At 69.7% G+C, this 178,867-nt stretch carries 154 protein-coding genes, 4 tRNA genes and 3 pseudogenes; 80 read left to right on the top strand and 81 right to left on the bottom strand.

The features are described from left to right. Positions 1-616: 616 nt before the first annotated feature. The gene (locus ACWFR4_RS13870) at positions 617-1,057 is read left to right on the top strand and encodes a hypothetical protein (protein WP_453466232.1); all 441 of its coding nucleotides are present in this window, start codon (positions 617-619) and stop codon (positions 1,055-1,057) included. A 119-nt stretch (positions 1,058-1,176) separates the two neighbouring features. Here ACWFR4_RS13870 and ACWFR4_RS13865 read toward each other — a convergent pair. The 3 genes and pseudogenes from ACWFR4_RS13865 to dcd form a co-directional block, all read right to left on the bottom strand. Then, positions 1,177-1,296: pseudogene (locus ACWFR4_RS13865) on the bottom strand (SAM-dependent methyltransferase); the annotation flags it as partial. 57 nt (positions 1,297-1,353) lie between these two features. Then, complete coding sequence (locus ACWFR4_RS13860) at positions 1,354-1,863, bottom strand: phosphoribosyltransferase (protein ID WP_453652485.1); 510 nt, start codon at positions 1,861-1,863, stop codon at positions 1,354-1,356. Positions 1,864-1,871: 8 nt separating this feature from the next. Then, positions 1,872-2,447: a dCTP deaminase gene (dcd, locus tag ACWFR4_RS13855; protein ID WP_127827666.1), complete on the bottom strand. Its 576-nt coding sequence runs from the start codon at positions 2,445-2,447 to the stop codon at positions 1,872-1,874. A gap of 525 nt (positions 2,448-2,972) precedes the next feature. Between dcd and ACWFR4_RS13850 the strand changes: the two genes are divergently transcribed. Further along, positions 2,973-3,046, top strand: a tRNA-Gly gene (locus ACWFR4_RS13850). A gap of 115 nt (positions 3,047-3,161) precedes the next feature. Here ACWFR4_RS13850 and ACWFR4_RS13845 read toward each other — a convergent pair. Next, positions 3,162-3,536 (bottom strand): hypothetical protein, encoded by a 375-nt coding sequence (locus ACWFR4_RS13845; protein ID WP_453652483.1) that lies wholly within the window; start codon positions 3,534-3,536, stop codon positions 3,162-3,164. A 407-nt stretch (positions 3,537-3,943) separates the two neighbouring features. Here ACWFR4_RS13845 and ACWFR4_RS13840 point away from each other — a divergent pair. From ACWFR4_RS13840 to ACWFR4_RS13815, 6 genes and pseudogenes are all read left to right on the top strand, one after another. Beyond that, positions 3,944-4,090, top strand: a pseudogene (locus ACWFR4_RS13840) (hypothetical protein); the annotation flags it as partial. A gap of 343 nt (positions 4,091-4,433) precedes the next feature. Then, entirely contained in the window at positions 4,434-7,163 is a 2,730-nt protein-coding gene (locus ACWFR4_RS13835) for a cation-translocating P-type ATPase (RefSeq protein ID WP_453652505.1), read from the top strand. 111 nt (positions 7,164-7,274) lie between these two features. After that, the gene (locus ACWFR4_RS13830; protein WP_453466238.1) at positions 7,275-7,718 is read left to right on the top strand and encodes a DUF6325 family protein; all 444 of its coding nucleotides are present in this window, start codon (positions 7,275-7,277) and stop codon (positions 7,716-7,718) included. A gap of 41 nt (positions 7,719-7,759) precedes the next feature. Further along, entirely contained in the window at positions 7,760-8,047 is a 288-nt protein-coding gene (locus ACWFR4_RS13825; protein ID WP_453652481.1) for an SHOCT domain-containing protein, read from the top strand. Positions 8,048-8,201: 154 nt separating this feature from the next. After that, a complete protein-coding gene (locus ACWFR4_RS13820) occupies positions 8,202-9,176 on the top strand; it encodes a phage baseplate protein (protein ID WP_453652479.1) in 975 nt (324 codons plus the stop codon). A 219-nt stretch (positions 9,177-9,395) separates the two neighbouring features. Next, positions 9,396-10,364 (top strand): SCO2400 family protein, encoded by a 969-nt coding sequence (locus ACWFR4_RS13815; protein ID WP_453652477.1) that lies wholly within the window; start codon positions 9,396-9,398, stop codon positions 10,362-10,364. 92 nt (positions 10,365-10,456) lie between these two features. On the opposite strand, the gene ACWFR4_RS13810 is transcribed toward ACWFR4_RS13815, so the two are convergent. Then, positions 10,457-10,810, bottom strand: a complete 354-nt coding sequence (locus ACWFR4_RS13810) for an ACP S-malonyltransferase (RefSeq protein ID WP_453652475.1) — start codon at positions 10,808-10,810, stop codon at positions 10,457-10,459. 97 nt (positions 10,811-10,907) lie between these two features. Continuing rightward, positions 10,908-11,849, bottom strand: coding sequence for a LysR family transcriptional regulator (locus ACWFR4_RS13805; RefSeq protein ID WP_453468688.1), 942 nt, complete (start codon positions 11,847-11,849; stop codon positions 10,908-10,910). Between the two features lie 152 nt (positions 11,850-12,001). On the opposite strand from ACWFR4_RS13805, the gene ACWFR4_RS13800 reads away from it, so the two are divergent. From ACWFR4_RS13800 to ACWFR4_RS13790, 3 genes are all read left to right on the top strand, one after another. Continuing rightward, positions 12,002-13,474 carry an MFS transporter gene (locus ACWFR4_RS13800; RefSeq protein ID WP_453652473.1) on the top strand — a complete coding sequence of 491 codons (1,473 nt, stop codon included), beginning with the start codon at positions 12,002-12,004 and terminating at the stop codon, positions 13,472-13,474. A 148-nt stretch (positions 13,475-13,622) separates the two neighbouring features. Next, on the top strand, positions 13,623-14,459 hold the full coding sequence (locus tag ACWFR4_RS13795) for an MBL fold metallo-hydrolase (RefSeq protein ID WP_453652471.1): 837 nt from the start codon (positions 13,623-13,625) through the stop codon (positions 14,457-14,459). Positions 14,460-14,591: 132 nt separating this feature from the next. Beyond that, a complete protein-coding gene (locus ACWFR4_RS13790; protein ID WP_453652469.1) occupies positions 14,592-17,174 on the top strand; it encodes a polysaccharide lyase family 8 super-sandwich domain-containing protein in 2,583 nt (860 codons plus the stop codon). 9 nt (positions 17,175-17,183) lie between these two features. On the opposite strand, the gene ACWFR4_RS13785 is transcribed toward ACWFR4_RS13790, so the two are convergent. Then, entirely contained in the window at positions 17,184-17,561 is a 378-nt protein-coding gene (locus tag ACWFR4_RS13785) for a nuclear transport factor 2 family protein (RefSeq protein WP_453652467.1), read from the bottom strand. A gap of 202 nt (positions 17,562-17,763) precedes the next feature. On the opposite strand from ACWFR4_RS13785, the gene ACWFR4_RS13780 reads away from it, so the two are divergent. The 3 genes from ACWFR4_RS13780 (at position 17,764) to ACWFR4_RS13770 (ending at position 20,756) form a co-directional block, all read left to right on the top strand. Next, positions 17,764-19,299, top strand: coding sequence for an AMP-binding protein (locus tag ACWFR4_RS13780; protein WP_453652465.1), 1,536 nt, complete (start codon positions 17,764-17,766; stop codon positions 19,297-19,299). Positions 19,300-19,520: 221 nt separating this feature from the next. Then, a complete protein-coding gene (locus ACWFR4_RS13775) occupies positions 19,521-20,318 on the top strand; it encodes a DUF4389 domain-containing protein (protein ID WP_453652463.1) in 798 nt (265 codons plus the stop codon). Between the two features lie 141 nt (positions 20,319-20,459). Next, a complete protein-coding gene (locus ACWFR4_RS13770; protein ID WP_453469039.1) occupies positions 20,460-20,756 on the top strand; it encodes a DUF6401 family natural product biosynthesis protein in 297 nt (98 codons plus the stop codon). A gap of 6 nt (positions 20,757-20,762) precedes the next feature. Here ACWFR4_RS13770 and ACWFR4_RS13765 read toward each other — a convergent pair whose 3' ends face one another. Both ACWFR4_RS13765 and ACWFR4_RS13760 read right to left on the bottom strand, forming a co-directional pair. Continuing rightward, complete coding sequence (locus ACWFR4_RS13765) at positions 20,763-21,545, bottom strand: membrane protein (RefSeq protein ID WP_453469038.1); 783 nt, start codon at positions 21,543-21,545, stop codon at positions 20,763-20,765. Positions 21,546-21,693: 148 nt separating this feature from the next. Beyond that, complete coding sequence (locus ACWFR4_RS13760) at positions 21,694-21,843, bottom strand: hypothetical protein (protein WP_453652461.1); 150 nt, start codon at positions 21,841-21,843, stop codon at positions 21,694-21,696. Positions 21,844-21,963: 120 nt separating this feature from the next. Between ACWFR4_RS13760 and ACWFR4_RS13755 the strand changes: the two genes are divergently transcribed. The 8 genes from ACWFR4_RS13755 to ACWFR4_RS13720 all read left to right on the top strand — a co-directional run bounded on the left by ACWFR4_RS13755 (position 21,964) and on the right by ACWFR4_RS13720 (position 30,554). After that, a complete protein-coding gene (locus tag ACWFR4_RS13755; RefSeq protein ID WP_453465739.1) occupies positions 21,964-22,818 on the top strand; it encodes a nucleotide-binding protein in 855 nt (284 codons plus the stop codon). Continuing rightward, positions 22,818-23,672 (top strand): ParB/RepB/Spo0J family partition protein, encoded by an 855-nt coding sequence (locus ACWFR4_RS13750; protein ID WP_453652459.1) that lies wholly within the window; start codon positions 22,818-22,820, stop codon positions 23,670-23,672. Before ACWFR4_RS13755 ends, ACWFR4_RS13750 begins: the two co-directional genes overlap by 1 nt. An 87-nt stretch (positions 23,673-23,759) precedes the next feature. Further along, a complete protein-coding gene (locus ACWFR4_RS13745) occupies positions 23,760-25,442 on the top strand; it encodes an IclR family transcriptional regulator domain-containing protein (protein WP_453465735.1) in 1,683 nt (560 codons plus the stop codon). Between the two features lie 77 nt (positions 25,443-25,519). Further along, the gene (locus tag ACWFR4_RS13740) at positions 25,520-25,915 is read left to right on the top strand and encodes a hypothetical protein (RefSeq protein ID WP_453652457.1); all 396 of its coding nucleotides are present in this window, start codon (positions 25,520-25,522) and stop codon (positions 25,913-25,915) included. A 135-nt stretch (positions 25,916-26,050) separates the two neighbouring features. Beyond that, positions 26,051-26,959, top strand: a complete 909-nt coding sequence (locus ACWFR4_RS13735) for a hypothetical protein (RefSeq protein ID WP_453652455.1) — start codon at positions 26,051-26,053, stop codon at positions 26,957-26,959. Continuing rightward, the gene (locus tag ACWFR4_RS13730) at positions 26,956-27,444 is read left to right on the top strand and encodes a DUF7144 family membrane protein (protein WP_453652453.1); all 489 of its coding nucleotides are present in this window, start codon (positions 26,956-26,958) and stop codon (positions 27,442-27,444) included. Before ACWFR4_RS13735 ends, ACWFR4_RS13730 begins: the two co-directional genes overlap by 4 nt. Positions 27,445-27,542: 98 nt before the next feature. Continuing rightward, positions 27,543-28,562 (top strand): endonuclease/exonuclease/phosphatase family protein, encoded by a 1,020-nt coding sequence (locus ACWFR4_RS13725; protein WP_453652451.1) that lies wholly within the window; start codon positions 27,543-27,545, stop codon positions 28,560-28,562. 33 nt (positions 28,563-28,595) lie between these two features. Further along, a complete protein-coding gene (locus tag ACWFR4_RS13720; protein ID WP_453465727.1) occupies positions 28,596-30,554 on the top strand; it encodes an FUSC family protein in 1,959 nt (652 codons plus the stop codon). Between the two features lie 108 nt (positions 30,555-30,662). Here ACWFR4_RS13720 and snpA read toward each other — a convergent pair whose 3' ends face one another. Next, positions 30,663-31,328: a snapalysin gene (gene snpA / locus ACWFR4_RS13715; RefSeq protein ID WP_453465725.1), complete on the bottom strand. Its 666-nt coding sequence runs from the start codon at positions 31,326-31,328 to the stop codon at positions 30,663-30,665. A 198-nt stretch (positions 31,329-31,526) separates the two neighbouring features. Between snpA and ACWFR4_RS13710 the strand changes: the two genes are divergently transcribed. Beyond that, positions 31,527-32,468 (top strand): LysR family transcriptional regulator, encoded by a 942-nt coding sequence (locus tag ACWFR4_RS13710; RefSeq protein ID WP_453465723.1) that lies wholly within the window; start codon positions 31,527-31,529, stop codon positions 32,466-32,468. A 16-nt stretch (positions 32,469-32,484) separates the two neighbouring features. Here the strand turns inward: ACWFR4_RS13710 and ACWFR4_RS13705 are convergent, their stop codons facing one another. Further along, positions 32,485-34,575, bottom strand: a complete 2,091-nt coding sequence (locus ACWFR4_RS13705) for a PhoX family protein (RefSeq protein ID WP_453652449.1) — start codon at positions 34,573-34,575, stop codon at positions 32,485-32,487. Positions 34,576-34,802: 227 nt separating this feature from the next. Here ACWFR4_RS13705 and ACWFR4_RS13700 point away from each other — a divergent pair, with 227 nt between their 5' ends. The 4 genes from ACWFR4_RS13700 (at position 34,803) to ACWFR4_RS13685 (ending at position 40,113) form a co-directional block, all read left to right on the top strand. After that, positions 34,803-36,554, top strand: coding sequence for a VWA domain-containing protein (locus ACWFR4_RS13700; RefSeq protein WP_453652447.1), 1,752 nt, complete (start codon positions 34,803-34,805; stop codon positions 36,552-36,554). 130 nt (positions 36,555-36,684) lie between these two features. After that, complete coding sequence (adhP, locus tag ACWFR4_RS13695) at positions 36,685-37,698, top strand: alcohol dehydrogenase AdhP (RefSeq protein WP_453465717.1); 1,014 nt, start codon at positions 36,685-36,687, stop codon at positions 37,696-37,698. Positions 37,699-37,852: 154 nt separating this feature from the next. Further along, positions 37,853-39,565 (top strand): methionine--tRNA ligase, encoded by a 1,713-nt coding sequence (gene metG, locus ACWFR4_RS13690; protein WP_453652445.1) that lies wholly within the window; start codon positions 37,853-37,855, stop codon positions 39,563-39,565. Positions 39,566-39,660: 95 nt separating this feature from the next. Then, the gene (locus ACWFR4_RS13685; protein ID WP_453652443.1) at positions 39,661-40,113 is read left to right on the top strand and encodes a hypothetical protein; all 453 of its coding nucleotides are present in this window, start codon (positions 39,661-39,663) and stop codon (positions 40,111-40,113) included. Between the two features lie 22 nt (positions 40,114-40,135). On the opposite strand, the gene ACWFR4_RS13680 is transcribed toward ACWFR4_RS13685, so the two are convergent. Both ACWFR4_RS13680 and aspS read right to left on the bottom strand, forming a co-directional pair. Further along, positions 40,136-41,038 (bottom strand): intradiol ring-cleavage dioxygenase, encoded by a 903-nt coding sequence (locus ACWFR4_RS13680; RefSeq protein WP_453652441.1) that lies wholly within the window; start codon positions 41,036-41,038, stop codon positions 40,136-40,138. A gap of 152 nt (positions 41,039-41,190) precedes the next feature. Next, positions 41,191-42,960, bottom strand: coding sequence for an aspartate--tRNA ligase (aspS, locus tag ACWFR4_RS13675; RefSeq protein ID WP_453468376.1), 1,770 nt, complete (start codon positions 42,958-42,960; stop codon positions 41,191-41,193). A gap of 132 nt (positions 42,961-43,092) precedes the next feature. On the opposite strand from aspS, the gene ACWFR4_RS13670 reads away from it, so the two are divergent. Continuing rightward, positions 43,093-45,303 carry a SpoIIE family protein phosphatase gene (locus tag ACWFR4_RS13670; protein ID WP_453652439.1) on the top strand — a complete coding sequence of 737 codons (2,211 nt, stop codon included), beginning with the start codon at positions 43,093-43,095 and terminating at the stop codon, positions 45,301-45,303. Here ACWFR4_RS13670 and ACWFR4_RS13665 read toward each other — a convergent pair. From ACWFR4_RS13665 to ACWFR4_RS13655, 3 genes are all read right to left on the bottom strand, one after another. Further along, on the bottom strand, positions 45,234-46,340 hold the full coding sequence (locus ACWFR4_RS13665; protein ID WP_453652437.1) for an AI-2E family transporter: 1,107 nt from the start codon (positions 46,338-46,340) through the stop codon (positions 45,234-45,236). The two genes, ACWFR4_RS13670 and ACWFR4_RS13665, sit on opposite strands and share 70 nt — an antisense overlap. Positions 46,341-46,416: 76 nt before the next feature. Beyond that, a complete protein-coding gene (locus ACWFR4_RS13660) occupies positions 46,417-47,379 on the bottom strand; it encodes a pirin family protein (RefSeq protein WP_453468373.1) in 963 nt (320 codons plus the stop codon). 144 nt (positions 47,380-47,523) lie between these two features. After that, positions 47,524-47,991 carry an SseB family protein gene (locus ACWFR4_RS13655; protein ID WP_100596474.1) on the bottom strand — a complete coding sequence of 156 codons (468 nt, stop codon included), beginning with the start codon at positions 47,989-47,991 and terminating at the stop codon, positions 47,524-47,526. Between the two features lie 174 nt (positions 47,992-48,165). Here ACWFR4_RS13655 and ACWFR4_RS13650 point away from each other — a divergent pair, with 174 nt between their 5' ends. From ACWFR4_RS13650 to ACWFR4_RS13635, 4 genes are all read left to right on the top strand, one after another. Further along, on the top strand, positions 48,166-49,992 hold the full coding sequence (locus ACWFR4_RS13650; protein ID WP_453468372.1) for an acyl-CoA dehydrogenase: 1,827 nt from the start codon (positions 48,166-48,168) through the stop codon (positions 49,990-49,992). Between the two features lie 153 nt (positions 49,993-50,145). Beyond that, positions 50,146-51,441 carry a M18 family aminopeptidase gene (locus ACWFR4_RS13645; RefSeq protein ID WP_453464535.1) on the top strand — a complete coding sequence of 432 codons (1,296 nt, stop codon included), beginning with the start codon at positions 50,146-50,148 and terminating at the stop codon, positions 51,439-51,441. 92 nt (positions 51,442-51,533) lie between these two features. Beyond that, a complete protein-coding gene (locus ACWFR4_RS13640; protein WP_453652435.1) occupies positions 51,534-54,503 on the top strand; it encodes a BTAD domain-containing putative transcriptional regulator in 2,970 nt (989 codons plus the stop codon). Positions 54,504-54,645: 142 nt separating this feature from the next. After that, on the top strand, positions 54,646-55,359 hold the full coding sequence (locus ACWFR4_RS13635; RefSeq protein WP_453464529.1) for a DUF4232 domain-containing protein: 714 nt from the start codon (positions 54,646-54,648) through the stop codon (positions 55,357-55,359). Between the two features lie 41 nt (positions 55,360-55,400). On the opposite strand, the gene ACWFR4_RS13630 is transcribed toward ACWFR4_RS13635, so the two are convergent. Continuing rightward, positions 55,401-57,188 carry a thioredoxin-like domain-containing protein gene (locus ACWFR4_RS13630; protein WP_453652433.1) on the bottom strand — a complete coding sequence of 596 codons (1,788 nt, stop codon included), beginning with the start codon at positions 57,186-57,188 and terminating at the stop codon, positions 55,401-55,403. A gap of 112 nt (positions 57,189-57,300) precedes the next feature. Here ACWFR4_RS13630 and ACWFR4_RS13625 point away from each other — a divergent pair, with 112 nt between their 5' ends. Together ACWFR4_RS13625 and ACWFR4_RS13620 are read left to right on the top strand one after the other, a co-directional pair. Next, complete coding sequence (locus ACWFR4_RS13625) at positions 57,301-58,176, top strand: YhjD/YihY/BrkB family envelope integrity protein (protein ID WP_453652432.1); 876 nt, start codon at positions 57,301-57,303, stop codon at positions 58,174-58,176. A gap of 42 nt (positions 58,177-58,218) precedes the next feature. Then, a complete protein-coding gene (locus ACWFR4_RS13620) occupies positions 58,219-58,713 on the top strand; it encodes an LURP-one-related/scramblase family protein (RefSeq protein WP_453464521.1) in 495 nt (164 codons plus the stop codon). Positions 58,714-58,727: 14 nt separating this feature from the next. Here the strand turns inward: ACWFR4_RS13620 and ACWFR4_RS13615 are convergent, their stop codons facing one another. Continuing rightward, positions 58,728-59,525 (bottom strand): carbon-nitrogen family hydrolase, encoded by a 798-nt coding sequence (locus ACWFR4_RS13615; RefSeq protein WP_453652430.1) that lies wholly within the window; start codon positions 59,523-59,525, stop codon positions 58,728-58,730. A gap of 144 nt (positions 59,526-59,669) precedes the next feature. Between ACWFR4_RS13615 and ACWFR4_RS13610 the strand changes: the two genes are divergently transcribed. Beyond that, positions 59,670-60,494, top strand: a complete 825-nt coding sequence (locus tag ACWFR4_RS13610; protein WP_389524789.1) for a maleylpyruvate isomerase family mycothiol-dependent enzyme — start codon at positions 59,670-59,672, stop codon at positions 60,492-60,494. Positions 60,495-60,674: 180 nt separating this feature from the next. Here ACWFR4_RS13610 and ACWFR4_RS13605 read toward each other — a convergent pair whose 3' ends face one another. Both ACWFR4_RS13605 and ACWFR4_RS13600 read right to left on the bottom strand, forming a co-directional pair. Then, positions 60,675-61,982, bottom strand: coding sequence for an MFS transporter (locus tag ACWFR4_RS13605; RefSeq protein WP_453652428.1), 1,308 nt, complete (start codon positions 61,980-61,982; stop codon positions 60,675-60,677). Continuing rightward, positions 61,979-62,647 (bottom strand): GntR family transcriptional regulator, encoded by a 669-nt coding sequence (locus tag ACWFR4_RS13600; RefSeq protein WP_453464512.1) that lies wholly within the window; start codon positions 62,645-62,647, stop codon positions 61,979-61,981. The genes ACWFR4_RS13605 and ACWFR4_RS13600 overlap by 4 nt, the downstream gene beginning before the upstream one ends. A gap of 197 nt (positions 62,648-62,844) precedes the next feature. Between ACWFR4_RS13600 and ACWFR4_RS13595 the strand changes: the two genes are divergently transcribed. Further along, positions 62,845-63,738 carry a D-alanyl-D-alanine carboxypeptidase family protein gene (locus ACWFR4_RS13595; protein ID WP_453652426.1) on the top strand — a complete coding sequence of 298 codons (894 nt, stop codon included), beginning with the start codon at positions 62,845-62,847 and terminating at the stop codon, positions 63,736-63,738. Positions 63,739-63,807: 69 nt separating this feature from the next. Here ACWFR4_RS13595 and ACWFR4_RS13590 read toward each other — a convergent pair whose 3' ends face one another. The 4 genes from ACWFR4_RS13590 to pdhA (ACWFR4_RS13575) all read right to left on the bottom strand — a co-directional run bounded on the left by ACWFR4_RS13590 (position 63,808) and on the right by pdhA (ACWFR4_RS13575) (position 68,065). Beyond that, on the bottom strand, positions 63,808-64,251 hold the full coding sequence (locus ACWFR4_RS13590) for a hypothetical protein (RefSeq protein WP_453652424.1): 444 nt from the start codon (positions 64,249-64,251) through the stop codon (positions 63,808-63,810). Positions 64,252-64,507: 256 nt separating this feature from the next. Then, positions 64,508-65,893, bottom strand: coding sequence for a dihydrolipoamide acetyltransferase family protein (locus tag ACWFR4_RS13585; RefSeq protein WP_453652422.1), 1,386 nt, complete (start codon positions 65,891-65,893; stop codon positions 64,508-64,510). 10 nt (positions 65,894-65,903) lie between these two features. Then, entirely contained in the window at positions 65,904-66,884 is a 981-nt protein-coding gene (locus tag ACWFR4_RS13580) for an alpha-ketoacid dehydrogenase subunit beta (protein WP_116512006.1), read from the bottom strand. A 2-nt stretch (positions 66,885-66,886) separates the two neighbouring features. Next, positions 66,887-68,065: a pyruvate dehydrogenase (acetyl-transferring) E1 component subunit alpha gene (gene pdhA, locus ACWFR4_RS13575; RefSeq protein ID WP_453464501.1), complete on the bottom strand. Its 1,179-nt coding sequence runs from the start codon at positions 68,063-68,065 to the stop codon at positions 66,887-66,889. Positions 68,066-68,454: 389 nt separating this feature from the next. Between pdhA (ACWFR4_RS13575) and ACWFR4_RS13570 the strand changes: the two genes are divergently transcribed. From ACWFR4_RS13570 to ACWFR4_RS13560, 3 genes are all read left to right on the top strand, one after another. Next, positions 68,455-69,117, top strand: a complete 663-nt coding sequence (locus tag ACWFR4_RS13570; protein WP_453464498.1) for a response regulator — start codon at positions 68,455-68,457, stop codon at positions 69,115-69,117. Positions 69,118-69,193: 76 nt separating this feature from the next. Further along, positions 69,194-69,646 (top strand): pyridoxamine 5'-phosphate oxidase family protein, encoded by a 453-nt coding sequence (locus ACWFR4_RS13565; protein WP_453652420.1) that lies wholly within the window; start codon positions 69,194-69,196, stop codon positions 69,644-69,646. 35 nt (positions 69,647-69,681) lie between these two features. After that, positions 69,682-70,692: a phosphotransferase gene (locus ACWFR4_RS13560; protein ID WP_453652418.1), complete on the top strand. Its 1,011-nt coding sequence runs from the start codon at positions 69,682-69,684 to the stop codon at positions 70,690-70,692. Between the two features lie 56 nt (positions 70,693-70,748). Here ACWFR4_RS13560 and ACWFR4_RS13555 read toward each other — a convergent pair whose 3' ends face one another. Continuing rightward, on the bottom strand, positions 70,749-72,404 hold the full coding sequence (locus ACWFR4_RS13555; protein ID WP_453464492.1) for a protein kinase domain-containing protein: 1,656 nt from the start codon (positions 72,402-72,404) through the stop codon (positions 70,749-70,751). Between the two features lie 312 nt (positions 72,405-72,716). Between ACWFR4_RS13555 and ACWFR4_RS13550 the strand changes: the two genes are divergently transcribed. Continuing rightward, the gene (locus ACWFR4_RS13550; protein ID WP_453652416.1) at positions 72,717-74,288 is read left to right on the top strand and encodes a protein kinase domain-containing protein; all 1,572 of its coding nucleotides are present in this window, start codon (positions 72,717-72,719) and stop codon (positions 74,286-74,288) included. Between the two features lie 134 nt (positions 74,289-74,422). On the opposite strand, the gene ACWFR4_RS13545 is transcribed toward ACWFR4_RS13550, so the two are convergent. The 9 genes from ACWFR4_RS13545 to pdhA (ACWFR4_RS13505) all read right to left on the bottom strand — a co-directional run bounded on the left by ACWFR4_RS13545 (position 74,423) and on the right by pdhA (ACWFR4_RS13505) (position 84,517). Beyond that, entirely contained in the window at positions 74,423-74,962 is a 540-nt protein-coding gene (locus tag ACWFR4_RS13545) for a bacterial proteasome activator family protein (RefSeq protein ID WP_116512020.1), read from the bottom strand. A gap of 356 nt (positions 74,963-75,318) precedes the next feature. Then, on the bottom strand, positions 75,319-76,074 hold the full coding sequence (locus tag ACWFR4_RS13540; RefSeq protein WP_453459354.1) for a hypothetical protein: 756 nt from the start codon (positions 76,072-76,074) through the stop codon (positions 75,319-75,321). Positions 76,075-76,205: 131 nt separating this feature from the next. After that, complete coding sequence (locus ACWFR4_RS13535; protein ID WP_453652414.1) at positions 76,206-77,186, bottom strand: NAD(P)H-quinone oxidoreductase; 981 nt, start codon at positions 77,184-77,186, stop codon at positions 76,206-76,208. A gap of 130 nt (positions 77,187-77,316) precedes the next feature. Then, positions 77,317-78,423, bottom strand: coding sequence for a potassium channel family protein (locus tag ACWFR4_RS13530; RefSeq protein WP_453459360.1), 1,107 nt, complete (start codon positions 78,421-78,423; stop codon positions 77,317-77,319). Then, positions 78,411-79,973: a molybdopterin molybdotransferase MoeA gene (locus ACWFR4_RS13525; protein WP_453652412.1), complete on the bottom strand. Its 1,563-nt coding sequence runs from the start codon at positions 79,971-79,973 to the stop codon at positions 78,411-78,413. Before ACWFR4_RS13525 ends, ACWFR4_RS13530 begins: the two co-directional genes overlap by 13 nt. After that, positions 79,970-80,914 (bottom strand): NTP transferase domain-containing protein, encoded by a 945-nt coding sequence (locus ACWFR4_RS13520; RefSeq protein ID WP_453459366.1) that lies wholly within the window; start codon positions 80,912-80,914, stop codon positions 79,970-79,972. Before ACWFR4_RS13520 ends, ACWFR4_RS13525 begins: the two co-directional genes overlap by 4 nt. A gap of 104 nt (positions 80,915-81,018) precedes the next feature. Continuing rightward, complete coding sequence (locus tag ACWFR4_RS13515) at positions 81,019-82,380, bottom strand: dihydrolipoamide acetyltransferase family protein (RefSeq protein ID WP_453652410.1); 1,362 nt, start codon at positions 82,378-82,380, stop codon at positions 81,019-81,021. Next, positions 82,380-83,384: an alpha-ketoacid dehydrogenase subunit beta gene (locus ACWFR4_RS13510; RefSeq protein WP_453459371.1), complete on the bottom strand. Its 1,005-nt coding sequence runs from the start codon at positions 83,382-83,384 to the stop codon at positions 82,380-82,382. Before ACWFR4_RS13510 ends, ACWFR4_RS13515 begins: the two co-directional genes overlap by 1 nt. Continuing rightward, complete coding sequence (gene pdhA, locus ACWFR4_RS13505) at positions 83,381-84,517, bottom strand: pyruvate dehydrogenase (acetyl-transferring) E1 component subunit alpha (protein ID WP_266562202.1); 1,137 nt, start codon at positions 84,515-84,517, stop codon at positions 83,381-83,383. Before pdhA (ACWFR4_RS13505) ends, ACWFR4_RS13510 begins: the two co-directional genes overlap by 4 nt. Positions 84,518-84,690: 173 nt before the next feature. Between pdhA (ACWFR4_RS13505) and ACWFR4_RS13500 the strand changes: the two genes are divergently transcribed. Then, on the top strand, positions 84,691-85,269 hold the full coding sequence (locus tag ACWFR4_RS13500; protein WP_453459373.1) for an Lrp/AsnC family transcriptional regulator: 579 nt from the start codon (positions 84,691-84,693) through the stop codon (positions 85,267-85,269). A gap of 21 nt (positions 85,270-85,290) precedes the next feature. Here ACWFR4_RS13500 and ACWFR4_RS13495 read toward each other — a convergent pair whose 3' ends face one another. Both ACWFR4_RS13495 and ACWFR4_RS13490 read right to left on the bottom strand, forming a co-directional pair. Further along, positions 85,291-85,881: a TetR/AcrR family transcriptional regulator gene (locus tag ACWFR4_RS13495; RefSeq protein WP_453459376.1), complete on the bottom strand. Its 591-nt coding sequence runs from the start codon at positions 85,879-85,881 to the stop codon at positions 85,291-85,293. Then, positions 85,878-87,401, bottom strand: a complete 1,524-nt coding sequence (locus ACWFR4_RS13490; protein WP_453459379.1) for a 3-hydroxyacyl-CoA dehydrogenase — start codon at positions 87,399-87,401, stop codon at positions 85,878-85,880. Before ACWFR4_RS13490 ends, ACWFR4_RS13495 begins: the two co-directional genes overlap by 4 nt. Positions 87,402-87,609: 208 nt before the next feature. Between ACWFR4_RS13490 and paaN the strand changes: the two genes are divergently transcribed. Next, on the top strand, positions 87,610-89,316 hold the full coding sequence (gene paaN / locus ACWFR4_RS13485) for a phenylacetic acid degradation protein PaaN (RefSeq protein WP_453652408.1): 1,707 nt from the start codon (positions 87,610-87,612) through the stop codon (positions 89,314-89,316). Positions 89,317-89,336: 20 nt separating this feature from the next. On the opposite strand, the gene ACWFR4_RS13480 is transcribed toward paaN, so the two are convergent. From ACWFR4_RS13480 to ACWFR4_RS13470, 3 genes are all read right to left on the bottom strand, one after another. Beyond that, entirely contained in the window at positions 89,337-90,119 is a 783-nt protein-coding gene (locus ACWFR4_RS13480) for a TrmH family RNA methyltransferase (protein ID WP_453652406.1), read from the bottom strand. Positions 90,120-90,219: 100 nt separating this feature from the next. Further along, complete coding sequence (locus ACWFR4_RS13475; protein WP_453652405.1) at positions 90,220-91,410, bottom strand: HTTM domain-containing protein; 1,191 nt, start codon at positions 91,408-91,410, stop codon at positions 90,220-90,222. Next, a complete protein-coding gene (locus ACWFR4_RS13470; protein WP_453652403.1) occupies positions 91,407-92,378 on the bottom strand; it encodes a DUF5819 family protein in 972 nt (323 codons plus the stop codon). The genes ACWFR4_RS13475 and ACWFR4_RS13470 overlap by 4 nt, the downstream gene beginning before the upstream one ends. Before the next feature lie 251 nt (positions 92,379-92,629). Here ACWFR4_RS13470 and paaA point away from each other — a divergent pair, with 251 nt between their 5' ends. The 6 genes from paaA (at position 92,630) to ACWFR4_RS13440 (ending at position 97,685) form a co-directional block, all read left to right on the top strand. Further along, on the top strand, positions 92,630-93,694 hold the full coding sequence (gene paaA / locus ACWFR4_RS13465) for a 1,2-phenylacetyl-CoA epoxidase subunit PaaA (protein WP_453652401.1): 1,065 nt from the start codon (positions 92,630-92,632) through the stop codon (positions 93,692-93,694). After that, a complete protein-coding gene (gene paaB / locus ACWFR4_RS13460) occupies positions 93,691-93,981 on the top strand; it encodes a 1,2-phenylacetyl-CoA epoxidase subunit PaaB (RefSeq protein ID WP_116512039.1) in 291 nt (96 codons plus the stop codon). Before paaA ends, paaB begins: the two co-directional genes overlap by 4 nt. Continuing rightward, positions 93,978-94,724, top strand: a complete 747-nt coding sequence (gene paaC, locus ACWFR4_RS13455) for a 1,2-phenylacetyl-CoA epoxidase subunit PaaC (protein WP_453459395.1) — start codon at positions 93,978-93,980, stop codon at positions 94,722-94,724. Before paaB ends, paaC begins: the two co-directional genes overlap by 4 nt. Beyond that, positions 94,718-95,344 (top strand): 1,2-phenylacetyl-CoA epoxidase subunit PaaD, encoded by a 627-nt coding sequence (paaD, locus tag ACWFR4_RS13450; RefSeq protein ID WP_453652399.1) that lies wholly within the window; start codon positions 94,718-94,720, stop codon positions 95,342-95,344. Before paaC ends, paaD begins: the two co-directional genes overlap by 7 nt. Continuing rightward, positions 95,344-96,402: a 2Fe-2S iron-sulfur cluster-binding protein gene (locus ACWFR4_RS13445; protein ID WP_453459401.1), complete on the top strand. Its 1,059-nt coding sequence runs from the start codon at positions 95,344-95,346 to the stop codon at positions 96,400-96,402. The genes paaD and ACWFR4_RS13445 overlap by 1 nt, the downstream gene beginning before the upstream one ends. A gap of 143 nt (positions 96,403-96,545) precedes the next feature. Further along, the gene (locus tag ACWFR4_RS13440) at positions 96,546-97,685 is read left to right on the top strand and encodes an acyl-CoA dehydrogenase family protein (RefSeq protein ID WP_453459404.1); all 1,140 of its coding nucleotides are present in this window, start codon (positions 96,546-96,548) and stop codon (positions 97,683-97,685) included. 8 nt (positions 97,686-97,693) lie between these two features. On the opposite strand, the gene ACWFR4_RS13435 is transcribed toward ACWFR4_RS13440, so the two are convergent. The 4 genes from ACWFR4_RS13435 to ACWFR4_RS13420 form a co-directional block, all read right to left on the bottom strand. Further along, positions 97,694-98,023: a rhodanese-like domain-containing protein gene (locus ACWFR4_RS13435; protein WP_116512043.1), complete on the bottom strand. Its 330-nt coding sequence runs from the start codon at positions 98,021-98,023 to the stop codon at positions 97,694-97,696. Positions 98,024-98,269: 246 nt separating this feature from the next. After that, positions 98,270-99,136: a hypothetical protein gene (locus tag ACWFR4_RS13430; RefSeq protein ID WP_453459407.1), complete on the bottom strand. Its 867-nt coding sequence runs from the start codon at positions 99,134-99,136 to the stop codon at positions 98,270-98,272. Positions 99,137-99,360: 224 nt separating this feature from the next. Next, positions 99,361-100,797: a DUF2252 domain-containing protein gene (locus ACWFR4_RS13425; RefSeq protein ID WP_453652397.1), complete on the bottom strand. Its 1,437-nt coding sequence runs from the start codon at positions 100,795-100,797 to the stop codon at positions 99,361-99,363. Between the two features lie 260 nt (positions 100,798-101,057). Next, complete coding sequence (locus ACWFR4_RS13420; RefSeq protein WP_453652395.1) at positions 101,058-101,435, bottom strand: winged helix-turn-helix transcriptional regulator; 378 nt, start codon at positions 101,433-101,435, stop codon at positions 101,058-101,060. 122 nt (positions 101,436-101,557) lie between these two features. On the opposite strand from ACWFR4_RS13420, the gene ACWFR4_RS13415 reads away from it, so the two are divergent. Continuing rightward, positions 101,558-102,217: an FMN-dependent NADH-azoreductase gene (locus ACWFR4_RS13415; protein ID WP_405479768.1), complete on the top strand. Its 660-nt coding sequence runs from the start codon at positions 101,558-101,560 to the stop codon at positions 102,215-102,217. A 683-nt stretch (positions 102,218-102,900) separates the two neighbouring features. On the opposite strand, the gene ACWFR4_RS13410 is transcribed toward ACWFR4_RS13415, so the two are convergent. Further along, a complete protein-coding gene (locus ACWFR4_RS13410) occupies positions 102,901-103,449 on the bottom strand; it encodes a hypothetical protein (protein WP_453652393.1) in 549 nt (182 codons plus the stop codon). Positions 103,450-103,934: 485 nt separating this feature from the next. Here ACWFR4_RS13410 and ACWFR4_RS13405 point away from each other — a divergent pair, with 485 nt between their 5' ends. Next, positions 103,935-104,438, top strand: a complete 504-nt coding sequence (locus ACWFR4_RS13405; protein WP_453652392.1) for a hypothetical protein — start codon at positions 103,935-103,937, stop codon at positions 104,436-104,438. Between the two features lie 209 nt (positions 104,439-104,647). Here the strand turns inward: ACWFR4_RS13405 and ACWFR4_RS13400 are convergent. Continuing rightward, a tRNA-Leu gene (locus tag ACWFR4_RS13400) sits at positions 104,648-104,731 on the bottom strand. Between the two features lie 481 nt (positions 104,732-105,212). On the opposite strand from ACWFR4_RS13400, the gene ACWFR4_RS13395 reads away from it, so the two are divergent. The 6 genes from ACWFR4_RS13395 to pknB all read left to right on the top strand — a co-directional run bounded on the left by ACWFR4_RS13395 (position 105,213) and on the right by pknB (position 113,428). Continuing rightward, positions 105,213-106,109, top strand: coding sequence for an FhaA domain-containing protein (locus ACWFR4_RS13395; RefSeq protein ID WP_116512050.1), 897 nt, complete (start codon positions 105,213-105,215; stop codon positions 106,107-106,109). A 10-nt stretch (positions 106,110-106,119) separates the two neighbouring features. Then, a complete protein-coding gene (locus ACWFR4_RS13390) occupies positions 106,120-106,650 on the top strand; it encodes an FHA domain-containing protein FhaB/FipA (RefSeq protein ID WP_100597256.1) in 531 nt (176 codons plus the stop codon). 87 nt (positions 106,651-106,737) lie between these two features. Next, entirely contained in the window at positions 106,738-108,330 is a 1,593-nt protein-coding gene (locus ACWFR4_RS13385; RefSeq protein WP_453652503.1) for a Stp1/IreP family PP2C-type Ser/Thr phosphatase, read from the top strand. Between the two features lie 26 nt (positions 108,331-108,356). Further along, entirely contained in the window at positions 108,357-109,796 is a 1,440-nt protein-coding gene (locus ACWFR4_RS13380; RefSeq protein ID WP_453459419.1) for an FtsW/RodA/SpoVE family cell cycle protein, read from the top strand. Continuing rightward, positions 109,793-111,256 (top strand): peptidoglycan D,D-transpeptidase FtsI family protein, encoded by a 1,464-nt coding sequence (locus ACWFR4_RS13375; protein WP_453459422.1) that lies wholly within the window; start codon positions 109,793-109,795, stop codon positions 111,254-111,256. Before ACWFR4_RS13380 ends, ACWFR4_RS13375 begins: the two co-directional genes overlap by 4 nt. A 171-nt stretch (positions 111,257-111,427) precedes the next feature. Continuing rightward, complete coding sequence (gene pknB / locus ACWFR4_RS13370; protein WP_453652390.1) at positions 111,428-113,428, top strand: Stk1 family PASTA domain-containing Ser/Thr kinase; 2,001 nt, start codon at positions 111,428-111,430, stop codon at positions 113,426-113,428. Between the two features lie 129 nt (positions 113,429-113,557). On the opposite strand, the gene ACWFR4_RS13365 is transcribed toward pknB, so the two are convergent. From ACWFR4_RS13365 to ACWFR4_RS13340, 6 genes are all read right to left on the bottom strand, one after another. Further along, on the bottom strand, positions 113,558-114,286 hold the full coding sequence (locus ACWFR4_RS13365) for a class E sortase (protein WP_453459427.1): 729 nt from the start codon (positions 114,284-114,286) through the stop codon (positions 113,558-113,560). Between the two features lie 63 nt (positions 114,287-114,349). After that, positions 114,350-115,711, bottom strand: a complete 1,362-nt coding sequence (locus tag ACWFR4_RS13360) for a class E sortase (protein ID WP_453652388.1) — start codon at positions 115,709-115,711, stop codon at positions 114,350-114,352. Further along, positions 115,708-116,358: an aminodeoxychorismate/anthranilate synthase component II gene (locus ACWFR4_RS13355; protein WP_453459433.1), complete on the bottom strand. Its 651-nt coding sequence runs from the start codon at positions 116,356-116,358 to the stop codon at positions 115,708-115,710. Before ACWFR4_RS13355 ends, ACWFR4_RS13360 begins: the two co-directional genes overlap by 4 nt. Next, positions 116,358-116,516 carry a hypothetical protein gene (locus tag ACWFR4_RS13350; protein ID WP_389487602.1) on the bottom strand — a complete coding sequence of 53 codons (159 nt, stop codon included), beginning with the start codon at positions 116,514-116,516 and terminating at the stop codon, positions 116,358-116,360. The genes ACWFR4_RS13355 and ACWFR4_RS13350 overlap by 1 nt, the downstream gene beginning before the upstream one ends. A 31-nt stretch (positions 116,517-116,547) precedes the next feature. After that, on the bottom strand, positions 116,548-117,294 hold the full coding sequence (locus ACWFR4_RS13345) for a class E sortase (protein WP_453652386.1): 747 nt from the start codon (positions 117,292-117,294) through the stop codon (positions 116,548-116,550). Positions 117,295-117,310: 16 nt separating this feature from the next. Then, positions 117,311-118,093: a DUF881 domain-containing protein gene (locus tag ACWFR4_RS13340; protein ID WP_453652384.1), complete on the bottom strand. Its 783-nt coding sequence runs from the start codon at positions 118,091-118,093 to the stop codon at positions 117,311-117,313. Between the two features lie 141 nt (positions 118,094-118,234). On the opposite strand from ACWFR4_RS13340, the gene crgA reads away from it, so the two are divergent. Next, positions 118,235-118,492, top strand: a complete 258-nt coding sequence (gene crgA, locus ACWFR4_RS13335) for a cell division protein CrgA (protein WP_116512061.1) — start codon at positions 118,235-118,237, stop codon at positions 118,490-118,492. A 243-nt stretch (positions 118,493-118,735) separates the two neighbouring features. Here crgA and ACWFR4_RS13330 read toward each other — a convergent pair whose 3' ends face one another. Both ACWFR4_RS13330 and ACWFR4_RS13325 read right to left on the bottom strand, forming a co-directional pair. After that, positions 118,736-119,620, bottom strand: a complete 885-nt coding sequence (locus ACWFR4_RS13330; protein WP_453459441.1) for a rhomboid family intramembrane serine protease — start codon at positions 119,618-119,620, stop codon at positions 118,736-118,738. A 116-nt stretch (positions 119,621-119,736) separates the two neighbouring features. Further along, positions 119,737-120,264, bottom strand: coding sequence for a peptidylprolyl isomerase (locus ACWFR4_RS13325; protein WP_266562263.1), 528 nt, complete (start codon positions 120,262-120,264; stop codon positions 119,737-119,739). A gap of 317 nt (positions 120,265-120,581) precedes the next feature. Between ACWFR4_RS13325 and ACWFR4_RS13320 the strand changes: the two genes are divergently transcribed. Next, positions 120,582-121,289, top strand: coding sequence for a DUF5324 family protein (locus ACWFR4_RS13320; RefSeq protein WP_453459444.1), 708 nt, complete (start codon positions 120,582-120,584; stop codon positions 121,287-121,289). Positions 121,290-121,372: 83 nt separating this feature from the next. Here the strand turns inward: ACWFR4_RS13320 and ACWFR4_RS13315 are convergent. Next, positions 121,373-121,445, bottom strand: a tRNA-Ala gene (locus ACWFR4_RS13315). A gap of 182 nt (positions 121,446-121,627) precedes the next feature. On the opposite strand from ACWFR4_RS13315, the gene ACWFR4_RS13310 reads away from it, so the two are divergent. Continuing rightward, positions 121,628-122,176 (top strand): DNA-binding protein, encoded by a 549-nt coding sequence (locus tag ACWFR4_RS13310; RefSeq protein ID WP_453461169.1) that lies wholly within the window; start codon positions 121,628-121,630, stop codon positions 122,174-122,176. 121 nt (positions 122,177-122,297) lie between these two features. Beyond that, on the top strand, positions 122,298-124,037 hold the full coding sequence (locus tag ACWFR4_RS13305) for a serine/threonine-protein kinase (protein WP_453652382.1): 1,740 nt from the start codon (positions 122,298-122,300) through the stop codon (positions 124,035-124,037). An 18-nt stretch (positions 124,038-124,055) separates the two neighbouring features. Here the strand turns inward: ACWFR4_RS13305 and ACWFR4_RS13300 are convergent, their stop codons facing one another. After that, positions 124,056-125,504 (bottom strand): hypothetical protein, encoded by a 1,449-nt coding sequence (locus tag ACWFR4_RS13300; RefSeq protein ID WP_453652380.1) that lies wholly within the window; start codon positions 125,502-125,504, stop codon positions 124,056-124,058. Positions 125,505-125,720: 216 nt separating this feature from the next. Beyond that, positions 125,721-125,849, bottom strand: coding sequence for a DLW-39 family protein (locus ACWFR4_RS13295; RefSeq protein WP_003999697.1), 129 nt, complete (start codon positions 125,847-125,849; stop codon positions 125,721-125,723). Positions 125,850-126,164: 315 nt separating this feature from the next. Here ACWFR4_RS13295 and ACWFR4_RS13290 point away from each other — a divergent pair, with 315 nt between their 5' ends. After that, entirely contained in the window at positions 126,165-126,503 is a 339-nt protein-coding gene (locus tag ACWFR4_RS13290) for a DUF6344 domain-containing protein (protein ID WP_453461176.1), read from the top strand. A gap of 793 nt (positions 126,504-127,296) precedes the next feature. Here ACWFR4_RS13290 and ACWFR4_RS13285 read toward each other — a convergent pair. Continuing rightward, the gene (locus tag ACWFR4_RS13285) at positions 127,297-128,094 is read right to left on the bottom strand and encodes a maleylpyruvate isomerase family mycothiol-dependent enzyme (RefSeq protein ID WP_453461179.1); all 798 of its coding nucleotides are present in this window, start codon (positions 128,092-128,094) and stop codon (positions 127,297-127,299) included. A 62-nt stretch (positions 128,095-128,156) separates the two neighbouring features. Between ACWFR4_RS13285 and ACWFR4_RS13280 the strand changes: the two are divergent. After that, positions 128,157-128,334 (top strand): annotated as a pseudogene (locus ACWFR4_RS13280) (site-specific integrase); the annotation flags it as partial. 321 nt (positions 128,335-128,655) lie between these two features. On the opposite strand, the gene ACWFR4_RS13275 reads toward ACWFR4_RS13280, so the two are convergent. The 9 genes from ACWFR4_RS13275 to dnaA form a co-directional block, all read right to left on the bottom strand. Then, positions 128,656-128,729 (bottom strand) — tRNA-Ile (locus ACWFR4_RS13275). A 191-nt stretch (positions 128,730-128,920) separates the two neighbouring features. After that, positions 128,921-129,583, bottom strand: a complete 663-nt coding sequence (locus ACWFR4_RS13270; RefSeq protein WP_453461182.1) for a DUF3566 domain-containing protein — start codon at positions 129,581-129,583, stop codon at positions 128,921-128,923. A gap of 18 nt (positions 129,584-129,601) precedes the next feature. Continuing rightward, positions 129,602-132,223, bottom strand: coding sequence for a DNA gyrase subunit A (gene gyrA / locus ACWFR4_RS13265; protein ID WP_453652378.1), 2,622 nt, complete (start codon positions 132,221-132,223; stop codon positions 129,602-129,604). A 42-nt stretch (positions 132,224-132,265) separates the two neighbouring features. After that, complete coding sequence (gyrB, locus tag ACWFR4_RS13260) at positions 132,266-134,365, bottom strand: DNA topoisomerase (ATP-hydrolyzing) subunit B (RefSeq protein WP_453652376.1); 2,100 nt, start codon at positions 134,363-134,365, stop codon at positions 132,266-132,268. A 273-nt stretch (positions 134,366-134,638) separates the two neighbouring features. Next, positions 134,639-135,181: a DUF721 domain-containing protein gene (locus ACWFR4_RS13255; RefSeq protein ID WP_326712088.1), complete on the bottom strand. Its 543-nt coding sequence runs from the start codon at positions 135,179-135,181 to the stop codon at positions 134,639-134,641. After that, positions 135,178-136,302, bottom strand: a complete 1,125-nt coding sequence (recF, locus tag ACWFR4_RS13250) for a DNA replication/repair protein RecF (RefSeq protein WP_453461191.1) — start codon at positions 136,300-136,302, stop codon at positions 135,178-135,180. Before recF ends, ACWFR4_RS13255 begins: the two co-directional genes overlap by 4 nt. A 91-nt stretch (positions 136,303-136,393) precedes the next feature. Continuing rightward, positions 136,394-137,269, bottom strand: a complete 876-nt coding sequence (gnd, locus tag ACWFR4_RS13245; RefSeq protein ID WP_453461193.1) for a phosphogluconate dehydrogenase (NAD(+)-dependent, decarboxylating) — start codon at positions 137,267-137,269, stop codon at positions 136,394-136,396. Between the two features lie 146 nt (positions 137,270-137,415). Further along, a complete protein-coding gene (dnaN, locus tag ACWFR4_RS13240) occupies positions 137,416-138,546 on the bottom strand; it encodes a DNA polymerase III subunit beta (RefSeq protein WP_453652374.1) in 1,131 nt (376 codons plus the stop codon). Between the two features lie 891 nt (positions 138,547-139,437). Next, complete coding sequence (gene dnaA / locus ACWFR4_RS13235) at positions 139,438-141,450, bottom strand: chromosomal replication initiator protein DnaA (protein WP_453652372.1); 2,013 nt, start codon at positions 141,448-141,450, stop codon at positions 139,438-139,440. Between the two features lie 375 nt (positions 141,451-141,825). Here dnaA and rpmH point away from each other — a divergent pair, with 375 nt between their 5' ends. From rpmH to ACWFR4_RS13190, 9 genes are all read left to right on the top strand, one after another. Beyond that, positions 141,826-141,963, top strand: coding sequence for a 50S ribosomal protein L34 (gene rpmH, locus ACWFR4_RS13230; protein WP_100597229.1), 138 nt, complete (start codon positions 141,826-141,828; stop codon positions 141,961-141,963). A gap of 18 nt (positions 141,964-141,981) precedes the next feature. Then, the gene (rnpA, locus tag ACWFR4_RS13225) at positions 141,982-142,353 is read left to right on the top strand and encodes a ribonuclease P protein component (RefSeq protein ID WP_116512076.1); all 372 of its coding nucleotides are present in this window, start codon (positions 141,982-141,984) and stop codon (positions 142,351-142,353) included. After that, positions 142,350-142,709, top strand: coding sequence for a membrane protein insertion efficiency factor YidD (gene yidD, locus ACWFR4_RS13220; RefSeq protein WP_100597227.1), 360 nt, complete (start codon positions 142,350-142,352; stop codon positions 142,707-142,709). Before rnpA ends, yidD begins: the two co-directional genes overlap by 4 nt. A 3-nt stretch (positions 142,710-142,712) precedes the next feature. Then, positions 142,713-144,002 carry a membrane protein insertase YidC gene (gene yidC / locus ACWFR4_RS13215; protein ID WP_453461199.1) on the top strand — a complete coding sequence of 430 codons (1,290 nt, stop codon included), beginning with the start codon at positions 142,713-142,715 and terminating at the stop codon, positions 144,000-144,002. Between the two features lie 15 nt (positions 144,003-144,017). Next, positions 144,018-144,530: a Jag family protein gene (locus ACWFR4_RS13210; RefSeq protein WP_453461202.1), complete on the top strand. Its 513-nt coding sequence runs from the start codon at positions 144,018-144,020 to the stop codon at positions 144,528-144,530. Between the two features lie 106 nt (positions 144,531-144,636). Next, on the top strand, positions 144,637-145,353 hold the full coding sequence (gene rsmG, locus ACWFR4_RS13205; RefSeq protein WP_116512079.1) for a 16S rRNA (guanine(527)-N(7))-methyltransferase RsmG: 717 nt from the start codon (positions 144,637-144,639) through the stop codon (positions 145,351-145,353). Between the two features lie 479 nt (positions 145,354-145,832). Next, the gene (locus tag ACWFR4_RS13200) at positions 145,833-146,909 is read left to right on the top strand and encodes an AAA family ATPase (protein WP_453461228.1); all 1,077 of its coding nucleotides are present in this window, start codon (positions 145,833-145,835) and stop codon (positions 146,907-146,909) included. Continuing rightward, complete coding sequence (locus tag ACWFR4_RS13195; protein WP_453461205.1) at positions 146,906-148,009, top strand: ParB/RepB/Spo0J family partition protein; 1,104 nt, start codon at positions 146,906-146,908, stop codon at positions 148,007-148,009. The genes ACWFR4_RS13200 and ACWFR4_RS13195 overlap by 4 nt, the downstream gene beginning before the upstream one ends. Before the next feature lie 319 nt (positions 148,010-148,328). Then, a complete protein-coding gene (locus ACWFR4_RS13190; protein WP_453652370.1) occupies positions 148,329-148,946 on the top strand; it encodes a GNAT family N-acetyltransferase in 618 nt (205 codons plus the stop codon). A 111-nt stretch (positions 148,947-149,057) separates the two neighbouring features. Here the strand turns inward: ACWFR4_RS13190 and trxA are convergent, their stop codons facing one another. The 7 genes from trxA to ACWFR4_RS13155 form a co-directional block, all read right to left on the bottom strand. Next, a complete protein-coding gene (gene trxA / locus ACWFR4_RS13185) occupies positions 149,058-149,390 on the bottom strand; it encodes a thioredoxin (protein ID WP_100597220.1) in 333 nt (110 codons plus the stop codon). A gap of 49 nt (positions 149,391-149,439) precedes the next feature. Beyond that, positions 149,440-150,402 carry a thioredoxin-disulfide reductase gene (gene trxB / locus ACWFR4_RS13180; protein WP_376255353.1) on the bottom strand — a complete coding sequence of 321 codons (963 nt, stop codon included), beginning with the start codon at positions 150,400-150,402 and terminating at the stop codon, positions 149,440-149,442. Positions 150,403-150,544: 142 nt separating this feature from the next. After that, entirely contained in the window at positions 150,545-151,489 is a 945-nt protein-coding gene (locus tag ACWFR4_RS13175) for an anti-sigma factor family protein (protein ID WP_453461211.1), read from the bottom strand. Beyond that, positions 151,486-152,211: an RNA polymerase sigma factor SigM gene (gene sigM / locus ACWFR4_RS13170; protein ID WP_453461214.1), complete on the bottom strand. Its 726-nt coding sequence runs from the start codon at positions 152,209-152,211 to the stop codon at positions 151,486-151,488. The genes ACWFR4_RS13175 and sigM overlap by 4 nt, the downstream gene beginning before the upstream one ends. Positions 152,212-152,239: 28 nt before the next feature. Further along, positions 152,240-153,958, bottom strand: coding sequence for a protein kinase family protein (locus ACWFR4_RS13165; RefSeq protein WP_453461216.1), 1,719 nt, complete (start codon positions 153,956-153,958; stop codon positions 152,240-152,242). A 119-nt stretch (positions 153,959-154,077) separates the two neighbouring features. Then, positions 154,078-156,321 (bottom strand): murein biosynthesis integral membrane protein MurJ, encoded by a 2,244-nt coding sequence (gene murJ / locus ACWFR4_RS13160; RefSeq protein WP_453652369.1) that lies wholly within the window; start codon positions 156,319-156,321, stop codon positions 154,078-154,080. A 45-nt stretch (positions 156,322-156,366) separates the two neighbouring features. Beyond that, entirely contained in the window at positions 156,367-158,703 is a 2,337-nt protein-coding gene (locus tag ACWFR4_RS13155) for a DUF6049 family protein (RefSeq protein WP_453461222.1), read from the bottom strand. 193 nt (positions 158,704-158,896) lie between these two features. On the opposite strand from ACWFR4_RS13155, the gene ACWFR4_RS13150 reads away from it, so the two are divergent. Next, the gene (locus ACWFR4_RS13150) at positions 158,897-160,348 is read left to right on the top strand and encodes a CCA tRNA nucleotidyltransferase (RefSeq protein ID WP_453461225.1); all 1,452 of its coding nucleotides are present in this window, start codon (positions 158,897-158,899) and stop codon (positions 160,346-160,348) included. Positions 160,349-160,452: 104 nt separating this feature from the next. Here ACWFR4_RS13150 and ACWFR4_RS13145 read toward each other — a convergent pair whose 3' ends face one another. The 4 genes from ACWFR4_RS13145 to ACWFR4_RS13130 all read right to left on the bottom strand — a co-directional run bounded on the left by ACWFR4_RS13145 (position 160,453) and on the right by ACWFR4_RS13130 (position 164,235). Then, positions 160,453-160,941, bottom strand: coding sequence for an LppU/SCO3897 family protein (locus ACWFR4_RS13145; protein ID WP_453466072.1), 489 nt, complete (start codon positions 160,939-160,941; stop codon positions 160,453-160,455). Positions 160,942-161,055: 114 nt separating this feature from the next. Beyond that, positions 161,056-162,312: an MFS transporter gene (locus ACWFR4_RS13140; RefSeq protein ID WP_453466074.1), complete on the bottom strand. Its 1,257-nt coding sequence runs from the start codon at positions 162,310-162,312 to the stop codon at positions 161,056-161,058. 116 nt (positions 162,313-162,428) lie between these two features. Continuing rightward, positions 162,429-163,511: an inositol-3-phosphate synthase gene (locus tag ACWFR4_RS13135; protein WP_453466076.1), complete on the bottom strand. Its 1,083-nt coding sequence runs from the start codon at positions 163,509-163,511 to the stop codon at positions 162,429-162,431. Positions 163,512-163,554: 43 nt separating this feature from the next. Continuing rightward, positions 163,555-164,235 (bottom strand): helix-turn-helix transcriptional regulator, encoded by a 681-nt coding sequence (locus ACWFR4_RS13130; protein ID WP_453466078.1) that lies wholly within the window; start codon positions 164,233-164,235, stop codon positions 163,555-163,557. A gap of 385 nt (positions 164,236-164,620) precedes the next feature. Here ACWFR4_RS13130 and ACWFR4_RS13125 point away from each other — a divergent pair, with 385 nt between their 5' ends. Both ACWFR4_RS13125 and ACWFR4_RS13120 read left to right on the top strand, forming a co-directional pair. Continuing rightward, positions 164,621-167,374, top strand: coding sequence for a transglycosylase domain-containing protein (locus ACWFR4_RS13125; RefSeq protein ID WP_453652367.1), 2,754 nt, complete (start codon positions 164,621-164,623; stop codon positions 167,372-167,374). A gap of 150 nt (positions 167,375-167,524) precedes the next feature. Then, positions 167,525-169,027, top strand: coding sequence for a glycosyltransferase family 87 protein (locus ACWFR4_RS13120; RefSeq protein WP_453466082.1), 1,503 nt, complete (start codon positions 167,525-167,527; stop codon positions 169,025-169,027). A gap of 84 nt (positions 169,028-169,111) precedes the next feature. Here ACWFR4_RS13120 and ACWFR4_RS13115 read toward each other — a convergent pair whose 3' ends face one another. The 3 genes from ACWFR4_RS13115 to ACWFR4_RS13105 all read right to left on the bottom strand — a co-directional run bounded on the left by ACWFR4_RS13115 (position 169,112) and on the right by ACWFR4_RS13105 (position 171,815). Beyond that, entirely contained in the window at positions 169,112-170,143 is a 1,032-nt protein-coding gene (locus ACWFR4_RS13115; RefSeq protein ID WP_266672322.1) for an alanine racemase, read from the bottom strand. A gap of 119 nt (positions 170,144-170,262) precedes the next feature. After that, a complete protein-coding gene (gene femX, locus ACWFR4_RS13110) occupies positions 170,263-171,384 on the bottom strand; it encodes a peptidoglycan bridge formation glycyltransferase FemX (protein ID WP_227296028.1) in 1,122 nt (373 codons plus the stop codon). Positions 171,385-171,500: 116 nt separating this feature from the next. Beyond that, a complete protein-coding gene (locus tag ACWFR4_RS13105) occupies positions 171,501-171,815 on the bottom strand; it encodes a hypothetical protein (protein WP_453466084.1) in 315 nt (104 codons plus the stop codon). Between the two features lie 266 nt (positions 171,816-172,081). Here ACWFR4_RS13105 and rpsF point away from each other — a divergent pair, with 266 nt between their 5' ends. The 4 genes from rpsF to rplI all read left to right on the top strand — a co-directional run bounded on the left by rpsF (position 172,082) and on the right by rplI (position 173,807). After that, positions 172,082-172,372, top strand: coding sequence for a 30S ribosomal protein S6 (rpsF, locus tag ACWFR4_RS13100; protein ID WP_052578287.1), 291 nt, complete (start codon positions 172,082-172,084; stop codon positions 172,370-172,372). Between the two features lie 75 nt (positions 172,373-172,447). After that, positions 172,448-173,047 carry a single-stranded DNA-binding protein gene (locus ACWFR4_RS13095; protein WP_453466086.1) on the top strand — a complete coding sequence of 200 codons (600 nt, stop codon included), beginning with the start codon at positions 172,448-172,450 and terminating at the stop codon, positions 173,045-173,047. Positions 173,048-173,105: 58 nt separating this feature from the next. Further along, a complete protein-coding gene (gene rpsR / locus ACWFR4_RS13090; protein ID WP_003949403.1) occupies positions 173,106-173,342 on the top strand; it encodes a 30S ribosomal protein S18 in 237 nt (78 codons plus the stop codon). A gap of 18 nt (positions 173,343-173,360) precedes the next feature. Beyond that, positions 173,361-173,807 (top strand): 50S ribosomal protein L9, encoded by a 447-nt coding sequence (rplI, locus tag ACWFR4_RS13085; protein WP_453466087.1) that lies wholly within the window; start codon positions 173,361-173,363, stop codon positions 173,805-173,807. Between the two features lie 95 nt (positions 173,808-173,902). Here rplI and ACWFR4_RS13080 read toward each other — a convergent pair whose 3' ends face one another. Beyond that, positions 173,903-175,240, bottom strand: a complete 1,338-nt coding sequence (locus tag ACWFR4_RS13080) for an MATE family efflux transporter (protein ID WP_453652365.1) — start codon at positions 175,238-175,240, stop codon at positions 173,903-173,905. Positions 175,241-175,698: 458 nt separating this feature from the next. Here ACWFR4_RS13080 and dnaB point away from each other — a divergent pair, with 458 nt between their 5' ends. Then, a complete protein-coding gene (gene dnaB, locus ACWFR4_RS13075; RefSeq protein ID WP_453466091.1) occupies positions 175,699-177,174 on the top strand; it encodes a replicative DNA helicase in 1,476 nt (491 codons plus the stop codon). 130 nt (positions 177,175-177,304) lie between these two features. Further along, positions 177,305-178,690: a serine hydrolase domain-containing protein gene (locus tag ACWFR4_RS13070; protein ID WP_453652363.1), complete on the top strand. Its 1,386-nt coding sequence runs from the start codon at positions 177,305-177,307 to the stop codon at positions 178,688-178,690. Positions 178,691-178,867: the final 177 nt, after the last annotated feature.

The raw sequence follows: 178,867 nt of genomic DNA, 5'->3' as shown, positions 1-178,867 counted from the left end.
CGCCGCTACATGGGACTCGACCTGCTGGCCAAGGCCCGCCTCCACCCGATCGAGTCAGAAACCAGCGAGACCGACCTGCCCACCGAACTCACCGCGTAGCCTCAAAACGAGATCACCGAGTGGCCGTCAATACACCACTCCCGCGGACGTCACCCGCTTCTCGCCACCTGGACGCAGGTGCCCCAGCGACACGAGTGCCGATCTGTCCTGCCGGAACTGTTCCGCTGACATCCAACGCTGACATCAACGCCCACGCACAGCCGCAGCTTTGGGCGCATGCAGATGGGTCCTGTGCGGGCAATTGGGCCCAGCCAAGGTCGAGTTGGAGCGAACTTACAAGGCAGATGTCGGCGGTTCGAAACCGTCCGCGCCCACCGGGATTAGTTCCCAGGTCAGTTGACCTTTGTCGGCCCCCTGAAGATCTCTTCGAGGGGCCGATGTCGTCTCCGGAATCCATACGGAGTCCACATCCCCAGACGATCAAGGTGGGCAGGGTCACTCTTCAGAGGTCGGGATAAACGACCTCTGAGCTTCCTTTGAGCCTCCCGCGCCTGTGACAGAGATACGTTCCCTACAGGTCGGCGGCGCGGCCGGCTCTCGGTCCACGGGGGGGCTTATGGAAATGCTGGTGTACGGCGTGCCGTCGCTCGTCATCGCGCTGGCGCTCTTCGGCATGGCCAAGGTGATCAACAAGGCCCGTCGGACCTACGAGTCGTGGCACGGCCTCACCGCCGAGGCCCACTGCCTGCGAACATACGCGACGATCAGCGGTGGCGGCGACACGTCGCTGACCACGACCCGGCACCACGTCTTCGAGTTCACCACGCACAAGGGCCGAACCGTGCGCTTCGCGGAGGAGGACGCTCCGCTGACGATCCTCGAAGGCGAGATCGCCACCGTGTACTACGCGCCGAGGCGGCCCGAGGATGCCACGGCAAAACCGCCGGCTGTCGGAAAGCTCGCCCAGCGCACAGGCTTCGCGCTGCTGGCTCTCAGCCCGTTCGTCATCGGCTGCATCGTCATCATGGTGCAGCTCGGTCCGCGCGTCGGTGACTAGAAGACTGCTGGAGGAGTCCTCGCTTCGCTCCGCCCGTACTCGGCGAAGGCCTGCCTGTACGTGGCCCGAGCGTGTACTCGGTCAGCCCTTCTTGGGCGGCACGACGAACCCGCTACCGGCGCCTCCGCCTGCACGATCAGGGTGCCGATGTACCCCCGCGTTGGGGCCTCCGCCACGGTGGCCTTGGCCGTGGCGAAACCGGCCCGGGTCAGGTGCCGCTCCCACACTGCGGGCTTGTGATCACCCGAGGGGCCTTGGCGTATCCGTCACGCTCTAGAGGTGCGAAGCATCACAGGTCAGAGCGCTTCTTTGTTCTCCTTGGGCGCCTCGCCAGACTTATGTACTGGAGGCAAGACACTCCACGGGAAGTTGATCCAGTCGTCCGTGCGCTTCCACACGTACTCGCACTTCACGAGCGAGTGCGACTTCTCGTAGATCACGGCGGAGCGCACTTCGGCCACGGTGTCGAGGCAGAAGTCGTGGACCAGCTTCAGGGTCTTCCCGGTGTCGGCGACGTCATCGGTGATGAGCACCTTCTTGTCCGAGAAGTCGATCGCGTTGGGCACGGGCGCCAGCATGACCGGCATATCGAGCGTCGTCCCCACGCCCGTGTAGAACTCGACGTTCACGAGGTGGATGTTCTTGCAGTCGAGGGCGTACGCGAGCCCGCCGGCCACGAAGACGCCGCCCCGCGCGATGGACAGCACTATGTCCGGCTCGTACCCGTCGTCGGCGATCGTCTGCGCCAGCTCGCGCACGGCAGTGCCGAACTTCTCGTACGTAAGGTTCTCGCGTACGTCACTCATGCTGCTGCTCACACCTGCGTTCGATGGAAATTGAGGAAGGAGCGGGAGGCCGTGGGCCCACGCTGGCCCTGGTAGCGGGACCCGTAGCGCTCGCTGCCGTACGGGTGCTCGGCGGGCGAGCTCAGACGGAACATGCACAGCTGCCCGATCTTCATGCCCGGCCACAGCTTGATCGGAAGCGTCGCGAGGTTCGACAGCTCCAGCGTGACGTGCCCGGAGAACCCGGGGTCGATGAAGCCGGCGGTGGAGTGCGTGACGAGCCCGAGCCGGCCGAGGGAGCTCTTGCCCTCGAGGCGCGAGGCGAGATCGTCCGGCAGCGAGATGACCTCGTACGTGGAGGCGAGCACGAACTCGCCGGGGTGGAGGATGAAGGGCTCGTCGCCCTCCGGCTCCACGAGGCGCGTCAGGTCGGCCTGCTCCACCGCGGGGTCGATGTGCGGGTAGCGGTGGTTCTCGAACACCCGGAAGTAGCGGTCGAGCCGCACGTCGATGCTCGAGGGCTGCACCATGGATTCGTCATACGGATCGATGCGGACCCGCCCGGCGTCGATCTCGGCCCGGATGTCCTTGTCTGAGAGAAGCACGTAGCGAGGATACGCAGAGCGCGCGGGCCCGCCACAATCCGGCCATTGCACCGCGACTGTGGCGCACCCGCGCGCCTGTCCTTCAGCTACGCGCCGGCTACCGCTTCTCGAACTCCACAGGAACCGCGTTCCTCAGCCGCGCACACCGCGGACATCGGATCAGCCGGCCGGGTCCGAGCCGGTCGGCCTGCTGCATCGGGAACGAAGCGGTGCTGAACACGTGCCCCTCGGCACAACGGACGAATGTGCGCTCCATCGAGTCCCAGAGTCCCTTCCCCACGAGCCACTCAGCCATTTCTGGCCGACAACGATGGGTCACATTACGGGATGAAAGGGACGCCGCTCCAGGCGGCACTCCGGACACGGAAGGACCCTCGAAGCCGGCCCCACCGTACGCCTCAACTCCCTTCACCCGCAGTCACATCCAGCACGCACAACGCAGCCGGGCCCCACGGTGAAAGCACCGGGGGCCTGGCATGGGGTACAGTGTGCAACGCTACGACTCCGGTTCAACCGGCGTCTTACGCGGGTGTAGTTTAGTGGTAGAACATCAGCTTCCCAAGCTGAGAGTGCGAGTTCGATTCTCGTCACCCGCTCCACCGTAAAGGGCCCAGGTCAGTGACCGGGGCCTTTTTGCTGTGCGCTTCCGATGCGACGGTGGATGTGGGCCTGACCTACCAGCTGACGCCTCGGGTTCGAGGAACTACGACACGTTCAGTGGTGGCACGACCTCTGCGCCTGGCGGAGCCCGGATTTGAAGCCGTCCTTGAAACCGCGCCGGTAGTCCTGCTGTGCGTTCTTGTGCACGACGGTGGCGGCTTGCCGGCCCTTCCCGTCCCCGCGGTCGTTCCCGTGACCGTGCCGGTGGCAGTTGTGCGACCCCTGACGGAACCCGGATCTGAAGCCGTCCTTGAAGCCGCGCCGGTAGTCCTGGTGCGACTCGGGAACCTTGGCAGTTGTACTTGTGCTGACGTGGGTCTCGCTCGGTGTGGCCGCGGAAGCCTGCGTCCAGCCGAGGGGCGCAAGGCCAATGGTTGCGGCGACGAAGACCGAGCTAAGGACGACCCGCTTTCTTTGCATTGCGAGCATAACTATCCCCTTGGACCAGTTTCCCACATAGGGCCAAATTCACTCTAGTCGTCCATAGGGGCGCCGCAACTGCGCTGGAGATCCAGCGGCATGCGAGAGGGCCGGGCCCACCGGGAATTTCCGCGAATCCCGGCCATATAAAGCACCATGACGGTTCGTCATGTCCGGCGAGTTCGGACCGATTGGCTAATTCGTCGTGGAATTACGCTGGTTCGGACACGCTCGAATGCGTTCAGCCGTGTACCAGCCGTGCACCGACAGCCGACCGCACACCGGCCTGGAACGTAACGAGCTACGCCCTCGGGCTTTCACTTCGGCCCTGAGGCCGTGCTCCGAGGCGGTACCTGAGGCGGCGGCGCGACGGGGGTGATTCGGGGAGCTTCCCGCGCCGGGTTCGGGAGGCGATCTTGTCCGTCCGAACCGAGAATGACTGTGAGCACCCACTCGCGGGGCGCGCGGGCTGGAGGACATCGGCATGGAACGTCCTGAAGCGGCTCGACCTGCCCGAGAAGAACTGGAAGTTCTCCGCGGTCGACGTCCGGGAGCGACGCCACTGGGACGACTACCAGCGCGCGTTCTCCGAAATGCTGTCGGCGACGAGTACGAGATGGGCGCTGGTACGTGGTGCCGGCGGACCGGAAGTGGTTCGCGCGGATCTGCACGGCGGCGGTCCTCGCGCGCACCCTGACGGACATCGATCCCCGGTACCCGGAGGTGGACGACGCGGCGCTCGAGGACCTGCGCGCCGCCGCGCGGAAGCTGGAGCGGGAGGCTCCCCCGGGGATTCCGGCCGATCCGTACGCGGCCCGGCATCCGTCGGCTGCCAGGAAGAAGCGCCGCTGGGCCGACAAGACAGCGGGCGGGAGGCGACGACCGGCCAGGATCGGAGGCAGGGCGATGACGGTGCAGCCGGATTCCGCGGGCGTACAGTCGCGGGCTTCGCAGGACGACGTTTGGTACGCGCGTTCCCCGGAGGAGGTCGCGACGGCCCTCGGGGTCGATCCGGCGGTCGGGCTCGCCGCGCCACGCGCCGCCGAACTCCGTGCCGCGCACGGCCCCAACGCACTGCCCGAGGAGGCACGGGCTCCGGGCTGGCACCGGTTCCTCGCCCAGTACCGCAGCTATATGCAGATCGTCCTGGTGGCCGCGGCGACGGTCTCCCTGCTCATCCGGGAGTGGACCACCGCGGTCCTGCTCCTCGCGCTGACCCTGCTGAACGCGGTCGTGGGCCTGCGTCAGGAGGGCAAGGCCGAGAGCGCGATGAACGCGCTGAAATCGATGATGAAGGCCACCGCGCGGGTGCGCAGGGACGGCACGGAGGCCGAGATCCCCGCGGAGGAGCTCGTCGTCGGCGATGTCGTGCTCCTCTCCGCCGGGGACCAGGTACCGGCGGACGGACGGATCATCGAGGCCAGCGCCCTGCAGATCGACGAGTCGGCTCTCACCGGTGAGAGCGTGCCCGCCGCGAAGGACTCCGGCACGCTGCCGGGCGGGCGGCCGTTGCCGCCCGGCGACCAGACCGACATGGCGTTCATGAACACCCCGGTCACCCATGGCAGCGGTGTGCTCGTGGTGACCGCCATCGGCGCGGGCACCGAGCTGGGCAAGATCTCCGGAATGCTGGCGGCCACCGAGAAGGAGGTCCCGCCGCTGACGAAGGAGCTCGACAGACTGACACTGTGGATCACGGGGGCGGCGGGACTCACGATGATCGTGATGTTCGCCCTGGGGCGCAGCCGGGACCAGGCGTGGGACGTGCTGTTCGTCAGCGCGGTCTCCCTGGCCATCGCGGCCATCCCCGAGGCCCTGCCGACCGTGACCCAGGCGATCCTCTCCGTCGGGAGCCTCAACCTGGCGAAACGGAACGCCATCGTCAAGGAACTCCCGTCGGTCGAGACCCTCGCGTTCACCTCGGCGATCAACTCGGACAAGACCGGCACCCTGACGATGAACCAGATGACCGCCGTCGAGGTGCTCACTCCCACCGACCGATACACCGTCTCCGGCACGGGCTACGGCCTGGAGGGGCGGATCCACCATGCCGCGGGGTCCGCCGCGGGCATCGAGGACGCGATCCTGCCGTACCTCGTGGCCAGCGACGCGAAGCTGGTGGACGGCGAGGTGGTCGGCGACCCCACGGAGGGCGCGCTGCTGGTGCTCGCCCACAAGGCGGGGCTGGACACGGACGCCACCAGGGAACGTCTCCCCCGCCTCGCGACCCTGCCGTTCGACCCGGACTACAAACTGATGGCCACCTTCCATTCGGCCCTCGACGCCGCCGGCCGGCCGGTCGTGCGGTGCTTCGTCAAGGGCGCGGCGCCGGCGGTGATGGCGCGGGCCGACACCGCGCTCGCGGCGGGCGAGACCGTCCCGTGGGACGCCGGTCTGCAGGGCCGCGCCGAGGCGGCGACCGAGCGGATGGGCGGCGAGGGGCGCCGGGTGATGGCCGCGGCCACCCGGGATTTCGACCCGGCCGCCTTCCACGCGGAGGGCGATCTGCTCGCGTACGTCACCGAGTTGCGGATGGCCAGTCTCGTCGCCATGGTCGATCCGCCCCGCGAGGAGTCGGCGGGCGCCGTGGCGGACGCCCGGGCGGCGCACATCCGGGTCCGCCTCGTGACCGGCGACGACGTCACCACCGGGGCGGCGATCGCCCGGCAGATCGGTATCCCCGGAGAGGCCGTCCTCGGCGCCGACTTCGCCGCGATGAGCGAGAGGGAGCGGCTGGCCCGCATCGACGACATCGGCGTGGTGGGACGGGTCGCGCCGGAGCACAAGGTGCTGCTCGCCGACACGCTCAAGAAGAAGGGCGACGTCGTGGCGATGACCGGGGACGGCGTCAACGACGCGCCCGCCATCAAGGCCGCAGACATCGGCATCGCGATGGGCAGCGGCACGGAGGTGGCGAAGAGCGCCGGCCGCATGATCCTCTCCGACGACAACTTCGCCACCATCGTCTATGCCGTGGAACAGGGCCGGACGATCTACGACAACCTCACCAAGTACATCCGGTTCGTCCTGCTGCTGCTGGTCGTCTTCGTCTTGACGTTCCTCGGGGCCACCGTCCTCAACATCGCGGCGGGTGAGCCCTTCACTCCGCCGCAGGTGCTGTGGATCCACTTCGTGGTCAACGCCTCGTTCGGCTTCGCGCTCGGCTTCGACCAGGAGAACCCGGGGCTGATGCGCCGCAGGCCGCGTCCGCGTGGGGAGTCCGTGCTCACCCGGCCCGTACTGGTCACGGTCGGGCTCGGCGGTCTCGCGATCACCTGCGGCCTGCTCGGGCTGATCAAGCTCGGCCAGGCCCGCTTCGACAGCGTCGAGACCGGTCAGTCGATCGCGTTCACCGCTTTCGCACTCTGTCTGATCGTGGCCGCGTTCGAATGCCGCAGTGAGACGGAGTCCGTACTGACCCCGTCCACGTTCGACAGCCGGCAGATGAACTGGGTGGCCCTGGCCCAGTTGGTGCTCTCGGTGCTGGTGACCCAGCTGGACGGCTTCCGCCGCCTCCTGGGGACGAGCTCGATCACCGCCGGACAGTACGGCTGGGCACTGCTGACCGCTGTCGCGCTGCTGCTCCTGTGGGAACTGGGGAAGCTCCTGACCCGCCGGTCGAGAACGGCCGGGTGAACGCGTACCGACGTGCGGGGGCACTGGTCCGGTGATGCAATGGGTCTACGGGGAGAGCCACGAACACCGGGGGCTACGAACACCAGGGCTTACGGACACAGGGGTTACGCCGTGAACGACGAAGTCGAAGAACTGGGGCCGATCGACTATGTGGTCGTGGAGTTCCCCGGCAGCCGCATGACGGGAGAGGGCTTGCCCCTCCTCGTCGATCTCGTGGACCGCGGCCTCATTCGCATCCTCGACCTGACGTTCGTCAGGAAGGAGGAGGACGGCTCCGTGAGCGGTCTGGAGCTCGCCGACCTCATCGGCGACGGCGAGCTCGACCTGGCCGTCTTCGAAGGCGTGTCGTCCGGCCTCCTGGGCCAGGACGACATCGAGGAGGCCGCAAATGCCCTGGAGCCCGGCAGTTCCGCCGGCGTCCTGGTCTACGAGAACCGCTGGGCCGCGCCCTTCGCCGCAGCTCTCCGCCGAGGCGGCGCCAGGATGATCGCCTCCGGGCGGATCCCGGCGCCTGCCATCCTGGCCGCGCTCGACAGCACGGAAGCCGCTGACTGAGCGGCTGCCGACAGCCGCCGAGGAGCAGAAGGGAAACCGCCATGCCAGGTCTACTCCGTGGGGTCGCGCGCACGGCAGTGGTCGCCGGAACGGCGACCGCCGTGTCGAACCGTGTGAGCCGCCGCCAGCAGGGACGCTGGGCTGCCCAGCAGGAGTACGAAGCTCCGGCACCTCCCGCCGCGCCCCCGGCCCCTCCCCCGGCCGCGCCCGCGGCCACCGATATGACGAGCAAGATCGATCAGCTCAAGCAGCTCGGCGATCTCAGGGACCAGGGCGTACTCACCGACAGCGAGTTCGAGGAGCAGAAGCGCAGGCTTCTCCAGTCCTGACCGGATCTGCTGAGCCGCTGAGCCGCTGAGCCGCTGAGCCGCGTGACGGTAAGTCAGCGCAACCGGCAGCCGGTAGACGTACGGCCGAAGAGCACGGGATCCCCCTTGCGTAAAGTCTGGGGACTCGATTCCACTCTTCCTCAGGAGTTCCCTCATGGAGCACAACTCCCGTACGTCACTGACTCGTCGAGGGTTGCTGCGCACCGCTACCGGAGTGGGTCTTGCCGCGTTCGGGGTCGGGTACGGTGCCGCGAGTGCAGCCGCCTCGGTGGGCGCGACCTCACGGTTCGATCTGTCGCAGCCGTCGTACGACCTGTTCCGCGACAAGAACCTGCACAGCAACCGCGTCCAGCAGAGCTTCGCGTTCGACTCGGTCAACAAGCGCCTGTTCGTCGCCGCCAAGCGGCTGGACAGCCCGGAGTCGGCCGGTGACCTGTGCATCAGCGAGCTCGACTTCGCCGGCAACTACGTGTCGTACATGCACCTCAACGGCTTCGGGCACGGCGTCGCCTTCGGCGTGCGGCCCGTCGGCAGCACCAGCAACCTGTGGATCGAGACCGACGCGAACGGCAACGGTTACGGCACCAAGCTCGCCTTCATCGGGTACAACCCCGGGACCACCGTCGACGCCGCGTCGCAGGGGTTCGGGAAGTTCCAGCCGGTCTCCGGCGCCACCGAGTACACCTGCTCCATCGACCCGGTCTACAACCGCATGATCGTCCGCCACCACAAGGACGGCGCCAAGCACATCGCCGTCTACGACATCGCGGACACCGACAAGGGCGACTTCAGCTCGCCCGTCGCCATGTTCACCCCGCCTGCCATCTCCGGCACGCCGCAGGGATACACGCTCTACGGCTCGTACATGTACTTCATCACCGGTGACGGCTACTCGGCGTCCAACCCCGACCCGGGCAACACGTACATCACCAGCATCAACATCAACACCGGTGCCATCGCCCAGGGCCCCATCCTGACCAAGGCCGGCTCCACGCTGGTCTACCGGGAGCCCGAGGGGCTCGCGATCTACCGCACCGACGCGGGTGAGTCACGTCTCTTCCTCGGCTTCGCCTCCGGCGACGAGGGCGACCGGCGTTCCAGCATCTTTTACAAGAACGCACTGGTCTGAGGGGCAAGAGGTAACGAGCTTGTGAGGTGACGGGCCCGGATCGCTGCTGCGGTCCGGGCCCCTTCCGTCACAGCGGTCACACATCTTCGCAGGAGCATCACACCGCGCACGCATCGCCTTCGGAAAGCGTCGATAGCGTTGCTGGCCGCTCGATCTCGCGTGCGAACGTGACCAAATGCCCGGCGTCCCGGCGGCGCAGTCAGCCACAGAAAGATCGAAATGGACTACTGCTCCTCCTGCCGTCGGACCCTCAACGGGGCGCTGGTGTGCCCGGGTTGCGGCGCATACGCCCCGGACATAGCCCCGCCGGCGACGACGTCGCTCTCGTCGTTCCCCTCGTCCTCGGCCCCCTCGGCGCATTCGTCGGCCTCGGCCTCCTCGTCGTTCTTCGGGGCTTCCCCCGCCGCCGACCGTGGCCACCGCGCCGGCTCCGCGGGTGCCTCCGGGGCGTACGCCGCTTCCGGCTCCGCCGACCCGTTCGACGACTTCGACCCCTTCTCCGCAGCCAAGGCCTTCGACGCGGAGGGCGCGGGCGGCGAGGCCGCCACCGTTTCCGTGGGCGTCTCGGCGCCCGTGGCCGCTTCGCAGGGCGGCCGCGCCGCACGGCGGCGGAAGCTGGCGCAGTGGAAGAAGAACAAGCGCAGGGCCGTCGCCGCGACCGCCGTCGCGATCGTCGGTGGCGGGCTCACCATCGCCGCGCTGCCGAACGACGCCTCCCCCGACCGCACCCACGCCTCCGCGGCCCCGGACCCGGTGACCACCTCTCCGGCCCTGGCCAACACGGACGTCGCGACGGACACGCCGGACGACCGGGCCTCGCGGAGCGGCAGCGACCGTTCACACAAGTCCACCGGCCCGCGCCACGCCCGCCCGGCCAACACGCCCACCCCGGCGGCGTCCACCGCGCCGACCGGCGCCCCGCGCCACGCTGCCCCGGCCCGGAGTGCCGCGCCGCACACCGCCGCAGCGCCGGCCGCCGCCGCGCACACCGCGGCGCCCGCCGCCCCTGCCCCGCAGACCTCTTCGCCCGCATCGGCCGGCCAGTCCGGCGGAAGCACGAATACGGGTTCCGGCTCGGGTACGGGTACGGGTACGGGGTCGTCCGGCGGGGACCAGGCGACGACGCCCGCTCCCAGCACGGCGTCACCCGAGCCCATCTGCGTGCTCGGCCTTCTCTGCATCAGCTGAGTTCCGCCGCAACGACCGAGGCCCGGCCCGGGGTTCTGACCCCCGGGCCGGGCCTCTGCGCGTACCGACGCGCGTGCCGACGTAAGTGACTGCTACGCCGCCACCACCAGTGGCGCCGGCGCCGTGAACTTGTGGGCCGGTACACCCGGCAGCGCCCTGCGGGTCAGGCCCGCGAGCGTGCCGCCGGGGCCGATGTCCAGGAACGCGGTGCAGTCGAGTTCCTCGTGGAGCGTGTTCAGGGACTCGACCCAGCGGACCCTGCTGACGAGTTGGCGGGTGCTGAGCTCCCGCCACTGGCTGCCGCCGTAGTGCGCGCGGGCGTCCACGTTCGCGACGACCGGCAGCACGCCCGCCGCGAAGTGGGTCAGCTCGAGGGCCCGGCGCAGGGCCGCGCTCGCGGGCTCCATGTAGGGGCTGTGGCAGGCGGCCGTCACCGGCAGGACCACGCGATGCTCCAGGACCGCCCCGACCAGCGCTATCTGTCCGCCGCGGGAGCCGTCCGCTGACCCTGCCCCGCACCACCGTCCGCGGCCCTGACGTCCCTCAGGCGCCGCCCTCGGACTCCCACAGGGTCTCCAGCGCCCTGGTGGGCCCGCCCAGCGAGCGCACATGCTCCAGAGCGGCACCCACGAACGCCCGCAGCCGGCCCGTCTCGTGGTCGGTGGGCCAGATGAACGCGTACTCGATGCGGGGGGCATCACTGAACGGCCGGAACACCAGGCCGGGGCGCGCGTAGTACCGCACACCCGCGGCCGCGACCGGCGTCACCCCCTTGCCCGCGAGGACCAGCGACAGCGCGTCCTCCCAGTGCGTGATCGCCTGGCCGTGCGGAATGGGCCGCCCCGACGGCGTCTGCCGCGGGAAGTGATGGTCCAGCCAGTGGGCCGGCACCGGCCTCGTCACCGTCAGCAGCGTCGCCTCCGCCAGATCCTCCACGCTCAGCGTCTCGCGCCGCGCGAACGGGTGCGTGGACGGCATCAGGAGCACCCGCGGCTGCGACAGCAGCACCGGACCCGTCGTCAAGTCGGCCTCCGCCACCGGGAGTTCGGTGACCTGAAGGTCGATGTCCCCGGCGCGCAGCGGCCCGTACGGGTCGGATATCTGCACCTGGCGGATCTGCACGTCCACGCCCGGGTGACGGCGCGCGAACACCGCGGCGACGCCGTGCAGCAGATGGCCGGTGAACGCCCCCGAGAAGCCGATCCGCAGCGTGCCGGTGATCCCCCGGCCGGCCGCCGCGGCTTTGGCGATCTCCTCCTCGATACGGCGCTGAGCAGGGCCGATCCCGTCCCTCAGCTGCTCCCCGATGGCCGTCATCGTCACGTGGCGGCTGCTGCGCTCGAACAGCTTCGCGCCGATGCGGCGCTCGACGCGCGCGATGGTCTGGCTGACACGGCTCTGCGAGACACCCACACGTTCGGCGGTCCGGCCGAAGTGCAGTTCCTCCGCCAGCGTCAGAAAGATCTCGATCTCCTGGCGTTCCATGTCCTCCCCGTCCTCGGCCTCGTACCCCTCACCAACCCGCTCACCTCGAACGATGAGCCCGGCGAATCGATCGTTGCACAGATCGTTCTTGTTGCGCAGGTGCCCCGATTCGATGCTGGTCAGGCCCGATCACATACGAAAGGACACCCCTGATGGCTGTCACCGAGTCCTCTCCCCCCACCGAGACCGACGTCCTCGCCCCGCCACCGCCGGTCGCCGACGTCGGCCCCTCCGACAGCTCGTTCAGCACACGGGGCTGGCTGGTCCTGATCACCCTGTGCTGCGCGACGTTCATGTGCGGCCTGGACTTCTCCATCGTCACCGTCGCCCTGCCCGACATCGGCAGCAGCCTCGGCTTCTCCTCGCCCGGCACGCTCCAGTGGGTCGCCACCGCGAGCCTGCTGCCCTCCGCTAGCCTGCTGCCGCTGTTCGCCCGCGTCGCCGACCTCGTGGGCCGCAAGAAGCTCTTCACGTTCGGCGTGGCCCTGTTCACCCTGTTCTCGCTGGGCGCCGCCCTCGCCAACGGCCCCGGCGTCCTGATCGCCACCCGGGTCGGCCAGGGCACGGCCGCCGCGATGATCGCCCCCGCCGCCATCGCCCTGATGACCGGCTACTTCCCCGAGGGCCCGCAGCGCGCCCGCGCCCTGGGCCTCAACGGCGCCGTCATGTCGCTCGGCTTCGTGCTCGGCGCGCTCGGCGGCGGCGTCATCACCAGCGGCTTCAGCTGGCGCTGGACGATGGTCGTGCTGTGCGTCATGGGCGCCGTCGCCCTGGCCGGCGCGCTCGCGCTGCCCGTGATGCGGGAGTCCGCGGCCGCCAAGCGCATGGACATCCCCGGCGCGGTCCTCGCCACGCTCGGCCTGTTCGGTCTCGTCTTCGGCATCTCCACCGGTGGCGACAAGGGCTGGGTCCGCGCGGACTCGCTCGGCTCCGTCGTCGGCGGCCTCGTCCTGCTCGGCGCGTTCCTCCTGGTCGAGCGGCGCCACCCCGAGCCGCTGATCCCGCTCAGCGTCCGGGGCCGCCCCACCGTAAAGTGGTCCGGCCTGTTCGGTGTCGTCACCTTCGGCATGTGCGCCGGCACGACCGTGCTGCTCAGCCTCTACATGCAGGACGTCCTCGGCTTCACCCCGCTCCAGGCCGGTCTGAGCTACCTCGGTGAGGGCGCGGCCGCGATGCTCGGCGGCCTGTACGTCTCCAAGCTGCTCGGCCGGTTCGGCGGCGAGCGGGTCCTCGCGGCCGGTCTGCTGATCCAGGGCGCCGGCACCGTCGCCATGTTCACCCTGCCGCAGAGCGGCACCATCGCGCCGCTCATCATCACGTCCTCGGTCATGGGCCTCGGCCACGTCTTCAGCGTCGTCTCCTTCATCACCGTGATGACGACGGGCGTCAGCGAGGAGGACCAGGGCGTCGTCGGCGGCCTGTCGCAGCTCCCGCAGTACGTCGCCGCGATCGGCGTCGCCGGTCTCAGCGCGATCGCGGCTGCCCGCACGAACGCCCTCTCGGGCGGGTCGGATCCTGATGCGGCCGCCACGCTCGGGGGGTTGCACACCGGCATGGTCACCGCGGGTGTTGTCGCCCTGGTGGGCGCGGCCCTCGCCACGACTGTGCTGCGCAGGCGCGCCTGACCGCGGCGCGGGGCGCGGGAATTGTGGACGCGGGGAACGTGCGTGCCGTTCGCGCAGTTCCCCGCGCCCCTGTCCGGGGCGCCGGCGTTGTCGTTGTTCTGCGGGCCGGACCCGCGCCCCTTCGGAACATCACCAAGGAGACCGACCCGTGAACGACAGGCGACTGCGCAGGCCATCTGCGGTGTGTTCCGTGCAGGTGGGTGATCTGAAGGTCAGTTACGTACCTGACGGCGCCATGCTGTTCAAGCCGCCGGAGCCGCCGCGGGCGGACGTCGGTGCCGCCTATCTCAACGACACCGCCCATCTGGTCGCCAACACCGGCGGCCTGCTCGTCCAGTCCGACGGGCGGGCGCTGCTGATCGACGCGGGGTTCGGCCCGCACTCCGTACCGGAGGACCCCGACCACCCGTACATCGGTGCGGTGCACGGCGGTTCGCTGCTCGACAATCTGGCGCGGCTCGGGGCGCGGCCCGACGAGATAGAGGTCGTGGCCTTCACTCACCTGCACCGGGACCACATCGGCTGGGCGTGCACGGATCCGCCGGTGTTCACGGCGGCCACGTTCGCCGTGCCGAAGAGCGAGTGGGAGAACCGCCATCAGGTGCCGGGGCCGACCGCCGGGGCGCTCACCGCGCTGGAGCGCCGGCTGCGGCTCGTCGTCCCCGGCGAGGAGATCTTCCCGGGCGTGCAGACGCTGGCGCTGCCCGGCCACACCGCGGGCCACACCGGCTTCACGATCACCTCGCGGGGCCGTCGCCTGCTCGCGTTCGGGGACGCGCTGCACTCGCCGCTCCAGGTGCGCCACCCCGAGTGGTTCACGGTGTCGGAAGGCGACCCGGCCCGGTCGGAGCGCTACCGGCGCAGGCTGATCAGCGAACTCCAGCAGCCGGGCACCCTCGGCTTCGGCATCCACTTCGCGGACGTCGTCTTCGGACAGGTCGTCCCGGACGGCGCGGGGGAGGGCGCCGACTGGCTTCCCGTCTGACCCCCGCGCCGGTCCCCGTACAAGACAGGCCAGTACGCGCTTTCCCCTCCGGGCCCGTGGTCCTCTTGTCGCCCTCGGGCTCATCTGCTTGACTCCGCGCGCCAGCACGCCAACTCACCGGCGGAGGAAGCCATGGAGATCACCCGCAGACGCCTGCTGTCCGCCCTGTCAGCCGCCGGTCTCCTGACGGTGATCCCCACCGGACGGGCGAACGCCGCCGACGCGGCCGCGGACAGCGCTCGGCTCCTCGCCAACACCGTGGGCGTCTTCGCGGGGACCGAGGCCTCGAACTCCCGTACGGAGACAGCCGCCAAGCGCGCCGCGATCGACAAGGCCGCCCGCGCGAACCTGAAGTCGATGGACGCTGCGGGCCCCGGAGAACTCTTCGCCGGGCTCGTCCTCGGCACCGACGAGGGCAGACTCAACACGGCGTACAAGCAGTTGTACGAGATCGCCCTCGCGACGCGCGCGCCGGGCGCGGCCCCCGACCTGTACGGCAACGAGGCGGTGCAGCGCCGCGTCATCGACGGCCTCACGTGGCTGCACGAGCGCTACTACGGCGACCAGTCCAAGGGCTACTACGGCAACTGGTTCTACTGGGAGATCGGCCTCTCCCAGTTCATCAGCAAGACCCTCGTCCTCCTCGCCGCCGAGGTGAACGCCTACCGCCCGGACCTCCTGCGCACCTACGTCGCCTCGATGGACGCGTACCTGCGCAACGGCACCGACGGCGACGTGAACCTCGACTCCCGCTTCCACACGGGCGCCAACCTCGCCGACATCACCACGAACCGCATCCTCCAGGGGGCGCTCCTCATCGGGGACGGCGGCGGCGCCCCCGACGGCGAGGCCCGCATCCGCAAGGCCCTCACCGACCAGCTCACCGTCTTCGCGACGATCGACCCGTACGCGCTCGAGCACGGGGTCACGGACGGCTATTACGCCGACGGCTCCTTCATCCAGCACGCGTCCGTCGCCTACACCGGCTCGTACGGGAAGGGCCTGCTCACGCGGGTCGTGCAGACCCTCAAGATCCTCGACGGCACGGGCTTCGCGCACGGCGGCGAGCTGGTGCCGACCGTGGTGGGCTGGGTACGGAACGGCTTCGCGCCGCTCATCTTCGAGGGCTGGATGATGGAGATCGTCAAGGGCCGGGCGGTGTCCCGCCCGGACACCGGCTACACCGACGTCGCGATCGTCGTCGAGGCGGTCGTGGATCTGGCGTCACTCGCCGAAGACGCCGCCGGCACCGACGCCGCCGCCCTCAAGAGCTACGTGAAACACATCCGGGCCACCTCGCGCGCCGCCCTCGACCCGTCCTCGTTCGTCTCCCCCGTGAGCATCACGCGCTACGCCGACATCACCGGCGACGCGTCCGTCCCCGCCGAGGACCTCAACCCCGCGTCGCGCACGGTCGCGTTCAACGCCATGGACCGGACCGTGCACCGCAGGCCGGGTTACGCCTTCGCGCTCGCCCGGAGTTCGAGCCGCATCAGCAAGTACGAGTACATGAGCGGCGAGAACCTCATGCCGTGGTTCCAGGGCGACGGCGCGTACTACCTGTACCTGTCCGGCCAGGACCAGACGCAGGCGTACGGCGTCGACCACTTCACGACGGTCTCGCCGTACGCGCTGGCCGGGGTCACCGCGCCGGTCGAGGAGCGCCGCACCGTCCCCGAGCTCTACGGGAAGCCGTACTACGACAACCCGGGCCACCCGCTGAACTTCACGTCGTCGTCCGAGTCGCAGAACACGTACGTCTACTTCCCGTGCGGCACCGGCCCGCACTCGGGCGGCGCCGTGCTCGGCGCGTACGGCGCGGCCGCCATGGTGCAGTCGGACGACGTGCCGTACCGGGACAAGCAGAAGGGCGTCCTGCCCGACGACTTCGTGGTCTACCGCAACGCGACGTCGACGAAGTCGTGGTTCCTGTTCGACGACGAGATCGTGGTCCTCGCGGCGGATGTCGGCGACGCGGCCGGGCGGGCCGTGACGACGACCGTCGACTCCCGCACGGCGGCGCCCGACGACCTGACCACGGTCACCGGAGCGCTCCGCGACGGCCGCCCGTGGAACGGCCCCGGCACCGGGGACCTGCACTGGCTGCGCTACGCCAACTCGACCCGCGGCACGTCGCTCGGCTACGTCTTCCTCGACACCCCGCGCGTGCGGGTCGCCCTCGACGAGGTGACGCGCAGCCGCCGCGTGGTCCGCACCGCGAACCCGGACACCGCGGTGACCCGCACGGTCCTCGGTGTGACGGTCGACCATGCGGCGGGAGCCGAACCGGCCTGTCTGGCCTATGCGTTGGTGCCGAACGCGGCGGAGGCCGCCCTGCGCTCGTACACCCGCCACGACGGCCCGCTGACGGTCCACGCGAACACACCGCGCCTCCAGGCCGTCACCCACAAGGGTCTCGGCCTGACCGCCGCCAACACCTTCACGCCCGGCCGCCACGAGACCGCGGGGCTGCGCGTCGAAGGCCCCGCGTCGGTGCTCGTGCGGCGCGGGCGGCGCCACGGCGACCCGGTCACCGTCGCGGTCGCGGACCCGACGACGCAGCGCGACACCGTGTCCGTGCTGCTCCACGGGCGCCCCCTGAGCAAGGTCACCGCGGACCCGCAGGTGCGGGTGACCCGCGTCCACGGCGGCACCCGCCTGGACGTGGACACCCGCCACACGTACGGGCGGAGCCTCACGGTGACGCTGCGCTAGCGGGAGTCGTCACGCCGCCGGTATCCGGTCCAAGAACCCCTGCACCGTATGGATCCGGCCGTCCTTGGCCAGCGAGATCACGTCGGACCCCGAGACGGGCGCGGAGCCGTCCGCGGTGGACACCAGCTCCCAGGTGAACCGGGCGATGTCGTGGTGCCCGTCGACCGTGCCGGTCTGCCGGAACGCGAATCCGGGGAACTGCTCACGGGCCGCGGCGATCACGGCGGCGATGCCCTCGTGCCCCGCCACGTCGGCCAGGGGGTCGGTGTAGCTGCCGTCCTCGCTCCACGCGGCGGCGACGGCCTCGGCGCGGGCGTCCGCGCCCTCGGCGTTCCAGGCCTCGAAGTAGCGGGCGACGGCGGTTTCGTGAACGGGGATGACGGACATACGGATCGGCCTCCAGCCAGGTCGGACGAGGGTCCGGAGCCCGGGAGGAGTGCGCCGCCCGGGTTCCGGATGCCTCAAGCCTGCCGGGCGGGCGGACAGGGGTCGATTACGCCGGAGGTAATGCCGCGCGGGCCCGGTTCACCCATGCTGTGGTCGGACAGAACCTGATCTGTTGTTGTTCGTCTGTGCTCGGGAGGCCAGAATGTTCGTCCCGTTCGGGGCCCTTGATTTTCTGGAACGTGCCGCCACCGTCTACGGGGACCGGATCGGCGTCGTCGACGAGCCGGTCCAGCCGGCCGAACCCTGGGAGGACCTCACCTACCGCCGGGTGGCCGAGCTGGCGCGCGCCCAGGCCGCCGGGCTCGACGCGCTCGGGGTGCCGCTCGGCGCGCGCGTCGCGGTCGTGTCGCCGAACAGCGCGCGGCTGCTGACCTCGTTCTTCGGGGTGAGCGGCTACGGCCGCGTCCTCGTACCGGTCAACTTCCGCCTCACCGCGGAGGAGGTGAGCTACGTCGTCTCCCACTCGGGCGCCGACGTCCTCCTCGTGGACCCCGAACTGACGGACCGCCTCGCCGGCGTCCCCGCCAAGCATCGCTTCACCATCGGGGCGGCCGTCGACTCCGAGCTCTACCGCTTCGGCACGGACCCCAGCCCCTGGACGCCCGACGAGAACGCCACCGCCACGATCAACTACACGAGCGGCACGACCGCCCGGCCCAAGGGTGTCCAGATCACCCACCGCAACATCTGGGTCAACGCCGTCACCTTCGCCCTGCACGCGGGCGTCACCGACCGGGACGTCTACCTGCACACGCTGCCGATGTTCCACGCCAACGGCTGGGGCATGCCGTTCGCCATGTCCGCGCTCGGGGTGCGCCAGATCGCGCTGCGCAAGGTCGACGGCGCCGAGATCCTGCGCCGCGTCGACGAGCACGGCGTGACCGTGATGTGCGCCGCGCCCGCCGTCGTCAACGCCGTTCTGGACGCCTCCCGTTCCTGGAACGGCGCGATCCCGGGGCGCGACCGGGTCCGCATCATCGTCGCCGGGGCGCCGCCGCCCACCCGCACGGTGGCCCGCGTCGAGTCGGAACTCGGCTGGGAGTTCATCCAGATCTACGGCCTCACGGAGACGTCGCCGCTGCTCACGGTGAACCGCGGCCGCGCCGAGTGGGACGAGCTGGACACGTCGGCACGCGCGGAGAAGCTCGTACGGGCCGGGGCGCCCGCGCTCGGCGTGACGTTGCGCACCGACGAGGAGGGCGAGGTGCTCGCCCGGTCGAACGTGATCCTGGAGGGCTACTGGGAGCAGCCCGAGGAGAGCGCGAAGGCCCTCGCCGGCGGCTGGTTCCACACGGGCGACGGCGGCACGGTCGACGAGGACGGCTATCTGACGATCAGCGACCGCAAGAAGGACGTGATCATCACCGGCGGTGAGAACGTGTCGTCCATCGAGGTGGAGGACGCCCTCTTCAGCCACGCCGACGTCGCCGAGGTCGCCGTCATCGGTGTCCCGGACGACAAGTGGGGCGAGACGATCAAGGCGCTCGTGGTCCGGTCCCCCGACGCGACGGTCACGGAGGACGAACTGATCCGCCACTGCAAGGAACGCCTGGCCGGCTTCAAGGCGCCCACGTCGGTCGAGTTCCGCGAGGAACTGGCCCGCACGGCAACGGGCAAACTCCAGAAGTACAAGCTGCGGGCGCCGTATTGGGAGGGCCGGGACCGAGGGGTGAGCTGAGCCTCCCGCCGGAGTCGGGGCCCGTCGTCGATGCCTGCCGTCCGTACGAAAGCGGCCCCGGCGGGGGCCGGTGCGTGCGATCGCAAGGCGCCGAAGAGCCCTCGTAGCGGAGCTACCAGGGCTCTTCGGCAACGCCACGAGCGTGCGTGCCGGCCCCCGCCGACCACTCGGGCGGACGACCCGGGGTGCCTGTGCCCCCTCCCGTCGGCAGAGTTACCGGCATGGAACCCCACTACGGCACGGTCTCGCTGATTCCGGGCGCCGAGGCCCTGCCCGAGTTGGACATCCCGCAGCCGGGGCGGCAGAACCGGCTCTCCGTGCTGGTGCGGCTCCTGCTGCTCCTGCCGCACTTCGTCATGCTGGCCGTGCTGTCGGTGGTGACGTTCTTCGCGGTGGTCGCCGGCTGGTTCGCGGCGCTGCTGCTCGGGCGGCTGCCCGATCCGGTCGAGCGGTATCTGGCGGGGTTCCTCGGCTACGACACCCGCGTGAACGCCTCCGCGATGCTCCTGACCGGCCGCTATCCGCCCTTCGAACTGGGCGAACCGATGGGTTACCCGGTGCGGGTGCGCGTATCGCGGTCCGTGCACCTCAACCGGCTGGCCGTGCTGTTCCGGCTGCTTCTGGTGATCCCCGCGGCGCTCGTCGAGGTGGTCGCCACCGCCGGCTGGTGGGCCGTCTCCGTACTGTCGTGGCTCGTCGTGCTGTTCCTCGGCCGGATGCCGCTGCCGCTGTTCGAGGCGACGGCGGCGGTCCTGCGCTACCGGATGCGGCTCGGCGCGTACGTGCTGCTGCTGACCCCCGCGTACCCGAAGCGGCTCTTCGGCGACCAGTCGGCGCCGGACGCCGTCGTCGGCACCATCGCGGGCCCGTCCGCGACGCGGCCGCTGTTCCTGGGGGCATGGGCGAGGATTCTGGTCGGAGCGTTCCTGGTGCTCGGTCTCGTCGGCGGGGTGGCGAACAGCTCCCGCTACGGCGCGGAGGGCTCCGCCGCCGTACAGGCCTCACTGCCCGGCTTCTGATCACTCGCGGGCCGCGACCGGACGCCTGACCGCGCCGGTGCCTGTGCCTGTGCCTGTGCCTGTGCCTGTGCCTGTGCCTGTGACCAATGGCATGACAAAAGGCCTGTTCCGGGGCGCTATGCCCCGTTTACGGTGGAGCGCATGTCTCCCCTGGCCCGCATCAGCACCTCGTACGCCCCGCGCTTCGCGGAGTTCGCGTTCGAGCCCGGCTTCACGGCCGCCGTCGACCAGCATGTCGCGGAGCTGCGGGACAGGCTTGAGGCGGGCGGGGGCGCGCTTCAGCCGCAGGCCCCCGACCGGGAGGTCCTCTCGGACTACGCGCTCGGCTTCCTCGACGCCCTCACGGAGAACGGCTGGCGCGAGCCCGTCGGGCACGACTACGCGGTGTGCCGCCTCACCGCCATCAGCTGGCTGGTGAGACGGCACGATCTCGCGTAGGACCTGTCACATGTCGTCGGTGCGCTCGCGCTTCTGGACGGGCTGATTCGTCAGCGCGTCCTCGCGCCCCGCCTGATAGGCGGAGATGCCGCCGCGGGCCTTGGCCGTCTCCTGCTCGGCGGAGTTCAGCATGCGCTCCCAACGCTGCCGCATCGGGCCGATGAGACCGCCGCCGACACCCACGACGATGACGCCGACACCGGCGGCGAGCGCCGCGATCAGGACCGGCTGGGTGACCGTGGTGGCGATGCCCGCCTGGCCGAGCGCCGCGATCACACCGAGCGCGACGATGCAGGCCCAGACGATCGTGCCGATGGTCCTGCCGTACGAGACCGACGACAGGGAGTTGGTGACGATGTCGCGCACGACGTTGGCGATGGCCATGGCCACGACAACCAGGACGACCGCGACGATGGCGCGCGGCAGCCAGGCCACGATGCCGTTGATCATGTTGCTGACGGGGTTCGGGCCGAAGACGCCGAAGGCGATCTGCAGGGTGATCAGCAGCAAGGCGTAGTACACGATCTTGACGACGATCGCCGTCATGTCGTACTTGGAGCCCTCGAGCATGCGGGCCGCGCCCGCGCGCTCGGCGAGTTTCTCCGAGCCGACCCGGCGCAGGACCCGGTCGAGCACCTTGGCGATCATCTTCGAGATGAACCAGCCGATGGCCAGAACGACCAGGAAACCCACGAGCTTCGGCACGAACTGGGCGACTTTCGACCAGGCGTCGTTGAGGCCCGAAGTGAAGTCCACGGCGAGCGTGGGTCTGTCGGCGAGCTGGGGCATGAGTGGTCCTCCACTCGATGGGGCCCGTACGCGCTGCCGCGCCGGGCGGTCAGGCCCCCCACAGATGCAGTGATGTGTTCCTTCGTGGATATCAGCGCACGAATGGACGCGGCCCGTCGGCCGCGTCCATTCGTGTGACGGGTGACGGTCAGGCTGCGAGCCCGTCCGCGTCCTTGTGGGGCACGCCGTCCTGGGCCACGAGCAGGACGTTCCCGGGCTTGCCGAGGGAGGCGATACCGAAGGGCGGGCCCTGGGGTACGAGCGGGTGGATGTCTGGGCGTAACCACCCGCCGCCCACGGCGTGTTCGCTCCGCTCGCCCCCGCCCGCACTGCCACAGTGACCAGGTACAGAATCACCCGTTTCGCGCGTTTCATAATTTTAGTGCGTTACGCCGGTCTCCCAGGGAGTGTGGTGAGCATGGCCCACGTGCACGTGATCCTCAATCAGAAGGGCGGCGTGGGAAAGTCCACGCTCGCCGTCAACCTCGCCGCCGTGACGGCCGACGTGCTCGGCGCGGGGACCGAGGGCGGGCAGCCGCCCGTCGTCGCCGTCTCCATCGACCCGCAGGGCTCCGCCGTGTGGTGGTCGGAGCGCGTCGGCGACGGCCTCCCCTTCGACTTCGTGCAGGCCCACGACGACCTGGCCGGGCTCGCCGCGCTCTCCCGCATCCCCTCCGCCCAGCACGTCTTCGTCGACACCCCGGGCTGGCTCGACCTCGCCGAGTCCGCCGGCGAGGACCCGCTCGGCAAGGGCGCCGCCGCGGACGCGCTGCGCGCCGTCCTGTCCAACGCCCACGACGTGATCGTGCCGATCGAGCCCGAGCCGCTCGGCTTCCAGCCCACGCAGCGCACCATCGAGCGCGTCGTGAAGCCGCGCGGCCTGCCCTACCGCGTGGTCATCAACAACTGGGACCCGCGCGACGGCAAGGCCGACCTGGAGCAGACGCGCGCCTTCGTCGAGGCCCAGGACTGGCCGCTGGCCCGCACGGTCGTGCGGCACTACAAGCTGCACACACGCGCCTCCGCGGACGGCCTCGTCGTCACCCAGTACGGCGCGAACCGGGTCGCGCTCCAGGCCCGCGAGGACTTCTTCCGTCTCGCCCTGGAGGTGGGCCTCGCCGCGATCCCGGCCCCCGCCAAACGCTCCGCGAGCAGCACCCGTACGCCTACGGGGAAGAGCGCGCAGAAGCAGGATGCGCAGGCCGCGACGGCCAAGAGCACCAAGGCCAAGAGCGCCAGGAACGCCAGGGACTCCAAGAAGGTGAACGTCTGATGGGGCGCCGTACCGATCTGTCCTCCCTGCTGTCCTCCGGCGCCGCGGCCCCGGCCACGGAAGCAGCCGGCGAAGGCACCCGGCCCGTCGCCCGCGACGGCGCGCACCCCGCCCGCGACACCGCGCACCCCGTCACCGCGCACCCCGTCACCGTCGCGCTCGCCGACCTCGCCGAGAACCCCGACAACCCGCGCCACGAGCTGCGCGACCTGGACGGGCTCGCCGAGACGGTGCGCGAGCGCGGGGTGCTCCAGGCGCTCGGGGTGGTCCCCCGCGCCGTGTTCCTCGCGGCGCACCCGCACCACGAGGAGGCCGTGGGCCGGGCCGCGTACGTCGTCCTGCACGGCCACCGGCGGCTCGCCGCGGCCCGGATGGCGGGCCTGGACGAGGTGCCCGTCCTGGTGCGCGAGGACGCGTCCCGCACCGACGAGGACGCCCTGATCGAGAACGTCCAGCGCGACGACCTCACCGAGCTGGAGCAGGCCCAGGCCATCCAGGGCCTGATCAAGAGCTACGGCTACTCGCAGCGCCAGGTCGCCGCCCGGATCGGCAAGACGCAGGGCTTCGTCTCGCAGCGCCTGTCCCTGATGAAGCTGCGCGAGGACCTCCAGGAGGCGCTGGCCGACGGACGCGTCTCGGTCGAGGACGCCCGTCGCATCGCCCGCCTCCCCCAGGAGGAGCAGGCGCTCCCCGGCGACACCGGCACACCCCCGCCGACCGTGCCGAAGGCCCGGCGTGATTACGGCGTAATCAAAATCGACAGCCGGGGCACCCCGGAAGAGGTCGTCGAGTCCCTCCGCCGCCATCTCGCCCCCGCGGCCCTCGACCGGATCCTGGAACTCCTCGCCCGCTGAGCGCATCCGCGGGCGGCCGGGAGCCGGGCGGCGGGGGGATTCCTCTACCGTTGCCTGAGAATGCGCCACGGAGAGCAGTCATCGCACATGTCCACTGGACCGGTTCCCACCCTCGACCCCGACGTCACGGCGCCCGCGGAGGCCGTCGCGCCGCTGATGCGCGGCATCGACGTGCTGCGGCGGCTAACCGACGCCGGCGGCACGCTGAGCCTGAGCGAGCTCGCGCGGGCGACCGGCCTCGCGCGGTCCACGGTCGACCGGATCTGCGCGACCCTCGCGCACATGGGGTGCCTGCGCCTCGACGGGCGTGACGCCACGCTCGCGCCGCCGCTGATGGCCGTGGGCAACGCCTATCTCGGCGCTCTGCGGCTGCCCGCGCTGCTCGGCCCGCGCGCCGATCGGCTCGCGGACGAGCTCGACGAATCGGTCTCTCTCGCGGTCCCCGACGGGGACGGGATCCGCTTCATCCACCAGGCGACCCGGCGCCGCGCCATGTCGCTGAGCTTCCGCATCGGCGACCTGCTGCCCGCCGAACGCACCGCGCCGGGACCGCTGTTCGCGGGTGCGTGGGACGAGGACCTGTGGGAGCGGTGGCGGGCGCGCCGGGCCGCGGATCCCGAGGACCGCGCGTTCCCCGCGGTGCCGCCCCGTCAGGAGGCGGAGAAGGAGCCGTTCGAGGAGCGTGTGGCGCGCGCCGGGGCCGCCGGCTGGGCCCTCGACGACCAGCTCATCGAGCCCGGCCTCGTCGCGCTCGCCGTGCCCGTGCGCGGCCCCGGGGGTGACGTCGCGTGCGTGGTCAGTGTCGTCAGCCACACCAGCCGGCACACCGCCGCCTCGCTGCGCGAGGCGATGCTGGGGCGGCTGCGGGACGCCGTCACGGAGATGGAGGAGGCGTTGCGAAGGCCCGTGCCGGACGCCCCCGTGCCGACGGGACCGGCCGCGACGGGACCGGACGCCGCGTGGGCCGCCGAGGCCAAGCAGCGGCTCGGCCGGGACTTCGTCGAGTCGCTGGCGCGCGGCCTCGCCGTGCTGACCGTCTTCGGGCCCTGGCGTGCCGAGCTGAACCTCACCGACATCGCCGCGGCGACGGGCCTGGCGCGGGCCACCGCGCGCCGCGCCCTGATCACCCTGGAGCACCTCGGATACGTCGCCTCGCGCGGCCGGGGTTTCCGGCTCACGCCCCGCGTCCTCGCCCTCGGCTTCCCTCCCCTGTCCCACCTCACGCTGGCCGAGATCGCCACGCCCCACATGCGGGCTCTCTCCGCCCAGCTGCACGACTCGGTGTCCCTGACCGTGCTCGACGGCGACGACATCCGGTACACGGCACGCGTCGCGACGAGCCGTGTGATGAGCGTGAACATCTCGGTCGGGACCCGCTTCCCCGCCTTCGCCACGTCCATGGGGAGGGTCCTGCTCGCGGGTCTCGCCCCGGCCGAGCGTGCCGCGTTCCTCGCCCGCGCCGACCTGGCCCCGCTCACCCCGCGCACCGTCACCGGCGCCGACCGGCTCGGCGCGCTCCTGGACGACGTACGGCACCAGGGCCACGCGCTCGTGGACGGGGAGCTGGAGGAGGGGCTGCGCTCCGTCGCCGTGCCGGTGCGCGACCTCGCCGGCCAGGTCGTCGCCGCGGTGAACGTGGCCACGCACAGCAGCCGCCGCGACCTGGCCCGGGTCACCGGCGAGGTCCTGCCCGCGCTGCTCGCCACGGCCTCGCACATCGAGGCCGATCTGCACGTCGCCGGGCGGTTCGCCCGCATCGCCGCGGCATAGGAACCGGCCGCAATGTTGCGGATCGGAGGGCGACGGAGGTCAATGGAAGGCGGGGGGAAAGGCAGAAAGGAGCCGTCATGGCTCACGCGGCACCCTCCTCAGGAACCTCCGGCCTGCGCTCCATGGCGGCCGGCTCCAGGCTCTCGATGGCGCTCCCTCTCCTGCTCGGCATCGTCTACGGCTTCTGGGCCTCGGGCATCCGGCGCGATGCCGGCCCGATCACCACCGGCAACGTCCTGTTCGGCTTCCTCACGGGCATCATCGTCGCCGTGGTCACCTTCGGGATCCACCGGGCGTCGTCCCGGCTGCCGCGCGAACTGCGCGCCGTCACCTGGGCCGCGTGGGCCGGTATCGCGTTCGGCTATCTCTACAGCCTGACCGACGCCACGGTCCTGCGGTCCACGATCATGGCTCTGACGGTCGCCGCCGGTGTGTTCGCGGCGATGTTCTACCGCTACTACACACATGAGTGACGACGGTGCGCGTGATCGCCTCCTGGCTCCCCCCGCCAGGTGACACCCGTTCGGCCGAGCCCTCCACCGCGGACCCCGCCATCTGCCCTGTCCCCGCTGGCGCCCCCTGCCGCGCGCCCGTTGCCTGGGAGGGTGATGCGAAGAGCCCTGTCCGTCGTCCTGCTGGCCCTGGCCTGCCTGCTCGTGCCGCTCGGCACGCTCTCCGTATGGGCGAAGTACGAGGTCGGGGACAGTGACCGGTACGTCGCGACGATGGCTCCGCTGGCCGCCGAACCGGCCGTGCGGGGCGCGGTCGCCGACGCCGTCACGAACGGCATCATGGCGCAACTCGACGCGGGGCCGCTCCAGTCGACGGTCGACGCGTTCGTGCACGACGCGGTGGAGTCGTTCACCGGCACCGACGCCTTCCAGAAGGCGTGGAACACGGCGAACCGGGCCGCGCACGACGCCGTGCAGCAGGCCATCGACGACGGCACCGACGGCCCGGTCACCATCGATCTCGCGCCCGTCACCGGGCAGGTCAGGCAGCAGCTCAGCGACGACGGCGTATCCTTCGCCGGCCGCATCCCCGTCACGCACACCACGATCACCGTGATGAGCTCGCGCGACCTCGACCGGCTGCGCCAGTCGCTGCGCCTGCTGCAACGGGCGGGCCTGTGGCTTCCGTTCGCCACCGTCGCCTCCGTCGCCGCCGGGCTCGCGCTCGCCCGGCGGCGGCGCCGGGCCCTCACCGTGACGGCGCTCGGCGTGGCCCTGGCCGCGGCGGCGCTCCTCGTCGCGCTCGCGACGAGCCGCTCCCTCACCCTCGACAACCTGCCCTCGGACGTGGACCGCTCCGCGGCGGGCGCGGCCTACGACGCCCTCAGCTCGTCGGTGCGCACCGCGTCCCGGTGGACGGCCGGCACGGCCCTCACAGCGGCCGTCTGCGCCTGGCTGTCGGGGCGCCTGGGCCGCAGGCCCCCACCACGCCCTCCGGCTCCTCCCGAAATGCGGCCCGCCGCTTCCGGGGTGAGCATGCCAGTGACACCGAGGAGGACTGAATGAGCGAGACCCCCACCACCCCGACACCGCCCCCCGGCCCCGGCGTCTGGTCGGACAAGCACCGCTCCGCCGGGCCCGACCCCACCCGGGGCGACGGCGCGGGCAGCGGCTGGGCGTCCGGCGGCACGGTCTTCGCCGGCGTCCTGATGATGGTCGGCGGCATCCTGGGCATCCTGAACGGCATCGCGGGCATCGCCAAGGACGACGTGTACGCCCACATCGGCAACTACACGTACGCCTTCAACCTCACCACGTGGGGCTGGATCCACCTGGTCATCGGCGTCATCGTCGCGGTCACCGGCTTCGGCGTCCTCAAGGACTCCGGCTGGGCGCGCGGCGTCGGCGTCGCCATCGCCTCGCTGTACATCATCGCGTACTTCATGTTCCTGCCCTACGAGCCCATCTGGTCGGTCATCGCGATCGCCATCGGCGTCTTCGTCATCTGGGCGCTGGTCAGCGACAGTTCGCAGCACGCCGCCCGAGCCTGAATCCTGGCAACCCTCCCCCGCGCCGGCCCGTCTTTGAGGGAGGATTCCGGCATCCGGCGCCGCAGGGTGCCGGAGCGAGCGGAAGGCGGGCCCGGGCCTTGGAGCATGTGACGCAGGCGCCCGGCCCACCGCCGGTCCTCTCCTACGACGACCGGGACCGCAGGCCGGGCCGCACCCTGGCCGCCTGGGCCGCGGGCCTGCTCCTCGCCGGAGTCAGCGCGGTCGTGGGCTGCCGGATCGCGGACGTGGACGGGGTCACCCCCGTTCCGCAGCTCCTGGCGTTCCTGCCCTGGCTCCTCGCGCCCACCGGCGCCGCGCTGCTGCTCACGGCGCTCGCGCGCCGGCGGATCGGCATGGTGTGGGGCGTCGCGGTCCTGGGCGCCCTCGCCTGGTACATCGAGCCGTACGGGAAGGACGTCGAGGCGAGCCGGCCGCCCGTCGCCGAGGTGCGGGTCCTCTCCTCGAACGTCCAGTTCGGGCGCGGCACCGAGTCGCTGGTGGGCGCGGTGCGCCGCGAGCGGCCCGGCCTGGTGTTCGTCGAGGAGTGTGATTACGGGTGCCAGGACACCCTGCGCCGTGAGCTGCCGCGCGCCGACTTCCCGTACCGGCAGGCCGTGGAGGCGGGCGGCTCGGAGGGGTCGGTGATTCTGAGCCGGTATCCGCTCAAGGCCGCCGCGGGCGTCCCCGGGACCATGGGCATGCCAGGCGCCGTCGCCGATGTGAAGGGCCACGACGTACGGGTCCAGCTCGCGCACCCGATGCCCCCGCTCCCCCGGCAGGTCGGCCTGTGGCGCTCCGAGCTGGGCGAGCTGCGCGACTTCGCCGCCGCGGGCCGCTCGCAGCCGACCATCCTGGCCGGGGACTTCAACGCCACGCAGGACCACGCCGCGTTCCGCCGCATCCTCGACGCGGGCCTGCACGACAGCGCCCGCCTCACCGGGAAGTCCCGCGCCCCGAGCTGGCCCTCGCGCGTCCGCCCTCCGCTCGGCACCCAGATCGACCACGTGCTGGTGAGCGAGGAGTTCTCCCCGCACACCGCCCGCTTCGTCGAGCTGGCCGACACCGACCACCGCGCCCTCCTGGTCGACCTGACGATGCACCGACCGGCAACGTCCTGAGGGCCGGGGGCCCCGTAGCGTTCAATGGACGGCATGCGCCCCGAGTCCCCGGCCCGCCATCTCGCACCGCCCGACTGGCTGGTCAGGACCCTGCGTCCGCACCCCGCGCCGATCCCCTGGGCGGCCGTCGCGCGCGCCGGCCTCGCGCTGTCGCTGCCGCTCGCGATCGGGCTCGCCGCCGGGCAGCCCGCGTACGGGGCGCTCGCCTCCATGGGCGCGCTGTCCGGCGTCATCGGCGACACCGCCGACGCCTACCGGATGCGGATCCTCAACATCGCGGTGCCGCAGCTCTTCGGTGCGGTCGGCGTCACGGTCGGCGCGCTCGTGTACGGGCACGGCTGGGTCGCCGTCGCCACCGTCACCGGCGTGGCGCTGGTCTCCGGGATGATCTCGACGATCGGCGCGGTGGCCTCCGTGTCCGGGCTGCTGCTCCTGCTCAACTGCGTGATCGGCGCCGGACTGCCCCTGCCGGGCGAGTGGTGGCTCGCGCCGCTCCTGATGACGGGCGGCGGACTCCTCGTCCTCGCGCTCGCGCTGCTCGCCTGGCCCCTGCGGTCCGGGGTGCCGGAACGCGCGGCCGTCGCCGCCACGTACCGGTCCGTCGCGAACCTGCTCGCGTCGGCGGCCGACCCCGAGAACTACGTCGAGACCCGCTACGCCGTCACCCAGTCCTTCAACCAGGCCTACGACCTCGTCCTCGCCCGGCGCGCCCTCGCCCACGGCCGCAACCCCGAACTGGTGCGCCTGCTCGCCCTGTTGAACGCGCTCACCCCGATCGCCGAGTCCGCGCCCGCCGCCCACCAGCACGGGGTGCCGCTCCCCGCCGCCGTCCCCGACGCCGTACGACACCTCGCCGACGCGGTCGACACCGGCAGCACCGACGCGGGGCCCCTCGATCTGCCCGCACCCGAAGGACCCGCCGCCCGCGCCGTCGACCACGCCGTACGGCACGCCGCCAACCTCGTCACCAGCAAGAACACGGACCCCCACCGCGCCCTCGAGGCCGACCGCCTCGGCCGGCCCGCCGCCCTGCGCGTGCGCGCCGTCCGCGCCGCGCGCAACGCCGTGCTGTCCGGCGCCTCCTGGCGCTACGGGCTGCGCCTGGCCCTGTGCATCGGCATCGCCCAGGTCCTCGTCTCGACGGTGCCGGTCCCGCGCTCCTACTGGGTGGCGCTGACCATCACGTTCGTCCTCAAGCCCGACTTCGGCTCGGTGTTCTCGCGAGCCGTCCAGCGCGCGCTCGGCACGGCGGTCGGGCTCGTACTTGCCACGGCGGTCCTCGCCGTGGTGCCCCGCGGGTGGTGGGACGTGCCCGTGCTGATGACCCTCGCCGCGCTCATCCCGGCGCTCACCCCGCGCGGCTACGGCTATCAGACCGCCGCCATCACGCCGACCATCCTGCTGCTGTCCGACACCCTCAACCACCAGGGCATCGGGCTCGTCCTGCCGCGGCTCCTGGACAGCCTCACGGGCTGCGCCATCGCGCTGGTGGCCGGATATCTGCTGTGGCCCGAGAGCTGGCACACCCGCATCGGCGACCGGCTCGCCGACGCCGTCGCGGACACCGCGACGTACGTGCAGCACGCGTTCGGGGCGTCCGCGGACCCGGACGTCCCGGCCGCCCGCGCGCGGATGCGCCGCCGGCTCTACCGCGACCTGTCCGTCATCCGCTCCGAGTTCCAGCGCGCCCTGACCGAACCGCCGCCCACCGGTCGTCTCGCCGCCGCCTGGTGGCCGCTCGTCGTCGCCGTGGAACGCATCGTGGACGCGACGACCGCGGCGCGGATCCGGGTCAAGGAGGGGGCGCCGGTGCCGGGGCCCGCCGAGGTGGCCCAGGCCGCGGAGCAACTGCGGGAGCTGGCACAAGGGCTGCGCGCCTCCGACGTCCTGAGGGGGGTGCGCGCCGACTTCAGCGAGGCGGACCGCGACGGGGTGCTGGAACCCGTACGTCAGGAGGTCGCGGCCGCCCGCTCCATCGCCTCACCGCACTGACGCCGATACGGGACGCGGATGCGGACCGCCCCGGGGAGGGGACGGCCCGCATCGGTGTGGGGGGTGGTTCCAGTACGTCAGCCGGTGACGGTCAGCCGGTGGTTGGGGTCAGCCGGTCTTGGCGGACTTCTCCAGCGACTTCACGGCCTTCGCGAAGCCGTTGGCCCACAGCTGGTTGACGCGGGACTTCTCGTTCGCGTCCGGGTACGGGTTCGTGCAGGACGTGCCCGGGCCGCCGCCCGACATCAGCTCGCTGCACGGCCCCTCGTAGTGGTCGGGGAGCCCGAGGACGTGGCCGGTCTCGTGCGCGGTCACACGGGTGGAGTCGTACTCCTGGTTCTGCGCGTAGTCCAGGAAGACGTAGCCGCTGCCGTGCCCGTCCGTGGACGCGTACGAGCCGCGCGGGTCGTTGCCCTCGCGGTAGGAGAAGTCGCCGCCGCCCGAGGACGCCTGGAGCTTCACGTTCGACACGGAGGAGTTCCATATCGACGTGCTGTTGGCTATCTGCTGCGCGAAGGACGGGGCGCCCGACGCGTCGTACGTGACGGTGACCGACGCGGCGTGCGGGTGCGCGGCGCGCTTCTGCGCGACCGACTTCAGGACGGCCTGGAAGAACGCCTTGTTGGCGGCGGCCTCCTCGGCCGAACCCGCGTAGTGGGTGTAGCCGGCGACGACCGGGGCCGGGGCGGCGGACGCGGGGGCCGCGGTGGCGAGCGCGCCGGCGGCCATGCCGATGCCGGCCGCGACCGAGGCGTAGCGCAGGGAGAGCTTCATGTGGGGGGCTCCTCCTCGTTCCGTGAGTGGGGGGTTACGTGAACGGTTCGGTACGAGGGAGAGTGTGGAGGCGCCCGGGACCCCTGGGGATGATGGCAATTGGCGATAGGACGGAGCTATCACCCGCCCAACTCGACCGTTTCGGTTCGCATTTGGACGTCTGGTGCGACCTCCGCGACCGCCTTACGCTCGATGCCCATGGAGCTCGAGGTGAGGCACCTGCGCGCGCTGTGCGCCATCGACGACACCGGGAGCCTGCACAAGGCGGCCCGGCTGCTCGGCATGACCCAGCCGTCCCTGTCCACCCAGCTCAGGCGCATCGAGGAGACGCTCGGCGGCGCGCTCTTCGCCCGAGAGCGCACCGGCTGCCGTGCAACCCCCCTGGGCCGCGTCGTCCTCAACCGCGCCCGCCCCCTCGTGGACGGCATGCGCGCTCTCGTCACGGAGACCAGGGCGGCCGGCGCACTCACCGCGGGCGGCCCCCATCTGCGGATCGGCTCCACGGCGAGCCGGGCCATACCGGGCTGGCTGCGACGGCTGCGGCAGCGCGAGCACCCGCCCGGCGGCGAGCCGGCGCTCCGCATGGACGTCTCCGCGAACGCGCTCCTGCGGCTCGTCGGCGACGGACAGCTCGACGTGGCGTTCGTGCACGAGGTCGAGGGCAGCCCGCTGCGCGTCCCGCCGGGTCTGCGCTGCCGCGTCCTGGTCGAACGCGAGCCGCAGTACGTGTCCCTGGCCGCCGACCATCCGGCCGCCCGCCGCCGCGTCGTGCGCCTCGCCGACCTCGCGGACGACCGGTGGATGGTCGATCCCACCGTGGACGGCGAGTGGCACGGGCTCCTGCGGGTGCTTCGGGCCGCCGGGCTCAACCCCCGGATCCTGCACGGCGACTACCTCACGGCGGCGTCCCTGGTCGCCACGGGCGAGGTCGTCGCCCTGTGCCAGCCCACCTCACGGGCCCGCCCCGACATGGCCATAAGACCCCTCGACGGCGACCCGATCGGCGTACGCCTCGTCCTCGCCGCCCGCACGGAGGCCGAACTGGACGCGGTCTACGGGGACTTGGAGGACGCCTACTGGGAAGCGGCCCGGCAGGCACCCGCGTATCGCGAGCGCCTGCCGGACGCGGCATCGGCCTGAGGCGACCTGAGTCGGATCAGACGCCGATGTCGCAGCCGTCCTCGCGCCACACGGAGACCACCGAAGGACGGACGATTCTCCCCGGCCCGTCGGGCCACGCGCTCGCCGGCTTCTCGACGGACGCGCCGTCGACCTCGCCCGGGTGCTGCACCGAGACGAGAACCCGGCGGTCCTGGACCAGCGGACCGCAGGTCTCGGCGCCGTTCGGCATCGTCAGGAACTGCTTGAGCTCACCGCGCCGCTCGCCGCGCGTCGCGACACCGAACAGGCCGTCGTGCGTGCCGAGCGCGTTGCCGTCCGTGGAGATCCACAGGTTGCCGTGCGGGTCGAACGCCACGTTGTCCGGGCAGGAGATCGGGCTGACCCGGTCCTTCGGGAAGCCCGCGAAGTACGTCGCCGGGTCGTCCGGGTCGCCCGCGACGAGGAAGAGCGACCAGCCGAAGGTGGTGGCCTCGGCGCGGCCCCGGTGCTCGGTCAGCTCCAGGATCTGCCCGTGCTTGTTGAGGTTGCGCGGGTTCGCCTCGTCGACGGGCGCCTTCCCGGCCTTGCCGCGGTCCGAGTTGTTCGTCAGCGCGACGTAGACCTTGCCGGAGTGCGGGGACGGCTCGATGTCCTCGGGTCGGTCCATCTTCGTGGCGCCCACCTTGTCACCGGCGAACCGCGTGAAGAGGTAGACCTCCTCCGCCGTCATGCCGTCGACGTGCGAGACCGCGCCGTGCGGGCCCGCCGTGGCGAGCGGCAGCCACTCGCCGCCGCCGTCGAACTCGCCGTCCGCGGGCAGTTTGCCCGTGCCGTCGATCTCGGCGGCCGGGGAGTCGCCGGTCAGCCGGGCGACGTAGAGGGTGCCCTCGTCGAGGAGCGTCAGGTTGTGCTCGTGCGCGGCGCGCGAGCGGCCCTTGGCGACGCGCTTGCTGCTCACGAACTTGTAGAAGTAGTCGAACTTCTCGTCGTCGCCCATGTAGACGACCGGGCGGCCGTCGTCGGTCAGGCGCGGCTGCGCCGCCTCGTGCTTGAAGCGGCCGAGCGCGGTGCGCTTGCGCGGCGTCGACTCCGGGTCGTACGGGTCGAGTTCGACGACCCAGCCGAAGCGGTTCGCCTCGTTCGGCTCCTTGGCCAGGTCGAAGCGGTCGTCGAACCGCTCCCACTTGCGCTCGGAGGCCTCCCCGGTCACGCCGTAGCGCTTGAGGCGGGCGGCCGTGGCCGGGTCGGTCACCTTCGCGGCATTCGCGAAGTACTGGTTGAAGTTCTCCTCGCCGTGCAGCGTCGTGCCCCACGGGGTGGTGCCGCCCGAGCAGTTGTTGAGCGTGCCGAGGACGGTACGGCCGCGCGGGTCCGCCTTCGTCCGCACGAGCGCGCTGCCCGCGACCGGGCCCGAGAGGCGGAACTCGCTGGTGGCGGTGAGGCGGCGGTTGAGCTGGTGACGCGTGACGGCCGACAGCCTGCCGCTGCGCCGGGACTCCTCCACGACGACGACCGACAGGCCGTGCGCCGCCCAGGCGGTCTCCACCTGCTCGCGCGTCGGGTTCTCGGGGTCGTACCCCTTGAACATCAGGATCTCGTCCGTGTACTCGTGGTTGGCGACGAGGACCTGGCGGCCGTGCTCACCGTGCAGGGGGAGGAGGCTCAGGAAGTCGTTGTTGTAACCGAACTGTCCTGCCTGCGCCTTTGCGGACTGCTTGTCCGGGTCGAAGGCGGGCGCTCCGCGAAGGATGGGCTGGCCCCAGCTGATGACGACGTTCTGGGCGTGGCCCTCCGGGACGGTGACGCGGTCCGCCGTGTTCGGCGCGACGGGCGTGAACCGCAGTCCGCGCGCCCCTTTGTCGCCCTTGTGCGCTACGCCCGTTGCCGCCCCCGACGGCGTGGCGGCGACGGCCTGCGGGGCCCCCGAGCCCACGACCGTACCGGCCGTCGCGGCAGCGACGGTCACGACCGCGGCCGTGCGCAGCATCGAACGGCGGCTCACCGCACCGGCGATGACGTCACCGACGTACTCGTTGGAACTGGTGTTGGGCACCTCCTGAAAACAGGCGTCCCCACAGCGGAACCGGCAGGTCAGCGCGGCACGGCCCCCATTGTGCGAGCCGATAAGCGGCAGCGTTTTGCGCACTCTTTTCCTCCCCTTTACGGTCACTCGGGCGTGACGCTAGGGGCGTGGCCGAGCGCGGAGGGGGACGGCGGGTGAACGAGGGGTGAACCTGTGCCGGGCGTGCGGCAGTTGAATGCCCTTCGCCCGGGTGGGCGACCCTGCCCAAGATCACGGAACGTGGCGGCTAACCTTACGTGTCCGCCCTGGCCAGGGGTTACGGAAACCAACTCATGCGAAGGGTTGCGCACATGGGCATTCGGAATCTTCTGCGGAACGCGTTCGGAAGGCCGCGGAAGTCCTCGCGGGGTGACGAGGCGGCGACCGCCGCACCCGAGGCGACGGTCCCGGCACCGGCCGGCGAGGCGACCCTGCCGAAGGCTGCGCCCGCCGAGTCGGCAAACGCGCCCGAGGCCGCTCCCGCCGTGGCAAAGGCGAAGGTGCCCGCACCTTCGACCGAGCCGACGCCCGCGCCGTCGCCGCGTGAGGCGGACGACCTGGTGGCCGCGGCGTTCGACAACGTCAAGGTCCCGAAGCCGTCTGCACCGGTGGACGAGGAGGCCGCCGGCGCGGAAGCGGAACCGACCACGGAGCGCGCGGAGCCCGCGGCGGCGGAGGCCGAGCAGGCGGCGGAGGCTGCCGCAGAGCCTGTCGCCGAGCCGGACGTGAAGACAGAGGCGGAGGCTGCCGCAGAGCCTGTCGCCGAGCCGGACGTGAAGACGGAAGCGGAGGCGGAGGCAGAGGCGGAGGCTTCCCCCGAGGCGGAGGTGAAGACAGAGGCAGAGGCAGAGGCTTCCCCCAAGGCCGTCGCCGAGACCGTCGTCGAGGCCGAAGCGGAACCGGCAGCCGAGAGCCCTGAGCCCGTCGCCGGGCCCGCGGCGGACGCGGAGGCGGAGGCTGACGCAGAGCCCGTCGCCGAGCCGAAGGTGAAGACGGAGGCCGAGGCAGCGCCCGAGGCCGTCGTCGAGACCGAGCCTGAGGCCGAGTCGGCGACCGTCGACGAGACGGAGCCGGAGGCCGAGGCCGTCGCCGAGAAGCCCGAGGCCGTGGTCTCGCCCGCCGCCGAGCCTGTGGCCGAGCCCGAGCCGGAGGCCGTCGCCCCGACCGAGCCCGAGACCGTCGTCGAGCCCGAGCCCGAGACCGTCGTCGAGCCGGTCGCTGAACCGGTCGCTGAACCGGTCGCTGAACCGGTCGCCGCTGCCGCGTCGGAGCCCGAGGTCGTCGCCGAGCCCGTCGCGGAGCCCGCGCCGCAGGCCGCCGTGGAGCCCGAGCCCGTCGTCGAGGTGGCGCCCGAGCCGGAGGCCGACGCCGAGGCCTCCGCTTCCGCCCCCGCCCTCCCCCTCGCCCGGGTCAAGTCGCGCGCCCCCGGGCTCGCCGCCGCCTACAAGGCCGCCGGGAGTGTGCTCAAGAAGAACGAGCTCGCCGGGGTCCGGGCCACCGTCTACCTCGTGCTCGACCGGTCGGGTTCGATGCGTCCGTATTACAAGGACGGCTCCGCGCAGGCGCTCGGTGAACAGGTGCTCGCCCTGGCCTCGCACACCGACCCCGAGGCGACCGTGCACGTCGTCTTCTTCTCCACCGACATCGACGGCACCGGCGAGCTCACCCTCGACGGGCACGAGGGCCGCGTGGACGAGCTGCACGCATCGCTCGGCCACATGGGCCGTACCAGCTACCACCGCGCGATCGAAGAGGTCGTGGCGCACCACGAGAAGTCGCAGTCGCAGACGCCCGCCCTGGTCGTCTTCCAGACGGACGGCGCCCCGGACGCGAAGGGCCCGGCCAACCAGGCCCTCGCGGACGCGGCCCGGCACCCGCTGTTCTTCCAGTTCGTCGCGTTCGGCGAGCACGAGGCCAAGGGCTTCGACTACCTGCGCAAGCTGAAGGCGCCCAACGCCGCGTTCTTCCACGCGGGCCCCACCCCCCGCGAGCTCACGGACACCGAGCTGTACGAAGGGCTGCTCGCGGACCTGCCGCAGTGGCTGGGCTCGCAGCAGGCCTGACCCACGCACGACCCGCGCCCCCTGTTCCCGCTCCTGGCGGGACGGGGGGCGCCGCCGTTCCCCCCGCGCCGTTCCCCCCAAATCGGGAGAAGCTGGATGAATTCCGGCACCGAGGGAAGGACCGCGCACCATGAAGGCCGCCGTAGTCACCGACTTCACCCGGCCCCTGGAGATCCAGCACCGCGTGATCCCGCGTCCGGCCGCGCAGCAGGTCCTCGTCCGCATGGAGGCGAGCGGGCTGTGCCACACGGACATCCACGCCGCCTCCGGTGACTGGCCCGTCAAGCCGGTCCCGCCGTTCGTCCCGGGCCACGAGGGCATCGGGATCGTCGAGGACCTGGGCGAGCGGGTCGGCCACATCAACGTCGGCGACCGCGTCGCCATCGCCTGGCTGGGCGAGGCGTGCGGCTACTGCGACCACTGCGTGTCCGGCTGGGAGACGCTCTGCCTGAAGCAGCGGAACAGCGGCTACTCGGTCGACGGCTCCTTCTCCGAGTACGCCGTCGCGCACGGCGACTACGTCGTGAAGGTCCCCGACGGCCTCGACCCCCTGGACGCCGCCCCGCTGACCTGCGCGGGAGTGACGACGTACAAGGCCGTGAAGGTGTCCGGCGCCGGCCCCGGCAAGCGCGTCCTGATCTCCGGGATCGGCGGCCTCGGCCATCTCGCGCTCCAGTACGCGCGGATCGCGGGTGCCGAGACCGTCGCCGTGGACGTCACCGACGACAAGCTGCGCCTCGCGCACGAGCTGGGCGCCGACCATGTCATCGACGCCCGTACCCAGGACGTCGCCGAGGCGGTGCGCGGGCTGGGCGGTGCCGATGTCGCGATCGGGCTCGCCGTGTCGAACGCGTCGCTCCGGGCGGCGTACGGCTCCCTGCGCAGGCACGGCACGCTCGTCCTGGTCGCGCTGCCCGCCGGGGGGAAGCTGGAACTGCCCGTGTTCGAGCACGTGCTCGAAGGCAAGAGCGTGATCGGTTCGATCGTCGGCACCCGGCAGGACCTCGCCGAGGTCTTCGAGCTGCACCGCCTCGGCCGTACCCGCGTCATCCGCGAGCAGCGCAGGCTCAAGGAGGTCAACGAGGCGATCGAGGACATCCTGGCGGGCCGGGTCACGGCCCGGCTGGTCTTCGACTTCCGCTAGGCACCGCACTGCACCCGCACCGGCACCCGCACCGCTCCCCAGGGCCGTCCACCCCGTAAATACCGGGAGGGGCGGCCCCGCCGTGTCGGATACGATTCTTTGATTCGACTGACGTACACCGTCACCGCACGCAGCGACTTGGGAGCAGCCCCCGATGGCTCGACACCTCATCACCAGCGCCCTTCCGTACATCAACGGAATCAAGCACCTGGGCAACATGGTGGGGTCCATGCTCCCGGCGGACGTGTACTCCCGGTACCTCCGCCAGCGCGGCCACGACGTCCTGTACATCTGCGCCACCGACGAGCACGGCACGCCCGCCGAGCTGGCCGCGAAGGAGCAGGGCCTGCCGGTCGCCGCGTTCTGCGGGAAGGCGCACGACGCGCAGAAGGCCGTGTACGACGGCTTCGGCCTGGCCTTCGACCACTTCGGCCGCAGCTCGTCCGAGCAGAACGCGGAGCTCACGCAGCACTTCGCGCGCAAGCTGAACGAGAACGGCTTCATCGAGGAGCGCGCGATCCGTCAGGTGTACTCGCCTGCCGACGGCCGCTTCCTGCCGGACCGCTACGTCGAGGGCACCTGCCCGCACTGCGGCTACGACAAGGCGCGCGGCGACCAGTGCGAGAACTGCACGCGCGTCCTGGACCCGACGGACCTGATCAACCCGCGCTCGGCGATCTCCGGCTCCACGGAGCTGGAGGTCCGCGAGACGAAGCACCTCTTCCTGCTCCAGTCGAAGCTGCAGGTCGAGGTCGAGGAGTGGATCGCGCGGACCGCGGGCGAGTGGCCGCAGCTGGCCTCCTCCATCGCCCGCAAGTGGCTGACCGAGGGCCTGCACGACCGCGCGATCACCCGTGACCTGGACTGGGGCGTCCCCGTCCCGGCCGACACGTGGCCGGAGCTGGCCGCCGAGGGCAAGGTCTTCTACGTCTGGTTCGACGCCCCGATCGAGTACATCGGCTCGACGAAGGAGTGGTCGGACGAGAACCCGGCGGACCGCGACTGGAAGTCGTGGTGGTACAAGGCCGACGACGTCCGGTACACGCAGTTCATGGCCAAGGACAACGTCCCGTTCCACAGCGTCATGTTCCCCGCCACGGAGATGGGCGTGCGCGAGCCGTGGAAGAAGGTCGACTACCTCAAGTCCTTCAACTGGCTGACGTACTACGGCGGCAAGTTCTCCACGTCGCAGAAGCGCGGCATCTTCACGGACGCCGCGCTGGAGATCCTCCCGGCCGACTACTGGCGCTACTTCCTCATCGCCAACGCGCCGGAGTCCGACGACTCCTCCTTCACGTGGGAGCACTTCGCGGCCACGGTGAACAAGGACCTCGCCGACACTCTCGGCAACTTCGTGAACCGCGTCCTGTCCTTCTCCCGCAAGCGCTTCGGTGACGACGTGCCCGCGGGCAAGGAGGCCGGCGAGGCGGAGGCGAAGCTGGGCACGGAGATCGCCGCGCTGCTCGCCGAGTACGAGGCCCAGATGGAGGCCCTCCAGTTCCGCAAGGCCGCGTCCGCGCTGCGCGCCCTGTGGTCGGCGGGCAACTCCTACCTGGAGGAGAAGGCCCCCTGGCTGGAGATCAAGACCGACCCGGAGGCCGCTGCCCTCACACTGCGTACGGCGATGAACCTCATCCACCTGTACGCGGTCGTGTCCGAGCCCTTCATCCCGGCGTCGTCGAAGGCGATGCGCGGCGCGTTCACGCTGGCCGACGACACGGCCACGTGGGTCACCGCCGAGCAGGCCAAGGCCCTGGACACCGTCCCCGCGGGCACGGCCTTCACCGTCCCGCCGGTGCTCTTCGCGAAGATCACCGAGGAGGACCTGGAGTCCTACCGTGAGCGCTTCGGCGGCGCTCCGGAGTAACGCATTCCGGGGGAAAGGGGTGCGGGGACAGATCCCCGCACCCCTTTCCCGTACCCCGCTACTGGCATGTCCACGACCGCGATTAGGGTTTCGCCATGCCAGTTCCCGCAACCATCCCGATCGCCCACGAGCCGGACCGCCGCACCGCCACCATCGGCCGGTACACGGACGGCCAGTTCCTGGCCACGGTGACGTACGCCTTCCCGGAGGGCTACCGCCCCGACGACGGCTGGGAGGAGCACAAGCGTCTCTACGCGGTGCTCCACACGTTCGACGCCTCGGGCAGGTACCGCGACTCGGAGATCTGGTGCGCGGGGACCTGGGCCGCGGGTGCCGAACTCGCCCAGGCCCACGCCCACTTGGACAAACTCCTGGCAGCCCTGCCCGGCCGCACCTACGGCGACATCGCCGTCCGCCCGTTCCGGCTCGCCGTGGACCGCGTGCTGTTCGGCCTGATCGCCGAGGACGACGACGAGGGCGGCTGGGCCGAGCTCTACCCGGACCGCCTCGGCTTCGGCGAACCGTGGGACGGCCGGTACGACACCTGAGCGCAGCCCGCGGCGGCGCCCGTCAGGAAGCCGTCGAGGCGGAAGCGCCCGGCTGCGCGTCCGTGCTGTCGTGCGTCTCGTCGGGTGCCACCGCCATCGTGATCGACCCGATGACGCCCTTCGCGATGCGCCCCTTGCCGTACGTCAGCTTCAGCAGGCCGCCCGTCGTCCCGCTCTGGTCGTAGATCGTGTCCTCGGTGAGCGTCGTGCGCTCGGCCGTGCTCGTCGAGTACGGCGCGACCTTCCCGGAGGCGATGACCGCGGCCTCCTCGAAGAAGAACTGGCCGGTGTGACAGGTGTGGCCGCCCTCGTAGCCGGCATCGGTCCACTTGCCGTCCACATGGACCTTGGTGTGGATGTGCACGGCCCGGCCCCGGTACCAGCCGGGGAAGATCGTCCTGAACTCGACACTGCCGTGCTTGTCCGTCTTCCAGGTACCCCGCAGATAACGCTCGTCGTCGGTGGGCTCCTCGTGCCCGCCGCCACCGCCGCCCCCGGGCGGGGCGCCCGTCGGGGTGCCGGACGGCTGGTCGGTCGGGGCTCCGCTCGGGGCACCGCTCGGGGGCGTGCCACCGCCACCGGTGGAGAGGGACTCGTACCCGGAGTAGATCCCGAGCGCGTCGCAGTGCCAGATGTCGACCGCCGCGTTCCGCAGGGGCTTGCAGGTCTCGGCGTCGATCACCTTGAGGCGGAGGACCATCGGGATGCCCTCCTTGTCCTCCGTGATGTCACGGCGCAGCTTGTCCGCGTCGATGTAGTACGGGCCCTCGGTGGTCTCCGAGGTGAGCCGGTAGCAGGAATCCGCCTCGGACTTCCTCTCGGCGGTGTCCGTCTCCCCGGCGAACGCGTTGGCGGCGATGGAGCCCCCGACGCCGACGGCCGCCACGGCGGCTCCGCCCGCGAGGATGACCTTCCGGCGGGTCATGTCACGTTTGTGCGCTGGTCCCTGAGTCTCTGTCATGGGAAGCGAAGCTAGGACCGCCACCTGTCAGGGACATGGGGATGCGCTGTGAGTCCGCACAGCGAAGGGGCCGGAACCGATCAACGGTTCCGGCCCCTTCGGACGACTGGCGGGTGCTACTTCTTCTCGCCCACCGGCTTGCGCAGCTGGATGTTCAGCTCGCGCAGGCGCGTCTCGTCGAGCTCCGTGGGCGCGCCCATCATCAGGTCCTGCGCGTTGCCGTTGAGCGGGAACGCGATGGTCTCGCGGATGTTCGGCTCGTCGGCGAGGAGCATGACGATGCGGTCGACGCCGGGGGCGATCCCGCCGTGCGGCGGGGCGCCGAAGCGGAACGCGCGGAGCATGCCCGCGAACTGCTCCTCGACGGTGTCACGGTCGTAGCCCGCGATCTCGAAGGCCTTGAGCATGATCTCGGGCTCGTGGTTCCGGATCGCGCCGGAGGACAGCTCCACGCCGTTGCAGACGATGTCGTACTGCCAGCCCAGGATGTCCAGCGGGTCCTTGGTCTCCAGTGCCTCGAGGCCGCCCTGCGGCATGGAGAACGGGTTGTGCGAGAAGTCGATCTTCCCGGTGTCCTCGTCCTTCTCGTACATCGGGAAGTCGACGATCCAGCAGAAGCGGAAGACGCCCTCCTCGAAGTGCCCGGCGCGCTTGGCGGCCTCGACACGGACGGCGCCCATGATCTTGGAGACCTCGTCGAACTCGCCCGCGCCGAAGAACACGGCGTGGCCGGCCTTCAGGCCGAGGCGCTCGGTGAGGACCTTGACGTTCTCGTCCGTGAGGAACTTCGCGATCGGGCCCGTGAGGGACCCGTCCTCGGCGACGCGGACCCAGGCGAGGCCCTTCGCGCCCTGCTCGACCGCGTAGTCACCGAGGCCGTCGAAGAACTTGCGGGACTGCGACGCGGTGTCCGGGACGGGCAGCGCGCGCACGTGCTTCCCGGCGAACGCCTTGAACTCGGAGCCCTCGAACACGTCCGAGATGTCGACCAGTTCGAGCTGGGCGCGCAGGTCCGGCTTGTCCGAGCCGTACTTGAGCATCGACTCGCGGAACGGGATCCGCGGGAACGGGGACGTGACGTGACGGCCGCCGCCGAACTCCTCGAAGAGCTCGGTCATCAGCTTCTCGATCGGCTGGAAGACGTCCTCCTGCTCGACGAAGGACATCTCCACGTCGAGCTGGTAGAACTCGCCCGGCGAGCGGTCCGCGCGGGCGTCCTCGTCGCGGAAGCAGGGCGCGATCTGGAAGTAGCGGTCGAAGCCCGAGATCATCAGCAGCTGCTTGAACTGCTGCGGGGCCTGCGGCAGCGCGTAGAACTTGCCCGGGTTGAGGCGCGAGGGGACGACGAAGTCGCGGGCGCCCTCCGGGGAGGTGGCGCTGAGGATCGGCGTCGCCATCTCGTTGAAGCCTAGGGCCACCATCTTGGAGCGGATGGAGGCGATGACCGACGAGCGCAGCATGATGTTGCGGTGCATGCGCTCGCGGCGCAGGTCGAGGAAGCGGTACTCCAGGCGCCGCTCCTCGTTCACCCCGTCGTCCGCGTTGATCGTGAACGGGATCTGCTGGGCCGCGCCGAGCACCTCGACCTCGGTGGCCTCGATCTCGATCTCGCCCGTGGGCAGCTCGGAGTTGACGTTGTCGGCGCCGCGCGAGACGACCTTGCCGTCGACGCGGACGACCGTCTCCTTGGTCAGCTTGTCGAGGACCTCGGCGGCCGCGGTGCCGGGGCGGGCGACGAGCTGCGTGATCCCGTAGTGGTCGCGCAGATCGATGAAGAGGATGCCGCCCAGGTCGCGCCGATTGTGCAGCCAGCCGCTCAGCCGGACGTCGGATCCGACGTCAGAGGCGCGGAGCTCGCCGCAGGTGTGGGACCTGTACCGATGCATCGTCGTTCATCCAGTCTTTGCGATTGGGGATTGGCCGGGCATGCCCGAAGCCCCAGGGTACCGGCCGCCTCAAGATCGCTCTGCGAATAGCCTCGGTGGCCGTCCACGATCACCTCTTCTTAGAGTGGGGCCATGCGCACTGGTACCCCCCTGCCGCCCGTGGGGGACGTTCTCGCCGCCCTCGACACCGGTGTGTGGCGGTGGGACAACCGGGCCGGGCTGGTCACCTTCGACGCGGAGGCGGCCCGGCTGCTCGGCCTGCCCGCATCCCGGGTGACGCTGACGGAGGCCGCCGTACGCTCCCGTTTCCACCCCGTCGACTGGAACGAGATCGACGGCGTGGTGCAGCTCGCCGTCGCCGAGGGCACCCTCGCCGAGGCCCGGCTGCGGATCATGGACGATCAGGGCGTGGTCATCAGGACCGTACGCAGCCGCTCCAAGCCGATCGTGCACGGCGACTCGCACGCGTTCGAGCTGATCGGCACGCTCCAGGAGGTCAGCGAGCCCACGCCCGGGTCCGCGGCGCGCACCCCGGTGACCGGGGACTGGCGGCGCTCCCGCGAGGCGTTCCTGCTGGACGCCGGGCGGGCGCTCGCCGAGGCGGGCTCCACCGAGGAGGTCCTGCGGGTCGCGGCCGGCCTCTCCATGCCGGGGTTCTCGCCGGACGGTCTCGCCGTCTTCGGCGTCGCCGGCGACCGGCTCACGGTCATCGGACACCACGGGCACGAGCCGGGCGAGGAGGGGCCCTTCACGGACATGCCCCTGGACACCGACTATCCGGCCGCCGAGGTGGTGCGCACCGGCCGCGCCGTCTATCTGTCGTCGCCCGAGCAGTACCGCCTGCGCTACCAGGCCGCCTGGCCGCTGGCCCAGCGCTTCCAGCGGCAGTCCTGGGCGTTCCTGCCGCTCATCGTCGCCGGCCGCACCATCGGCACCTGGATGGCCGCGTTCGCCTACCCGGTGTCCTTCACGCCCGACGAGCGCTCCGTCCTGACGACGGTGGCGCGCATGCTGGCGCAGGCCCTGTCGCGCGCCGGGATCACCGAGTCGGAACGGGAGCTGACGGACGGACTCCAGCGCTCGATGCTGCCCACGCTCGGCCCCGAGATCCCGGGGATGAGCGTCGCCGCCCGCTATGTGCCGACCGGCGGCGGCCTCCAGGTCGGCGGTGACTGGTACGACATGATCCCGCTGCCCACCGGGCGCATCGCGCTCGTCATCGGCGATGTGCAGGGGCACGACGTGCGGGCCGCCGGCCTGATGGGACAGCTGCGGATCGCGCTGCGGGCGTACGCGGCCGAGGGGCACCGCCCGGACGCCGTCCTCTCCCGCGCCTCCCGGTTCCTGTACGGGGTCACCGACTCCATCACGTACGGCTCCACGGGCGGCCCGGGCAAGGGCATCGAGAAGGGCTCGGAGGCGGGCGACCCGCGCTTCGCGACCTGTCTGTACGTGGAGGCCGACCCGAAGACGGGAATCCTGGAGATCGCGCGCGCGGGCCATCCCGACCCCGCGATACGCATGACCGACGGGACGGTCCTGGTGCGGCCCACCGCGGGCGGGCTGCCCCTCGGCGTCGACCCCGACGCCGACTACCCCACGACCCAACTCACCCTCGAACCCGGCGACACCCTGCTGATCTGCACCGACGGCCTCATCGAGACGGGCGGCCACGACCTCGACACCGGCTGGGCCCGCATCCGCGGCATCCTCGAGGAGCACGGCGTGCACGGGGAGCACTCCACCGACCCCGACCGCCTGGAGGACCTGGCAGACGCGCTCGTGCGGGCCGTGCACGGCCCGTCCTCGCACTACACGACGGGCCCGCTCGCCGATCGGCGCGAGGACGACATAGCGGTGCTGCTCCTCGCCAGGACGGACCTGCCGGACGCGCCCGTGCCCGCGCGCCGCACCGCGATGACCGTCGCCCAGGCCGAGCCGGAGCGGGTCGCCGCCGCCCGTCAGCACCTGCGCGAGCTGCTGCACGACTGGACCGACGAGGACCAGGTCGACTCGGCGGTCCTGATGATCTCGGAGATGCTCACGAACGTCCTCGTCCACACGGACGGTGACGCGCTCCTGGTCGCCGAGGTCGCCGACGGGCCCGCGCGGCGGCTGCGCGCCGAGGTCGCCGACGCCAGTGACGACCTGCCGCACAAGCGCCACCCGGGCGAGCTCGCGTCATCCGGGCGCGGCCTCGTCCTGATGGAGCTGCTCGCCGACCGCTGGGGCGTGGACCCGAGGGGCGAGGGCAAGAGCATCTGGTTCGAGCTCTACGAGTCTTCGGCCGACGTCTCACGTGAAACCCCCGACGGCGCCGATGGCCCCTCACCTGCGGAGTAGCGCTTACGCAGCTCCCCGATCACCCCGAAGGCGGCCGCCGTCACCGGCACCGCGAGCAGCATGCCGAGGATGCCCGCGACGGAGGCACCCGCCGTGATCGCCAGCATCACCATCGCGGGATGCATCTGCACGGTGCGGGACTGGATCATCGGCTGAAGGATGTGGCCCTCCAGCTGCTGCACCGCCAGGATGACGCCGAGCACCCACAGAGCGGTCACCCAGCCCCGGTCGGCGAGTGCCACCAGGACGGCCACCGCGCCGGAGATCGTGGCTCCGAGGTAGGGGATGTACGCGGTGACGAAGACCAGGGAGCCGAGTCCGACCGCGCCGGGCACCCGCAGGATGAGCAGGCCGACGGTGATGCAGATCGAGTCGATGAGCGCGATCAGCGTGGTCCCGCGCATGAAGCCCTCGACGGCCTGGAAGGCACGCCGCCCCATTGCCTCCAGGGTGTCCCCGACGCGGCCGGGCGCGAGGCTGTGCGCGAGGCCCGCGGCGCGGTCGGAGTCCTTGAGGAAGAAGAACGTGAGCAGGAGGGCGAGAACGCTGGTCGTGAGGAGCGAGCCGAGGACGGAGAGCCCGGCGATCACTCCGCTCGCGGCGCTGGCGCCCCACTTGGACAGCAGCTTCTTGAGGCTGCCGGCGGCGGATCCGAGGTCGTCGGCCACGGTGATCCCGAAGTGGCTCTTGATCCAGCTGCCGGCCTCCCGCACCGAGTCGACGATCTGGTCGCCGGTGTCGATGAGGGTCTTGACCACGATGTAGCCGGCGCCGCCGACGACGGCGACGAGGGCGACACATGTGAGGGCGGCGGCGAGCGCCCGGTTGACCTTCCTGCGGATCAGCCAGCCGTGCACCGGCCCGAGCAGGGCCGTGCCGAGCAGGGCGAGCAGCAGAGGCGTGACGGCCGTCTTGAAGACGATGCACAGCCAGACAGCGACGGCCGCCACACCGGTGACGAGCAGCGCCAGGGCGCACCAGGCGGCGGTGCGGCGGGCTGGTTCGGGAAGAAGCGGCTTACCTGTACCTGTGTGCACCCCCACAGGGCATCACGCGCGCGTGGCCCCGACCTTCCGGGCGGGGCCACGCGAGTGACGGGCAATCAGATACCGCTTACGTGTGCGGGATCCGCTCTCCCGGGATGACCCCGAGCCGGCCCGCCTGGAAGTCGTCGAACGCCTGCTGGAGTTCGTCGCGGGTGTTCATGACGAACGGACCGTAGTGCGCCATCGGCTCCCGGATCGGGCGGCCGCCCAGGAGGACGACCTCGAGGTCCGGGGTGTTGGAGTCCTGCGTCTCGTCCGCGCGGACGGTCAGCGAGGAGCCCGCGCCGAAGACGGCGGTCTGGCCCATGTGGACCGGCCTGCGGTCGGTGCCGACGGTGCCGCGGCCGGCGAGGACGTACGCGAGGCCGTTGAACTCCTCGCGCCACGGCAGCGTCAGCTCGGCGCCGGGGCGGACGGTCGCGTGGACCATCGTGATCGGCGTGTGCGTGACGCCGGGGCCGTCGTGGCCGTCGAGCTCACCCGCGATGACGCGCAGCAGGGCGCCGCCGTCGGCGGTGGTGAGGAGCTTGACCTGGCCACCGCGGATGTCCTGGTAGCGGGGGTCCTTCATCTTGTCGGCGGCCGGGAGGTTCACCCACAGCTGGAGGCCGTGGAAGAGCCCGCCGGACATGACGAGCGCCTCCGGCGGCGCCTCGATGTGCAGGAGGCCCGAGCCGGCCGTCATCCACTGGGTGTCGCCGTTGGTGATGGTGCCGCCGCCACCGTTGGAGTCCTGGTGAACGAAGGTGCCGTCGATGATGTAGGTGACGGTCTCGAAACCGCGGTGCGGGTGCCAGGGCGTGCCCTTGGGCTCTCCGGGCGCGTACTCCACCTCACCCATCTGGTCCATCATGATGAACGGGTCGAGGTACTTGTAGTTGATCCCGGCGAACGCTCGGCGCACCGGGAATCCCTCGCCCTCGAATCCGCTGGGCGCGGTCGTCACGGCCAGCACGGGGCGGGCCACGGCGTCGGCGGACGCGGCCACACGGGGCAGGGTCAGCGGGTTTTCGACGGTCACTGCAGGCATGTCGGGACCTCCTTGTGCTTCGAGTTTAGTTGAACGTAGAACTTTCTGCCACCTGGAACGCGGAACGCCCGGAGGGAATTCCCTCCGGGCGTCCGGGTGACGAAGTGCCGCGGGGCGGATCAGCCGTCCGCGGAGCAGGGGCGTCTAGCCGTACATGCGGCGCATCGCGAAGTCGACCATCTGCTCGACCGCCTTGGCGTCGAAGACCATCCGGTGCTCGCCCTCCATGTCGAGGACGAAGCCATACCCGGTCGGGAGCAGGTCGATCACCTCGGCGCCGGTGATCACGAAGTACTTGGACTCCTTGCCCGCGTACCTGCGCAGCTCCTTGAGCGAGGTGAACATCGGGATGACCGGCTGCTGGGTGTTGTGCAGCGCGAGGAAGCCGGGGTTGTCGCCGCGCGGGCAGTAGACCTTCGACGTGGCGAAGATCTGCTGGAAGTCCTCGGCGGACATCGAGCCCGTGGTGAAGGCGCGGACCGCGTCCGCCAGCGACGGAGGTGACGGCTCCGGATACAGCGGCGGCGCCTGCTGGCCGTACCCGCCCTGCATGCCCTGCTGCGGCGGCGCGTACTGCTGCCCGGGTCCCGCGGTCTGGTCGTAGCCGTACATGGGGGCCAGACTACCGAGCGGGGGCCGGAGCGCGGGCGCCGTTAGACCCTGCTCACATTGGCGGATCAGGGGTTGCGCGTTATTACCGACGGGTAGCATCATCGTAGGCACTTGCTACTTGCGAGTAGTGCGTGTTTACGAATATCCCGCTTCCAGCCAAACGGAGCCGTCGCCATGGGGCACTACAAGTCGAATCTCCGCGACATCGAGTTCAACCTCTTCGAGGTGCTCGGGCGCGACAAGCTGTACGGCAGCGGCCCGTTCGCGGAGATGGACGTCGACACCGCCAAGAGCATCCTCGACGAGGTCGCCCGCCTCGCCGAGAACGAGCTGGCCGAGTCCTTCACGGACGCCGACCGCAACCCGCCGGTCTTCGACCCGGAGACCAACACCGCTCCGGTACCGGCCAGTTTCAAGAAGTCGTACCAGGCCTTCATGGACTCCGAGTACTGGCGCCTGGGCCTGCCCGAGGAGATCGGCGGCACCACCTCCCCGCGCTCCCTGATCTGGGCCTACGCGGAGCTGCTGCTCGGCTCGAACCCGGCGATCTGGATGTACTGCTCCGGCCCGGCCTTCGCCGGCATCCTCTTCGAGGAGGGCAACGAGGCGCAGAAGAAGGTCGCCGAGATCGCCGTCGAGAAGCAGTGGGGCTCGACGATGGTCCTGACCGAGCCGGACGCCGGCTCGGACGTGGGCGCCGGCCGCACCAAGGCCGTCCAGCAGGAGGACGGCTCCTGGCACATCGAGGGCGTGAAGCGCTTCATCACGTCCGGTGAGCACGACATGTCGGAGAACATCCTCCACTACGTGCTCGCGCGCCCCGAGGGCCACGGCCCCGGCACCAAGGGCCTCTCCCTCTTCCTGGTCCCGAAGTTCCACTTCGACTGGGAGACCGGCGAGCTGGGCGAGCGCAACGGCGTCTACGCGACGAACGTCGAGCACAAGATGGGCCTCAAGGCGTCCAACACCTGCGAGATGACGTTCGGCGACCAGCACCCCGCCAAGGGCTGGCTCATCGGCGACAAGCACGACGGCATCCGCCAGATGTTCCGCATCATCGAGTTCGCCCGCATGATGGTCGGCACGAAGGCGATCTCCACGCTGTCGACGGGCTACCTGAACGCGCTGGAGTACGCCAAGGAGCGCGTCCAGGGCCCCGACCTGGCCCAGTTCATGGACAAGACCGCCCCCAAGGTCACCATCACGCACCACCCGGACGTGCGCCGCTCGCTCATGACGCAGAAGGCGTACGCGGAGGGCATGCGCGCGCTCGTGCTGCACACCGCCGCAGTCCAGGACGACATCGCGGTCAAGGAGACCGCGGGCGAGGACGCTTCGCAGCTCCACGCCCTCAACGACCTCCTCCTGCCGATCGTGAAGGGCTACGGCTCGGAGAAGGCCTACGAGCAGCTGGCGCAGTCGCTCCAGACGTTCGGCGGCTCGGGTTACCTCCAGGAGTACCCGATCGAGCAGTACATCCGCGACGCCAAGATCGACACCCTCTACGAGGGCACCACCGCGATCCAGGGCCAGGACTTCTTCTTCCGGAAGATCGTCCGCAACCAGGGCGCCGCGCTCAACGGCCTCGCCGAGGAGATCAAGAAGTTCCTCGCGGTCGGCACGGGCGGCGAGGAGCTCGCCCCGGCCCGCGAGGCACTCGCCAAGGCGGCCGTCGAGCTGGAGGCCATCGTCGGCGTCATGCTGACCGACCTCGCGGCCACCGAGCAGGACACCAAGAACATCTACAAGGTGGGCCTCAACACCACCCGCCTGCTGCTCGCCTCCGGCGACGTGGTCGTCGGCTTCCTGCTGCTGCGCGGCGCTGCCGTCGCCGCCGAGAAGCTGGAGACCGCCTCCGCCAAGGACCAGGCCTTCTACCAGGGCAAGATCGCCGCCGCGAAGTTCTTCGCCGCGAACGTCCTGCCGGGCGTCGGCCTGGAGCGCCGCCTCTCCGAGAAGGTCGACCTCGACCTGATGGAGCTGGACGAGGCCGCTTTCTAGTCCCCGGCCTGCCCGTAGTCACCGGCGCCGCCACCCGGACACATCCGGGTGGCGGCGCCGTCGTATCGAGATCGACCGCCTCCCCGACCGCACCCGGCCGCACCCGCGCGGACCCCCCGCGCGCCGGGCCGAAGGCTCGTTAGGCTGGCCCGCATGAGCAACCCCTCCCGCTTCGACCGCGGTCACACCGACGACCTCATGTCCTTCCTCGCGGCCAGCCCCTCGCCGTACCACGCCGTGGCGAACGCCGCCGCGCGCCTGGAGAAGGCCGGATTCCGCCAGGTCGCCGAGACCGACGCGTGGGACGGGACGACGGGCGGCAAGTACGTGACGCGCGGCGGCGCGATCGTGGCGTGGTACGTCCCCGAGGGCGCCGCGCCGCACACCCCCTTCCGCATCGTCGGCGCGCACACCGACTCGCCGAACCTGCGCGTCAAGCCGCTGCCCGACATGGGCTCGCAGGGCTGGCGGCAGGTCGCCGTCGAGATCTACGGCGGACCGCTCCTCAACTCCTGGCTCGACCGGGACCTCGGACTCGCGGGCCGGCTCACCCTGCGGGACGGCTCGACGCGGCTCGTGAACATCGACCGGGCACTGCTGCGCGTGCCGCAGCTCGCCATCCACATGGACCGCTCCGTCCACACCGACGGCCTCAAGCTCGACAAGCAGAAGCACATGCAGCCCATCTGGGGCCTCGGCGACGACGTCCACGAGGGCGGCCTCATCCGGTTCCTGGAGGAGGAGTGCGGCCTCGCCGAGGGCGACGTCACCGGGTGGGACCTGATGACACACCCCATCGAGGCGCCCTCCTACCTCGGCCGCGACAAGGAGCTCGTCGCCGGACCCCGCATGGACAACCTCCTGTCCGTGCACGCGGGAACGGCCGCCCTCGCCGCCGTGTCCGCCTCCGACGACCTCCCCTACATCCCGGTCCTCGCCGCCTTCGACCACGAGGAGAACGGGTCGCAGTCCGACACCGGCGCCGACGGACCGCTGCTCGGCGGCGTCCTGGAGCGCTCGGTGTTCGCGCGCGGAGGCTCGTACGAGGACAAGGCCCGCGCCTTCGCCGGGACGGTGTGCCTGTCGTCCGACACCGGGCACGCCGTACACCCCAACTACGCCGAGCGCCACGACCCCACCCACCACCCGCGCGCCGGCGGCGGCCCCATCCTCAAGGTCAACGTCAACAACCGCTACGCCACCGACGGTTCGGGCCGCGCCGTGTTCGCCGCCGCGTGCGAGAAGGCCGGCGTGCCCTTCCAGTCGTTCGTCTCCAACAACGCCATGCCCTGCGGCACCACGATCGGCCCGATCACGGCGGCCCGCCACGGCATCAAGACCGTCGACATCGGCGTCGCGATCCTCTCCATGCACAGCGTCCGCGAACTGTGCGCCGCCGACGACCCGTTCCTCCTCGCGAACGCTCTCGCCGCCTTCCTGGAGGGCTGACCTCCCCGACAGGCGGTGCCGCGCAGCCCGCAGACCCCCCGGCGGTAAGCTCGACCTTTGCCGTGCGGGGGGGCCAAGGGAGGACACCGGGCGTGGAGTTCAGGATTCTCGGCACCGTCGCGGTCGCGACGGAGACCGGTGAACTGCCGCTGGGCCCCGCCAAACGCTCCGGCCTCCTCGCGATGCTGCTGCTGCGGCCCAACAGCGTCGTCCGCGTCGAGCAGCTGATCGCCGCCCTGTGGGAGGACGAACCGCCCCTCCACGCCAAGGCCGTCCTGCAGAGCCACGTCTCACGGCTACGGGCCCTGCTCACCGCGCACGACGCCGAGATGTACGGGGTCCGGCTGACCACCCAGGGCTCCGCCTACGCGCTCCAGCTCCCGGAGACCCTCCTCGACGCCCACCGCTTCGAGGAACTGGTCGCCCTCGCCCGGCTCCAGCACCGGCCCGCCGACACCGTCCAGATGCTCCGCGAGGCCCTCTCCCTGTGGCAGGGCCCCGCACTCACCGGCACCGTGCGCAGCGCACCCCTGGAAGCCGCCGCGCTCGCCCTCGAAGAGCTGCGCATAGCCTCCGTGGAAGGGCTCTCGGAGGCGTACGGGCAGCTCGGCGAGCACGCGCGGGCGGCGGCCGTCCTGCGCCCCGAGTCGGTGGCCCACCCCCTGCGCGAGTCGCTCGCCGCCGCGCTGGTCCTCGCGCTCGGCCGCTCCGGGCGGCAGTCCGACGCCCTCGACCACTACCACCGCACGCGGCGGCTCCTCGCCGACGAACTCGGCATCGATCCCGGGCCGGTCCTCGAGGAGGCGTACCGGACGATTCTGGGGACGCCGTCGGTGCAGGCGCCGCCCCAGGCCGCGTTCGCGTCACAGCCTCAGGCGAAGCTGAAGCCGTCGGCCGGTCCCGTGGGCCCGGTCGCGCCGTCGCGGCCCGTGTCCGACGAGCCGGCCGACGACACCGGGCCCGGCCCGTCCCCGTCACCGTCGCCGCCCCTGTCCCCCTCGCCGTCCCTGGAAGCCGCCGCGCCGCCCGACGCCGGTACCCGAACCCCGAGCGCCCCCGACAGCGCGTCCGACCGGAAACCCCGGACCGATACCGAATCCGGACCCCCCGTCGACCCCTACCCCGAACACCCCGCCGCCCCCACCCCCGTACACACCCCCGTACACACCCCCGCCGAACCCCCCACGCCCACGCCCAACCTGCTGCCCCGCCTCCCGCGTGGCTTCTCCGGGCGCGAGGCCGAGCTCGGTGCCCTCGACCAGGTGCTGGCCGGCGACGACGCGCCCGTCTGTCTGCTGGCCGGGCCCGCCGGTGTCGGCAAGACCGCGCTGGCCGTGCACTGGGCCCACCGCCGCAACGCGCGCCACGGCCGGTTCCCCGACGGCGTCCTCTTCGCCGACCTGCGCGGCTTCAGCGACACCCCCGCCCCCGAAACACCCACCGTGCTGAGGGAGTTCCTCCTCGCGCTCGGCGTCCCGTCCCGGCGGATCCCCGAGACCACCGCCGCAATGGGCGCCCTCTACCGCTCCCTCGCCGCACACCGCCGCCTTTTCGTCGTCCTCGACAACGCCCGCACCTCCGCCCAGGTCCGCCCCCTGCTCCCCGGCGGCGACCACTGCGCCACCCTCATCACCAGCCGCGACCGGCTCGGCGGCCTCATCGCCTCCGACGCCGCGACCCCCCTACCCCTGAACCCTCTGCCGCCCGGCGACGCGGCCGGACTCCTCGCCGCCGTACTCGGCGACGAGCGCGTGTCCGCCGAACCCGCGGCCGTCGAACGCCTCGCGGGCCTGTGCGACGGGCTGCCGCTCGCCCTGCGCGTCACCGCGGCCCGCCTCGCCGAGCGCCCCAACGGCACCCTGGCCGCGATGGCCGGTGAACTCGCCGACGAACAGCGCCGGCTGAGCCTGCTCGACATCGAGGACACCGGCGTATCGGCCGCGCTGCGACTCACCGTCCGGCACCTGCCCGCACCCGCCGCCGAACTCTTCGGTCTCATCGGACTGCACACCGGATCCGACCTCGACCGCTTCACGGCCGCCGCGCTCACCGGCACCACCCCCGACGAGGCGGACACCGCGCTCGGCCGGCTCGCCGCCGCCCACCTGGTCGCCGAATCGGCCGGAGGCCGCCGCACACCCCACGACCTCGTACGCCTCTACGCGCGCACCCTCATACCCGAGCCCGCCGCCGAACCACTCGGCCGCCTCCTCGACCACTACCTGCGCACCGCCCTCGCCGCGGCCGCCGCCGCCCACCCCGAGAGCCGCCCCTGCTGCGCCCTGCCCGCGGACATCCGGCCGGCCGTCGCCGTAAGGGAGTTCCCCGACCGCGCCGCCGCGCTCGACTGGTTCGAGGCCGAGCGGTCCGGCCTGGAAGGCGCCGTCGCCGCGGCCGCCGGCGCCGGACTGCACGACCGGGCCTGGCGGATCGCCCTCCTCCTGTGGCCCGTGATCCTGCTGCGCGTCGGCGACGGCTGGGTCCCGCTGCTCGAACAGTGCCTCGCCTCCGCGGAGCACGAGGACGACCCGGACGCCCAGTCGCGGGCCCGCGCCCTGCTCGGCTGGATCCTCCACGAGGAAGGCAAGGACGACGAGGCCCTCGTCCACCTCGAACAGGCCCCCGGACTCGCGGCCCTCGCCGGCGACGTCACCAGCGAGGCCATCGCCTGCGTCAATCTCGCCGTCGCGCTCAACGGCACCGGCGCGCACGACCGCGCCGGGCTCCTCCTGTCCCGCGCCGTCACCCTCGCCGTACAGGCCCAGCATCCGCCGACGGAAGCGCTCGCGCTGCACCATCTGTCCCGGCACTGCCTCGACACGGGCGCCCACGAAGCGGCCCTCTCGCACGCCGTACGGGCCCTCGACATGACCTCGTCCGACGAGGCCGCCCGACGCGTGCTGCTGCAGACCGCGTGCGGCGAGGCGCTGGCCGCGCTCGGACGCCCCGACGACGCCGTCGACCTGCTCGAACAGGCTCTGCGGACAGCCGAGTCGGTGGGTTTCGAGGACGGCGTGGCGGCCGTGCGGAAGGCCCTGGACGGGCTGCCAGCGGATCGTTAGCGGCACGCAAGCCGATCGAGAGAGCCACCCCCGAAGCTGAAGTCAGCACCGAGACAACGGTGCCGACCACACAGCAGACCGCACGCACGGACCGTCTTCACACGGACCTTTCGCACGGACCATTCACACGGGGGAGCCCACCATGAACACCCACCGCAACCGTTCCCGCACCGTCCTCGCCGTCGCCGCCCTCGCGGCCCTGAGCCTGTCCCTCACCGCCTGCAACAGCGGCGAGGGCACCAAGGACTCGGGCGCCGCCTCCACGGACAAGGCGGCCACCGACTCCGCGGGTTCCGGCGCCGAGAACACCGGCTCCGACAGCGGCTCGGGCAGCGGCTCGTCGAAGGCTTCCGGCGGCACGGACGCCGCCGCGGCCGGCGCGAAGCAGACCGGCACCGGCACGACCGGCGGCACGGCGGCGAAGAAGGCCACCGAGTGCAAGGTCGGCTACCTCGACTACTCCCTCAAGCGCGAGAACCCCGAGCAGCAGGGCGACCACCTGCTCATCACGGCCGTCAACCGTTCCGCCACGGCCTGCACCGTGCAGAAGTTCCCCGTCGTGACCCCGGGCGAGGCCAACGGCGACGCGCCGCTCGCCAAGGACGACCAGCAGCCCGCCCAGCCGATCGTCGTGCAGCCCGGCGGCACGGTCTACTCCGCGATCAACGTCTACCAGGAGACGAAGGCCGAGGACGACTACTTCAAGTCGATCCGCCTGTCCCTGGTCAGGAACAACTCCGACGACTCGAGCGAGTCCGTCAAGCTGGTCACGCCCGGCGAGGTGGAGTACGCCGGCAAGCGCGCCGACGGCATCGAGGTGCTCTCCTGGAACACCAAGCGCCCGTATGCCGGCTGACCGGCACTCCGTCAGCCCCGGTCAGCCTCTGCCAGTCCGGATCAGCCCCGGTCGTCCATCCCCGCCAGCACCAGCGGCAGCCGGTCCGCGCCACCCTCGGTGAGCCGGACCGGCACGCCCCAGTCCTGCTGGTGGACGTGGCAGGCCGGGTACTCGTTGGCCGGGTCGTCGTCACACGAGGCGGCCATCGCCGACACGTGCAGGACGCCCTCCGCCACCTCCGGGTTGAGGACCAGCTGGCGCGACAGGTCCGTGTCCGCCCCGTCGCCGGCGACCAGCAGCTCCGGCGGGGTGGAGGAGACCAGGAGCCGGGTCGAGGGCCCGTACCGCATATCGAGCTTCTGACCCGCCGGAGCCTGGAAGATCACGTCCAACTGCAGCTTGCCCGCGGCGACCTCGGTCGCCGCGCGCTGCGTCCGGTGCGCGACCGACTCGACCCGCACGGCCTCCTCCGGAAGCCGCAGCCGCGTCAGCCGGTGCCGCGCCGACTCCACCACGACGATTTCTGCGGAGTCCCCACCCACGAGCACCGCGTCGCTGGGCTCCCGCAGATCCGTCGCCAGCGTGGTGACCTCACCGGTCGCCGGGTCGTAGCGGCGCAGGGCGTGGTTGTACGTGTCCGAGACCGCGACCGAGCCGTCCGGCAGGGCCGTCACGCCCAACGGGTGCTGGAACAACGCCTGTTCGGCGGCGCCGTCCCGGTGCCCGAAGTCGAAGAGACCCGTACCGACCGCCGTGTGCACGGCGCCGTCCAGGTCGACGTACCGCAGCGCGGACGTCTCCGAGTCCGCCACCCACAGCCGCTCGCCGGTCGCCGCGAGCCCGGACGGCTGCGCGAACCACGCCTCGGCCCCCGGCCCGTCGACGAGCCCCTCATTCGTCGTGCCCGCCGCGACGGCGACACTCTTCGTCTCCGGGTCGTACGTCCACAGCTGGTGCACGCCCGCCATGGCGATCCACACCTTGCCGCCGAAGACGGCGACGTCCCACGGCGAGGACAGCGACACCTCGAGGGCGGGGCCGCTGGTCGGCGCGCCCTGCCACCACTGCCGGCCGGTACCCGCGAGCGTCGTGATGTCCCCGCTCGCGAGGTCCACGGCCTTCAGCGAGTGGTGCACCGTGTCGGCCACGACGACGGTCGCGTCGTCGAGGAGCGCGAGGCCCTGCGGCTCGTTGAAGTCGCCGGGCGAGCCGATCCGCCGTACGACGCTCTCGCCGTCCTCGGCCAGCTCGACGAGCTGGTGCCGGGTCGTGTCGGAGACCAGGAAGTTCCCGGACGGCAGCACGAGCGCCTTGCCGGGGAAGCGCAGATCCGTCGCGACCGGCTCGGGGGCGGCATACGGTCCGTCGCCGCGGCGCAGCGTCCCCTTCGCGCCGTGCTCCGCCTCCAGCTGCTCGACCAGCTTCTCGATGGCGTGGGCGTGCCCCTCGCCGGCGTGCTGCGCGACGATGTACCCCTCGGGGTCGATCACGGCGAGCGTGGGCCAGGCCCGCACGGCGTACTGCTTCCAGGTCGCCAGCTCGGGGTCGTCGAGGACGGGGTGCTCGACGTTGTACCGCTCGACGGCGTCGACCACGGCGGCGTGCTCGGCCTCGTGCACGAACTTCGGCGAGTGCACCCCGACGATCACGACGGTGTCCCGGTGCTTCTCCTCGAGCTCACGCAGCTCGTCGAGGACATGCAGACAATTCACGCAACAAAATGTCCAAAAATCAACGATTACGATGCGGCCCCGCAGATCCGCGAGGCTTAGTTCTCCACCGACTGTGTTGATCCAACCGCCCTTGCCGATCAGCTCGGGGGCTCGGACACGTGCACGCTTTGCCATGGTTCAAGCCAACCACATGCCCCTGTGTTCCTATTCCGCCCGGCCCCCGCTCCGGGTCCCGGCGGCGCGTCTGCCCGCTGCGCGGCAGGCGTGTGACCGACGCTTGGCAGCTATGACGGACGACAGCACGCGCGGCGGCCTCACCGGGACCCTGGCCAAGGTCACGCGGTGGGGCGCCGCGCGGGCCGGTGAGCTGCAGGAGCGGCTGCCGTTCCTCACGCGCCTGACCCGGCAGATGGTGGACGTGAGTCTCCTCGACTCCTCGACGCGACTGGCCGCGCAGGCCTTCCTGACGGCGATCCCCGTGCTCTTCGTCATCGCCGCGTTCGCCCCGACCGGCGTGCGCGACCGCCTCATCGAGTCGGCCACGTACGCGCTCGGCCTGTCCGGACCCGCCCTCGACCAGGTCCGGCAGGTGTTCGGGACACACGACGACACCGCACGCGAGACCTCGGGAGCCGTCGGCGTCCTCGTCACGCTGCTGTCAGCGACCTCGTGCAGCCGCGCGCTGCAACGCGTGTGCGAGCGCGCCTGGCACGTGCCGCCCGCAGGTCTGCGCCTCATCGCGTGGCGGTGGCTGGTGTGGCTGCTGGTGTGGCTGGCCGCTCTGGTGGTCCAGGGGCTGCTGCGCGAGGGGTTCGGGTTGGGCCCCTGGCTCGGCCTGCCGCTGTCGTTCGCGTCGAGCACCCTGCTGTGGTGGTGGACGCAGCACATGCTGCTCGGCGGCCGCGTGCCGTGGCTGCCACTGTTGCCGGGCGCCCTCCTGACCGGCATGGGCGCGGTCGTTCTCGCCTGGGCGTCGCGCTTCTACATGCCGGTGACACTGAACCGCTCAGTGGCAGAGTTCGGCCCCCTCGGCCTCGTGTTCACGCTGCTGTCGTGGCTCATCGTGCTGTTCACGGTCGTGTGCGTGGGGATCGCCACGGGGTACGTCATCGCCCAGGAGCCGTTCCTCGCCCGCCGCCTCGGGACACCGCCGCCCGAGTGAGGGGGGAGAGTCCTCACGCGCGGGCTGGGCACCCTTCGACGTATGAGATACGAAGTTCGAGAGCGGCTCTTCGCGGTGGGCGAGGACTACTGGATCGAGGACGAGCAGGGCCACAAGGCCTTCCTCGTCGACGGCAAGGCGATGCGCCTGCGGGACACCTTCGAGCTGAAGGGGCCCGACGGGCGGGTGCTCATCGACATCCACGAGAAGATGTTCGCCCTGCGCGACACGATGGTCATCGAGCGCGGCGACGAGGCCCTCGCCAAGATCAAGCGCAAGCGCCTGTCGCTGCTGCGCAACCACTACCGGGTCGAACTGGTCGACGGCACCGAGCTCGACGTCAGCGGAAAGATCCTGGACCGCGAGTTCGTCGTCGAGTACGACGGCGACATGCTCGCCCACATCTCACGCCGCTGGCTCCGGGTCCGCGACACGTACGGCGTCGACGTCATCCGTGAGGACGCGGACCCGGCGCTGCTCATCGCCATCGCGGTGTGCGTGATCCACCTGGCGGAGAAGGAGCGGGGGGTCGGCTGACGGCTGACGCTCCCTCACCGTCGAGGCGGCTCCAGCCCCAGTCGCCGGTCCTTGAGCGCCGGGAACCGCTCGCGGGTCGCGGCGACACCCGCCGCGTCGAACTCGACGGTGAGGACCTCCTCGCCGGCGCCCGCCTCCGCGAGGATCTGGCCCCACGGGTCGACGACGACGCTGTGTCCGGCCTGCGGCACCCTCGCGTGCGTACCGGCGGTGCCGCAGGCCAGTACGTACGCCTGGTTCTCGACGGCGCGCGCCTGGGCGAGCAGCGTCCAGTGCGCGCGGCGCCGCTCGGGCCATCCGGCGGACACGAGGAGCGTCTCGGCGCCCCGGTCGACGAGGCCCCGGTACAGCTCGGGGAAGCGCAGGTCGTAGCAGGTGGTGACGCCGAGGACGGTTTCCGGCAGGCGTACGGTGACGAGCTCTTCGCCCGCGCTCATCAGCACGGCCTCGCCCTTGTCGAAGCCGAAGCGGTGGATCTTGCGGTAGGCGGCGGCGAGTTCGCCGTCCGGGGAGAAGACGAGCGCGGTGTTGTAGAGCGGCCCGTCCGGATCGCGTTCGGGGATCGTGCCCGCGTGCAGCCAGACGCCGGCGTCGCTCGCGGCCTTCGCCATCACCTCGTACGTCGGACCCTCCAGGGGCTCCGCCTCGGTCGCGAAGGCCTCGTAGGCGAAGGCGCCGGTGGTCCACAGCTCGGGGAGGACGACGAGGTCGGCAGACCCGGCTTGTTCCCGCACCATCGAAGCGGCCCGCAGCCGACGAGAATTGGGCGATTCGTCATCATTTACACGGATCTGGATGAGCGAGGCGCGCACACTACCACCGTCCTGGCATTCGAGCCGTCTGCACGGGCCTACGATCGTCACACGAAAGCACTGCCGGGGTGCCTGCCAGCAGCGTAACTTAGCGTTCCAAGACACCCACTGCCCGCGCCACAACCGCCCGAGGGGTCCCGTTCCGTGAGTCTCCACCCCAGTCTTCAGTCCTACGCCGATGCCTGGACCCATTCCATCGAAGCGATATCCGAGCTGGTGACGCCCCTGGTGGAGGGCGAATGGAGCCGGGCCACGCCATGCCCCGGCTGGTCGGTGCGGGACATCGTGTCCCATGTCATCGGCCTCGACTGCGAGATGCTCGGCGACCCGCGGCCCATCCACACGCTGCCGCGCGACCTGTACCACGTACAGAACGAGCACCAGCGGTACATGGAGATGCAGGTCGACGTGCGGCGCCACCACACGGCGCCCGAGATGACGTCCGAGCTGGAGTACACGATCATCCGGCGCTCCCGGCAGCTGCGCAACGAGTCGCGTGAGCCGGGCGCGATGGTGCGCGGGCCGCTCGGCACGGAGGAGACCCTCGAATTCGCCATGCGCAAGCGGGCGTTCGACGTGTGGGTGCACGAGCAGGACCTGCGCGTGGCTGTCGGCCGGCCGGGCAACCTCGACTCGCCGGGCGCGTACGTCACGCGCGACATGCTGCTCGCCGTTCTGCCGAAGGTCGTCGCGAAGGACGCGTCTGCGCCCGCGAACTCGGCGGTGGTCTTCGATGTGCACGGGCCGGTCGAGTTCCTGCGCACGGTGCGTGTCGACGCGGACGGGCGCGGCACGATCGACGGCGCCCCGTCGCTGGGCCCGGCCGCGACGCTCTCCCTCGACTGGGAGACCTACGTCAAGCTGGCCTGCGGCCGCGTGACGCCCGACGCGGTGTCCGACCGGGTCAAGACGGAGGGCGACCTGGACCTCGCCCAGGCGATCCTGAACTCGCTGTCCACGACGCCGTAGCCCTTACGGGGGCCAGGGCGGCGGAGCGGACGGGAAAGGCCCCGGTGCCGGAGACGGCAGCCGGGGCCCGTCGCTTACGCGGGGACTTCTTGCGCAGGTACGTCTTACGCAGGTACGGCTCAGGCGGAGTACGGCTCGGGCCGGGTACGTCTACGCGGAGAAGCCTCACGCAGGAACCGCTTACGCGGGCACGTGCACCGTCTCCACCCGGCTCGCCACCAGGCGCTCCCGCTCCCGGCGGTCCGCGCGCCGGCGCAGCCGCAGGATCTGGCTCACCCCGAGCGCCTCGAGGACGAACACCGCGGAGAACGCGATGCGGTAGTTGTCGCCGGTCGCGTCCAGCAGGACCCCGATCGCGAACAGTGTGGTCATCGACGCGACGAACCCGCCCATGTTGACGATCCCGGACGCCGTTCCCTGCCGCTCCGGCGGGTTCGCCGGGCGCGCGAAGTCGAACCCGAGCATGGACGCGGGCCCGCACGCCCCGAGAACGACGCACAGCATGACGAGCAGCCACATCGGCGCGTGGTCCCCCGGGTAGGCGATCGTCACGCCCCACATCAGCGCCGTACCGGCGACCGTGCCGAGGGCGAGCGGCAGCCGGGCCGCGTGATGCCGGGCCACGATCTGCCCGTAGACGAGCCCGATCAGCATGTTGGACAGCACGACGAGGGTGAGCAGTTCACCGGCGGTCCCGCGCGAGAGGCCCTGCGCCTCGACCAGGAACGGCAGACCCCACAGCAGCAGGAACACCATCGCCGGGAACTGTGTCGTGAAGTGGACCCACAGGCCGAGCCGTGTGCCCGGCTCGCGCCAGGACGCGAGGATCTGCCCGCGGACGAAGGCCCCGCCGGTGTGCCGCACGGGCTCCGGCTCGAAGCCTTCCGGGTGGTCCTTGAGGAAGAGCAGCATCAGGACCAGCACGACGACTCCGGCGAGCGCGCTGCCGGCGAACGCAGCTTCCCAGCCGACGCCGTGCAGCAACCGCGCGATCACGAGGGTCGACACGAGGTTGCCGGCCATGCCGACGAGGCCCGCGAGCTGCGCGACCAGCGGCCCGCGCCGGGCGGGGAACCAGCGCGTGCCGAGCCGCAGCACGCTGATGAACGTCATCGCGTCGCCGCAGCCGAGCAGCGCGCGCGAGACGAGGGCTGTCCCGTACGAGGGCGAGAACGCGAAGCCGAGCTGGCCGATGGTGAAGAGGACGACGCCGATCGTCAGGACGCGCTTGGTGCCGAGCCGGTCGACCATCAGGCCGACGGGTATCTGCATGCCCGCGTACACGAGCAGCTGGAGGATCGAGAACGTGGACAGCGCCGAGGCATTGATGTGGAAACGCTCGACGGCGTCGAGGCCCGCGACGCCCAGCGAGGTACGGAAGATGACGGCGACGAAGTAGACGGCGACGCCGATGGACCAGACGCGCATGGCCCTGCGGCCGCCGGGCGGATCCCCGGGCAGCGACGCGGTGCCGGCGGAGCTGCTCATCGGACCTCGCCCCGCGCCAGGTTCGAGAACCAGCCGACGTGGCGGCGGACGACGGCGACGGCCGCCTCGGCGTCGCCTGAGCGCAGCGCGTCGAGGATCTCCTCGTGCTCGGTGAGCGTCTTGGCGATCCGGTCCGGGTGCGAGTGCATCACGGCGACGCCCATTCTCAGCTGGCGGTCGCGCAGCTGGTCGTAGAGGCGAGAGAGGATCGCGTTGCCTCCGCTGCGCACGATCTCGGCGTGGAAGCAGCGGTCGGTGCTGGCCGCGTCGGCGAACTCGCCCGCGGCGGCCTGGGCCTGCTGGAGCGAGAGCAGCTCTTCCAGGCGGGCGATCAGGCTCGCCGGCGCGGGGACCGTCTTGCGTACGGAGTGCTCCTCGACGAGGAGGCGGGTCTCGACGACGTCCGCGATCTCCTGCGCGGAGACGGCCAGGACCAGGGCGCCCTTCTTCGGGTAGAGCTTGATCAGCCCCTCGACCTCCAGCTTGAGCAGCGCCTCGCGCACCGGGGTGCGGGACACCCCCACGGCCTCGGCGAGTTCGCCCTCGGTGAGCAACGTCCCGCCCTCGTAGCGGCGTTCGAGGACGCTGCGCTTGACGTGGTCGTAGACGCGGTCGGCTGCCGGTGGTCGCTTGACGGCGGTGGGGGACAGGGGCACTGAAGGCATGCGCACATCATAGATACAACACGTACGCATCACCGGAGGCCGTCCAGGATGCGGACGCATCACCCCGAAACGACGGGCGCCGCGCCCTCGCCAGAAATACTCCGTATCCCGGCACATCCATCTACCGTACTCATGAGTCTCTTCAGCGAGCGGCACCCTCATGTGGCCGCATTCCAGGGGCATTTGGAGCGTTCAACTTGAAAACCCGCATTAAGGGCATTCGCCGCGTATCCGCCGCTGCCATCGTGACCGCCGGTGCGGTCCTGGCGAGCGGGGGCTTCGCCACCTCCGCACAGGCGGCCACGCTGCCCACCCCCACGATCGTCGCCAAGGGCGGCTACGTGATGAACAACGGGACCGGTACGAGCCTGTTCACCAAGGCCGCCGACACCCCCCGTTCCACCGGCTCCACCACCAAGATCATGACCGCGAAGGTCGTCCTGGCGCAGTCGAACCTGAACCTGGACTCCAAGGTCACGATCCAGAAGGCGTACAGCGACTACATCGTCGCGAAGAACGCGTCGTCGGCCCGCCTGATCGTCGGCGACAAGGTCACCGTCCGCCAGCTCCTGTACGGGCTCATGCTCCCGTCCGGCTGCGACGCCGCGTACGCCCTGGCCGACAAGTTCGGCTCCGGCAGCACGCGCGCCGCCCGCGTGAAGTCCTTCATCGGCAAGATGAACAAGGCCGCCACCGACATGGGCCTGAAGAACACGCACTTCGACTCGTTCGACGGCATCGGCAGCGGCTCGAACTACTCGACGCCGCGCGACCTGACGAAGATCGCGTCCTCCGCGATGAAGAACTCCACGTTCCGCTCGGTCGTCAAGACGACGTCGACGAAGCAGAAGGTCACCACGAAGAGCGGCGGCTACCGCTACATGTCGTGGTCCAACACGAACAACCTGCTCGGCAGCTACTCCGGCACCATCGGCGTGAAGACCGGCTCCGGCCCCGAGGCCAAGTACTGCCTGGTCTTCGCCGCCACCCGCAACGGCAAGACGGTCATCGGCACGGTCCTCGCCTCCTCCTCCGTCACGAACCGCACGGCGGACGCGAAGAAGCTCATGGACTACGGCTTCAAGAAGTAGCCCGCGACAACTCGATGAACGAGGGGCCCGCCGCACGCCGCGGCGGGCCCCTCGTCGCGCTCGCCGGGCCTAGACCCTGTTGATCCGCCAGGCGATCGCCCCGGACGAGCGCTTCTTTCCGGAGACGTCAAGGCGCATGGTCTGCGCGGCGGTGAAACGCTGGAGCACGACAGATGTGTCGCAGGGGATGTCTTTGGTGATGGCGCCCGCTGCGGTCGTGAAGACGGCTTCAGCGTCCCCATGGCCCGCGCAGGTGACGGCCAGCCGGTAGGAACGGCCATGGTCCACGGTCGGTCGTGAGTGCACCCCGTCCGCGACGCTCTCGACGCCACCTTCCAGCAGCGTGACGTCGTCTGCCGCTGCGGCGTCGATGGCGGTCCGGGCCTGGGCCTGGCTGGTGAGCTTCTTCTGGCCGTCGGCATTAGAGGGGCGCGCGCTGTGGGAGGCCGACCGCTCGCTCTCCGGCGTGCCGGCGTCGCTGGTGCAGGCGACCAGCAGAAGAGTGGGAGCCACAGCACACCCCAATAGCCATCCCCGCCTTCGCAGCCGGAGGCGACGCGTCACGACGAGGTCCCCGTGTATTTCCATCCGGCCTCCTTGATGGGCAGTTTCGCCGTTCCCCTCGCTATGAGGGTTCCGCCGTCGCAGCAGGCTGCTCTGGCTGCTCCGGTTCAAGAAGTAGCCCCGTAACGCGCAGTTCCCCGTGCCCCTGCAGGGGCACGGGGAACTGCGCGACCAGCCACGAACAACCCGCGGACGGGCGCCGGGCCTACGACCAAGTAATGAGCCGCTTCGGCTGTTCCAGGATCGCTGCCACATCCGCCAGGACCTTCGAGCCCAGCTCTCCGTCCACCAGGCGGTGGTCGAAGGACAGGGCCAAGGTGGTGACCTGGCGGGGCTTCACCTTGCCCTTGCGGACCCAGGGCTGGAGCTTGATCGCGCCGACGGCGAGAATCGCCGACTCGCCCGGGTTCAGGATCGGGGTGCCCGTGTCGACGCCGAAGACTCCGACGTTCGTGATCGTCACCGTGCCGCCCTGCATGGCTCCCGGCGATGTCTTGCCCTCGCGGGCCGTCGACACCAACTCGCCCAGCGCCGCCGCCAGTTCGGGCAGGGTCTTGGCGTGCGCGTCCTTGATGTTCGGCACGATCAGACCGCGCGGTGTGGCGGCGGCGATGCCCAGATTCACGTAGTGCTTCCGGACGATCTCCTGGGCGGCCTCGTCCCAGGAGGCGCTGATCTCGGGGTTCCGCTTGATCGCGACGAGCAGGGCCTTGGCGATGAGCAGCAGCGGGTTGACCCGCAGTCCCTGCATCTCCTTGTCGGCCTTGAGCTCCTCGACGAGCTTCAGCGTCCGCGTCACGTCGACCGTCACGAACTCCGTGACGTGCGGCGCGGTGAAGGCGGAGCCCACCATCGCGGCCGCGGTCGCCTTGCGTACGCCCTTGACGGGGATGCGGGTCTCGCGGACGCCGTCCTGGACGACGGCCGGCGCGGCGGCAACCGGCTCCTGCGCCTGCGCCTGCGTCACGACCGGCTCGGGAGCCGGGGCGACGGCCGCGTGCACGTCCTCGCGGGTGATGATGCCGTCAGGACCGGAGGGCGTGAGCGAGGCGAGGTCGACACCCAGATCCTTGGCCAGCTTGCGCACGGGGGGCTTGGCGAGCGGGCGCCCGTTGCCCTTCACCAGGGCTTCCGGCTCGGGAGCGGGCGCGGGCTGCGTGACCGCCGCGGGGGCCGCCACCACGTCGCCCTTGCGAGGGCGGCGCTTCGTCGACGCCTCGGAAACCCCGTACCCCACAAGCACGGGCTGCCGCCCCTGAGGCTCGGGCTCGGGCGCCGCGGGCTCCGGCACCGAAACGGGCGCGGGAGCAGCGGCCGTGGAGCCGGATCCACCCGCGACGTCCACCGCGATGATCACCTGTCCCACATCCACCGTCGTCCCCTCGGGGAAGCGCAGCTCGCGCACCACACCGTTGAACGGGATCGGCAGCTCGACGGCCGCCTTCGCCGTCTCCACCTCGCACACGACCTGCCCGTCGGTGACCGCGTCACCCGGCTGGACGTACCACTTGAGGATCTCGGCCTCGGTGAGCCCCTCGCCCACGTCGGGCATCTTGAACTCGGCCAGCGCAGCGTCAGTCAATGTCGTCACGGCCCTCTCCTCAGTACGCCAGCGAGCGGTCGACGGCATCGAGCACCCGGTCGAGGCCCGGCAGGTACTCATCCTCGAGGCGCGCCGGCGGATACGGCACGTGATAGCCGCCGACCCGCAGCACGGGCGCCTCCAGATGGTAGAAGCAGCGCTCGGTGATCCGCGCGGCGATCTCCGCGCCCGTACCGAGGAAGACCGGGGCCTCGTGCACCACGACGAGCCGGCGGGTCTTCTCGACGGACTTCTGCACCGCGTCGAAGTCGATCGGCGACATGGAGCGCAGGTCGAGGACCTCCAGGGACTTGCCCTCCTCCTGGGCGGCCGCGGCCACCTCCAGGCAGACCTTCACCATCGGCCCGTACGCGACAAGCGTCAGATCCGTGCCCTCGCGTACCGTGCGCGCGCCGTGCAGGGGTCCGGGGATCGCCTCGGTGTCGACCTCGCCCTTGTCCCAGTAGCGCCGCTTCGGCTCGAAGAAGATCACCGGGTCGTCGCTCTGGATGGCCTGCTGCATCATCCAGTACGCGTCCGACGAGTTCGACGGGGAGACCACCTTCAGGCCCGCCACGTGCGCGAACAGCGCCTCCGGCGACTCCGAGTGGTGCTCGACCGCGCCGATGCCGCCGCCGTACGGGATCCGCACGACGACCGGCAGCTTGATCTTGCCGAGCGCGCGGGCGTGCATCTTCGCGAGCTGCGTGACGATCTGGTCGTACGCGGGGAAGACGAAACCGTCGAACTGGATCTCCACGACCGGCCGGTACCCGCGCAGCGCGAGGCCGATGGCCGTGCCGACGATGCCGGACTCGGCGAGCGGGGTGTCGATGACCCGGTCCTCGCCGAAGTCCTTCTGCAGCCCGTCCGTGACGCGGAAGACGCCGCCGAGCTTGCCGACGTCCTCGCCCATGATGAGGACCTTGGGGTCGGTGTCGAGCGCCGTGCGCAGCGATTCGTTGATCGCCTTGGCGAGCGGAAGCTTCTGTACCGCCATGATCAGTTGCCTCCCTCGGCATCGATGAACGACGCCTGGTAGGCGGCGAACTGGGCACGCTCCTCGTCGACGAGCGAGTGCCCGTCCGCGTACGCGTTCTCGAAGATGGCCATCCGGTCCGGGTCCGGCATGGCCCGCACGACCTCGCGTACTCGAAGACCCAACGCTTCGCTCTCGGCCTCGAGTTCCGCGAAATATCCCTCGTCCGTGTCAGTTTCGGACTCGAGATACGTGCGCAGGCGCAGGATCGGGTCCTTCGCCTCCCACGCCTCGCGCTCCTCGTCGGCCCGGTACTTCGACGGGTCGTCGGAGGTGGTGTGCGCGCCCATGCGGTACGTGAACGCCTCGACCAGCGTCGGCCCCTCGCCCCTGCGGGCCCGCTCCAGGGCCCACTTGGTGACGGCCAGGCAGGCCAGCACGTCGTTGCCGTCGACGCGGACGCCGGGGAAGCCGTAGCCCTGCGCGCGCTGGTAGAGCGGCACCCGGGTCTGCTTCTCGGTCGGCTCCGAGATCGCCCACTGGTTGTTCTGGCAGAAGAACACGACGGGCGCGTTGTAGACCGCGGAGAACGTGAACGACTCGGCGACGTCGCCCTGGCTGGAGGCGCCGTCACCGAAGTACGCGATCACCGCGCTGTCCGCGCCGTCCTTGGCGATGCCCATCGCGTAGCCCGTGGCGTGCAGCGTCTGCGAGCCGATGACGATCGTGTACAGGTGGAAGTTGTTGCTGTTCGGGTCCCAGCCACCGTTGTTCACGCCGCGGAACATGCCGAGCAGGTTCGTCGGGTCGACGCCCCTGCACCAGGCGACGCCGTGCTCGCGGTAGGTGGGGAAGACGTAGTCGTCGTCGCGCGTGGCGCGGCCCGAGCCGATCTGCGCGGCCTCCTGGCCGAGCAGCGAGGCCCACAGGCCCAGCTCGCCCTGTCGCTGCAGCGACGTGGCCTCCGCGTCGAAGCGGCGGGTGAGGACCATGTCGCGGTACAGGCCGCGCAGCTCGTCGGCCGTGATGTCCTCGACGAACGCGGCGTACTCGGCGTGCGCGGGGTCCTCCACGCGCCGGCCCTCGGGGCTCAACAGCTGAACGAGGTCGGGCGCTCCCGCCCCCGGGGACTTCTTCGCAGACTTTTTCGCAGCGGTGCGCTTGCGCGGCGTACGCGCGGCGGCAGTGCTGTCCACGGTCACGTGTGCTCCTCCGTCGGTCCGGCCCCCGGGTTCGCCGGGAAAGCCTGGGGGTCTCCCCCCGGCCTTTCGAGGGCCTGGGGGAGGCTCGCCTGATCCGTCCTGCGCACGGGGTGGGTGCGACTCGGCCGGGTAAAGGCGTGACAGGTGTCCCGGCGAGCGCCCTGCACCATGCACGTTACCCAGTGCCCCACATATCTGCGAAACCCCATCTGACCTGCGATTTTGCTTGGATATCCAAGTAAATCGAGCAACTGCGGAACACTCGCTGGTCAGACGCGGTCAAAGCACTGTTCGGAGCACCGGTCACAAGCCTGGCAGGCGGCCGGAACACGGGCACGTTATCCCGGTCACCTCGGGCACGGGAAGAGCCAGTATGTGAGACTGGCCGCGTGTCCGAAGACGGAAAAATTCGTGTATTTCTACTCGACGACCATGAAGTCGTACGCCGCGGAGTGCACGAGATGCTCTCCGTGGAGGAGGACATCGAAGTCGTCGGAGAGGCCGGCACGGCCGCCGACGCCATCGTCCGCATCCCCGCCACGCGCCCCGATGTCGCCGTCCTGGATGTGCGGCTCCCGGACGGCAGCGGCGTCGAGGTGTGCCGCGAGATCCGCTCCCAGGACGAGTCGATCAAGTGCCTGATGCTGACCTCGTTCGCCGACGACGAGGCGCTCTTCGACGCGATCATGGCGGGCGCCTCAGGCTACGTGCTGAAGGCCATCAGGGGGAACGAACTCCTGAACGCGGTCCGTGACGTCGCCGCCGGGAAGTCCCTGCTCGACCCCGTCGCCACCGCCCGCGTCCTCGAAAGGCTCCGCAACGGCGGCCGCGCCAAGGAGGACGACCGGCTCGCGAACCTGACCGACCAGGAGCGCAAGATCCTCGACCTGATCGGCGAGGGACTGACCAACCGGGTCATCGGGGAGCGCCTGCATCTCGCCGAGAAAACGATCAAGAATTACGTGTCCAGTCTGCTGTCGAAACTGGGCATGGAGCGCCGCTCGCAGGCCGCCGCGTATGTGGCACGACTGCAGGCCGAGAAGCGCCACTGAATTCGGGACCTACGTCCCTTTCAGGAGGGGCCGGGGCCTCTTTCACGGGGCGCTTCCGAAGGCGCACCGTGGAAAAATGCCCTGCGAATTCCAGGAAGACCGCGCCCGGGAAAAGCGCGCCATCGAGCTGATCGACAGCGTGGACCACGGCCGGGTGGCGACCAGCATGCGCGCGCTCCCCTTCCTCGCCTCGGCCCGCCACATCGTGGTGGACGGCCGGGTCGTCCTGCGCCTGCACAAGGGCTACGGCTACCACCAGGCCTGCGCCGGCAGCGTCGTCGCGTACGGCGCCGACAACCTGAACGACGGCGACCCCGCCGACGGCCACTGGTCGGTCCAGTTCGTCGGCACCTGCGAGGCCGTCGAACCGGCCCCCGGCGAACTCGACCTCTTCGGCCCCACGCCCCGCTTCGTCGACGGTGAGCCCTTCGACGCCGTCTATCTGCGGATCGAGCCCCAGTTCGTCACCGTGCACGAACTGACGGGCGGCGCCCGTCATCCGAAGCGGGCCTTTCACCACGTTCTGTAGCCACCGACTACCCAGGGTGCCCTAACATCTGGCGCGTGCCGCGCTCATCTGCTCACTCCGCCCCACCGCTCCGCGCCCTGCTGCGGCAGTACGACGCCGGCTCACCGCTGGTCTGCGAACCCGTCGACCAAGGCCTGCTCAACCGCGGCTACCGGCTCGCCACCACGCGCGGCCACTACTTCCTCAAGCACCACTTCGACCCCGAGACCGCCGACCCGGCCGCCATCGCCCGCCAGCACCGCGCCACCGAACGCCTGGCCGCACTCGGCGTCCCCGTCGCCCCGCCCCTGCCCGCCGCCGACGGCCGCACCGTCACCGTCATCAGCGGCGCCAGCTACGCCCTGCACCCCTGGGTCGAGGGCCGCCACCGCAGCGGCGCCCAGCTCACGGCGGCCCAGTGCCGCACGCTCGGGGCGCTCCTGGGACTCGTACACGCGTGTCTGGAGCAGGTCATGGGGGCCGCGCCCGCGCGCGGGCGGGCCAGTGCCGATCCCGCGGACACTCTTGAGCTCATCGACACGCTGCTGGCGCGGGTGCGCCGCCATCGGCCGCACGACGCCTTCGACGAGCTGGCGCGGCACCGGCTCATGGAGCGCCGCGAACTCCTGGAGTGCTGCGCGGGGCGCCGGCCACCGCAGGCCTCGGCGACCGGCTGGGTGCACGGGGACTTCCACCCGTTCAACCTGCTCTACCAAGGGGGCGTACCGGCCGCGATCGTCGACTGGGACCGGCTCGGGGTGCAGCCGCGCGCCGAGGAGGCCGTGCGCGCCGCCGTGATCTTCTTCGTGCGTCCCGTCGGCACCCTCGACCTGCCGAAGGTGCGGGCCTACGCGCGCGCGTACCGCCGCGCTTCGGGCGCCGGGGCGGACGAACTCGCGGCCGCCGTCCACCGCGTGTGGTGGGAGCGGCTCAACGACTTCTGGATACTGCGCTGGCGCTACGAACGCGGCGACCACCGCGCCGACCCCCAGTTCCCCGCGGCGTCGGCGCTCGCCGTGTGGTGGACGAAGGAGTACGGGGCGGTGCGCGACGCGTTCGCCGAGTGACCGGCCGCCAGTGAGCCGGGTCGGCCGGATCGGCCAGGTCAGCCGGATCGGTCGGGTCAGCCCGTCGCCGGGTCGCCCGTGGAGACCTGGAGCTGGATCGACTCGGGGTTCTTCGGGTCGATCTCCGTGCGCGCCTTGGGGTACTGCACGATGACCGTGCCCTCACCGAAGGTGTTCTCGTCGACGTCCCTGATGTCGAACTTCCAACCGGCAGCCTGCAGACAGGCCTTGACCGACTTGATGTTCTTGTACGTGAAGTCCGGGATCATGACCTTGTCCGGGTCGTTGTAACCCGTGTCAGGCTCCTTGCACTCGTCCTCTTCGATCGTCTTCGTCAGATCGGGACCCTTGTGACCGGCGACGACCGACGGCGACTTCTTCGCGTCACCGCCGCCCTTCTCGTCATTGCCGTTCATCGTCAGCGCCGTGATCAGACCGCCGACCGCGATCAGCGCGACGACGATCGAACCGACGATCACCCCGGTGTTCCGCTTGCCGCCACCTGAGACCGCCGAACTCGGCGTCGTCTGGGGCGAGATGGTGTACGGCGGAGGCGTCTGCTGGTGCAGTGGCTGGTGCTGGTGCTGCTGGTGCTGCTGGTGCTGCTGAGGCGCGTACGGAGAGGTGGGCGGCGGGGTCTGGTAGCCCTGCTGCGGATATCCGTAACCCGGCGTGGCCGGCGCGGGCGTCCCGTAGGGGCCAGGCTGGTACGGCGTCTGCACCGGGCCGGTCGGCGCCGGCGTCGACTGGTCGACCGGCGGGAACACCGCGGACCCGACACCCGCGCCGCTGGACGTCTGCGCGCCCGGCACGATGCTGGGCGCCGCGGCCTGCAGCGACTGGGCGACCCGCAGGCACTCGTCGCGCATCGTCTCGGCGCTCGGGAAGCGCTCGTTCGGGTTCTTCTTCAGCGCGCGGGCGACCAGCGCGTCCACGGCCGGGGGCACCGACCGGTTGATCGACGAAGGAGCCACCGGCTCCTCCTGGACGTGCGCATACGCTATGGCCAGCGGCGAGTCCGCCTCGAACGGCAGCCGCCCGGTGACCAGTTGGAACAGCATGATGCCGACCGAGTACAGGTCGGAGCGGGCGTCCACGCCACGGCCCAGCGCCTGCTCGGGCGAGAGGTACTGCGGGGTGCCGACGACCATGCCGGTCTGCGTCATCGACGTGACACCGGACTGCATGGCGCGGGCGATACCGAAGTCCATGACCTTGACGACGTTCCGCTTCGTCATCATGACGTTGCCCGGCTTGATGTCGCGGTGGACCAGACCCATCTCGTGGCTGATCTCGAGCGCCGCGAGCACATCGGCCGTGATCTTCAGGGCCTTGTCGGTCGGCATCGCGCCGTAGTGCGCGACATCCGCGTCGAGCACGGAGCCGAGGGGCTGGCCCTCGACGTACTCCATGACGATGTACGGAGTGGTCATCCCGTCGAGGTCGTCCTCGCCGGTGTCGAAGACCGAGACGATGTTCGTGTGCGTGAGCTTCGCCACGGACTGGGCCTCACGGCGGAAGCGCTCGCGGAACGCCTGCTCACGCCCGAGCTCGGTGTGCAGCGTCTTGATCGCCACGTGGCGGTCGAGCACCGAGTCGTACGCGAGGTGGACCGAGGCCATGCCGCCCTCGCCGAGCAGATCACGCAGCTGGTAGCGACCGCCGGCGACAGCACGCCCTGCGTACCGGCCTTGTGCGCCGTCCTGGCTCATGTTTCTACGTCCCCCATCGGCGCGGCCGGTGATCGATCACCACTATTCCCGGCCAAGTCTGCCCCGTGGCAACGGCACGTCAAGCTCGGTGCCCGTTCCGTGACCGTACGGGCAAGAAGCGTCGCGGAAGCGTTACAGGAACCGCCCAGACGATTTGCATCGCATTGCCCGCAGAAGGTTTGATGGCCGGTCCATCTCGGAACGGGGCGCCGGGCGAAGCCTGTAGCGTGGCCCGACGGAGACCGTAACGACCACCGCGCGTACATCCGACAGTGCGGACACGGACGCGGACAGAAACGACGGCGAGGACTGATGGCACAGACGCAGCGCGCTCAGGGCCCGTCCGACCCCGAGGCGGCTGGCGGCGGTATGTCAGATGCGCCGGAGTTGTGGGGAAACGGCGGGCTTGTCGGCGACGGCCGGTACCGGCTGACCCACAGACTCGGCCGGGGCGGCATGGCGGAGGTCTTCGCCGCGGAGGACGTCCGGCTCGGACGCACCGTCGCGGTCAAGCTCCTGCGCTCCGACCTCGCCGAGGACCCGGTCTCCAAGGCCCGCTTCACGCGTGAGGCCCAGTCGGTCGCGGGCCTCAACCACCACGCCGTCGTCGCCGTGTACGACTCCGGCGAGGACGCCGTCGGCCACTCGGTCGTCCCCTACATCGTGATGGAGATCGTCGAGGGCCGCACGATCCGCGACCTCCTCCTGAACGCCGAGGCACCCGGACCCGAGCAGGCCCTGATCATCGTCTCCGGTGTCCTGGAGGCCCTCGCCTACTCACACCAGCACGGCATCGTGCACCGCGACATCAAGCCGGCGAACGTGATCATCACCGACACCGGCGCGGTGAAGGTGATGGACTTCGGCATCGCGCGCGCCCTGCACGGCGCGCAGTCGACCATGACGCAGACCGGCATGGTCATGGGCACGCCCCAGTACCTGTCGCCCGAGCAGGCCCTCGGCAAGGCGGTCGACCACCGCTCCGACCTGTACGCGACCGGCTGCCTGCTCTACGAACTCCTCGCGCTGCGGCCCCCGTTCACCGGCGAGACCCCGCTGTCCGTCGTCTACCAGCACGTCCAGGACACCCCGGTGCCGCCCTCCGAGGTCTCGGACGTGGCGCCGCCGGAGCTCGACGGGCTCGTCATGCGCTCGCTGGCCAAGGACCCGGACGACCGGTTCCAGACCGCCGAGGAGATGCGCGGCCTCGTCCAGTACGGGCTGCAGATGCTGTACGACCAGGGCGGCCACACCAACACCTGGAACACCGGTCCGGTCGCCGCCGACATGCACAGCGGCGGCAACACCCCGGCCATGGGCGTCGCGGGCACGACGGCGCTGCCGCACCCGTCCGACGGCGGTACGGCGGCCCAGCCGATGCTGCGGCCCCCGGGCAGCGACGACGGCGGATTCGACGGCGGGCACCGCGGAGGCGGCAGCGGCCGCGGCAAGATGTGGATCCTCGCGGTCCTCGCCGTGATCGCGATCGCGGGCGGCGCGGCCTGGGCGATGACCAAGGGCAGCGATCACCAGGGCGACCCCGGCACCACTCAGTCGCCCACGCAGTCGCACTCCCAGAAGGAGAAGAAGCCCAGCCAGAGCTCCGGCGACACGGCCACCCAGGACGACACGACGGACCCGGGCGCCGGGACCGGCGGGGCGTCCGACTACTCGCCGTCGGAGGAGCCCAGCACGGGTGACGTCACGCCGTCCGACAGCGCGTCCGAGCCGAGCGACGAGCCGTCGAACCCGACGCCCTCCAAGACCCAGTCGGTCCCCGAGGAGTCGCCGAGCGGCGGTGGCGAGGAGTCGCCGCCCGTGGAAACGCCCAGCGGGGACCCCCTGGGTGGCACGGGCAGCGGCGGGCAGAACGACACCCCCTGAGCCCGGTTTTTCAGACGAATGCGAAGGCGCCCGGCCGGTCACCATGACCGGCCGGGCGCCTTCGCGTTATGGGTTCGATTCGGGTTGCTACAGGTACCGGGCTGGGCGTTCCAGGTAGGGGACGCCCGGCACCCCTACAGGTACGGGCCTCCGGAGCGGCCGGCCACCCGCGGATCGTCGCCGTCCTCGCCGCCCACGCCGGGCGGCAGCGCGCGGCGCATCTGCTCCAACTGGGCCCGCGCGGCCATCTGCTGCGCGAACAGTGTCGTCTGGATCCCGTGGAAGAGTCCCTCGAGCCAGCCCACCAACTGGGCCTGCGCGATCCGCAGTTCGGCATCGCTCGGGATCACCTCGTCGGTGAACGGCAGGGAGAGGCGCTCCAGCTCCTCGACCAGCTCCGGCGCGAGACCGTCCTCGAGCTCCTTCACGGAGCTGGCATGGATCTCCTTGAGCCGCACCCGGCTCGCCTCGTCCAGGGGAGCCGCCCGCACCTCCTCGAGCAGCTGCTTGATCATGCTGCCGATGCGCATCACCTTGGCGGGCTGTTCCACCATCTCCGTCACCGGGACCTCGCGGGAGTCGTCGTCTCCACCACCACCGAGCGCCATTCCGTCCTGGCCCACGACCAGGACCTGGGGGCTCTCCGGCGACCTTTCGTTCCTCGGCATCTCCATGCCGCCATTCTCTCGTACCGCACCATCACACCTGGGTAGTGCCCCCATACGAGGGTGATCCACCGTGTTCGGGCGTGCTCCCACCGTGAGTGACGGCGTTCCCGACGCGTACGGGCCTGAGCGAGGGCGGCGGCGGTTTGCGGGGCGGACGGGGCGACGAACGCGGGCCACGGGCCGGTCGTGAAGGACGGCCTCGGGCTTGGTAGGAGCCGGAGGCGTGTGCCGTGGGGGCGTATGTCGTTGGGGCGTATGCCGTGGCGGCGTATGTCATGGGCGGCGCGTATGTCATGGGCAGCAGCGATTCCGGGTTCGGGGCGGATGTCATCGGCGGCGCGGATCTCATGGGCGGCAGCGATTCATGTGCGGCGCAGGCGCAGGGCCAGGAATCCGACGCCGAGGCCGACCAGGACGAGGCCGGAGCCCAGCGGCAGGACGCCCACGCCGGGGATCACGGGTTCGGCGGCGGTCTGCCGCGGGGTGCGGTCGGCGTTGTCCACGGGGACGCCGGTGGGCCGGACCGACGGCTGGACCTGCTGCTCGGCGGGGTCTTCCTCCCAGACCTCCGGCTCTTCCGGGGACACGGGTATCGCGGCGTGGGCCGGGCGGGTGCGCGGCGGGTCCGCCGAGGGAGCGTGGGACCGCTTCGGCGCGTCCGCGGCCGCGGACGCCGAGGCGGAGGCGGAGTGGCTCTTTCGGGCGGCGTGGCCCTTGCGGGAGGGTGCCGCGGAGGAGGCCTTCGGACGGGCGTGGGACTCGCTGGGCCTTTTGGGGGAGGCACTGGCCGAGGGCTTCTCGGTGTGGGGCGCGGACGTTTCGGCCGCGGAGGGCTTGTGGCGCGGCCGGTCCGTGGGCGGGGGCTCTTTGTGGCGGTCGTGGTCCGGCGGCGCCGACTCGGCCCGCCCCGGCGGCGTACGCCCCTCGCCGGGGTGGCTGCCGGCCTGTGGCTCGTCGTCGGCAGAGGCGGGGGCACGCGTGGGCGAGGGTTCGGCGGCGTAGGCGTAGGTGCCGGTGGTGGCCGGTCCGAGGAGGAGGGCCAGGAACAGCAGCGGCCACAGCAGCGGTGGCAGCGGCCGCGGCAGCGGGCGGCCGGTGGTGCGGAGGCGTGGAGTCATTCCGCGCGCCCCTCCCGGAATCGAGTCACCAAGATCAGAGGAATCCCGGAATCAGCGTCACATGACACAACAATTCCGGCACCTTGGTGCCACTCCGCTCACTCAGGCCACGCCGCCGCCCGCCGCTCGGCCTACTCCACGGTGAGCAGCACCTTCCCGATGTGCCCGCTCTCCTCCAGGACGCGGTGCGCCTGCGCCGCGTCGCTCATCGGCAGCTTCCGGTCGACGACCGGCCGGACGCGGCCCGAGTCGATCAGCGGCCAGATGTGCTCCCGTACCGCCGCGACGATCGCTGCCTTCTCGGCCAGCGGGCGCGCGCGCAGCGAGGTCGCGGTGATGGCGCCGCGCTTGTTGAGGAGCATGGCGATGTTCAGCTCGCCCTGGATGCCGCCCTGCATGCCGATGATCGCGAGGCGGCCGTTGGTGGCCAGCGCCTGGATGTTGCGGTCCAGGTACTTGGCACCCATGTTGTCGAGGATGACGTCGGCGCCCGCGCCGTCCGTGGCCCGCTTGATCTCCTCCACGAAGTCCTGCTCGCGGTAGTTGATCAGGATGTCGGCTCCGAGCTCGGCGCAGTAGTCGAGCTTCTCCTTGCTGCCCGCCGTCACCGCCACCCTGGCGCCGATCGCCTTGGCCAGCTGGATGGCCATCGTCCCGATGCCGCTGGAGCCGCCGTGGACGAGGAAGGTCTCGCCGGGGCGCAGGTGGGCGATCATGAAGACGTTCGACCAGACGGTCGCTGTCACCTCGGGCAGCGCGGCCGCCGTGACGAGGTCGGTGTTCTCGGGTACGGGCAGGAGCTGGCCGGCCGGGACGGCGACCTTCTCGGCATAACCGCCGCCCGAGAGCAGCGCGCACACCTCGTCGCCGACGGACCAGCCGGACACTCCGGCGCCGAGGGCGACGATGCGACCCGCGCACTCGAGGCCGGGGATGGCGGTCGCGCCGGGCGGCGGGTTGTAGAGGCCCTGGCGCTGGAGCAGATCGGCGCGGTTGACGGCCGCGGCCGCCACCTCGACCAGCACTTCGCCGTCACCGGGTACGGGATCGGGAACCTCCGCCCAGACGAGCGCCTCAGTTCCACCGGGTTCCGGAATCGTGATCGCATACATGCCGGCGAGGCTACTCCTCGGGGGGATCCGGGCGGCGTGACGGCACGTGCCCCGACTGCCAGTTCGCGGTGCGCCCCAACTCACCGTCCGGGCACGGCCCCAACTGTCAATCCCGTGGTGCCCCCAACTGTCAGTCCTGCGGCAGCCGTCGCGTGTCCGGGACGGAGTGGGTGCCGGGAGTGGCCCTGACGATCGTGATCAGGCGGTCCGTCAACTGGAGCGTGCCGATGGCCCGGTCGTCGTAACCCAGCACCCGGTGCCCGCGCACCACGCTCACGATCAGGTCCTCGGTCTCCCGTACCTTCAGGCCCACCTCGGCCTTTATGACCGGCCGTTCGACGAGGTCGAGGCCGCTGCCCTGCTGGATGAGGTCCTCCATGACCATGCCCGCGCTCGGGCTGAGCACGGAGAGTCCGAGCAGCCGGCCCGCCGCGCTGGCGCTGGTGATGACGGCGTCGGCGCCCGACTGCCGCAGCAAGGGGGCGTTCTCCTCCTCACGGACGGCCGCCACGATCTTCGCCGTGCGGTTGAGCTGGCGGGCGGTGAGGGTGACCAGGACCGCGGTGTCGTCGCGCTGGGTCGCGACGATGATCTGCCGCGCCCTCTGCACCTCGGCCCGCAGCAGCACATCACTGCGCGTGGCATCGCCGACGACTCCGGCGAACCCGAGCACCGTGGCCGCCTCGATGACCTTGCTGCTGGGGTCGACGACCACCACCTGATCCGCCTTCAGTCCCGTCGCGCAGACGGTCTGGATCGCCGACCGACCCTTCGTGCCGAATCCGACGACCACGGTGTGGTCACGCAAGTTGGACCTCCAGCGGTTCAGTCGCCACTCATCCCGCGTGCGCTCGGTGAGCACTTCGAGGGTGGTGCCGACCAGGATGATCAGGAACAGCACACGCAGCGGCGTGATGACGAAGATGTTGACGATCCGGGCGCCGTCACTGACGGGCGTGATGTCGCCGTACCCGGTCGTGGAGAGGGTGACGGTCGCGTAGTAGAACGCGTCCAGCAGGTCGACGCTGCCGTCGGAGTTGTCGTTGTAGCCGGAGCGGTCGACCCAGACGATGATCGCCGTCGCGACCAGCACGGTGAGCGCCATCAGCAGCCGCCCGGCGACCTGCCGCAGCGGCCGCTCGACGACCCGCTTGGGCAGCTTCACCTGACGCGCGACGACCTTCTCGTCGTCCTGGCGGGCCATCGCGTCATGGCCGGGAAGTTTCACGTGAAACACCTCTCGACGGAGGCGTCGCCTCCGTCGTCACCCGCCGGGTTCCACGACCATGGCAGGTCGAGGATCTCCACTTCCCGCCCGGCCTTCGCGCCACCGGGCGCGACGACGGCGAGCCCGTCGGCGGCCGCGATCCCGCGCAGCATGGCCGGACCGTTGTAGCGCAGCGGCACGGCGTCCTCCCCCCGCATCACGACGGGGACGAGCCGCGTGTCATGCGGATGCCCGTGCACAGCCCCCTGGAGTGGCACGGTGTACGGCTCCTGCTCCGGCCGTCCCGCGAGCATCCGCAGCAGCGGCTCGGCAAGCGTGAGGAGCCCGGAAACGGCCGCGAGCGGGTTGCCCGGCAGGCCGACGAAGTGCTGGCCCTCCTTGGTGCGGGCGAGCAGCATCGGGTGCCCCGGCCGCACCGCAACTCCGTCGACGAGCAGCTCGGCATCGACGCGGCTCAGCGTCGGGTGCACATGGTCGACCGGGCCCGACGCGGTGCCGCCGGTCGTCACGATGAGGTCGGCGTCCGACGCCCGTACGGCCTTGAGCAGCGCCTTCGGATCGTCGCCCAGACGCCGTACGGAGGTGACCTCCGCGCCGAGCGCCCTCAGCCAGGGCGGCAGCATCGGGCCGAGTGCGTCACGGATGAGGCCCTCACGGGGGAGGCCCTCGGTCAGCAACTCGTCGCCCAGGATGAACACCTCGGCCCTTGGGCGCGCCACCGTCAGCAGCTCGTCGTATCCGGCGGCCGCGGCGAGCCCGAGCACCGCCGGCGTCACCAGGGCTCCGGTGGGCAGGAGTTGGTCGCCGGAGCGGCACTCCTGGCCTCGGGGGCGGATGTCCTGGCCGTGGCCGGTGTCGCGCAGGGCGAACAGCCTGCCCTTGTCGTCGGTGCGGCCGTGCTCACTGCGGATGACGGCGGTCGCATCCCGCGGGACCCGGGCGCCGGTGGCGATCTGGACGGCCTCACCGTCGGACAGCGGCTCGGGCCGATCCTGCCCGGCGAGTATCCCCTCGGCCCGCACGTCCCAGGGGCCCGGCCCGGCGACGACCCAGCCGTCCATGGCGGACGTGTCGAAGGAGGGGAGGTCGGAGAGCGCGGCGAGGGGCTCGGCCAGCGTCAGACCGAGCGCCCGGTCGAGCGGCACGCGGCGCTCCGCCGCAGCTCCCCGGCGTGCGGCGGCCGCGCGCCCGGCCCGCCCGGCGACGGCTCGCGCGGCGGACCAGGAGGCGGCCTGGTGCCGGGAGCCGGTTCGGTGGTCTGAAGGGGCGCTGTGGCGCGCGGGGTCCGGATGGCCCGGGTGATTCGAGTCATCCGTGTGGCTGGTGGGGGTGGCGGGTTCGGTGCGCCGGGAGCGCTCTGCCGAACCGCGTTCCGGGCCAGGGCGTTCCGGGCCGGAGCCTGCCCTGCCGGAGCGTCCGCCACCGGAGCCCACCGCGCCGCCTGCGCCGCGGCCGTCCGCCGCCCGGGCCTCGTTGACCAGGGCGAGCGCCTCGTCGACGGCGCCGTCCTCGGCCGCGCGCGCCTGCGCGGCCAGCGACTCGGCGCTCTGACCGCTCATCCCGCGTCCGGCCGCGCGCCCGCAGAGCCACCGGGTGAGGCACCGTCAGATGCGGCACCCGTCGTGCCGCTCGCCGACGCTTCCTCGTCCGCGGCCTCCTTCGCCCAGCGGTCAGCGAGCGCGGCGGCTTTCGCGCAGGCCTCGGCGACGGCCTCGCGGCCCCCACCGGTGGTCGCGGCCGCGTATCCGACGAGGAATGTCGTCAGGGGAGCGGCCGGCCTGGCCACACCGTGCGCGGCGTCGCGGGCGAGGTCGAGGAGGACGCCGGTGTCGACGTCGAGCTCGATGCCCAGTTCGTCCTTGGCTGCGGAGATCCATTCATCCAACACGTGCCCATGCTCCCTGATACGTGACCGGGCGGCGGCGATGTCGTCCCAGGTGTCGCAGTCGAAGGACGCGACGGGGTCGGTGATGCGGGTGAGTTCGAGCCGGCCTACGAGCAGCCGCAGGGACAGCCCGGAGAGGCCGTCGTCGTGAGCGTCGGCGAGTTCGGCGAGGTGGTGGCGCAGGGGTGCGCTGCGGTAGGCCGCGACGAGCGGCTGGTCCCGGCCGTCGGCGTCGGTGAGCAGGACCCCGTCCGCCGTTCCCGCGTTCAGGGCGTCGAGGAGGCGCCGCACGGTCTGCTCGCTCAGGAAGGGCAGGTCGGCGGAGAGGACGAGGACCTGGTCGGCCGTGGTGGCGCGCAGGCCGGCGTCGAGCGCGGCCACCGGCCCGCCGCCCGGCGGGTCCTCGCGGGTCCAGCGCACGGGGCGCGCGGTGGGTCTGGGTTCGGCGACGACGACCGTGGTGCCGGCCGTGGCGCAGGCGGCAAGCACCCGGTCGAGCAGCGGCCTGCCGCCGACGCGGACCGCTGGCTTGTCCGTGCCGCCGAGCCTTCTGGCGGCCCCGCCGGCGAGCACGACGGCGTCGTGGGCGGGGCGGCTCGGCGCGGGAGCGTTCATCCCCCGAGTATGGGCGCACGAAGGATCATTGCGACCCCCGGAAACGGCCCGCACCCGCGAGGATTTACGTCACATCGGGGTGGGCGGGGGCGGGCCGCTCGTCCTCACAGGGTGCGCAGGAGCACCGCCGGCTGTTCGACGCAGTCCGCCACGTAGCGCAGGAAGCCGCCCGCCGTGCCGCCGTCGCACACCCGGTGGTCGAAGGTGAGCGACAGCTGGACGACCTGTCGCACCGCCAACTCCCCCTGGTGGACCCAGGGTTTGGGGATGATCCGGCCCACGCCGAGCATGGCGGCCTCGGGGTGGTTGATGATCGGTGTCGAACCGTCGACGCCGAAGACGCCGTAGTTGTTCAACGTGAACGTGCCGCCCGTGAGTTCCCCTGGCGTGAGCCGCCCGGCCCGCGCCGCCTCCGTGAGGCGGGCGAACTCGGCGCTGAGGGACTCGGCGTCGCGCACGTGCGCGTCCTTCACGACGGGGACGACGAGTCCGCGCTCGGTCTGGGCGGCGAACCCGAGGTGCACGGCGTCGAGCTGCACGACCTCGCGGGCCGCCAGGTCGACCCGGGAGTTGAGCTCCGGGTAGCGGGCCAGGGCGGCGGTGCAGATGCGGGCGAGCAGGGCAAGTACGGAGATCCTCTCCCCGCCGGCCGCGTTCATGGCCACGCGCGCGTGCATGAACTCCGTGGCATCGGCGTCCACCCAGCAGGTCGCGTCGGGGATCTCGCGGCGGCTGCGGGTGAGCTTGTCGGCTACGGCGCCGCGGATGCCGCGCAAGGGGACACGGATGCCGTCCGCGCTCGCGTCCGACGAGGTCGGAGCCTGGGCGGGGGCCTGGGTCGGGGCCGCGGCCGGGAACACAGCTTCCACTTCGGCCACGTGGGTCCGTACCTGCACCGTCTCCCGCATGGCGCTCTCGACATCGGCCCGCAGGATGAGGCCATCGGGCCCCGACCCGGGCAACTCGCGCAGATCGACGCCGTGTTCACGGGCGAGCTTGCGCACGAGGGGCGAGATGACCGGCACGGGTCCGGTCCGCGGTGTCGCCTCCGGACGCGATGCGGGGGAGGCGGAAAGCGCAGTCCGCGTGGGTGCCGCGGGCGCAGCCGCAGGGACGTCGTCCTGCCGACGGACCCGGCGCCGGCGCGCCGGCGCGGCCGCGGTGCCGTATCCCACCAGGACGTTCCCGGACCCCTCGTCGTCGCCCTCCCCCTCGGCCGGTGTGCCCACGGCGACCGTCAGGAGGGGGGAGCCGACGGGGAGTTCGGTTCCCTCCTCGCCGAAGCGGGCTGTAACCACGCCCCCGTAGGGGCACGGCACCTCGACCATCGCCTTCGCGGTCTCCACCTCGACGACCGGCTGGTCCACCGCCACGACGTCGCCGACCTGCACGAGCCAGGTGACGATCGACGCCTCGGTGAGGCCTTCGCCGAGGTCGGGCAGCTTGAACTCGAGGACCTGTGCCATCAGCTGCCCGCCTCCCACTGAAGCCGTGCGACCGCGTCCAGGATCCGGTCGACCCCCGGCAGATGGTGCCGCTCCAGCATCGGCGGCGGATACGGGATGTCGAACCCGGCCACCCGCAGGACCGGCGCCTCCAGGTGGTGGAAGCAGCGCTCGGTGACCCGCGCGGCGATCTCACCGCCGGGCCCGCCGAAACCACCCGACTCGTGCACGACAACGGCCCGCCCGGTGCGGCGTACGGACGCGCTGACCGTCTCGTCGTCGAACGGCACCAGGGAGCGCAGATCGACGACTTCCAGATCCCAGCCCTCAGCTTGCGCGGCCTCCGCCGCCTCCATGCAGACCGGCACCGACGGCCCGTACGTGATGAGGGTGGCGCTGCTGCCGGGCCGCCGGACCACGGCCCGCCCGATGGGTTCCACGTCCGTCGGGTGCTCGGGGTTCCAGGAGTCCTTCGACCAGTACAGCCGCTTGGGCTCGAGGACGACGACGGGGTCGTCGGAGGCGATGGCGGCGCGCATCAGGCCGTAGGCGTCGGCGACGGTCGCGGGCGTGACGACGTGGAGCCCCGGGGTGGCCATGTAGTAGGCCTCGGAGGAGTCGCTGTGGTGCTCTACGCCGCCGATGCCGCCGCCGTAAGGCACGCGCACGGTGAGGGGCATCGGCATCGCGCCCCTGGTGCGGTTGCGCATCTTCGCCACGTGCGAGATCAGCTGCTCGAAGCCCGGGTAGGCGAACGCGTCGAACTGCATCTCGACGACGGGCCGCAGGCCGTACATGGCCATGCCGACCGCGGTGCCGAGGATGCCCGCCTCGGCGAGCGGCGTGTCCGTGCAGCGGGCGTCACCGAACTCCTTGGCGAGTCCGTCGGTGACCCTGAAGACGCCGCCCAGCGTGCCGACGTCCTCACCGAGGACATGCACGGAGGGGTCGGCGGCCATGGCGTCGCGCAGGGCGCGACCGAAGGCCTGCGCCATGGTGGCCGGCTTGGCGGCGACAGTCGTCATCGGTCCGCCCCGTCCGCCTCGGCGTCGAGCTCGGCGCGCAACTGGGCGGCCTGTTCGCGCAGTTGCGTCGTCTGCTCGGCGTAGACATCACGGAAGAGGTCCATGGGGTCGAGCACCGGATCCTGGTTCATGCGCTCGCGCAGGTCGGCAGCCATCTTCTCGGCGTCGTCGCGCACGGCGCGTATGCCTTCCTCGTCGAGGAGTCCGCGCTCCGTCAACTCCCGTTCCAGGAGCAGGATCGGGTCGTGGTCGCGCCAGGCGTCGACCTCGGCGTCGACGCGGTAGCGCGTGGCGTCGTCCGCGTTCGTGTGCGCCTCCATGCGGTAGGTGATCGCCTCGACGAGGGTCGGGCCACCCCCTTCGCGCGCGTGACGCACGGCTTCGGCGAGGACCTCGTGCACGGCCGCCGCGTCGTTGCCGTCCACCAGACGACCGGGCATCCCGTAACCGACGGCCTTGTGGGCCAGGGACGGGGCGGCGGTCTGCTTGGCGAGCGGTACGGAGATCGCGAAGCCGTTGTTCTGGACGAGGAAGACGACCGGGGCCTGCCACACCGCGGCAAAGTTCAGCGCCTCGTGGAAATCGCCCTCGCTGGTGCCTCCGTCGCCGACCATGGCGAGAGCGACCACGTCGTCACCCTTGAGGCGGGCGGCGTGCGCAAGTCCCACGGCGTGCGGGAGCTGGGTCGCGAGCGGCGTGCACAGGGGGGCGACGCGGTGCTCGCGCGGGTCGTACCCGGTGTGCCAGTCGCCCCGCAGCAGGGTCAGGGCCTGTACTGGGTCGAGGCCGCGGGCGACGGCGGCGAGGGTGTCCCGGTAGCTGGGGAAGAGCCAGTCGCGCTCCTCCAGGACGAGGGCGGCCGCGACCTCGCAGGCCTCCTGTCCGGTGCTGGAGGGGTAGACCGCGAGCCGGCCCTGCTTCGTCAGGGCGGTCGCCTGTGCGTTGTACCTGCGCCCGCGCACCACCTCCGCGTACAGCTGGTGCAGGAGCCGGGCGTCGGCCTTGGCCGCGGCGTCGGTGCCGAGAACCCGGAACGGCTCGGCGTCGGGCAGCAGGGGCGCGGGATCCGTGCGCGGCTGCCAGGCGGGCGGCGGGGTGGGCCGGTAGGCGTCCCGCTGCTCCATGACCGTCATGACGGCACCTCCTCGTTGGAAGCGGCTGAGAGACGCGACGGTGTGATGCGCCTCACCTACCGATTGTTCGGTCGTCGGCACATTTTGGCTACAGGCACCTCCAGGCTGTGGACAAACGGTTCTCCACAGCCTGGGATGGACGCAGTACGTCCATGGTAGGGAGGCGGGGGGACATGGCATCTGAACGAATGGCCGACGGCCCGGGAGGCGACCGCCCCGAGTCCTCGCCCCGAGCGCCCGACGGCGGTCCCGGCGGCCGCCCGGGCTCTCCGCCCCGGCCGCCCGACGGCCGCCCCGAGTACCAGCCGCGCGCGCTGGACGCGATCGACCGCGACATCCTGCAGATGCTCCAGATGGACGGCCGCGCCTCGATACGCTCCGTCGCCGAGCGCGTTCATGTGTCACGGGCCAACGCCTACGCGCGTATCAACCGGCTCATCGACGACGGCGTCATCCGCGGCTTCGGCGCCCGCGTCAACCACGAGCGGGCCGGGCAGGGCGCCTCCGCGTACATCACGCTCAAGATCGTCCAGAACTCCTGGCGCACCGTGCGCGAGCAGCTGCGCCGGCTCCCGGAGGCCTCACACATCGCGCTGGTCAGCGGCGACTTCGATGTGCTCCTGATGGTGCACACGCAGGACAACAGGTCGCTGCGGGAACTGGTGCTCACCAAGCTCCAGGCCATGCCGGAGGTGCTGAGCACGCGGACGCTGCTGGTGTTCGAGGAGGAGGACCTGGAGCCGGACGCCTGACGCGCCCGCGCCCGGGGGCCGTCATTCCTCCTTGCACAGCCCTCCGAAGATCAACTGTGCGACGGCGTCGGCAACTTCGCGGTCGTCCATGCCCCGGCCGCCCGGCCGGTACCACTCCACGATCGAGTTGATCATGCCGAACACGAGGCGGGTCGCGAGCCGCACCTCGATGTCGCCCCGCACGTCACCGTCGGCCGCGGCCGCCTTCAGGAGCTCGGCCACCTGGTGGTCGAACTCCCTGCGCCGCTCCATCGCCCAGCGCTCCGTGTCGGTGTTCCCGCGCACACGCAGCAGCAGGGTCACGTACGGCAGCTCGGATATCAGGACCTGGACCATGCGCCGGGTGACGTACTCCAGGCGCTCGACGGCGCGCCCCACGCGCGCGTGCTCCTCGCCCAGGATCCCGAAGAGGCCGTCGAGCGCGCGGCTGACGGCGCGGCGCAGCAGCTCCTCCTTGCCGGCGACGTGGTGGTAGATCGACGACTTGGAGATACCGGCCGCCTTGGAGAGATGCTCCATCGACGTGCCGTCGTAGCCACGCTCGTTGAAGACCTGCACGGCGACCGACAGGAGGGTCTCGGGCGTGTAGGTGTCGCGCCTTGCGGTGGTCATGCGGAGCCCTCCCGCTTGTCGGAGGCGTACGAGTGGCGGTAGAGCGCGAGCGAGGGCGCGTAGCGGCCGGACGGGTCGCGCAGGTGCAGATCGTCGAGGAGGGAGTACGCCCAGTTCTTGCCGAGCTTCCTGCTCCACTCGACGGGCCCCAGCGGGTAGTTGACGCCCAGGCGCATCGCCGTGTCGATGTCCTCCGGAGTGGCCACTCCCTTGGCGACGGCGTCGTGCGCCAGGTCGATGAGCCGCGCGACCGTCCGGGCGACGATCATGCCGGGCACGTCCCCGATGACGCTGACGTCCTTGCCGATGGCCTGGAAGAGCCCGGTGGCCTCACGCAGGGTCTGCGGGGACGCTTCCTGAGAGGTCGCGAGAGCGAGGCGGGTGGCAGCTCGGTAGTCGAACGCGAGATCGAAGTAGATGACGTCCCGGTACTCGACTGACGACTGGCCGTCGGCGAGGGCGAGCTGGCCACCACTGGGAAGGACCAGGCGCGTGCCGTTGTCCTCGTCCTCCTCGCGCACCGGGATGCCCGCCTCACGGATCAGCGTGAGGAGCTCGGCGGCAGGCCCCAGGTCGCCCTCGGCGACGACGTAGGCGGGCGCCTGGGCGGGCTGCGCGGTGTGTGGCTCCGGGCGCTCCTCGCCGTCCGCGTACGCGTACCAGCCGCGGCCTGTCTTGCGGCCGTGCATGCCGGCCTCGACCAGGCGCCGCTGGGCCAGGGACGGCCGGAACTTCACGTCCTGGAAGAAGGCCTCCCACACAGAGCGGGTGACCGCTTCGTTGACGTCCTGGCCGATGAGGTCCGTCAGTTCGAAGGCGCCCATCTTGAAGCCGCCGCACTCACGCAGGACGGCGTCGATGGTGGCGGGCTGGGCGCCCTGCTCCTCGTAGACCGCGAACGCCTCGGCGTAGAAGGGGCGCGCGATGCGGTTGACGATGAATCCGGGGGTGTCGGCGCAGACGACGGGCGTCTTGCCCCAGGCGCGGGCCGTCTCGTACGCGCGCGTGGCCGCCGTGACATCGGTCGCCGCGCCGGAGACCACCTCGACCAGCGGCATCAGGGGCGCGGGGTTGAAGAAGTGCAGGCCGACGAGGCGGCCCGGCAGGCGCAGCGCGCCGCCGACGGCCGTGACGGACAGGGACGAGGTGTTGGTCGCGAGCAGACAGTCGTCCCCGACGATCTCCTCCAGGTCCGTGAACAGCTGCTGTTTCACGTCGAGCCGCTCCAGTACGGCCTCGACGACGAGCGCCGCCCCCGCGAACTCATCGAGGGACTCGGCGGGGCTCAGACGCGCGCGGGCGGCGTCGCGCTCGGCCGCGTCGAGCCTGCCCTTGTCGACCAGGCGGTCCAGGCGCGCGGCGATGGCGTCCGCGGCCTCCCTGGCGCGTCCCGGCACGGCGTCGTAGAGCCGGACGGGGTGACCGGCGGTCAGGGCGACCTGGGCGATGCCCTGGCCCATGGTGCCGGTGCCCACCACGCCCACAAGGCGTTCGGGGCTGCCGAGCTCGAGTGCTGTCATGGTCGCGATCCTCCCGCACGGGACGACGGCCGGGGGCCCGGGGGTCGGGGCGCAGCGGCGGGCGCGGAGTTTTCCACAGGTTCGACGGACCCCCTTGTCCCGACCGATCGTTCGGTTACTCTAGCCGTGTCTGCCTGTTCCTGCCCAGCTGTTCCTGCCCAGCTCGCCGGCTCGACGAAGAGCCGTCTCGACGAGGAGTTGGTCCGCCATGGCCGCCGAAGCCACCGCGCACGACCTGATCGCCAAGCACCGGCCCACCCTTGACCAGGCGCTGGAAGCGATCCGCACGCGCGCGTACTGGTCGCCGCACCCCGAGCACCCCAAGGCATACGGAGAGCACGGAAGCCTGAGCATGCCCGAGGGCAAGGCCGCCTTCGACGCACTCTCCGGCACCCGGATCGACCTCGGCCAGCCCGGCACGGACGACTGGGTGGGCGACGAAATGTCGCCGTACGGAGTCGAGTTGGGCGTGACCTACCCGCACCCCGACCTCGACGTCCTGCTCCCGGCGATGCGCGCGGGCATGCGCGCGTGGCGCGAGGCGGGCGCCGAGGCACGCGCCGCCGTATGCCTGGAGATCCTGGCCCGGATCAGCGCGCGTACGCACGAGTTCGCGCACGCCGTGATGCACACCAGCGGCCAGGCCTTCATGATGGCGTTCCAGGCGGGCGGCCCGCACGCGCAGGACCGCGGGCTCGAAGCGGTGGCCTACGCGTACGTCGAGCAGGTACGCACACCGGACGCGGCGGAGTGGACCAAGCCGCAGGGCAAGCGCGACCCCCTCGTCCTCGGCAAGCAGTTCACGCCGGTCGGGCGCGGCATCGCGCTCCTCATCGGCTGCAACACGTTCCCCACGTGGAACGGATATCCGGGCCTCTTCGCCTCCCTCGCCACCGGCAACCCCGTCCTGGTGAAGCCCCACCCGCGCGCGGTGCTGCCCCTCGCCCTCACCGTCCAGGTCTCCCGCGAGGTCCTCGCCGAGGCCGGCTTCGACCCGAATCTGGTGGCACTGGCCGCCGAGAAGCCCGGCGAAGGCATCGCCAAGACGATCGCCCTGCGCCCCGAGATCAAGATCATCGACTACACGGGCTCGACGGCGTTCGGCGACTGGCTGGAGACGCACGCCCGGCAGGCGCAGGTCTACACGGAGAAGGCCGGCGTCAACACGGTCGTCATCGACTCGACCGACCGCTACAAGGGAATGCTGGCGAACCTCGCGTTCTCCCTGTCCCTGTACAGCGGCCAGATGTGCACCACCCCGCAGAACCTCCTCATCCCGCGCGACGGCATCAGCACGGACGAGGGCCCCAAGACGTACGACGAGGTGGTCACCGACATCGCGGCCGCGGTCGGCGGCCTCCTCGGCGACGACGCCCGGGCGAACGCGCTGCTCGGTGCCCTGGTGAACCCGGACGTGAAGTCCCGCCTGGAGGCCGCCTCCGGCCTCGGCGAAGTCGCCCTCGCCTCACGGAAGATCAGCAACCCGGAGTTCCCGGGCGCCGTCGTCCGTACGCCGATGATCGTCAAGCAGGACGGTGCGCGGAAGTTCTGGGACGGCGCCGACTCCGAGTCCGCCTACCTCAGCGAGTGCTTCGGCCCGGTCTCCTTCGCCGTCGCCGTCGACTCCACGACGGACGCACTGGACCTGCTGCGGCGCACGGTGCGCGACAAGGGCGCGATGACGGTCGGCGCGTACACGACCTCCGACGAGGTCGCCGAAGCCGTCGAAGAGGTCTGCCTCGAAGAGTGCGCCCAGCTGTCCATCAACCTCACGGGCGGGGTGTACGTGAACCAGACGGCGGCGTTCTCGGACTTCCACGGCTCCGGCGGCAACCCCGCGGCCAACGCGGCGCTGTGCGACGGAGCGTTCGTGTCGAACCGCTTCCGCGTGGTGGAGGTGCGCAAGGAAGCCTGAGGCCTCCGACCGGCGTCAGCTCAGGCAGCCGGGCGGCCCACGGGACCGCCCGGCGTGCCACAGGTGCTCCAGTGGAAGAGCGTCATGCCGACGCTCGTCGCCAGGTTGTAGCTGGAGACCTGCGCCCGCATCGGCAGCGACACCAAGTGGTCGGCACGGGCGCGCAGTTCGGGCGACAGGCCGCTGCGCTCCGAGCCGAAGGCGAGCAGCGCGTCGTCCGGCAGCGCAGTCCCCCGGATGTCCTCGCCCTCCGGATCGAGCGCGTACACGGGCCCCGGCGGCAGCTCCTCCACCGCCAGGCGCTCGACCGCCGTCGCGAAGTGCAGGCCCGCACCACCGCGTACGACAGTCGGATGCCAGGGGTCGAGGCTGCCGGTCATGACGACGCCCGTCGCCCCGAAGCCCGCGGCGAGCCGGATGACGGCGCCCGCGTTGCCGAGGTTGCGGGGGTTGTCGAGGACGACGACGGGCGCGGTCCTCGGCAGGTGGGCCACGGCGGCCAGGTTCGCCGCCCGGTCGGGCCGCACCGCCAGCGCGGCCACCCCCGTGGGATGCAGACGCGGCACGAGGGAACGCAGCGTCTCCTCCGTCACCTCCACCAGAAGCCCGTCAAGGGCGTCCCGCACGTCCGGGGCGAGCTCCTCGGCCAGGGCGAGCGCGGCGGGACGGCTGGCCGCCAGGGCCACGGGCACGCGTGCGCCGAAACGCAGGGCGTGCTTGAGCGCGTGGAACCCGTCGAGGAGGACGGACGTCTCGGCACGGGCGCGCCATGCGTCGACGCCGGCGATATCTGCCCTGCTCATGCTGCTCGCCCGTTCATGCCGTGCGCCCTGCTCATGCTGTGTACCTGCTCATGCTGCTTGCCTGTTCACGCTGTGTGCCTGTGCACGCCGTTCGCCCCACTCATGGCGTGAAGCCTACGTGGGCCTGGTCGGGGCTCTCCGCGGCGCGAGGCCCCGGCACCGTAGAGGCGCTGGCCGTACGGGAAAACACGCCTCCACGCGCGCGTGCCACCCATCCACCCAGCCGCTTCAGGAACGGCGTCGGCAGGAACACCGCGTCGGCGGCGATCATCGCGAGCGAGAAGAACGGCAGTCCGAGCAGCACGGCGATCGCCGCGTGCTCGCACATCATGGCGACCAGCAGGACGTTCTTGACGCGCCGGTTGAACAGCGTGAACGGGAAGGCGACCTGCACGGCGACCGTCCCGTACGACACGAGCATCACCATCAGCCCGTGCGAGGCGAGCAGATCACCGAGGGCCGGCCAGGGCGAGAAGTAGTCCAGGTGGAGCGGGTAGTAGACCGCCGTCCCGTCCTGCCAGCGACTGCCCTGGATCTTGTACCAGCCGGCGGTCGCGTAGATCAGACACGCCTCCGCCATGATCACGAGAAGCGCGGCGTTGTGCGCGAGGTTCGCGATCACGTCGAGCAGCTGCCGGGGCTCGCCGTACGGGTCCCTCCGGTTCACCGCCCACCACAGGCCCTGCACGGCCCACAGCCCCCAGAACACGACCAGCCAGCCCCCGCTCACGACCCCCATGAACGTGATCACGGACAGCCCGAGCCCCGCGAGCCACCACAGCACCCGCCCCACCACGTCGGGCGGTCCGATGTCGCCCTCACGCGCAAAGTGCTCACGCGCGCGTGCCGCTCGCCGCGCGTCCAGCGACCAGACCTGCCCGCACCGCGTGAACACCAGATAGATCGACATCAGATGGATGACGTTGTCGCCGCCGTCGCCCATGAAGATGCTGCGGTTCTGCAGCGAGAGCACGCCGATCATGAACAGGACGGACATGGTCCGGGTGCGCCAGCCCAGCATCAGCAGTGCACTGGTCACGACCGCGGCGGCGTAGACGATCTCGAACCAGACGCGGCCGTCCGACCACATCAGAGCGGTGAAGGCGCCGTTACCGGCGATGAGCTGCTGCGCCATGTCCCAGCTCCACGGCCCGTCGGGCCCGTACAGCTCGTGGCGGTTGGGGAACTCGCGCAGCAGGAACAGCAGCCAGGTCGCGGAGAAGCCGATTCGGATCACTGCGCTCTGGTAGGGCCCGAGGGCGGACCCGGTGACGCGGTCGATGCGGTTCACCGGACATCCGTCCCGTCAGTGGCGGCACGCGCGCGCGTGCCGTTGCCGTTTTGGCCCTGGCTCTGGCTCCGGCTCTGGCTCCGGCTGTTGCTGTTGCTGTTGCTGTTGCTGTTGCTGTTGCTGTCGAGTGCCCTGTCCGCGACCGTCACCGTCCACCAGGGAACCTCCCGGTAGAGGGGCTTGGGATCCACTTTCTCGTCGCTCCACGGGGGCGGCGCCACGTTGGTGGTCCGCGAGCGGACCTGGACACGGGCGATGGTGTGCTGCTTGCCGACGGCCGTCTTGACGTCGGCCGTCAGCCCGTCCTCGTGGGACAGCCGCAGGACGACGATGCGGCGGATGTAGCGCTCGGAGAGCTGGCCTCGCAGACCGTTCGGGCGGTTCTCGCTGTCGTGCGCGGACACATAGAAGTCCCAGGCCCGGCGCAACTCGTTCTGCTGCGTGTGGCTGGGCAGCAGATTCCCGTCGATGTCGGCGCCGTCCCGTGCGGACAGGTCGTACCAGCCGGTCGTACGCGTACCGCCGTCGGCCGTACGGACCTCCGCGCGGGCCTGCACGGCGATGTTCTGCTGGAGCGGGTTCGGCGCAAACAGTTTCCAGTTCTGCTCGAACTCCGGATAGATCCAGCTGTCGACGGTCCGGCCGTACTGCTTGGAGACGGTGTTGGACGGAGCGACGTGCAGAAACACCATCGCTACGTGCACACACGCCACGAGAGCGACCACGACGAGCGCGCAGGCGGCGGCGATCTGGTAGCGGAGGGAGAGAGCCGACATGCCTATGCGGGGTATGGCGGATGGGGACGAGGGTGTGAGGGATGGGGACGGGAGATCCGGCTCAGGCACTTGGCCGACCTCAGGTACATGGGCGGCCTCAGGCACCTCGTCCGGGGCAGGGCTCCGCAAAGGATCCGGCCGCGGCTCCGGGTCGGAACGCCGGGCGGTCGGGCCCTTGTCGTACGCGTCCATGCCGCCCCGTTTCCCCGAGTCTCCCGATGCCTCCGGTCCGCGCTTTTGCCGAACCGATTCCTCGCCCCGCGGCCCGCTCCCGCCGCCGCACCGGCACGGTACTCAGCCGCGCACGCGAGGCACAGAGGCATGGGACTTATCCACAGGCCGGACCTCGCAGGGTTGACACCCTACGGCGCCACGTCCCACCATTGAATCCAACGAACCGAACGATCGGTCGGGAGATTCGCTCAAGGTCGAGGGAGACCGGGATGGCGACAGCAGCTGCGCACCAAGCGGCGCGGACACAGGCGGCCCACGCCACGTCCGACGCCACCGGCACCGCCACGAGCCAAGAGCTGGGCACCGCCGCGTACCAGACAGCGTTCGACACCGCCGTCGCGGCGGAGGAACGCATCGAGCCCCGCGACTGGATGCCGGACGCCTATCGCGCGACGCTCGTGCGCCAGATCGCGCAGCACGCCCACTCCGAGATCATCGGCATGCAGCCGGAGGCCAACTGGATCACGCGCGCCCCCTCGCTGCGACGCAAGGCGATCCTGATGGCCAAGGTCCAGGACGAGGCCGGCCACGGCCTGTACCTGTACAGCGCCGCCGAAACGCTCGGCACGGGCCGCGACGAGCTCCTCGACAAGCTGCACAGCGGCCGGCAGAAGTACTCGTCGATCTTCAACTACCCGACGCTGACCTGGGCGGACGTCGGCGCCATCGGCTGGCTCGTGGACGGCGCGGCGATCACGAACCAGGTCCCCCTGTGCCGCTGCTCGTACGGGCCGTACGCGCGCGCCATGGTGCGGATCTGCAAGGAGGAGTCCTTCCATCAGCGCCAGGGCTACGAGCTGCTCCTCGCCCTGAGCCGCGGCACCGAGGCCCAGCACGCGATGGCGCAGGACGCCGTCGACCGCTGGTGGTGGCCGTCCCTGATGATGTTCGGCCCTCCGGACGACGAGTCGTCGCACTCCGCGCAGTCGACGGAATGGAAGATCAAGCGCCATTCGAACGACGAGCTGCGCCAGCGCTTCGTCGACATCTGCGTCCCGCAGGCCGAGTCCCTCGGGCTCACCCTCCCCGACCCGGACCTCGTGTGGAACGAGGAGCGTGGGCACCACGACTTCGGAGCCATCGACTGGACGGAGTTCTGGGAGGTCCTCAAGGGCAACGGACCGTGCAACGAACAGCGGATCACCCAGCGCAGAAAGGCGCACGACGAGGGCGCCTGGGTCAGGGAAGCGGCCGCGGCCCACGCGGCGAAACACTCCGAGGCGAAGCACTCCGGGGCACAAGACTCCGGGGCGAACGGGAAGGCGACGGCATGAGCGACGCGAAGGACTGGCCGCTGTGGGAGGTCTTCGTACGCTCCCGGCGCGGACTGTCGCACACCCACGCGGGAAGCCTGCACGCGCCGGACGCCGAGCTCGCCCTGCGTAACGCGCGCGATCTGTACACCCGCCGCGGCGAAGGCGTCTCGATCTGGGTCGTCCCGTCCACCTCGATCACCGCCTCCTCTCCCGACGAGAAGGATCCCTTCTTCGAGCCCGCCGCCGACAAGCCGTACCGGCACCCGACGTTCTACGAGATCCCGGAAGGGGTGAAGCACCTGTGACCACGTCCCTGAACCCCGCCTCTTCCGCCGGCGCCGTCACCGCTGCCGCGGCGCTCGCCCTGGGCGACGACGCGCTCGTGCTGTCGCACCGACTGGGGGAGTGGGCCGGACGCGCCCCGGTCCTCGAAGAAGAAGTCGCCCTGGCCAACATCGCGCTCGACCTCCTCGGCCAGGCCCGGGTCCTGCTCTCCCTCGTCGGCGACGAGGACGAGCTGGCCTACCTGCGCGAGGAACGCGCCTTCCGCAACGTCCAGCTGGTCGAACAGCCCAACGGCGACTTCGCCCACACCATCGCCCGCCAGCTGTACTTCTCCACGTACCAGCGCCTCCTGTACGGCCGCCTCGCCGCGACCGGCGGACCGCTCGCCGGCCTCGCCGCCAAGGCGGTCAAGGAAGTCGCGTACCACCAGGACCACGCCGAGCAATGGACCGTACGCCTCGGGGACGGCACCGCCGAAAGCCACGACCGGATGCAGCGGGCCTGCGACGCACTCTGGCGTCACACCGGAGAGATGTTCCAGCCCGTCGACGGCATCGACATCGACTGGCCGGAGATGCAGGCCAGTTGGACCACGTCGGTCACCGCCGTCCTGGAGCGGGCGACCCTGACCGTCCCGGAGGGACCGCGGGCCGGGGCCTGGAGCGCCGGCGCCGGACGCCAGGGCCTGCACACGGAACCGTTCGGACGGATGCTCGCCGAGATGCAGCACCTCCACCGCAGCCACCCGGGGGCGTCATGGTGACCAAGGCCCCCGAGCCCTCCCCCCAGGACACCGCCGCCCGACCGGAGACGCCGCTCGAAGCTGAGCTGCGCCGCCTCGCCGGCTCTGTGCCCGACCCCGAACTGCCCGTACTCACACTGGAAGAGCTGGGCGTGCTCCGCGCCGTCCACTGCCTCAACCCCGGCAGCGTCGAGGTGGAGCTGACCCCCACCTACACGGGCTGCCCGGCCGTCGAGGCCATGGCCACGGACATCAAGCATGTCCTGCACGAGCGCGGAATACCGGACGTCACCGTCCGGCGGGTGCTCGCACCGGCCTGGACCACGGACGACATCACGGACGAGGGCCGCCGCAAGCTCCGAGAGTTCGGCATAGCTCCACCGCGCGCCGTCCGGGAGGACCAGGGGCCGGTAACCGTCGCCCTGAGCCCCACTCGCACCACACCACCCAGGCGCACAGCTGCCGACGCGGCCGCCGCCACGCTCCTCGGCGCCCCCGAGGCAGGCGACGCCCCTCTGCGCTGCCCACACTGCGGATCCACGGACACCGAACTCCTAAGCCGCTTCTCCTCCACCGCCTGCAAGGCCCTGCGGCGCTGCCTCGACTGCCGCGAACCCTTCGACCACTTCAAGGAGTTGTGATGGCCCGCTTCCACCAGCTCCGCGTAGTCGCGGTCGACCGGCTCACCGACGACTCCGTGGCCCTCACCTTCGAGGTCCCCGCATCCCTTCGCGAGGAATTCCGCCACGCGCCGGGCCAGCACCTCGCCCTTCGCCGCCCGGCCGACGACGGCGAGATCCGGCGCACGTACTCGATCTGCTCACCCGCCCCGGGCCCCGAAGGCCCCCAGATCCTCCGCGTCGGCGTCCGCCTCGTCGAAGGCGGCTCCTTCTCGACGTACGCCCTCAAAGAGATCGCCGTCGGCGACGCGCTTGAGGTCATGACCCCCGCCGGCCGCTTCATCCTCGAGCCCACCCCCGGGCTCTACGCCGCCGTGGTCGGCGGCAGCGGCATCACCCCGGTCCTGTCGATCGCGGCCACCCTGCTCGCCCGCGAGCCGCACGCCCGCTTCTGCCTCATCCGCAGCGACCGCACCGCCGCGTCGACGATGTTCCTGGACGAGGTGGCCGACCTGAAGGACCGCTACCCAGATCGGTTCCAGCTGGTCACGGTCCTGTCCCGGGAGGAACAGCAGGCCGGCCTCGACTCCGGCCGCCTCGACCAGGAGCGTCTGACGACCCTCCTGCCCGCGCTGCTCCCCGTAGACGAGGTCGCCGGCTGGTACCTGTGCGGGCCCTTCGGACTCGTACAGGAAGCGGAGCGCACGCTGCGCGCCCTCGGTGTAGGAAGAGCCCGCATCCACGAGGAGATCTTCCACGTCGACGACGGAGCGGCACCCTCCCGCCCCGCGCCGGCCCTCGCGCACTCCACGGTCACCGCCCAGCTCGACGGCCGCTCCGGCACCTGGCCCGTCGACGACGGCGAATCACTCCTGGAGACCGTGCTGCGCAACCGCCCCGACGCGCCGTACGCGTGCAAGGGCGGCGTCTGCGGAACCTGCCGAGCGTTCCTCGTCTCGGGCGAGGTGCGCATGGACCGGAACTTCGCACTCGAGCCCGAGGAGACCGACGCCGGCTACGTACTCGCCTGCCAGTCCCACCCGGCCACGGAGACGGTGGAGCTGGACTTCGACCGCTGACGGCTGACGGCTGACGGCTGACGGCGCCCCACTGCCCTCGCATTCCCTCCGCGTATTCCCTTCTCGTAGAACTTGTTCTACCTTGACGCACCGTCAGATCCTGGCGGTCGCCACGACGAACCGGTGCACGGAGGGACAGGGCAGTGGACTTCACCTTCACCGAAGAACAGCAGGCGGCCGTCGAGGCGGCCAAGGCCGTGTTCGGCCCGGTCGCGCCCGACAGCGTGCCGAGCCCGGCCCTCACCCCCGGCGCGATCGCCGACGACTTCGACCGGGCTCTGTGGTCGAAACTCGCCGACGCCGACCTGCTCAGCCTCCTGTTCGCCCCCGAACACGGCGGCGCGGGCCTGGACGCCATCGCGCTCTGCCTGGTCCTACGGGAATCCGCCAAGGCACTCGCCCGCGTCCCGCTCCTGGAGCACACCGCGACCGCCGTCGCCGTACAGACCTACGGCAGCGACGAGTTGAAGGAGCAGATCCTCCCCCGGGCAGCCCGCGGCGAACTCGTCCTCACCGCCGCCTCCGCAGGCCGCACCGGCCACGACCCGGCCCAACTCGCCGTCAGCGCACGCCGCGACACGGACACCGACACCTGGATCCTCGACGGCACCCAGACCGGCGTGCCCTGGGCGCACAACGCCGACCACATCGCCGTACCCGCCCACACCCCACAGGGTCGCACCGTCATCGCCGTAGCGCCCCACCCGCACGAAGGACTCACCCTCGCCGAACAGATTTCCACGACCGGCGAACGCCTCGGCGAACTACACCTCGACTCCGTGCGCCTCGACCCCCACCAGATCATCGAGACCGACGAGGCCTGGGGCCGGTTGCGCCAGCTCCTCACCACCGGAACCTGTGCCCTGGCACTGGGCCTAGGCGAACGCGTCCTCCAGATGACCGGCGACTACACGAGCAAGCGCGAACAGTTCGGCTACCCGGTGGCGACATTCCAAGCGGTCGCGGTCCAGGCCGCGGACCGTTACATCGACCTGCGCGCCATGGAGGCCACCCTCTGGCAGGCCGCCTGGCGCATCAGCACCCAGGCAGGCGGAGCGCTCCCCGCAGCAGGCGACATCGCGGTCGCCAAGATCTGGGCATCGGAAGGCGTACGACGCGTCGTCCAGACCGCACAGCATCTGCACGGAGGATTCGGCGCCGACACCGATTACCCGCTGCACCGCTACCACGCCTGGGCCAAGCAGCTGGAACTGTCACTCGGCCCGGCAGCCGCCCACGAGGAAACACTCGGCGACCTGCTGGCGGCCCATCCCCTCGGCTGAGCCGGGGGTCAGAGCACGAAGCCCGACTGCCCCTTGTCGTCCACGACGGGCCGTCCGGCGGCGGCCCACACCTGCATGCCACCGTCCACGTTCACCGCATCGATGCCCTGCTGCACGAGATACATCGTCACCTGCGCGGAACGGCCGCCGGACCGGCAGATCACGTTGACCCGACCGTCCTGGGGAGCCGCCTCGGTCAGCTCGCCGTACCGCGCCACGAACTCACTGATCGGAATGTGCAACGCACCCTCGGCGTGACCCGCCTGCCACTCATCGTCCTCACGGACATCGAGGAGAAAGTCCCCGTCCACGAGCTCGCCGACCTCAACCGTGGGCACACCAGATCCGAAATGCATACCCCCGACGCTACCCGACCCCATCCGGGGCCCTGACCCGCCAGGCACCAGGGCGGTCAGCCGCTCGGACGACCGTCAGCAACGCAGGGTGGGAGCGACCCTCGCACCGGGGTCTCGGCTCAGCGACCGGCCAGCCCAGCTGCCCAGCTGCCCAGCTGCCCAGCTGCCCAGCTCAAGCAGCATGCTCGGCAAGCAGCTCAACTACCAACAGCCTGCTCGACCACCGGCTCAGCTATCGGCAGCCTGTTCGCGCATCAGCCGCTCCAGCTCAGCCTCTCGCTCGGCGACCTGCGCGAGCAACTGCTCCGCGATCTCCTCGAGCAGCCGGTCGGGGTCGTCCGGCGCCATCCGCAGCATCGCGCCGATCGCGCTCTCCTCCAGCTCCTGAGCAACGGCCGTCAGCAGCTCCTTGCGCTGAGCCAGCCACTCGAGCCGCTCGTACAGCTCCTCGCTCGGGCTGGGCTTGCGCGCCTCGGGCACAGGCCCCGCGGCCCACTCGTCGGACAGCTCCTTCAGCAAAGCCTCGTCGCCCCGGCCATAGGCCGCGTTGACCCGCACGATGAACTCGTCGCGCCGCGCCCGGTCCTTCTCGTCCTGCGCCAGATCCGGGTGCGCCTTGCGGACGAGTTCCCGGTAGAGCTTGCGGGCCTCGTCGCTCGGCCGCACACGCTGCGGCGGCCGAACGGGCTGATCGGTGAGCATGGCGGACGCCTCCGGCGAGAGACCGTCGCCGTCCATCCACTGGTCGAACAGCTCCTCGACCGCGGGCATCGGCATCACGCGCGCCCTGGCCTCGTCCGCCTTACGCCGGTCCTCGGGATCCCCGCTCCGCGCGGCGACCGCCTCGGCGATCTGCGCCTCGAGCTCGTCCAGGCGCGTATACATGGGGCCGAGTTTCTGGTGGTGCAGGCGAGAGAAGTTCTCCACCTCGACCCGGAACGTCTCCACCGCGATCTCGTACTCGATCAGAGCCTGCTCGGCGGCGAGCACAGCCCGCTCAAGCCGCGCCTCGGGCCGCCCCTCAGCAACAGGCTGCCCCTGCGGCTCAGCGGCAGGGGCCTCGGACGGGGTCGACTCGGCTTCCGGGGTCGTCACCCGTCCAGCCTAGGGCACGGGCCGGGATGCCCTGCTCGACGCCTGATTTCAAGGGTTCTGGGGGGCTCCCCTCCCCCTGCCCCCTCCCCACCCCAGATCAGCTCAATTCAGCCCAGCCCCACCCCGCGCCTCGGCCCCTCCAGCTCAGCCTCGACCTGCATCCTCCAGCCCAGCCCGACACCGCGACCCGCGACACAAACCCGAGCCCCCACCCCCACACCCCCTCAAACCCCCACCTCAGCCCCCACCCGCCCCTCCCGCACAGCCCTGACCAGGGATGCGTGGTCCTGTTCCGTGCGGTCCGCGTAGGCGACCGCGAACTGGGCGATGGCCTCGTCCAGTTCCTCGTTCTTGCCGCAGTAGCCGGCGATCAGTCGGGGGTCGGCGCTGTGTGCGTGGGCGCGGGCGAGGAGCGCGCCCGTCATGCGGCCGTAGTCGTCCATCTGATCGGCGGCGAGAGCCGCGGGGTCGACACTTCCCTTGCGGTTTCTGAACTGCCGTACCTGGAAGGGTCGTCCGGCCACGGTCGTCCAGCCGAGCAGGATGTCGCTGACGACCTGCATCCGCTTCTGTCCGAGGACCACGCGCCGCCCCTCATGGACGGCCGCCGGTATCTCGAAGCCGACTGCGGGCAGGTGGGGCAGCAGCGCGGAGGGGCGTGCTTCCTTCACCTGGAGCACGAGTGCCTCTCCCCGGTGGTCGAGGAGCAGGACCACGTACGACCTGGTGCCCACGCTCCCGGTGCCGACGACGCGGAAGGCGACGTCCTGGATCGCGTAGCGGCCGAGCAGGGGCAGGCGGTCTTCGGAGAGTGTCTGCAGGTAGTCGCCGAGGGATGCCGCGACCTCGGACGCCTCCCCGTCGGGTACGCGGCGCAGCACGGGTGGTGCGTCGACGAAGCGTCGGGTGCCGTCCTCGGCCAGTTCGGTGGACCTGGCGGCGAATCTTCCGCTGGTGTTGTTGCGAGCCTTCTCGGATACGCGTTCCAGCGTGCCGACGAGGTCGTGGGCGTCGGTGTGGGAGACGAGTTCCTCGTCGGCGATGGCGTTCCACGCGTCGAGGACGGGCAGTCTGGCCAGCAGGCGCATGGTGCGGCGGTACGCGCCCACCGCGTAGTGCGCGGCTTCCCGGCAGGTGTCCTCGTCGGCTCCGGCTTCGCGGCCCGCGAGGACGAGTGAGGTGGCGAGTCGCTTCACGTCCCATTCCCAGGGGCCGTGCACCGTTTCGTCGAAGTCGTTGAGGTCGATGACGAGGCCGCCGCGGGCGTCGGCGTAGAGGCCGAAGTTCGCCGCGTGGGCGTCTCCGCAGATCTGGGCGCCGATGCCGGTGACGGGGGTCTGTGCGAGGTCGTGGGCCATGAGGCCGGCGGATCCGCGCAGGAACGCGAACGGGGTCGCCGCCATCCTGCCGACGCGTATGGGTGTGAGCTCTTCGATCCGGCCGAGGTTGGACTCCTCGACCGCGGCGACGGCGTCGGGGCGTGCGGGATGCAGGGTGAGGGCCTCGTGGGCGGAGCGCGGTACGCGGTCGCGCAGGGCTTTGCCCTCCTGCTTGGGTGATCCGGAGGAGGGTGGTCGCGTCGCGAACCCCTCGATGGCCCGCAGCCGCCGAGCCGCCGGTTCCTCACGCTGTACCGGCACCGCCGTGTCGACCTCGGCCACGCGGACCGCCTCCCCCGCCTCTGAACATCAACTGGCGACGACCGTACCGCCGTCGGCCGGAACCCGTCAGAGCCTGTGGATAACCCCGCGATTGTGGAAACCCGCCCGGAGTGCGGAAACCGGAGCGCCGAACCCGAGGACCGAACCCGAGCGCGGAACAGCAGGACGGACCCCGAGTGCCGAACCCGAGCCCTCGACCACCGCGACGGCGTCAGGACGTACGGGCGGTCGGTGCCGGGGTCCCCCTCGCGCAGGCCCCGCTACCCCTCAGGCAGATACGCCTCGGCCCAGAGCCCGAGTTCCTTCAGCGCCGGTTCGAGGGCGGCGCCCGCTTCTGTCAGGCGGTACGCGACGCGAAGCGGGGGTCCTTCGTCGACCTCGCGTACGACGAGGCCGGCGGCGCCGAGTTCGGTGAGGCGGTCCGAGAGCATGCGCTCGCTGATGCCGGGGATGGCTCGGCGCAGGTCGGCGAAGTGGACGGGGTGCTGGAGGAGGACGGAGACGACGAGTCCCGTCCAGCGCTTGCCGAGCAGGCCGAAGACGCGGGTGATGCCGCTGTCGACCCGCTTGCACGCTTCGGGGTTGTGGGCCCTCGCCTCGCGTGCGGCGCCGCTCTCGTATTCCCCGTTGCCCGCCATGCCCTCAGGGTACTGCCCTCCCGTAGGGGACTAAATAAAAGTAAGTTACTGTTCATACGGTAGCTCCGAACAGAACTGCACCTACCTATGCGGCCGAACCCCCGCACCTTTGGAGACCCCCAATGCCCACCCTTCTGCACGTCGACTCGTCCGTATGGCCCGGCTCGGCCTCCGCCTCCCGCACCGTCGCCGACGCCTTCCGCAAGACCTGGGAGGAGCAGCACCCGGACGGCACCGTGATCTACCGCGATCTGGCCGTGAACCCGGTCCCGCACCTGGACACGGTCGGCGCCTCCGCCGGTTTCGCCGACCCCGCCACCCACAGCCCCGAGCAGGCCGCGGCCTTCGCCGAGCGTCTGAAGCTCATCGAGGAACTGGAGCAGGCGGACGCTGTGCTGATCGGCGCCCCCATGTACAACTTCTCGATCCCGTCGACCCTGAAGGCCTGGCTGGACCAGGTGATCCTCATGGGGCGTACCGCCGGCGAGACGCCGTCCGCGAAGGGGACGCCGGTCACGGTCGTCGCCAGCCGCGGCGGCTCGTACGCGCCGGGGACCCCGCGCGAGCCCTTCGAATACGTGCAGAACTACCTGCGTGACCTTCTCGGCACGATGCTGGGCCTGGACGTGGACTTCATCGTTCCCGAGCTGACCTTGGCGCACACGACTCCGGCGATGAGCGAGCTCATCCCGCTCGCCGAGGCGTCCCGCACCAAGGCCCTGGAGGACGCGGACGCCCGGGCCAAGGAGCTCGCCGCACGCTTCTCCGCCGACGCCGCCTGACGCTCAGCGCCGTCACCGACGCGCAGGGAAGCACCGCGGTCCCGAGGGTCCCCCCGTCCTGTACGACGCTGGGGGACCCTTCGCCAATCATTGTGATTGTCCTCACGGCCGAACCCGCCGGAGCCGGGGGACCGCACTCAGGACCCGCACCCACCCGAGCCGGGGCCGCGCCCGCGCAGGACCGCTCACGTCCGGGAAACGCAGAAGCCCCGCAGATCTGAGATCTGCGGGGCTTCTGACTTGTGGACCACCGACGAAACGCAATGATCAGGGCTCATGAGCCCGACGCATAGATCGTTTCCCGGCCTGTTGGCGCCGATTTCCCACGGCGCAGGCCAGGGGCATCAAGGCCTTGAGCGTCCAGCACCCACAGTCCGCGCTCCGCGCTCAATAACCGCAGGCGTCTCTCTGCCAGCCCTCGTCGCTATGCCTGAGCTCACTTGCTGTCTCTGCTCCTCTTTCCCACCCACGTCAGGCAGACCCATCGGGTGAGTGCTCCTACCAGAACGGCAACAACGATCGCCCCCCAATCGATGACGTGCGGAAGCCCAGGGAAGAAGGCGAAGAAGGCGAAGAAGGCGAGTGTCACAACGAGACCCGCCAAGAACGCGGCGATCCCAGCGGGCCGCCGCCGCGCCTCCCATCCTTGGTCCCGCCTCTGCTGTCGATCAATCATGAACGGCTCACTTCGTGATGTGGTGACACTGGCTCACTCGGCGCACCCCGTTGACGTAGAGATGCGCACACGCCTTTCCATAACGAGGCAGCGTCTGGGGAGAGTTGTTCCGCATCGGATCGATCTTGCACTCGGGGTGCGTTCGTCCCCGGGCAGTCCTGTACGTCCTGTTGTTGGTGTTCGCGTACGTGAAGTCGATGCGCCAGTTGCAGAAGCCAGTGCCGAGCGCGGCGACAAAAGCACAGTCGACGCCGGCGTTCTGATAGGTGATCTTCTTCCCGCCGCCTCGGATGATGTGTGTGAACGCGCATCCGGTCGGAACTTTCATCGTCATGCCGCCACGCTGTACTCGAAGGTTCGGACAGGAGTCGATCCGACAGCGCCGGCCTGCGCCACCGAAGAACCCGTCAGCACGACGGCGCATGCGGCGGCAAGGGCCACCAAAAGCCTGGATCGATAAAGCGCGACCATGAACAATCCCCTTTCGGCGGAGAATCTCTCCCGCCGAAAGAACTGCGCCGCCGCGATCATGTTTCTGGCCGATGGGATGGTTCACCGACTTGAGTGATCAAGGGCTAATGTGCTGACCAGCTGATTCCTTTCTTCGATCCAGCCCATCGAACTGCCTGACCTTCATTCCATGGGCAGAGCCTCAACCGACAGCAACAGTCCTTGGCGAATCGGCGCAGCCTCGCCTGCTCGGCAGCGCTGCGGTGTTGCCGTACCTGATGTTGAGGTGGAGTCCAAGGCCAAAGATGGGCACACCCCGCATCGGCGGCTTCAAAAACCGCAGCCGCTGACAGGGCGTGGTTGCCGGTGGTCCAGGTGTCGTCGATGAGCAGGACGCTCTCGCACCAGGGCGGAACGCTGAGCATGTGTAGCGCTCAGCTGAGACGTTGCGGCTGAGTTCGGGCGCCCCCGGCGCCGGTGTGAGCAGGTCGCGGTGGCGGCAGCGGGTAACACCGACCACGTCGGCGACCACGGCGCGAAGAAGATGGTCCGTGCTGCCGCTGGTACTGGGGCCGGGGCACAGTGATGGTGTTGTCGAGAAGCCCGGGTACGCGGAAGAGGCCCGGCAACAGGGGAACAAGGCTGAGAGAACCGAGATTCTCGGGAGGCATCCAGCTGCCGCTCATCGACCCGGAGCCGAACCCCGCAGGGACACTCAAGGTCTGCCGCCAGCGCAGCATCACCCTGGCTCCCGCCGAAGGATCCAAGCACTGGCAGGCCCTCGAATACGGGGGCGAGCAATGGCAGAAGGTCTACTTCCGACTGCGCAACAGCGTCGAGGGATACAACGGTTGCGCAAAAAGTCCCCTCGCCGAAGCCATCGAAGCCGCCGGCGGCCGGCGGATCCGCGGCATCGCGGCTCAGACCGTGCTGCTCGTCTTCCAACTGGCTCACGCCAACCAACGGAAGATCAAGAACTGGGTCGACACCCTGGCGCTGAGCGGACAACGCCCGCGCCGGCGCACCCACCACCGCCGGACGACCAAACCGCACGGAGCCTGGACCCCGACCGGCCATCTATCACCGACAACGTAGGCATCCAGCGCTCATCCGCAGCACCCTCCGGACAACAACAGAGCCCTCACCCCGACCGACCGATCACAGGCGAGGGCTCTTGTGTTCAATGCCACTCTTACAAGCCAGCACGAGCTACCGAGTCGTAGCCAGCGGCTCGATCAACGAGAAACGGGCCCCCACCAGGACTTTCGTCACTGGTGAAGACCCGTTTCGTCGGTTCTTCTTTGTGCGCGAGGGGGGAGTTGAACCCCCACGCCCTTTCGGGCACTGGAACCTGAATCCAGCGCGTCTGCCTATTCCGCCACCCGCGCATTGGGTGTGCCTTCCGGTCCCTCGCCCTTTGGGGGGCGAGCGCCTTCCGACATGCAGAAGATTAGCACGCTGCAGAGGGTGGATTCACATCCGTTTTCGCGGGCACCTGCTGGGCAGGCCCACCCCTGCTGACCTCGCATCCGATGCCGCCCGCCAGCAGTCCGCCGGTACTCCGCCGCCCGTCCGAAGCCTCAGAAGGGGATCCACGCCACCCCACAGCGCCCCCACTCCGCAACCCCACCGCCGACCCCGTCCACACCCCCGATCCCACCTCCACCCTCAAGCTCCGCAACCCCACCTTCCCCGTCCCCTCCCGGCTCCCCCGCCGCGTGCGGGACACTGTCCAGGGACCCCCTCTACGATCCAGCTGTGAGGGTCGACACTCATCGACCGGGCTGACAGGGGGAACCAGCCGATTTCCCGGCGCGTGGATACGATCAGTAAGCAGTACCAGGACGAAAACGAAGGAGGAGGTGCCCCATGGGAGTCCTGAAGAAGTTCGAGCAGCGTCTCGAGGGTCTGGTCAACGGCACCTTCGCCAAGGTGTTCAAGTCCGAGGTCCAGCCCGTCGAGATCGCCGGCGCCCTCCAGCGCGAGTGCGACAACAACGCGACGATCTGGAACCGCGAGCGGACCGTCGTCCCCAACGACTTCATCGTGGAGCTGAGCGCGCCGGACTTCGAGCGCCTCAGCCCCTACTCGGGACAGCTCGGCGACGAGCTGTCCGGCATGGTGCGCGACTACGCGAAGCAGCAGCGCTACACCTTCATGGGACCGATCAAGGTCCACCTGGAGAAGGCGGACGACCTGGACACGGGTCTGTACCGGGTACGCAGCCGCACGCTCGCGTCGAGCTCCAGCCAGCAGCAGTCCCAGCCCTCCCAGCAGCCGCCGCAGCCCGGCCGGGGTCCCGCTTCGGCGCCCCCGGCGGCGGGCGGAGGCTACGGCTACCCGCCGGCGGCGAACGCTGCCGCGGGGTACGGCCAGCCGCCGGCGAGCGCGCCGCCGATGCCCGCGGGGCCGCCTCCGGGCCGCCCCGGGCAGGCACCGGCGGGAGCTCGGCCGCGTAACCAGGCAGGACCGCTGCCCGGCGCTCAAGTGCGTCACTGGATCGAGATCAATGGCACACGCCATCAGATCTCGCGCCCCACGCTGGTTCTCGGCCGCAGCACCGAAGCCGATGTACGAATCGACGACCCCGGCGTCTCTCGCCGGCACTGTGAGATTCGGACCGGAACGCCCTCGACGATCCAGGATCTCGGGTCCACCAACGGCATCGTGGTGGACGGGCAGCACACCACCCGCGCTACGCTCCGCGACGGCTCGCGGATCGTCGTGGGCAGTACCACCATCATTTACCGGCAAGCCGAAGGGTGAAGCGGGGGCAATGTCAGAGCTGACCCTGACGGTCATGCGGTTGGGTTTCCTGGCCGTTCTGTGGCTGTTCGTGATCGTGGCCGTCCAGGTCATCCGCAGCGACCTGTTCGGCACGCGCGTCACCCAGCGCGGGTCGCGTCGTGACAGCGGGCGCCAACAGCAGGCGGCGGCCCGCCAGGCCGCGCCGCCTCAGCAGCGCGCCCAGCAGCAGAACAGCGGTGGAGGCGGCGGGCGGCAGCGCCGCGGCGCCCCCACGAAACTCGTCGTCTCCGAGGGCACCCTCACGGGCACCACGGTGGCGCTGCAAGGCCAGACCATCACGCTGGGCCGTGCGCACGATTCGACGATCGTCCTCGATGACGACTACGCGTCGAGCAAGCATGCCAGGATCTACCCGGACCGGGACGGACAGTGGATCGTGGAGGACCTCGGGTCCACCAACGGCACCTATCTCGACCGGGCCCGGCTGACCACCCCGCAACCGATTCCGCTGGGCGCGCCGATCCGCATCGGCAAGACCGTCATCGAGCTGCGGAAGTAGTACGACAATGAGCGAGCGGAGCGAGCGAGCCGACGCGGTCACCCAAGACCTGAGCGCGCTCCCGACCGGAGGGTGGGCACCGTGCGGATGTACCCGGAGCCGACGGGCGAGGTGCGCATGAGTCTGTCACTGCGCTTCGCCGCCGGATCGCACAAAGGCATGATCCGCGAGGGGAACGAGGACTCGGGCTACGCCGGTCCGCGTCTCCTCGCGATCGCCGACGGCATGGGTGGTCAGGCCGCCGGTGAGGTCGCCTCGTCGGAGGTGATCTCGACGATCGTCGCGCTCGACGACGACGTTCCCGGCTCCGACATCCTCACGTCGCTCGGCACGGCCGTGCAGCGGGCGAACGACCAGCTGCGGATGATGGTCGAGGAGGACCCCCAGCTGGAAGGCATGGGGACGACCCTGACCGCTCTGCTGTGGACGGGTCAGCGCCTCGGCCTCGTGCACGTCGGCGACTCACGCGCGTATCTGCTGCGCGACGGTGTGCTGACGCAGATCACGCAGGATCACACCTGGGTGCAGCGCCTCGTCGACGAGGGCCGCATCACGGAAGAGGAAGCCACCACTCACCCGCAGAGGTCCCTCCTCATGCGCGCGCTGGGCAGTGGTGATCACGTCGAGCCCGACCTCTCCATCCGTGAAGTGCGGGCCGGCGACCGGTACTTGATCTGCTCCGACGGCCTGTCCGGCGTGGTCTCCCACCAGACGATGGAGGAGACCCTCGCCAGCTACCAGGGCCCGCAGGAGACCGTGCAGGACCTGATCCAGCTGGCGCTGCGCGGCGGTGGCCCGGACAACATCACGGTGATCGTGGCGGACGTCCTGGACATCGACAGCGGTGACACGCTCGCCGGTCAGCTGTCCGACGCTCCGGTCATCGTGGGCGCGGTCGCCGAGAACCAGCAGCACCAGCTGCACGACGGCGGTGCGATGCAGACCCCCGCGGGCCGTGCGTCGGAGCTCGGCCGCGGGTCGGGCCGGCAGGTGCCCGGGCAGGGCGGCGGCGGCGGCGAGTTCGGCCCGCCCGGCAGCGGTGACCCGGACGGTTACGCTCCCGAGGGAAGCTTCGGCTCCTACGGCGACGACGACTTCGTCAAGCCCCGGCGCGGCCGTAAGTGGCTCAAGAGATCCTTCTTCATCGTCCTGGCGCTGGCCGTCGTGGGCGGTGGCCTGTATGGCGGCTACCGTTGGACGCAGACGCAGTACTACGTCGGTTCGAGCGAGTCGCATGTCGCGCTGTACCGCGGCATCAGCCAGGACCTGGCGTGGGTGAGTCTGTCGAAGGTCGAGACGGACCACCCCGAGATCGAACTCAAGTACCTGCCGCCGTACCAGCGCAAGCAGGTCGAGGCGACGATCACCGAGGGCAGCTTCGGTGACGCCAAGGACAAGATCGGCGAGCTGTCGCTGCAGGCCTCGGCCTGCAAGAAGGACGCCGAGCGCCGCCAGGCGGAGAACGAGCAGAACGCGAAGACCGGCGAGGGCGAGGCGGGTGGCACCACAGGCGCCACCAAGACGTCTTTCACCACGTCGCGCGCCTCGGCGAAGACAGCGCCGAGTCCGACACCCACGCCGTCCGGAACGGCCAAGTCCAAGACCGCACCGACGCCCACACCTGGCCCCAGCCTCTCGGAGGATGAGCAGAAGCTGGTCCCGCTGTGCGGTAAGCAGTAAGCAGCCGTTGGGGGCCTTTGCACGCCATGAGCAGTAGCACTACACACACGTCGACCATCGGCGCGATCGGTGCGCCGAGCCGGCGCAACACCGAGCTCGCGCTCCTCGCGTTCGCCGTCGTCATCCCCGTTTTCGCGTACGCGAACGTGGGCCTGGCGATCGACGGCTCGCTGCCCGCCGGGCTCCTGGGCTACGGCCTGGGCCTCGGCCTGCTCGCGGGCGTCGCGCACATCGTCGTACGCCGGTTCGCGCCGTACGCCGATCCGCTGCTCCTGCCGATCGCGACCCTGCTCAACGGCATGGGTCTGGTCATCATCTGGCGCCTGGACCAGTCGGAGCGCCTGCAGCAGCTCGCGAAGGCGCAGTACGGGTCGTTCAGCCCGGACGCGCCGAACCAGCTGATGTACTCCGCGATCGGCATCGCCCTGTTCGTGGGCGTGCTCATGCTGCTGAAGGACCACCGCATCCTGCAGCGCTACACGTACATCTCGATGATGGGCGCGCTGATCCTGCTGCTGCTGCCGCTCGTGCCGGGTCTCGGTATGAACGTGTTCGGCGCGAAGATCTGGATCAGCATCGGCGGGTTCTCCATCCAGCCCGGTGAGTTCGCGAAGATCGTCATCGCGGTGTTCTTCGCGGGCTATCTGATGGTGAAGCGGGACGCGCTCGCGCTGGCCAGCCGCCGCTTCATGGGCCTGTACCTCCCGCGTGGCCGTGACCTCGGACCGATCATCGTCGTCTGGGTGATGTCGATCCTGATCCTGGTCTTCGAGACGGACCTCGGTACGTCGCTGCTGTTCTTCGGCATGTTCGTCGTGATGCTGTACGTCGCCACGGAGCGCACCAGCTGGATCGTGTTCGGTCTGCTGATGTCGGCCGTCGGCGCGGTCGGTGTCGCCTCGTTCGAGCCGCACGTGCAGAGCCGTGTCCAGGCGTGGCTCGACCCGATGCACGAGTACATGCTGAGCAGGCAGGGCGTCACCGGTCACTCCGAGCAGGCGATGCAGGCGCTGTGGGCGTTCGGCTCCGGTGGCGTGCTCGGCACGGGCCTCGGCCAGGGCCACTCCGACCTGATCAAGTTCGCCGCGAACTCCGACTTCGTCCTCGCCACGTTCGGCGAGGAGCTCGGCCTCGCGGGCATCATGGCGATCCTGCTGATGTACGGGCTGATCGCCGAGCGCGGTCTGCGTACGGCGCTCGCGGCCCGTGACCCGTTCGGCAAGCTGCTCGCGGCCGGTCTGTCGGGCGCGTTCGCGATCCAGGTGTTCGTCGTCGCCGGCGGTGTCATGGGTCTCATCCCGCTGACCGGTATGACCATGCCGTTCCTCGCGTACGGCGGTTCCTCCGTGATCGCGAACTGGGCGCTGATCGGGATCCTGATCCGTATCAGCGATACCGCGCGCCGCCCGGCGCCGGCTCCCGCCCCCAGCCCCGACGCCGAGATGACCCAGGTGGTCCGACCGTGAACAAGCCCCTGCGCCGGATCGCGATCTTCTGCGGGCTCCTCGTCCTCGCCCTGCTGATCCGCGACAACTGGCTCCAGTACGCCCAGGCCGACAAGCTCCAGTCCGACAAGCAGAACCCGCGCGTCGCCATCGAGCGGTACGCGCAGCCGCGCGGCGACATCATCGTCGACGGCAAGTCGATCACGGGTTCCGTGGCGACGGACGGCACCGACCTCAAGTACAAGCGGACCTGGAAGGACGGGCCCATGTGGTCGCCCGTCACCGGGTACGCCTCGCAGCTGGTCGGCGCGAGCCAGATCGAGTCCATCGAGGACGGCATCCTCACCGGCAACGACGACCGGCTGTTCTTCCGCCGCACCCTCGACATGATCACCGGCAAGAAGAAGGAGGGTGGCAACGTCGTGACCACCCTCAACGCCGCCGCGCAGAAGGCCGCGTACGACGGTCTGAAGAACCGGGGCAAGGGGGCCGCCGTCGCGATCGACCCGAAGACCGGTGCGATCCTCGCGATGGCGTCGACGCCGTCGTACGACCCGTCGTCGTTCGCCGGGATCATGCAGAAGGACGGCGACACGTTCGGCAAGCTCGACAAGAACAAGGACAAGCCGCTCACGAACCGCGCGCTGCGCGAGACGTACCCGCCCGGCTCGACCTTCAAGATCGTGACGGCGGCGGCCGCGCTGGAGCACGGGCTCTACACAGACCCCGACCGGAAGACCGATACACCGCTGCCGTGGATCATGCCCGGCACCACGACGCCGCTGAAGAACGAGGGCAACATCCCCTGCGAGGACGCGACGCTGCGAGTGGCGCTGCGCTACTCGTGCAACACCGTCTTCGGCAAGATCGGCGCCGACCTCGGCAACGACAAGATGCTGGAGACCGCGGAGAAGTTCGGCTTCACCAAGGAGCAGTTCACCCCGGTCCGTTCGAACGCGTCCGTGTTCTCCAAGAACATGAACAAGTCGCAGACGGCGCTCTCGTCGATCGGTCAGTACAACACCGCGGCCACGCCGCTGCAGATGGCCATGGTGGCCTCCGCGGTCGCCAATGGCGGCTCTCTCATGGAGCCGTACATGGTCAGCGAGCTCCAGGCGCCGAACCTCGACACCATCGAGCAGCACACGCCGAAGGAGATGAGCCGGCCGCTGTCGGAGAAGAACGCCCAGATCCTTCAGTCGATGATGGAGACGGTCGTCAGCGAGGGCACCGGCACGAACGCTCAGATCCCCGGCTACACGGTCGGCGGCAAGACGGGTACCGCCCAGCACGGCCTCAACAACAGCGAGAAGCCGTACGCGTGGTTCCTGTCGTACGCGAAGGCCAAGGACGGCAGCTCGCCGGTCGCCGTGGCCGTGGTCGTCGAGGACGGCAGCGCGAACCGTGACGACATCTCCGGTGGCGGTCTGGCCGCGCCGATCGCCAAGAGCGTGATGGAAGCGGTGCTCGCCAAGAAGTGAACCCGATCACGTCTTCTTCACAACGGTGCACGTTGCGATACCGGTCCTGTATCGGGTGACGGTCTCGGGCAGGTCAGGCACGACAGGCCGGGTACGGTATGCCCGGACAGCACACCGCCCGACCCCGCACGGGTGACGGTCGGGACCGACGGAGAGGGCTGGTAGGTAACCATGGAAGAGCCGCGTCGCCTCGGCGGCCGGTACGAGCTGGGCCAGGTGCTCGGCCGTGGTGGCATGGCGGAGGTCTATCTCGCCCATGACACCCGGCTCGGCCGCACCGTGGCAGTGAAGACGCTTCGCGCCGACCTCGCGCGCGACCCGTCGTTCCAGGCCCGGTTCCGCCGGGAGGCCCAGTCGGCCGCCTCGCTCAACCATCCCGCGATCGTCGCCGTGTACGACACCGGTGAGGACTACATCGACGGGACCTCCATCCCGTACATCGTGATGGAGTACGTCGACGGATCCACGCTGCGTGAGCTGCTGCACTCCGGGCGCAAGCTGCTGCCCGAGCGTGCCATGGAGATGACGATCGGCATCCTCCAGGCACTCGAGTACTCGCACCGCGCGGGCATCGTCCACCGTGACATCAAGCCGGCCAACGTCATGCTGACGCGGACCGGCCAGGTCAAGGTGATGGACTTCGGCATCGCCCGCGCCATGGGCGACTCCGGCATGACGATGACGCAGACGTCGGCCGTGATCGGCACCGCCCAGTACCTCTCCCCGGAGCAGGCCAAGGGCGAGCAGGTCGACGCGCGGTCCGACCTCTACTCGACGGGCTGTCTCCTCTACGAGCTGCTGACCGTGCGGCCGCCCTTCGTGGGCGACTCCCCGGTCGCGGTCGCGTACCAGCACGTGCGCGAGGAGCCGCAGCCGCCGAGCGTCTTCGACTCCGAGATCACCCCCGAGATGGACGCGATCGTCCTCAAGGCCCTCACCAAGGACCCGGACTACCGCTACCAGTCCGCGGACGAGATGCGCGCCGACATAGAAGCGTGCCTCGACGGGCAGCCGGTCGGGGCGACCGCGGCGATGGGCGCCGTCGGCTACGGCGGCCACCCCGACGACCAGCAGACCGCGATGCTGCACCCGCAGAACGGCGGCGGTCAGACGTCGATGCTGCCGCCGGTCAATCCGGACGACGGCGGCTACGGCTACGACGACCGCCCCGACCGGCGCCGCCAGAGCCAGGGCAAGAGCCGTACGTCGACGATCCTGCTCGTCCTCGCGGGCGTCCTCGTCCTGGTCGGCGCGATCCTGATCGGCAAGTGGTTCAGCGACGGGAGCGGAAACAACGCTCCGTTCGCGGCGCCCAAATTCGTCGGCAAGACGGTCCCCGATGCCAAGCTCGCCGCCGACAACACGCACCTCAAGCTGGACGCCACGAAGAAGGAGCCCTGCGACAAGTTCCCCAAGGGCCAGATCTGCTCGCAGAGCCCGGCCGCGGGGACCGAGGTCAACAAGAACGACACCATCACGGTGACGGTGTCGACCGGTGCGCCGAAGGTCGCGGTGCCGAACGTCATCGACCGCCAGGTCGACGAGGCAACGGCGAAGCTCGAGGGTGACGACTACCAGTTCGTGGTCGAGACCGAGCCGAAGGAGTCCAGCGCCGAACCAGGCACGGTCCTCGACCAGGACCCGACCCCCGGCAAGGAAGTACAGAAGGGGAGCACCGTCACCCTGACTGTCGCCAAGAAGAAGACGCTCTCCACCGTGCCGGACGTCTCCAACAAGACGTGCGACGAGGCGAAGGCGCAGCTGGCCGACAACAACCTCAAGGGCACCTGCACCGAGGAGGAGAACGCGTCGGTCGAGCCCGGCAAGGTGTTCTCGCAGAGCCTCGCTGCCAACACCCAGGCCGAGCCCGGCTCCACGGTCGTCCTGAAGGTCGCCAAAGCGGCCCAGCAGATCACGGTGCCCGGTGACATCGCCGGCAAGAAGCTGAAGGACGTACAGAAGCAGCTGACGGACCTCGGTCTCGTCCCGGCTCTGTCGCCCGGCTCGTCCAACGACCCGAACGCCACGGTCGTCACCAGCCAGCCCGGCCCCAACTCGCCGGTGAACAAGGGCGACACGGTCACCCTGCTCACCACCCCGCCGAACAACCAGAACGGTGGCGGGGACAACGGCGGCGGCGGGATCTTCGGAGGCGTCACCGGCCGCCAGTAGGCGCCCTCCATGTCATGAAAGAACCCCGGCACCGCAGACGCGGTGCCGGGGTTCTTTCGTTCGGGGGTTTTCGTGCGGTGGTTCTTTCGTGCGGTGGTTCGGGGGGCCTTGCCTTTGGCGGTCGTGCCGTCAGCGCAGCTCCGGCGGAGGCGTCCGATCGCTGTCGACCTTGTCGATCCGCTCCAGCTCGCCCCACACCACATAGCGGTACATGGACGTGTAGACGGGCGTGCACGTCGTCAGCGTGATGTAGCGGCCGGGCTTCTTCACACCCGACTCCTTGGGGACCGGGGCGAGGACCTTCACGTTGTACTTCGACGTCTCGGGGAGGATGTCGTACACCTTGTAGACGTACCACTTGTCCTTCGACTCGAAGACGATCGGGTCACCCTTCTTGATCTTGTCGATGTTGTGGAACTTCGCCCCGTGCCCGTCCCGGTGCGCGGCGAGCGTGAAGTTGCCCTTCGCGGCTGTCGGCAGCGCGGACTTGACCGGGTCGGTGTAGTAGCCGGCGACCCCGTCGTTGAGGATCTTCGACGAGGTGCCCTTCTCGACGAGCACCTCACCGTTCTTCATCGACGGCACGCGCAGGAAGCCGATGCCGTTCTTGGTGTCGAGCGCGCCGGGGCCATGGTCGGCCCACTGGTCGCGCACCTTGTCACCCTGCTTGTGCGCGGCGCGGTCCGCGACCACGTTAGTCCACCACAACGAGTAGGCGACGAAAAGGCCGAGGACCAGGCCCGCCGTGATGAGGAGTTCACCGAAGAGACTGACGGCGCCGGCGATGCGGCCACGGCCGCGTCGTGGCGCGGGCGGCGCCTCGCCGGCCCGCTCGTCGTGGTCGGTCGTCGCTGCCACTGCTTGTGCCCCGTCCCTGTCCCTGAACCTGCGCCTGTTACTTGCTGCTTGCCGTATGCCCCGCTACTGCACGAGCGCGTCCGGCTTCCCCTTGCTGCGCGGCCGTTCCTCGACCATCTTGCCCCAGACGATCATTCGATACGTACTGGTGAATTCCGGCGTGCACGTGGTCAGCGTGATGTACCGGCCCGGAGCTGTGAACCCGGAGCCCTGCGGGATCGGATTGATGACTGTCGTGTTGCTCGGCGGGGTCTGCGGAAGGATGCTCGTCATCTTGTACACGTAGTACGTGTCCTGCGTCTCGACGACGATCGGATCGCCCGGCTGAAGCCGGTTGATGTAGCGGAACGGTTCGCCGTGCGTATTGCGGTGCCCGGCGACCGCGAAGTTGCCGGTCTTGGCGCTCGGCATCGCCGTCTCGATGCTGTCCTTGCCGTAGTGGCCCACCATGCCGTGGTCCAGGACCTTCGTCTTGCTGATGCCCTCGGCGATCGGCACGACGACGTCCAGCTTCGGGATGTGCATGATCGCGAAGCCCTGGCCGGGCGCGAACTTGTCCGGCTCGCGTTTGCCGTTCGCCCAGTCGTCCTGGAGGTGGTGCGCCGCGCTGCCCGCCTGCTGGTGGGCCCGGATGTTCGACCACCACAGCTGGTACGTGACGAAGAGCAGCATCAGCACGCCGATGGTGATGAACGTTTCGCCGATCGCCCGGCTGGCGACCTCGCCGGTACTGGGCTTGCTCGCCCTCGCGGCCCTGCGCGCCTCCAGGCGGCTGCGCGGCGGGGAGGCGGGCTCCGGGGTCTGCGCGGCCGCCGCCGAGTGCCTGCCGCCGTGCTTGGCGGCCTTCCTGCGCGCGGCCCGGCCACCGGTCACCACGGGCGCGGCGGCGGAGCGCCCAGGCGTGCCGGAGTCGGACTCGGAGGCGGTGTCGGTGTCGGTGTCGGTATACGCGTCTGCGTCTGTGCCGGGTTCGACTATTCGCCGGGTGTCCGCGGTGCGCAGGGCCACCGTCTCGTCGTCCGGGACGGGCCGCGGCGGTCTCGCCTCGTACTCGCTGACGGGCGGCACGTACGCGGGCTGCGGCGCCTGCTGTACCTGCGGCTGCGGTGCCTGCGAGGTCTGTGGGGTCTGCTGTTCGCCGCCGTACCAGTCCTGCGCGTAGCCCTGCGGGTCGTACCACTCCTGCTCCGGCTGGGGCGACGGCTGGGCCTGGAGCGGCTGTTGAGCGTGCGGTTGGTGTTGAGGGTACGGCTGGGGCTCCTCGGACTCGTCCGTGGCGCGGAACCAGGGCGAGGGGTGCTGCCCGGGCAGTGGATCGTTCAGTGGGTCGTCGAGACTCTGAACGGCCGCCTCGAACGCACCGGCAGCCTCGTACGGTTCCTGCTCGTACGAGGCTCCCTCGCGCTCGGGGCGCAGGGCGGTCACGCCGAGGCCCTGCCCACGACCGGGGCGAGCCCGGCCGATCGTGCCACCGCGGTCTTGTCGCCGCAGGCGGCCAGCCAATTGGCCAGCATCAGGTGACCGTGTTCCGTGAGGACGGACTCGGGGTGGAACTGCACGCCCTCGACGGGCAGTTCGCGGTGGCGCAGGCCCATGATGATGCCGTCCTCGGTGCGCGCGGTGACCTCGAGTTCGTCGGGGACCGTGTCCGGTTCGGCGGCGAGCGAGTGGTAGCGGGTCGCCGTGAACGGGTTCGGCAGGCCCGCGAAGACGCCCTTGCCCTCGTGCCGCACCAGGGACGTCTTGCCGTGCAGGAGCTCGGGGGCACGGTCCACGACGCCGCCGTACGCGACCTGCATGGACTGCATGCCGAGGCAGACGCCGAAGACGGGCACCTCGGTCGCCGCGCAGTGACGCACCATCTCGACGCAGACACCGGCCTGTTCGGGGGCCCCCGGGCCCGGAGACAGCAGTACGCCGTCGAAGCCGTCCTGCGCGTGCCGCGTCTCGACCTCGTCGTTGCGCAGCACTTCGCACTCTGCGCCCAGTTGATACAGGTACTGGACGAGGTTGAAGACGAAGCTGTCGTAGTTGTCGACCACGAGAATGCGGCTGCGGCTGCGCTCGCCCACTAGTTGTTCACCGTCACATCGTTGAAGGGCAGCAGGGGCTCGGCCCACGGGAAAACGTACTGGAACAGCACGTAGACCACCGCCAGGGCGAGCAGAAGCGAGATCAGTGCCCTGATCCACGTGTTTCCCGGCAGATGCCGCCAGATCCAGCCGTACATGCCGTCCCTTCCGTCGCCGTACGGCAACAGACTAACGGCGCAGGGCCTCCGGTTTCCCGGCCTCCGCGGGCTGGGTGGCATCAAGGTGCGCCCAGACGATCAGCCGGTGGCTGTGACCCCACTCCGGCTCGCACGTGGTCAGTGTCAGATAGCGCCCCGGCTCCTTGTATCCGGACTTGCGCGGCACCGGGTCGATGACGGCGACATCGCTGGGCAGCGTCTTGTAGGGCTTGGTGTCGATGCGATACGTGAACCAGGTCATGCCGTCGGTGAGGACGACCGCGTCACCGGGGCGCAGCTTGGGGAAGTCCTTGAACGGGTCACCGTAGGTGCGGCGGTGGCCGGCGACGGAGAAGTTCCCCTTCTGCCCGAGCTGCGCCGTCCCCGCGTAGTGGCCGAGGCCCTTCTTGAGGATGTCCACACCCGTCCCCTGGAGCACCGGTTTGTTCCACGTGGAACCGAGCCGCGGGATGTACATGACGGCGAAGGGCTTGCCATCCTTGTAGGGGGCCAGGGTCTGGGGCTGGCCCTGGTCCTGGTCCTGGGCAGGACTCCGGTTCTCGCTCTGGCTCTGGCTCGGCGACGGGCCCGGGCGGGGCTGTTCGACCGCCACCGATCCCTTGGACCACTGGTTCTGGAGGGTGTCGATCTGGTGGTCCATGGCGCTGTCGGCCTTCACGCCGGTCCAGAACAGCACGTAGGCGACGAACAGAACGATCAGGGCGCCGACCGTGACGCACAGTTCGCTGAACGTCCTGACGACCACTCGGACCGACACAGGCTCCCCCAGGCGGCTACTCCACGGGCTTCGCGTAGTGGAGATCCACTGTGCCCGAGTAACCGGGAAGAGTCACCGCCCCGTCGTCCTCGACTTTCCAGCCGAGCCCGTAGGCATTGACGTAGAGCATGTAGTTCTGGATCTGGGGCGAGACGGCGAGAGCCTGCTTCAGCTTCTCCGGGTCCCCGACCGCGGTGATCTTGTACGGGGGCGAGTAGACGCGGCCCTGGAGGATCAGGGTGTTGCCGACGCAGCGCACGGCGCTGGTGGCGATGAGCCGCTGGTCCATGACCTTGATGCCCTGCGCGCCGCCGTTCCACAGGGCGTTCACGACGGCCTGCAGGTCCTGCTGGTGGATGACCAGGTCGTTCGGCTGGGGTTCGGGGTAGCCGGGGAGCTTCGCGGTGGCGTTCGGCGGGGCGTCCGCGAGCGTGACCGAGACGGCCTGCCCGCGCAGTTTCTTGGTGCCGGACGCCTTCTCCAGGGCGGACAGCTTGGCGTCCTCGGCCTTGGTACCGGCGCCGCCGCGCTCGGTGAGGGTGTCGACGTCGTCGCGGATCGCGCCGTTGGACTCCTCGAGCTGGCCGTTCTTGTGGCTGCGCTCCTGGATGAGATCGGAGAGCTTCAGCAGCGAGGCGTCCGTGCGGATGTTGGTGCCCTTGGCGGTGTTGAAGCTGGTGAAGAAGATCAGCCCGGCCAGGGCGAACACGGCCACCGTCAGAATCCGCACGGGTCGCAGGCGCGCACGGGGGCGGCCCCCGACGGGGGGCTCACCCTGGGAGTCGGCAGAATTGCTCAACGTACCCTTATCTCCTTCAGCGCCGCGGAAGCACTACGCTAACGGACGCCCGGGGGAGCGCCCAGATTCCCCTTGTACGCTGCCCGAGGCCAGCCCACGTTCCCTGCGCGGCCACGCAGCGCATCGACAGGAGAGACCCTCGTGCCGAAGTCACGTATCCGCAAGAAGGCCGACTACACGCCGCCGCCGGCGTCGAAGCAGGCGGCGAATATCAAGCTGACCAACCGAGGGTGGGTAGCCCCGGTGATGCTCGCGATGTTCCTGATCGGGCTTGCCTGGATCGTCGTCTTCTACGTGACCAACGGCACCCTGCCGCTGGACGCGCTCGGCAACTGGAACATCGTCGTGGGCTTCGGTTTCATCGCCGCCGGGTTCGGCGTTTCCACGCAGTGGAAGTAGCTCTGCCCCTAGCTATCCACTGAGTTATCCACAGCTGTTTCCACAGTGGGGAAAAGGTCGGAAGATCTGTGGATAACTCACCGGGTGTTGACGCCGGTGTGACTGACGCATCGCAGCTCGCCCACATGTTCGCCCCTTGTCCTGGCTGGGGAAACCCAGGTCAGTGACGAGGGGCACACCTGTTCCCCACCGAGTGCACAGGATCCGGCACCGTCTGTGGACAACGTGGGCCACAGACCGAGCTCAAGTGAGCTGGGACGTCCTCACAAGCACAGTGACGACCACCACGGCGAGGACGAGCGCACAGGTCCCGTACTGCACCAGCGAGCGGCGCTCCCTGGGGGCGTGGACCATCGCGTACCCGACGACCACACCGGCGACGAGACCGCCGACGTGGGCCTGCCAGGCGATGTTTCCCCACGTGAACGTGAAGAGCAGGTTCAGCGCGAGCAGGCCGATGACGGGGCGCATGTCGTAGTTGAGGCGCCGCACCAGCACCGCGGTCGCGCCCATGAGTCCGAAGACGGCCCCGGACGCACCGAGGGACTGTTCGCTCGGCCCCGCGATCGCGTAGGTCAGCGCACTGCCGGCCAGCCCCGAGACCATGTACAGCGCGATGTAACGGGCCCTGCCGAGCGCCGCCTCCAGCGGGCCGCCGAGCCACCACAGGCCCAGCATGTTGAACGCGATGTGCCACACCTCCTGGTGCGTGAACATCGACGTCACCAGGCGATACCACTCGCCACCGGCCACGCCCTGGTTCGGGACGTAGGGCGCGGGAGGCCACGCCCCGATCAGAACGAAGTCGGAGAGCAGCCGGTCCCACACATGGACCGCGATGAAGACCGCCACGTTGATCCCGATCAGGATCTTCGTGACCAGGCGCGGATCGGCTGCGATCGTGCCGCCCGTGATCGTCCTCGGCCGGCTGGCCGCCGGACCCTGCCCCGTACCGGAACCTCCCCGCACGCAGTCCGGGCACTGGAAGCCCACCGAGGCGCTGACCATGCAGTCCGGGCAGATGGGCTTGTCACAGCGGGCGCAGCGGATCCCGGTCTCGCGGTCGGGGTGCCGGTAGCAGTGGGGCGGACCCTGCGCGTCCTGCGGACTGCCCGGCACCTGATCCATCGGAAATCCCCTCGTACGAACGAAACGCGCGCGATCAACACATGGCCCCGCCCATCCTTACGGATGAGCGGGGCGGATTGGTTCCCGTCGGCCCGGTCGCGTCGGCCCGGTTCGCGTCAGCGGGTCTCGACGACGACCGATTCGATGACCACGTCGTTGACCGGACGGTCCGTACGCGGGTTGGTCTGCGCGGTCGCGATGGTGTCCACGACCTTCTGGCTGGCCTCGTCGACGACCTCGCCGAAAATCGTGTGCTTACGGGTCAGCCAGGCCGTCGGCGACACCGTGATGAAGAACTGGGAGCCGTTGGTGCCCGGGCCGGCGTTCGCCATGGCCAGCAGGTACGGCTTGTCGAAGGCCAGGTCAGGGTGGAACTCGTCCCCGAACTGGTAGCCGGGGCCGCCCGTGCCGTTCCCCAGCGGGTCACCGCCCTGAATCATGAAACCGCTGATCACCCGGTGGAAGACCGTGCCGTCGTAGAGCTTGTCAGTGGACTTCTCGCCCGTCTCCGGGTTGGTCCACTCCCGCTCGCCCCGAGCGAGCTCGACGAAGTTCTTGACCGTCTTGGGCGCGTGGTTCGGCAGCAGCCGGACTTCGATGTCGCCTTGGTTGGTCTTCAGGGTGGCGTAGAGCTGCTCAGCCACGATCTGCCTTCCGTTGCCTTCTGTGACGATCCGATCCTCGCACGCCCCCGCAGACCCGTCGCCCGGCGGCAGCCGCAGAATTTCCGGCCGAGTCGCCATCGACGAGGCGCGTCGTACGGCGATCCGTGGCATTGTCGTCCGCAAGCCCCCATTGCACCGTATTGATCAGCTATTGCCTGGAGCGCCTCAGTACGTCCAAAGGAGGCTGGCTTATGCCCCGAATGCTCGCCCTCGCATGCCCCACTGCCGTCCGGCAGGCATGATCCGAAAAAGGGTGGAAAGGTGAAAACCTGTACGCCACCGAGGAGGAGGATCCCGTGACCCGCATCGACAGCGTGCGCGCCGCGACCGGCTCGGCGAAGGACAGCGTGCTGCACGCCGCGGAAGTGGTGGCGCCCTACGCCGAGACGGCCAAGGACCGGGCCGCACTGTATGCGCAAGAAGCGCGCGTACGGCTCGCGCCCGTGGTGTCGCAGGCTGCGCAACAAACCCGCGACCAGTACGACACGTACCTCGCGCCGCATCTTGAACAGGCCCGCGCCCATGTGCCGCCGAAGGTCGACCAGGCCGCGCAGGAGGCAGCCCTCCGCACCCGGAAGGCCGCACGCCAGGCCGCCGTCTACGCCAGGCCGCGGATCGAGCAGGCCGTCGCCGCCGCCCAGCCCGTCCGCGAGGAGGCGACCGCCCGCGGTATCGCGGCACTCGCCGCCCTGCGCGGACAGGTCTCGCCGAAGGAGATCAAGAAGCTCGCCCGCAAGCACGAACGGCGGGCCCGGGCAGGACGTGTCGCCAAGGGATTGCTCATCGTCGGCATCCTCGCCGGGGGCGCCTACGCCGCCTGGAAGTGGTGGGACAAGCAGGCCAACCCGGACTGGCTGGTGGAACCGCCGGCCGCGACCGAGGTCCCGGACACCACCCCCCTGTCATCGGCGGACGGCAGCGGCCAGAACGCCCTCGACCCCGAGGTCCAGGCCAAGCAGACCGAAGCGGAGACGGACGCCACCGACCGCAACGACCGCGGCTGAGCCTCGAACGAGCAGTAACGCAGTAGGGCGGGAGACCACTGGTCTCCCGCCCTACTGCGTTCACGTGTTTCACGTGGAACCTGTGGAGCCTAGGGGAGTCGAACCCCTGACATCTGCCATGCAAAGACAGCGCTCTACCAACTGAGCTAAGGCCCCGGAAATGATGCGTCGAACCGGAAGAAGTGCGATCCGGTGCGCATCGCAGACCAGAGTACCGGGTCACCCCCCGGATCTCGCAAAAGGATTGGGGGTCCCGGTCCACGACCACTCTCCGTAAGATGCCCCACGTGGTTCGCGGCAGCGAACCGCCGTATTTGGGGAAGCGATGGGGAGACGCAATGGACGCCGCACAGCAGGAAGCTACCGCAAGAGCCCGGGAGCTCCAGCGAAACTGGTACGGAGAGCCGCTGGGGGCGCTCTTCCGTCGCCTCATCGATGATCTGGGCCTCAATCAGGCCAGGCTCGCGGGGATTCTCGGTCTGTCCGCGCCCATGTTGTCCCAGCTGATGAGCGGTCAGCGCGCGAAGATAGGCAATCCGGCCGTCGTCCAGCGTGTCCAGCTGCTCCAGGATCTGGCGGGTCAGGTCGCCGACGGAAGCGTCAGCGCCGCCGAGGCCACCGAGCGTATGGACGAGATCAAGAAGTCACAGGGGGGCTCGGTGCTCACCAACACCGCACAGACAACAACCAGTTCGGGCGCACCCACGGTCAAGCGCGTGGTCCGCGAGATCCAGTCGCTGCTGCGCTCCGTCTCCGCGGCCGGGGACATCATCGATGCGGCGGACACCCTCGCCCCGAGCCACCCGGAACTGGCAGAGTTCCTCCGGGTCTACGGCGCCGGGCGCACCTCCGACGCCGTAACCCACTATCAGGCGCACCAGAGCTGATCCCGGCCGAACGGTAGCGACATCGGGCCGGCCGCGAGTCCCGCGGCCGGTCCTGGGCCGCGGGACCATCCGAGCGGTCGGACGCGTCGTGTGTCGGCCGAGGGGGGAGCGACGCACCACGATGGGTGAGGTCTTCGCCGGACGCTACGAACTGGCCGACCCGATCGGTCGCGGGGGCACAGGCGCCGTATGGCGCGCCTGGGACCACCGGCGCCGCAGATATGTGGCCGCCAAGGTCCTGCTGCAGAGCGATGCCCACACCCTGCTCCGCTTCGTGCGCGAACAGGCACTGCGGATCGACCACCCCCACGTCCTCGCCCCTGCCAGCTGGGCAGCGGACGACGACAAGGTCCTGTTCACCATGGACCTCGTCGCCGGCGGCTCGCTGGCGCATCTGATCGGTGACTACGGGCCCCTGCCACCGTCCTTCGTGTGCCTGCTCCTGGATCAGCTCCTGGCCGGCCTCACCGCAGTGCACGCGGAGGGGGTCGTGCACCGCGACATCAAGCCCGCCAACATCCTTCTGGAGGCGACCGGCACCGCCCGGCCTCATCTGCGCCTCTCGGACTTCGGCATCGCGATGCGCAAGGGCGAGCCCCGGCTCACAGAGACCGACTATGTGGTGGGAACGCCCGGCTACTTCGCCCCCGAACAGGCAATGGGCGGTGAGCCGGACTTCCCGGCAGACCTGTTCGCCGTCGGTCTCGTCGCCTTGTATCTGCTCCAGGGCGCCCGGCCCGACTCCAGGGCACTGATCGAGCACTTCACCGACCACGGCACCCCTGGCGCGCCCCAGGGCATTCCCGGCCCTCTGTGGACCGTCGTGGCCGGTCTGCTGCAGCCTGATCCCGAAGCGCGCTTCCGAACCGCGACAGGCGCGCGCAAGGCCCTCCTGGCGGCCTCCGAACTGCTTCCCGAGCCCGGACCCGACGACGAACTGGTCGAGGTCTTCGACCAACTCGGCTCGCTCCCACCGGGGTTCGCCCCGGATGGCCCGACCACGACCTCCCGGGCGGTCGCCCCCGGCCTCGTACACGACCTGAACCGGAACCATGGCACGACCGGCCGGTCCACGACCCTGAGGCCCGCGCCCGTGCCAGGAGAGGCCCTGTCAGCACTCCCCACGGAGCTCCCGACACCGGCGCCGCCACCTCCGCCCCCGCTGTATGCACCCGCGGTGCCGGACGCCCCACCGGCAGACCCCTCCGTCCCAAGGCCCACCACCCCCGCGCCCCCGGGGCCGGCCTCCACCACGTCGCAGACCGGCATGCGCGGGACGAGCATCACGCCCGGGACCACCCCGCCCGGAACCGCCGCGCCCGAGACCACCCTGTCGGGTGCCGGACTGTCCGGCACCAGCATGTCCGAGACCGGCAGCTTCCACCTGCCGCCGCCCCCTCCCGCGCAACCCCCCGCACAGCCACTCGCGCAAACCCCACTCGAGCCGCGGCCGATCACCCCCACCACCGCTCCCGACACTCCTGAGTACACCGCCCGTCCACACCCCCGTCTCACGGCACCACAAGCACCACCACCAGCCCCACCCGCTCGCCCGCACCCCCACGAGCCCTCCCCTCACACTCCGGCCACGACCCCCGCCACGCAGCGCTCCCACGCCGCTCCAGCTCCAGGCCCTGCTCCGGCGCCCGCTCAGCCCGCCTCTATCTCTACGTACACCGCCCAGATCGTTCAGGTTCCATTCGTCGGCCACCCGAATCCCGGCGGCACGGCCCCGAACCCGACCCCTCATCGGCGGGTGCGGAAACGGCGGCCGGGACCGCCCGCGAAGGTGGCGATCCCGGTGCTGTTCGTTGCCTTGGTCAGTTTCGCGGTGGGCATCTGGGCGCTGACCCAGGCCTGAGAAAGCCTGACGCCCCGCCTACCAACCAGCGGGTGCCCGCCGGCGGGCGACGTACGTCCATACGCCGAGCCCCAGCACCAGCACGGACCCCGTGCCGATCCCGGCGATCCCGACGACCCTCATGCGGTTCGTCCGACCGGACCCGCCCTGCCCCGCCTGACCGCCGACCTGGCCTCCCGCCGAGGGCAACGAGGAGCCTCCGCCCTGCGCGGACCCGCTCTCAGCGGCGGCCCGGTCCGCGTCCGTGACCTGGAACGCGCCCGGATCCCGCACATACGCGGGCGCGGACACCGCGTCCCCATGAACCGTCAGACGGAGCGTCAGCCCGGACTCCTTGTTCCCGAAGGTCCCCTTCATCTCCGGCGTGAGGGAGACCTTCAGGTAGTACCAGCCGGCGAACCGCACGCCCGCTTCGTCCGCGCGTGACAGATAGCGGTTCTCGAAGGCGACCGGAGGCAGGGAGTCCAGGGCCGCCACGGAGGGCTCCCCTCCGTACGAGGCGTCCTTCGAAGTGACCGGCGTCCGCGCCGGGTTGTACAGCGCCACACTCAATGCGCTCGGCACAAAGCCCTTACGCTGTGCGTCCCCCGCCGAAGTGTCCAGCTCGGCCTCGGTGAAGAGCTGCTGTCCCCAGTCCAGCGGCACACGGTAGAAGAGCGTCTGCCCTGGGCGGATCCGGTCCTTCCACACGCCTTGGCGCAGGCTCTGCGCGTCGTTGAAGCCCGTGCCGCCCCGGCGTTCGGAAGGGATTCCGGCAGGCGGCCGCGGCGAAGCCGACGACCACGCCCCGGGCTCGGTGGTGGCGGGCGGCGACTTGAGCGCGGGCTCCGAGGAGACCCTCAACTCCAGGTCCCAGCGCTCCCGCGTGGAATCCGGCGCAGTCTTGCGCGCGACGACCACGTAATACGTGCCCGCATCCTGGCAGCGCCCGCCGCCCTCCCGTACGACCCGTTCCGCGGTGGCGGCTATCGGTCTCGGGTACTCGGCGGAGCGGAACGCCGCCACCTCGGAGTCACAGCGATTGCCCTGCCGATCCTGCAGGGTCACGGAAATGCTGTCGTTGAACGCCACTTTCACGTCCGCTCCGACCTTCGGCACCGCCACCGCCGAGGCATACGTATCGGAGGAGCTGTCCAGGTCGACGCGGTAATAACGCGTGCCGGCCGCTCCCTTCGCGCCCGACCCACTGCCGAGCCCGGTGGCCTTCACCCCCGCCTCGATGGAGCTCCGATACGTCTCCCCGGCCTTGAGCTCCGCCGCATCCGTGCTGGTCACCGCACCCTGGACGGTCTTTGCCCCCTGTGCGAAGACGTACGGAGCCGAGCCCTGCGCTGCCGCGATCCCGGGCAGCGCCACCACCGCGACCTGCACGACCACCGCACACATCGCCGCCCTGAGCGCCGACAGCGCCGACACCGGCCGTCCACGCCCGCGCCCCACCAGGCGCCGCCCTACGCGCCGACTCATCACGCGCCCCTCCGTCGCCCCCGCCATCGCCTCATCGCCGGACGACCATCCTGCCGCCAGGGCCCCCTGCGCCCCACCAGCATTCACCAAAGCAAGCGAATAATTTACTTAAGCGAATAAATGACCCAGAGCAGTCTCACGCTCAACCTCACCCCGGACAGCACAAAGCCCCGACCACTCACGCGATCGGGGCCCTGAAGAGACTGTCGTCGATACTCACGAACCCGTGGGCACGGAGTCAGTCGCCTCCGTCCACAGATCCTGCTCGGCGCGATCCGCCTGGATCTGGCGGTACACGAGGAGCCCGCCGATGGCGGCCAGTGCGACCAGGAGAAGCTTCTTCACCGCGCGACCTCGTCTTTCTTTGACGTAGGGGACCTCTGGCGCCCGACTATACACACCGACCGATACCGATCGGTGACCTGCACCCGGGCCCAACTCCCGCACCCCGACGACCAGTCGAACCGGATCACGGAGCTCCGATCACACTTCGCAGAATGTGACATCCAGCGTGATTGATGGCCTTACAGGTCGATTGCGCCCATCCGAGTGGTGTTCATCTGAACATCGACGCGCCACGGGCGTCGGTCCCCCACTCCGGAGCCCGCATACACATCATGAGGAAAGTACGCAAATCGCCCAACCCGAAAGTGAGGGATCATGGCCACCAACAAGGTCATCAAGCTGTGGACCGTCCTCATCACCGCCTTCCTCGCGGTGCTGACCGCTATGGGTCTCACGTCCCCGGCCGCCGCGGCCGCGCCCGTACAGCAGACGGAGGGCACCCGCAACGCGAGGGTGAGCACCCCCGCCGCTACCGCCGTCCGGGCCCCCTGGGCCTTCAAACGGTCCCTGCCTCCCACAATGAAGCAGCGCATCCGCGCCGAGGCCCACGGTTCCTCCCCCAGCGGCCGCCACCGCCCGCCGACCGACACGGAGTCCGGGAACGAGTTCGAAGAGACCGCGGCAGGAATCAACGCGCTCCACTCGCAGTCGTAGCAACAGCAGTACGTAAAGACGAAGCTCCACCAGCAGTGACAGCAGCGGTGACGAAAGCGGCAACGGCAAGAAGGCCGGCCCTGGAGAACCGCGGCAGACCCTCCGCAGCAAAAGCTCCACCGCAAGAACAGCCGGTGAGGAAGACCGACAGGTACCACCGGCAGGCTCCACCGCAGAGAACGTCCGGCAGCACGGTTCATCGGCCCAAGCCGACAGCGCCGCTCAGCCGCCAGTACGAGTACGAGCACCACAGACCAACGCACCACCCGCACCACTGCAATGCGGCACCGCAGAGACACGGCGGCGGCACCAGGCAGCGCTTCATCAGCGCAGCCACGCCCCGAACCTGCCGGCCGCACTCCAGATCCAGACCACACCAACCGCAGGCAAAGCGCCCCACCGCTGGACCGCGACAGCACGACACCGATTGACCGCGCTCCCCGCGCCCTCGACCTTTCACGACCCCGGCCACCACAGGCTGAGGGTCTTCTCGGCGTGCGCCCACGGACAACGGCCCTGCCTCGCCGCCCCCAGAGACGCCAAAACCCCCAACCACGATGGGTTGAGGGTTTCTGTCTTGTGGGGCCAACAGGATTTGAACCTGTGGCCTCATCCTTATCGGGTCGATCACGGGGGTCTGTCAACGTCGGCCAACGGCCCTTGCGCCTTGGTCGATCGTTCACTGAGGTCCGGCGCTGACCGCTGCGGTTCGTGCTTGTTGGTGTCAGCCGCTGGTGTCAGACGCCGCATGCAGTCTTGACAAGGCTTACTTAGCCGCTCTACAGCACCCGTCCTACTCCTCCGGGTCCCACGCGCGGAGCAGGTCGAACAAACCTGCGTCTCCCTCGATCTGCCGGGAGTCCGCCGGGATACGGTCGTACACGAAGAGAACCAGCTCACTGGCCGTGCCGCGAACGGAGACGCCAGCCGCGTCCGGGCCCTCGTCGGCAGCGGCGACAGGCGTCGTGCCGGGCGCGGAGATACGGGTGGAGCGTGCGCCGTCGCCGTCGACCGTGAGGCGCCAGGAGTGGCCCTCGGTGGCGTGGAAGTCGAAGGCAGTGGGCTTGTGCGGCCAGGCACTCGTCGTTGCGACGCAGGTGGACAGGAACTCCTCGACACCGTCGAGTGCCACCTCATCCGGCAGCGGCTCCGGGGCACCCACAGTGACCTGGGCGTCGTAGGTGTGGACCGCGATCTGCTGGAGCTGGTGCCGGGCGACGGCGCCACAGGTCTGCGGCGACTGGGACGCACCCCACCACGTCCAGCAACCGCGATCCGGGCCGGCCTCCCGCAATGCGTCCAGCAGTTGCTCCGTGGACTCCGCCAACCAGGCCAGCAGGGCCTCGCGCTCCCGAGGCGCAGCCGGGGCGCCCTCCGCTGCGGACTTGGCCGGAGCAGGCCCTGCGGCGACGGTGGCGGCCCAGGCGCGGCGCCCCTCGCCGATGTGCTGCGCCAGATCGAACAGCGTCCACTCGGGGCAGGTCGGCACCTGCACGTCGAGGCTGGGCGCGGAGGCGACCGCGGCGCGGAAGGCAGTCGACCGTTCGTCGATCAGTCGCAACAGAACGGGGAAGGTAAGTGTCGTTGTCACATGGACTCTCTACCACCGTGTTCCGACAATCGGACAGTAATTTTCACAGCCGAGGCGGCGAGCGGCACACTTGCGGCACCCCGCTCGCCTTCCTCAAGGTCCATCCCAAGGTGGCGCAAGCGGTCCTGCGGCACAGCCAGATCAGCCTGACCATGGATGTCTACACACGTGGTGCGCTCGGACGAACGGGAAGCCGTCGCCTTGCTGGCGGAGCTTCTGGAAGATCCGCTCATCGGCTGAGCCAGCTGAGGATGACCGGCTGCCGACCGGCGAGACAGCTAGTAGGGAGTCCGCTGGGCGAAGGCCCACGTCCACCACGCCACAGCGATCACGCACATCAAGAGCCCGGCGAGAAGGATCCAACCCAAGAAGGCCCCGTTCAGCTTCCCGCGTTCGAAGGGATCGTCATCATCGCAATGACTTCTGTCGACTCCACTTTGATCAGTCATGGCCCCCGCCACAGTCCCTACTCGGGCTCAACCGCACCACAACCCCGCGGCTGATGTCAGCCGTAGATGTCAAAGACCCCCAGCCGTGATCGGCTGGGGGTCTTTTCGCATGTGGGGCTAACAGGATTTGAACCTGTGGCCTCATCCTTATCAGGGATGCGCTCTAACCAACTGAGCTATAGCCCCGCCGCGCTTTGCGGTGTGTGTCCCGCGCGCTGACCTCTGAAGATTAGCGCACGACCCGGCCAGTCCCAAAATCGATACCCGGGACCCCGCCCCACCGGCCAAAACGCCTGTGGAGCGCACCCCCGTCAGGGAATGCGCTCCACATGTGTCGCAGCGACTCAAGCGGCTGCTGCTCGGCTACTGCTCGGCTGTTACTCGTCCTCGGCGAGGGTCAGCTCGACGCCGCCCACGAAGCCCGCGGAGAGGTTGTAGATGAACGCGCCGAGCGTGGCCAGAGCCGTCGCCAGGACGACGTCGATGACCGCGATGATCGACGTGAAGATCAGGACGCGCGGTAGCGACAGGAACGACTGGAGGTCGAAGCCGTTGGACTCGTTCGAGCCCGTGGCCTCGGAGATCGTGCCGCCCACGGTGGAGAAGACGCCCATGGCGTCCATGACCATCCACAGCACCGCGGCCGCGACGATCGTGCAGATGCCGAGCGCGATGGAGAGCAGGAAGCTGACCTTCATCACCGACCATGGATCGGCCTTGGCGACCCTCAGGCGCGCCTTGCGCGTACGAGGCATCGTGCGGGCCCCCGTGCGCGGCCTGCGGACCGCTCCGGTCGGCGGAGCGGCCTGGTACGCCTGCGGCGGGTGGTACGGCTGCGAGGGCTGCGGAGGCTGCTGCCTCTCCCCGGGCAGCGCCCCGTCCGTGTCGGCCGCGTACTGCTGCGTCTGCGGACCTCGGGTGTCCGTCACAGTTCCCCCCTGGGATCCATGAGACTCGTGCGAGTCGTTCGAGTCAGTGGCGGGGCCACGGCCGCCGTCCGATTCCGTGCCGGTCGATCCGGCGCCCGTGGCTCCGCTCACGATGACTCACTCCTCGCGCTACTCGGCCGTGGGCTGTGTGCCCTCGTCCGTTTCGACAGCCGTCTCGACCTCGGCGGACTCGTCGACGATGACGTCACCGTCGACCTCCTCCGCCTCACGACCGGCCTCGGCGTTACGAGCGATACCGACCACGGCATCGCGCTTGCCCAGGTTGATCAGTTGGACGCCCATGGTGTCACGGCCCGTCTCCCTGACCTCGTTGACTCGCGTACGAATCACACCGCCCGACAGCGTGATGGCGAGGATCTCGTCCGTCTCCTCGGTCACCAGCGCGCCGACGAGCGAACCGCGGTCCTCCACGATCTTGGCGGCCTTGATACCAAGGCCACCGCGGCCCTGGACGCGGTACTCGTCGACGGCGGTCCGCTTCGCGTACCCGCCGTCGGTGGCGGTGAACACGAACGTACCCGGCCGGACGACATTCATCGAGAGCAGCTGGTCGCCTTCGCGGAAACTCATGCCCTTCACACCGGATGTGGCACGGCCCATCGGGCGCAGCGCGTCGTCCGTGGCGGTGAAGCGGATGGACTGCGCCTTCTTGCTGATGAGCAGCAGGTCGTCCTCGGCGGAGACCAGCTCGGCGCCGATCAGCTCATCGTCGGAACCGTCCTCCGTCTCGCGAAGGTTGATGGCGATGACACCGCCCGAGCGGGGCGAGTCGTAGTCCTTGAGCGGGGTCTTCTTTACGAGGCCGCCCTTTGTGGCGAGGACCAGATAGGGGGCCGCTTCGTAGTCGCGGATCGCGAGGATCTCGGCGATCGACTCGTCCGGCTGGAAGGCCAGCAGGTTGGCCACGTGCTGGCCGCGAGCGTCACGGCCGGCGTCCGGGAGCTCGTACGCCTTCGCGCGGTAGACGCGGCCCTTGTTCGTGAAGAACAGCAGCCAGTGGTGCGTCGTCGACACGAAGAAGTGGTCGACGATGTCGTCTTCCTTGAGCTTCGTGCCGCGTACGCCCTTGCCGCCGCGCTTCTGCGAGCGGTAGTCGACCGTCTTGGTGCGCTTGACGTAGCCGCCGCGCGAGATGGTGACGACGATGTCCTCTTCGGCGATCAGGTCCTCCATGGACATGTCGCCGTCGAAGGGCACCAGCTTGGAGCGCCGGTCGTCGCCGAACTTCTCGACGATCGCCCCGAGTTCCTGGCTGATGATCTGGCGCTGGCGCTCCGGCGAGGCCAGGATCGCGTTGTACTCGTTGATCTTGATCTGCAGTTCGTCGTGCTCGGCGACGATCTTCTGGCGCTCCAGGGCGGCCAGTCGGCGCAGCTGCATCTCGAGGATCGCGTTGGCCTGGATCTCGTCGATCTCCAGGAGGCCCATCAGGCCCTCGCGGGCGATCTCGACGGTGTCACTGCGCCGGATGAGCGCGATGACCTCGTCGATGGCGTCCAGGGCCTTCAGGAGGCCGCGCAGGATGTGGGCGCGCTCCTCGGCCTTGCGCAGGCGGAACTTCGTACGGCGGACGATGACCTCGACCTGGTGGCTCACCCAGTGGCGGATGAAGGCGTCCAGGGAGAGGGTGCGCGGCACGCCGTCGACGAGCGCCAGCATGTTGGCGCCGAAGTTCGTCTGGAGGTCGGTGTGCTTGTAGAGGTTGTTCAGGACAACCTTGGCGACGGCGTCGCGCTTCAGGACGATGACGAGGCGCTGGCCGGTGCGCGACGAGGTCTCGTCGCGGACGTCAGCGATGCCGCCGACGCGGCCGTCCTTCACCAGGTCGGCGATCTTCTGGGCGAGGTTGTCCGGGTTGACCTGGTACGGGAGTTCGGTGACCACCAGGCACTGGCGGTTCTGGATCTCCTCGACCTCGACGACCGCGCGCATCGTGATGGAGCCACGGCCCGTGCGGTACGCCTCCTCGATGCCCTTGCGGCCCACGACCAGGGCGCCGGTCGGGAAGTCCGGGCCCTTGATGCGCTCGATGAGCGCGTCCAGGAGCTCCTCGTGCGAGGCCTCCGGGTTCTCCAGGTACCACTGGGCGCCGGAGGCGACCTCGCGCAGGTTGTGCGGCGGGATGTTGGTGGCCATGCCGACCGCGATGCCCGCCGAGCCGTTGATCAGCAGGTTCGGGAAGCGGGCCGGCAGGACGGTCGGCTCCTGGGAGCGGCCGTCGTAGTTGTCCGTGAAGTCGACGGTCTCCTCGTCGATGTCACGGACCATCTCCATGGACAGCGGCGCCATCTTGCACTCGGTGTAGCGCATGGCGGCCGCGGGGTCGTTGCCCGGGGAGCCGAAGTTTCCGTTCGAGTCCACCAGCGGCATACGCATCGACCACGGCTGCGCCAGGCGGACCAGGGCGTCGTAGATCGAGGAGTCGCCGTGCGGGTGGTAGTTGCCCATGACGTCGCCGACGACGCGGGCGCACTTGTAGAAGCCCTTCTCGGGCCGGTAGCCGCCGTCGTACATCGCGTAGAGGACGCGGCGGTGGACGGGCTTGAGGCCGTCCCGTACGTCGGGCAGCGCGCGCGACACGATGACGGACATCGCGTAGTCGAGGTACGAGCGCTGCATCTCGGTCTCGAGCCCGACGGGCTCGATGCGCTGAACGAACTCCTCGGTCTCGACACTCGCGGTGATCTCGACGCCTTCTTCAGGCGTGGGGGGCATGTTCTCGTCGGTCATTGCTGGTGAAGATCCTTTCTGATGCGGTCAGCTGAGACCGACTCAGATGTCGAGGAACCGGACGTCCTTGGCGTTGCGCTGGATGAACGAGCGGCGCGCCTCGACGTCCTCGCCCATCAGGACGGAGAACAGGTCGTCCGCCTGGGCCGCGTCGTCGAGAGTGACCTGGCCGAGCACACGGTGCTCGACGTCCATCGTGGTGATGCGCAGCTCCTCGGCGTTCATCTCGCCGAGACCCTTGAAGCGCTGGATGGAGTCCTCGCGGATCCGCTTGCCCTGCTGGCGGCCGAGCTCGATCAGGGCGTCGCGCTCGCGGTCCGAGTACGCGTACTCGAAGTCCTCGCGACCCCACTTGATCTTGTAGAGCGGGGGGCGTGAGAGGAACACGTAGCCGGCCTCGACGAGGGGCCGCATGAAGCGGAACAGGAAGGTCAGCAGCAGGGTGTTGATGTGCTGGCCGTCGACGTCGGCGTCCGCCATCAGGATGATCTTGTGATAGCGGAGCTTCTCGATGCCGAAGTCCTCGTGGACTCCGGTGCCGAAGGCGGAGATCAGCGCCTGGATCTCCTGGTTCTGCAGGATCTTGTCGATCCGCGCCTTCTCGACGTTCAGGATCTTGCCTCGGATGGGCAGGATGGCCTGGTACTGCGGGTTGCGGCCGGACTTGGCCGAGCCGCCGGCGGAGTCACCCTCGACGATGAAGATCTCGCACTTGGTGGGGTCGTTCGACTGGCAGTCGGAAAGCTTGCCCGGCAGCGACGCCGTCTCCAGGAGGCCCTTGCGGCGCGTCAGGTCGCGGGCCTTGCGGGCCGCCACGCGCGCGGTGGCCGCCTGGATGGACTTGCGGATGATGTCCGCGGCCTCGTTCGGATTGCGGTCCAGCCAGTCCGTGAGGTGCTCGTGCACGACCTTCTGGACGTAGGTCTTCGCCTCGGTGTTGCCCAGCTTGGTCTTGGTCTGGCCCTCGAACTGCGGCTCGCCCAGCTTGACCGAGATGATCGCGGTCAGACCCTCGCGGATGTCATCGCCCGTGAGGTTGTCGTCCTTCTCGCGCAGCAGCTTCTTATCGCGCGCGTACCGGTTGATGAGACCGGTGAGCGCGGCCCGGAAGCCCTCTTCGTGCGTGCCGCCCTCGTGCGTGTGGATGGTGTTGGCGAAGGAGTACACGCCCTCGCTGTAGCCGTTGTTCCACTGCATCGCGACCTCGAGGGAGAGGAGCCTCTCCTTGTCCTCGGCCTCGATGTCGATGACGGTCGGGTGGATGACCTCGCCCTTGCGGGAGTTGAGGTACTTCACGAAGTCGACGATGCCGCCTTCGTAGTGGTACGTCACCGTGCGGACGGCCTCGGCCTCGTCCGCGCCCTCGGCGGTGTCCGCGCCGGCCGTGGCCTTCGCCGACTCGCGCTCATCAGTGAGTTTGATGGTCAAACCCTTGTTGAGGAACGCCATCTCCTGCAGACGCCGCGACAGCGTCTCGAAGGAGTACTCCGTCGTCTCGAAGATGTCGCCGTCGGCCCAGAAGGTGACCGTCGTACCGGAGTCGTCCGTGGCCTCGTTACGGGCCAGGGGCGCCGTCGGCACACCGAGCTTGTAGTCCTGCGTCCAGCGGTAGCCGTCGCGCTTGACCTCGACGGAGACCTTCTGCGACAGCGCGTTCACCACGGACACACCGACGCCGTGCAGACCACCGGAGACGGCGTATCCGCCGCCGCCGAACTTGCCGCCGGCGTGCAGCACGGTCAGCACGACCTCGACAGCCGGCTTCTTCTCGGACGGGACGATGTCCACGGGGATACCGCGGCCGTTGTCGATGACGCGTACGCCACCGTCGGCAAGGATCGTCACGTCGATGGTGTCCGCGTGCCCGGCCAGCGCCTCGTCGACGGAGTTGTCGACCACCTCGTAGACGAGGTGGTGAAGGCCGCGCTCACCGGTCGAGCCGATGTACATGCCGGGCCGCTTGCGGACCGCGTCCAGACCCTCGAGGACTGTGATGGCGCTGGCGTCGTACGCCGAGGTCACCTCGCCGGAGGACTGATTCGCCTCCGCGGGGGCCTCGCCGACAGCGTCGGCGGCGGTGGACGGGATGTTCTCGTTGGGGTTGCCGGAATCGGCCACGAAGCGCCCTTTCTGGCACAGCACAAGCCAAGCTCCCGGCGGTGGCCGGAGCGGCTGCGTCGTTCAGCGATAGTCAGCGTTGCTCGGTGTCCCACAAGTGGGGCGGGATTAACTCTCAGTCTACCGGTAGCGCTGACAGTGATGGGGGTTTGCCGGTACCTGAGTCCGCATGTGCCGCCCTGAACCGGCCTCTGCCGACTCCCCATATGCGTCCCGGGGCTCCAAGAGGCTCACAGCGGCACTCAGCGCTTCCGGGCGTCAACCGGGTGTCAACGCCCGGTCGGCGGCTCTCCGGACTCACCCGTAGGTGTCGCCGGGGCCCTTGCTTCCGGGGGCGCGCAGGGGGCCGAAGCGGCGGGCGGGGCCGTTGGGCCCAAGGATCTTCAGGAGCCGTACGGTGCCGTGCCCGAGGTCCTCGTTGAGCCGCGCCACCAGCGTCGGAGCCAGGTACCGCAGCTGCATCGCCCAGGCCGTCGAGTCGCACTGGACGGTCAGGACACGCTCGTCCTCGTCGTACTTCAGGGGCTCGGAGTGCCTGGCGAGGTCCTCGCCCACGATCTCCGGCCAGCGGCCCATGACACCGCCGACGGCGGCCGGCGCCTCCCAGCCGCGCTCGGTGATCAGCCGGTTGATCGCCGCGCCGAAGGCGACCGGGTCGCGGCCATCAGCACGCGCCCCGGACCTCAGTCCGCCGCCGCGCCGGGCCTGCTTCTTCTGCTGGTCGGCCACTCCACGCGCGCGTGCCTGTTCCTTCGCGGCCCGCAGGGCCACGCGCGCGAGGTCGACGCCGGACGGCTCGGGGGCCTTCGGCGGGACGTCGCCGGATGTGTTCTCGCTCATACTCGCTCCACCGTGCCCTCGGACACCGCGTACCGCGTGCCCGCCAGGACGCCCGGCACGTCGTCGTCCACCGCGGCCGTCACCAGGACCTGCTCGCCGGGGGCGACCAGCTCGGCGAGGCGTTCCCTGCGCCGTGCGTCAAGCTCCGCGAAGACGTCGTCGAGCACGAGCACCGGCTCGTTCCCCTCGGCCCGCAGCAGGTCGTACGAGGCCAGGCGCAGCGCCAGCGCGTACGACCAGGACTCGCCATGGCTGGCGTACCCCTTCGCCGGCAACTGGCCGAGCCTGAGGACCAGGTCGTCGCGGTGCGGTCCGACGAGGGTCACGCCCCGCTCGATCTCCTGTTTGCGGGCCGCTTCGAGGGCGGCCATCAGCTGCTCGTAGAGCTCTTCGCGCGCGTGGCCGTCGATTTCGGGCGAGGACGGCTTGTACTCCAGGGCGAGCGGCCCGCCGCCGGGCGCCAGCTGTTCGTACGCCTTGTCGGCGAGCGGCTGGAGCGTGGCTATCAGGTCGAACCGCTGCGCGAGCAGCTCGGCGCCTACGCGCGCGAGGTGCTGGTCCCACACGTCGAGGGTCGACAGATCCATGGACCGGCCGCCGTGCCTGCGGGCGAGCGCGGCCGACTTGAGGAGCGTGTTGCGCTGCTTGAGTACACGGTCGTAGTCGGACCGGACACCGGCCATGCGCGGGGAGCGGGCCGTGATCAGCTCGTCGAGGAAGCGGCGGCGCTCACCGGGGTCGCCCTTGACGAGCGCAAGATCCTCCGGCGCGAACAGGACCGTGCGCACGATGCCGAGCACATCACGGGGTCTGACCTGCGAGGACCGGTTGATCCTGGCGCGGTTCGCCTTGCCCGGGTTGAGTTCGAGCTCGATGAGTTGCTGGCGCTCGCCCTGCCGGACCGTGGCCCGGACGATGGCGCGCTCGGCGCCCATGCGGACCAGCGGCGCGTCCGAGGAGACCCGGTGGCTGCCAAGGGTGGCGAGATAGCCGACGGCCTCGACGAGGTTGGTCTTGCCCTGCCCGTTCGGGCCCACGAACGCGGTGACGCCCGGTTCGAGAGGGACCTCGACCCGGGCGTACGAGCGGAAGTCGGCCAGCGACAGATGCGTCACGTGCATGGTCGTTCGCCGACCTCCCCCAAGGTGTGGAGCGGGTGTGGACTACTTCGTCGTGCAGCTTCGTGGATGCGTTGTGCGATCGCTTTCTGGGCTACTTCTTCTCGACTGCGTGGCCGCCGAACTGATTGCGCAGGGCGGCGATCATCTTCATCTGCGGCGAGTCGTCCTGGCGCGAGGCGAACCGCGCGAAGAGGGACGCGGTGATCGCGGGCAGCGGCACCGCGTTGTCGATGGCCGCCTCGACGGTCCAGCGGCCCTCTCCGGAGTCGGCGGCGAAGCCGCGCAGCTTGGCCAGGTGCTCGTCGTCGTCCAGCGCGTTGACCGCCAGGTCGAGCAGCCAGGAACGGATGACCGTGCCTTCCTGCCAGGAGCGGAAGACCTCGCGGACGTTCTCCACGGAGTCGACCTTCTCCAGGAGCTCCCAGCCCTCGGCGTAGGCCTGCATCATGGCGTACTCGATGCCGTTGTGGACCATCTTCGCGAAGTGGCCCGCGCCGACCTTGCCCGCGTGCACTGCGCCGAATTCGCCCTCCGGCTTGAGGGCGTCGAAGATCGGCTGGACCTTGGCGACGTCCTCCTTGCTGCCGCCGTACATCAGGGCGTAGCCGTTCTCCAGGCCCCAGACTCCGCCGGAGACACCGCAGTCGACGAAGCCCATGCCCTTGATGCCCAGCTCGACGGCGTGCTTCTCGTCGTCGGTCCAGCGCGAGTTGCCGCCGTCCACGACGACATCGCCCGGCTCGAGGAGTTCGGCGAGCTCGTCGACGGTGGCCTGGGTCGGGCCGCCGGCGGGGACCATCACCCACACCACGCGCGGGGCCTTGAGCTTGCCCACAAGCTCTCCGAGGCTGTGGACGTCCGCGAGGTCCGGATTGCGGTCGTATCCGATGACGGTGTGGCCTGCGCGGCGGATGCGCTCGCGCATGTTGCCGCCCATCTTGCCGAGACCGACGAGACCGAGCTCCATCAGGTGGTTCCTTAAGTTGCGACGGGGCGTGAGGTGGTGCGTGAGGCACTCCCGCACCTGTGTTCCGAGCCTAAACCCGGACGCTCACGCACACCTGTGGGCATAGCCGCTCAGGCGAACGCCCGGCGGCCATGCCCTGAGGAGCGTCAGCCCGACAGCCGCACCGGCATGATCAGGTACTTGTACGCGTCGTCCGCCTCGGCGTCCACAGCAGGCCTGCCGCTGAGCAGCGCCGGCTTCGTGGAGGTCGTGAAGGAGAGCTGGGCGACCGGGGAGTCGATCGCGCTCAGGCCGTCCAGGAGGAACGTCGGGTTGAAGGCGATCGAGATGTCGTCGCCGTCCAGCTGGGCGTCGACCCTTTCCACAGCCTGTGCGTCGTCGCTGGAGCCGGCCTCCAGGATCAGCACGCCCTGCTCAAAGCTGAGCCGCACCGGGGTGTTCCGCTCGGCGACGAGGGCCACACGCTTGACGGCCTCCACGAAGGGGGCGGTCTCGATCACGGCCACGGAGTTGAACTCCGTCGGAAACAGGGTGCGGTACTTCGGCAGGTCGCCCTCGAGCAGACGCGTCGTCGTACGGCGGCCCGCGCCCTCGAAGCCGATGAGACCCTCACCAGCACCGGAGCCCGACAGGGCCAGGGTGACCGTGTCACCGCTCGTGAGCGCCTTGGCGGTGTCCAGGAGCGTCTTGGCGGGCACCAGGGCGACCGCGGACGCCTCGGGGTCCTCCGGCTTCCACAGGAACTCGCGGACCGCGAAGCGATAGCGGTCGGTGGACGCGAGGGTGACCGTGTCGCCCTCGATCTCGATGCGTACACCCGTGAGCACCGGCAGGGTGTCGTCACGGCCGGCGGCGATGGCCACCTGGGCCGCGGCGGAGGCGAAGACCTCACCGGGGACGGTGCCCGTCGCGGTCGGCATCTGCGGCAGTGCCGGGTACTCCTCCACAGGCAGGGTGTGGAGTGTGAATCGCGAGGAGCCGCAGACCACGGTCGCTCGTACACCGTCTGTGGAAATCTCCACCGGACGGTTCGGCAGGGCACGGCAGATGTCCGCCAGGAGCCGGCCTGAGACGAGGACCGTGCCCTCCTCGTCGATCTCAGCGTCGACCGAGACCCGTGCCGAGACCTCGTAGTCGAAGCTCGACAGGCTCAGTGCGCCCTCCTCGGCCTTCAGGAGAAGGCCCGCGAGGACCGGCGCAGGCGGTCGGGTCGGGAGGCTGCGCGCCGCCCAGGCCACTGCCTCCGCGAGTACGTCGCGTTCCACCCGGATCTTCACCGTAAGCCGCCTCCTGCTGTTGCTGGCTGCTCTCGCCCTGCGTTGGTCTTCGGTCTTCGTCGTGTGACTCGGTGTCGCTCAGCCGCCACATGGGAAGGACACCGGGGAACAGTCTGACGTACGGCGCTGACAGTCGTTGCCGCTCGGGGTCAAGTCGTGCCGACCCGCTGTCGGGCGCCGGACCCCGAGTTGTGCACAGCCCCCACTTCAATCCTGATTCCCAGCTCTCTCTAGTTGGGAGTAGTAGTAGGGGCTGTGGAAACCGTGGATAACTGCCTTTTCGCAGGTCAGGGTCGGTTTTTTGTCCACCGGGCCTGTGGGCGCGAGCGGTGGACAACCGGGGTTCTCTGTGGACGGGGAAAAGTTCTGCACACCCGATACACAGGCCGGGGCTACTTCTCCCCAGGGCTGTCCCCAGCTTTACCCCGGTTCCCCACAGCCCAACCACACCCCTTGATGTGACGCCTTTCACTCGGCACGGTGATTTTGCGCGCTGCGTTGCCGAACAGTGGACAGCCGTGTGGAGAAGCCGCCAGCAGCTGTGCACAAGGGCCTCTGAGCTGTGGGTCGACGGTGGACAACGAAACCCACACCCTGTGGAGAGAAATCTTGTCCACAGCCTGTGGAGATCTTTTTTCCACGAATCCACAGCCGTCTGACCTGGTCTGATGGTCATTCAGCACGGGGCCCTGTGGACACAGTCTGGACAACTTGGCAGTCCCCAGGGTGTGGACGCAAGAAAGTCCGCACATCTGTGGAGAACACCCGTAACCAGCGGCCGGAATCGAACACCGCGTCCGGCCGCGCCGTCCTGCCGCAACGAAGAAGGGCGCCCCAGAGGTTGTCCCGGGGCGCCCTTCGACGGCGTACAGAGGGGTCTGAAGGCTGCTGTCAGCCGTTCTTGATGCGGTTGGTGAGCTCGGTGACCTGGTTGTAGATGGACCGGCGCTCGGCCATCAGCGCGCGGATCTTGCGGTCCGCGTGCATGACAGTGGTGTGGTCGCGGCCGCCGAACTGCGCCCCGATCTTCGGCAGGGACAGGTCGGTGAGCTCACGGCACAGGTACATCGCGATCTGGCGTGCCGTCACCAGGACGCGGCTGCGCGACGATCCGCACAGGTCCTCCACGGTCAGGCCGAAGTAGTCGGCCGTCGCCGCCATGATCGCCGTCGCCGTGATCTCGGGGGCCGAGTCCTCGCCGCCGGGGATCAGGTCCTTGAGGACGATCTCCGTCAGACCGAGGTCCACCGGCTGCCGGTTCAGCGACGCGAACGCCGTGACCCGGATCAGCGCCCCCTCCAGCTCGCGGATGTTGCGCGAGATGCGGGACGCGATGAACTCGAGGACCTCCGGCGGAGCGTTCAGCTGCTCCTGCACCGCCTTCTTACGAAGGATGGCGATTCGGGTCTCCAGCTCGGGCGGCTGGACGTCGGTGATCAGACCCCACTCGAAGCGGTTGCGCAGCCGGTCCTCCAGGGTCACCAGCTGCTTGGGCGGCCGGTCGCTGGAGAGCACGATCTGCTTGTTCGCGTTGTGGAGCGTGTTGAAGGTGTGGAAGAACTCCTCCTGCGTCGACTCCTTGTCCGCGAGGAACTGGATGTCGTCGACAAGAAGGATGTCCATCTCGCGGTACCGCTTGCGGAAGCTGTCGCCCTTGCCGTCGCGGATCGAGTTGATGAACTCGTTCGTGAACTCCTCCGAGCTCACGTAACGCACACGCGTGCCCGGGTACAGGCTGCGCGCGTAGTGCCCGATCGCGTGCAGCAGGTGGGTCTTGCCGAGCCCCGACTCCCCATAGATGAAGAGGGGGTTGTACGCCTTCGCCGGCGCCTCGGCGACGGCGACCGCGGCCGCGTGGGCGAAACGGTTCGAGGCGCCGATGACGAAGGTGTCGAAGAGGTACTTCGGGTTCAGTCGCGCGGTCGGCTCGCCGGGGCCCGTCGCGGGCGCGGGCTGCGCGGCGAGCGGTCCGGGGGCACCACTGGGGACACCGCGACCGGTGCGTCCGCCGTCCTGCCCGGGGCGGCCGCCCATGGGACCGTCGTTGAGGTCACGGCGCTCGTGTCGGCCGTGCCGCCCCTGACGGTCGGACATCTGCTGCTCATACGACGACCGCTCGGACTGCTGCTCGTATCCGGAGCGTTCGACCTGCTGGTCGTAACCGTTGCGGTCCGACTGCTGGTCGTAGGGCGACCGCTCCTGCTGCTCGTAAGGAGAGCGCTCCTGTTGCTGTTCGTAAGGGGAGCGCTCGTTCTGCTGCTCGTACGGGGAGCGTTCCTGCTGCCGGTAGTCGTGCTGCGGCTGCTGGGGCGGGTTCGCGTACGGGTCGCGCTCGGGGAAGCCGAGCCGCGGCTGCTGCCAGCTGTACTCGTCCTGCGACCGCGGCCAGGCGCCCGGCTCCGGACGCTGGTAGTCCGGGTACGCGGGGCGGGCGGTCGGGAGCTGATCGGCGCGGGCGCCCTGGGACTGGTCGCCTCGGGGGCCCTGCGCATGGTCGTCCGCGCGGCGGCCGTACGGGTCGTACGGCTCATGGGGCTGGTTCTGACCCTGACCCTGGGCCGACGGCAGCTCGGGCTCTTCGTAGCGATGCTGCTGTGCGGGGGGTGCGGACGGGACGGGCTGTTCACCGACGGAGTCGTCGACCGTGATCGCGATCCGGATCGGGCGGCCGCACTCGCGGCTCAGCGTCTCGGCCACGACGGGGGCGAGACGCCCCTCGAGTACGCCCTTCGCGAACTCGTTCGGAACGGCCAACAGCGCGGTGTCGGCGACCAGCGCGAGAGGCTGGCAGCGCCTGATCCAGTGCTCGTCCTTCGTCTCGACGCCCTGCCCGCGGCCTTCCCCGAGGAGCTGTTCCAGAACTCGTGGCCACACTGCGGCAAGATCGGCAGGTACGTCAGCCACAGGGCACGCTCTCTCGAAGGTCCCACGAAGGTGTGGTTCTGGGACGGGATGGAAGAAAATCGGGGTGGGGCGGTGAGAAGGGAACGAAACGGAGTTCAGTCACGGTAGTCAGGGCAACCGTTGTGGTTCAAGTTGTTGTCCACAGGCTGTGCATAGTGTCCCTCACTCAATGCCGGTTTGACCGGATGGCGTAGCCGCGCGTACCGTGACCAGGTCGAGTTGTCGATGGCTGCTGCCGCCTGCCTCCGATGGGCAAAGATCACGATCTGTGATTGTGAAGCGGTGCACTCGGTGCGTATTCGCGAGCTTCTCGTGGGCGCACGGTGACAGCCAGGCGATGTCCCGCCACCACACGATCATTTCTGGAGCCCCCGAGTGAGCAAGCGCACCTTCCAGCCGAACAACCGTCGTCGCGCCAAGACCCACGGCTTCCGCCTGCGGATGCGTACCCGTGCCGGCCGCGCGATTCTCGCGAACCGCCGTGGCAAGGGTCGCGCCGAACTGTCCGCCTGATCGCGGACAGGTCATGACGTGCTGCCCACCGAGAATCGGCTGAGGCGGCGCGAGGACTTCGCAACCGCGGTACGCCGAGGACGCCGGGCCGGTCGCCCGCTCCTCGTCGTCCATCTACGTAGCGGTGCAACGGACCCGCACGCGCCTGGGGAGAGCGTTCCCCCGACGCGTGCGGGTTTCGTCGTGAGCAAGGCAGTCGGTGGAGCTGTCGTACGTAACGCGGTGAAGCGCAGACTTCGCCACCTCATGCGCGACCGACTCGCACTGTTGTCCCCCGGTAGCCTGGTAGTCGTACGTGCGTTGCCCGGCGCGGGTGACGCCGACCATGCACAGCTGGCCCGAGACCTGGATGCCGCCCTTCAGCGGCTGCTGGGAGGGGGCGCGCGATGAAATACCCGCTGCTTGCGTTGATCAAGCTCTATCAGTGGACCATCAGCCCTCTGCTGGGGCCTGTGTGCAAGTACTACCCGTCGTGTTCCCACTACGGCTTCACAGCGATCGACCGCCACGGTGCGATCAAGGGAACCGCTCTCACCGCCTGGCGCATCCTCCGGTGCAACCCGTGGTCGCTCGGCGGTGTTGATCACGTTCCGCCGCGCAAGCGTCCGCGGTGGCACGAAATGCTGCGTAACGCCTGGCGCGAACGCAAGGGCGGGCCTTCCGCCGCCGGCGCGCCTTCAGAGTGTGGCCACACCAGCCCCTCGAGCCCCGCCGCCGAGACCCCGTCCCATGCTCAAGGAGCTTGATTAGTGGACACGATTGCCGGTTTTTTCAGCTTCATCACGACACCAGTTTCCTGGGTCATCGTCCAGTTCCACTCGTTGTACGGGGCGATCTTCGGTCCTGACACGGGCTGGGCCTGGGGCCTGTCCATCGTGTCCCTGGTGATCCTGATCCGTATCTGCCTGATCCCGCTCTTCGTGAAGCAGATCAAGGCCACTCGGGCGATGCAGACCCTGCAGCCCGAGATGAAGAAGATCCAGGAGCGCTACAAGAACGACAAGCAGCGCCAGTCCGAAGAGATGATGAAGCTGTACAAGGAGACGGGTACCAACCCGCTCTCCTCGTGCCTTCCCATCCTGGCTCAGTCGCCGTTCTTCTTCGCCCTGTACCACGTGCTCAACGGCATCGCGACGGGCACCACGATCGGCGTCATCAACGACGACCTGCTGGCGAGCGCGCGTAAGGCGCACATCTTCGGCGCTCCGCTCGCGGCCAAGTTCACCGACAGTGCGGACAAGGTCGCCTCGCTGGGCGCCACGCTGACAGACGTCCGCGTCGTCACCGCGATCATGATCGTCATGATGTCGGCGTCGCAGTTCTACACGCAGCGCCAGCTGATGACGAAGAACGTCGACATGACGGTGAAGACGCCGTTCATGCAGCAGCAGAAGATGCTGATGTACGTCTTCCCGGTCATGTTCGCCGTCTTCGGTATCAACTTCCCGGTCGGTGTTCTCGTCTACTGGCTGACCACCAACGTGTGGACCATGGGCCAGCAGATGTACGTCATCCGCCAGAACCCGACCCCGGGCAGCAAGGCCCAGGCCGCGTTCCTGGAGCGCCTGCTCACGCACGTCACGCACGCCGAGAAGACGCGCAACCGCCGCGAGCGCACCGTCGTCAAGGCGATCGTCGCCAAGGGCCGCGAGCGCAACGAGTTCGAGCGCAAGTTCATCAACGGTCTGACCAAGGTGAGCCTCGCTGCCCAGGCCGACGGAACCGTCGTCAAGAGCGCGGCCGGCACCCTGACCGAGGACGAGGACGGGACCCAGGCGACGGGCGGCACGCCGAAGCGCCAGCAGCCCAAGCGCCAGTCCAAGTCGCAGCGCCAGCACGGCACCGCCCAGGGCGCAGCCAAGGACGAGTCCGACGCGCCGGAGCCCACGTCCCTCGAGAAGAAGGACGAGGCGGAAGACGCCAAGCCCGAGGCCAAGCCGGCCGGTGGCAAGCCCGCTTCCGGCACCCCTGCCCGCAGCAAAGCCAAGTCCGGACAGCGCAAGGGCCCGCAGCGGCCCAAGTCCCCGTCCAAGAAGTAAGAAGGAGTCCATCCCGTGACGGAAGGCACCACCTCCGCCGCTCCTGAGGGCAGCGACACCCTGACTCGCCTCGAGCAGGAAGGCGAGATCGCGGCGGACTACCTCGAGGGTCTGCTGGACATCGCCGACCTCGACGGCGACATCGACATGGATGTCGAGGCCGACCGCGCCGCCGTCTCGATCGTCAGCGACGCGTCCGCCCGCGACCTGCAGAAACTGGTCGGCCGTGACGGTGAGGTCCTCGAGGCCCTCCAGGAGCTGACCCGTCTGGCGGTCCACCGGGAGACCGGGGACCGCAGCCGCCTCATGCTGGACATCGCCGGTTACCGGGCGAAGAAGCGTGCGGAGCTCTCCGAGCTCGGCGCCAAGGCCGCGGCCGAGGTGAAGAGCAATGGCGAGCCGGTCAAGCTCGACCCGATGACGCCCTTCGAGCGCAAGGTCGTCCACGACGCGGTCAAGGCCGCCGGCCTGCGCAGCGAGTCCGAGGGCGAGGAGCCGCAGCGCTTCGTCGTCGTGCTCCCTGCCTGAGCGGTACGTCGCTCTACGGCCCCGTCTGTTCGCAGGCGGGGCCGATCTTTGTCAGCCTGATAGTCAGCCACCCAACGCGGTAGCGCGGTACGGAAGGACGGTCCACGTGACGGAGGCAGCAGAGCTTCCCCCGGCTCCTGAACAGGCCCGAGCGGTATTCGGCGAGCGCTACACGGACGCGGTCCGGTACGCGGAGCTGCTGGCCGACGCGGGGGTGCAGCGTGGTCTCATCGGTCCCCGGGAAGTGCCCCGGCTGTGGGAGCGGCACATCCTGAACTGCGCCGTGCTGTCCGAGGTCGTGCCGGAGGGCGTCACCGTGTGCGACGTGGGCTCCGGTGCCGGCCTGCCCGGTATCCCGCTGGCCCTGGTCAGGCCCGACCTGAAGATCACGCTCTTGGAGCCGCTGCTGCGGCGCACGACCTTCCTTACCGAGGTCGTCGAGCTCCTCGGCCTCGACCATGTGACCGTGGTCCGCGGCCGCGCCGAAGAGGTCCTCGGCAAGCTGACTCCCGTCCATGTGGTGACGGCGCGCGCTGTGGCTCCGCTGGACCGTCTCGCGGCGTGGGGCGTCCCGCTGCTGCGGCCGTACGGTGAGATGCTGGCCCTCAAGGGCGACACCGCCGAGGAAGAGGTCAAGAGCGCGGGGGCTGCCCTGAGCAAGCTCGGCGCGGTGGCCACCTCGGTGCTTCACGTCGGAGAGGGCGTGGTGGATCCGCTCTCGACCGTGGTGCGTGTGGAGGTCGGGGAGAGCCCCGGCGGTGTGCGCTTCGCGGCGAAGCGCGCCAAGGCAGCTCGCGTCGGGCGGGTCCGGCGTCGACGCTGACGTTGCTCCTCGTCTTCCAGCGTCTGCTGTGTTCTAGACGACAGTGTGTTTCTCGCGGTGATGGCCGCTCGGGTCCTTGGGGCCGGAGCGGCCATTGCTTTTATCTGAGCTGCCATCGATTTTTAGGTGACGCTTGTCTCGTGGGTCTCCAGCGTCTGGTGTCGACAGCTCACGCATTGGACGGCACCGAGGGGCGTCGGTGGGTTGCCGCTGATCCGTCCTGACGGTGACCCGTGCTCCGTGAAACCTGCCAAACGTATGTATGTCGGGGTGTCGCACGGGTGCCGACCGGGCTGCGGTGCATCGTGTTTCACGTGAAACGTCGCTCACTGCTGCATGGCATCATCAGTCGCGGTCGCGCCGCGGCTGCACCCCGCGACCGTAGGCCTCTCGGATCCCTCGAATCGGGCACGGAGTTGTCCACAGAGGCCGTTTCCTCCGCAGAAGACAGGGCCTCGCTGGTTCACGACCCCGAAAGCATGGGAGGCTCTGTTCATTGCGAGCCTGAAGTCGAGGAGAGTGAATCCTTGCGGTCCGACGCCAACATCGCGGGACCGATGACCGATCCGGTCCCCGGTCCCCGTACCGAGTCGGTGGGGGAGGATGTTTCACGTGAAACACCGCCTCCGATGGACGACACCCCTATCGGTCGTGCTGCCCAGCTGGCGGTAGAAGCCCTTGGTCGCGCAGGCGAGGGCCTGCCGCGACCTGAGCAGACCCGCGTCATGGTGGTTGCCAACCAGAAGGGCGGGGTCGGCAAGACCACCACAACGGTCAACCTTGCCGCCTCGCTGGCACTGCACGGTGCCCGCGTGCTGGTGATCGACCTGGATCCGCAGGGCAATGCCTCCACGGCTCTGGGCATCGACCACCACGCCGAAGTCCCTTCGATCTACGACGTGTTGGTCGAGAGCAAGCCGCTCGCCGAAGTCGTACAGCCCGTGGTCGATGTGGAGGGCCTCTTCTGCGCCCCCGCCACCATCGATCTCGCCGGTGCGGAGATCGAGCTGGTCTCGCTGGTGGCACGCGAGAGCAGACTGCAGCGCGCGATCCAGGCGTATGAGCAGCCCTTGGATTACATCCTCATCGACTGCCCTCCGTCGCTCGGCCTGCTGACGGTCAACGCTCTGGTCGCCGGCGCCGAGGTGCTGATCCCGATCCAGTGCGAGTACTACGCGCTGGAGGGCCTGGGGCAGCTCCTGCGCAATGTGGATCTGGTGCGTGGGCATCTGAACCCGGATCTGCATGTGTCGACGATCCTGCTCACGATGTACGACGGCCGCACCCGGCTGGCGTCGCAGGTCGCCGACGAGGTCCGGAGCCACTTCGGCGAAGAGGTCCTGCGAACGAGCATCCCGCGCTCCGTGCGCATCTCCGAGGCCCCGAGCTATGGGCAGACGGTGCTCACCTACGATCCGGGGTCGAGCGGCGCGCTCTCCTACCTCGAGGCGGCGCGGGAGATGGCGCTGCGCGGGGTCGGCATCCGCTACGACGCTCAGCACGCCCATACGGGCACTCAACTTGACCAGCACAGCACGGTGGAGGGTATCCAGTGAGTGAGCGACGGAGGGGACTGGGCCGTGGCCTCGGCGCACTGATTCCAGCAGCCCCCACCCCCGACAAGACGGCACCAGGCAGCGCGATGGGAGGTGTCTCCGGCTCGCCTTCCGCCGGGCCCGTCCTGACGGCGGAGCGCGGAGTGGCGGCGGCGAAGGTTGCCTCGCTTCCGCAGCCCCATGTTTCACATGAAACCGAGGACTTGTTCGGCGGGCCGGTGGACGCTCCGGAAGCGTCGGCGGGAGCGTACTTCGCCGAGATTCCGAATGACGCCATCACGCCCAATCCGCGTCAGCCGCGCGAGGTGTTCGACGAGGACGCCCTCGCCGAGCTCGTCACCTCGATCAAGGAAGTCGGGCTTCTCCAGCCCGTGGTCGTACGGCAGCTGAGCTCGTCGCGCTTTGAGCTCATCATGGGTGAGCGCCGCTGGCGCGCCTGCCGCGAGGCCGGTCTGGAGCGCATTCCGGCGATCGTCCGGGCGACGGACGACGAGAAGCTTCTCCTCGACGCGCTCCTGGAGAACCTGCACCGCGCTCAGCTGAACCCGCTGGAAGAGGCTGCCGCCTACGACCAGTTGCTGAAGGACTTCAACTGCACGCACGACCAGTTGGCCGACCGGATCGGGCGATCGCGGCCGCAGGTCTCCAACACGCTGCGGCTCCTGAAGCTCTCTCCGGCCGTTCAGCGCCGGGTGGCCGCGGGCGTACTGTCGGCCGGCCATGCGCGTGCCCTGCTCTCCGTGGAGGACTCGGAGGAGCAGGACCGTCTCGCTCACCGGATCGTCGCCGAAGGGCTCTCGGTGCGGGCCGTCGAGGAGATCGTGACCCTGATGGGCTCACGCCCGACGAGCACGGCGCGCGCCAAGGGTCCGCGGGCCGGGACTCGTCTCTCGCCGGCGCTCAGCGAGCTCGCCACGCGCCTGTCCGACCGGTTCGAGACGCGGGTGAAGGTCGACCTCGGGCAGAAGAAGGGCAAGATCGTCGTAGAGTTCGCCTCGATGGACGATCTGGAGCGCATCCTCGGTCAGCTCGCTCCGGGTGAGGGACCCGTCCTCCAGCACGGAGCGACGGAGGACGAGGACCAGGAGAACGAGGGCTAGGAGAACGGGGGTTGGTCCCGTTCGACGCAACTCACGAGAGCAGGCCATGTCCGGTGTGTACCGGAACACGGCCTGCTCTTTGCTTTCTGTCGGTATCGATGGAATCGCTTCGTGGATACGATGCGACGGGGAAGAGCGCACCCCTCAAAGTCACCTCACACGGGAGGCGGGTCATGCAATCGGTGAGTCGTGCCGGCCTGATGACCGCGGGTCTCGGGCTGGGCGCGGTCGGCGGGTTCGTCGGCAGCCTGCTCAGGGAACGGAGCGCTCTGACAGCCGCCCGTGACGCGGCGGGCGAAGGAAGTGAGGAACTGCCTTCATGGGGCGTCGGCTCGTACCGCTCACACTGGACAACCTTCCGGACCTTCCCAAGCGTTGCCGGTCGTGTGTCTTCTGGGAGCTGGATCCGGTCAGCGGCCAAGCCGCGGTAAAGGCAGGCACTTCGGAGCCGGAGAAGGAGGCCTGGATTTCGGCTGTCCTCCTGGAATGGGGCTCCTGCGGCCGGGTCGTCTACGTGGACGATGTCCCGGTCGGCTTCGTGCTCTACGCGCCGCCGGCGTACGTCCCCCGCTCCACTGCTTTTCCCACGAGTCCGGTCTCCCCCGATGCCGTGCAGCTGATGACGGCGTGGATCATGCCCGGCTATCAGGGCCAGGGGCTCGGCCGGGTGATGGTGCAGACCGTCGCCAAGGATCTGCTGCGGAGGGGGTTCAAGGCGATCGAGGCGTTCGGCGATGCGCAGTGGAAGGAACCGGCCTGCATGCTCCCCGCGGACCATCTGCTGGCCGTTGGCTTCAAGACCGTGCGGCCTCACCCCTCCTATCCGCGCCTCCGCCTTGAGCTGCGTACGACGCTCTCGTGGAAGGAGGACGTCGAGCTCGCACTGGACCGGCTCCTCGGAGCGGTGCAGAAGGAACCGGCGCTCCGCCCTCTGTGAGTCCCGATCCATCCGTTTGCGGCGGTCACGCAAACGGGCCAACCCGGTTGGGTTGGCCCGTTCGTGTTTCACGTGAAACATCGCCGCTCCGCCGTGGAGCCGCGTCGCCGGTCAGTTGGCGATGAAGTCCTCGAGGTCGCGCACGATGGCGGCCTTCGGCTTGGCGCCGACGATGGTCTTGGCGACCTCGCCGCCCTGGTAGACGTTCAGGGTCGGGATCGACATGACGCCGTACTTCGCGGCGATGGCCGGGTTCTCGTCGATGTTGAGCTTGACGACCTCGATCTTGTCGCCGTACTCGGCGGCGATCGCCTCGAGGGACGGCGCGATCTGGCGGCACGGTCCGCACCAGGCGGCCCAGAAGTCCACCAGTACGGGCTTGTCGCTCTTGAGGACGTCCTCGTCGAAGGAAGCGTCGGTCACGTTCTTGAGGTTGCCGGCCACGGCGGGCTCCTTAGCTACTTTGGTGATGCGGTGGGGCGGGTGTGAGTTCTCAGACGGTGGCGGCCGCGGCGGACTCGCTGTCTGTGAGAGAGGCGAGGAAGCGCTCGGCGTCCAGGGCGGCGGAGCAGCCGGTGCCGGCCGCGGTGATCGCCTGGCGGTAAGTGTGGTCGACGACGTCACCGGCACCGAAGACACCGGTCAGGTTCGTCCGGGTCGAAGGGGCCTCGACCTTCAGGTAGCCCTCGTCGTCCAGCTCGAGTTGGCCCTTGAAGAGCTCGGTGCGCGGGTCGTGGCCGATCGCGATGAACAGGCCGGTGACCGGGAGCTCGGAGGTCTCACCCGTCTTGACGTTGCGCAGCGTCAGGTGCGAGAGCTTCTGGTCGCCGTGGACCTCGGCGATCTCGCTGTCCCAGGCGAACTTGATCTTCGGGTCGGCGAAGGCGCGATCCTGCATGGCCTTGGAGGCACGCAGGGTGTCACGGCGGTGCACGATCGTCACGGACTTGGCGAACCGGGAGAGGAAGGTCGCCTCCTCCATCGCGGTGTCACCGCCGCCGATCACGGCGATGTCCTGGTCCTTGAAGAAGAAGCCGTCGCACGTCGCGCACCAGGAGACGCCACGACCGGAGAGCGCGTCCTCGTTCGGCAGGCCGAGCTTGCGGTGCTGGGAGCCGGTCGTGACGATGACGGCCTTCGCGCGGTGCACGGTGCCCGCCGTGTCGGTGACAGTCTTGATCTCGCCCGTCAGGTCGACGGAGATGACGTCGTCCGGGACCAGCTCGGCGCCGAAGCGCTCGGCCTGGGCGCGCATGTTGTCCATGAGCTCGGGGCCCATGATGCCGTCCTGGAAGCCGGGGAAGTTTTCCACCTCGGTGGTGTTCATCAGGGCACCGCCCGCGGTGACAGCGCCCTCGAACACCAGCGGCTTCAGCGACGCGCGCGCGGTGTACAGGGCCGCCGTGTAACCGGCGGGCCCGGAGCCGATGATGATCACGTTACGGACGTCGCTCACGGCTTGATTCCTCGTCTCTGCGGGACTGCTGCGTACTGCCGGGGGAGCCCGTCTCCGGACTCTCACCCCACCCAACGGATCCTACGGGGCGCGCATTCCCACCGTGTCCGGGAGCACACGTGAAGTGTGTCCCGGTGTGGAGTCAGCGCCGCGCGTAGGAGTGGGTCAGCAGCAGCTTGCCGGGAGCCGAGGACAGCCGCTTCACACAGGTCGCGTCGATGACATAGGCCGAGACCTGGGCAGGATCCGACTCGTGGGGCAGCACGACGAGGTAGGCGGTGGTGCCCTTGTAGTCTCCCCGCTCGATGGCGAGGGCAGGGGTCTGACGGCCGGTGCCCCGCTGTATGCAGTCCGGCACCACGACGGTCTTCCCCCGCATCGGGGAGTTCGTCCGGGGGGTCTTCGGCCCCGACTGCTGGATGTCGAGGGACGGCTTGGATGTCGACGAATCGGAGGGCGCGGAGGATTTCTCCGTCAGAAGGTTCTGCACCTGGCTCTCGAGCTTGTTCTCGGAGAAGGAAAGTGCGGAGCTCGCCTGACGGGGCGTGCCGCTCTCGGGAGCGCCGGTGGGTGTGCCGCCCCCGTTCTGCAGGAAAAAGACTCCCAGGCCGATCGCGGCCGCGGTGAAGACCGCTCCGAGGGCGGCGCCCCGACGGCGCCGGGTGTGCGTCCTGCCGCCGCGCCCCGGACCTGTCGCGGCACGGGGATGACCGGAAGGGCGGTCTGCGGGGGTGGTCGGCGAGTCGGCCGGCGTTGTTTCACGTGAAACAGGCGACGCGGACTGTGCCTCGGCTTCGCCCTTGACCTCGTACTCGGTGTCGGCAGGTGCCTTCGTGTCGAGCAGTGCCTCCGCGGCGAGCGCGGCGTCGATGCGGCCCGCGATGTCGGCAGGCATATGGGCCGGGCCGGGGAGCGTGCCGAGCGTGCCGCGGATCTCCTCCAGGGAGGCGTGGACGTCGGCGCACAGCTCGCAACCGTTCAGGTGCTCCTGTACCTCCTCGGTGCGGGCAGTAGAGAGCAGGCCCTCGGTGAGGTCGGAGATCTCGTCGATCTCGGGGTGCTCGGCCGTGTCGGTCGTGGATGTCACGCTCGCCCACCTCCGCCCTTCACGGCAGCTGAATCACTTGGTCCTGCCCCGTCCTGGGGCCCTGCTGCCGGTGGGACGGATGTCCCCTGCGTCCGGTTCCTTCCCGGCGCTTCCGGGGGCGGGTTCTTGCCACTCGGGTTCTCGCCGTTGTCGGTCCGCAGATGGGTGACCAACGGCAGGAGTCTGGCTCTGCCGCGCGCGCAGCGGCTCTTGACCGTGCCGGTGGGAACGCCGAGAACGCGGGCTGCCTCGGCCACCGGGTAGCCCTGCATGTCGACCAGGACGAGCGCGGCCCGCTGGTCGACGGGAAGGGTGCCCAGCGCTTCGAAGAGTTCACGGTGCAGATCGTTGCGTTCGGCAGGGGCGGCCGCGGACTCGTGGGGTTCGAGGAGCTGCTCCAGGCGCTCCGTGTCCTCGACCGGAGAAGTCTTCCGCGACGCGGCCTTGCGGGCCCGGTCGAGGCAGGCGTTCACGGTGATGCGGTGCAGCCATGTCGTGACGGCGGACTGACCGCGGAACGTGTGCGCCGCCCGGTAGGCGGAGACCAGGGCGTCCTGGACGGCGTCAGCGGCTTCCTCCCGGTCTCCCAGGGTGCGCAGCGCGACGGCCCACAGGCGGTCACGATGGCGGCGCACGAGTTCGCCGAAGGCGTCCTTGTCACCCGCGACGTGACGGGTGAGGAGGTCCTGATCGCTTGCTTCGCCGTAGGCGGCGTCGTCCACTTTCGAACCCCCTCCCCCAGGTGAGCCCTCAGCCGGTGAACTTCACGTCGGTGAGAGCCTGCTTGTAACCCGCTCCGTAGTAACCGTCGGATCCGGACTTCGGCAGCGCCGTCATCCACAGGAGCACGTACCGCGTCTTCACCGGCTTGTCGGCCTCGATCTTCGCGGTGGTACCCGTCGTGGTGTCCGTACCGATGCTCTTCATGGAGTCGATCGATGTCGTGGGCGACAGCGAATCGGCCGCGTACAGGGAGACCGTCGTGTGGTCGCCGCTGTACTGAAGAGCTATCGACGCGGCCGATACGTCCTTGGCCGAGCCGAGGTCGTAGACGATACCGACGCCGGGCTTGTAGGGCGCCAACTTCGGGCCGTCGTTGTAGGTCTTGGTACGCCAGAACGTCTTGCTGTCGCCGTCGTAGGTCTTCGCCACTTCACCCGGGGCCTGTGCCTCGCCCTTGGCGACGTATTCCCTGGCGTTCTCGATGGCCATCGGCTTCGTCGGCTTGTGCTCGTCGCCCTTGTCGTTGCCGTCGGTGTTGTGCGACGTGTTGGAGTCGCCCGCCTTGCCGCGGTCCATCAGGGCTTCCGCGAGCTGCCAGCTGCCGAGGCCGAGGGCCACGATGAGCAACGCCGACACGGCCCACTTGAGCGCCTTGCCCGTACGGCTCTGCAGCGGCGGCGGAGGCACCGCCGGCATGGGCTGGGCCACCCCGGGACGCGGAGCCTGACGGCCGTACGTTCCCTGCTGATAGGTCGTCCGCTGGTACTCCGCGGGCGCCGTGAACACGGGCTCCGGGGGACGGATGCGAGGCATCTCGCCGACAGCCTTCACCAGGTCCTCGGTCGTGGTGCACGGAGGATCCTGCCGCGACGCCGTTGCCCCGTCGTTGACGAGGGCACGCATGGCCAGCTCGGACAGCCCGCGATGCACGCCGGCCCGCACCTGGTCGGGCGCGATCAGGCCGATGTCCTTGGGTAGCCCGGACAGGCCGTACGCGTCGTCCTCGTAGGGCCAGCGCTGCGTCAGGGCGGCGTACAAGAGGGCACCGATCGCCTCGGTGTCCGTGCGCTGCGGTGTCTCCGACGTGATGCCGCGCAGGGCGGCGTTGACGGCGAGGCCGCGGATACGCCACTGGCCGGTCGAGGTGCGCAGCACCGCGCTCGGGGTGAGCCGCAGATGTGCGAGGCCCTCGCGGTGCGCGGCAGCCATCGCCTGCGAGATCTGGTTCACGAGCTGGTATGCCTCGTGCACCTCGAGGGGGCCCGAGGCGAGCAGCGCGGTCAGCTCTGTGGCATCGGGCAGCCACTCGTGCACCACGTACACGAGGTCGTTCTCCTCGACCGCGTCCAGGACCTGGACGAAGCGAGGGTCGCCGAGCAGCGCCGACGAGCGTGCCGCCGCGAGGACGGACCGTGCCCGCGGGTGGTCCGCGGGGAGCAGGTGCACCCCGACGGCACGGCGGAGCTTCTCGTCCATCGCGCGCCAGCTGCTGAATCCGTCCAGCCGGGTGACGCACTCCTCCAGGCGATAGCGTCTCGCGAGTTTGTGACCGCTGTGCAGCTCGGGGGGAGTGGACGAGCCGGGGCTCGTCGAATCGTCGGTGTCCTCCGCGTCCTCGTTCGCTGCCGTGTCCCGCTCCCGGGTCTGGGCCACCCCGTCGGCCGTGGTCTGCTCCGCCTTCGCGGTCAGTGGCTCGTCACCACTGTTGTCTGCCACGTCGACGGCAGCCGTACTCCGTTCCGCCACCGTCGTTCCTGCCTCCCCATCCGTTGCGCGCTCTGCGACGCCAAAGCCAATTGTGCCCACAGTCCTGCGATAAGCACGACACGCGGCAGCCCGCGATGGTTGTGCGGCCTGCCGGGCCGCTAGCGGCCGAGGCGCCCGCGGACCATACCGACCATCGAGTTGAGCTCTTCGATCCGCATGCGCCGGGCAGCGACATAGAAGACACCCAGCAGTACTGCCCCGCCCACGACCAGCGCTGCGATCGAACCCGCCGCGCCGCTGCCGAGCGCCCTCATGATCAGGAAACCGACCGCGCCACCGGCGACGGCCCCCGGGATCGAGGCCATGCAGAGGCGGGCGTACGTACGGATTACCTGTGCGCCGTCCAGGTCGCCGCCGAGACGCTTACGCAGGCGCTGCCAGGCGACGCCCACACCGATCGCGTACGCGAGACCGTACGAGGCGGCCATGCCGACCACGGCCCACTGGGCGGGCAGCAGGAGGTAGGCGATCCCCGACGCAGCCGCGTTGACGGCGGCCACGATGACCGTGTTGTAGAAGGGCGTCCGGGTGTCCTCGTACGCGTAGAAGCCGCGCAGCACGACGTACTGCACGGAGTACGGGATCAGGCCGAGGCCGAACGCCATCAGGATGTAGCCCATGGAGCGGGCGCCGTCGGCGCCGCTGGACCCGAAGAGCAGGGTGCACATCGGAACGCCGAGGGCGACGAACATGAAGGCGACCGGGACGATCGCGACCGCGGAGGTGCGCAGGCCCTGCGAGATGTCGTCTCGGACCGCTCCCGGGTCGCCGTCGTGGGCGGCGCGCGAGATCCGCGGCAGCATCGCCGCCATGACGGAGACGGTGATGATGGCCTGCGGCATGCCCCAGATCAGCTGGGCGTTGGAGTAACCCATGATGCCCGCGCCGGACTTGTCGGACGCCTTTCCGGCGGCGGTGGCGAGCTGGGTGACGACGAGGACGCCCGCCTGGTTGGCGAGGACGAACAGCACGGTCCACTTGGCGAGCTTGACCGCCTTGCCGAGGCCGTGGCCCTTCCAGTCGAAGCGCAGCCGGAACCGGAAGCCGGTCTCGCGCAGGTACGGGATCATCGCCAGCGCCTGCACCGTCAGACCGAGCAGGGTGCCGATGCCGAGCAGTCGGACACCGTCGGCGGGGATCGTGTCGACGTGCAGGTGAGAGTCTGCAGCGGTGCCGTAGACGTAGATGAACATGCCGAACGTGAAGATCATGACGATGTTGTTCAGGACCGGAGTCCACATCATCGCGCCGAACTTCCCGCGGGCGTTCAGGATCTGGCCCATGACCACGTGCACGCCCATGAAGAAGATCGTGGGCAGGCAGTAGCGGGCGAAGGTGACGGCGACGTTGTTCGCGTTCGGATCGTTGGCGATCCCCGTCGACATCAGCCGGATCAGGAGTGGCGATGCGAAGACGGCGATGGCGACGATCACGCCGAGCGCGACCATGACGAGTGTCAGCAGGCGGTTGGCGTAGGCCTCGCCGCCGTCCTCGTCCTCTTTCATGGACCGTACGAGCTGCGGCACGAACACCGAGTTGAGTCCGCCGCCGACGGTCAGGATGTAGATCATGGTCGGCAGGGTGTATGCCACAGTCCACGCGTCACCGAGCAGCGCGGAGCCGAGAGCCGCGGTGATGACCACGGTGCGCACGAAACCGGTGAGGCGTGAGACCAGGGTGCCCGCCGCCATGACGGCACTCGACTTCAGGAGGCCCGATGCGCGGCCCCCCTTGGTCGGGGCAGGGGCAGGGACAGGTGCGGGCATGCCGCCCTGGACGGGAGGCTGGGCCTGTCCGGCGGTGGGCACCGGAACGCTGGAAGCGTCGGTCGGCGGACGGCCGCCGCCGTTGCTCTGCTGGTCACGGAAGAGATGCGCGAAGGCGTCGGGCTCGTTCTGCTCCTCGCTCGCCTGCGTCATCAGATCGTCGACGCCCAGGAACTGCGTGGTCCTGGCGTCGTCGCCGTAGGGAAGGAGCCGCGACGGGCCCTCCGGCTCGGGAGCGGGCGTCTGGGCCCACACGCGGGGGTCCGGGGGGTACTGGGCTGCGGGAGGCGGGTCGTAGAGCGGCTGAGGGGCCTCATAGGTGCCCGGAGGCGGCGGAGGGTGCGCGGCGCGGTCGTAGAGCGCCTCCGTCACCGGATCCTGGGCCGTGAGGTCCTGGGCCCGGTACGGATCCTGGTCGTAGGCGTCCTGGAGGTACGCGTCCTGCGGATACGCGTCTGGAGCTGGGTGGGGCGGCGGGACCTGGCCGGGCGCTCCCTGATGACCGGGGGGAGGGCCCCCGGCCGAGGCTGAGCCGCCCGGGCCCTGGCCACGGTCACCGTCGTACGGCGCGTTCATGGTTACCCCACCTCATCGTCCCCGGGCCCACGGCCACGACATCGCTCAACGGTCCACTCTCTCACCCGTGCCGGACGGGTCCGTGCTTTCCGGAGCGGTGTCCGGTGTCGGGTCACTCGGCTGCTCGGGGTCGCCTTCCCCGGGTTCGGAGCCCGACTCCCCGTTCTGACCGTCGTCAGGTCCTTCATCGGCGCGTTGCGCGGCGGCGCGCTTGCGCTGGGTATACATGCGGAACCCGGCGAGGACGAGGAGCAGGACGCCGCCGGCCATGACGAGCATCACGGTCGGGGTGATCTCGGTGACGTTCACGTCGAAGCGGACCTCGGGGCCGTAGGGCTGGCCGTCCTCCGTGTACAGCTGGGCGAAGACCGGGACCCTGCCGTTGGCGTTCGAGGTGGTGGTGAACTTCACCGACTGGCTGTGCCCGCCGGCGACCTTCACCCGCTGCTCGTAGTACGGCCCGTCGCCGATCTTGAGGCGGGTGCCGTTCGTCGACGTGAGGCGCAGGACGAGGTGCTCGACGCCCTGCACCAGGTTGTTCTGGACCGTCACCGGGATCGTCGCGCTGCGTCCGGAGAGCTTCGCCTCGGACTTCTCGATGAGCCTGACTTGCTTGGTGAGCGCCGAGAGGTACTCGGCGACACCGACACGGTACGCCTGCGCCTCGGCGGGGCGGCCCCGCCAGGACGTGGACATCTGCCGGTCCATGGCCCGCCCGAACGGCGTCACCACGCGGGCCGGGTCGGAGAGGATCACCTGGAAGTTGGTGAGCTTGGTCTGGGTGTCCTGGATCGCCTGGAAGGCCGACCGGGGCAGCTCCTGCTTGCGCAGGTACGAGGGGTAGGACCGGGAGGAGGGGACCCGGGTCGTCGCTTCGGGGTCGGGCTTCGCCTTCGTGGCTGCGGCCAGGTCCTCGGACTCCGACCAGCTGCTGTCCTGGTCGGCCTTGATCGCCTGAGCCATGGACTGCGCCTGGCTTGCGGACGGCATGCGCTGCGGCGCGACCACGATGTTGCGCTCGTTGTCGGGCTCCTGAAGGTTGATCGTCAGGCTCTGCGCGAGGAACTGCTGCACGGCGAGCGTCGAGTTCTCGGCCTTCGTCATGTCGCCCTGGAAGGCTTCGGACAGTCGCGCGTCGGTCACCACGGCCGTCGTGCCGCTGCCGATGGGGCGGGCTGCCGACGGCGTGTACGGCAGGTTGTTCCGCTCCTGGAGGCTGTCACTGCGGGCGATCACCTTGTCGGCGCCGGCGGACGTCGCGACATTGACGATGCTGGGGTCGATCGCGCCGTCGGCGGGCCAGGCGTAGCTCGTGTCCGGCTTGACGTGCAGGACCGTCTCCACGGTCGTGGAGGCCGCATCGGTGGCGTCCCTGAGGTGCCCGAGGGAACCGGTCACCTTCGTGCCGTTGTGGGCCAGCGACGCGAGATCCGGGTCGGCGAAGGGGAGGGCGACGACCTTCTGGTCGGCGACGGCGTTCTTCAGGCCGTTCAGCCACTGCTTGGCGATCGCCTGATTCTTGCCGTTGATCTCGGTGCCGTCCGACTCCTTGATCTTGTACGGCCTCGTCATGGCGTCGACCGAGGCGAGGAGGTCGGGGTCGACCACCCAGGTCACATCGAGGGCGGTGCCGAGGGACAGCATCTGCTGGAGACGGCCGCCCGGAGCGATCTCCTTGGCGAGGCTGTCGTCATGGAAGATGCGCGTCTGCTGCTCGTCGGATCCCGTCTCGGCCGTGAGGTGGGTCTGGGAGATGAGCGGCCACAGGTACGTCGTCTTCGTCTTCGTCTCCGCGGCCTCGGGCTGCCAAGGGAGGAAGGTCCGCTGGATGCCGAGCGTCTGCTGGTACGGCTGCGTCGCCGTCTGGCCGGTCAGCGCGACACCGAGCTGGTAGACGCCGTCGGCGCCGAGGTCCATCTCCTTGACGGGGACGGAGAGGCTGAAGCCCTGCGTCGCGCCGGGGGCCAGCTTGGAGACCTTCTTGGCGTACTTGCCGCCGATCTCCCTGCCGTCCGGCACTCCCCCCGCCGCGTGCCGTGAGGCGTTGTCGATCGAGGCCCGCCCACCGAGGGCAGAACCGAGGCGGAGCGCCACATGGGCGTCCGTGACGGCCTGCTTGCTGTCGTTCGTGAGCGTGCCGGTGACGGTGACCGTGTCGCCGTCGGACGGTGCGCTCGGAGTGAGCGAGTTCACGGCGACATCGACGGTGCTCGTGCCGATCGCGTCGGCCGCGGGTGCTTGCGGGGAGGCGTATCCGGGGGAGCCGCCGAACAGGGTCAGGGCGGCCAGCAGAGGCGCTCCGGCGAGCAACGCCCCCGTGCGCCGCCGCCTTCGACGGGCAGGTGAGGGAGTGATCCCTTGGAAGTCTGCCGCCTCGGCCACGCGCTCGCCCGTCCCTCGTCGTCGTCAGTGGTCGTCGGATAGTCCACGCATGGTAACGAGGTGCGCTGTGGCGAAGTGCCGCGGACTGCTCCACATGATCGGAAGACAGGGTAGGGGGCATCCGGCAGGGCTCGCGCCCACCCGCGGAAAACGAGGCGGAACCCTGGGCTCGGGCCACGTACCCTTTTCTGTTGTGCCGAACGCCAATGAAGACAATCCCAGTGCCCTGAGCCAGGTGCAGCGCCGCGCGGTGAGCGAGCTGCTGCGGGTGGCCCCTGTCGCCGACGACCTCGCCCGTCGATTCCAGGAGGCCGGGTTCCCTCTCGCCCTGGTCGGTGGCTCGGTCAGGGATGCGCTCCTCGGCAGGCTCGGCAACGATCTGGACTTCACCACGGACGCGCGTCCCGAAGATGTGCTCAAGATCGTCAGGCCTTGGGCGGATGCCGTGTGGGAGGTCGGGATCGCCTTTGGGACGGTCGGCTGCCAGAAGGACGGCTACCAGATCGAGGTCACCACGTACCGCTCCGAGGCGTACGACAGGACCTCGCGCAAGCCAGAGGTCTCGTACGGCGACTCCATCGAGGAAGACCTCGTGCGTCGCGACTTCACGGTGAACGCGATGGCCGTGGCCCTGCCGGAGAAAGAGTTCATCGACCCGCACGGCGGGCTCGACGACCTTGCCGAGCGCGTGCTGCGTACGCCCGGAACCCCGGAGGAGTCCTTCTCCGACGATCCGCTGCGGATGATGCGTGCCGCACGGTTCGCCGCGCAGCTGGACTTCGAGGTGGCCCCCGAGGTCGTCAAGGCCATGAAGGACATGGCCGACCGCATCGAGATTGTCTCCGCGGAGCGGGTGCGGGACGAGCTGAACAAGCTGGTCCTCTCCGCACACCCGCGCGAGGGCCTCACCCTCCTCGTGGACACGGGCCTCGCCGGCCATGTCCTGCCCGAGCTGCCCGAGCTGCGCCTTGAGCGGGACGAGCACCACCGGCACAAGGACGTCTACGACCACACGCTGATCGTCCTCGAGCAGGCGATGGCGCTGGAGTCGGACGGCCCGGATCTCGTGCTCCGCCTTTCGGCCCTGCTGCACGACATCGGCAAGCCGAGGACGCGGCGCTTCGAGGACGACGGCCGGGTCTCCTTCCACCACCACGAGGTGGTGGGCGCCAAGATGACGAAGAAGCGCATGACTGCGCTGAAGTACTCGAACGAGCTCGTGAAGGATGTCTCGCGCCTGGTCGAGCTGCACCTGCGCTTCCACGGATACGGCACCGGCGAGTGGACCGACTCCGCGGTCCGCCGCTACGTCCGTGACGCGGGTCCGCTGCTGGACCGCCTGCACAAGCTGACCCGCTCCGACTGCACGACGCGCAACAAGCGGAAGGCCAATGCGCTGGGGAGCGCGTACGACGGCCTGGAAGAGCGCATCGCGCAGCTCAAGGAGCAGGAGGAGCTGGACTCGATCCGTCCCGACCTCGACGGCAATCAGATCCAGGAGGTCTTGGGCGTCAAGCCCGGGCCGGCGATCGGGCAGGCGTACAAGTTCCTGCTGGAACTGCGGCTCGAGAACGGGCCGATGGAGCATGACGCGGCTGTGGCGGCGCTCAAGGAATGGTGGGCGGCGCAGCAGGACGCCGAGTGAGTGACCCGGGTCCATGTTTCACGTGAAACATGGACCCGGGGCGGACATGCCGAAGGGCGCTGTTTCACGTGAAACAGCGCCCTTCGGCATCGTGCCGCGTGGTCTTACTTGGTTTCCTTCAGGCAGAGCACCACGTCGTGGCTGCCACCGCTCTGGTAGTAGGAGACCTCGGTGCCCTTGACCGAGTTGCACTTGTCGACGTCGCTGGTGCCGTCGAACTTCTCGATGACCTTGTACTCGGAGTCGCTCGAGGAGCAGTCGACGTCCTTCAGGTCGGGAGCGGACGTCGTGCCGTTGTTGTGCAGGCAGCTGCCGACCGCGGTCGTCTCGGCGTCGCTCTGGCCGAGGTACCACTTCACGCCGTAGAGCGCGATGGCGACCACGATCAGCGCCACGATGCGCAGGGCCTTCTTCTTGCCACCACCCGACGGCTTGGCGGGCGGGATGGGCGCACCCTGGGCGTGCGGCGGGTACGGCTGCTGAGGAACCCCGGGCTGGCCGGCGACCGGAGCGTACGGACCGCCCTGCGGCGGGCCAGAGGGCTGCTGGCCCTGGGTGAACGGATTCTGGCCCTGCGGCGGCGGAGTGGTCACTTTGGGGGTCCCCCTCGAACTTAGGCGCGATGGCGCGGATAAGACGCCCGTAAGTTATCCGTACCGACTGACAACTCTGAAGTCGGGAGGGGCTCTGTGTCATTGATGTGACACTTACTGGGTGTCGAATCGGGTCATACCCGCAGCAATCACTGCGTAGATCAGGGCCACCGTGAGCACCAGCGGGACCGACTGTCCGTCAGGAGGCAGCATCAGCGCGGCCACTGCGGCCGCGCCGACGAACGCGACGTTGAACAGCACGTCGTAAACGGAGAAGATTCGGCCACGAAAGCCGTCGTTCACCGAGGACTGCACGACCGTGTCGGTGGCGATCTTCGCGCCCTGGGTCGTCAGGCCCAGGACGAAGGCGGCGGCCATCATGGGGCCGGGTGCGAACGGAAGCCCGAGGGCGGGTTCGAGGACGGCTGCCGCCCCCGCGCAGGCGGTGATCCACCCGGCGGGTCCCAGCCGCCCCGCGGCCCAGGGCGTGACGACGGCGGCGGCGAAGAATCCGGCCCCCGAGATCGCCACGGCGAGGCCCAGCAGGGCAAGTCCGTCGGACTCCGTGGACGACCAGGAGTAGCGGCAGAGCATGAGGACCATGACGGTCAGTGCCCCGTAGCAGAACCGCATCAGCGTCATGGCGGCCAGGGCGCGGGCGGCCGCGGGGCGCGCGGTCAGATGACGTACGCCCGAGGCGAGCCCCTGCGCCGTGCCGGTGAGCGCCGCCCGCAGGCCCGGACGCACCAACTCCGCGTCCGGACCGAGGAGTTCCGCGGACATGGGCAGGGACGCGAGCGCCGCGCACAGGTAGAGGGCCGCCCCGACCAGCACCACAAGGGCGTCGGAGTCCGAGATGAGCAGGCGGACGGCGAACGCGAGTCCGCCGCCCAGCGTTGCGGCGAGGGTGCCCGCGGTCGGCGAGACGGAGTTCGCCATCACCAGGCGCTCGGCGTCGACCAGGCGCGGCATGGCGGCGGAGAGCCCGGAGAGGATGAAGCGGTTGACGGCGGTGACGCACAGGGCGGAGGCGTAAAAGAGCCAGTCCGGCGCATTGCTGAGCATCAGTACGGCCGTCAAGGATGCCAGGACGGTCCGCAGGAGGTTGCCGTAGAGGAAGACCTGACGGCGGCGCCAGCGGTCGAGGAGGACGCCCGCGAACGGGCCGACGACCGAGTACGGAAGAAGCAGCACGGCCATGGCTGAGGCGATGGCGCCGGCCGAAGTCTGTTTCTCCGGCGAGAACACCACGTAGGTGGCCAGCGCGACTTGGTAGACGCCGTCCGCGCCCTGGGAGAGCAGCCGCAGCGCCAACAGGCGCCGGAAGTCCCTCAAGCGCAGGAGTACGCGCAGGTCACGGACGACAGCCATGGGGCCCAGCCTCACATACGGGAAAGGTCCCCGGGCGCACGCCATGTGCATCCGGGGACCTCAACAGCCCACAAGGAGAGGCGCGTTACCGCTGGCACGCGCCGCTCTGTGTGTGGTTAGCGCTCGACCTCGCCCTTGATGAACTTCTCGACGTTCGCGTAGGCCTCGTCGTCGAAGTACTGAACCGGCGGGGACTTCATGAAGTACGAGGACGCGGAGAGGATCGGGCCGCCGATGCCGCGGTCCTTGGCGATCTTCGCGGCGCGCAGCGCGTCGATGATGACACCCGCGGAGTTCGGGGAGTCCCAGACCTCGAGCTTGTACTCCAGGTTCAGCGGAACGTCACCGAAGGCGCGGCCCTCGAGGCGGACGTAGGCCCACTTACGGTCGTCGAGCCACTGGACGTAGTCCGACGGGCCGATGTGGACGTTCTTCTCGCCCAGGTCGCGGTCGGGGATCTGCGAGGTGACGGCCTGCGTCTTCGAGATCTTCTTGGACTCCAGGCGCTCGCGCTCGAGCATGTTCTTGAAGTCCATGTTGCCGCCGACGTTCAGCTGCATGGTGCGCTCGAGACGGACACCGCGGTCCTCGAACAGCTTCGCCATGACGCGGTGCGTGATGGTGGCGCCGACCTGGGACTTGATGTCGTCACCGACGATCGGCACGCCCGCCTCGGTGAACTTGTCCGCCCACTCCTTGGTGCCGGCGATGAAGACCGGAAGGGCGTTGACGAACGCGACCTTGGCGTCGATGGCGCACTGCGCGTAGAACTTCGCGGCGTCCTCGGAACCGACGGGCAGGTAGCAGATCAGAACGTCGACCTGCTTGTCCTTCAGGACCTGGACGACGTCGACCGGGGCCTCGGGGGACTCCTCGATGGTCTGGCGGTAGTACTTGCCCAGGCCGTCGTGGGTGTGGCCGCGCTGGACGGTCACGCCCGCGCTGGGCACGTCGCAGATCTTGATGGTGTTGTTCTCGCTGGCACCGATGGCGTCGGAGAGGTCGAGGCCGACCTTCTTCGCGTCGACGTCGAAGGCGGCGACGAACTCGATGTCGCGGACGTGGTAGTCGCCGAACTGGACGTGCATCAGGCCCGGGACCTTGGCGTCCGGGTCAGCGTCCTTGTAGTACTCGACGCCCTGGACCAGCGAGGCGGCGCAGTTGCCCACGCCGACGATGGCTACGCGAACCGAACCCATTCCGGTTGCTCCCTGTGTGTATCGGTGAAACCCCGAATGGGCCTCACGTGGCGGTGTCGTCGGACGGATCCGGCCGGGTGCTGTCCCGGTGCCGGGGCAGGCCGCCCGTCTCTCCAGATGTGTCCTGCTGAGCTGCGTCGGAGGGGTCGGACCGCCGCTGATCCCGCCCCGCCCGCTCGCTCTCGATGAGCTCGTTCAGCCAGCGCACTTCGCGCTCCACGGATTCCATTCCGTGCCGCTGGAGCTCAAGGGTGTAATCGTCAAGGCGTTCCCGGGTGCGGGCGAAGGAGATGCGCATCTTTTCGAGGCGCTCCTCGAGCCGGCTGCGACGGCCTTCGAGCACGCGCATACGTACGTCACGCGAGGTCTGCCCGAAGAAGGCGAACCGCGCGGCGAAATGCTCGTCCTCGTATGCGTCCGGGCCGGTCTGCGAGAGCAGCTCCTCGAAGTGCTCCTTACCTTCCGCCGTCAACCGATAGACGATCTTGGCGCGACGCCCTGCGAGTGGTGCGGCGAGGGCGTCCTCGGGTGTGCTCCCCGATTCCTCGATCAACCAGCCGCTTACGACCAGCGTCTTGAGGCAGGGGTAGAGGGACCCGTAGCTGAAGGCGCGGAAGACCCCCAGCGATGTATTGAGTCGTTTCCGCAGCTCGTAGCCGTGCATCGGGGACTCGCGGAGCAGTCCGAGGACGGCGAACTCGAGGATGCCGGAACGTCGGCTCATCGTCGCCTCCTCCTCTGTCGCGGTCGGTGTCACGACCTCTTACGGACTCTTTATGCCGAGCTGATGTATCGACTCGATACATCACGACGATAGAACGGCCCCGCGGATGGGACAAGAGGGATCACGGTGAACGGCGTCACATCACCGATTCATACCAAGCGAGTTGCCTGATTTGGGGTGAACTTCACCCCTAGGTGGGTTTTGGCGGTGCGTAGTCTGTCCGCCATGCAGACCGCCGGGAACCAAGTGACGCCTGTGGGCGTCGTTGTCCCCGGTGCATTGCGGGTGAGTGCCAGAAGGGGCGCATCCGTATTTCGGGGGGACCGGAAACCAGCCGCCGTTTCCAGGCGCGTATGTCAGCGCCTGCCCGAGGAGTAGTCGTTCGATGAGCGAGCACCGTCGCAAACCGCCGCAGCCACAGGGCGGCGGACGTGCCGCGGCCCGTCGTGGCACGTCCGGCGCATCGCCGGGCCGTCGCGCGGCACCGCGTGACGCCACCGGATCGCCTTCTGATGCATATGGAACGCCAGGGTCCACAGGACCGTCCGGCTCGACGGGCGACGACCGCCCGTACGGAGGCCGGGCGGAAGCGCGCCGAGCCGCGCAGCGCAGCGCCGGAGGGAGTCGCAGGAAGGCTCCCGACGGCGGTGGCGGCCGCGGAGGCGGCGGCCGGCGCGGCGGAGGTGGCCCTGAGGGGTCGGGCGGGCCCGGGCGCGGCAGGGGCCGCGGACCCTCCCGGCCGCCACAGAAAAAGAGGTTCATCGACTACCCGCGCTCCGACAAATACGGGGTGCGCCGCTGGCTGCCGTCCTGGCGTCTGGTGACGGGTCTGGTCGTGGGCTTCTGCGGGAGTCTCATGGTCGCGGCGGGCATCGGGTACGCCCTGGTGGACGTCCCGAAAACGGCGGACACGGCCAAGGCCCAGAACAACGTCTACTACTGGGCCAACGACAAGCAGATGGTCGCGACCGGTGGCGAGACGAACCGGCAGATCATCAAGTACGAAGAGATCCCCGAGGCCATGCGGTTCGCCGTCATGTCCGCCGAGAACAAGACGTTCGAGTCGGACAAGGGCGTCGACCCCATGGGCATCGCCCGCGCGTTCGTCAACATGGCCAAGGGCGGCCAGACGCAGGGCGGCTCGACCATCACCCAGCAGTACGTGAAGAACGCGATGCTCGACGACCAGTCGCAGACGATCTCGCGCAAGGTCAAGGAGCTGTTCGTCTCCATAAAGGTGGGCCGTACGCAGCCCAAGGAGAAGGTGATGGCCGGCTACCTGAACACCGCGTACTACGGACGCGGTGCCTACGGGATTCAGGCGGCCGCCCGCACGTACTTCAACGACGACGCCCGGAAGCTGGACGCGAGCCAGTGCGCATTCCTGGCATCTGTGCTCAAGGGCGCGACGTACTACGACCCCGCCGGCGCGATTGAGATCGATCCGGTCGAGGCGACGCCCGAGAAGAACAAGGCCCGAGCCGAGAAGCGGTGGAGCTGGATCCTCGACGAAGAGGTCAAGGACAAGCGTCTGGACGCCACGGACCGGGCGAAATTCAAGGCAGAAGGCTTCCCCACGCTGCAGAACCCGCGGTCCAACCCCTCGCTGGGTGGCCAGACCGGCTATCTCGTGGACCTCGCGAAGGCCTACGTGATCAACAACAGCCACGGCAAGATCACCGCCCTCGACCTGCAGAAGGGCGGCTACGAGATCCACACCACCTTCGACAAGAGGAAGGTGGACAAGCTCGAAGCGGCCGTGAAGAAGGTCCGCAAGGAGAACATCAACCAGAAGCTCCGCCCGAAGACGGACAAGTACGTCCAGTTCGGCGGCGCCTCGGTGAACCCCACGAGCGGCGCGATCGAGGCCATCTACGGCGGTGAGGACGCGACAAGGCACTACACGAACAACGCCGATCAGACCGGTGCGCAGGTCGGCTCGACCTTCAAGCCGTTCGTGCTGGCTGCCGCGATGAGGGACGGAGTTCGCGACCCCAAGGGGGTCGAGGACCAAGGTGCCGACACGCGCCGCCCGGTCTCTCCGAAGAGTCTTTACAGCGGCCAGAACAAGCTGAAGATCAAGAAGTACAACGGCGAGGTCTGGATGGACAAGGACGGCAAGGAGTGGCTCCAGACGAACGACGGCGGGGAGTCCTACAACCGGCCGACCTTCCAGATCGACCTTCGTGAGGCGATGCGGGAGTCCGTCAACTCCGCTTATGTCCAGCTGGGCATGGATGTCGGCCTGGACAAGGTGAAGCAGGCCGCGAAGGACGCGGGCATCAAGGACAACAGCTTCGCGAGCGCCAACTACCCGTCCTTCTCCCTGGGCACCTCCGACCCGAGCGCGATCCGTATGGCCGGCGCCTACGGCACGTTCGCGGCCAGTGGGCAGCGGAACGATCCGTTCTCGGTGACGTCGGTCGACCACGCAGGTGACACGGTCTACCAGCACGAGAAGGCGCCGGTCAGGGCCTTCCAGCCGCCGGTCGCCCACAACGTCACCGACGTCCTGAGGACCGTCGTCGACAAGGGAACGGGTACCAACGCGAAACTGCCCGACCGCCAGGTCGCGGGCAAGACCGGTACGACCGACGGCAACAAGTCCGCCTGGTTCGTGGGGTACACCCCGCAGCTGTCGACGGCGATCACGATGTACCGCATGGACGACAACGAGAACAGCAAGAAGCGCAAGTTCTTGCAGATGTACGGCACGGGCGGCCAGGAGAAGATCCACGGAGCCTCGTTCCCGTCCGAGATCTGGCACGACTACATGATGGAGGCCCTCAAGGGAGTGGCGCCGGAGGCGTTCCCCGCGCCCGAGCCCATCGGTGAGATCGTCGGCGCCACCCCGAGCCCGAGCATCACTCCCTCGGCGACTCCTTCTCCCTCGGATTCGGCAACGACGGAACCGTCGCCAAGCCAGTCCTCGCCCGGCCCGTCGCCGTCGACCAGTGAGTCCTGCAGCAGCTGGTCGTGGAACTGCAACAACAACGGCGGAACGTCGGACGGCGGCACCGGTCAGACGCCCACGGGCGGCACAGACGGAGGCGTGACCAACTCGCCATCGGCGCCAGGAGGCAACGGCGGCAACAACGGAAATGGCAACGGAGGCATCTTCGGAGGCCCAGCAGGCTAGCCGGAGCTGATCTCACGCCGCCTGTTTCACGTGAAACGCTGTGTGTTCCACGTGAAACAGTGCGTGATGCACGCCCAGTGAGGGCCGTCGCACCGATCGGGTGCGGCGGCCCTCGCCCCGTTCTCAGGTGCGTACGGCAGGATGTGCGGCATGCCCAGTGCAGAGACGACGCGCACGCATGTGCAACAGCCGGACCCGGTACGGCCGACCAAGGAGGACGAGGTCGCCGCAGCGGGGAGCGAGCTGATCGGCGGACCCATCGGACGATGGGCGCTGCTCGGCAGTTCCTGGTGGACCCCTGTACGCGTCATCGCGCTGGTGATGATCGGCATGTTCGCGCTGGGCATGGTGCAAAAGTTGCCCTGCTACGACGGCGCGTGGTTCTTCGGTGCCAGCTCGCAGTACACGCACGCCTGCTACTCGGACATCCCGCACCTCTATCAGGGGCGGGGCTTCGCCGACGGCCTGGTGCCGTACTTCGACAAGCTGCCCGGCGACATGGACTACCTCGAGTACCCGGTGCTGACCGGCGTGTTCATGGAGGTCGCGTCCTGGCTGACCCTGGGCGGCGGCTCCATCCAGCACCTGGAGAAGGTCTACTGGATGGTCAACGCCGGGATGCTGATGATCTGCGCGGTGGCGATCGCCATCTGCGTGACCCGCACCCACCGGCGACGCCCCTGGGACGGCCTCCTGGTCGCCCTCGCGCCCGCGTTCGCGCTGACCTCCACCATCAACTGGGATCTGCTCGCCGTGGCCCTCACAGCGGCCGCGATGCTCATGTGGTCGCGCGGCCGGTCGGTCGCCTTCGGTGTCCTGCTGGGCCTGGCCACGGCCGCGAAGTTCTATCCGTTCCTGGTGCTCGGCCCGCTGCTGTTGCTCTGCTGGCGCGCCGGACGCTGGCGGGACTTCGGGAAGGCCCTGGCCGGCTCGGTGGGCGCGTGGCTCGTCGTGAACCTGCCGGTGATGCTGCTCGCCCCCGAGGGTTGGTCGAAGTTCTACCGCTTCAGTCAGGAGCGCGGGGTCGACTTCGGGTCCATCTGGCTGATCATCCAGGAGCGGTGGAACGCGCAGATCAGCCCCGACGATGCCAACACCTACGCGATGGTGCTGATGGTCCTGGCCTGCCTGGGCATCGCCGCACTCGCCCTCACCGCGCCCCGCCGGCCCCGCCTCGCGCAGCTCGCCTTCCTGGTCATCGCCGCGTTCATCCTCACCAACAAGGTCTACTCGCCGCAGTACGTCCTGTGGCTGATCCCCTTCGCGGCTCTCGCCAGGCCGCGCTGGCGGGACTTCCTGATCTGGCAGGCCTGCGAGGTCGCGTACTTCCTCGGGATCTGGATGTACCTCGCGTACACCACGAGCGGTGACAAGCACCGGGGGCTGCCCACGGACGGCTACCACCTCGTCATCCTCATCCACCTGCTGGGCACGCTCTATCTGTGCGCGGTGATCGTCCGCGACATCCTGATGCCGGAACGGGACGTGGTCAGACGCTCCGGGGACGACGATCCGTCGGGCGGTGTCCTGGACGGAGCGCCGGACGTGTTCGTGCTCGGATACGCCGCCCATCCCCCACGGCACGCGGTGCACAACGAGGAGCGGCCGCAAGTGAGTTGGGGCTGGGGCAAGGACGAGGAGCGTTCGCTCTGAGCGAACGCGCGAAAAGGGCCGGACACCGTGATGGTGTCCGGCCCTTCTGTTTGTCCGTAGGACTCGGCGTGTCCTGAGCCTCGGTCAGCGGTCGAGGATCCGGTCGAACTGGGTGGTGGTGTGCCGCAGATGTGCCACCAGCTCCTCGCCCACCCGGGGCTCGGGGGCGTCGGACGGTACGAAGAGGATCGAGACCTGCATGTGCGGGGGCTCCGCGAACCAGCGCTGCTTGCCGCCCCAGACGAACGGCGACAGGTTCCGGTTGACGGTCGCGAGGCCGGCGCGGGCCACGCCCTTGGCGCGCGGCATGACGCCGTGCAGCGCCTTGGGAGCCTCCAGGCCCACGCCGTGCGACGTACCGCCGGCGACCACCACGAGCCAGCCGTCCGAGGCGACCTTCTGCTGGCGGTAACCGAAGCGGTCGCCCTTGGCGACGCGGGTGACGTCCAGGATCGCGCCGCGGTACTCGGTCGCCTCGTGGTCGCCCAGCCAGAGCCTCGTACCGATGCGCGCCCGGAACCGGGTCTGCGGGAACTGCTGCTGAAGGCGGGCGAGTTCCTGGGCCTTGAGGTGGCTGACGAACATCGTGTGCAGCGGCAGCCTGGCCGCGCGCAGACGGTCCATCCAGCCGATGACCTCCTCGACGGCGTCGGAGCCGTCGGTGCGGTCCAGGGGCAGGTGGATCGCGAAGCCCTCGAGCCGGACGTCCTCTATGGCGGAGTGGAGCTGGGGCAATTCCTGCTCGCTCACGCCGTGCCGCTTCATCGAGGACATCACCTCGACGACGACGCGGGCGCCGACGAGGCCGTGCACGCCGTCGACGGAGGAGACGGAGCGGATCACACGGTCGGGCAGCGGCACGGGCTCCTCGCCCCGCCGGAACGGGGTCAGGACCAGCAGGTCACCGCTGAACCAGTCCTTGATCCGGGCGGCTTCGTAGGTCGTGCCGACGGCGAGGACGTCCGAGCCGAAGCGGGTGGCCTCGTCCGCGAGCCGTTCGTGGCCGAAGCCGTAGCCGTTGCCCTTGCAGACCGGGACGATCCCCGGAAACTGTTCGAGCACGTGCTTGTGGTGTGCCCGCCAGCGCGCGGTGTCGACGTAGAGCGTGAGCGCCATGGCCGGTCCCGGAACCTTTCTCGTGGCTGCGGTGTATCAGAGGTATGAAGAAGCTTTGGAGCTACGTGAATTGTGCAGGGTCCGCCCGGGCCGTGTGGACCAGGCGGGCCGGGAAGGGCTCAGCGCCGCGACATGTAGATGTCGAGGGCCTTGTGCAGCAGCTTGTTGAGCGGGAAGTCCCACTCGCCGAGGTACTCGGCAGCCTGCCCACCCGTGCCCACCTTGAACTGGATCAGACCGAAGAGGTGATCCGACTCGTCGAGCGAGTCGCTGATGCCGCGCAGGTCGTAGACCGTCGCGCCGAGCGCGTAGGCGTCGCGGAGCATCCGCCACTGCATCGCGTTCGAAGGCCTGACCTCACGGCCGATGTTGTCGGAGGCTCCGTAGGAGTACCAGACGTGCCCCCCGACCACGAGCATCGTCGCCGCCGACAGGTTCACCCCGTCGTGGCGGGCGAAGTACAGCCGCATGCGGTTGGGGTCCTCGCTGTTGAGGGCCGTCCACATGCGCTGGAAGTACGACAGCGGGCGGGGCCGGAAGTGGTCGCGCACAGCCGTGATCTCGTAGAGACGCTGCCACTCGGCGAGGTCCTGGTAGCCGCCCTGGACGACCTCGACGCCGGCCTTCTCGGCCTTCTTGATGTTGCGGCGCCAGAGCTGGTTGAAGGCCTTGTGCACGTCCTCGAGGGAGCGGTTGGCCAGCGGCACCTGGAAGACGTAGCGGGGCTGGACGTCGCCGAAGCCGGCGCCGCCGTCCTCGCCCTGCTGCCAGCCCATGCGGCGGAGCTTGTCGGCGACCTCGAAGGCGCGCGGCTCGATGAAGTCAGCCTCGATGTCGCGCAGGCGCTTGACGTCCGGGTCCTGGATGCCCTTCTTGATCGACGTGGCCTCCCAGCGCCGGATGATCACCGGCGGGCCCATCTTTACGGAGAAGGCGCCCTGCTGCTTGAGGTGCGCCAGCATCGGACGCATCCAGTCGTCGAGGTTCGGAGCGAACCAGTTGATGACCGGGCCCTCGGGCAGATAGGCGAGATAGCGCTTGATCTTGGGCAGCTGCCGGTACAGGACCAGGCCCGCGCCGACCATCTCGCCGGTCCGCTCGTCGAACCATCCCAGGCTCTCGGAGCGCCACTCCGCCTTGACATCAGCCCATGCCGGAACCTGCATGTGGCTAGCCGAGGGCAGGCTCTGGATGTATGCCAGATGCTGCTCTCGGCTGATGGTCCTCAGGGTCAGGCTCATTCGGGGCGCTCCTCGGGCTGGTGTGTCCCCATGGGTACAAGGGCTCCGGCTCTCGCGCCGAAGCCTACTGCGCCCTGGGAGCGCCCCGAATGGGCCTATGGAAGCTTCGATGGCCGTCAGCCGATGACACCGCCGAACAGGCCACCGTGGGCCATGCCGATGAAGAGGCCGATCGCCGAGGCGCCGAGGCCCAGGATGAGACCGAAGCGCTCGCGCGTCGTCACCGAGATGAACTGGCCGTACGCGCCGGTCAGGACGCCGATCAGCCCTGCCCAGGAGCTGAGCAGGTGGAGGCTGCTGAAGAGCGAAGAGATGATGGCGATCGCCCCGAGAATCATCGCCACCGCGACCAGCGAGTCCTGGAGGGGATGAGGCTTCCCGTCCGTGGCGAAGAGAGATGTCGCGGTGTTGGGTCGCATTGCCTGTGCCATGTGGCACCTCCTGCGGAAGGCGGCGCATCGTAGCGCCATACACACCCGATGTGTACAGATTGTGCCCTCTCGCGGTCGGATTTCAACCGGAAGCCATGGTGCGGGTAGTCTGTACCGTCTGCACCGGTGTCTGCTCATGCCCTGACCAGGGATCCCCGCCAGCGGGGGCCCGATTGTCAGTGGTCGCGGATACCGTTGCTTACGCATCACGACCCTCCTGCCACGGAACGACCGTGGCCGCTGAGTCCAAAGGAGGTGGGTTCCACATGCGTCACTACGAAGTGATGGTCATCCTCGACCCCGATCTCGAGGAGCGCGCTGTCTCCCCGTTGATCGAGAACTTCCTCTCCGTTGTCCGTGAGGCCAACGGAAAGGTTGAGAAGGTCGACACCTGGGGCCGTCGTCGTCTCTCGTACGAGATCAAGAAGAAGCCCGAGGGCATCTACTCGGTCATCGACCTGCAGGCCGAGCCTGCGGTCGTCAAGGAGCTCGACCGCCAGATGAACCTGAACGAGTCGGTCCTCCGGACCAAGGTCCTCCGTCCCGAGACCCACTGAGCTTCCTAGCTCAGCGGCACTCGGGTTTCGAGTAGCAGCAAGCAGCCAGCAGCAAACCCGCCGAGAGGTTCCCCCATGGCAGGCGAGACCGTCATCACGGTCGTCGGCAATCTTGTCGACGACCCCGAGCTGCGCTTCACCCCTTCCGGTGCGGCGGTCGCGAAGTTCCGTGTCGCGTCCACTCCCCGCACCTTCGACCGTCAGACGAACGAGTGGAAGGACGGCGAGAGCCTGTTCCTGACCTGCTCGGTCTGGCGTCAGGCGGCGGAGAACGTCGCGGAGTCGCTCCAGCGAGGCATGCGCGTCATCGTGCAGGGCCGACTGAAGCAGCGGTCCTACGAGGACCGTGAGGGCGTCAAGCGCACGGTCTACGAGCTGGACGTCGAGGAAGTCGGCGCCAGCCTGAAGAACGCCACGGCCAAGGTCACCAAGACCACCGGTCGCGGTGGCCAGGGCGGATACGGCGGCGGTAGCGGCGGCCAGCAGGGCGGCGGCAACTGGGGCGGTGGCTCCGGTGGTGGTCAGCAGCAGGGCGGCGGCGGTGCTCCCGCCGACGACCCCTGGGCGACCGGTGCGCCGGCCAGCGGCGGCCAGCAGGGCGGCGGAGGCGGCTGGGGCGGAAGCTCCGGCGGTTCCTCCTCCGGCGGCGGCTACTCGGACGAGCCCCCCTTCTAGGCCTCAGGGCCAAGGGGTGGGCCGTACCCACACTTCTTGATCACACAGGAGAAACACCATGGCGAAGCCGCCTGTGCGCAAGCCTAAGAAGAAGGTCTGCGCTTTCTGCAAGGACAAGGTCACGTACGTGGACTACAAGGACACGAACATGCTGCGGAAGTTCATTTCCGACCGCGGCAAGATCCGTGCCCGCCGCGTGACCGGCAACTGCACGCAGCACCAGCGTGACGTCGCCACGGCCGTGAAGAACAGCCGTGAGATGGCGCTGCTGCCCTACACGTCCACCGCGCGATAAGGAAAGGGTGACCGACTAATGAAGATCATCCTGACCCACGAGGTCTCTGGCCTCGGCACCGCCGGCGACGTCGTCGACGTCAAGGACGGGTACGCCCGCAACTACCTGGTCCCGCGTGGTTTCGCGATCCGCTGGACCAAGGGTGGCGAGCAGGACGTGGCGCAGATCCGCCGCGCCCGCAAGATCCACGAGATCGCGACCATCGAGCAGGCCAACGAGATCAAGGCCCGCCTCGAGGGCGTCAAGGTCCGCCTGGCCGTCCGCTCCGGCGACGCCGGTCGTCTCTTCGGTTCCGTCACCCAGGCTGACGTCGCTTCGGCGATCGTGACTGCTGGTGGCCCGAAGGTCGACAAGCGCCGCGTCGAGCTGGGCTCGCCGATCAAGACGCTGGGCGCCCACGAGGCGACCGTGCGTCTGCACCCCGAGGTTGCCGCCAAGGTCAGCGTCGAGGTCGTCTCCGCCTAAGCACTGCGCTTGGCAGAGCTGAAGCAAACGTTGGGCCGCACCTCTCGGGGTGCGGCCCAACGCGTTTCAGGGTCACCGTTTCACGTGAAACCGGGTCAGCGCGTGGCGCCTGTGACGATCCAGCGGCCGGAGCGCGAGCGCAGCCACAGGGTCAGCATGCGCACGGTCATCATCAAAGTCATAGCGCCCCACAGAGCGGTGAGCCCACCTCCGAAAACCGGCACCAGCAGGGCGACCGGCGTGAAGACCGCCAGGGTCGCGAGCATCGCCCAGGCGAGATACGGACCGTCTCCAGCTCCCATCAGGACTCCGTCGAGAACGAAGACGATGCCGCAGATGGGCTGGGAGAGCGCGACCATCAGGAGAGCGGGCAGCGCCACGTTCTGCACTGCCTGATCATTCGTGAACAGCGGAATGAAGAGCGGTCGCGAGACGATCACCAGGAGTCCGAGGGCGACCCCTGCGGCGATGCCCCACTGCACCATGCGGCGACAGGCATCCCGTGCGCCCTGGGCGTCGTCCGCTCCGAGGTAGCGTCCGATGATGGCCTGGCCCGCGATGGCGATGGCGTCGAGCGCGAAGGCCAGCAGGCTCCACAGAGAGATGATGATCTGGTGCGCGGCGATGTCCGCGTCTCCGAGCCGGGCTGCGACCGCGGTGGCGATCATGAGGATCGCGCGCAGTGAGAGGGTGCGGACGAGCAGCGGGGCGCCTGCCTGGGCGCAGGCTCGTATCCCGGCGATGTCGGGGCGCAGGGAAGCGCCGTGACGACGGGCCCCGCGTACGACGACGACGAGATAGACGCTGGCCATGGCGAGCTGGGCGGTGACGGTGCCCCAAGCGGATCCTGCGATGCCCAGGCCGGCGCCGTAGACGAGCCCCGCGTTGAGCGCGCCGTTGGCGACGAAGCCTCCGACCGCGACATAGAGCGGAGTCTTGGTGTCCTGGAGGCCGCGGAGGACTCCTGTCGCCGCGAGGACGACGAGCATCGCGGGGATGCCGAGCGAGGAGATCCGCAGATAGGTGATCGCGTAGGGCGCCGCGGTGTGCGAGGCACCGAACAGCTCGACGAGCGCGGGGGCGGTGGGCAGGACGATGGCGATGACCGCGGCGCCGAGTAGTAGGGCGAGCCAGATCCCGTCCATGCCCTGACGGATCGCGGACTGGAGATCTCCGGCGCCGACGCGGCGGGCCACCGCGGCCGTGGTCGCGTAGGCCAGGAAGACGAAGACGCTGACGGCGGTCATCAGGAGGGATGAGGCGACAGCGAGACCGGCCAGTTGGGCGGTGCCCAGATGGCCGACGATGGCGCTGTCGGCCATCACGAAAAGAGGCTCGGCGACGAGCGCGCCGAAGGCGGGGACGGCCAGCGCGACGATCTCGCGGTCATGCCGCCGCCGGGCGGCCTTGGACGCCGCGGGAGCCTGTGTCATGAGCACCAATGTAATCTTCCACAGGTAAGAGATGCAACAGCCTTTGAGTCCTTACTTTGCTGCCTCTCGGGCGTGGCGTCACGCACCGTTTACAGGGATCTTGAGCCGACCAGGAAAGTATTTTTCCTGCACAGCCGGTGGACGGGAAAGTCGCAGGTCAGGCACGTTTCTGCGCGCCTCCTGAGGGCTTGTTCACAGGGCTGTCCACCGTGTCGTGCACAGGTTTTGCGGAGTTCTCCACAGCGAGAGGCCCTTCATCCACACCGCCTGTGGATAACCAGATTGGCTGAAGGTGCCGAGGGGCCTACCGTGGTGCGGCGCCCGCCACGATTTCAGGCCTCGGAAACGTCATGAACCGACGCGTCAGAACCGGAGTCGGGTCCCCATATTTGTCAGTGTCGTGCCGTAAGAAAGAGGGCACGGCGAGGTCCGCCCGGCGGACTGGAGGAGGTGGCCCGGTGAGTATCTCCGAGCCTTTGGACGACCCCTGGGCCGACAGCGGTCCCAGTGACCGTCTGCCTGCTTCCCGCCAGCGTGGCAGCGGTGGGCGGGGGCGCGAGGAGCAGCACGACCGCGGTGGCGATGGCGGCTGGGACGACGGAGCTCCGTCCTTCGAGCGGGTACCGCCCCAGGATCTCGATGCCGAGCAGTCGGTCCTCGGTGGCATGCTCCTGTCTAAGGACGCGATCGCCGATGTCGTCGAGGTGATCAAGGGGCACGACTTCTACCGCCCCGCGCACGAGACGATCTTCACCGCGATTCTCGACCTGTACGCGAAGGGCGAGCCGGCCGACCCGATCACGGTCGCGGCCGAGCTCACCAAGCGTGGAGAGATCACCAAGGTCGGTGGCGCATCGTATCTGCACACCCTCGTCCAGACGGTTCCGACCGCGGCGAACGCCGAGTACTACGCCGAGATCGTCCACGAGCGAGCGGTCCTGCGCAGGCTCGTCGAGGCGGGCACGCGGATCACGCAGATGGGATACGCGGCCGACGGCGACGTCGACGAGATCGTGAACAGTGCGCAGGCCGAGATCTACGCGGTCACCGAGCAGCGCACCAGCGAGGACTACCTGCCGCTCGGCGACATCATGGAGGGCGCGCTCGACGAGATCGAGGCGATCGGCTCCCGTAGCGGTGAGATGACCGGTGTGCCCACCGGATTCACGGACTTCGACTCCCTGACGAACGGCCTGCACCCCGGCCAGATGATCGTCATTGCCGCCCGTCCCGCCATGGGTAAGTCCACACTGGCGCTCGACTTCGCCCGTGCCGCCTCGATCAAGCACAACCTGCCCAGCGTCATCTTCTCCCTGGAAATGGGCCGCAACGAGATCGCGATGCGTCTGCTGTCCGCGGAGGCACGGGTCGCGCTGCACCACATGCGCTCCGGCACCATGACGGACGAGGACTGGACCCGGCTCGCGCGCCGGATGCCCGAGGTCTCGGCGGCACCGCTCTACATCGACGACTCCCCGAACCTGTCGATGATGGAGATCCGCGCGAAGTGCCGGCGCCTCAAACAGCGCAATGACATCAAGCTCGTGATCATCGACTACCTGCAGCTGATGCAGGCCGGTGGTTCGAAGCGTTCCGAGAGCCGTCAGCAGGAAGTTTCGGACATGTCGCGAAACCTGAAGCTCCTCGCCAAGGAGCTGGAAGTGCCGGTCATCGCGCTCTCGCAGCTGAACCGTGGCCCCGAGCAGCGTACGGACAAGAAGCCGATGGTGTCCGACCTGCGTGAATCCGGCTCGATCGAGCAGGACGCGGACATGGTGATCTTGCTGCACCGCGAGGACGCCTACGAGAAGGAGTCGCCCCGCGCCGGCGAGGCGGACATCATCGTGGGCAAGCACCGTAACGGTCCGACGGCGACGATCACGGTTGCCTTCCAGGGTCACTACTCGCGCTTCGTGGACATGGCGCAGACCTGATCCCCCACGACCTGGTCCCGCCCCGGCCTGGACCTGCGCGCTCTGAACGTGCCCGCTCTGGACCTGCTCGGCCGGGATCTGTCGGCTAAAAGCGGTCGACGCCCGGCGCCCGGCGGGGTGGACTTGGGGCATGACGACATCCCCCGAAGAACTTCTGCCCGCGACGCGCCGAGCCCTACTGCACCGCATCGCCACGGCTCAGGCGGAAGGTCGGTCGCCTTCGCTGGTGGCCGCGGTCCTGCGTGATGGTCAGCTGGTGTGGAGCGATGGGCGTACCTGTGTGGACGGGCATGCTCCGGACGAGGACGTGCAGTACCGGATCGGCTCGATCACCAAGACGTTCACAGCTGTGCTGGTGCTGAGGCTGCGGGACGAGGGGGTGCTCGACCTTGGCGACCCACTGGAGAAGCATCTGCCGGGCACCGGCGCCGGTCAGGTCACCATCGCCGAACTCCTGGCGCACACCGGTGGGTTGGCGGCCGAGACCCCCGGGCCGTGGTGGGAGCGTTCGTCGTCCTCGTTGCGTCCCCGGCTCGCCGATGTGCTGGGCGAGGAGCCGTTCCGGCATCCGGTCGGCAAGCAGCATCACTACTCCAACCCCGGCTACACGTTGCTGGGTTCGCTGGTCGAGGCGTTGCGCGGTGCTCCGTGGGAGGACGTCTTGCGCCTCGAGGTCCTGGAGCCTCTCGGTCTGCACCGGACGAGCGGGCAGCCGAAGGCCCCGTACGCCGGTGGCTGGGCCGTGCACCCTTGGGCCGATGTGATGATGCCGGAGCCCGCGGAGGACCTGGGGTTGATGGCTCCGGCGGGACAACTCTGGTCGACGGTGGCGGACTTGGTGCGGTTCGCCGTGTTCCTGATGGAGGGTGACGACCGGGTTCTGAGTGCGCAGTCCGTACGCGAGATGCGCACGCCAGCGGCACCCACGCTGCCGGGGGACTGGGACTCCTCGTACGGCCTCGGTCTGCAGCTGGCACGGAGGAACGGCCGGGTGCTGGCCGGGCACGGCGGTTCGCTGCCCGGGTTTGTGGCGGGGCTGTGGCTGAGCGAGGAGGACGGCCTGGCCGCGGTCACGCTCGCCAACTGCACTTCGGGCGTTGCCGCGTCGACGGTCAGCACGGACCTTCTCCGTATCGTCGCCGAGGCCGAGCCGCGCATCCCTGAGCCGTGGCGGCCCCTGCCGGAGGTCGATGCGGCGGTGCTGGAGCTCGCCGGGCCCTGGTACTGGGGGACGCAGAGCACGGTGCTACGGCTGATGGCCGACGGGGGCGTCTCGCTCGGGCCGCTGACGGGTGGTGCGCGGGACTCGCGATTCCGCCCGAACGGCGACGGAACCTGGACGGGAATGGACGGCTACTACGCGGGGGAGCTCCTGCGCGTCGAGCGCCGGCCCGACGGGTCGGTGAGCCATCTCGATCTCGGGTCGTTCGTCTTCACGCGCGAGCCGTACGAGAAGGGGGCGCCGGTTCCCGGCGGGGTGGACCCGGAGGGCTGGCGGGGGCTTCCGCGTTCCTAGCTGATCTCGTTCCCGGTCAGCTTCGCTCTCCCGGTCGGCCTCGATCCAGGTCGGCATGGTGAAGGGGCCGGTGGTCGTCTGTTTTTGCTGGAAACAAAGCCCCACCGCCCCCCGGCGGTGTGTGGGATTGTGGCTGGTGCAGCCCAGTGTGGGGGGGAAAAAACAAAGCGGGGGGGT

The sequence above is a fragment of the Streptomyces sp. NPDC055140 genome (genome assembly GCF_053607285.1).
The sequence above is the reverse complement of the archived record's forward strand: the minus strand, read 5'-3'. Positions and strand labels throughout refer to the sequence as shown.

Coding starts and splice junctions, on each gene's coding strand:
- ACWFR4_RS13870 (WP_453466232.1), top strand. CDS start 617: ATGGAAATGCTGGTGTACGGCGTGCCGTCGCTCGTCATCGCGCTGGCG.
- ACWFR4_RS13860 (WP_453652485.1), bottom strand. CDS start 1,863: ATGAGTGACGTACGCGAGAACCTTACGTACGAGAAGTTCGGCACTGCC.
- ACWFR4_RS13845 (WP_453652483.1), bottom strand. CDS start 3,536: ATGCTCGCAATGCAAAGAAAGCGGGTCGTCCTTAGCTCGGTCTTCGTC.
- ACWFR4_RS13835 (WP_453652505.1), top strand. CDS start 4,434: ATGACGGTGCAGCCGGATTCCGCGGGCGTACAGTCGCGGGCTTCGCAG.
- ACWFR4_RS13825 (WP_453652481.1), top strand. CDS start 7,760: ATGCCAGGTCTACTCCGTGGGGTCGCGCGCACGGCAGTGGTCGCCGGA.
- ACWFR4_RS13820 (WP_453652479.1), top strand. CDS start 8,202: ATGGAGCACAACTCCCGTACGTCACTGACTCGTCGAGGGTTGCTGCGC.
- ACWFR4_RS13815 (WP_453652477.1), top strand. CDS start 9,396: ATGGACTACTGCTCCTCCTGCCGTCGGACCCTCAACGGGGCGCTGGTG.
- ACWFR4_RS13805 (WP_453468688.1), bottom strand. CDS start 11,849: ATGGAACGCCAGGAGATCGAGATCTTTCTGACGCTGGCGGAGGAACTG.
- ACWFR4_RS13800 (WP_453652473.1), top strand. CDS start 12,002: ATGGCTGTCACCGAGTCCTCTCCCCCCACCGAGACCGACGTCCTCGCC.
- ACWFR4_RS13790 (WP_453652469.1), top strand. CDS start 14,592: ATGGAGATCACCCGCAGACGCCTGCTGTCCGCCCTGTCAGCCGCCGGT.
- ACWFR4_RS13785 (WP_453652467.1), bottom strand. CDS start 17,561: ATGTCCGTCATCCCCGTTCACGAAACCGCCGTCGCCCGCTACTTCGAG.
- ACWFR4_RS13780 (WP_453652465.1), top strand. CDS start 17,764: ATGTTCGTCCCGTTCGGGGCCCTTGATTTTCTGGAACGTGCCGCCACC.
- ACWFR4_RS13775 (WP_453652463.1), top strand. CDS start 19,521: ATGGAACCCCACTACGGCACGGTCTCGCTGATTCCGGGCGCCGAGGCC.
- ACWFR4_RS13770 (WP_453469039.1), top strand. CDS start 20,460: ATGTCTCCCCTGGCCCGCATCAGCACCTCGTACGCCCCGCGCTTCGCG.
- ACWFR4_RS13765 (WP_453469038.1), bottom strand. CDS start 21,545: ATGCCCCAGCTCGCCGACAGACCCACGCTCGCCGTGGACTTCACTTCG.
- ACWFR4_RS13755 (WP_453465739.1), top strand. CDS start 21,964: ATGGCCCACGTGCACGTGATCCTCAATCAGAAGGGCGGCGTGGGAAAG.
- ACWFR4_RS13750 (WP_453652459.1), top strand. CDS start 22,818: ATGGGGCGCCGTACCGATCTGTCCTCCCTGCTGTCCTCCGGCGCCGCG.
- ACWFR4_RS13745 (WP_453465735.1), top strand. CDS start 23,760: ATGTCCACTGGACCGGTTCCCACCCTCGACCCCGACGTCACGGCGCCC.
- ACWFR4_RS13740 (WP_453652457.1), top strand. CDS start 25,520: ATGGCTCACGCGGCACCCTCCTCAGGAACCTCCGGCCTGCGCTCCATG.
- ACWFR4_RS13735 (WP_453652455.1), top strand. CDS start 26,051: ATGCGAAGAGCCCTGTCCGTCGTCCTGCTGGCCCTGGCCTGCCTGCTC.
- ACWFR4_RS13730 (WP_453652453.1), top strand. CDS start 26,956: ATGAGCGAGACCCCCACCACCCCGACACCGCCCCCCGGCCCCGGCGTC.
- ACWFR4_RS13720 (WP_453465727.1), top strand. CDS start 28,596: ATGCGCCCCGAGTCCCCGGCCCGCCATCTCGCACCGCCCGACTGGCTG.
- snpA (WP_453465725.1), bottom strand. CDS start 31,328: ATGAAGCTCTCCCTGCGCTACGCCTCGGTCGCGGCCGGCATCGGCATG.
- ACWFR4_RS13710 (WP_453465723.1), top strand. CDS start 31,527: ATGGAGCTCGAGGTGAGGCACCTGCGCGCGCTGTGCGCCATCGACGAC.
- ACWFR4_RS13700 (WP_453652447.1), top strand. CDS start 34,803: ATGGGCATTCGGAATCTTCTGCGGAACGCGTTCGGAAGGCCGCGGAAG.
- adhP (WP_453465717.1), top strand. CDS start 36,685: ATGAAGGCCGCCGTAGTCACCGACTTCACCCGGCCCCTGGAGATCCAG.
- metG (WP_453652445.1), top strand. CDS start 37,853: ATGGCTCGACACCTCATCACCAGCGCCCTTCCGTACATCAACGGAATC.
- ACWFR4_RS13685 (WP_453652443.1), top strand. CDS start 39,661: ATGCCAGTTCCCGCAACCATCCCGATCGCCCACGAGCCGGACCGCCGC.
- ACWFR4_RS13680 (WP_453652441.1), bottom strand. CDS start 41,038: ATGACCCGCCGGAAGGTCATCCTCGCGGGCGGAGCCGCCGTGGCGGCC.
- aspS (WP_453468376.1), bottom strand. CDS start 42,960: ATGCATCGGTACAGGTCCCACACCTGCGGCGAGCTCCGCGCCTCTGAC.
- ACWFR4_RS13670 (WP_453652439.1), top strand. CDS start 43,093: ATGCGCACTGGTACCCCCCTGCCGCCCGTGGGGGACGTTCTCGCCGCC.
- ACWFR4_RS13660 (WP_453468373.1), bottom strand. CDS start 47,379: ATGCCTGCAGTGACCGTCGAAAACCCGCTGACCCTGCCCCGTGTGGCC.
- ACWFR4_RS13655 (WP_100596474.1), bottom strand. CDS start 47,991: ATGTACGGCTACGACCAGACCGCGGGACCCGGGCAGCAGTACGCGCCG.
- ACWFR4_RS13650 (WP_453468372.1), top strand. CDS start 48,166: ATGGGGCACTACAAGTCGAATCTCCGCGACATCGAGTTCAACCTCTTC.
- ACWFR4_RS13645 (WP_453464535.1), top strand. CDS start 50,146: ATGAGCAACCCCTCCCGCTTCGACCGCGGTCACACCGACGACCTCATG.
- ACWFR4_RS13635 (WP_453464529.1), top strand. CDS start 54,646: ATGAACACCCACCGCAACCGTTCCCGCACCGTCCTCGCCGTCGCCGCC.
- ACWFR4_RS13630 (WP_453652433.1), bottom strand. CDS start 57,188: ATGGCAAAGCGTGCACGTGTCCGAGCCCCCGAGCTGATCGGCAAGGGC.
- ACWFR4_RS13625 (WP_453652432.1), top strand. CDS start 57,301: ATGACGGACGACAGCACGCGCGGCGGCCTCACCGGGACCCTGGCCAAG.
- ACWFR4_RS13620 (WP_453464521.1), top strand. CDS start 58,219: ATGAGATACGAAGTTCGAGAGCGGCTCTTCGCGGTGGGCGAGGACTAC.
- ACWFR4_RS13605 (WP_453652428.1), bottom strand. CDS start 61,982: ATGAGCAGCTCCGCCGGCACCGCGTCGCTGCCCGGGGATCCGCCCGGC.
- ACWFR4_RS13600 (WP_453464512.1), bottom strand. CDS start 62,647: ATGCCTTCAGTGCCCCTGTCCCCCACCGCCGTCAAGCGACCACCGGCA.
- ACWFR4_RS13580 (WP_116512006.1), bottom strand. CDS start 66,884: ATGGCGGTACAGAAGCTTCCGCTCGCCAAGGCGATCAACGAATCGCTG.
- ACWFR4_RS13565 (WP_453652420.1), top strand. CDS start 69,194: ATGCCCTGCGAATTCCAGGAAGACCGCGCCCGGGAAAAGCGCGCCATC.
- ACWFR4_RS13555 (WP_453464492.1), bottom strand. CDS start 72,404: ATGAGCCAGGACGGCGCACAAGGCCGGTACGCAGGGCGTGCTGTCGCC.
- ACWFR4_RS13550 (WP_453652416.1), top strand. CDS start 72,717: ATGGCACAGACGCAGCGCGCTCAGGGCCCGTCCGACCCCGAGGCGGCT.
- ACWFR4_RS13545 (WP_116512020.1), bottom strand. CDS start 74,962: ATGGAGATGCCGAGGAACGAAAGGTCGCCGGAGAGCCCCCAGGTCCTG.
- ACWFR4_RS13540 (WP_453459354.1), bottom strand. CDS start 76,074: ATGACTCCACGCCTCCGCACCACCGGCCGCCCGCTGCCGCGGCCGCTG.
- ACWFR4_RS13535 (WP_453652414.1), bottom strand. CDS start 77,186: ATGTATGCGATCACGATTCCGGAACCCGGTGGAACTGAGGCGCTCGTC.
- ACWFR4_RS13525 (WP_453652412.1), bottom strand. CDS start 79,973: ATGAGCGGTCAGAGCGCCGAGTCGCTGGCCGCGCAGGCGCGCGCGGCC.
- ACWFR4_RS13520 (WP_453459366.1), bottom strand. CDS start 80,914: ATGAACGCTCCCGCGCCGAGCCGCCCCGCCCACGACGCCGTCGTGCTC.
- ACWFR4_RS13515 (WP_453652410.1), bottom strand. CDS start 82,380: ATGGCACAGGTCCTCGAGTTCAAGCTGCCCGACCTCGGCGAAGGCCTC.
- ACWFR4_RS13510 (WP_453459371.1), bottom strand. CDS start 83,384: ATGACGACTGTCGCCGCCAAGCCGGCCACCATGGCGCAGGCCTTCGGT.
- pdhA (WP_266562202.1), bottom strand. CDS start 84,517: ATGACGGTCATGGAGCAGCGGGACGCCTACCGGCCCACCCCGCCGCCC.
- ACWFR4_RS13500 (WP_453459373.1), top strand. CDS start 84,691: ATGGCATCTGAACGAATGGCCGACGGCCCGGGAGGCGACCGCCCCGAG.
- ACWFR4_RS13495 (WP_453459376.1), bottom strand. CDS start 85,881: ATGACCACCGCAAGGCGCGACACCTACACGCCCGAGACCCTCCTGTCG.
- ACWFR4_RS13490 (WP_453459379.1), bottom strand. CDS start 87,401: ATGACAGCACTCGAGCTCGGCAGCCCCGAACGCCTTGTGGGCGTGGTG.
- paaN (WP_453652408.1), top strand. CDS start 87,610: ATGGCCGCCGAAGCCACCGCGCACGACCTGATCGCCAAGCACCGGCCC.
- ACWFR4_RS13480 (WP_453652406.1), bottom strand. CDS start 90,119: ATGAGCAGGGCAGATATCGCCGGCGTCGACGCATGGCGCGCCCGTGCC.
- ACWFR4_RS13470 (WP_453652403.1), bottom strand. CDS start 92,378: ATGGACGCGTACGACAAGGGCCCGACCGCCCGGCGTTCCGACCCGGAG.
- paaA (WP_453652401.1), top strand. CDS start 92,630: ATGGCGACAGCAGCTGCGCACCAAGCGGCGCGGACACAGGCGGCCCAC.
- paaB (WP_116512039.1), top strand. CDS start 93,691: ATGAGCGACGCGAAGGACTGGCCGCTGTGGGAGGTCTTCGTACGCTCC.
- paaD (WP_453652399.1), top strand. CDS start 94,718: ATGGTGACCAAGGCCCCCGAGCCCTCCCCCCAGGACACCGCCGCCCGA.
- ACWFR4_RS13445 (WP_453459401.1), top strand. CDS start 95,344: ATGGCCCGCTTCCACCAGCTCCGCGTAGTCGCGGTCGACCGGCTCACC.
- ACWFR4_RS13420 (WP_453652395.1), bottom strand. CDS start 101,435: ATGGCGGGCAACGGGGAATACGAGAGCGGCGCCGCACGCGAGGCGAGG.
- ACWFR4_RS13415 (WP_405479768.1), top strand. CDS start 101,558: ATGCCCACCCTTCTGCACGTCGACTCGTCCGTATGGCCCGGCTCGGCC.
- ACWFR4_RS13395 (WP_116512050.1), top strand. CDS start 105,213: ATGGGAGTCCTGAAGAAGTTCGAGCAGCGTCTCGAGGGTCTGGTCAAC.
- ACWFR4_RS13390 (WP_100597256.1), top strand. CDS start 106,120: ATGTCAGAGCTGACCCTGACGGTCATGCGGTTGGGTTTCCTGGCCGTT.
- ACWFR4_RS13385 (WP_453652503.1), top strand. CDS start 106,738: ATGTACCCGGAGCCGACGGGCGAGGTGCGCATGAGTCTGTCACTGCGC.
- ACWFR4_RS13380 (WP_453459419.1), top strand. CDS start 108,357: ATGAGCAGTAGCACTACACACACGTCGACCATCGGCGCGATCGGTGCG.
- pknB (WP_453652390.1), top strand. CDS start 111,428: ATGGAAGAGCCGCGTCGCCTCGGCGGCCGGTACGAGCTGGGCCAGGTG.
- ACWFR4_RS13350 (WP_389487602.1), bottom strand. CDS start 116,516: ATGTACGGCTGGATCTGGCGGCATCTGCCGGGAAACACGTGGATCAGG.
- ACWFR4_RS13330 (WP_453459441.1), bottom strand. CDS start 119,620: ATGGATCAGGTGCCGGGCAGTCCGCAGGACGCGCAGGGTCCGCCCCAC.
- ACWFR4_RS13310 (WP_453461169.1), top strand. CDS start 121,628: ATGGACGCCGCACAGCAGGAAGCTACCGCAAGAGCCCGGGAGCTCCAG.
- ACWFR4_RS13305 (WP_453652382.1), top strand. CDS start 122,298: ATGGGTGAGGTCTTCGCCGGACGCTACGAACTGGCCGACCCGATCGGT.
- ACWFR4_RS13300 (WP_453652380.1), bottom strand. CDS start 125,504: ATGAGTCGGCGCGTAGGGCGGCGCCTGGTGGGGCGCGGGCGTGGACGG.
- ACWFR4_RS13290 (WP_453461176.1), top strand. CDS start 126,165: ATGGCCACCAACAAGGTCATCAAGCTGTGGACCGTCCTCATCACCGCC.
- gyrA (WP_453652378.1), bottom strand. CDS start 132,223: ATGACCGACGAGAACATGCCCCCCACGCCTGAAGAAGGCGTCGAGATC.
- ACWFR4_RS13255 (WP_326712088.1), bottom strand. CDS start 135,181: ATGAGCGAGAACACATCCGGCGACGTCCCGCCGAAGGCCCCCGAGCCG.
- recF (WP_453461191.1), bottom strand. CDS start 136,302: ATGCACGTGACGCATCTGTCGCTGGCCGACTTCCGCTCGTACGCCCGG.
- gnd (WP_453461193.1), bottom strand. CDS start 137,269: ATGGAGCTCGGTCTCGTCGGTCTCGGCAAGATGGGCGGCAACATGCGC.
- yidD (WP_100597227.1), top strand. CDS start 142,350: ATGAAATACCCGCTGCTTGCGTTGATCAAGCTCTATCAGTGGACCATC.
- ACWFR4_RS13200 (WP_453461228.1), top strand. CDS start 145,833: ATGGGAGGCTCTGTTCATTGCGAGCCTGAAGTCGAGGAGAGTGAATCC.
- ACWFR4_RS13190 (WP_453652370.1), top strand. CDS start 148,329: ATGGGGCGTCGGCTCGTACCGCTCACACTGGACAACCTTCCGGACCTT.
- murJ (WP_453652369.1), bottom strand. CDS start 156,321: ATGAACGCGCCGTACGACGGTGACCGTGGCCAGGGCCCGGGCGGCTCA.
- ACWFR4_RS13140 (WP_453466074.1), bottom strand. CDS start 162,312: ATGGCTGTCGTCCGTGACCTGCGCGTACTCCTGCGCTTGAGGGACTTC.
- ACWFR4_RS13135 (WP_453466076.1), bottom strand. CDS start 163,511: ATGGGTTCGGTTCGCGTAGCCATCGTCGGCGTGGGCAACTGCGCCGCC.
- ACWFR4_RS13130 (WP_453466078.1), bottom strand. CDS start 164,235: ATGAGCCGACGTTCCGGCATCCTCGAGTTCGCCGTCCTCGGACTGCTC.
- ACWFR4_RS13125 (WP_453652367.1), top strand. CDS start 164,621: ATGAGCGAGCACCGTCGCAAACCGCCGCAGCCACAGGGCGGCGGACGT.
- ACWFR4_RS13120 (WP_453466082.1), top strand. CDS start 167,525: ATGCCCAGTGCAGAGACGACGCGCACGCATGTGCAACAGCCGGACCCG.
- ACWFR4_RS13115 (WP_266672322.1), bottom strand. CDS start 170,143: ATGGCGCTCACGCTCTACGTCGACACCGCGCGCTGGCGGGCACACCAC.
- femX (WP_227296028.1), bottom strand. CDS start 171,384: ATGAGCCTGACCCTGAGGACCATCAGCCGAGAGCAGCATCTGGCATAC.
- ACWFR4_RS13105 (WP_453466084.1), bottom strand. CDS start 171,815: ATGGCACAGGCAATGCGACCCAACACCGCGACATCTCTCTTCGCCACG.
- rpsF (WP_052578287.1), top strand. CDS start 172,082: ATGCGTCACTACGAAGTGATGGTCATCCTCGACCCCGATCTCGAGGAG.
- ACWFR4_RS13095 (WP_453466086.1), top strand. CDS start 172,448: ATGGCAGGCGAGACCGTCATCACGGTCGTCGGCAATCTTGTCGACGAC.
- rpsR (WP_003949403.1), top strand. CDS start 173,106: ATGGCGAAGCCGCCTGTGCGCAAGCCTAAGAAGAAGGTCTGCGCTTTC.
- rplI (WP_453466087.1), top strand. CDS start 173,361: ATGAAGATCATCCTGACCCACGAGGTCTCTGGCCTCGGCACCGCCGGC.
- ACWFR4_RS13080 (WP_453652365.1), bottom strand. CDS start 175,240: ATGACACAGGCTCCCGCGGCGTCCAAGGCCGCCCGGCGGCGGCATGAC.
- ACWFR4_RS13070 (WP_453652363.1), top strand. CDS start 177,305: ATGACGACATCCCCCGAAGAACTTCTGCCCGCGACGCGCCGAGCCCTA.